The 230,686-nt window shown below is 70.2% G+C and carries 190 protein-coding genes, 1 tRNA gene, 6 pseudogenes and 1 riboswitch (2 of these 198 cut by a window edge); of the genes and pseudogenes, 89 read left to right on the forward strand and 108 right to left on the reverse strand.

Annotation, left to right across the window (positions count from 1 at the left end; translation table 11 throughout):
- Window positions 1–558 carry the 3' portion of an ABC-2 transporter permease gene (locus ACMTAK_RS17730; protein WP_413807128.1) on the forward strand. The gene continues 390 nt to the left of window position 1, outside the view, so only the last 558 of its 948 coding nucleotides appear in the window; its start codon lies off the left edge, out of view; its stop codon occupies window positions 556–558.
- 77 nt (window positions 559–635) lie between these two features.
- Here the strand turns inward: ACMTAK_RS17730 and ACMTAK_RS17735 are convergent, their stop codons facing one another.
- The gene (locus ACMTAK_RS17735; RefSeq protein ID WP_413807129.1) at window positions 636–953 is read right to left on the reverse strand and encodes an ATP/GTP-binding protein; all 318 of its coding nucleotides are present in this window, start codon (window positions 951–953) and stop codon (window positions 636–638) included.
- 208 nt (window positions 954–1,161) lie between these two features.
- Between ACMTAK_RS17735 and ACMTAK_RS17740 the strand changes: the two genes are divergently transcribed.
- A complete protein-coding gene (locus tag ACMTAK_RS17740; RefSeq protein ID WP_413807130.1) occupies window positions 1,162–2,202 on the forward strand; it encodes an LLM class flavin-dependent oxidoreductase in 1,041 nt (346 codons plus the stop codon).
- A gap of 37 nt (window positions 2,203–2,239) precedes the next feature.
- On the opposite strand, the gene ACMTAK_RS17745 is transcribed toward ACMTAK_RS17740, so the two are convergent.
- Entirely contained in the window at window positions 2,240–2,632 is a 393-nt protein-coding gene (locus ACMTAK_RS17745) for an SCO5389 family protein (protein ID WP_413807131.1), read from the reverse strand.
- 211 nt (window positions 2,633–2,843) lie between these two features.
- Between ACMTAK_RS17745 and nucS the strand changes: the two genes are divergently transcribed.
- Complete coding sequence (gene nucS, locus ACMTAK_RS17750; protein WP_413807132.1) at window positions 2,844–3,506, forward strand: endonuclease NucS; 663 nt, start codon at window positions 2,844–2,846, stop codon at window positions 3,504–3,506.
- An 880-nt stretch (window positions 3,507–4,386) separates the two neighbouring features.
- Here nucS and ACMTAK_RS17755 read toward each other — a convergent pair.
- The 4 genes from ACMTAK_RS17755 to ACMTAK_RS17770 all read right to left on the reverse strand — a co-directional run bounded on the left by ACMTAK_RS17755 (window position 4,387) and on the right by ACMTAK_RS17770 (window position 9,364).
- Window positions 4,387–7,065 (reverse strand): ATP-binding protein, encoded by a 2,679-nt coding sequence (locus ACMTAK_RS17755; protein ID WP_413807133.1) that lies wholly within the window; start codon window positions 7,063–7,065, stop codon window positions 4,387–4,389.
- Window positions 7,066–7,269: 204 nt separating this feature from the next.
- A complete protein-coding gene (locus tag ACMTAK_RS17760) occupies window positions 7,270–7,593 on the reverse strand; it encodes an STAS domain-containing protein (protein WP_262701584.1) in 324 nt (107 codons plus the stop codon).
- A gap of 155 nt (window positions 7,594–7,748) precedes the next feature.
- Window positions 7,749–8,597, reverse strand: a complete 849-nt coding sequence (locus ACMTAK_RS17765; protein ID WP_413807134.1) for a 3-hydroxyacyl-CoA dehydrogenase family protein — start codon at window positions 8,595–8,597, stop codon at window positions 7,749–7,751.
- Between the two features lie 125 nt (window positions 8,598–8,722).
- Window positions 8,723–9,364 (reverse strand): TetR/AcrR family transcriptional regulator, encoded by a 642-nt coding sequence (locus ACMTAK_RS17770; protein ID WP_413807135.1) that lies wholly within the window; start codon window positions 9,362–9,364, stop codon window positions 8,723–8,725.
- A gap of 80 nt (window positions 9,365–9,444) precedes the next feature.
- On the opposite strand from ACMTAK_RS17770, the gene ACMTAK_RS17775 reads away from it, so the two are divergent.
- Genes ACMTAK_RS17775 through ACMTAK_RS17785 form a run of 3 tightly spaced genes read left to right on the forward strand, consistent with a single transcriptional unit; the run spans window position 9,445 to window position 11,633 of the window.
- A complete protein-coding gene (locus ACMTAK_RS17775) occupies window positions 9,445–10,227 on the forward strand; it encodes an ABC transporter ATP-binding protein (RefSeq protein WP_413807136.1) in 783 nt (260 codons plus the stop codon).
- Window positions 10,228–10,281: 54 nt separating this feature from the next.
- The gene (locus ACMTAK_RS17780; RefSeq protein ID WP_413807137.1) at window positions 10,282–11,037 is read left to right on the forward strand and encodes an ABC transporter permease; all 756 of its coding nucleotides are present in this window, start codon (window positions 10,282–10,284) and stop codon (window positions 11,035–11,037) included.
- Window positions 11,038–11,060: 23 nt separating this feature from the next.
- The gene (locus ACMTAK_RS17785) at window positions 11,061–11,633 is read left to right on the forward strand and encodes a cob(I)yrinic acid a,c-diamide adenosyltransferase (protein WP_413807138.1); all 573 of its coding nucleotides are present in this window, start codon (window positions 11,061–11,063) and stop codon (window positions 11,631–11,633) included.
- 94 nt (window positions 11,634–11,727) lie between these two features.
- On the opposite strand, the gene ACMTAK_RS17790 is transcribed toward ACMTAK_RS17785, so the two are convergent.
- Window positions 11,728–12,279 (reverse strand): hypothetical protein, encoded by a 552-nt coding sequence (locus ACMTAK_RS17790; RefSeq protein ID WP_413807139.1) that lies wholly within the window; start codon window positions 12,277–12,279, stop codon window positions 11,728–11,730.
- A gap of 171 nt (window positions 12,280–12,450) precedes the next feature.
- Between ACMTAK_RS17790 and ACMTAK_RS17795 the strand changes: the two genes are divergently transcribed.
- Both ACMTAK_RS17795 and ACMTAK_RS17800 read left to right on the forward strand, forming a co-directional pair.
- Window positions 12,451–13,680 (forward strand): sensor histidine kinase, encoded by a 1,230-nt coding sequence (locus tag ACMTAK_RS17795; protein ID WP_413807140.1) that lies wholly within the window; start codon window positions 12,451–12,453, stop codon window positions 13,678–13,680.
- A 48-nt stretch (window positions 13,681–13,728) separates the two neighbouring features.
- The gene (locus tag ACMTAK_RS17800) at window positions 13,729–14,418 is read left to right on the forward strand and encodes a response regulator (protein ID WP_413807141.1); all 690 of its coding nucleotides are present in this window, start codon (window positions 13,729–13,731) and stop codon (window positions 14,416–14,418) included.
- Window positions 14,419–14,512: 94 nt separating this feature from the next.
- On the opposite strand, the gene ACMTAK_RS17805 is transcribed toward ACMTAK_RS17800, so the two are convergent.
- The 25 genes from ACMTAK_RS17805 to ACMTAK_RS17925 all read right to left on the reverse strand — a co-directional run bounded on the left by ACMTAK_RS17805 (window position 14,513) and on the right by ACMTAK_RS17925 (window position 41,236).
- The gene (locus ACMTAK_RS17805; protein WP_198276172.1) at window positions 14,513–14,962 is read right to left on the reverse strand and encodes a DUF2550 domain-containing protein; all 450 of its coding nucleotides are present in this window, start codon (window positions 14,960–14,962) and stop codon (window positions 14,513–14,515) included.
- 121 nt (window positions 14,963–15,083) lie between these two features.
- On the reverse strand, window positions 15,084–15,461 hold the full coding sequence (locus ACMTAK_RS17810) for a F0F1 ATP synthase subunit epsilon (RefSeq protein ID WP_037951023.1): 378 nt from the start codon (window positions 15,459–15,461) through the stop codon (window positions 15,084–15,086).
- A gap of 111 nt (window positions 15,462–15,572) precedes the next feature.
- Entirely contained in the window at window positions 15,573–17,018 is a 1,446-nt protein-coding gene (atpD, locus tag ACMTAK_RS17815) for a F0F1 ATP synthase subunit beta (RefSeq protein WP_210946219.1), read from the reverse strand.
- A 4-nt stretch (window positions 17,019–17,022) separates the two neighbouring features.
- On the reverse strand, window positions 17,023–17,937 hold the full coding sequence (locus ACMTAK_RS17820) for a F0F1 ATP synthase subunit gamma (RefSeq protein WP_413807142.1): 915 nt from the start codon (window positions 17,935–17,937) through the stop codon (window positions 17,023–17,025).
- Between the two features lie 4 nt (window positions 17,938–17,941).
- Window positions 17,942–19,513 carry a F0F1 ATP synthase subunit alpha gene (gene atpA / locus ACMTAK_RS17825; protein WP_413807143.1) on the reverse strand — a complete coding sequence of 524 codons (1,572 nt, stop codon included), beginning with the start codon at window positions 19,511–19,513 and terminating at the stop codon, window positions 17,942–17,944.
- Window positions 19,514–19,602: 89 nt separating this feature from the next.
- Window positions 19,603–20,418 carry a F0F1 ATP synthase subunit delta gene (locus ACMTAK_RS17830; RefSeq protein WP_413807144.1) on the reverse strand — a complete coding sequence of 272 codons (816 nt, stop codon included), beginning with the start codon at window positions 20,416–20,418 and terminating at the stop codon, window positions 19,603–19,605.
- Window positions 20,415–20,978, reverse strand: a complete 564-nt coding sequence (locus ACMTAK_RS17835; protein WP_037951034.1) for a F0F1 ATP synthase subunit B — start codon at window positions 20,976–20,978, stop codon at window positions 20,415–20,417. The genes ACMTAK_RS17830 and ACMTAK_RS17835 overlap by 4 nt, the downstream gene beginning before the upstream one ends.
- A gap of 38 nt (window positions 20,979–21,016) precedes the next feature.
- Window positions 21,017–21,259, reverse strand: coding sequence for an ATP synthase F0 subunit C (gene atpE, locus ACMTAK_RS17840; protein ID WP_037951036.1), 243 nt, complete (start codon window positions 21,257–21,259; stop codon window positions 21,017–21,019).
- Between the two features lie 77 nt (window positions 21,260–21,336).
- On the reverse strand, window positions 21,337–22,146 hold the full coding sequence (gene atpB, locus ACMTAK_RS17845; RefSeq protein WP_201851282.1) for a F0F1 ATP synthase subunit A: 810 nt from the start codon (window positions 22,144–22,146) through the stop codon (window positions 21,337–21,339).
- 264 nt (window positions 22,147–22,410) lie between these two features.
- Window positions 22,411–22,866, reverse strand: a complete 456-nt coding sequence (locus ACMTAK_RS17850) for a hypothetical protein (RefSeq protein ID WP_020868410.1) — start codon at window positions 22,864–22,866, stop codon at window positions 22,411–22,413.
- Between the two features lie 301 nt (window positions 22,867–23,167).
- Entirely contained in the window at window positions 23,168–24,562 is a 1,395-nt protein-coding gene (locus ACMTAK_RS17855; RefSeq protein WP_413807145.1) for an MraY family glycosyltransferase, read from the reverse strand.
- A gap of 75 nt (window positions 24,563–24,637) precedes the next feature.
- Window positions 24,638–25,927, reverse strand: coding sequence for a serine hydroxymethyltransferase (locus ACMTAK_RS17860; protein WP_413807146.1), 1,290 nt, complete (start codon window positions 25,925–25,927; stop codon window positions 24,638–24,640).
- 136 nt (window positions 25,928–26,063) lie between these two features.
- On the reverse strand, window positions 26,064–26,723 hold the full coding sequence (locus ACMTAK_RS17865) for an arsenate reductase/protein-tyrosine-phosphatase family protein (protein ID WP_037951046.1): 660 nt from the start codon (window positions 26,721–26,723) through the stop codon (window positions 26,064–26,066).
- Window positions 26,720–27,367, reverse strand: a complete 648-nt coding sequence (locus ACMTAK_RS17870; protein ID WP_014054918.1) for an L-threonylcarbamoyladenylate synthase — start codon at window positions 27,365–27,367, stop codon at window positions 26,720–26,722. Before ACMTAK_RS17870 ends, ACMTAK_RS17865 begins: the two co-directional genes overlap by 4 nt.
- Before the next feature lie 47 nt (window positions 27,368–27,414).
- Entirely contained in the window at window positions 27,415–28,260 is an 846-nt protein-coding gene (gene prmC, locus ACMTAK_RS17875; protein WP_262701902.1) for a peptide chain release factor N(5)-glutamine methyltransferase, read from the reverse strand.
- A 54-nt stretch (window positions 28,261–28,314) separates the two neighbouring features.
- Window positions 28,315–29,385, reverse strand: coding sequence for a peptide chain release factor 1 (gene prfA / locus ACMTAK_RS17880; RefSeq protein ID WP_413807147.1), 1,071 nt, complete (start codon window positions 29,383–29,385; stop codon window positions 28,315–28,317).
- A gap of 124 nt (window positions 29,386–29,509) precedes the next feature.
- On the reverse strand, window positions 29,510–29,734 hold the full coding sequence (gene rpmE, locus ACMTAK_RS17885) for a 50S ribosomal protein L31 (protein WP_020868416.1): 225 nt from the start codon (window positions 29,732–29,734) through the stop codon (window positions 29,510–29,512).
- A 177-nt stretch (window positions 29,735–29,911) separates the two neighbouring features.
- On the reverse strand, window positions 29,912–31,036 hold the full coding sequence (locus tag ACMTAK_RS17890) for an LCP family protein (RefSeq protein WP_413807148.1): 1,125 nt from the start codon (window positions 31,034–31,036) through the stop codon (window positions 29,912–29,914).
- 354 nt (window positions 31,037–31,390) lie between these two features.
- On the reverse strand, window positions 31,391–33,511 hold the full coding sequence (gene rho / locus ACMTAK_RS17895) for a transcription termination factor Rho (protein ID WP_413807149.1): 2,121 nt from the start codon (window positions 33,509–33,511) through the stop codon (window positions 31,391–31,393).
- 402 nt (window positions 33,512–33,913) lie between these two features.
- The gene (gene thrB, locus ACMTAK_RS17900) at window positions 33,914–34,828 is read right to left on the reverse strand and encodes a homoserine kinase (RefSeq protein ID WP_020868419.1); all 915 of its coding nucleotides are present in this window, start codon (window positions 34,826–34,828) and stop codon (window positions 33,914–33,916) included.
- Between the two features lie 606 nt (window positions 34,829–35,434).
- Window positions 35,435–36,553, reverse strand: coding sequence for a threonine synthase (thrC, locus tag ACMTAK_RS17905; RefSeq protein ID WP_413807150.1), 1,119 nt, complete (start codon window positions 36,551–36,553; stop codon window positions 35,435–35,437).
- 125 nt (window positions 36,554–36,678) lie between these two features.
- A complete protein-coding gene (locus ACMTAK_RS17910) occupies window positions 36,679–37,971 on the reverse strand; it encodes a homoserine dehydrogenase (protein WP_413807151.1) in 1,293 nt (430 codons plus the stop codon).
- Between the two features lie 159 nt (window positions 37,972–38,130).
- On the reverse strand, window positions 38,131–39,576 hold the full coding sequence (lysA, locus tag ACMTAK_RS17915) for a diaminopimelate decarboxylase (protein WP_413807152.1): 1,446 nt from the start codon (window positions 39,574–39,576) through the stop codon (window positions 38,131–38,133).
- Between the two features lie 27 nt (window positions 39,577–39,603).
- A complete protein-coding gene (gene nrtL, locus ACMTAK_RS17920; protein WP_413807153.1) occupies window positions 39,604–40,596 on the reverse strand; it encodes an ArgS-related anticodon-binding protein NrtL in 993 nt (330 codons plus the stop codon).
- 208 nt (window positions 40,597–40,804) lie between these two features.
- Complete coding sequence (locus tag ACMTAK_RS17925) at window positions 40,805–41,236, reverse strand: response regulator (protein WP_232546197.1); 432 nt, start codon at window positions 41,234–41,236, stop codon at window positions 40,805–40,807.
- Between the two features lie 223 nt (window positions 41,237–41,459).
- On the opposite strand from ACMTAK_RS17925, the gene ACMTAK_RS17930 reads away from it, so the two are divergent.
- Window positions 41,460–41,531: transfer RNA gene (locus ACMTAK_RS17930), tRNA-Arg, on the forward strand.
- A 780-nt stretch (window positions 41,532–42,311) separates the two neighbouring features.
- Here ACMTAK_RS17930 and ACMTAK_RS17935 read toward each other — a convergent pair.
- Window positions 42,312–42,693 (reverse strand): annotated as a pseudogene (locus ACMTAK_RS17935) (tyrosine-type recombinase/integrase); the annotation flags it as partial.
- Window positions 42,694–42,742: 49 nt separating this feature from the next.
- A pseudogene (locus ACMTAK_RS17940) lies at window positions 42,743–43,051 on the reverse strand (hypothetical protein); the annotation flags it as partial.
- On the opposite strand from ACMTAK_RS17940, the gene ACMTAK_RS17945 reads away from it, so the two are divergent.
- The 8 genes and pseudogenes from ACMTAK_RS17945 to ACMTAK_RS17980 all read left to right on the forward strand — a co-directional run bounded on the left by ACMTAK_RS17945 (window position 43,002) and on the right by ACMTAK_RS17980 (window position 53,905).
- Complete coding sequence (locus ACMTAK_RS17945) at window positions 43,002–44,600, forward strand: TIGR02677 family protein (protein WP_413807154.1); 1,599 nt, start codon at window positions 43,002–43,004, stop codon at window positions 44,598–44,600. The pseudogene ACMTAK_RS17940 and the gene ACMTAK_RS17945 sit on opposite strands and share 50 nt — an antisense overlap.
- Window positions 44,597–45,880 carry a TIGR02678 family protein gene (locus tag ACMTAK_RS17950; RefSeq protein ID WP_413807155.1) on the forward strand — a complete coding sequence of 428 codons (1,284 nt, stop codon included), beginning with the start codon at window positions 44,597–44,599 and terminating at the stop codon, window positions 45,878–45,880. Before ACMTAK_RS17945 ends, ACMTAK_RS17950 begins: the two co-directional genes overlap by 4 nt.
- Window positions 45,877–50,022, forward strand: coding sequence for a TIGR02680 family protein (locus ACMTAK_RS17955; protein ID WP_413807156.1), 4,146 nt, complete (start codon window positions 45,877–45,879; stop codon window positions 50,020–50,022). The genes ACMTAK_RS17950 and ACMTAK_RS17955 overlap by 4 nt, the downstream gene beginning before the upstream one ends.
- A 59-nt stretch (window positions 50,023–50,081) precedes the next feature.
- Window positions 50,082–51,329, forward strand: coding sequence for a TIGR02679 family protein (locus tag ACMTAK_RS17960; protein WP_413807157.1), 1,248 nt, complete (start codon window positions 50,082–50,084; stop codon window positions 51,327–51,329).
- Window positions 51,330–51,362: 33 nt separating this feature from the next.
- A complete protein-coding gene (locus ACMTAK_RS17965; protein WP_413807158.1) occupies window positions 51,363–51,626 on the forward strand; it encodes a CopG family transcriptional regulator in 264 nt (87 codons plus the stop codon).
- Window positions 51,623–52,041 (forward strand): annotated as a pseudogene (locus ACMTAK_RS17970) (DNA-binding protein). The gene ACMTAK_RS17965 and the pseudogene ACMTAK_RS17970 overlap by 4 nt, the downstream one beginning before the upstream one ends.
- A gap of 637 nt (window positions 52,042–52,678) precedes the next feature.
- A pseudogene (locus ACMTAK_RS17975) lies at window positions 52,679–53,127 on the forward strand (SPW repeat protein).
- A gap of 223 nt (window positions 53,128–53,350) precedes the next feature.
- Window positions 53,351–53,905, forward strand: coding sequence for a hypothetical protein (locus ACMTAK_RS17980; RefSeq protein ID WP_413807159.1), 555 nt, complete (start codon window positions 53,351–53,353; stop codon window positions 53,903–53,905).
- A 480-nt stretch (window positions 53,906–54,385) separates the two neighbouring features.
- On the opposite strand, the gene ACMTAK_RS17985 is transcribed toward ACMTAK_RS17980, so the two are convergent.
- Both ACMTAK_RS17985 and ACMTAK_RS17990 read right to left on the reverse strand, forming a co-directional pair.
- A complete protein-coding gene (locus ACMTAK_RS17985) occupies window positions 54,386–54,694 on the reverse strand; it encodes a J domain-containing protein (protein WP_413807160.1) in 309 nt (102 codons plus the stop codon).
- 619 nt (window positions 54,695–55,313) lie between these two features.
- Window positions 55,314–55,454, reverse strand: coding sequence for a hypothetical protein (locus tag ACMTAK_RS17990; protein WP_413812925.1), 141 nt, complete (start codon window positions 55,452–55,454; stop codon window positions 55,314–55,316).
- A 486-nt stretch (window positions 55,455–55,940) separates the two neighbouring features.
- Here ACMTAK_RS17990 and ACMTAK_RS17995 point away from each other — a divergent pair, with 486 nt between their 5' ends.
- Together ACMTAK_RS17995 and ACMTAK_RS18000 are read left to right on the forward strand one after the other, a co-directional pair.
- The gene (locus tag ACMTAK_RS17995) at window positions 55,941–56,477 is read left to right on the forward strand and encodes a hypothetical protein (protein WP_413807161.1); all 537 of its coding nucleotides are present in this window, start codon (window positions 55,941–55,943) and stop codon (window positions 56,475–56,477) included.
- 227 nt (window positions 56,478–56,704) lie between these two features.
- On the forward strand, window positions 56,705–58,363 hold the full coding sequence (locus ACMTAK_RS18000; protein WP_413807162.1) for a S8 family serine peptidase: 1,659 nt from the start codon (window positions 56,705–56,707) through the stop codon (window positions 58,361–58,363).
- Between the two features lie 140 nt (window positions 58,364–58,503).
- On the opposite strand, the gene ACMTAK_RS18005 is transcribed toward ACMTAK_RS18000, so the two are convergent.
- The gene (locus tag ACMTAK_RS18005; protein WP_413807163.1) at window positions 58,504–58,737 is read right to left on the reverse strand and encodes a DUF397 domain-containing protein; all 234 of its coding nucleotides are present in this window, start codon (window positions 58,735–58,737) and stop codon (window positions 58,504–58,506) included.
- Between the two features lie 370 nt (window positions 58,738–59,107).
- On the opposite strand from ACMTAK_RS18005, the gene ACMTAK_RS18010 reads away from it, so the two are divergent.
- A complete protein-coding gene (locus tag ACMTAK_RS18010; RefSeq protein ID WP_413807164.1) occupies window positions 59,108–59,353 on the forward strand; it encodes an ATP-binding protein in 246 nt (81 codons plus the stop codon).
- Here ACMTAK_RS18010 and ACMTAK_RS18015 read toward each other — a convergent pair.
- The 6 genes from ACMTAK_RS18015 to ACMTAK_RS18040 all read right to left on the reverse strand — a co-directional run bounded on the left by ACMTAK_RS18015 (window position 59,331) and on the right by ACMTAK_RS18040 (window position 69,473).
- A complete protein-coding gene (locus tag ACMTAK_RS18015; RefSeq protein ID WP_413807165.1) occupies window positions 59,331–62,624 on the reverse strand; it encodes an AAA domain-containing protein in 3,294 nt (1,097 codons plus the stop codon). The genes ACMTAK_RS18010 and ACMTAK_RS18015 overlap by 23 nt on opposite strands.
- 252 nt (window positions 62,625–62,876) lie before the next feature.
- Entirely contained in the window at window positions 62,877–64,496 is a 1,620-nt protein-coding gene (locus ACMTAK_RS18020) for a hypothetical protein (protein WP_413807166.1), read from the reverse strand.
- Between the two features lie 185 nt (window positions 64,497–64,681).
- Window positions 64,682–65,734: a beta family protein gene (locus ACMTAK_RS18025; protein ID WP_413807167.1), complete on the reverse strand. Its 1,053-nt coding sequence runs from the start codon at window positions 65,732–65,734 to the stop codon at window positions 64,682–64,684.
- A 416-nt stretch (window positions 65,735–66,150) separates the two neighbouring features.
- Window positions 66,151–68,478, reverse strand: a complete 2,328-nt coding sequence (locus ACMTAK_RS18030; protein WP_413807168.1) for an ATP-binding protein — start codon at window positions 68,476–68,478, stop codon at window positions 66,151–66,153.
- Window positions 68,479–68,572: 94 nt separating this feature from the next.
- The gene (locus ACMTAK_RS18035; protein ID WP_413807169.1) at window positions 68,573–69,211 is read right to left on the reverse strand and encodes a DUF6879 family protein; all 639 of its coding nucleotides are present in this window, start codon (window positions 69,209–69,211) and stop codon (window positions 68,573–68,575) included.
- Window positions 69,204–69,473 (reverse strand): hypothetical protein, encoded by a 270-nt coding sequence (locus ACMTAK_RS18040; RefSeq protein ID WP_413807170.1) that lies wholly within the window; start codon window positions 69,471–69,473, stop codon window positions 69,204–69,206. Before ACMTAK_RS18040 ends, ACMTAK_RS18035 begins: the two co-directional genes overlap by 8 nt.
- A 249-nt stretch (window positions 69,474–69,722) precedes the next feature.
- On the opposite strand from ACMTAK_RS18040, the pseudogene ACMTAK_RS18045 reads away from it, so the two are divergent.
- Window positions 69,723–70,145 (forward strand): annotated as a pseudogene (locus ACMTAK_RS18045) (hypothetical protein); the annotation flags it as partial.
- A 16-nt stretch (window positions 70,146–70,161) separates the two neighbouring features.
- Here the strand turns inward: ACMTAK_RS18045 and ACMTAK_RS18050 are convergent.
- The 4 genes from ACMTAK_RS18050 to ACMTAK_RS18065 form a co-directional block, all read right to left on the reverse strand.
- A complete protein-coding gene (locus tag ACMTAK_RS18050; protein ID WP_413807171.1) occupies window positions 70,162–70,503 on the reverse strand; it encodes a hypothetical protein in 342 nt (113 codons plus the stop codon).
- A 134-nt stretch (window positions 70,504–70,637) separates the two neighbouring features.
- On the reverse strand, window positions 70,638–71,009 hold the full coding sequence (locus tag ACMTAK_RS18055) for a DUF6188 family protein (protein ID WP_413807172.1): 372 nt from the start codon (window positions 71,007–71,009) through the stop codon (window positions 70,638–70,640).
- Between the two features lie 2 nt (window positions 71,010–71,011).
- Window positions 71,012–75,289 carry a DUF6531 domain-containing protein gene (locus tag ACMTAK_RS18060; protein ID WP_413807173.1) on the reverse strand — a complete coding sequence of 1,426 codons (4,278 nt, stop codon included), beginning with the start codon at window positions 75,287–75,289 and terminating at the stop codon, window positions 71,012–71,014.
- Window positions 75,286–75,654: a hypothetical protein gene (locus ACMTAK_RS18065; protein ID WP_413807174.1), complete on the reverse strand. Its 369-nt coding sequence runs from the start codon at window positions 75,652–75,654 to the stop codon at window positions 75,286–75,288. Before ACMTAK_RS18065 ends, ACMTAK_RS18060 begins: the two co-directional genes overlap by 4 nt.
- 1,010 nt (window positions 75,655–76,664) lie before the next feature.
- On the opposite strand from ACMTAK_RS18065, the gene ACMTAK_RS18070 reads away from it, so the two are divergent.
- Both ACMTAK_RS18070 and ACMTAK_RS18075 read left to right on the forward strand, forming a co-directional pair.
- Window positions 76,665–77,102: an effector-associated constant component EACC1 gene (locus ACMTAK_RS18070; protein ID WP_413807175.1), complete on the forward strand. Its 438-nt coding sequence runs from the start codon at window positions 76,665–76,667 to the stop codon at window positions 77,100–77,102.
- A 6-nt stretch (window positions 77,103–77,108) separates the two neighbouring features.
- Window positions 77,109–81,044 carry a caspase, EACC1-associated type gene (locus ACMTAK_RS18075; protein ID WP_413807176.1) on the forward strand — a complete coding sequence of 1,312 codons (3,936 nt, stop codon included), beginning with the start codon at window positions 77,109–77,111 and terminating at the stop codon, window positions 81,042–81,044.
- A gap of 78 nt (window positions 81,045–81,122) precedes the next feature.
- On the opposite strand, the gene ACMTAK_RS18080 is transcribed toward ACMTAK_RS18075, so the two are convergent.
- The gene (locus ACMTAK_RS18080; protein ID WP_413807177.1) at window positions 81,123–82,799 is read right to left on the reverse strand and encodes an SWIM zinc finger family protein; all 1,677 of its coding nucleotides are present in this window, start codon (window positions 82,797–82,799) and stop codon (window positions 81,123–81,125) included.
- Between the two features lie 317 nt (window positions 82,800–83,116).
- Entirely contained in the window at window positions 83,117–84,058 is a 942-nt protein-coding gene (locus tag ACMTAK_RS18085) for a DUF72 domain-containing protein (RefSeq protein WP_413807178.1), read from the reverse strand.
- A gap of 250 nt (window positions 84,059–84,308) precedes the next feature.
- Here ACMTAK_RS18085 and ACMTAK_RS18090 point away from each other — a divergent pair, with 250 nt between their 5' ends.
- Window positions 84,309–84,977: a lytic polysaccharide monooxygenase auxiliary activity family 9 protein gene (locus ACMTAK_RS18090; RefSeq protein ID WP_413807179.1), complete on the forward strand. Its 669-nt coding sequence runs from the start codon at window positions 84,309–84,311 to the stop codon at window positions 84,975–84,977.
- 835 nt (window positions 84,978–85,812) lie between these two features.
- On the opposite strand, the gene ACMTAK_RS18095 is transcribed toward ACMTAK_RS18090, so the two are convergent.
- Both ACMTAK_RS18095 and ACMTAK_RS18100 read right to left on the reverse strand, forming a co-directional pair.
- Window positions 85,813–86,715, reverse strand: a complete 903-nt coding sequence (locus ACMTAK_RS18095) for a hypothetical protein (protein ID WP_413807180.1) — start codon at window positions 86,713–86,715, stop codon at window positions 85,813–85,815.
- Window positions 86,715–88,685, reverse strand: coding sequence for a DNA/RNA helicase domain-containing protein (locus ACMTAK_RS18100; RefSeq protein ID WP_413807181.1), 1,971 nt, complete (start codon window positions 88,683–88,685; stop codon window positions 86,715–86,717). The genes ACMTAK_RS18095 and ACMTAK_RS18100 overlap by 1 nt, the downstream gene beginning before the upstream one ends.
- A gap of 268 nt (window positions 88,686–88,953) precedes the next feature.
- On the opposite strand from ACMTAK_RS18100, the gene pglW reads away from it, so the two are divergent.
- Together pglW and pglX are read left to right on the forward strand one after the other, a co-directional pair.
- Window positions 88,954–93,678, forward strand: a complete 4,725-nt coding sequence (pglW, locus tag ACMTAK_RS18105; RefSeq protein WP_413807182.1) for a BREX system serine/threonine kinase PglW — start codon at window positions 88,954–88,956, stop codon at window positions 93,676–93,678.
- A 75-nt stretch (window positions 93,679–93,753) separates the two neighbouring features.
- Window positions 93,754–97,521, forward strand: coding sequence for a BREX-2 system adenine-specific DNA-methyltransferase PglX (pglX, locus tag ACMTAK_RS18110; RefSeq protein WP_413807183.1), 3,768 nt, complete (start codon window positions 93,754–93,756; stop codon window positions 97,519–97,521).
- A 4-nt stretch (window positions 97,522–97,525) separates the two neighbouring features.
- On the opposite strand, the gene ACMTAK_RS18115 is transcribed toward pglX, so the two are convergent.
- Window positions 97,526–98,188, reverse strand: a complete 663-nt coding sequence (locus tag ACMTAK_RS18115) for an ATP-binding protein (protein ID WP_413807184.1) — start codon at window positions 98,186–98,188, stop codon at window positions 97,526–97,528.
- 185 nt (window positions 98,189–98,373) lie between these two features.
- On the opposite strand from ACMTAK_RS18115, the gene ACMTAK_RS18120 reads away from it, so the two are divergent.
- The 4 genes from ACMTAK_RS18120 to pglZ all read left to right on the forward strand — a co-directional run bounded on the left by ACMTAK_RS18120 (window position 98,374) and on the right by pglZ (window position 106,658).
- Window positions 98,374–99,240, forward strand: a complete 867-nt coding sequence (locus ACMTAK_RS18120) for a helix-turn-helix domain-containing protein (protein ID WP_413807185.1) — start codon at window positions 98,374–98,376, stop codon at window positions 99,238–99,240.
- A 2-nt stretch (window positions 99,241–99,242) separates the two neighbouring features.
- Window positions 99,243–99,446 carry a DUF397 domain-containing protein gene (locus ACMTAK_RS18125; protein WP_413807186.1) on the forward strand — a complete coding sequence of 68 codons (204 nt, stop codon included), beginning with the start codon at window positions 99,243–99,245 and terminating at the stop codon, window positions 99,444–99,446.
- 296 nt (window positions 99,447–99,742) lie between these two features.
- A complete protein-coding gene (pglY, locus tag ACMTAK_RS18130) occupies window positions 99,743–103,705 on the forward strand; it encodes a BREX-2 system ATPase PglY (protein WP_413807187.1) in 3,963 nt (1,320 codons plus the stop codon).
- A gap of 19 nt (window positions 103,706–103,724) precedes the next feature.
- Complete coding sequence (gene pglZ, locus ACMTAK_RS18135) at window positions 103,725–106,658, forward strand: BREX-2 system phosphatase PglZ (RefSeq protein ID WP_413807188.1); 2,934 nt, start codon at window positions 103,725–103,727, stop codon at window positions 106,656–106,658.
- Window positions 106,659–106,717: 59 nt separating this feature from the next.
- Here pglZ and ACMTAK_RS18140 read toward each other — a convergent pair whose 3' ends face one another.
- Window positions 106,718–107,752 (reverse strand): CBS domain-containing protein, encoded by a 1,035-nt coding sequence (locus ACMTAK_RS18140; protein WP_413807189.1) that lies wholly within the window; start codon window positions 107,750–107,752, stop codon window positions 106,718–106,720.
- Between the two features lie 8 nt (window positions 107,753–107,760).
- Window positions 107,761–109,569, reverse strand: a complete 1,809-nt coding sequence (locus ACMTAK_RS18145) for a GmrSD restriction endonuclease domain-containing protein (protein WP_413807190.1) — start codon at window positions 109,567–109,569, stop codon at window positions 107,761–107,763.
- 122 nt (window positions 109,570–109,691) lie between these two features.
- Here ACMTAK_RS18145 and brxD point away from each other — a divergent pair, with 122 nt between their 5' ends.
- Together brxD and ACMTAK_RS18155 are read left to right on the forward strand one after the other, a co-directional pair.
- Window positions 109,692–111,029: a BREX system ATP-binding protein BrxD gene (gene brxD, locus ACMTAK_RS18150; RefSeq protein ID WP_413807191.1), complete on the forward strand. Its 1,338-nt coding sequence runs from the start codon at window positions 109,692–109,694 to the stop codon at window positions 111,027–111,029.
- The gene (locus ACMTAK_RS18155) at window positions 111,026–113,170 is read left to right on the forward strand and encodes a DEAD/DEAH box helicase (protein ID WP_413807192.1); all 2,145 of its coding nucleotides are present in this window, start codon (window positions 111,026–111,028) and stop codon (window positions 113,168–113,170) included. Before brxD ends, ACMTAK_RS18155 begins: the two co-directional genes overlap by 4 nt.
- A gap of 431 nt (window positions 113,171–113,601) precedes the next feature.
- Here ACMTAK_RS18155 and ACMTAK_RS18160 read toward each other — a convergent pair whose 3' ends face one another.
- From ACMTAK_RS18160 to ACMTAK_RS18170, 3 genes are all read right to left on the reverse strand, one after another.
- A complete protein-coding gene (locus ACMTAK_RS18160; protein WP_413807193.1) occupies window positions 113,602–114,063 on the reverse strand; it encodes a hypothetical protein in 462 nt (153 codons plus the stop codon).
- A 93-nt stretch (window positions 114,064–114,156) separates the two neighbouring features.
- Complete coding sequence (locus tag ACMTAK_RS18165) at window positions 114,157–114,555, reverse strand: DUF427 domain-containing protein (RefSeq protein WP_413807194.1); 399 nt, start codon at window positions 114,553–114,555, stop codon at window positions 114,157–114,159.
- Window positions 114,556–114,627: 72 nt separating this feature from the next.
- Window positions 114,628–115,182, reverse strand: coding sequence for a MarR family winged helix-turn-helix transcriptional regulator (locus ACMTAK_RS18170; protein WP_413807195.1), 555 nt, complete (start codon window positions 115,180–115,182; stop codon window positions 114,628–114,630).
- Window positions 115,183–115,304: 122 nt separating this feature from the next.
- On the opposite strand from ACMTAK_RS18170, the gene ACMTAK_RS18175 reads away from it, so the two are divergent.
- Window positions 115,305–117,713, forward strand: coding sequence for an MFS transporter (locus ACMTAK_RS18175; RefSeq protein ID WP_413807196.1), 2,409 nt, complete (start codon window positions 115,305–115,307; stop codon window positions 117,711–117,713).
- Between the two features lie 94 nt (window positions 117,714–117,807).
- On the opposite strand, the gene ACMTAK_RS18180 is transcribed toward ACMTAK_RS18175, so the two are convergent.
- Window positions 117,808–118,125 carry a hypothetical protein gene (locus ACMTAK_RS18180; protein WP_413807197.1) on the reverse strand — a complete coding sequence of 106 codons (318 nt, stop codon included), beginning with the start codon at window positions 118,123–118,125 and terminating at the stop codon, window positions 117,808–117,810.
- Between the two features lie 217 nt (window positions 118,126–118,342).
- Window positions 118,343–119,611 (reverse strand): MFS transporter, encoded by a 1,269-nt coding sequence (locus ACMTAK_RS18185; RefSeq protein ID WP_413807198.1) that lies wholly within the window; start codon window positions 119,609–119,611, stop codon window positions 118,343–118,345.
- Window positions 119,612–119,735: 124 nt separating this feature from the next.
- On the opposite strand from ACMTAK_RS18185, the gene ACMTAK_RS18190 reads away from it, so the two are divergent.
- On the forward strand, window positions 119,736–120,626 hold the full coding sequence (locus tag ACMTAK_RS18190) for a LysR family transcriptional regulator (RefSeq protein WP_413807199.1): 891 nt from the start codon (window positions 119,736–119,738) through the stop codon (window positions 120,624–120,626).
- A gap of 127 nt (window positions 120,627–120,753) precedes the next feature.
- On the opposite strand, the gene ACMTAK_RS18195 is transcribed toward ACMTAK_RS18190, so the two are convergent.
- Both ACMTAK_RS18195 and ACMTAK_RS18200 read right to left on the reverse strand, forming a co-directional pair.
- Window positions 120,754–121,266, reverse strand: coding sequence for a GNAT family N-acetyltransferase (locus ACMTAK_RS18195; protein ID WP_413807200.1), 513 nt, complete (start codon window positions 121,264–121,266; stop codon window positions 120,754–120,756).
- A gap of 246 nt (window positions 121,267–121,512) precedes the next feature.
- A complete protein-coding gene (locus ACMTAK_RS18200; protein WP_413812926.1) occupies window positions 121,513–122,607 on the reverse strand; it encodes a ferritin-like domain-containing protein in 1,095 nt (364 codons plus the stop codon).
- Between the two features lie 215 nt (window positions 122,608–122,822).
- Here ACMTAK_RS18200 and ACMTAK_RS18205 point away from each other — a divergent pair, with 215 nt between their 5' ends.
- From ACMTAK_RS18205 to ACMTAK_RS18220, 4 genes are all read left to right on the forward strand, one after another.
- On the forward strand, window positions 122,823–123,752 hold the full coding sequence (locus ACMTAK_RS18205) for an AurF N-oxygenase family protein (protein ID WP_413807201.1): 930 nt from the start codon (window positions 122,823–122,825) through the stop codon (window positions 123,750–123,752).
- Between the two features lie 216 nt (window positions 123,753–123,968).
- Entirely contained in the window at window positions 123,969–124,832 is an 864-nt protein-coding gene (locus ACMTAK_RS18210; protein ID WP_413807202.1) for a TetR/AcrR family transcriptional regulator, read from the forward strand.
- 122 nt (window positions 124,833–124,954) lie between these two features.
- Window positions 124,955–125,221: a hypothetical protein gene (locus tag ACMTAK_RS18215; RefSeq protein ID WP_413807203.1), complete on the forward strand. Its 267-nt coding sequence runs from the start codon at window positions 124,955–124,957 to the stop codon at window positions 125,219–125,221.
- 145 nt (window positions 125,222–125,366) lie between these two features.
- Window positions 125,367–126,617 (forward strand): C40 family peptidase, encoded by a 1,251-nt coding sequence (locus ACMTAK_RS18220; RefSeq protein ID WP_413807204.1) that lies wholly within the window; start codon window positions 125,367–125,369, stop codon window positions 126,615–126,617.
- Between the two features lie 21 nt (window positions 126,618–126,638).
- On the opposite strand, the gene ACMTAK_RS18225 is transcribed toward ACMTAK_RS18220, so the two are convergent.
- The 5 genes from ACMTAK_RS18225 to ACMTAK_RS18245 all read right to left on the reverse strand — a co-directional run bounded on the left by ACMTAK_RS18225 (window position 126,639) and on the right by ACMTAK_RS18245 (window position 132,951).
- Window positions 126,639–128,021 carry a styrene monooxygenase/indole monooxygenase family protein gene (locus ACMTAK_RS18225; RefSeq protein ID WP_413807205.1) on the reverse strand — a complete coding sequence of 461 codons (1,383 nt, stop codon included), beginning with the start codon at window positions 128,019–128,021 and terminating at the stop codon, window positions 126,639–126,641.
- 77 nt (window positions 128,022–128,098) lie between these two features.
- The gene (locus ACMTAK_RS18230) at window positions 128,099–128,710 is read right to left on the reverse strand and encodes a GTP-binding protein (protein ID WP_106969044.1); all 612 of its coding nucleotides are present in this window, start codon (window positions 128,708–128,710) and stop codon (window positions 128,099–128,101) included.
- 34 nt (window positions 128,711–128,744) lie between these two features.
- Window positions 128,745–129,137: a DUF742 domain-containing protein gene (locus tag ACMTAK_RS18235; protein WP_413807206.1), complete on the reverse strand. Its 393-nt coding sequence runs from the start codon at window positions 129,135–129,137 to the stop codon at window positions 128,745–128,747.
- Complete coding sequence (locus tag ACMTAK_RS18240) at window positions 129,134–129,625, reverse strand: roadblock/LC7 domain-containing protein (protein WP_256652484.1); 492 nt, start codon at window positions 129,623–129,625, stop codon at window positions 129,134–129,136. Before ACMTAK_RS18240 ends, ACMTAK_RS18235 begins: the two co-directional genes overlap by 4 nt.
- The gene (locus ACMTAK_RS18245) at window positions 129,622–132,951 is read right to left on the reverse strand and encodes a sensor histidine kinase (RefSeq protein ID WP_413807207.1); all 3,330 of its coding nucleotides are present in this window, start codon (window positions 132,949–132,951) and stop codon (window positions 129,622–129,624) included. The genes ACMTAK_RS18240 and ACMTAK_RS18245 overlap by 4 nt, the downstream gene beginning before the upstream one ends.
- A 392-nt stretch (window positions 132,952–133,343) precedes the next feature.
- Between ACMTAK_RS18245 and ACMTAK_RS18250 the strand changes: the two genes are divergently transcribed.
- A complete protein-coding gene (locus ACMTAK_RS18250) occupies window positions 133,344–134,114 on the forward strand; it encodes a hypothetical protein (protein ID WP_413807208.1) in 771 nt (256 codons plus the stop codon).
- A gap of 93 nt (window positions 134,115–134,207) precedes the next feature.
- Here the strand turns inward: ACMTAK_RS18250 and ACMTAK_RS18255 are convergent, their stop codons facing one another.
- On the reverse strand, window positions 134,208–134,738 hold the full coding sequence (locus tag ACMTAK_RS18255) for a MarR family winged helix-turn-helix transcriptional regulator (protein WP_413807209.1): 531 nt from the start codon (window positions 134,736–134,738) through the stop codon (window positions 134,208–134,210).
- Between the two features lie 201 nt (window positions 134,739–134,939).
- Here ACMTAK_RS18255 and ACMTAK_RS18260 point away from each other — a divergent pair, with 201 nt between their 5' ends.
- Complete coding sequence (locus tag ACMTAK_RS18260) at window positions 134,940–135,788, forward strand: lysozyme (protein ID WP_413807210.1); 849 nt, start codon at window positions 134,940–134,942, stop codon at window positions 135,786–135,788.
- A 181-nt stretch (window positions 135,789–135,969) separates the two neighbouring features.
- On the forward strand, window positions 135,970–136,548 hold the full coding sequence (locus tag ACMTAK_RS18265; protein WP_413807211.1) for a TetR/AcrR family transcriptional regulator: 579 nt from the start codon (window positions 135,970–135,972) through the stop codon (window positions 136,546–136,548).
- A 107-nt stretch (window positions 136,549–136,655) separates the two neighbouring features.
- On the opposite strand, the gene ACMTAK_RS18270 is transcribed toward ACMTAK_RS18265, so the two are convergent.
- The 3 genes from ACMTAK_RS18270 to ACMTAK_RS18280 all read right to left on the reverse strand — a co-directional run bounded on the left by ACMTAK_RS18270 (window position 136,656) and on the right by ACMTAK_RS18280 (window position 140,691).
- Entirely contained in the window at window positions 136,656–137,207 is a 552-nt protein-coding gene (locus ACMTAK_RS18270; RefSeq protein ID WP_413807212.1) for an NAD(P)H-dependent oxidoreductase, read from the reverse strand.
- An 89-nt stretch (window positions 137,208–137,296) separates the two neighbouring features.
- Window positions 137,297–139,717, reverse strand: a complete 2,421-nt coding sequence (gene lon / locus ACMTAK_RS18275; protein ID WP_413807213.1) for an endopeptidase La — start codon at window positions 139,715–139,717, stop codon at window positions 137,297–137,299.
- Window positions 139,718–139,791: 74 nt separating this feature from the next.
- Window positions 139,792–140,691 carry a rhomboid-like protein gene (locus tag ACMTAK_RS18280; protein WP_413807214.1) on the reverse strand — a complete coding sequence of 300 codons (900 nt, stop codon included), beginning with the start codon at window positions 140,689–140,691 and terminating at the stop codon, window positions 139,792–139,794.
- Window positions 140,692–140,933: 242 nt separating this feature from the next.
- Here ACMTAK_RS18280 and ACMTAK_RS18285 point away from each other — a divergent pair, with 242 nt between their 5' ends.
- From ACMTAK_RS18285 to ACMTAK_RS18300, 4 genes are all read left to right on the forward strand, one after another.
- Window positions 140,934–141,662, forward strand: coding sequence for a spermidine synthase family protein (locus ACMTAK_RS18285; RefSeq protein ID WP_413807215.1), 729 nt, complete (start codon window positions 140,934–140,936; stop codon window positions 141,660–141,662).
- Between the two features lie 104 nt (window positions 141,663–141,766).
- The gene (locus ACMTAK_RS18290) at window positions 141,767–142,507 is read left to right on the forward strand and encodes a response regulator transcription factor (RefSeq protein ID WP_014054863.1); all 741 of its coding nucleotides are present in this window, start codon (window positions 141,767–141,769) and stop codon (window positions 142,505–142,507) included.
- Window positions 142,504–143,808, forward strand: coding sequence for a HAMP domain-containing sensor histidine kinase (locus tag ACMTAK_RS18295; protein ID WP_413807216.1), 1,305 nt, complete (start codon window positions 142,504–142,506; stop codon window positions 143,806–143,808). Before ACMTAK_RS18290 ends, ACMTAK_RS18295 begins: the two co-directional genes overlap by 4 nt.
- Before the next feature lie 238 nt (window positions 143,809–144,046).
- Entirely contained in the window at window positions 144,047–147,904 is a 3,858-nt protein-coding gene (locus ACMTAK_RS18300; RefSeq protein ID WP_413807217.1) for a multifunctional oxoglutarate decarboxylase/oxoglutarate dehydrogenase thiamine pyrophosphate-binding subunit/dihydrolipoyllysine-residue succinyltransferase subunit, read from the forward strand.
- 72 nt (window positions 147,905–147,976) lie between these two features.
- Here the strand turns inward: ACMTAK_RS18300 and fxsT are convergent, their stop codons facing one another.
- From fxsT to ACMTAK_RS18315, 3 genes are all read right to left on the reverse strand, one after another.
- Complete coding sequence (fxsT, locus tag ACMTAK_RS18305; protein WP_413807218.1) at window positions 147,977–151,258, reverse strand: FxSxx-COOH system tetratricopeptide repeat protein; 3,282 nt, start codon at window positions 151,256–151,258, stop codon at window positions 147,977–147,979.
- A 207-nt stretch (window positions 151,259–151,465) separates the two neighbouring features.
- Window positions 151,466–151,843, reverse strand: a complete 378-nt coding sequence (locus ACMTAK_RS18310) for a MerR family transcriptional regulator (protein ID WP_413807219.1) — start codon at window positions 151,841–151,843, stop codon at window positions 151,466–151,468.
- Window positions 151,844–151,976: 133 nt separating this feature from the next.
- Window positions 151,977–152,747, reverse strand: coding sequence for an SDR family NAD(P)-dependent oxidoreductase (locus ACMTAK_RS18315; RefSeq protein ID WP_413807220.1), 771 nt, complete (start codon window positions 152,745–152,747; stop codon window positions 151,977–151,979).
- Between the two features lie 124 nt (window positions 152,748–152,871).
- Between ACMTAK_RS18315 and ACMTAK_RS18320 the strand changes: the two genes are divergently transcribed.
- A complete protein-coding gene (locus tag ACMTAK_RS18320; protein WP_210945633.1) occupies window positions 152,872–153,054 on the forward strand; it encodes a DUF6104 family protein in 183 nt (60 codons plus the stop codon).
- A 38-nt stretch (window positions 153,055–153,092) separates the two neighbouring features.
- Here ACMTAK_RS18320 and ACMTAK_RS18325 read toward each other — a convergent pair whose 3' ends face one another.
- Both ACMTAK_RS18325 and ACMTAK_RS18330 read right to left on the reverse strand, forming a co-directional pair.
- Window positions 153,093–153,908 (reverse strand): AfsR/SARP family transcriptional regulator, encoded by an 816-nt coding sequence (locus ACMTAK_RS18325; RefSeq protein ID WP_413807221.1) that lies wholly within the window; start codon window positions 153,906–153,908, stop codon window positions 153,093–153,095.
- 22 nt (window positions 153,909–153,930) lie between these two features.
- Complete coding sequence (locus tag ACMTAK_RS18330; RefSeq protein WP_413807222.1) at window positions 153,931–154,614, reverse strand: TetR/AcrR family transcriptional regulator; 684 nt, start codon at window positions 154,612–154,614, stop codon at window positions 153,931–153,933.
- 147 nt (window positions 154,615–154,761) lie between these two features.
- Between ACMTAK_RS18330 and ACMTAK_RS18335 the strand changes: the two genes are divergently transcribed.
- Entirely contained in the window at window positions 154,762–155,382 is a 621-nt protein-coding gene (locus ACMTAK_RS18335) for a malonic semialdehyde reductase (RefSeq protein ID WP_413807223.1), read from the forward strand.
- Window positions 155,383–155,455: 73 nt separating this feature from the next.
- On the opposite strand, the gene ACMTAK_RS18340 is transcribed toward ACMTAK_RS18335, so the two are convergent.
- From ACMTAK_RS18340 to ACMTAK_RS18350, 3 genes are all read right to left on the reverse strand, one after another.
- Window positions 155,456–155,854 (reverse strand): nuclear transport factor 2 family protein, encoded by a 399-nt coding sequence (locus ACMTAK_RS18340; protein WP_256652501.1) that lies wholly within the window; start codon window positions 155,852–155,854, stop codon window positions 155,456–155,458.
- 38 nt (window positions 155,855–155,892) lie between these two features.
- Entirely contained in the window at window positions 155,893–156,816 is a 924-nt protein-coding gene (locus ACMTAK_RS18345) for an NAD-dependent epimerase/dehydratase family protein (protein ID WP_413807224.1), read from the reverse strand.
- A 145-nt stretch (window positions 156,817–156,961) separates the two neighbouring features.
- Window positions 156,962–159,808 (reverse strand): AMP-binding protein, encoded by a 2,847-nt coding sequence (locus tag ACMTAK_RS18350; RefSeq protein WP_413807225.1) that lies wholly within the window; start codon window positions 159,806–159,808, stop codon window positions 156,962–156,964.
- 410 nt (window positions 159,809–160,218) lie between these two features.
- On the opposite strand from ACMTAK_RS18350, the gene ACMTAK_RS18355 reads away from it, so the two are divergent.
- From ACMTAK_RS18355 to ACMTAK_RS18365, 3 genes are all read left to right on the forward strand, one after another.
- Window positions 160,219–161,076 (forward strand): DUF4097 family beta strand repeat-containing protein, encoded by an 858-nt coding sequence (locus ACMTAK_RS18355; protein ID WP_413807226.1) that lies wholly within the window; start codon window positions 160,219–160,221, stop codon window positions 161,074–161,076.
- Window positions 161,076–162,200, forward strand: a complete 1,125-nt coding sequence (locus tag ACMTAK_RS18360; protein ID WP_413807227.1) for a PadR family transcriptional regulator — start codon at window positions 161,076–161,078, stop codon at window positions 162,198–162,200. The genes ACMTAK_RS18355 and ACMTAK_RS18360 overlap by 1 nt, the downstream gene beginning before the upstream one ends.
- Before the next feature lie 674 nt (window positions 162,201–162,874).
- Window positions 162,875–163,618 carry an antibiotic biosynthesis monooxygenase gene (locus ACMTAK_RS18365; protein WP_413807228.1) on the forward strand — a complete coding sequence of 248 codons (744 nt, stop codon included), beginning with the start codon at window positions 162,875–162,877 and terminating at the stop codon, window positions 163,616–163,618.
- Window positions 163,619–163,720: 102 nt separating this feature from the next.
- On the opposite strand, the gene ACMTAK_RS18370 is transcribed toward ACMTAK_RS18365, so the two are convergent.
- Entirely contained in the window at window positions 163,721–164,683 is a 963-nt protein-coding gene (locus ACMTAK_RS18370) for a zinc-binding dehydrogenase (RefSeq protein ID WP_413807229.1), read from the reverse strand.
- A 165-nt stretch (window positions 164,684–164,848) separates the two neighbouring features.
- Complete coding sequence (locus ACMTAK_RS18375; RefSeq protein WP_413807230.1) at window positions 164,849–166,081, reverse strand: NAD(P)-dependent malic enzyme; 1,233 nt, start codon at window positions 166,079–166,081, stop codon at window positions 164,849–164,851.
- Window positions 166,082–166,592: 511 nt separating this feature from the next.
- On the opposite strand from ACMTAK_RS18375, the gene ACMTAK_RS18380 reads away from it, so the two are divergent.
- The 3 genes from ACMTAK_RS18380 to ACMTAK_RS18390 are packed head-to-tail and all read left to right on the forward strand — an operon-like array spanning window position 166,593 to window position 169,286.
- The gene (locus tag ACMTAK_RS18380) at window positions 166,593–167,546 is read left to right on the forward strand and encodes an ABC transporter substrate-binding protein (RefSeq protein ID WP_413807231.1); all 954 of its coding nucleotides are present in this window, start codon (window positions 166,593–166,595) and stop codon (window positions 167,544–167,546) included.
- Between the two features lie 43 nt (window positions 167,547–167,589).
- Window positions 167,590–168,528, forward strand: coding sequence for an amino acid ABC transporter permease (locus ACMTAK_RS18385; RefSeq protein ID WP_413807232.1), 939 nt, complete (start codon window positions 167,590–167,592; stop codon window positions 168,526–168,528).
- Window positions 168,529–168,533: 5 nt separating this feature from the next.
- On the forward strand, window positions 168,534–169,286 hold the full coding sequence (locus ACMTAK_RS18390) for an amino acid ABC transporter ATP-binding protein (RefSeq protein WP_413812927.1): 753 nt from the start codon (window positions 168,534–168,536) through the stop codon (window positions 169,284–169,286).
- A 73-nt stretch (window positions 169,287–169,359) separates the two neighbouring features.
- On the opposite strand, the gene ACMTAK_RS18395 is transcribed toward ACMTAK_RS18390, so the two are convergent.
- Complete coding sequence (locus tag ACMTAK_RS18395; RefSeq protein ID WP_413807233.1) at window positions 169,360–170,148, reverse strand: class I SAM-dependent methyltransferase; 789 nt, start codon at window positions 170,146–170,148, stop codon at window positions 169,360–169,362.
- Window positions 170,149–170,266: 118 nt separating this feature from the next.
- Between ACMTAK_RS18395 and ACMTAK_RS18400 the strand changes: the two genes are divergently transcribed.
- On the forward strand, window positions 170,267–170,929 hold the full coding sequence (locus tag ACMTAK_RS18400; RefSeq protein ID WP_413807234.1) for a CGNR zinc finger domain-containing protein: 663 nt from the start codon (window positions 170,267–170,269) through the stop codon (window positions 170,927–170,929).
- A gap of 56 nt (window positions 170,930–170,985) precedes the next feature.
- On the opposite strand, the pseudogene sodX reads toward ACMTAK_RS18400, so the two are convergent.
- Window positions 170,986–171,294 (reverse strand): annotated as a pseudogene (gene sodX, locus ACMTAK_RS18405) (nickel-type superoxide dismutase maturation protease); the annotation flags it as partial.
- A 160-nt stretch (window positions 171,295–171,454) separates the two neighbouring features.
- Here sodX and sodN point away from each other — a divergent pair.
- Window positions 171,455–171,850: a superoxide dismutase, Ni gene (gene sodN, locus ACMTAK_RS18410; RefSeq protein WP_210947966.1), complete on the forward strand. Its 396-nt coding sequence runs from the start codon at window positions 171,455–171,457 to the stop codon at window positions 171,848–171,850.
- A 112-nt stretch (window positions 171,851–171,962) separates the two neighbouring features.
- Here sodN and ACMTAK_RS18415 read toward each other — a convergent pair whose 3' ends face one another.
- Entirely contained in the window at window positions 171,963–172,781 is an 819-nt protein-coding gene (locus tag ACMTAK_RS18415; RefSeq protein WP_413807235.1) for a class I SAM-dependent methyltransferase, read from the reverse strand.
- Window positions 172,778–174,115, reverse strand: a complete 1,338-nt coding sequence (locus ACMTAK_RS18420; protein WP_413807236.1) for an XRE family transcriptional regulator — start codon at window positions 174,113–174,115, stop codon at window positions 172,778–172,780. Before ACMTAK_RS18420 ends, ACMTAK_RS18415 begins: the two co-directional genes overlap by 4 nt.
- Window positions 174,116–174,250: 135 nt before the next feature.
- Between ACMTAK_RS18420 and ACMTAK_RS18425 the strand changes: the two genes are divergently transcribed.
- Genes ACMTAK_RS18425 through ACMTAK_RS18440 form a run of 4 tightly spaced genes read left to right on the forward strand, consistent with a single transcriptional unit; the run spans window position 174,251 to window position 176,722 of the window.
- Complete coding sequence (locus ACMTAK_RS18425; RefSeq protein ID WP_413807237.1) at window positions 174,251–174,685, forward strand: ATP-binding protein; 435 nt, start codon at window positions 174,251–174,253, stop codon at window positions 174,683–174,685.
- 23 nt (window positions 174,686–174,708) lie between these two features.
- Window positions 174,709–175,824, forward strand: a complete 1,116-nt coding sequence (locus ACMTAK_RS18430; RefSeq protein ID WP_413807238.1) for a hypothetical protein — start codon at window positions 174,709–174,711, stop codon at window positions 175,822–175,824.
- Window positions 175,821–176,180 (forward strand): ASCH domain-containing protein, encoded by a 360-nt coding sequence (locus ACMTAK_RS18435; protein ID WP_413807239.1) that lies wholly within the window; start codon window positions 175,821–175,823, stop codon window positions 176,178–176,180. Before ACMTAK_RS18430 ends, ACMTAK_RS18435 begins: the two co-directional genes overlap by 4 nt.
- 41 nt (window positions 176,181–176,221) lie before the next feature.
- Window positions 176,222–176,722 carry an NUDIX domain-containing protein gene (locus tag ACMTAK_RS18440; protein WP_413807240.1) on the forward strand — a complete coding sequence of 167 codons (501 nt, stop codon included), beginning with the start codon at window positions 176,222–176,224 and terminating at the stop codon, window positions 176,720–176,722.
- 45 nt (window positions 176,723–176,767) lie between these two features.
- Here the strand turns inward: ACMTAK_RS18440 and ACMTAK_RS18445 are convergent, their stop codons facing one another.
- Window positions 176,768–177,328: a TetR/AcrR family transcriptional regulator gene (locus ACMTAK_RS18445; protein WP_413807241.1), complete on the reverse strand. Its 561-nt coding sequence runs from the start codon at window positions 177,326–177,328 to the stop codon at window positions 176,768–176,770.
- A gap of 147 nt (window positions 177,329–177,475) precedes the next feature.
- Between ACMTAK_RS18445 and ACMTAK_RS18450 the strand changes: the two genes are divergently transcribed.
- Window positions 177,476–178,393 (forward strand): NmrA family NAD(P)-binding protein, encoded by a 918-nt coding sequence (locus ACMTAK_RS18450; protein WP_413807242.1) that lies wholly within the window; start codon window positions 177,476–177,478, stop codon window positions 178,391–178,393.
- A 196-nt stretch (window positions 178,394–178,589) separates the two neighbouring features.
- Window positions 178,590–181,037, forward strand: coding sequence for a SpoIIE family protein phosphatase (locus tag ACMTAK_RS18455; RefSeq protein WP_413807243.1), 2,448 nt, complete (start codon window positions 178,590–178,592; stop codon window positions 181,035–181,037).
- A gap of 105 nt (window positions 181,038–181,142) precedes the next feature.
- On the opposite strand, the gene ACMTAK_RS18460 is transcribed toward ACMTAK_RS18455, so the two are convergent.
- A complete protein-coding gene (locus tag ACMTAK_RS18460) occupies window positions 181,143–181,652 on the reverse strand; it encodes a pyridoxamine 5'-phosphate oxidase family protein (RefSeq protein WP_413807244.1) in 510 nt (169 codons plus the stop codon).
- A 109-nt stretch (window positions 181,653–181,761) separates the two neighbouring features.
- Window positions 181,762–182,898, reverse strand: a complete 1,137-nt coding sequence (locus tag ACMTAK_RS18465) for a LysR family transcriptional regulator (RefSeq protein WP_413807245.1) — start codon at window positions 182,896–182,898, stop codon at window positions 181,762–181,764.
- A gap of 291 nt (window positions 182,899–183,189) precedes the next feature.
- Here ACMTAK_RS18465 and snpA point away from each other — a divergent pair, with 291 nt between their 5' ends.
- Window positions 183,190–183,855, forward strand: a complete 666-nt coding sequence (gene snpA / locus ACMTAK_RS18470) for a snapalysin (protein ID WP_413807246.1) — start codon at window positions 183,190–183,192, stop codon at window positions 183,853–183,855.
- A 355-nt stretch (window positions 183,856–184,210) separates the two neighbouring features.
- Window positions 184,211–184,429, forward strand: a complete 219-nt coding sequence (locus ACMTAK_RS18475; RefSeq protein WP_413807247.1) for a hypothetical protein — start codon at window positions 184,211–184,213, stop codon at window positions 184,427–184,429.
- Between the two features lie 133 nt (window positions 184,430–184,562).
- On the opposite strand, the gene ACMTAK_RS18480 is transcribed toward ACMTAK_RS18475, so the two are convergent.
- Both ACMTAK_RS18480 and ACMTAK_RS18485 read right to left on the reverse strand, forming a co-directional pair.
- Complete coding sequence (locus ACMTAK_RS18480) at window positions 184,563–185,024, reverse strand: STAS domain-containing protein (protein ID WP_413807248.1); 462 nt, start codon at window positions 185,022–185,024, stop codon at window positions 184,563–184,565.
- Between the two features lie 227 nt (window positions 185,025–185,251).
- Window positions 185,252–185,644, reverse strand: coding sequence for an STAS domain-containing protein (locus tag ACMTAK_RS18485; protein ID WP_413807249.1), 393 nt, complete (start codon window positions 185,642–185,644; stop codon window positions 185,252–185,254).
- A 266-nt stretch (window positions 185,645–185,910) separates the two neighbouring features.
- Between ACMTAK_RS18485 and ACMTAK_RS18490 the strand changes: the two genes are divergently transcribed.
- From ACMTAK_RS18490 to ACMTAK_RS18500, 3 genes are all read left to right on the forward strand, one after another.
- Window positions 185,911–186,588, forward strand: coding sequence for an HAD family acid phosphatase (locus ACMTAK_RS18490; RefSeq protein WP_413807250.1), 678 nt, complete (start codon window positions 185,911–185,913; stop codon window positions 186,586–186,588).
- Between the two features lie 259 nt (window positions 186,589–186,847).
- Entirely contained in the window at window positions 186,848–187,786 is a 939-nt protein-coding gene (locus ACMTAK_RS18495) for a beta-ketoacyl-ACP synthase III (RefSeq protein ID WP_413807251.1), read from the forward strand.
- 73 nt (window positions 187,787–187,859) lie between these two features.
- Window positions 187,860–188,255 (forward strand): VOC family protein, encoded by a 396-nt coding sequence (locus ACMTAK_RS18500; RefSeq protein ID WP_413807252.1) that lies wholly within the window; start codon window positions 187,860–187,862, stop codon window positions 188,253–188,255.
- On the opposite strand, the gene ACMTAK_RS18505 is transcribed toward ACMTAK_RS18500, so the two are convergent.
- The gene (locus tag ACMTAK_RS18505) at window positions 188,244–188,966 is read right to left on the reverse strand and encodes a helix-turn-helix domain-containing protein (protein WP_413807253.1); all 723 of its coding nucleotides are present in this window, start codon (window positions 188,964–188,966) and stop codon (window positions 188,244–188,246) included. The two genes, ACMTAK_RS18500 and ACMTAK_RS18505, sit on opposite strands and share 12 nt — an antisense overlap.
- Before the next feature lie 5 nt (window positions 188,967–188,971).
- Window positions 188,972–189,196, reverse strand: a complete 225-nt coding sequence (locus ACMTAK_RS18510; RefSeq protein WP_413807254.1) for a hypothetical protein — start codon at window positions 189,194–189,196, stop codon at window positions 188,972–188,974.
- Window positions 189,197–189,856: 660 nt separating this feature from the next.
- Between ACMTAK_RS18510 and ACMTAK_RS18515 the strand changes: the two genes are divergently transcribed.
- On the forward strand, window positions 189,857–191,059 hold the full coding sequence (locus tag ACMTAK_RS18515; protein ID WP_413807255.1) for an IS110 family RNA-guided transposase: 1,203 nt from the start codon (window positions 189,857–189,859) through the stop codon (window positions 191,057–191,059).
- A 139-nt stretch (window positions 191,060–191,198) separates the two neighbouring features.
- On the opposite strand, the gene ACMTAK_RS18520 is transcribed toward ACMTAK_RS18515, so the two are convergent.
- Window positions 191,199–192,110 (reverse strand): glutaminase, encoded by a 912-nt coding sequence (locus ACMTAK_RS18520; protein ID WP_413807256.1) that lies wholly within the window; start codon window positions 192,108–192,110, stop codon window positions 191,199–191,201.
- Window positions 192,111–192,281: 171 nt separating this feature from the next.
- Between ACMTAK_RS18520 and ACMTAK_RS18525 the strand changes: the two genes are divergently transcribed.
- Window positions 192,282–192,872 (forward strand): N-acetylmuramoyl-L-alanine amidase, encoded by a 591-nt coding sequence (locus tag ACMTAK_RS18525; RefSeq protein ID WP_413807257.1) that lies wholly within the window; start codon window positions 192,282–192,284, stop codon window positions 192,870–192,872.
- 72 nt (window positions 192,873–192,944) lie between these two features.
- On the opposite strand, the gene ACMTAK_RS18530 is transcribed toward ACMTAK_RS18525, so the two are convergent.
- A complete protein-coding gene (locus tag ACMTAK_RS18530) occupies window positions 192,945–194,555 on the reverse strand; it encodes a Na+/H+ antiporter (RefSeq protein WP_413807258.1) in 1,611 nt (536 codons plus the stop codon).
- 77 nt (window positions 194,556–194,632) lie between these two features.
- Here ACMTAK_RS18530 and ACMTAK_RS18535 point away from each other — a divergent pair, with 77 nt between their 5' ends.
- From ACMTAK_RS18535 to ACMTAK_RS18550, 4 genes are all read left to right on the forward strand, one after another.
- Entirely contained in the window at window positions 194,633–194,896 is a 264-nt protein-coding gene (locus ACMTAK_RS18535) for a UBP-type zinc finger domain-containing protein (protein ID WP_413807259.1), read from the forward strand.
- Between the two features lie 115 nt (window positions 194,897–195,011).
- Window positions 195,012–195,557, forward strand: coding sequence for a GNAT family N-acetyltransferase (locus tag ACMTAK_RS18540; protein WP_413807260.1), 546 nt, complete (start codon window positions 195,012–195,014; stop codon window positions 195,555–195,557).
- Between the two features lie 248 nt (window positions 195,558–195,805).
- On the forward strand, window positions 195,806–196,219 hold the full coding sequence (locus ACMTAK_RS18545) for an ATP-binding protein (RefSeq protein WP_014054819.1): 414 nt from the start codon (window positions 195,806–195,808) through the stop codon (window positions 196,217–196,219).
- Window positions 196,220–196,236: 17 nt separating this feature from the next.
- A complete protein-coding gene (locus tag ACMTAK_RS18550) occupies window positions 196,237–197,142 on the forward strand; it encodes an RNA polymerase sigma factor SigF (protein ID WP_413807261.1) in 906 nt (301 codons plus the stop codon).
- A gap of 731 nt (window positions 197,143–197,873) precedes the next feature.
- On the opposite strand, the gene ACMTAK_RS18555 is transcribed toward ACMTAK_RS18550, so the two are convergent.
- Window positions 197,874–198,404 (reverse strand): hypothetical protein, encoded by a 531-nt coding sequence (locus ACMTAK_RS18555; protein WP_413807262.1) that lies wholly within the window; start codon window positions 198,402–198,404, stop codon window positions 197,874–197,876.
- Between the two features lie 80 nt (window positions 198,405–198,484).
- Here ACMTAK_RS18555 and ACMTAK_RS18560 point away from each other — a divergent pair, with 80 nt between their 5' ends.
- Window positions 198,485–199,453 (forward strand): diacylglycerol/lipid kinase family protein, encoded by a 969-nt coding sequence (locus ACMTAK_RS18560; RefSeq protein WP_413807263.1) that lies wholly within the window; start codon window positions 198,485–198,487, stop codon window positions 199,451–199,453.
- Between the two features lie 319 nt (window positions 199,454–199,772).
- Window positions 199,773–200,030: a WhiB family transcriptional regulator gene (locus tag ACMTAK_RS18565; RefSeq protein WP_014054815.1), complete on the forward strand. Its 258-nt coding sequence runs from the start codon at window positions 199,773–199,775 to the stop codon at window positions 200,028–200,030.
- A 191-nt stretch (window positions 200,031–200,221) separates the two neighbouring features.
- On the opposite strand, the gene ACMTAK_RS18570 is transcribed toward ACMTAK_RS18565, so the two are convergent.
- From ACMTAK_RS18570 to ACMTAK_RS18595, 6 genes are all read right to left on the reverse strand, one after another.
- Window positions 200,222–201,691: a sensor histidine kinase gene (locus tag ACMTAK_RS18570; RefSeq protein WP_413807264.1), complete on the reverse strand. Its 1,470-nt coding sequence runs from the start codon at window positions 201,689–201,691 to the stop codon at window positions 200,222–200,224.
- Window positions 201,692–202,094: 403 nt separating this feature from the next.
- Window positions 202,095–203,165 (reverse strand): SIS domain-containing protein, encoded by a 1,071-nt coding sequence (locus tag ACMTAK_RS18575; RefSeq protein ID WP_413807265.1) that lies wholly within the window; start codon window positions 203,163–203,165, stop codon window positions 202,095–202,097.
- 54 nt (window positions 203,166–203,219) lie between these two features.
- A complete protein-coding gene (locus ACMTAK_RS18580; RefSeq protein WP_413807266.1) occupies window positions 203,220–204,779 on the reverse strand; it encodes a glycoside hydrolase family 3 protein in 1,560 nt (519 codons plus the stop codon).
- A 9-nt stretch (window positions 204,780–204,788) separates the two neighbouring features.
- Window positions 204,789–205,619, reverse strand: coding sequence for a carbohydrate ABC transporter permease (locus tag ACMTAK_RS18585; protein WP_413807267.1), 831 nt, complete (start codon window positions 205,617–205,619; stop codon window positions 204,789–204,791).
- The gene (locus ACMTAK_RS18590; protein ID WP_413807268.1) at window positions 205,616–206,617 is read right to left on the reverse strand and encodes a carbohydrate ABC transporter permease; all 1,002 of its coding nucleotides are present in this window, start codon (window positions 206,615–206,617) and stop codon (window positions 205,616–205,618) included. The genes ACMTAK_RS18585 and ACMTAK_RS18590 overlap by 4 nt, the downstream gene beginning before the upstream one ends.
- A gap of 5 nt (window positions 206,618–206,622) precedes the next feature.
- Window positions 206,623–207,894, reverse strand: a complete 1,272-nt coding sequence (locus ACMTAK_RS18595; protein ID WP_413807269.1) for an extracellular solute-binding protein — start codon at window positions 207,892–207,894, stop codon at window positions 206,623–206,625.
- 262 nt (window positions 207,895–208,156) lie between these two features.
- Between ACMTAK_RS18595 and ACMTAK_RS18600 the strand changes: the two genes are divergently transcribed.
- The 3 genes from ACMTAK_RS18600 (at window position 208,157) to mctP (ending at window position 211,012) form a co-directional block, all read left to right on the forward strand.
- Window positions 208,157–208,951, forward strand: a complete 795-nt coding sequence (locus ACMTAK_RS18600) for a GntR family transcriptional regulator (RefSeq protein WP_262701910.1) — start codon at window positions 208,157–208,159, stop codon at window positions 208,949–208,951.
- 190 nt (window positions 208,952–209,141) lie between these two features.
- On the forward strand, window positions 209,142–209,402 hold the full coding sequence (locus tag ACMTAK_RS18605) for a DUF3311 domain-containing protein (RefSeq protein ID WP_413807270.1): 261 nt from the start codon (window positions 209,142–209,144) through the stop codon (window positions 209,400–209,402).
- Complete coding sequence (gene mctP, locus ACMTAK_RS18610; protein ID WP_413807271.1) at window positions 209,399–211,012, forward strand: monocarboxylate uptake permease MctP; 1,614 nt, start codon at window positions 209,399–209,401, stop codon at window positions 211,010–211,012. Before ACMTAK_RS18605 ends, mctP begins: the two co-directional genes overlap by 4 nt.
- A 340-nt stretch (window positions 211,013–211,352) precedes the next feature.
- On the opposite strand, the gene ACMTAK_RS18615 is transcribed toward mctP, so the two are convergent.
- Complete coding sequence (locus ACMTAK_RS18615; protein ID WP_413807272.1) at window positions 211,353–212,264, reverse strand: SDR family oxidoreductase; 912 nt, start codon at window positions 212,262–212,264, stop codon at window positions 211,353–211,355.
- Window positions 212,265–212,383: 119 nt separating this feature from the next.
- On the opposite strand from ACMTAK_RS18615, the gene ACMTAK_RS18620 reads away from it, so the two are divergent.
- Entirely contained in the window at window positions 212,384–212,968 is a 585-nt protein-coding gene (locus tag ACMTAK_RS18620; RefSeq protein ID WP_413807273.1) for a TetR family transcriptional regulator, read from the forward strand.
- Here the strand turns inward: ACMTAK_RS18620 and ACMTAK_RS18625 are convergent.
- Window positions 212,965–213,459 (reverse strand): ATP-binding protein, encoded by a 495-nt coding sequence (locus ACMTAK_RS18625; RefSeq protein WP_413807274.1) that lies wholly within the window; start codon window positions 213,457–213,459, stop codon window positions 212,965–212,967. The two genes, ACMTAK_RS18620 and ACMTAK_RS18625, sit on opposite strands and share 4 nt — an antisense overlap.
- 152 nt (window positions 213,460–213,611) lie before the next feature.
- Between ACMTAK_RS18625 and ACMTAK_RS18630 the strand changes: the two genes are divergently transcribed.
- On the forward strand, window positions 213,612–214,472 hold the full coding sequence (locus tag ACMTAK_RS18630; protein WP_413812928.1) for a helix-turn-helix domain-containing protein: 861 nt from the start codon (window positions 213,612–213,614) through the stop codon (window positions 214,470–214,472).
- On the forward strand, window positions 214,465–214,674 hold the full coding sequence (locus tag ACMTAK_RS18635; protein ID WP_413807275.1) for a DUF397 domain-containing protein: 210 nt from the start codon (window positions 214,465–214,467) through the stop codon (window positions 214,672–214,674). Before ACMTAK_RS18630 ends, ACMTAK_RS18635 begins: the two co-directional genes overlap by 8 nt.
- A 3-nt stretch (window positions 214,675–214,677) precedes the next feature.
- Here ACMTAK_RS18635 and ACMTAK_RS18640 read toward each other — a convergent pair whose 3' ends face one another.
- Both ACMTAK_RS18640 and ACMTAK_RS18645 read right to left on the reverse strand, forming a co-directional pair.
- Complete coding sequence (locus ACMTAK_RS18640; protein WP_413807276.1) at window positions 214,678–215,166, reverse strand: MarR family winged helix-turn-helix transcriptional regulator; 489 nt, start codon at window positions 215,164–215,166, stop codon at window positions 214,678–214,680.
- A gap of 10 nt (window positions 215,167–215,176) precedes the next feature.
- Complete coding sequence (locus ACMTAK_RS18645; protein WP_413807277.1) at window positions 215,177–216,682, reverse strand: FAD-dependent oxidoreductase; 1,506 nt, start codon at window positions 216,680–216,682, stop codon at window positions 215,177–215,179.
- 176 nt (window positions 216,683–216,858) lie between these two features.
- Between ACMTAK_RS18645 and ACMTAK_RS18650 the strand changes: the two genes are divergently transcribed.
- The 4 genes from ACMTAK_RS18650 to ACMTAK_RS18665 all read left to right on the forward strand — a co-directional run bounded on the left by ACMTAK_RS18650 (window position 216,859) and on the right by ACMTAK_RS18665 (window position 221,498).
- Window positions 216,859–217,578 (forward strand): DUF6333 family protein, encoded by a 720-nt coding sequence (locus ACMTAK_RS18650; RefSeq protein WP_413807278.1) that lies wholly within the window; start codon window positions 216,859–216,861, stop codon window positions 217,576–217,578.
- Window positions 217,579–217,775: 197 nt separating this feature from the next.
- Entirely contained in the window at window positions 217,776–220,154 is a 2,379-nt protein-coding gene (locus tag ACMTAK_RS18655) for a hypothetical protein (protein ID WP_413807279.1), read from the forward strand.
- A 163-nt stretch (window positions 220,155–220,317) separates the two neighbouring features.
- Window positions 220,318–220,905: an RNA polymerase sigma factor gene (locus ACMTAK_RS18660; RefSeq protein WP_413807280.1), complete on the forward strand. Its 588-nt coding sequence runs from the start codon at window positions 220,318–220,320 to the stop codon at window positions 220,903–220,905.
- Window positions 220,902–221,498, forward strand: coding sequence for a hypothetical protein (locus tag ACMTAK_RS18665; protein ID WP_413807281.1), 597 nt, complete (start codon window positions 220,902–220,904; stop codon window positions 221,496–221,498). The genes ACMTAK_RS18660 and ACMTAK_RS18665 overlap by 4 nt, the downstream gene beginning before the upstream one ends.
- Here ACMTAK_RS18665 and ACMTAK_RS18670 read toward each other — a convergent pair.
- Both ACMTAK_RS18670 and ACMTAK_RS18675 read right to left on the reverse strand, forming a co-directional pair.
- Window positions 221,480–222,211 (reverse strand): nitroreductase, encoded by a 732-nt coding sequence (locus ACMTAK_RS18670; protein ID WP_413807282.1) that lies wholly within the window; start codon window positions 222,209–222,211, stop codon window positions 221,480–221,482. The two genes, ACMTAK_RS18665 and ACMTAK_RS18670, sit on opposite strands and share 19 nt — an antisense overlap.
- A 130-nt stretch (window positions 222,212–222,341) precedes the next feature.
- On the reverse strand, window positions 222,342–223,274 hold the full coding sequence (locus ACMTAK_RS18675; RefSeq protein WP_413807283.1) for an IPT/TIG domain-containing protein: 933 nt from the start codon (window positions 223,272–223,274) through the stop codon (window positions 222,342–222,344).
- Between the two features lie 493 nt (window positions 223,275–223,767).
- On the opposite strand from ACMTAK_RS18675, the gene ACMTAK_RS18680 reads away from it, so the two are divergent.
- From ACMTAK_RS18680 to ACMTAK_RS18700, 5 genes are all read left to right on the forward strand, one after another.
- Window positions 223,768–224,055, forward strand: a complete 288-nt coding sequence (locus ACMTAK_RS18680) for a hypothetical protein (protein WP_413103194.1) — start codon at window positions 223,768–223,770, stop codon at window positions 224,053–224,055.
- 41 nt (window positions 224,056–224,096) lie between these two features.
- Window positions 224,097–224,267, forward strand: coding sequence for a DUF7196 family protein (locus ACMTAK_RS18685; protein ID WP_201858189.1), 171 nt, complete (start codon window positions 224,097–224,099; stop codon window positions 224,265–224,267).
- A gap of 80 nt (window positions 224,268–224,347) precedes the next feature.
- Window positions 224,348–224,854, forward strand: coding sequence for a GNAT family N-acetyltransferase (locus tag ACMTAK_RS18690; protein WP_413807284.1), 507 nt, complete (start codon window positions 224,348–224,350; stop codon window positions 224,852–224,854).
- Between the two features lie 110 nt (window positions 224,855–224,964).
- A riboswitch (cobalamin riboswitch) is annotated at window positions 224,965–225,125 on the forward strand.
- A gap of 302 nt (window positions 225,126–225,427) precedes the next feature.
- Window positions 225,428–227,851, forward strand: coding sequence for a ribonucleoside-diphosphate reductase subunit alpha (locus ACMTAK_RS18695; RefSeq protein ID WP_413807285.1), 2,424 nt, complete (start codon window positions 225,428–225,430; stop codon window positions 227,849–227,851).
- Between the two features lie 17 nt (window positions 227,852–227,868).
- Window positions 227,869–228,900, forward strand: coding sequence for a ribonucleotide-diphosphate reductase subunit beta (locus ACMTAK_RS18700; RefSeq protein ID WP_413807286.1), 1,032 nt, complete (start codon window positions 227,869–227,871; stop codon window positions 228,898–228,900).
- Between the two features lie 51 nt (window positions 228,901–228,951).
- Here the strand turns inward: ACMTAK_RS18700 and def are convergent, their stop codons facing one another.
- A complete protein-coding gene (gene def / locus ACMTAK_RS18705) occupies window positions 228,952–229,581 on the reverse strand; it encodes a peptide deformylase (RefSeq protein WP_262701755.1) in 630 nt (209 codons plus the stop codon).
- Between the two features lie 234 nt (window positions 229,582–229,815).
- Window positions 229,816–230,686 carry the 3' portion of a tetratricopeptide repeat protein gene (locus ACMTAK_RS18710; protein WP_262701756.1) on the reverse strand. 116 nt of this gene lie beyond the right edge of the window, so only the last 871 of its 987 coding nucleotides appear in the window; its start codon lies off the right edge, out of view — the gene reads right to left on this strand; the stop codon is at window positions 229,816–229,818.

A 230,686-nucleotide genomic window follows, 5' to 3' on the forward strand; every position in this document is an offset into this window, starting at 1 on the left:
GTCACCCTCGGGGTGCTCGTGGTCACCTCCGAGTACGGCACCGGGATGATCCGGACCACCCTCACCGCCTCGCCGCAGCGCTCCCGGGTGCTCACCGCCAAGGCGCTGGTGTTCTTCACCCTCTCGTTCACCACCACGACCCTCGCGCTCGTGCTGGTGGCCCTCGCCAGCACCGGGATGCACAGCGGTCCGGGCGTCCAGGAGCCGACGAGCGACCAGCTCCTCGGCGCGACGGTCGGCGCCGGGCTCTATGTGTCGCTGCTGGGGCTGCTCTCGCTGGCCGTCGGCTCCATGCTGCGGCACTCCGCGGGCGCGATCACCACGATGCTCGGTGTGGTGCTGCTCCCGGCCATCCTCCCCGCGTTCCTGATGATGTCGGACAGCCTCCGCGAGCTGGGGGAGAAGATGCAGGAGTACTCCTCGCCCCAGGCGCTGGCCGCCCTCTTCCGGCTCGACGAGAGCCTGAACAGCGGCTGGCCCCAGCTGTGGGCGCTGGCCGGAGTCACGGCGGGGGCCATGATCGCCGCCTATGTGCTGCTGGAGAAGCGCGACGTGTAGGGCTCGCGGGGCCCGAGCCGGATGCGCGGGGCCCGAGCCGGATGCGCGGGGCCCGAGCCGGGCAGGCCGCGCCCGAGTCAATGTCGCGGCGCGTTACGGGACCGCTGGAGCTTCGCGCTCCGGCGGTCCCGTGCGTTCCAGCACGCCTTGTGCCAGTGTCGCCGGTCGTCCGCGCCCATGTACTGCTGCCAGGCGACGACATGCGCCACCCCCGGCGGAATCTCCTGGTCGCAGCCCGGGCAGCGGTAGTGCTTGGCGGCCGCCCCGCCGCCGACCTGCCGGACCACCCACTCCTCCCCCTGCCAGGTCTCCATGCGGTCGAGGCCATAACGGTCCGTGCTCTCGTGGCCGACGGGGGTTTCGCCGCCTCGCGGGCGGTTTCGGCGTGGAGACACGGGGCACCTCGACAGAACTGGCAGCTAACGGGCTGTGACCAGCGTACGCGCTACGGTCACCCTCCGGGAAAGCCGTCATCCACACCCACCCTCTGATCATCATGAAAACTTCATGCTCGGCCGTGCCTTTGGCACGTGTCAGGCGTTAATGCCTATGAGGGGGATGCCCGCGCCGGCACTTCAGCCGCGACAAGGAGGCAGTTTCACGATGGATGTGGGGGCTTTCATCCTGGCCGCTCAATTCCCAGGCCAGGGACAGGAGGAGGCGCTGCACCGGGCGGTGCGGTCGGCCGAGCTTTCCGAGGAGACCGGGCTGGACGCGGTCTGGGTCGCCGAGCACCACTTCGTTCCGTACGGCGTCTGCCCGTCCGCGGTCACCCTCGCCGCGCTGCTGCTGGGACGTACCCGCCGGATCGGCGTCGGTACGGCGGTGAGCGTACTGCCGACCGCGCATCCCGTCGCGCTGGGTGAGCAGGCGGCACTGCTCCATCTCCTCTCCGGTGGCCGGTTCACGCTGGGTGTCGGCCGTGGCGGTCCCTGGGTGGACCTCGAGGTCTTCGGCTCAGGCCTGCGGGCGTACGAGCAGGGCTTCCCCGAATCGCTCGATCTGCTGCTGCGCTGGCTGCGCGAGCCCCGGGTGGAGGCGGACGGCGAGCGGTTCGCCTTCCGTGAGGTGGCGGTGGTGCCGCGCCCCGACGACGCCGTCGCCGGACCGGTGGTGGGCGCCCCGCCGGTGGTGGTCGCCTGCACCTCGCCCGCCAGTGTGCGGCTGGCCGCCGAGCGCGGGCTGCCCATGCTGCTCGGCATGCACTGCGGGGATGAGGAGAAGGCCGAGGTGGTCGGCCTGTGGCGGAAGTCCGCGCTGGCGGCGGGCCGTTCGCCGGAGCATGTCGAGGCGGTGGCGGCCCGCCATGTCTCGGCCGGGGTGGTGCAGATCGCGGACACCCGCCCCGCGGCGGCCGAGATCCTGACCAAGGCGATGCCCGGCTGGCTGCGGCAGGGTCTTGAGGCGCATGTGACGGTCGACGGCCGGGAGCGCCGGATGCGCGACCCCGTGGCCTATGCGGAGTTGCTGTGCGAGCTGCATCCGGTGGGCTCGCCGCGGCTGTGCGCCGACCGGCTGGCGGCGACCGCGGAGCGCACCGGGATCCACCGGTTCGCGCTGCTGGTCGAGGGGTCGGGCGATCTTGCGGCCACGGAGGAGAACGTACGACGGCTCGGTGGTGAGATGCTGCCGCTCCTGCGCTGATACACCTCCCCCTGGTGGAGCGGCAGCGTACGTCCCGTCAGCAGTCGCGGAGTTCGGGTGACTGGTTGAGCAGCTGCCCCCGGACCGAGGTGAAGCGAGCGAGGCGCTCGTCGGCCGATGCGTCCGTCGGGAAGACCGCCACCCGGTGACAGTTCTGGAAGGCCAGCCGCACCCCGAAGTGGCGCTCCAGCGCGCCGCGTATCGCGTCACTGGCGAGTGCGCGGAGCAGTTGACCGCGTGCCTGCTCATCGGGCGGCGGCGTCTGGTTGTCGGCGAACTCCCCGCCGTCCACCTTCAGCTGGGCCACCAGCGAGCTGATCATCTCCCATGCGTACGGTAGGGAGTTCCGGACGCAGTCGACGAAGGCCGCTTCGTCGACCTCGCCTCGCTCGGCCTGCTCGAGCAGGGCCGGTTCGACGTCGAGCGACATGGGTTCTCCTCTCGCGACCCCGCGAGCGGGGTCTCAGGGATGGGAAGGGCGGACGGCGACGCAGCGTACCCGTCCGACGACCGCCCGCTTCAACGGTAATTCGGCCACTGCGCCCGCACCAGGAGAATGGGCACACAACCAGCCATCGCCGAAGGGGTCCATCGGCGGACGAATCGCGTGCGGCGGTGGTGGTCGAGTAGCGTTGCCGACCATGCGTCTCGTCATCGCCCGGTGCTCGGTGGACTACGCCGGCCGCCTCACCGCCCACCTCCCCTCGGCACCCCGTCTGATCCTGGTCAAGGCCGACGGCAGTGTGTCCATCCACGCGGACGACAGGGCCTACAAACCCCTCAACTGGATGTCTCCGCCGTGCACGCTGAAGGAAGGCGACGACGATGTGTGGACGGTCGTGAACAAGGGGGGCGAGAAGCTCATCATCACCATGGAGGAGGTCCTCCATGACTCCTCGCATGAACTCGGCGTCGACCCCGGCCTGATCAAGGACGGTGTCGAGGCCCATCTGCAGGAGCTGCTCGCCGATCGTATCGAGACACTTGGCGATGGCTGGACGCTTATTCGGCGTGAATACCCCACCGCCATCGGCCCCGTGGACATTCTCTGCCGCGACGCGGACGGGGCGACGGTCGCCGTGGAGATCAAACGCCGTGGTGAGATCGACGGTGTCGAGCAGCTGACCCGCTATCTCGAACTCCTCAACCGGGACCCGCACCTCGCCCCGGTGAAGGGCGTCTTCGCCGCCCAGGAGATCAAGCCGCAGGCCCGCGTCCTCGCCACGGACCGGGGCATCGGCTGTGTGGTGCTGGACTACGACGGGCTCCGGGGCATCGAGGACGACAAGCTCCGCCTCTTCTGACGCGGAGCCCGATCTGATGTGGGAGGCCGGGGCCTGCTCCCGTCGTACGGGCTCACGCCCGCCCCTTGGAGCCGGGCCCCTACGGGATGCCCAGCGGACCACGCGGCGGGCCGCATGGCGTTGCCTTCCCCTCCCCGCCCCTTCCCGCTACCAGGGGCTCCGCCCCTGGACCCCCGGGGCCCGGAGCGGAGCCCCACCACGCGGCGGAGCCACATACCGACGCCCTCCGCGCCCCGCCCCCTCCCGCTGCCAAGGGCTCCGCCCTTGGACCCCCGGGGTCTGGGGGCAGCCCCCGGCCGGGCCCGGGACACATCCCCTGCCCGGGGCCCGAGGCACAGCCCCCGCCCGGGGCCTGGGACGCATCCCCCACCCACGACCCGAAGCACAGCCCGGGACCCGAGGCGCAGCCCCCGCCCGCGACCCGAAGTACAGCCCGGAACCCGAGGCACAACCCCCACCCGCGACCCGGGAGGCAGCCCCTGCCCGGGACCCGAGGCGCAGCCCGGGACCTGGGGGCACAACCCCGCCCTGACCCGCGACCCGAGGCACAGCCCGAGACCCGAGGCGCAACCCCCACCCGCGACCCGAGGCACAGCCCGGAACCTGGGGCACAACCCCGCCCCGACCCGCGACCCGAAGCACAGCCCGGAACCCGAAGCGCAACCCCCACCCGCGACCCGAGGCACAGCCCGGAACCTGGGGCACAACCCCCGCCCGGGGTCTGGGGCGGAGCCCCAGTTTCGGGAAGGGGCGGGGAGGGGAACAGCCCGCCGCAGGCGGCACGGTCCGCCGGACGCCGCCCCTGAGCCGATCACATCACGCCACGGAGGCGCGGCGCCCCCCGGCGCGATCCGGCGCCCCGCACCGCCTTCCCGGGCCGCTACGCGACCGGCGTGGCCGGCGTGGCCGTGCTTGACGCCGTGTGGGTCGTGGGGGCGCTCGCGGTGGTCGAGGTGTCCCCGGTGGGGGTCGTGGTCGGGGACGACGTCGTGGGCGTCGGCTTGGTGGGCTCGCCGGTCGGCGTCGTCGGCCTGCCCGTCGGCGGCTTGGTCGTCGGCCGCGGGTCGGAGGTCGTGGGGTGCGACGACGGCGGCGAGGGCGGCTGCTCGGTGTCCGAGGGCGAGCCGCTGGTGGACGAGGGGCCGCTGGTCGGCGTGGAGCCGCTGGGCGAGCCGCTGCCGCTGGGGGCGGTCGGGGACGTGGACGACTTCGGCACCCCGCTGAGGCCCGGCTGGGGGGCGTGGCTGGTGCCGCTCGTGGGCTCGTCGGCGGTCAGGCCCTTGTCGTCGTCGCGCTGACTGGCCGAACGGTCCGGCTTGACCTTGTCGGCCGGGCTGTCGGAGTCGTCGCCCGAGGTGGCGCCCAGGGTCACCACGGTGCCGAGCACGGCCACCAGCAGCACACCCGAGGCCGCCGCGACCACATTGCGCCGGCCACCGCGCGTCGCCAGCCGCCGCGGACCGCCCGGCTTGCCGCCCGAGGCCCCGGCGGGGGCGGACGCGGCGGTGAGGGCCGTGGGGGTGGCGGGGGTGGCGGGAGCGGCGGCGGTGGCGGGGGTGGCCACCGAGGTCCGGGAGGCGGACGGGACCGCCGCGGTCACCGCCCTCGTCGCCGCCGTGCCGCCCATGGCGGCCATGGGCGTCGTCGTCGCCACGTTGGGGGTGACGATCGTAGTCTCGGTGTCGTCCGGCGCTCCGTCCGCCGCCGGGGGCGCCGCGTCTTCCTTACGGTTCCCACCGCTCGTCCCGAACGCCCCCGCCATCGCCGAGCCGGGCGAGCGGTCGGCGACCAGCGCCAGCGCGCGCCGGCCCGCGACCGTGCCCCGCTTGTCCGCGAGCACGCCCCGCAGCCCGATGGACGCCTCCAGCTCGGCGCGGGCCCGGTCCAGATGGCCCGTGCACAGCGCGAGGACGCCCAGCTCGTGGTGGAAGTACGCCTCGTCCGCGACCTGCCCCGCCAGCCGCGCGGCCTCCTGGCCGTGCCGCACCGCGCGCTCCCAGGCGCCCCAGTGCAGCGCCGCGGCGAGGGCGGGCGCGGCGGCGCGGGCCAGGAGCACGGCGGCGTCGGCGTGGCCCGCCTCGCGGCTGCCGATGAGCGCGGTCATCGCCGCGAGGATCGCGTCGGCCTCGGCGGCGACGCGCTCGGGGGCCACCGAGGGGTGCGCGGCCCACCAGGCGTAGTGCTGGGCGACGGTGTGCGCGCGCCCGGCGTCCTCGTCGGCGTAGCCCGCCTCCGCGAGCTGGGCGGTGACGCGCGCCGCCAGCCGGTAGTGCGATCCGGCCGGGGTGACGAGGCCGCAGCCGAGCAGCTCGCCGAGGGCCGCGTCCGCGTGGGTGTCCGCGGACAGCGCGCGCAGATGCACCTGGTGCGGGCATTCGCCGCCGAGCGCGACCGCGAACCGCAGGGCGTCGTGGGCCGCCTCGCTCAGCCGTCCGGCGAGCAGCGCGGCGGGGGACGCCGCCTCGGCGATCGAGGGCAGCGGGATCTCGGCCTCCGCCGCGGAGGCGTCGTCGCGCCGGGCGTCCCGCTGCCGCAGCAGCGCGCCCGCCTGGACGAAGCGCAGCGGCAGCCCCTCGGACTCGAACCACAGGTCCGCCGCCCAGCTCGCCTCGCCCTCGTCCAGGGGCCGTCGTGCGGCCCGCTCCAGCAGCTCGAGTCCGGCCGTACGGCTGAGCCCGGAGAGGAAGACCTCCTCCAGGTGGGAGTCGGGGGACGGCGCCGGGACATCGGGGGTGGCGGAGATCAGGAACGCGCATTCGGGGGTCGCGTCGAGGAACTCGTCCAGCGCGGCGCCGCCGAACTCGATGTCGTCCAGGACCACGACCGCGCCGATCTCCTGGACCGCCGCCAGCAGCTCCGCGCGGTCCGGCCGGTAGAGCGGGGCGCTGAGGACGGCGGCGTACAGGTCGTGGAGGAGGTCGGTGGCGGTGCGGTGGTAGCCGGAGAGGCGTACGACGCCGTCGGGGGCGAGCCGCTCGCAGTCGGAGGCGACGGCCTCCAGCAGGGTGCTGCGCCCGGCGCCGGAGGGCCCGGTGACCCGCACCGAGCGGCCGCGGGCGAGCAGCCGGGCCAGCCGCTCCCGCTCCTCGTCGCGCTCCAGCATCGGCAGCTCGGGCAGGACGGTGCCGGATGGGCGGGGCGCGGCGGCGGCCCGGCGCAGCTCGGCCCGCTCGTCGGGGCCGTGGCGCTCGGGCCGGCCGGGGCGCTCACCGGGCGGGCAGGGTTCTATCTCGCTGCCGTCGACGGGGTTGACCGTGAGCAGATGGTCACCGGCGACGATGCGCGCGGTGCGGGCCGGAGACGCGGAGGCAGGCGCGGAGGAGGGAGAGGAGAAGGGAGCGGAAGCGGAAGAGACGGAGGAGGGCGGGGAGGCGGACGCGCCGGGCACCGGGGCGCCCAGCGGTGGCGTCGGTACGTCCCCCGTCGGTCCCGGCGGCGCGGGCGGGTGCGGCGACGAGCCGTCGCCCGGACTGTCCGCCGCACGCGACGCACCGGAAGCCACACCCGGCGCGGCCTCGTCGTGGCCGTGCTCCTGCGATCCGCGGTTCTTCGGGTCCAATGTCCTTGCCCCCCAGATGCGTGGCGTGCTGTAAGGCTCCCCGGCCTGCCTTCGCTTCTGGTCCGGTGCCGCCGTAGGGAATGTGTCCGGCGCTCGCCGGACCCCGGGCCGTATCAGACGGCCTGGACCTGCTCACAGTATCCACCGCGCCGGAGGGGGCCCGCGCCACCCCGGGTAACCCCCGGAGCGGGCGGTCCCCGCCGCTCAGACGCGCGGCAGGGACTCCGCCTCCAGTCCGCCTTCGATCGCGAGGATGCGGTGCAGCCGGGTGGCCACCAGCAGCCGCTGCATCTGGGGCGGCACCCCGCGCAGCACCAGCCGTCTGCCCACCCGGCCCGCGCGGCGGTGCGCGCCCATGATCACCCCGAGCCCGGTGGCGTCCCAGGAGTCCAGTTCGGTCAGGTCGAGGACGAGATCCCCGCCGCCCGTGTCAACGGCGGTGTGCAGGGCCGTACGGGCGTCCGCCGCGCTCCGGACGTCCAATCGGCCCCCGACGACCAGCTCGGCGTGGTCGCCCCTGATGTGCATATGCGCTCCCCAATACGGTGCGTCGTGTCGTCAATGCGCCATTTCTGTCTACAGAACTGACTGCCTCTCACACGAGGAAGTTGCCGTCTGTAAGCGAACCGATACCGAATTCACCCAGGAGGGTGAGTTCCGGGCCTGGCGCCGCACCAAGGCCCTCAGTAGCGGTAGAAGCCCTCGCCGCTCTTCCGGCCGATGTCCCCCGCATCGACCATCCGGCGCATGATCTCCGGCGGTGCGAACTTCTCGTCCTGCGATTCGGTGTAGATGTTGTCGGTGGCGTGCAGCAGGATGTCCACGCCGGTCAGGTCGGCCGTCGCGAGGGGCCCCATCGCATGGCCGAAGCCCAGCTTGCAGGCGGTGTCGATGTCCTCGGCCGTGGCGACCCCCGACTCGTACAGCTTCGCCGCTTCCACGACGAGGGCGGAGATCAGCCGGGTGGTGACGAAACCCGCGACATCGCGGTTGACGACGATACAGGTCTTGCCGACGCCCTCCGCGAACTCCCGTGCGGCGGCCAGGGTTTCGTCGCTCGTCTTGTGCCCGCGCACCAGCTCGCACAGCTGCATCATCGGCACCGGCGAGAAGAAGTGGGTGCCGACGACCCGCTCCGGGCGCCGGGTGGCCGCGGCGATCTTGGTGATCGGGATGGCCGAGGTGTTCGATGCCAGGATCGTGTCGTCCTTGACCAGTTCATCGAGGGTGCCGAAGATCTCCCGCTTGACCTCGATCTTCTCGAAGACCGCCTCCACCACGACATCCGCGTCGGCGGCGGCGTCCAGGTCGGTCGTGGTGGTGATCCGGCCCAGCGCCCGCTCGGCCTCCTCCGCCGCCAGCTTGCCCTTGGAGACGAACTTGTCGTACGAGGCCCGGATGGTGTCCGTACCGCGCCGCAGCGCCTCGTCGGTCACATCGCGCAGCACCACGTCCCAGCCGGCCTGGGCCGAGACCTGCGCGATACCGGACCCCATGAGTCCGGCTCCGATGACCGCGAGCTTCTTGGCCACGACACACACCTCTCCGTTCGGTAGCTTCCGTACGTTCCGCCGGCAGTCCGTCTGATCCGTCGACAGTCCGATGTGCCGGACCTTAACGTCCGTTCACCCCCGCGGGCAGCCCCTCGTAACGCGCGTCACGGTGTGTTCTTCGCCGCATAGTTGAGGACCGCGTCGCTCAGGAGCGACTCCATGACGTCGACCTTACGGAGAGCGTCCTCGGCGACGGCGTCCACGCCGCCGCCCTCCGCGAGCCCGCGGATGATCGAGCGCAGCACCGCGTTCTGCAACCCGACGAGCTGGTGGGCGATGAACTCGGGCCTGGGGTCCCCGGGGTCGGCGGCGGCCTCCTCGCGCAGGGTGACCCCGAGCTGGTGGACCGCCTTGCCCTGGATGGTGAAGAGCCTGGCCATCAGCGTCGGGGACTCCACGATGACCTGCCGGAACCGGTCGTAGCCCTCGCTCAGCCCGACATAGGCGTGCCGTTCGCGGATGTCCTGGCGCAGCTGGTCCATCAGCGCCCGCGCCGCCGACTGCCCGGCCGCGCGCTCCCGTACGAGCCGGGAGGGGCGGTCGACGACCTCCTCCTCACGGTCGACGAAGAGGTCTTCCTTGGTCGGGAAGTAGTTGTAGACCGTGTTGACGGAGACCTCGGCCGCCTCGGCGATCTCCGCGATCGTGACCGCCTCGAAGCCGCGCGCCATGAACAGCCCGGTCGCGACGTCCGAGATGTGCTGCCTGGTCTGCCGCTTCTTCCGCTCCCTGAGTCCTTCCGCCATGGCCTCATCCTAGCTTCGCTGGGGCTCCTTGATTTTTGGGGTGATTGCAAAATTGGTGCTGCTCTGTTTTTCTGGGTCCCATGGCAGTCATCACGACGAACGACCTCACCCACACCTTCCGGACCAAGCGCGGCCCGGTGGCAGCCGTGCGCGGTATCGACCTGACCGTCGAGCGCGGTGAGATCCTCGGCTTCCTCGGACCCAACGGAGCGGGCAAGACCACCACGCTGCGCATGCTCACCACGCTGCTCCCGCCCACCGGCGGCAGCGCCACCGTCGCCGGGCACGACCTCACCCGCGATCCGGCCGGGGTGCGCCGGCGGATCGGCTATGTGGCCCAGTCCGGCGGGGTCGATCCCACCGTCTCCGTACGGGAGGAGCTGGTCACCCAGGGGCGGCTCTACCGGATGGGCAGGGCCGAGGCCACCGCCCGCGCCGGGGAGCTGGCCCGGGACCTGGGCCTGGCCGAGCTGCTGGACCGCCCCTGCGCCGCGCTCTCCGGCGGCCAGCGGCGGCGGCTGGACATCGCCCTCGGCCTGGTCCACCGGCCCGAGGTCCTCTTCCTGGACGAGCCGACCACCGGGCTCGACCCCGGCAGCCGCGCCGATCTGTGGCAGCTGATCCGCCGGCTGCGCGCCGAGCACGGCATGACGGTCTTCCTGACCACCCACTACCTGGACGAGGCGGAGGCGCTGTCCGACCGGCTGGTCATCGTCGACCAGGGCCTGGTGGCCGCCGAGGGGACGGCGGAGCGGCTCAAGGCAGAGCACGGCGGCGCACCGGACGCCACCCTCCAGGACGCCTTCATCGCCATCACCGGGCGCGGCGCCGCCCCGCGGAACCCCGCCCCGCTCGCCGTCTGACCCGGACACCTGCCGCAAGCCCCGGAACCGCCCCAAGCAGAGGACCAAGGCCCCATGCCTCATCTCGTCTCCGACACGGCCCTGATATTCGGCCGCTACGCCCGCCAGACGCTGCGCTCCAAACCCGCGCTGATCTTCGGGATGGTCCAGCCGCTGCTCTTCCTCGTCTTCTTCGGCCCGCTGCTCACCGATCTGCCGCTCGGCGGCCGGGCCGGCTCCTGGCAGACCATCGTCCCCGGCATCCTCGTCCAACTCGGCCTGTTCAGCGCCTCGTTCACCGGAATCGGGCTGATCCTCGAGCGGCGTACGGGCGTCATCGAGCGGATGCGGGTGACCCCGGTCAGCCGGCTGGCGCTGCTGATGGGCCGGGTGCTCAAGGACGTCGTCCAGTTGCTGTGGCAGTCCCTGGCGCTGGTGTGCGTCGCCGTGGCGCTCGGGCTGCGCGCCCCGGTGCTGGGCGTGGCGATCGGCTTCGTCTTCGTCGGCGTGCTGACCATCTCGCTCGCCTCGCTCTCCTACGCGCTGGCGATGCGGGTGTCCTCGCCGCAGGGGTTCGCGCCGGTCATCAACTCCATCACCATGCCCGCGATGCTGCTGTCCGGCATCCTGCTGCCGATGTCGCTCGGGCCCCGCTGGCTCGACATCGCCTCGCACTTCGTGCCGTTCCGCTATCTCGTGGACGGCGTGCGGGCCGCCTTCGCCGGGGAGTACGGGGACGGGAAGATCGCGCTGGCCGCGCTGGTCGCCACCGCGCTCGCGGCCGTGGCCGTCACCCTCGGGGCACGGCTCTTCCAGCAGGCCGGGGCGTAGGGCCGCCGCGTAGGCTCGGAGCCATGGTCAATCTCACCCGCATCTATACGCGTACCGGCGACACGGGCTCCACCGCCCTCGGCGATATGAGCCGCACCGCCAAGACCGATTCGCGGATCGGCGCGTACGCCGACGCCAACGAGGCGAACGCCGCGATCGGGGTGGCCATCGCACTGGGCCAACTGCCCGCCGAGATCGTCAAGGTGCTGGTCCGCGTCCAGAACGACCTGTTCGACGTGGGCGCGGACCTGTGCACACCGGTGGTGGAGGACCCGGCCCATCCGCCGCTGCGCGTGGCCCAGAGCTATATCGACAAGCTGGAGGCGGACTGCGACCGCTTCCTGGAGGGGCTGGAGAAGCTGCGCAGCTTCATCCTCCCGGGCGGCACCCCGGGCGCGGCGCTGCTGCACCAGGCGTGCACCGTGGCCCGCCGCGCCGAGCGCTCCACCTGGGCGGCGCTCACCGAGCACGGGGACTCGATGAACGCGCTCACCGCCACCTATCTCAACCGGCTCTCGGATCTGCTGTTCATCCTGGCCCGCTCGGCCAACAAGGAGGTCGGCGACGTCCTGTGGGTCCCGGGCGAGAACCGCTGAAAAACCACGGGCCCCGCCGGCCCGGCCGCGCGTGGCGCGTCGCCGGGGCCGACGGGGCGGGGCGGGGCCCGGCGTCGTCTGCCCGTTACGGGGGTCAGCGGGCAGACGACGCGGAGCGCTCCCGCTTCGGAAAGAGCGTGTAGCTGAGCGCGATGAGCACGTTGATGCCGATCAGGAACAGCATCTTCTGCTGCCAGTCGCGCAGCGAGCCGATCTCGCCGTCGTCACCGACGTACCAGATCGCGCCCTGGAGCAGTGCGATGGCGATGACCGCGGCCAGTACCCAGCGACCGGCGGTCTTCCACTCGTGCAGCGTGCGCGCCGCACCGTACTTCGCGGGCTTGACCGGCGGCGGCCCGCCGAAGAAGCGATGGGCCACGCGGGCGTCGACCCATTTGATCGTCGAATGGCCGAGCGCGGCCGAATAGCCGATGTAGACCGCGGCGAGGCCGTGCTTCCAGTCCGGCTCGGCGCCGTTCCTCAAGTCGATCACGGTCGTCACGAACAGCACCAGCTCCAGCAGCGGTTCGCACAGCAGCACCACGGTGCTCGCCTTCGGCATCTTCGCCACGTAGCGCAGCAGAAGGCCGAGGGCCAACAGCACCCAGAAGCCGACCTCACAGGCGATGATCAGCGCGACAACCACGATGTTTCCTCTCTCACTCTGCCCTTGGCCCCAAGCCTCCCCGTCGATCGGGCCGCGCGCGTCGTCGGCGGCGATGAGTCCCGACTGCATCCTTCGATGTACGCCGCCGCGCGGCGGGCCCGGCCCCAAGGGGGAGGTCCGCCCGGCGCGCCACATGGTGTGATGGGTGCCATGCCGTCCCGTCCCCACCTCCCACGCCCACACCGGCATGACGTCCTGATCGGTCTTGGCGGACTGCTCGGCGGGGTCCTGATGTGGGCGCTGGGGCTGCACAACTATCCGTCGTACTACGGCACGCCCCGGTGGCTGGGGCTGGTCACGCTGCTCGTGGTCTCGGCGGCCGAACTGGTGCGGCGCTCCAGGCCCCTCATCGGGCTGGGCGTGGGGACCGCCGCGCTCGCCGTCGACGTCCTCAGCGGCGGGCTGGCCGCGACGATGCTGATGTACACCGATCTGGTCTACGCGGCCGTCATGTATTCCGGCGCCACCGCCGCCCAGCGCATCCCCCGGATCTGCTGGCTCGTCACGGGGCTGGTGACCGTGGTGCCGCTGGCCGTCTACAACGACCCCCTGGCACTGCTGGCCGGAGCGTTCGTCGGAGTCCTCGTCGTCACCCCGGCGTGGACCGGGACGGTGATCCGCAACCACCGCGAGGAGGCCCAGGCCGCCCGTCTGGAGGCCGAACGCGTCGCGCTGCTGGCCGAGTTGGACCGGCGGGAGGCGGTGGCCTCCGAGCGCTCCCGGATGGCGCGCGAACTCCACGACATGGTGGCCAACCACCTCTCGGCCATCGCCATCCACTCCAGCGCCGCCCTGTCCCTGAAGGACCCCGCCGCGACCGACGAGGCGCTCGGCGTCATCCGGGAGAACAGCGTGCGCGGCCTGGCCGAGATGCGCCGGCTGATCGGGCTGCTGCGGGACCCCGGGGAGACCTCGGAACCGGCCGCCATCTCCACCCTCGACGCGCTCGACACCCTGCTGGAGCAAGCCCGCACCAACGCCCGCCCCGGCGGCCAGGACATCGTCCTGTGCGACGAGCGGCCGGACGGCGCCGCCCCGCTGCCCGCCCCGGTCGAGCTCGCCGCGTACCGCATCGTCCAGGAGTCGCTCACCAACGCCCTCAAGCATGCCGCGCCCGGCCGGGTGGACGTCACGCTGGCGCACCGCGCGGACGGCCCCCTCGAGGTCAGCGTCATCAGCCCGTACGGCGACCGCGAGGGCCCCCGGGCGCCCGGCTCCGGCACCGGGCTGATCGGGATGCGCGAGCGGGTGTCCCTGCTCGGCGGCACCCTCGACGCCGGTCCGGTCTCCGGGCCCGAGGGCAAGGTGTGGCGGGTGCGAGCCGCGCTGCCGCTGGACGACGAGAGCGCCCAGAGCATGAGCGCTCAGCGTGTGCCATGACCCTTCGGCTCAGCGTGTGCCATGACCCTTCTACGACCAGGAGCCGCCGTGACCCCGCCCGCCCCGCCCGCCCGCTCCGTGTCCAAGCCGATCCGGGTACTGGTCGCCGAGGACCAGGGCTCGGTCCGCTCCGGGCTGGTGCTGATCCTGCGGTCCGCCCCCGATGTCGAGGTGGTGGGCGAGGCGGTGGACGGCCTCCAGGCGGTCGAGATGGCGCGGGCGCTGCGCCCCGACGTGGTGCTCATGGACGTCCAGATGCCCCGGCTGGACGGGGTCTCCGCCACCCGCCAGGTGGTCGACGAGCAGCTGGCGGACGTGCTGGTGCTGACCACCTTCGACCTGGACGAGTACGTCTTCGGGGCGCTGCGCGCGGGCGCCGCCGGGTTTCTGCTCAAGGACAGCGAGGCGGCCGATCTGATCGAGGCGGTCCGTACGGTGGGGCGCGGCGAGGGCATGATCGCCACCGCGGTCACCCGCCGTCTGATCGCGGAGTTCGCCCGGCCCCAGGCCGTCCCCTCCCCCACCACGCCCGGCCCCGAGGTGCTCGCCACGCTCACCCCGAGGGAGCGGGAGGTGCTGGCCTGTCTGGGGCAGGGGCTGTCGAACGCGCAGATCGCGGAGCGGCTCACGATGGCGGAGGCGACGGTGAAGACGCACGTCAGCCGACTGCTGAACAAGCTGGAGCTGCGCAGCCGGGTCCAGGCCGCGGTACTGGCCCAGGAACTGGGCGTGCGCTAGGGCCCTTCTGGCGGATCTCCGCCGCGTGGGCGCGACCGGCCACGACGGCGCGGCAGACGATCGACGGCAGATCAGGGCGGGTCCAACGAAAGCTTCAGGCCACGTTGACGCGCTGGCCGGGGGGCGCGGCCTCCAGCCAGGCCAGAAATCCGGTCAGGGCGTCATCGCTCATGGCCAGTTCCAGCCGGGTGCCACCGTGCCGGCAGGCGAGCACCACCGCGTCGGAGAGCAGCGCCAGCTCCTCCTCGCCCTTGGGGGTACGCCGCTCCAGCACCTCGATCGAGGCGCGCTCCAGGATCCGCCGGGGCCTGGGCGCGTAGGAGAAGACCCGGAACCATTCGACGCGGTCACCGTTGTAGCGGGCGACGCCGTACACCCAGCCCTTGCCGCTGGGTTCGGATTCGCTTGGCGGTGGATCCCAGCGCAGCGAACAGTCGAAGGTTCCGCCGGACCGCTGGATCAGCCGCCGCCGGAGACCGAAGACGAAGAGTCCCACCACCACCAGCGCGACGACCACGCCGCCCACAAGCAGAGCGAGGACCATCTTCACCGACCTCCTCGCGTCATCCGGAAAAACCGCACCTGCATCGCCTCAGCCGCGGACCCGCTGAAGGGGAGCTCCAGCGAGGTCCGCGGCTGAGGTTTTCCGACCGTACGTGACAGGCTCAGTGCGCTCCCGCCACCGCGCGCAGCCGGACGTCGGCGCGCCGCTCGGCGGCGGCATCCGCCTCCGACTTGGCACGCTCCAGCGCCCGCTCCGCGCGCTTCACATCGATTTCGTCGGACAGCTCAGCGACCTCGGCCAGCAGTGAGAGCTTGTCGTCCGAGAACGAGATGAACCCACCGTGCACCGCGGCCACGACCGTCCCGCCGTCGACCGAACGGATGGTCACCGGGCCGGACTCCAGCACACCGAGCAACGGCTGGTGGCCGGGCATGACGCCGATGTCACCCGATGTGGTGCGCGCGATGACCAAGGTGGCCGCACCGGACCAGACACTACGGTCCGCCGCGACCATCTCGACGTGCAGCTCAGCAGCCAACGTGGCTCCTCGGGTCTCTCCCTGCCGGGTCGGGCAGGGCTTTCGTCAAAGAATAACGGGCGTACGGAGAGGGGCGGGACCGGGCCCACCCCTCTCGCGGAGCTACCGGGCTCAGGAGACGCCCAGCTCCTTGGCCTTGGCCTTGAGGTCGTCCAGGCCACCGCACATGAAGAAGGCCTGCTCGGGGAAGTGGTCGAACTCACCGTCGGCGATCGCGTTGAACGCGGCGATGGACTCGTCCAGCGGCACGTCCGATCCGTCGAGACCGGTGAACTGCTTCGCCGCGTGGGTGTTCTGCGACAGGAAGCGCTCGATACGACGGGCGCGGAAGACGGTGAGCTTGTCCTCCTCGCCGAGCTCGTCGATGCCCAGGATGTTGATGATGTCCTGGAGGTCCTTGTACTTCTGCAGGATCGACTTCACGCGCGAGGCGCAGTCGTAGTGGTCCTGCGAGATGTAGCGCGGGTCCAGGATCCGGGACGTCGAGTCCAGCGGGTCCACCGCCGGGTAGATGCCCTTCTCCGAGATCGGCCGGGAGAGCACCGTGGTCGCGTCGAGGTGCGCGAAGGTGGTCGCCGGGGCCGGGTCGGTCAGGTCGTCCGCGGGGACGTAGATCGCCTGCATCGAGGTGATCGAGTGACCGCGGGTCGAGGTGATGCGCTCCTGGAGGATGCCCATCTCGTCGGCCAGGTTCGGCTGGTAGCCCACCGCGGAGGGCATCCGGCCGAGCAGGGTCGAGACCTCGGAACCGGCCTGGGTGAAGCGGAAGATGTTGTCGATGAAGAACAGCACGTCCTGCTTCTGCACATCGCGGAAGTACTCCGCCATGGTCAGACCGGCCAGGGCGACGCGGAGACGGGTGCCCGGGGGCTCGTCCATCTGGCCGAAGACCAGCGCGGTCTGCGGGAGCACGCCGGACTCGGCCATCTCCTCGATCAGGTCGTTGCCCTCACGGGTGCGCTCACCGACACCGGCGAACACGGAAACGCCCTCGTGCAGCTTGGCCACACGCATGATCATTTCCTGGATGAGGACGGTCTTGCCGACGCCCGCGCCGCCGAACAGGCCGATCTTGCCGCCCTTGACGTACGGGGTCAGCAGGTCGACGACCTTCAGACCGGTCTCGAACATCTCGGTCTTGGACTCGAGCTGGTCGAACGCCGGGGCCTTGCGGTGGATGGACCAGCGCTCGGTGACCTCGGACTCGGCCTCGGGCTCGTTGAGGATCTTGCCCAGGGTGTTGAACACCCGGCCCTTGGTGACATCGCCGACCGGCACCGTGATGCCGTCGCCGGTGTCGGTCACCGCGGCCTGGCGGACCAGACCGTCGGTGGGCTCCATGGAGATGGCGCGGACCAGACCCTCGCCCAGGTGCTGGGCGACCTCGAGGGTCAGGATCTTCTTCGCACCCTCCTGCGCCGGGTCGGCGACCTCAACGGTCAGCGCGTTGTAGATTTCCGGCATCGCGTCGACGGGGAACTCCACGTCGACGACCGGGCCGATGACCCGCGCGACGCGGCCGGCGGCCACAGCGGTTGGCTCAACAGTGGTGGTCATAGTGTCAGTCACTCCCCGCGGAGGCGTCGGCCAGAGCACTCGCGCCACCGACGATCTCGCTGATTTCCTGGGTGATGTCGGCCTGGCGGGCCGCGTTGGCAAGCCGCGTGAGCGACTTGATGAGCTCTTCGGCGTTGTCGGTCGCCGACTTCATCGCCCGCCGGGTGGCCGCGTGCTTGGAGGCGGCGGCCTGGAGCAGGGCGTTGTAGATACGGGCCTCGACATACCGGGGCAGCAGGGCGTCCAGGACGTCCTCGGACGACGGCTCGAAGTCGAAGAGCGGGAGGATCTCGCCCTTCCTCTCCTGCTCCTCCGCCTTCTCCTGAAGGCTGAGCGGCAGCAGCCGGTCCTTGACCGGGGTCTGCGTCAGCATCGAGACGAACTCGGTGAAGACGATGTGCAGCTCGTCCACGCCGCCCTCGGCCGTGTCCTTGAGGACGGCCTCGATCAGCGGGCCCGCGATCTTCTTGGCGTCCGCGTAGGTGGGGTTGTCGGTGAAGCCACTCCACGACTCCGTGACCTTGCGCTCACGGAAGGAGTAGTACGCCACGCCCTTGCGGCCGACGATGTAGGCGTCGACCTCCTTGCCCTCACGGGTGAGCCGCTCGGTGAGCTCCTCGGCCGCCTTGATCACGTTGGAGGAGTAGCCGCCCGCGAGACCCCGGTCGCTCGTGATGAGCAGGACCGCGGCACGGGTCGGGTTGTCGCTCTCCGTGGTCAGCGCGTGCTGGGTGGTGGAGCCCTTGGCGACCGCGCCCACCGCCCGGGTGAGCTCGGTGGCGTACGGAGTCGACGCGGCCACCTGGCGCTGCGCCTTGACGACGCGCGAGGCGGCGATCATCTCCATCGCCCTGGTGATCTTCTTGGTCGCGGAGACGGACTTGATCCGCCTCTTGTAGACCCTCAGCTGGGCACCCATGCGCTCAGTCCTCGCCCAGCAGCTTGCCGCCCGAGGTCTCGAACTGCCGCTTGAAGGAGTCCACGGCCTCGCCCAGCGCCTGAATCGTGTCGTCGGACATCTTGCCGCCCTCGACGATGCTGGTCAGCAGCGACTTGTGCTCACGGTGGAGGTAGTCGAGCAGCTCCCGCTCGAAGCGGCGGATGTCCTCGACCGGGACATCGTCCATCTTGCCGGTGGTGCCGGACCAGATGGAGACGATCTCGTCCTCGGTGGAGAACGGGGCGTACTGCCCCTGCTTCAGCAGCTCGACCATGCGCGCACCGCGCTCCAGCGACGCCTTGGAGGCCGCGTCCAGGTCCGAGCCGAAGGCGGCGAACGCCTCGAGCTCGCGGTACTGGGCGAGGTCCACCCGGAGGCGGCCGGAGACCTGGCGCATGGCCCGGTGCTGGGCGGATCCACCGACGCGGGAGACCGAGATACCGACGTTCAGGGCCGGGCGCTGTCCGGCGTTGAACAGGTCGGACTCCAGGAAGCACTGGCCGTCGGTGATGGAGATGACGTTGGTCGGGATGAACGCCGACACGTCGTTCGCCTTGGTCTCGACGATCGGCAGACCGGTCATCGAACCGGAGCCCATCTCGTCGGAGAGCTTGGCGCAGCGCTCCAGCAGCCGGGAGTGCAGGTAGAAGACGTCACCCGGGTAGGCCTCACGGCCCGGCGGACGGCGCAGCAGCAGGGACACCGCGCGGTAGGCGTCGGCCTGCTTGGACAGGTCATCGAAGACGATCAGGACGTGCTTGCCCTGGTACATCCAGTGCTGGCCGATGGCCGAGCCGGTGTAGGGGGCCAGGTACTTGAAGCCCGCCGGGTCGGACGCCGGGGCGGCGACGATCGTCGTGTACTCCAGGGCGCCGGCCTCCTCCAGCGCGCCGCGCACGGACGCGATGGTGGAGCCCTTCTGGCCGATGGCGACGTAGATGCAGCGGACCTGCTTCTTCGGGTCGCCGGAGCGCCAGTTGTCGCGCTGGTTGATGATCGTGTCGACGCACAGCGCGGTCTTGCCGGTCTGCCGGTCGCCGATGATCAGCTGACGCTGGCCACGGCCGATCGGGGTCATCGCGTCGACGGCCTTGTAGCCGGTCTCCATCGGCTCGTGCACCGACTTGCGGTCCATGACCGTGGGGGCCTGCAGTTCGAGGGCGCGGCGGCCCTCGGTCTCGATCTCGCCGAGGCCGTCGATCGGGTTGCCCAGCGGGTCGACGACGCGGCCGAGGTAGCCCTCGCCGACGGCTACCGAGAGGACCTCGCCGGTGCGGTGCACCTGCTGGCCCTCCTCGATGCCACTGAACTCGCCGAGGACAACGGCACCGATCTCGCGCTCCTCGAGGTTGAGGGCGAGGCCGAGGGTGCCGTCCTCGAACTTCAGCAGTTCGTTCGCCATGGCCGAGGGAAGACCCTCGACCTTCGCGATGCCGTCGCCGGCAACGCTGACCGTACCGACCTCCTCGCGCGAGGCCGCGTCCGGCTTGTACGCCTGGACAAAGTTCTCCAGCGCGTCCCGGATCTCCTCCGGCCGGATCGTGAGCTCCGCCATCTGGGTTCCCTGCTCTCCTTGTTGGGCCCGAAGTGTTTGACTACGGCCCAACTCGGGCCGCTTACATGCTTGTTGAGTTGGTGGCTGCGTCAGCCGGCCATCCGCCGGGTCGCCTCTTCGAGGCGGTCCGCGATGGTCCCGTTGATGACCTCGTCGCCGATGCGCACCGAGATCCCGCCGAGGACCTCGGGGTCCACATCGAGGTTCAGGTGCATCTTCCGTCCGTACAGCTTCCCCAGTGCGTCACCGAGCCGCTGCTTCTGCCGGTCGCTGAGCGGCACCGCGGAGGTGACGACCGCGACCGTACGGTCCCGGCGCGCCGCCGCCAGCTTGGACAGCTCGTCGAGACCCGCCTCCAGGCTACGACCCCGCGGATGGGTCACCATGCGGATCACCAGCCGCTCGGTCCGCTGGTCGGCGCGGCCGCCGAGCAGCTCGCCGACCAGCCCGGACTTGGCGGAGACGCTCGCGCGCCGGTCGGTGAGCGCACCGCGCAGCTCGGACGAGGAGGAGACGATCCGGCCGAACCGGAACAGCTCGTCCTCCACGTCGTCGAGGGTGCCGGCCCGCTCGGCCGCGACCAGGTCGGCGGCGCTGGCCAGCTCCTCGAGCGAGTCCACCAGGTCGCGCGAGCGCGACCAGCGGGACCGGACCAGGCCGGAGACCAGGTCGATGGTCTCGCCGCCGACCTGCCCGCCCAGCACCCGCGCGGCCAGCTCGGCCTTGGCCTCGCCGGGCTGCGCCGGGTCGGTGAGGACCCGGCGCAGCGAGACCTCGCGGTCGAGCAGCGCGGTGACGGCGGCCAGCTCATCGGCGAGCTTCGTCGCGTCGACGGCGGTGTTGTCCGTCAGTGCGTCGAAGCGCTCGCGCGCGGCTGCCAGTGCCTCCCGGCTCGCTCCGTTCATCGGCCGGCCTCGGCCTTCGATCCATCGGTCGCCTTCGCCTCGAGCTCGTCGAGGAACCGGTCGATGGTGCGGCTCTGCCGGGCCACGTCCTCGAGCGACTCACCGACGATCCGGCCGGCCAGGTCGGTGGCGAGCCTGCCCACGTCCTGGCGCAGGGTCTGAGCGGCCTGCTTGCGATCGGCCTCGATCTGCGAGTGACCGGCCGCGATGATCTCCTCACGCTGCCGCTGGCCCTCCGCGCGCATCTCGGCGATGAGCGCGGCGCCCTGCTCCTGCGCCTCCTGGCGCAGTCGCGCGGCCTCGTGACGGGCGTCGGCGAGCTGGGCTCGGTAGTCCTCGAGGACCTGCTGGGCTTCGGCCTGAGTGGCCTCGGCCTTCTCCATGCCGCCCTCGATCGCCTCGCGGCGCTCCTCCAGAACCCGGTTGATGTTCGGGAGGAGCTTCTTGGCGAGGAAGATGAAGACGATGGCAAAGGCGATCAGGCCGATGACCAGCTCCGGGATCGGCGGGATGAGGGGGTTCTCACTCTCCTCAGCCGCCACCTGTACCAGGGCGTTCACATCAGTGCCTTCCGTCTGTCGTGGTTAAAGCGGTCCGTTCAGGACTTGAAAAGGAAGCCCATGACGATACCGATCAGCGCGAGCGCCTCACAGAAGGCGAAGCCCATGATCTGGTTGGCGCGGATCAGGCCGGCCGCCTCGGGCTGACGGGCCAGGGCCTGGGTGCCGTTACCGAAGATGATGCCGACGCCGACGCCGGGGCCGATGGCGGCGAGACCGTAACCGATCGAACCGAGGTTGCCGGTGATGCCGTCGGCGGCGAGGGTCTGGAGAGCGGACATGCCGGTTCTTCCTTTGCGTTTCATGGGCCGGTGGGGGTTGGCCACCGGACGTCTGATGGTCTGGGAGGCAGGTGTGCTCAGTGGTGCTCGGCGAGCGCGCCCTGAACGTAGTTGCAGGCCAAGAGCACGAAGACGTACGCCTGGACAGCCTGGATGAAGAGCTCGAAGGCGGTCAGCAGAATCGTCATCACGAAGGACGCGCCCGCGTAGGCGATCCCGATGCCGTTCAGCAGGTACCAGGAGCCGATGGTGAACATCAGCAGCAGCAGGTGGCCGGCGAACATGTTGGCGAAGAGCCGGACCGCGTGGGTGAAGGGCCGGATGATCACGTTCGAGAAGAACTCGATCACGACGATCATCGGCAGGATCGCGCCGAGCTCCTTGTCGTAGCCGGTGATGTTCTTCCAGCCGCCGACGAAGCCGTGCTTCTTGAAGGTCAGGTACATCCAGAGGACGTAGACGATGGCGGCGAGACCGGCCGGGAAGGCGATGATCGACGTCACCGGGAACTGGGCGACCGGGATGATCGACCACAGGTTCATGATCCACACGAAGAAGAACAGCGAGACCATGAGAGGGACGTACTTCTCGCCCTCCTTCTTCCCGAGGGCCTCGTAGACCAGCCCGCGGCGCACGAAGTCGTAACCGGCCTCGCCCACCATCTGCAGCTTGCCGGGGACCACCTTGGCCCGGCCGAACGCGGCCCAGAAGAACCAGACAATGACGACGGTGCCCACCAGGGCGAGCAGCATCGGCTTGTTGAAGTCGAATCCGCCGACCGAGAAGAGCGGCTCGAACTTGAACGAATGGAGTCCGGGTGCCGGGAAGCCGCACCCGTCGAAGATGTGGCAGTTCGTCTCGAAGGCGAGCGTCTGGTCAGAACTCACCGCGAGCTCCTTCAGCGTGGCGCATGGGTACGGCAACCTCGTTGTGTCGGCGCGGCACGCGGCCACGGAACGGCACTGGACTGGTCTTACGAATGTGGGGGCGGCTGATCGGCGCGTGGCCGAGTGGTATGTCGGGCATCAGCTGCATGGGCCGCCGATTCCGTCCCGTGGATTCCGGGGGTTCCGCTACCTGCGCCCGCTGTGCCTCAGATGGCACCGGACGATAGCAGGTGAGCGCAGATGCTCTTATCCCGGCCCTACTTCTCACGGCGTGGACCCGGCGGGAGCGGACTTCTTCGCCCCCCCGGGCTTGCGTTCGTCCTCGGCTTCCGGCTCCACATAGAGGATCTTGGCCTTCATGTGTGCACGGGTCTGTGCGCCGACCCACACCAGGGTCGCGGCGAGCAGTGCGAGGGCGAACGCCTTGACGTTGAACAGCGTGGTGTCCTGGAACACCGCGAGCACGACCGCCACCAGCAGGAACTCGGTCATGAAGAGGACCATGCCCATGGCCTGGAACAGATGGGGCAGGTGCTTCGCCGTGCGCTCCAGCACGATCAGCCCGGAAGCCATCACCACCACGGCGACGAATGTGCCGAAGCCCGCGCCGATCGCCCCCTTGCCTCCTGCGAGCACAGAACCGACGGCGACGGCGACCACACCGGCGATGGCTGTGGGCACGGCGCAACTCAGGAGCGTTCTGGCGTCGTTGGACTGCATGAAGGGTTTCTCCGGCAAGTGTCGGAAGCAACGATTCGTCGTGGACGAGCGTATCCCCGGGGACAGAGGGGACCTCACGAGGAAGAGCCGTCGCCCTACGGCCCCTCGGGTCTAGCACCGGGTTTAGTGAACGGTATCACAAACTATTTGATGAGGTCTTTACCCACCGAGTGTGCTGCACGTCACACGGGAGAGTTATGAGGTGTGTACCGTGCTGACGCCGCCCTGTGATCTTCGGCGCTCTCGCCGGACCCTTTGACCCGGGCGATGACTGGGGACATCGCGGCGATGACTGGGGAGATTACTGGGGTGTTCCGATGCGCCGGCGGTGGGTGAAGCGGGACCGGTCACCGATCGCGGTGGCGCCGTTCACACCGTTCGCCCCGTTGCTCGCACCGCCGTTCAGCCCGGAGCCCACCGGCTCGGGCTTGACCAGGTCCGGCTCCGAGGCGGCGGACCCGGCACCGGCCGTGGCCGCCACGGGCTCGGCGGGCGCCTCGGCGCCCTGCTCGGCGCGGGCGATGCGGTTGGCGCGGCGATAGCGCGGCGGAACGAACGCCTCCGCCCAGCGCGGAACGCGCGGGGTGAACCGCGGCAGCAGCAACAGCACCAGCCCGACCCCGCTCAGCGCCACGATCGCCAGCACGAACCACACACCGGCCGAGTTCACCGAGTACGCCACGGCGCCGAAGGCGATCAGCGCCGACCAGAAGTACATGATCAGGACGGCCCGGCTGTGCGAGTGGCCGATCTCCAGCAGCCGGTGGTGCAGATGGCCGCGGTCGGCGGCGAACGGCGACTGACCCCGCCAGGTGCGCCGGACGATCGCCAGCACCAGGTCGGCGAAGGGCACCGCGATGACGGTCAGCGGCAGCAGCAGCGGGATGTAGACCGGGACGGTGGCGTGCACCGCGGCCTGCTCGGACCCCTCGAACAGCTTCATCGCGTCCGGGTCCACCTGGCCGGTGATGGAGATGGCGCCCGCCGCCAGAACCAGCCCGATCAGCATCGAGCCCGAGTCGCCCATGAAGATCCGCGCGGGGTGGGCGTTGTGCGGCAGGAAGCCCAGGCACATCCCCATGAGGACGGCGGCGAACAGGGTGGCGGGCGCGGCCGCCTCCAGGCCGTAGCCGTACCAGATGCGGTACGCGTACATGAAGAACGCCGCGGCGGCGATGCACACCATCCCGGACGCCAAACCATCGAGCCCGTCGACGAAGTTGACCGCGTTGATGGTGATGACGACCAGCGCGACGGTGAGCAGCGTGCCCTGCCAGGGCGTCAGCGAGACCGGTCCCACACCGGGCACCGGAAGCCACAGGATGGTCAGACCCTGGAGCACCATCACACCGGCGGCGATCATCTGGCCGCCCAGCTTGATCAGCGCGTCCACGCCCCACTTGTCGTCCAGCACCCCGAGCAGCCAGATCAGCCCGGCGCCGGACAGCAGCGCCCGTGGCTCGTTGGAGACCTCGAAGACGTCCTTGAGGTTGGTCAGGTGGGCGGCGACCAGCAGCCCCGCGCACAACCCGCCGAACATGGCGATGCCGCCGAGCCGTGGCGTGGGCTCACGGTGCACATCACGGGCGCGGATCTCGGGCATCGCACCGGCCGCGATGGCGAATTTCCGCACCGGCCCGGTCAGCAGATAGGTGACCGCGGCCGTGATGCACAGAGTCAGCAGGTATTCACGCACAGGCTGCCCCAGAGGTATCGCTGGCCATCACAGCCCCACACCCTATGCGTGTCCGACGCCTCGCGGTGAACGTACTTACAGACGTCCTACACCTTCGGATGGTTGCATGATTCGGCCGTCGTCCGGATAGGGCGGAAATCTCCCCGCCAGATCCGCCACCTTTTCCCGTACCACGCCCTCGTCCCGCAACGCGGTTCCCATGAGATTGGCTATGCGCTCCATTTCCGGAGCTCCCATTCCCTGGGTGGTCACCGCGGCGGTGCCCAGCCGCAGTCCCTTGACGCATCCCCGGGGCTCGGTGGCGGACGCCAGCGCGCAGGTGTCCAGGACGATCCCGGCGGCCGCGCAGCGGCCCTTCGCGGTGCGTCCGTCCAGGCCCAGCGGGGCCGGATCGGCGGTGATCATATGGGTGTCGGTGCCGCCCGTGGCGACCGCCAGACCCTCCCCGACCAGGGCGTCCGCCAGCACCCGGGCATTGGCCACCACCCGCCGCGCATAGGCGGTGAAGGCGGGCGCCGCGGCCTCGCCGAACGCCACCGCCTTGGCCGCGACGGTGTGCATCTGGGCCCCGCCCTGGGTGAACGGGAACACCGCCCGGTCCACCCGCTCGGCGAGTTCCGCACCGCACAGCAGCATTCCGCCGCGCGGCCCGCGCAGCACCTTGTGTGTCGTTGCGCACACCACGTCCGCGTACGGCACCGGGGAGGGCGCCACCTTTCCCGCCACCAGGCCGATCGAATGGGCGGCGTCGGCGATGAGATACGCGCCCACCTCGTCCGCGACGGCACGGAAGGCGGCGTAGTCCAGATGGCGGGGATAGGAGATCGACCCGCAGACGATCGCCTTCGGGCGATGGGCGTGGGCGAGCCCGCGCAGCTGCTCGTAGTCGATCAGCCCGGTCGCCGGATCGACGCCGTAGCCGATGAAGTCGAACCAGCGGCCGGAGAAATTGGCGGGCGAGCCATGGGTGAGATGGCCGCCGTGCGGCAGCGCCATCGCCAGCACCGTGTCCCCGGGCCGCAGCAGCGCGGCGTAGGCGGCCAGCACCGCGGAGGACCCCGAATGCGGCTGCACATTGGCGTGCTCGGCGCCGAACAGCGCCTTCGCCCGGTCCTGGGCCACCCGCTCGGCGATGTCCACGATCTCGCAGCCGCCGTGGTGGCGGGCGCCGGGATAGCCCTCGGCGTACTTGTTGGCCAGCGGTGAGGCGAGCGCCGCCAGCACGGCCGGCGAGACGTAGTTCTCGGCCGCGATCAGCTGGAGTCCGCCGGAGACGCGGTCGATCTCGCTCAGGATGATTCCCGCCAGCTCCGGGTCCTGGCGGGCGAGGCCCCCGAAATCGGGGCCCCAGGGGGTGACGGCCATGGCGTGCTCACAGCCTTCGGAGGGGACAGCGGGTCGACGCTTACGTCAACCCCCAATGTAGGCCTCGCGACGCCGCACGGCGCGCCGTGCGGCCCGTGCGGGCCCCTTGAGGCGCGCCCCCGGGCCGCCGAGGGGCCTACGCGGGGGCGGGAACCCCCGTCAGCGCCGTGACGACCGGGTCCAGGGCCTGGTTGATCTCGTCCCCGATGGAGCGGAAGAAGGTGATCGGAGCCCCGTACGGATCGTGCACCTCGTCCGCCTCCTCGTTGGGCGCCAGCAGCCAGCCGCGCAGCGCGGCCGCCGCCTGCACCAGGGCGCGGGCGCGCTCCACCACACCGCCCGCCTCCTCCGGGTCGGGCAGCGTCGCGGGGTCTATGGCCCGCACCAGCCGGGTGAACTCCTTGAGCGTGAAGGTGCGCAACCCCGCCGAGTGCCCCATCGAGATCACCTGCGCCCGGTGGTCGCGGGTGGCGGTCAGGACCAGGTCGGCGCGGATGACGTGCTCGTCCAGCAGCTCACGGCCGAGGAAGCCCGCCGGGTCGGCCCCGAAGTCGGTCAGGACCGTCGCGGCGTGCGCCTCCATGGGCGCGCCCTCATGGCCCCAGGTGCCGGCGGACTCCACGATCAGACCGCGGGTGCGGACGCTTCCGAGGCGGTGGGCGAGGGCATGCCGGGTCAGCCGCTCGGTGATCGGCGAGCGGCACACATTGCCGGTGCTGACGTGGAGGATGCGGAAGGTGGCCTCGGCGTTCTTCTCACGGTGTTCCGCTATGCCACGCCCCTCAGGGGCTGTCAATTGGCCACCTCGAGGTCGGGTACGACCTCCCGGAGCTGCTCGGCGGTGAGCGCGCCCGCCCGGAGCAGCACCGGCACCTTGCCGGTCACGTCGACGATCGAGGAGGGCACGGCGGCCGGGGTCGGCCCGCCGTCGAGGTACACCGAGACGGAGTCCCCCAGCATGTCCTGGGCGGCGTCGCAGTCCTGCGGGGAGGGGTGGCCGGTCAGGTTGGCGCTGGAGACCGCCATCGGGCCGAAGTCCGTCAGCAGCTCGATCGCCACCGGGTGCAGCGGCATCCGGACCGCCACCGTGCCCCGGGTCTCCCCCAGGTCCCAGGTGAGCGACGGCTGGTGGCGGGCGACGAGGGTGAGCGCGCCGGGCCAGAAGGCGTCCACCAGCTCCCAGGCCATCTCGGAGAAGTCGGTGACCAGTCCGTGCAGCGTGTTCGGCGAGCCGACCAGCACCGGAGTGGGCATGTTGCGGCCGCGCCCCTTGGCCTCGAGCAGATCGCCGACCGCCTCGGCGTTGAAGGCGTCCGCGCCGATCCCGTAGACGGTGTCGGTGGGCAGCACGACCAGTTCGCCGCGGCGGACGGCGGAGGCGGCCTCGCGCAGGCCGGTCTTGCGGTCGGTCGCGTCCCCGCAGTCGTATCGCCGTGCCATTTAACGGACCTCCTCGTACGTGGCCAATGTGTGGTGCGGTGCCGCCGTCACGGCATGGCCTTCCGCGCGGTGGCGAACCGGGGCCGGTTGTTCAGGTCGGGGTGGTCGGCGGCGTCCGCCCAGCCACGCTCCTCCGTGAAGATCCACGGCACTTGGCCGCCCTGGGTGTCTGCGTGCTCGATGACCACCACGCCCCCGGGGCGCAGCAGCCGGTGGGCGGTGCGCTCCAGGCCACGGATGACGTCGAGGCCGTCCTCACCGGAGAAGAGCGCGAGCTGGGGGTCGTGATCGCGGGCCTCCGGCGCCACGTACTCCCACTCGGTCAGCGGGATGTACGGCGGGTTGCTGATGACGAGGTCCACCTGCCCGTCGAGCTCGGGCAGGGCCGTCAACGCGTCCGCGTGATGGAGAACGACGCGGGACCCCTCGACGTTCTTGCGGGCCCAGCGCAGGGCGCCCTCGTCCAGCTCCACGGCGTGCACCCGGGAGCGCGGCACCTCCTGGGCGAGCGCGAGCGCGATGGCCCCGGAACCGGAGCACAGATCGACGATGAGCGGTTCGACGACGTCCATGGCGCGCACCGCGTCTATCGCCCAGCCGACCACCGACTCGGTCTCCGGCCGGGGCACGAAGACCCCCGGGCCGACCTGGAGCTCCAGATAGCGGAAGAAGGCGCGGCCGGTGATGTGCTGAAGGGGCTCGCGGGCCTCGCGGCGGGCGACCGCCTCCCAGTAGCGGGCGTCGAAGTCGGCGTCGGGCACGCCGTGCAGCTCTCCCCGCTTGACGCCGTGCACAAAGGCGGCGAGCTCCTCCGCGTCGAAGCGCGGTGAGGGCACGCCCGCGTCGGCCAGCCGCTGAGTGGCCTGCGCCACCTCGGCGAGCAGCACGTTCACTGAATTCCTCCAGCCGGTCCGGACAAGGGCACGAAGCGTTGATCAGTGGGTGGCTCAGCCCGCCGCCGCCAGCTTGGCGGCCGCGTCGGCGTCGACGCACGCCTGGATGACCGGATCGAGTTCACCGTCGAGCACCTGGTCCAAGTTGTACGCCTTGAAACCGACACGATGGTCCGAGATCCGGTTTTCCGGGAAGTTGTACGTACGGATGCGCTCGGACCGGTCGACGGTGCGGACCTGGCTGCGCCGCGCGTCCGACGCCTCCCGCTCGGCCTCCTCCTGGGCCGCGGCCAGCAGCCGCGAGCGCAGGATGCGCAGCGCCTGCTCCTTGTTCTGGAGCTGGCTCTTCTCGTTCTGGCAGGAGACGACGATGCCGGTGGGCAGGTGGGTGATGCGCACCGCGGAGTCGGTGGTGTTGACCGACTGGCCGCCGGGTCCGGAGGAGCGGTAGACGTCGATCCGCAGATCGTTGGGGCCGATCTCGACCTCGACCTCCTCGGCCTCGGGCGTGACCAGCACACCGGCCGCGGAGGTGTGGATACGGCCCTGCGACTCGGTGGCGGGCACCCGCTGCACCCGGTGCACCCCGCCCTCGTACTTCAGCCGGGCCCAGACGCCCTGGCCGGGCTCGATGGTGCCCCTGGTCTTGACCGCGACCTGGACGTCCTTGTAGCCGCCGAGGTCGGACTCATTGGCGTCGATGACCTCGGTCTTCCAGCCGATCCGCTCGGCGTACCGCAGATACATCCGCAGCAGGTCGCCGGCGAACAGCGCGGACTCCTCGCCGCCCTCCCCGGCCTTGACCTCCAGGATGACGTCCTTGTCGTCGCTCGGGTCGCGGGGGACGAGCAGCAGCCGCAGCCGGTCGGTGAGCCGCTCGCGGCTCTGCTCCAGCTCCTTGACCTCGTCCACGAAGTCGGGGTCGTCCTGGGCCAGCTCGCGGGCGGTCTCGATGTCCTCCCCGGCCTGCTTCCAGGCGCGATAGGCGGTGATCATCGGGGTCAGCTCGGCGTAGCGCTTGTTGAGCCGCCGCGCCTCCCGCTGGTCGGCGTGGACCGCGGGGTCGGCGAGCCGCTTCTCGAGGTCGGCGTGTTCGCCGATGAGTTCCTCGACCGCCTCGAACATCGGAGGGCTCCCTGAGTGGTCTGCGTGGTGGCGTTGCGGAAAGTGCCGGAGGGCCGGTGACGACAAAACGCCGGTCCGGTCGCCCCAGGGGAGGGGCGACCGAAGACCGGCGCCGTGCGGGTCGCTACTTCTTGGCGGACCCGGCGTTCTTGCCGAAGCGGGCCTCGAACCGCGCCACACGGCCACCGGTGTCGAGGATCTTCTGCTTGCCCGTGTAGAACGGGTGGCACTCGGAGCAGATGTCGGCGCGGATGGCGCCGCCGCTCACGGTGCTACGGGTGGTGAAGGACGCGCCACAGGTGCAGCTGACCTGCGTCTCGACGTACTCCGGGTGGATCTCGCGCTTCAAGGGAATCTCCTAGGTTCGGGAGGGCACCGGGTCGACGGGCGGGTTGCCTGTCGTGAACCGGGACCGACGGTCCAGTTTGCCAGTACTGGCCGCATCCCCCAAAACCGGGGGGCGGGCCCGGATATTCCCGGCCCGCCCCGGAGGCTGTCGGACGCCCTGGAATGACCCTGGACGGCCCTATTTGACGACCTCGCCCGCGCTGGTGGCGTCACCCGCGGAGCCCTTGGTGGCGGAGGCGGGGACCGGCCGGTCATGGCGGAGCGCGGTCCATACCAGCTTGGCCTTGCGCTCCATGGGCAGCACCCGGGCCGGGTTCTGCGGGTCGTACTCGACGGGCAGCGTGGTCATCTTCATGTTGCCCGAGCCGATGCCCTTCAGGGATTCGGCGAAGCCCTTCAGCTTGCTCACCGAGGCGAGCTCGGAGTCGGTGGTGAGGGCCTTGGTGGAGGTGTCCGCGAGGTCGTAGAGCTTCTTCGGGTTGCCGAACACGTCCACGTGCTTTACCTGGTCAAGCAGCGCCTTGACGAACGCCTGCTGGAGCTTGATCCGGCCGAGGTCGCTGCCGTCGCCCACGCCGTGCCGGGTGCGCACCAGGCCCAGCGACTGCTCCCCGTCCAGGGTGTGCGCGCCCGGCTCCAGGTCGAGGTGGCTCTTGGGGTCGTGGATCGGGGCGGTGGTGGTGATGTTGACGCCGCCGAGGTCGTCTATCAGCTGCTTGAAGCCGGAGAAGTCGACCTCGAGGAAGTGGTCCATGCGTATGCCCGTCATGGACTCGATGGTCTTGATGGTGCAGGCCGGACCACCGGCCTCATAGGCGCTGTTGAACATGGCCGCCCGCACGGCGGGCGTCCGCTGCCCGCCCTTGGTGGTGCAGGACGGCCGCTCTATGAGGGTGTCGCGCGGGATGCTGATGACGCTGGCCTTCTTGTGGCCCTTGTAGACGTGGACGATCATCGCCGTGTCGGAGCGCGAGGTGCCCTCGTCCGTGCCGTACTTGGCGTTCTTGCCGGCCCGGGAGTCGGAGCCGAGGACGAGGATGTCCATCGAGCCGTTGTCGACGTCCTTGGGGCGGTTGGCGCCCAGGGCGGCGTTGACGTCGACGCCGGTGAGGTTGCCGTTCAGCTTGTAGTAGAGGTAGCCGAGTCCGGCGCCGCCGAGCACCAGCACGGCGGCCAGCGTCCACACCGTGTAGAGCACGGCTCTACGGCGCGTGCCGGGCCGCTTACGACGGCGGCCCGCCGTCGCACCGCGTGCGCGGTGGCGGCCTGGGCCCACCGGTGCGTTGCTGCTGTCCTCGGCCATGTGCTCCTCAGTTCTCTTTCGCTGCCCGAGTACCCCCTGCCGTCACGGTCAGGCGTGGCGCCGCGTTCGCGGTGGAGTCAGCCTGGGTTCCGGCCCCGTGTTCCGACCTGACAGATGGAAGGCCGGCCGCCAGGGTTGCATATCTGCGATGGCCGGTTTTCGCGCGGGCGGCCCGGCGCACCGTTCGTCCCCTTCGTCCGCCTTACCGCTCTGACCTGCACTTTCGCGGGCGATAACATGATCAGAACCGGTCCGCGGCCTGGCCGGAAAATGTGGCTCACCTCTCATGGAACGCAAACGAGGCCCCCCGCGGTGCGGGGGGCCTCGCTACGGAGCGTTCCGGCGGGTGTCCGGTCAGTCGCCGTTGTTGCCCGGGGTGGGCGTGGTCTTGGCGATCTGCATCAGGAACTCGGCGTTCGACTTCGTCTGCTTCATCTTGTCCAGCAGCAGCTCGATCGCCTGCTGGGAGTCGAGCGCGTGCAGCACCCGGCGCAGCTTCCAGACGATGCTCAGCTCCTCCGACGCCAGCAGGATCTCCTCCTTGCGGGTGCTGGACGGATCGACGTCCACCGCCGGGAAGATGCGCTTGTCGGCGAGCTTCCGGTCGAGCTTGAGCTCCATGTTGCCGGTGCCCTTGAACTCCTCGAAGATCACCTCGTCCATGCGCGAGCCGGTCTCGACCAGCGCGGTGGCCAGGATGGTCAGCGAGCCGCCGTCCTCGATGTTGCGCGCGGCACCGAAGAACTTCTTCGGCGGGTAGAGCGCGGTCGAGTCGACACCACCGGACAGGATGCGGCCGGAGGCGGGCGCCGCCAGGTTGTACGCACGGCCCAGGCGGGTGATCGAGTCCAGCAGGACGACCACGTCATGGCCCAGCTCGACCAGGCGCTTGGCCCGCTCGATCGCCAGCTCCGCGACGGTGGTGTGGTCCTCGGCCGGACGGTCGAAGGTCGAGGAGATGACCTCGCCCTTGACCGACCGCTGCATGTCGGTGACCTCTTCCGGCCGCTCGTCGACGAGGACGACCATCAGATGGCACTCGGGGCTGTTACGGGTGATCGCGTTGGCGATCGCCTGCATGATCATGGTCTTACCGGTCTTCGGCGGGGCCACGATCAGACCGCGCTGGCCCTTGCCGATCGGCGCGACCAGGTCGATGATCCGGGTCGTCAGCCCGCCGGCCTCGGTCTCCAGACGCAGCCGGTCCTGCGGGTAAAGCGGCGTCAGCTTGCCGAACTCCGGCCGCCCGCGCCCGGTTTCGGGCGCCATGCCGTTCACCGAGTCCAGCCGCACCAGCGCGTTGAACTTCTCGCGGCGCTCGCCCTCGCGCGGCTGACGGACCGCGCCGGTGACGTGGTCGCCCTTGCGCAGACCGTTCTTGCGGACCTGGGCGAGCGAGACGTACACGTCGTTCGGGCCCGGGAGGTAGCCGGAGGTCCGGATGAACGCGTAGTTGTCGAGGATGTCGAGGATGCCCGCGACGGGGATCAGCACATCGTCCTCGGACACCTGCGGCTCATTGCCGAAGTCTTCGCGGCCACGGCGGCCACGGCGGTCGCGGTAGCGGCCGCGGCGCCCGCGGCGCCCGCCCTCGAAGTCGTCGTCGCCCTCGTCGGCGCGCTGCTGGCTCTGGCCGCGCCCGTCGCGCTGCTGGCGGCCGCCGCCCTGCTGGCCGTCCTCGCCCTTGCCGCGGCGGTCGCCGCGGTCGCCGCGGTCGCGCTGGCGGTCCCGGCGGTCACCCTTCTGACCGCGCTCCTGGCGGTCACCGCCCCTGGCGCCCTTGCCCTCGGCGGTGTCGGCGGCGGCCTCGGCCTTCCCGTCGCCCTTGGGCTCGGTCCTGGCCTCGGTCTTGGCGGAGACGTCGCTGCGCGCCTCCGTCTTGGTCTCGACAGCGGTGGCCGTGCCCCCGGAGTCGGGGGTGGTGGCGGGCGCGGTGGCCCGGCGACGGCGGCGCTCACCGGCCGGCTGCTCATCGCCGGCGGGCTCACCGGGCTGGCCGGGGATCTCGATCTGCCCTTGCCCGGCCTTCTCCTCGGCGTCGGCCTTGTCGGCCTTCTCCGCCTTCCCGGCGGACTTCGAGGACTTGGCGCCGGTCTTCTCCTCGGCGTCGTCGCCCGTACGGGCGCGGGAGGTGGTGCGGCGCTTCGGCTTGGTCACCCCCTCCGCGTCGGACGGAGTGCTCTCGGAGCCCTGGGCGGAGCCGGAGCTCGCGGCCTGCTTCTCCTTGATGACCTCGATCAGCTGGCCTTTGCGCATCCGCGCGGTGCCCTTGATGCCAAGGCTCGAGGCGAGCTGCTGAAGCTCGGCCAGGACCATGGCGTCAAGGCCAGTGCCCGAGCGGCGTCGCCGCGGGGCAGCGCCAGTGGCAGCACCGTTGGCGGGCGCGGAAGCGTCCGTGGCGGGCGCGTTGTTGCCGACACCGCTGTCGGAGGTGCCGGAGGCGTTCACGCCCATCAGATCGGTGGTGTCGCTCACGAAGGGTCCTTCCCTGGAGCGGGCGTCGGCCTGTCTGGCTCGGCGACCGGTTGTGCTGTCCGGCTGTGGTCCTTCCGTTACGGACCGGGCCGGGGCGGTGGTCCGCCGGGTACGGCGGAGAGATCAGTTCATGGTTCCGACGCGGCGGAGGATTCACGAGAATCCGCCACGCCGATTCCGGAGCGTGCTCGATACTGCTCAGGCAGGCTGCTCAGGCAGTGTGGGAGGCTCCCGGAAGAAGGGTGGTCCCTGATGGGGACACTGAGCACCTCGCCTCCGAGTACATCCAAGAGGCATCGGGTGCAGACTTGAGGTTAACACTACCGGATCCAACAAACATTCCCCCTCTCCAAGACCGGCTATCGAGTTTTCCCGGCTCCGGGGCACCCCCGGAGCGCGGTGTCAGGTGAGCGGCAGGACGCTCGCCCCCCCGGCGTCGAGAGCAAGCCGGTTGGCCGCCCACCCCTCGCCCGCCAGTCGTGCGACCTTGTCGGCCGCACCGTCCTCGACCAGCGCGAGCACCGTGGGGCCCGCGCCGGAGATGACCGCGGGGACGCCGTCCGCCCGCAGTCGGTTCACCAGGCTCACGCTCTCGGGCATCGCCGGAGCACGGTATTCCTGGTGCAGTCGGTCCTCCGTCGCGGCCAGCAGCAGCTCGGGACGCCTGGTCAGGGCCTCGACGAGCAGTGCGGCCCGGCCCGCGTTGACCGCGGCGTCCACATGCGGGACGGTGCGCGGCAGCAGGCCGCGGGCGGTCTCGGTGAGCACCGGCCGGCCAGGGACGAAGACCACCGGAACGATGGAATCCGCAGGGTCCATCCTGATCGCCCGCGCGGATCCCGCGTCCGTCCAGGCCAGGGTGAAGCCGCCGAGCAGACAGGCGGCGACATTGTCGGGGTGGCCCTCGATCTCGGTGGCCAGCTCCAGCATCGCCGCGTCGTCGAGCCGCTCGGCGCCGCCTATGGTCACCGCGCGCGCCGCGACGATCCCGGCGCAGATGGCGGCGGAGGAGGAGCCCAGGCCCCGGCCGTGCGGAATGCGGTTGGCGCAGACCAGCTCGAGGCCGCGGGGCTGCCCGCCCAGCAGGTCGAAGGCGGTGCGCAGGGAGCGTACGAGCAGATGGTTCTCGTCGCGCGGGAGCGACTCCGCGCCTTCACCGGCGATGTCGACGTGGAGACCTGAGTCGGCCACCCGGACCACCACGTCGTCGTAGAGGCCCAGGGCCAGGCCGAGGGCGTCGAAGCCAGGACCGAGATTGGCGCTCGAGGCGGGGACGCGCACTCGGACGGCGGCGGCGCGGAACGCTGGACCGGCCATCGCTCGATGACTCTCCTTGTGGTTACGTGCGATTGCTCGAAGAGGTACGGAACACCGCGAGGGCCGTGACAAGTACGGCGACGCCGCGCAGAGGCGAGCGCTCTGCGTCGGGGCGGATTCAGTACAGCCTATCGAAGGAAGGTTCTGTGGCGACATAGGGCGCACGGGAGGCGCACGATGCGTGTCGCGCTCCCTGCCATCGTCCGCGACCACTCTACTGGAGCGCTCCGCGCCCCCTCGCGCTGTTCTGCCACCACTTGAGTGGATCTTTAGAGAAGCCCCCGGAACGGGCTGAGTGGGGTGCGCGGAGGCCCGGCGGGCCGGGGCCGACGGGGCGCGCGTGCAGAGGCCCGGCGGGCCGGGGGCCGACGCGGCGCGCAGGGGCCCGGCGGGCCGGGGTCGACGCGGCGCGGAGGGGCCCGGCGGGCCGCGCCGGGCGGCCCGCCGAAACCCCCATCGCATCAGGTCCCGGCCCTGGTCAGGACCGGGTCGCGCCGTACCGGACCGGCACGGTCCGAGGCGCGCCGTCCCGTGTCGGACCGGCAGGACCCGAGGCGCGCCGCGCCGTACCGGACCAGCATGACCCGGGTCGCGCGCAGCCCCGTGTCAGGCCAGCCCGAGCCGTACGGCTGCGGCGTCCGCGTCCACCGGGACCACGACCGGCTGCGGCGCACCCGCCACCGCCCAGTCCGGGTCCTTGAGCCCGTTCCCGGTCACCGTGCAGACGATGCGCTGGCCCGGGTCGACCAGCCCCTGCTCGGCCGCCTTCAGCAGACCCGCCACGCTCGCCGCGGAGGCGGGCTCGACGAAAACGCCCTCCTGGGCGGCGAGCAGCCGGTAGGCGGCGAGGATTTGACGGTCGGTCACCTCGTCGATGAGGCCGCCGGACTCGTCGCGCGCCTGCTCGGCGAAGGTCCACGAGGCGGGGTTGCCGATGCGGATGGCGGTGGCGATGGTGCTCGGCTCCTTGACCGGCTCACCGCGCACGATCGGCGCCGCGCCGGACGCCTGGAAGCCCCACATCCGGGGCGTACGGGAAGCGTGCGGCTCGCCGTCGGCGAACGGCGCCGCGTACTCCGTGTAGCCCTTCCAGTAGGCCGTGATGTTGCCCGCGTTGCCGACCGGCAGCACATGGATGTCGGGTGCGTCCCCGAGCATGTCCACGATCTCGAAGGCGGCGGTCTTCTGGCCCTCGATCCGGGCCGGATTGACCGAATTGACCAGCGCCACCGGGTACTTCTCCGACAGCCCGCGCGCCAGCGTCAGACAGTCGTCGAAGTTGCCGTCGACCTGGAGGATCTTCGCGCCGTGGACGAGGGCCTGGCCCATCTTGCCCAGTGCGATCTTCCCCTGCGGGACCAGCACCGCGCAGACCATCCCGGCCCGTACGGCGTACGCCGCCGCCGAGGCCGAGGTGTTGCCGGTGGAGGCGCAGATGACGGCCTTGGCGCCGGCCTCCTTGGCCACGCTGATGGCCATCGTCATCCCGCGGTCCTTGAACGACCCGGTGGGGTTGGCGCCCTCGACCTTGAGGTGGACCTCACAGCCGGTGCGCTCGGAGAGCACCTGCGCGGGAACCAGCGGCGTACCGCCCTCGCGCAGGGTGACGACGGGGGTGGTCCCGCTGACCGGGAGGCGGTCGCGGTACTCCTCGATGATGCCCCGCCAGCCGTGCCACTGGCGGGTGCCGGACATTCGAGGCCCGGCGTCGGCGATTGCGTTCATGATTTTCCTTACTCTCCGCTCACCCTCTGTTCGGCCTCAGCGCGGCCGCTACCCGGCCTCTGCTCGCCCGCTGCTCGGTCACGGCTCGTCCTCCACTCGACCTCGACCCGCCCTCGACCCGGCCTCTACTCGCCCTCGACCCGCATGATGCTCGCGACATCGCGGACGGTGTCGAGCCGGCGGAGCGCCTCCACGGTCGACGACAGCGCGGCGTCGCTCGCCCGGTGGGTCACGACGACGAGGGACGCCTCGCCGTCCTTCCCCTGCTGGCGGACCGTATCGATGGACACGCCGTGCTCCGCGAAGACTGTGGCGACCTGCGCCAGAACTCCCGGTTTGTCGGCGACGTCCAGGCTGATGTGGTATCGAGTGATCACATCGCCCATCGGGCTCACCGGGAGCCGGCTATAGGCGGACTCCCCGGGTCCGGTGGCGCCCGCCAGCTTGTTGCGACAGGCGGCGACGAGGTCGCCGAGGACGGCCGAGGCGGTCGGCGAACCGCCCGCCCCCGGGCCGTAGAACATCAGCTGCCCCGCGGCGTCGGCCTCCACGAAGACCGCGTTGTACGCCTCGCGTACGGAGGCGAGGGGGTGGCTCAGCGGAATCATCGCCGGGTGCACCCGCGCGGTGACCGACCGGCCGTCGGCGGCCCGCTCACAGATCGCGAGCAGCTTGACCGTGCAGCCCATGCGCTTGGCGGAGGCGATGTCGGCGGCGGTCACCTCGGTAAGGCCCTCGCGGTGCACATCGTCGAGGGTGACCCGGGTGTGGAAGGCGATCCCGGCGAGGATCGCGGCCTTCGCGGCGGCGTCGAAGCCCTCGACGTCGGCGGTCGGGTCGGCCTCGGCGTAACCCAGCGCCGTGGCCTCGTCCAGCGCCTCGCTGTAGCCGGCGCCGCTTCCGTCCATCCGGTCGAGGATGAAGTTGGTGGTGCCGTTGACGATGCCGAGGACGCGGTTGACCTTGTCACCCGCGAGCGACTCGCGCAGCGGCCGCACCAGCGGGATCGCCCCCGCGACCGCGGCCTCGTAGTAGAGGTCCGCACCGCGCTGCTCGGCCGCGGCGTGCAGCGCCGCGCCGTCCTGGGCGACCAGCGCCTTGTTCGCGGAAACCACGCTCGCGCCGTGGTCGAAGGCGGTGGTGATGAGGGTACGGGCGGGCTCGATCCCGCCGATGACCTCGACCACCACATCGATGTCCCCGCGTTTGACCAGGGCCGTGGCGTCGGTGGTCACCAGCTCCGCGGGCACCCCCTCCCGGACCCGGCCGGGGCGGCGCACGGCGATCCCGGCCAGCTCGACCGGGGCCCCGATGCGCGCCGCGAGGTCGTCCGCCTGCGTCGTCATGATGCGCGCCACCTCTGAGCCGACCACTCCACAGCCCAGCAGCGCCACTTTCAGCGGACGCGTACGCATCATCCGACCTCGTTTCTCATCCATCGCGTTAATGCATCAGCGCGTTAGTGCACCAGTCTCATGCACTGGACGGGATTTTCTGTCCCGGGTCCAGTATCCGAGATCTATTTCTCGCTGGCCGATTCCCACCGGTGGTGGCGGTTGGCGAGTAGCGGGTTCTCGCTAGCCGACATCGAGCCGCAGCAGATCTTCCTCCGTCTCCCGCCGGACGATCTCCCGCGCCTGCCCGTCCCGTACGGCGACGACGGGCGGCCGGAGCGCGTGGTTGTAGTTGCTCGCCATCGAGCGGCAGTACGCGCCGGTGGCGGGGACCGCGATCAGATCACCGGGCGCCAGATCGGCGGGCAGGAAGGCGTCCCGTACGACGATGTCGCCGGACTCGCAGTGCTTGCCGACGACGCGGGAGAGCATCGGCTCGGCGGTGGAGGCGCGGGAGACCAGCGCGACCGAGTACTCCGCGTCGTAGAGCGCGGTACGGATGTTGTCGGACATCCCGCCATCGACACTGACGTACGTCCGCAGCCCCGGCAGCTCCTTGACCGTGCCCACCTCGTAGAGCGTGAACGCGGTCGGCCCGACGATCGCCCGCCCCGGCTCGACCGAAAGCCTCGGCACCGCGAGCCCGGCCGCGTCGCACTCCCGGTGCACGATGTCGCGCAGCGCCTTGGCGATCTCCTGCGGCTCGCGCGGGTCGTCCTCCGAGGTGTACGCGATGCCGAGACCGCCACCCAGGTCGATCTCGGGCAGCTCGACGCCGTGCTCGTCCCGGATCTCCTTCAGCAGCCCCACGACCCGGTGCGCCGCGACCTCGAACCCGGACGTGTCGAAGATCTGCGACCCGATGTGCGAGTGAATGCCGATGAGCTCGAGCCCGTCGAGCTTGAGCGCCCGCCGCACGGCCTCGGCGGCCTGCCCGCCCGCGAGCGGAATGCCGAACTTCTGGTCCTCGTGGGCGGTCGCGATGAACTCGTGGGTGTGCGCCTCCACACCCACGGTGATCCGGATCTGCACCCGCTGCCTCTTGCCGAGCCGCTGGGCGATGTGCGCGACCCGCACGATCTCCTGGAACGAATCGAGCACGATCCGCCCGACACCCTCCGCGACCGCCCGCTCGATCTCGGCGGTGGACTTGTTGTTCCCGTGCAACGCGATCCGCTCGGCGGGCATCCCGGCGGCGAGCGCGGTGGCCAGCTCCCCGACGGAGCACACGTCGAGGTTGAGCCCCTCCTCGTTCAGCCAGCGCACGACGGCGCGGGAGAGGAACGCCTTCCCGGCGTAGAACACATCGGCGTCCTCCCCCTCCGCTGTGCCGGCATCCTCCTCGAACGCATCCCCCTCGAACGCCTCTCCCTTGAACGCCTCCCGCCAGGCCCGGCAGCGGGCCCGGAAGTCGGCCTCGTCGAGGAAGTACGCGGGTGTCCCGAACTCCTCCGCGAGCGTCTTGACGTCGATCCCGCCGACGGTCACGACGCCATCGGCGTTCCGGCTGACCGTACGGGACCATACGCGCGGATCGAGCTGATTGAGATCGGCGGGCGGCGCGGCGTAGTGCCCCTCGGGGAGGACATCGGCGTGGCGGGGCCCGGCGGGATGGGCGGAACGGCTCATGCTGTCTCTGCTGTCTCTCTCAAGGTCTTACAGATGTTCGGGTGCGCTGATGCCGAGCAGATGCAGGCCGCCGGCGAGCACCGCCCCGGTGGCGTCGGCAAGGGCCAGCCGGGAACGGTGGACGGCCGAGGGTTTGAGCTGGCCGGTAGGGATCGGCGGGCAGTCGTCATGAAACCGGTCATGGAACCGGAAGAAGGCATCGGCGACGCCGACAAGATGCCGCGCGAGCTGGTCGGGCGCACGATGCCGGGCGGCGCCCTCGATGATGCGGGGGTGATCGGCGAGGAGGGCGAGAAGGCCGATCTCGGCGGGGTGGTCGTACGCCCCGGAGTCGGGCGTGATGCCAAGCTGGCTGGCAGTCCGCATCAGGGCGCGGATACGGGCATGGGCGTACTGAACCCGAAAGAGCGGGTTGCCCTCGCTCTGCAAGAGAAGACGGGCGGGGTCGAGATCGGGCAGATCATGCCCGGCGGGCCGAAGCAGCGCCCAGCGGGCGGCGTCGGACCCGAGGGAGCGGAGCAGATCAGCTCCGGAGACCGGAACGGGCCGAACGACAGGCCCATGACCAGGCACAACGACTCCCCCGACGGCGCCGACGAGCCCACGCACCACATGAGCGACCAAGGCGGCCCGCACCTCGCTCGCAGGCCCAAGCGGAACGGAAACCCCGGCAAGCGCCTCCCCGTGCCCGTAGCGAGACCCCTGGGAGAGGACGTCCCGCACAAGCTGAGCATGGGAACTGGCATCAAGGGTGATGTTGAGAAACCCGGGGTCGGCGACATCAACGCGAGCGATCCCAGGCGTACGGACAAGCCGCCGCCGCAGAACCTCAGCGATAACGAGCGCGTCCCCCTCACCCCTGGCCAGCAGCAGGGCGACATTGGTGGCGTAATCCCCACACCCAGCCCGAGGAGGCGTCCGCACCTTCACCCGCTCCGGCACGGCAACGCACAGCTCGTCGTCCTCAACGGCACGACGCACGGTGTGCAGCACAGTGCGGGAGAGCTGGGCGGGAGTCACGGGACAAGCGTATGGGAGGAGGGGGGTACGAAAGCGAACCGGTTTCGCCCTTCGGACGAGCACACGACTGGGTTCGTCCGGGCCCCGGGCCCAAAGAGACCCGGGGCCCGAACAAACCCACAAAGAAGCCCAAGCCCCCGGACAGAACCGAAGTCCAAGCCCCCCGGGCCGAACCGGAAGGAAGAGCCCCGGGCCTGGGGCCCACCGCTTACCCGGTGGGCCCCACAACCGGCTCGGCATCACCGGGCGCGGCCGCACCGGCCGCCCCCTGCCGCATCAGCCGCCGCACGAGCTCGACAAGATCGACGGGCTCGAAGGGTTTCGCGAGGAAGGCATCGACGCCCAGCGCCTTCCCACTGTCCATCTCGTACTGCGTACACGCACTGATGATCGCGACGGGCACATGACACGTTCGAGCATCAGCACGCAGCCTCGATGCCGTATGCAGCCCATCGAGTCTGGGCATCACGACATCGAGAGTGATCACATCGGGCCGCACCTGGTGAACGATCTCCAGGCACTCGGCACCATCGGCCGCGGTCACGACCTCGAAGCCCTCCAGCTCGAGGTTGACCCTGATCAGCTGCCGGATGACCTTGTTGTCGTCGACGACAAGGACCCGGCCGGACAAGCCAGGCACATCCTGAAGAGTAGGCGCGCAGCCGCGGCTGCGTCCGGGTTTTCCCCACTTCCGCCCCGTGCGAGGGACCTTTCCCCAAGACCCCTGCGCCCCACCCTCCACATGCGGTATACGCCCCTCCGCTCCCACATCCACTCCCTGCCCGCCGGCTCCCGATAAACGTTCATGACCACCCTGATCGAGCTGGTAGGGTTCTACCCGTCGCCGCAAACAACAGCGACAGGCCCCCGTAGCTCAGGGGATAGAGCAACGGCCTCCGGAGCCGTGTGCGCAGGTTCGAATCCTGCCGGGGGCACCTCGCAGAAGGTGCCAGCAGACCCCGCCGCCAGCCACAATGCTGGATGCGGGGTCTTGTCGTATGCGCACCCGGATGCCGCTGAAGGCAGCCCCATGCAGTGATCACGTAATGACCACGTAATGATCTTGAGGGTCACTTCGCAGCTCAGAGGCTTATGTGACGCACCTCGGCCCAGCGCAAGGTCTCGCGCATAGGCGGTCCACCACGCCACGGACAGCATCGCCTATCTACGCAAAGCCACTCTGGCCGGATGAACGAGCGAGCTACGCGACGATCGACCGCACCTACAACCGTACGTAGATCGCTCGCGGGACAACCAATAGATCACCGCGACAACAGCACCCTGCCACTCAACTCATCCGCAGCGGAGCGCTGTTGCGCCTACGACTATCCGGCTTTGTTGTACTATCAGGGCTAGTGGGCCCCTACAGCCCCGCGTACCTGTGCGCCCTCGGGATCTCTACGAGGAGTTCAGGACAAACCAGCATCACTGACGGGGATGTGACCGCCAAGGCACCCCACGACGCGAGTCGGTGAAGCTGGTGGGTTTATATCCACCACAGCTTTTGCATGACCCGAAATACCCAGGGCTAAGAGCAACAGCCCACAACGAGAACATTTGCGTGCGCGTCAGCGTAGGTGTCTCGACCCAAATCCACGGGTTTGGATCGAGGCTGCCTAGGGCGGCGCCGATCCGGTGTGGCTGGACAACCGAGGGAAATAGAGAGAAGCCCCGGATCGCTCCGGGGCTCGCGTGGGTCGGTCCTGCCGACTGATTTACTCTCCTGCGCCTCTCTCCTCCGGTTCCTCCTCACCGAGACTCTTCATGATCCGTTCATTCATCTCGGCCTCTTGGCCATCGATGCACTTGGCATAGATCTTGAGCAGCACCTCCACCGAGTGCCCGGCCCGAGCAGCCACCTCCGGAGCGGGAACGCCGGAGTTAAGCCATTGAGAGACACTCCGCATGCCGCAGGTCATGGGGGCGAGCGGCCGGCACCGAGGAGACCTGTCCTGGCAGAAGCGCCAGTTCCCGCGTCGCCTTCCAGACACGGGAGTACGACGACGCCGCTACGACGTTGCCCCTCTCGCTGTTGAATAACCGCCCGTCTTCCCCCGTCCCGAACTCCTCCAGGTGTTCCCGGAGCAGCCGGACCACCGTGCGTACAGCAGTCCGACGCCTTACGGGGGCGGCAGGCCCGCACCTGGCCATCCTTCTCACGGCGCGTGTGGACGGGCCCGAAGCCGGGAGCGGGGAGGGTGGCGAACACCCGAGGGTGCCCGCCGACCTCCGCCGGGATCTCCTTGCCGCCAACCAGTCCTCGGTGGGAGGTCGGTGTGGTCTGCGAGCGATCGGTCGCTCTGCGCATGCGGGGTGTGACGCGTAGGCGGCCGGCAGGGCGTCCTGTCAATCCCCGCGGCGGGGATTTCCGCCCTGGTGTACGTGTCGGGAAGAATGCCGGGACGATGACGTCACCAGCTTCCGGTCCGCGCGGCAGCGAGCACGCGCCGTTCATCCATCTGACCGTGCCGAACGCGGCTTTGTACCGTCAGGTGATGTGTGCGTTCCTCGCGGCGAAGGAGCGGTTCGCGGTGCATCTGCGGCCCGAGGACGTGCACGCCGCGCTGCCGCCTGAGCACCGGCCGCCCGATCTGGACGCGGTGGTGAAGGCGCTGGACAGCCTCGTGGAGTGGGGCAATCTGCGGGCGGATCCGGACACCTCCCGGGTCACCGCGGTCGAGGACTTCTACCGCAAGCGGTTCATCTACCAGCTCACGCAGGCCGGGGAGGCCGCCGAGCAGGCGTTGTCGGTGTACGACGAGACGCTGGGGCGGCGCGGTGCGCTGCAGGCGGTGGCGCTGCACGACATCGTCACGCAGCTGCGGGCCCTTCTGGTGATCGCGGCCGAGCGGGAGGAGGCCGGGCCGGACGCGGCGAAGGCGCATCTGGCGCTGTCGGCGCTGACCGGCCGGTTCGAGGCGCTGGCGGAGAACGCGCGGGCGTTCATGGGGTCGCTGCAGCGCACCATGGATCTGCACGGGGTGGAGGTCGAGGTGTTCCTCGCCTACAAGGACCGGCTGATCCAGTACCTGGAGCGGTTCATCCAGGACCTGATCACGCTGGGCGGGCGGATCGCGGTGCTCATCGGCGAGCTGGAGCAGGACGGGCGGGCCGGTGTGCTGCTGCGGCTGGCGGCGGCCCGTGAGGCGGCCGACGCCGCGCCCGAGGACGCCGAAAGCGCCGAGGAGCAGGCGTATGAGCGGTGGGCGGCGAAGTGGTCGGGGCTCACCGCCTGGTTCGTCTCCGCGGACGGCCGCGAGTCGCAGGCCCGGCTGCTGCGCGGGCGGGCCCTCGGGGCGATCCCGCAACTCCTCGCGGTTGTCAGGCAGTTGAACGAGCGGCGGGCCGGGCGTTCGGACCGGTCCGCGGACTTCCGTACCCTGGCCCGCTGGTTCGCCGAGGCCCCGGACGACGAGGCGCGGCACCGGCTGTGGCGCGCCGCCTTCGGTCTGTACTCCGCGCGTCATCTGACCGTGGACGCCGATACCCTGGCCGAGCGCACGGCCCGCCCGGTGCCCGCGTCCACGTCGTGGGCCGAGGCCGAGCCGCTGCGGATCAGCCCGCAACTGCGCCGTACCGGCAGTTACGAACGCCGCGGGCGGGCCCGCCGGGTGCGGGACCGCTCCGAGCAGCGACACCGGCTCGCCGAGATCGCCGCCAGGCAGGCGGAGGAGATCGCCGCCGCCCGTGCCCGGCTCGCGACGGACGGCACCATACGGTTGTCCGCGGTGGGAGAACTCGACCCGGTGGCCTTCGGGCTGTTCTTGCAGCTACTCGGCGATGCCCTGGCCACGTGGCGACCCGGTATGACGAGCACGGTGGCGACCAGCAACGACGGCTCGATGGAGATCCGGCTGACGGCCCTCGCCGACGGGATGACGGCCGAAATCCGTACGCCGGGCGGCACCTTCCGCGGCCCCGACCACCTGATCGAGATCACCGACCTCACCCGGCCCGGCAGCGCGGGACACACCCCGGCCGAGACGATTGAGGGGGAGCCATGACCACGCCCCTGGGCGAGGTGCTGGACGGTCGGCGGACGGCCGAGGTGCACAAGGCGGCCCGGACGCTGTTGAAGGAGCCGCTGCTGCTGGCGCGGGGCCCGCACGCGGACGAGTTCCGGCTGGTGCGGCAGCACTCCTCGGAGCTGCGCGACTGGTTCGACCGCAACACCGGCTGGTCGCTGCGGGTGGACGCGGAGGCCGCCCGGCTGGCCCGGACGCCCGGCACCTTGGCCGATCCCACCCATCCGGCGCGCGAGGCGTCCCGTGGCCGCGCCGCGTTCACGCGCCGCCGGTATGTGCTGCTGTGTCTGGCGCTGGCCGCGCTGGAGCGGGGTGAGGCACAGATCGCCCTGGGCCGCCTCGCCGAGCAGGTGGTGCTGGACGCCGCCGATCCCCACCTGGCCGCCGCCGGGGTGGAGTTCACCATGGAGCGCCGCGACGAACGCCTGGACCTGGCGGCGGTGGTGCGGCTGCTGCTGCGCCATGGGGTGCTGCGGCGGGTGGCCGGCGAGGAGGAGGCATACGTCAGCGGTAGCGGCGACGTGCTCTACGACGTGCAGCGGCGCGTCCTGGCCGGGCTGCTGGCCGCCCGCCGGGGCCCGTCGACGATCACCACCGAGGACTTCGAGGACCGGCTGGCCGAGCTGACCGCCGAGAGCGCGCTGGACAGCGACGAGCTCCGTTTCCGCGCGATCCGCCAGCGGCTGACCCGGAGGCTGCTGGACGACCCGGTGCTGTACTACGAGGAGCTGACCGACGAGGAACTCGGCTACCTGACCCGCCAGCGCGCCTTCCTCACCGCCCGCATCACCGAACTGACCGGCCTGGTTCCCGAGGTGCGGGCCGAGGGTATCGCCATGGTCGACCCGCACGACGATCTGACCGACGTACGGATGCCGGAGCAGGGCACGCACGGGCACGTCACCCTGCTGCTCGCCGAACACCTGGCGGCCATGGACGGCGAGGTGAGCCGCGCCGACCTCGAACGCAAGGTTCGGGAGCTGGCCGCCGAACACGGTGCGTTCTGGTCGAAGAGCGCCAAGCAGCCCGGCGCGGAGGCGGAGCTGGTCGGCCAGGCGCTGGAGAGGCTCACCGCGCTCGGCCTGGTCGCCGCCACCCCGAAGGGCATCGTCCCGCTGCCCGCGCTCGCGCGGTACGCGGTCGGCGAGACCGTCGTGACGGAACCGGGACAGGCTTCCGCCCGCACACCCCGTGCTCCTCGCACACCCCGCACACCCCGCACACCCCGCACACCCAAGCGAAAGGCACCGCAGTCGTGACCGCCCTGCCCGACCCGACACCCGGCCGGTGGCAGCCGCTGCGCATCGGCCTGGTCGATCTCTTCCACTACGACACGGAGGAGTTCTGGTTCCGCGACGGCCGCCTGCTGCTGCGCGGCAACAACGGCACCGGCAAGTCCAAGGTGCTCGCCCTGACCCTGCCCTTCCTCCTGGACGGCGACCTGTCCGCCCGCCGGGTGGAACCGGACGCCGACCCGGGCAAGCGCATGGAGTGGAACCTGCTGCTCGGCGGCCGGCACCCGCACCCGGAGCGGCTCGGCTACACCTGGATCGAATTCGGCCGCCGTGACCAGGACTCGGGCCGGGCACACTTCCGCACGCTGCTGTGCGGGCTGAAGGCGGTAACGGGCCGCGGCATCGCCCGCCACTGGTACGCGGTCACCGACCAGCGCGTCGGTGAGGAGCTGACCCTGCTCGACGCCACCGGCACCGCGCTGTCGCGGGATCGCCTGGCCGAGGCCGTCGCCGGCCGCGGCATGGTCCACGACCAGGCGAAGGCGTACCGCAGGGCGGTCGACGAGGCGCTGTTCGGGCTCGGTGAGCGGCGCTACGCCGCCCTGGTCGACCTGCTCATCCAGCTGCGCCAGCCCCAGCTGTCCAAGCGCCCCAATGAGACGGCGCTGTCCCGCGCGCTGACCGAGGCGCTGCCGCCCATGGACCAGGCGGTGATCGCCGACGTGGCCGAGGCGTTCCGCTCCCTGGACGAGGAGAAGGAGGAACTCCGAGCGGCCAGTGAGGCCGAGCGGGCCGCTTCCGCTTTCCTCGACCACTACCGCCGCTACGCCCGCGTGGCCACCCGCCGACGGGCCCGGCTGCCGCGCAGCGAACACGCCCGCTACGAACAGCTGCACCGTGACCTGTCGCAGGCGCGGACCGAGCGGGAGGAGGCCGAGCGGCAACGGGCGGAGGCCGCGGAGCGGATCGCCCAGCTGGAGGAGACGGCCGTGCGCCTGACGGCCCAGGACGCCGCGCTGCGCGCGGGTCCGGAGATGCGCAGCGCCCGGGAGCTGGAGCAGGCGGCGGCCGATGCGCGGCGCACCGCCGACGAGCGGAACGTCGCGGAGGCGGACCGGGACCAGGCCGCCCAGGCGAACTCCCGCGCCCTCGGCCGCCTGACGAGCGCGGAAGGGCGGCTGTCAGCGGCCGAGCAGCGGGTCGGGAGCACGCTGCGCCAAGCACGGGAGACGGCCAGAGCGGCCCGGCTCGACGAGGTGCTCAGCACCCACGACACGGTCCCGGAGGCGGAACTGCGCCACGCGGCCGAGGAGTCGGTGGCACGCAGGAGGCGCACCCTCGACCACGTGGAGGAGCTGGCCGCGGGGGCCGAGCAGGCCGCCGGCGAACGGCGGGCCGCCGCCCGCCGCCTGGACGAGGCCCAGACCGAGGCCGCCCACACCGCCGAACGCCAGGCCCAGGCGGAGGCGTCCGCCATACAGGCAGGCCAAGACCTGGTGGGTGCCGTACGCGAACACCTCGACCGGTGCACGGAACTGAACCTTCCCGACCCGACGGGGCTCTTGGACGCTCTGCACTACTGGGGCACGCATCTGCACGGCCCCAGCCCCGCCCGGGAGCAGACCGCGGCAGCACACCGCGGGCAGGCCGCGGACCTGGCCGACCGGGCCGCCGCACTCGGCCAGCGGCTGGTCGAACTGGCCGAGCGGCGCACCGCGGCGAGAAGGGAGCTGGCGGAGCTGGAGGCCGGTGGCCAGCACGGACCGGAGGCACCCCGCACCCGTACCCCGGGCCTGCGCGACCGGACTCCCGGAGCGCCTCTGTGGAGGCTGGTCGACTTCCAGGACCACGTCACTCCGGACGAACGGGCGGGACTGGAGGCCGCGTTGGAGGCGTCCGGGCTCCTGGACGCGTGGGTGTGCCCGGACGGCACCGTGCTGGAGGCGAGCGGGCACGACGTGCTGCTGTCCCCGCTGTCTTCGCATGCGTCGCGGGCCGGCTCCGTGCTCGCCGACGCGCTGCGGCCCGCCGTCGACCACGGTGATCCCCGGGCCACGCGGGTCGGTGAACCGGCCGTGTCCGCTCTCCTGGCGGACATCGGTCTCGGGGATACCGGGGCGCCCGGCACGTGGGTGGCGGCGGACGGTCACTTCCGCATCGGCACGCTGACCGGCAGCTGGTCGAAGGAAGCGGCCATGTACGTGGGTGAAGGCGCTCGCGAGGAAGCACGCCGCGCCCGGATCGCCACCCTGCGCGGCGAACTGGACGCACTGGCCGCCGGCACGGCACACCGTGAAGCCGAACACGCCACGGTGGCCGCGCGCCGCCGCACCCTGGACGCCGAACTGGCCGCTGTCCCCGACGACACCCCCCTGCGCCACGCCCACGCGGTGGCCGCCGCGGCGGCGGACGCCGCCCACCGGGCCCGCACCCGCCAGGAGGAACGCGCGGCCGAACTCACCGAGGCGGCCCGCCGCGAGGCCGAAGCGGTCACCGCACTGACCGAGACGGCCGACGCCGTGAACCTGCCCGCCGACCGGCCGGCTCTCACAGCCGTCCGCCAGGCCCTGGCCGACCACATGGCCGCCCTCGCCGCCCTGTGGCCGGCCCTGCGCGACCGGGCCGAGGCGCGACGTGCTGTCGCCGACGAGCAGGCGGAAGCCGGCCGGACCGGGGAACGGGTGGCCGAACTGGACCAGCGTATGGCCGAGGCGGCCCGGCTCGCCGCCGCGGCGGACGAGCACCACACCACGCTCCGCTCGACCGTCGGCGCGGCCGTCGCCGAGCTGGAGCGCCGTCTGGCCGAAACCGCGGGTGCCCTCGGCGCCTGCGAGCGGGACCAGAAACAGGCCCGTCACGAGTACTCCGCCGCGGACCGCCGCGCCGGTCGTGCCGAGGGCCGTATCGAGCAGCTGGACAAGGACGTCCATGAAGCGGCGGCCACGCGCGCCGAGGCCATCGCCGCGCTCCAGCGGTTCGCGGTCACCGGCCTGCTGACCGTCGCCCTGCCCGAGGCTCCCGTACCGCCGCTGGACGGCGGATCCTGGGCCGCCACCCCGGCGATCGCGCTCGCCCGGGCGATCGAGGCGGCACTGTCCGGTACGGACGACTCCGAAGGCGCCTGGGAACGCGTGCAGAAGCGGCTCAGCGAGGAGTACAAGAAGCTCCAGGACGTCCTCTCCCGGGGCGGCCACAGCGCCACGGCGCGCATGACCGAGGACGGGATGATCGTCGACCTCGTCTACCAGGGCCACGGGCGGGCCGTGCCCGAACTGGCCGATGCGCTGGCCACCGAGGTCCAGGAGCTGACCCGCATACTGTCGGCGCACGAACGCGAAATCCTGGAAACCCACCTGCTGACCGAGGTCGCCGGCACCCTCCAGGAGCTGATCGACACTGCCGAGCGCCAAGTGCACACCATGAACAGCGAACTTGAGCAGCGGCCGACCTCCACCGGCATGAAGCTGCGCCTGGTGTGGCGGCCCTCCCGCAAGGCACCGGCCGGACTGGCACAGGCGCGGGCGCGGCTGCGCCAGTCCGCCGACGCCTGGGCGGCCGAGGACCGGGCGGCGGTCGGCGAGTTCCTGCAAGCCCAGATCGCCCGCGCGCAGGCCGAAAACGCCACCGGCAGCTGGCTGGAAGTGCTCACCACCGCGCTCGACTACCGCGCCTGGCACGAATTCGGCATCGAACGCCACCAGCACGGCGCCTGGGTGCCCGCCACCGGGCCCGCCTCCGGCGGCGAACGCGTCCTGGCCGTCTCCGTACCCCTGTTCGCCGCCGCCTCCGCTCACTACGCGACCGCCGCTCCACACGCCCCGCGCCTGGTCACCCTGGACGAAGCCTTCGCCGGCGTCGACGACGACTCCCGCGCCAAGTGCCTTGGCCTGCTCCACGCCTTCGACCTGGACGTGGTGATGACCAGCGAGCGTGAATGGGCCTGCTACCCGCAAGTACCCGGCATCGCCATCGCGCAGCTCTCCCGCGTCGACGACATCGACGCGGTCCTGGTGACCCGCTGGCAGTGGGACGGCACCGAGCGGGCACGGGCCCCCGAACCCGACCGCCGCAGGGCGACGGTTCCCGCACCGGCGCACTCCCCCGGGGAGCCCGAGCCCAACCCTGCCGAGAACCCCGCGCCCGGCCAGGACGCCCTGTGGGCCTGAGAAGTGACGCGGGACCGCCCGCGGAGAGACCTCGTGGAGAAGAAAGAGAAGACCCTCACATGAGCACACCCGACGCCCCAGCCGGGCGCGTCGACCACGTCCGTCTCACCCGTCTCCTCGGCGATCCGGGCTGTGCCTGGCTGCTGGACCGGATACGCCGCCGCATGGAACGCGCCGAGCCACTCACCGGCCCGGTCATCCTGGCCGCGCCCACCGACGGCGAGCGGGCCGCCGCCGAGCGCCTGCTGGGCCGCGCCCCCGGCGGCGGGCGCTCGCTGAGCATCCGGCTCGACGCCGTCGACACCATCCTGCGCCGCTCCGGCGTCAGCCCCGACGGCCTCGCCACCGCCGTCATCGCCCTCACCGGACCCGTCACCCTCCTCAGCGACGCACGCCGGCGGGAGGCGGACGCCTGGCACGACGCGTACACCCCGCTCGCCGGTTTGTGCTCCGAGCGGCCCGAACTGACCGACTGGGGCGAGCACATACGCGTGAGCGGCCTCATCCGCCGCCTCGCACGCGGCCCGGAGACCGCCCGCGCCCTGCTCGCCTCCGCCGCGACGGCGCTGCGGAGCCTGCCCACGGATCCGGCCGTCTCCCTCCCGGCCTTCGCCGCCCGCACCCTCGGCGATGCCCACGCCCTCGACGACGGCACGCCGCTCGCCACCCTCGTCCACTCCGGCATCCGCGCCCTGACCGGCTTCCCCGACGGCACCGGAGCCGAGTGGCGCCGCGAAGCATGGGCCTCCGCGGGACTCCTCAAGGACGCCCTGTCCTCCACCGTCCTGACCCTGGGCCTACGCGGCACTCCCGCGCTCGACTGGGCCACCGGCACCGGGGAACCCGCCGTGCTCACCCTGCGCCAGCTCACCCGCACCCCTCCCCGCACGACGCCCCCGGTGGTGCACATCTGCGAGAACCCGACCGTGCTCGCCACTGCGGCCGACACCTACGGCCCTGCCTGCCCGCCCCTGATCTGTCTCCAGGGCCAGCCCTCGGCCGCCGCCCTCACCCTCCTGCGCCACCTGCACTCCCACCGGGCGAAGCTGCTCTACCACGGCGACTTCGACTGGGGCGGCATACGCATCGCCACCGCCCTGCTCCGGCGCGTCCCCTGGCGCCCCTGGCGCTACACCACCGCCGACTACCGCGCCGCCGCCGGCAGAAGCCCCATGGCACCATCCCTGACGGGCATACCTGCCACCGCTCCCTGGGACCCGGACCTGCGGGCCGCCCTCAGCGAACTCGGCGTACGCGTCGAGGAGGAAACCGTCCTCGACGATCTCTTGACCGACCTCGCACCCTGATAACTCAACGGGATCGCATGGAGTACAAAGAGCATGAGCGAGCCCACCCAGAAGTACTCGATCATGATGCCGCGGGACATCGCCGACGCCGCTCGCGCACGCAGCGGGTCGTCCGGCCTGTCCGAATACGTCGCCGCGGCCGTGGCCCGCCAGATCGAGCGCGACAACCTCAACGAGCTCATCACGGTCGCCGAGGCCGAACACGGACCGATCACCGACGAGGAGGTCCAAGCGCTCCGGGACCAACTCCAGCAGGCCCGTAGGCAGCAAGCGCCCAACGGAGCGAACACGGCATGACGCGATCACCCGCCGCCGTACGCGGCGGCACCCTGGTCCTCGACAGCGAGGGGACTCGCCAAGGCCGCAACTGCGGGACCGCATGGCCACCGGCTGGCTCGCCCTGGCCCGCGCCGACGACATGCGGGTGATCACCAGCGCCGCCACCCTCGTGGAAGTGGTCCACCCCCGGATCAACCGGCCGGCGTTGGAGTGGACGCTCTCCCGCATCGTCGTCGAGCCGATCACCGAGATCCTCGCCCGCCACGCCGCCGCTCTCCTGGCCGACACCGGCCTGCACGGGCACAAGTACGCCATCGACGCCATGCTCAGCGCCACTGCCCTCGCCGCCCCTGGGCCCACAACAGTGCTCACCTCCGACCCCGAGGACATCACGGCACTGTGCGGCGGACGCGTCACCGTCATCAAGATCTGACGGCGCGCTCCCCGCACCTGCCGGACGTGCACCGCACGCATGGGGGCCCGTGAGGCGCCCCCCCGTAGGCCGAAGCGCCGATCGTCTACTTGCCCGCCCGATGCACCGGGACGACCGTCTGGATCACTAGCTCACCCGCACCGGCCCATGATTCCGCTCGTCCCCATGTACTGGGCCCTCACGCCCACCGGCAAGACCGTCTGGGCCGAGCAGCCCCCGCCCCCGCACCCCCGGTTCCAACCGCGGCGCCCTCTCGCACCGCGAACCCTTCTCACCGGCAACCGCACTTGCGGCAGTCCAAGCCAACCGGCGCGCAGACCACAGCACGTCGGCCGCCAGGCGCGCGGATCCCGGGGTCCCTGCCTGAGGTGCCGCCAACGCCCGTTGTCAGGACCGCGGGCAACCCACCGGCAGGGCGGTCACGTGCACGCGAGTGAAAAAGCGATACGCATAGAGCGCCGACATCCCGCCAGCTCAATTCGCATAGCGACCGCACGATCACACTCCGATACTCCAGGCCACGCTTTCAACGCGACGCAAGTCATGCTTGCACCTGACTCGACATTGCTTCTGTTACCTGATTCAGGTAATCCAGATAAAGAGCGCATAAATCGGAGATGGAGAGGAGACAACGACAATGTCGTATCCGCAGCACTCCAGTGACATGACCGGGCATCCCGAGATAGCGGAGATGCGGGAACGGCTCAAACGCGTACCGCCTCCACCGGCAGGGCGATCGCACTCGAAGGACTGATCCTGCTGGCGGGCGTCTACGGCGCGATCTCACCGTGGGTCGTCCACTTCTCGGGTCAGCCGAATATCGCCGTCAACAACCTGATCGTCGGCATCACTGTCGGCCTGATCGGTTTCGGTCTCACCCTTGTCCCGGAGCGGATGTTCCGCCTGGCGTGGACGCTTGCGCCGCTCGGCGTCTGACTTCTGATCTCCCCATGGGTGGTCACCGCCACGCACGGCGCACGGGCCGGCATCGTCTGGAACAACTGTTGGCTCGGTGCCGTCACCATGGTGCTGGGTCTGGCAGCAATGGGTCTCACCATCGGCGTCACCCGCCCGGCTCAGCGGTGAAGCGTCACCCGCCCGGTTCAGCGTCCGCGCGAACCGCGCGCTTCGATCACGGCCGCACGAGTACGCCACCCGGTTCAGCCGTTGGCACTCCAGGCCCAAGAGTGCTCATTCCTCACATAACACGCTGGAAGCCCCACGACAAGGGGTAGCTCCTGAGTCCCGTCGGGATCAGCGGATCCCGACGGGAGTGAGGACGGAGGGGAGGCAGTTGACGATGGCAGGGATGCTCACCCAGGACGATCAAGTGGTCATGCGCCTGGCGTGGTGGGAAAAGGCGGCCACCCGTCATCGTGACGTGCGGGTGCCACTGGAGGCCGTGCGCCGGGTGACGGTCGAGCCCGAATGGTGGCGGGCTCTGCGCGGTGTTCACGAGAGGGGCCTCTGCATCCCTGGCGCCCTGTCCATCGGCATCCGCTGCCATCAGGCAGGGAAAGACTTCGTAGCCGTGCGGCGAGACAGGCAGGTGGTATGCGTCGAACTCCGGCCCTCCGCCCCGTTCCGCCTTCTCGCCGTCTCCGCACGGGACGGAAACGAAGCCGAGGAAACGGCCGAGCACATCGCACGGGCCGCGCCGAAGACCGACACGTCAGTGTCGTGGCGGCAGCCCGTGCCCGTGCCCGATGAATCGGAATATGCGGCGGCACTGGAATATGACCACAGACACTCCCATGCGTGGCATCGGATGCGGAGCACGCTTGATCGTTTGAGAGTGCGAGCTTGGTCGGGCCTGCGTCAGGCTGCGCAACGCCCCCACCTGGCAAAAAACAGTCCCCGGTAGTACTGCGCGTGTCCTGAAGCTCCAGTCGTCACTGTCGCCTCGGTATCGCGCCGGCTTGCCGGGGGCCTGAACCACATCCTGTCCAAGCCACTCCGCCGACTAGACGTCCTCACCGGCTTTGTGACTCTTTCGGTGTTGTGGTCTATTAACCACTCTCCATGAGAATCCCCTCAAGTCAAGGCATCTTGAGTAAATTTTTCGACGTCCGAACGCATGGAGGCGCGGGCCTCGCATGGCGAAGGTTCAGAGCCGAAGGCCATCCACAATCGGTGGAAAGTAGCACCCGGCCGCGGTCGCGGAGGCCGCCGACGGGCCGTCGCCCAGCTAAGGCGGTGGGGACTGACCGAGGCCGCGCGCCCCACCCCCGCGCCCGGCAACGGCGTCGAGAACGGGCAGGAGGGCGCACAGGACGTTGGCCGCGGCGTTCTGGCGACGGCCATGCGGTCGCCCCCGCCCTCCGTGTTGGTGATGACGGTGGGCTCACCGCCCTCCAGGACCGAGACCATCCGAGTTCGTCGTACCGAGGTCAATACCGGGCCCGTCCGGGCGGCGGTACGTCCGCTCGTATGCCTGGTCGCAGGCCGCGCGCCGCACCGGGTCGCGCAGCGTCTCGCGCGCAGACCGCACCTCGCCGAACCGTTCCGCCATGACGGCGTCCACCCGGGTAAACGCGAGCAGCGATCCCATCCGGTTGAACAGGTCGTCGAACTCGGCCAGCCGGTCCCTCAGCCACCTGGGGAACGGCGGCTCGGCGAGCCCGCCAGGCGTACGTCGTACAGGCAGAGTCATGGCAGTCCGCCTCCTGTCCATGTCTCCCGAGCGGCGCCGAACGAGTATCCGCGCGGATGCTGCTCACGCCGCTCCAGGGGTAAAGGCGGTGCAGGGGGTGAAGGCGGTGCGGCGGGCGGGCGGGGCACGTGTCGGCTTGCCGCCTCCCGGTGGAGCGCGGAGCCTGGGCATTGTGACGCTTGCGCACGGCGCGCCGGCCCACCGGGTCATCGCCGGTCATCTCGTCGACGGCGTGATGGAGCCGGGCGGGAGATCGGTCTGCGGATCGACCAGACGCTCACCCAGGACGCCACCGCCACCCTGGTGATGCTGGAGCTGGAGGCCCTGGGCCTGGACCGGGTCCGCGGCGCGCCGCCGACCTGGCCACCGACGGCCATCCCGACACCGGCGACCGGCTACGGCTGGGGACCTCCACACCGCCCTGGCCCCGGAAATCGAGCCCCGCCTGCGGCCGCACAACACCACCAAGGACGAGACCCACCAGGTCCGGCGCCGACATCGCGGCCACGCCAGAGGACCCGGGCGATCTCAGTCATGACGGCGGCTGCCCGGGCTACCGCCCGCAAGCACGCTTCGCAGCAGGCTCGGTACGCGACGGGTGCATCCGCGGTGCATCCGCTCACTCCTCGGGGGCTCGCTCGTCCACCCGGTACGTCCTGCTCCATGTGGCACCGCAGTGACAGTGCGACACCTCGATCACATCGCCGCCGTCGCTCACCGCCAGGCCATCCCAAATGCGGACGTGCACGTGCTCACCCATCGCAACTCCTCTAATAGGCGGGATGCTATTAAACGAGATGTCGAAATAGGTAGAAGATATCCACATAGCGAGATTTGCGGGCAGGGTAATCCCACCCTGCGTATCGGTAACCCCGCCCATCAGAAGGCCGACCCCGCCCGGGTCGCCACCGGCCCGAACATCGCGCAGTGGCCGGCGGCCGGTTTCCTGCTCCATCGCCTCCTCCGAATGGGCGTCAGCGGGCCATACGGCCCGGCAGGCCTCGTCCACTTCGCTACGGGTCCGATCAGGTGAGCGATCGCCCTCCGACTCCATCAGCGGCGGCCGATCCGGCCGCTCCACCAACGGTTTCACCACTCGCCGGGTCCGATCGGGGGCCTTACCTGGAGTGGCCCGTCCGATTGCGGTCGCGACCTCGTCAACTTAGCTTCAACGCGTCGGGTTTATTCCGATAAGGCCAGCATCATTCCTTATGTTGACCTTCCCATGGCATCGAAAGGAGCATTCATGTCGGTGATGACCGGTATCCAGCCCCAGCAGCAGTTCGGCCAGCAGATCGGCGCCCCGCAGGGCCAGCTCGCGCAGGTGGTCCAGCAGGCGATCCAGCAGGCATGCCAGCAGGCGAGCCAGCAGATCGCGCAGCGCATGCAGCAGACGCTGCAGCAGATCCAGCAGGTCCAGCAGCAGCTGCAGCAGCAGGGCCTGGCCCATCAGGCGCACCCCTACCTCGCGGTCGCGCTGCACCACACGCTGCAGCAGGGCGTCCGCGGCGCGGTGGAGCAGTCCGTGCAGCAGGCACTGCCGACGGCGATCGTGACGCTGCTCCAGCAAAGCCAGCAGGGGATGCAAAGCCAGCAGGGCCAGCAGGGGATGCAGGGCCAGGGAATGCAGGGCCAGGGAATGCAGGGCCAGGGAATGCAGGGCCAGGGAATGCAGGGCCAGCAGCCGTGGGGCGGCGGGTACGGCCCGCAGTCGTTCGGCCAGCAGTCCCAGCAGCCCGGCTTCGGCTTCGGCCCGATGGGTCAGCCCTTCGGCATCGGCTGACGTAGGGCAGCGCGCGATGCGGTGTGCCCGGAACTGGTTCCCGGGCACACGGCATCACTGTGGAAGCGCGAGCCGCCCCACACCGGATCAGAAGCGCAGGACGACACAGGCATGCGGACGTGGTGAAGGTGGACGTAATGGTCAAGGACAGACCCGGGAGCAAACCCCGAAACAACGGCGAGACCGGATCAGAAGGCTCGGGGGCCGGCGGGCCGGGACCCAAAGGCATGGGCGCACGACCACGCAAGGCGGGCGCGCCATCACCCATCACGGTGCAGCCGCGCCGGGCGCGGTACATGGTCACGCCGCTACCGCAGCATCTTCTGCCACCGGGAGTTCCCGAACCGGGCATGGACGCGGTGTGCGACCAGTTGGAGCAGATGCCCGAGGTCACGGTGGTCCGCAGACTCCGGCCGTCGGAGAAGCTGAAAGCGTCCGGCACGCCCCTCGCCTGCCCGGACATCGCGGTCGTCGAGGCAGCCGAGGCCCAGCTCCCGGCGATGCAGACGCTGCACGTCCACATCGAGCCGGACCTGCCGCTGTCCGCGTCCGGACCCGCCGCCGCGCCGTCCGCAGGCGGCCTGCCGCTGCGCGATCCGGGGCTGATCATGCCGCTGGAAGAACCCGTGGAGATCTCCCTACGCGTGTGCGGCCCGGACGGCGAACCGCTGGCCGGCGCGGGCGTGTTCCTGATCGGTTGGTCCTGGCCCGGCCAAGGCGTCACCGGGGCCGACGGGACGGTCACCGTCACCATGTCCACGGAGACCGTGGAGTCCGTCCAGTCCCTGTACGTACGTCCCGTGGGCGGGTACGCCGACCGCTGGATCAGCCGTCCAGACCTGTCGGTGACCGCGGAGAACCTGGTCACTCTCACGCCGCTGGCCAAGGTGTACCCGGGACTCGAGGAGAGACAGCAGTACGCCTGGGGCCAGCAGGCCATGCGGCTGGACAGGTTGCCTCCCACGTTCCGCGCCTTCGGCATCAAGATCGCGGTCATCGGTTCGGGTGTCGCCACCGAGCATCCCGACCTGAAGCGGCGCGTGCACAACGGTGTCGATCTCGTCCGCGGCACGAAGGAGGGCTGGGCCCGCGACACGGTGGGCACCGGGACGCACACGGTCGGCGTCATCGCCGGGGCGGACACCGGCAAGGGCATCATCGGCACCGCGGTCGACGCGGAGATCGAGGTCTGCCAGGTGCTGCCCGGGGGCTTCTTCAGCGACCTGATCGCCGCCCTTGACCACTGCATCGAACGGGAGGTCGACGTCGCGCACATCGCCGTGGCGGCGCCGTACCCGTCGGCGCTGGTCTCCCGGAAACTGGCCGACGCAGGCGCGGCGGGCATCGCCTGCGTCGCCCCTGCGGGCGACTCGGGCGGACCGGTCTGCTTCCCCGGCTCGCTGCCCACCGTGTTCACCGTGGGTGCGCTCGGCGTCTTCGGGTCCTTCCCGCCGGACACCTCCCAAGCCACCCATGTGGGCCCGCAGCTGACACCTGAGGGGTTGTTCGCCGCGCCGTTCAGCGCTTACGGCCCCGGCGTCGACGCGGCCGCTCCCGGCATCGCGGTGTTGTCGTGCTCGCCGCAGGGCGGATACACGGCGCTCGACGGCACCGGCACGGCCTCGGCCCACGTCGCCGGTCTCGCGGCCCTGGTTCTCGCGCACCACGAGGACTTCCATGGCCAGCTGCTGCCCCGCGGACCGGGCCGGGTTCAGCACCTGTTCGAGATCATCGCAGCCAGCTGCCGCCCTCTGGCCGCCCCGGGCACTATGGACGCGGCCCGCGTCGGCCGCGGTCTGCCCGACGCCCTCGTCGCCCTCGGCCTGGCACCCGGAGTGCAACTCGCTCCGGCTCTGTCCTCTTACGCCCCCACGATGGCCGGTTAGGCCACCCAACACGAAGCGGCACCCCATACCCGCGCGGCTGTGCACGCCGACAACGAGCGATCGCCATCGCGACGGTACTGGGCTGACCGCTGGGTGTACGCGGGGATACAGACCACTTGGCCGTATCCCCGCCTCGTCTGTCAGGGCCGCGTCGCGAAGTCCACGAACGCCGCCCAGCTCTGCGCCGCGAAAACGAGTTGAGCCCCCATCGGCTCCTTGGAGTCCCGCACGTGAACGGCGCCGGGAGTCATGGCGACCTCCACGCATTCACCCCCCTCATTGCCGCTGTAGCTGCTCTTGAACCAAGCGAGTCGCGCGGAATTCTGGACCTCGGTGTACCCGACCACGCGAGGGCAGGAAACCGCTGATCGCACGGTTCGGTGGTATTCCCCTGATCCGGCAGCGGAAGGGCGTAATCGACGACCTTCCGCCCACCCAGTTCACCCCCCGCATCCGCCGCGCGGAAGCCAGCTCATCGACCGGCTCCGCAAGGCACGGTGCGAACTCTGAAGCCCACATGGGTGCAGTTGATGCGCAAAACCCTCGTGGTCTGCCCGCCCTGTCATGAAGACATCCACGCATAGCCGGAACCAGGATCACGCCGTAGTCACTGGAGAGCCCGCTGCACCGAAAGGGTGCGCGGCGGGTTCGGGCCGGCGGCCACTGGAAAAGGATCCGCGCAGCGGAAACGTCGCCAGTGGCCTACCGGTACTGAAGCACGGGCACGTACCCGGGCGGGACTTCTTGCTGGCTCTCCTTCTGACGAGGCCCGAAGCCGGGCCCGCCACCTTGCGCATCGAGGTCGCCGACTGCCAGGGCGAGCGGCTTCCCCATCCGGCCTCCGCCACGCCGCCGGAAGCCTGGGAAGAGCACGGACGAGGTTTGGTCATCGTCGAGTCCCTCGCGGAGCGATGGGGCTTCCAGCCCAGGCGCCTGGTCGGCAAGACCGTGTGGGCCGAGATCCAGCTCAGCCCCGGCTCCCCGTCCTGAACCGCACGGCCGTCTCCCACGCCCGGTTGCCCCGTCGCCCCGGGCACGTCCGGTTGAAGCACCGCCAGTACCAGGATCCGTTCACCCGGCGGCGCAGATCCACCTCGTCTCCCTTGCACGCACCGCATCGCGGTGGCCTCGCGAAGTCCTCGGCGTGCTCGTGGGCGAGGATCTTGCGGGCGAAATGGTGGCCCTTGATCGTCAGCATGACTTCGCGCGAGTGGTTCTGGGAAAGGGAGTTGAGGCTTCCCAGCAGGGTTGTGAATTCGTCGATGACGACGATCTTCTGGTGCATCACATTGACGCGGACAACGGTCTGCACCACGTCTCGAAGGCGCTGGACCAGCGCGGTCTGTTTCTTCTGACCTGTGTCGTAGGGGTCCCGTACGAAAATGGTGACACGGACTCCGCGGCGTACGGCTTCCTCAAGTACCGGAAGTAGGCCGATCAGCCGTTTCGCCGTCCACGGAGACCAGATCCATAGAGAGGTCTTGGCCTCGGCAAGGCGGGCGGCGAAGGTCTCGTAGAAGGAGATCTCGTCGTCGACCTCGGAGACCTCGACGTGACGCGAAAGGACTTCGGCGAGGCGGGACCCGAATTCGCCAAGGCCGGTGACAGGCCGCGTGGCAGGGGCGATGAGCCGGGTTGCGGGGACAAAACGGGTGCGGCCGACGCGGATGAGCGCACCTAGTTTGCCGAGGGCCGTCTCCTCTCCCGAGGCGAGGATTCGGCTGCGGCTGCCGATGACGTAGAGCCTGGTCTGGAAACGGGTGACGGCGACATTGCACAGGCGTACGCCGTCGCGGGCCCAGGCCGTTGCCTCAGAGGCTCGGGAAGCATGGGCCATCCAGAGACCGTCACCGTAGTCGTCCTCGACCGTGTCGAAGATGACGACCGGAAACTCGCGGCCCTGGAAACGGTGGGCGGTGCCCACCTCGGCAAGCTGCCCACCCGTCTCGGTATCGCGGAGAGCCTCCAGGGTGGCCTCGGCCTGCACTGAATACGGCGTGACCACACCAGCCGATTCGCTGTCCTCGCGGTGTAGATCGATGAGTGCGCGTGCGAGCAAGGATCCCGCCGGCCACCAACCTTTGCGGCGACCGGTGCGGTGAGCCTGGGCCAGGCTCTGGAGGCCGTCCGTATCGATGATCACGATTTCGGGATCGCCCGACTCGCGTCTTTCAGCCCGCCGCACGACGTCGGGGCCGGGCTTCAGTACGCCGTCGTACGCAAGAGTGTTCGCCAGATCCATGACGTCAAGCCCGAAGCGGTGCTGGACATCCAGCACGACACACCCGTTGTGGTTCACCGCTGCCGTTGGCGACTCGATGCCGAAGTGTTCGAAGACCTCACGCAGAATCCACTTCGCGACATCAGTCCGCTTGCTGCCATCCAGTTTCGGCAGGACGGGGCCAAGCTGCATGAAGTCGCCGAGCAGTACAGCCGTCGTCTTGGCCTTGCCAATCGCGAGGAGCACTTCGGGCAGGGTTGCCGCACCGGCCTCGTCGACCAGGACGACGTCGTAATCGCCTTCGAACACCGCCTTGACAGTGCGGAAACGCGCGAGGGTAGTGGCAACGACTTTCGCACCACGAATGATCTCGCCTTGTGCGTCGCGTGCGAGCTTGTCGTACTCCTCCTGCAACTCTCGATGTCGGCGCTCCAGGGTCGGACGATTCTCCTTGTCCGCAGTGACCTGAGGCTTCAGTGTTGCTGCCGCAGCATGGCGGTGGGGGTGTCCGAGGCGATCGGCCTCCATGACACGTGCTTCGGCCGCCTTTGACAGGTCGAGTTGTTTGGCGAGGGGAGAAAGTTGGGCAGCCGCCGCCCTCTCCACTCGCCACGCGTCCTCCAGGTTGGTCTCCACAGTGCGCAGGGTCGTCTTGCGGAGCGTGATCTCCTCCTTGCTGAAGGAGATCTTGGCGCGGTGAGCCTCAAGCCGTGCTGCGTATTCCTGCTCGGTTCGGGTGAGTACGGACCGGGCCTCCGCTGCTTTCGTCTGGGCCTTCTCGGTCTCGGTGCGGGCCGTCTCCAGCCGAAGGCGCGCCTTCTCCCTGTCCCGCTTGGCCCGGCGCTTCGCCAAGCCGGTCAACCGCTCAAGGTCCATCAGGGCACGGTCGGCCGCGTCGCGCTCGTTCTCCGCGAGCAGTGCCTTCGCCTCCACCGCTGTCACAGCGACTCGGAGCTCGGCGAGGTCTGCCTGCACGTTGTCGTATGCCTTCCAGTCGGCCTGGGCCTGCTCCGTGGCGCGCACGGCCGCAGCAGCCGCCTTGTACTCCTCCTCCAGTCGCTCGACCCGCTTCCCGGCTTCCTCTGCTTCGCGATCCGCCTGACGACGCGCGCGGGTGAGAGCTGCGGAGGTGCGGGCGGGGTCGTCCAAGCGGGTGCGGTCCGCGGCGTACCCGATGGCGTCGAAGTTCGCGAGGCTCCGCTCCAGCTCCTCCAGCTCGCGCGTCCGCGCCCGCGCTTCAACCAGCTGCGCGGCAACCGCCCGGCGTCGTTCGTCGACATCGGCGAGCCGCTCGCGCACCATCAGTGTCAGACAGACGCTTGCGTCCTCAGCCACTTCACGCAGATGGGGCGGTCCGACACGGACGATGTGACCGTCCGCGTGCCGCCGCTCCTTCATCACGCCCCACAGGGCGTTGTCCACGGCGACATTGGTCGCGGACACCAGCAGGATGCGTTTGCCGCGCGCCATCAGATCCACGATGGCCCGCTTGAGGACGGTGGTCTTGCCGGTGCCGGGAGGTCCCCACACCAGCCACAGCCCTTCGCCCGTGCATGCGCGATACGCGAGGTCCTGAGCGGGCAGCAGCACTCCCGGTGGCAGCCCGGTCGCCGCGAGCCGTCCCGTCCCGGCTTCGCCTCGCGCCATGAGGTGAGCGAGAGGGGCATCGGTGAGCGCGGCCAAGCCTTCACGCAATGCCTTCACGAGGAAGCCGGCGGGCTGCGGCTTCATCCATAGATGAGGGTCGGCGGGGTCGGCGAACTCGGCGACACGCACCCGCAGTGCGGTGCCGTCCTTGAACACGTCGAGCACGGAGTGGCCTGCGTCCACACCGCCTTCGTCCGGCCCGGCCAGCCTCAGGCTGTCACCTTGAAGTTGGTCTGTCGTGATGTCGGTGCCACGTACGTCGACGACGTACTCCCCCGGCTTCCCACTCTTCGCCGCTCGCCCCAGCGGACGCCACCGCGGCTCACGCGCCGGCACGCCTTCGTGCGCGACCCAGGCGTCCAACGCCGAGACGACTTCTTCCTGCCAGCCCACATTCCCCCGCTACGACGGCGCTGCCGAGTTCTTGTCCCCGTGGTACCAGCGAAGCCGAGCGATAACCACAGGGGATCTCGCCAAGGTCGGCCTGCCCTGCCCAAAATGCTCCTCAGTGCGTGAGCGGTGGCTTGGGGGTCATGAGCAAGCCAACCCAGATGCACTCGATCATGATGGCTCGGTGGCACTCCTCAATCCCACGGGGCGGTCAAGCCATGCTCTCCAACGGACTCGCTTCCATGTGCTGGGGATTCAACCCCGTCTCCACTCCTCCAGCACCAACCAGACGTCGCGAGGCCAGGACATGGTCAGCGGGTCGAAGGAGTAGTCCTCCGCGGTGGTCTCCTTCCACAGGCCCTCAGCATGCTCGACCTCGTCTGCGAGGAGGCACGCAGCCGCCAGATGACCCCGGGCAGAGCCGTAGTTCCTCTCCTTCGCGGTCTCCACCAAAGCGGGCCAGATCTCCCAAACCAGGCACTGTTGAAGGTTTCGGAGATGATCGACGGCCTTCTGAAGGATCACGCCGCTCACGTGTCGGTTGACCTCGTGCCACTGGTCGTCGACTTCATGAATCCGATCGTTGTCCCAGCCGTGTTTCTCGACAAGTTCTCCCCAGAACGTCCAGGAACGCTGGGCCTGTTCACGCGCGTGCTCGGCAAGCTCCTGCCGAGTCAGCCGAGGGAAGTCGTCGTCCGGTGTGACGGGCTCGGATCCATCCGGCGGCAGGCTCGAATCGTCTCCGTACCTGATCCGGGTCAGAACCTCCAGTGACCGGAGGGCAGACTCAACGTCCTCGTCACGTACCAGGCCGCAGATCTCAGCCACGTCTTCTGCCACAGCGGCCCAGTCGGTCTCTGCGAGGTGGTTGTCCAGATCAGTGGCCAACCAGTCCGCCGAACCGCGACCGCCAAGGCCATCCAGGATTCCCTGGATCTCGGAGTCAAGCCGCTCCAGAACAGCCTCGGGGGTCTCTCGCGCCCGCTGGGCCGCTACCTCGTGTTCCGCCCGCTCGGCCGCCTCTCGGTGCTGGTCACGGGCCGCCCGCACAGTCGGAAGACGTGTCTGCAAGGCACGCATCTCCTGAGACTTGGCCGCGTCGACCTCGTCCAGCAATTCGATCGCCTGCATCCGGTGGCTGGGCTGGACCAGCGGATCTGACGCGAGACGGCAAAGCAGACCCACACTGCTCTTGGGGGCACGCTGGGCCACGGCTATCGCCAGAGCAAGACGGTCCGCGCTCGCGGCATCCGGGTGAGCCACAAGCTTCTCCACGGCTTCGGGTACGTACCCGGCCGGACGGTCGTGCTCAGCGAGGGCGAGGGCAACTTTCATGCGAGTCCTGAGTGGGACTGTCTCGTCTTCGGCAAAGAGCTGCGCAGTCCAGACAGCCCAGCCTTCGCGCACCGCATGTGCCAGCAAGCCCCAGCTGCTTCTGGGCAGCAGGTTCCGCGCTTCCGCATAGCCCGCCTCATTGGCTCCGGCCACGAGTGTGTCGGCGGCACGGAGGCGTAGTTCCGGCGGCAGCCCCTTGGCGCCTGCTACGTAGCAGAGTCCGACGGTGTACTCGGCATAGGTATACGAGGGACGGAATGCGTCAGCCCTCAACTCTGGGGCGATGCGCTGCAGGTCCTCGTGGAATGGGCCCGGTGTCTGGACCATGAACGATGCCGCTGCCAGCGCTGCCCCGCCGCGAATCTGACACGCCCGCAGGCCGCCGATCCGCCAATTGTCGGCCTGCGTCTCGTCGACAAGGCGAACCAGGGAAGTCTCGATCGCCTCGTCGGGTTTTCTGCGAGAGGCCGGTACGTCGCAGTCCGGCAACAACTCAGGGCGCTCTATGCACCCCGCCACATTGCGTTCCTTCATCGACACCAGATAGATCCTAGCCGTGATGCAGGTGATCTCCAGGTGAGCAGGATGGCCACCCACCAGGCTGGAACCACCACCATGACGGCGTCTGGCCTAGCAAGCAGTTTCACCGCAGACAAGGCTTGCCACAGCAAACTCTGCACCTGCTGTCACGCTGAGTGCGGGATGCGTTCCATCGAAGACGCAAGTCAACGGGGGTGCCCTGCGAGACAACTGACGACGAACGTCATGTGCTGGATGTTCCCCATCCGGTTCCAAACAGAGTGGTTGCCGGTAGTGACGAACCCCTGAGCACAGTCCCGCAGCCAACCCTCCCCTGTTCCGGCCGACGGGCCACGGAAGTCCGCGAGGCAGGTGAGGCGCCGGGCGGCGTCGCGGTTGATCGCGTCGCGGTGCTGGCCGCGTTGCAGCACCTTGGCCAGGAAGTAGGAACGGGCGGTGGTGTAACGGAGGATGCCCCACTCCGGTCCGCCGTTGCCCGAGACCGGGGTCTGAGCGGCGTATCCGGTGGGAAGGATGCCGTAGTCGCCGTAGTGCAGTTGGGAAAGGTAGGAGCGTCCGCTGTGGTGGATCTCGTGCCACGTATCCCAATCCGGTCGTGGGGCCTCGTGCCAGCCGCTCTCCAGGAAGCCCTCAGGCCGGTCGGGGAAGCCGCCCGCCGCGACAGCCACCGTCCGCCAGGTGGCGAGCGGGACCAGCGCGTCGAGAGCGCGCAGAGCCTCTTTGGCGGCGTCCCGGCGAGAAGGCAGTACGGCGCCCAGATCGAGGAATAGATCGACCGGTCCGATGGGACAGGCCCGGTCGAGCAGTTCGCCCAGCCATGGAACATCCCGGTCATGCCACTCACCTGGGACCTGCATGCGGATACCCAGACCGCCGCCATGCTGCTCGGCCGCCGCAAGGGCCAGGGACTGCTGAGCGACGGGTCGACGCGGGCCGGTCACGGGGCGCAGGTTTCGCAGGGCCCACCACTCGGGCGGCAGGGTTTCGGCTAGGACAGCGGCCTCGCTCTCGTCAGCGAACGGCGCGTCCAGCCACGCAGGCCAATGGCGGTGCGCGGCCGCGACCCGGCGTGCGTCCTTTCGAAGTTCTATGGCAAGCGGATCTGGCAGCATCCTCGGGCGGGGTGGCAAGGTCCACAGCGGAGCGACCGTGGCCTGTATGTCCGGCCGTAGTCCACGGTATGCCTCCACCGCATGCGGGCGGGTCGGCAGAACGGCAACGTACAACGGTCCGGACATGGCGGCCCCCTCGGCACAGTCCGTGTCGTCTCCCCGCCCTCAGGGTGATTTGGGGGCCGAGGTATGGAAAGGGTGCTAATCAGCCACGACGGCGTGTATGCGTCAGGGGCGAGGGGTCGAGGAACCAGGGCCCGTGCTTCTCTGCTGACGGACGTAGTGCCCTCGCAGCGATGTGGGCCGCCCCGAGAGCCACGGCCGGCCTCACCGCGGACGGGCAAGCGTCGGCAGCGGCTCACCTGGCGCGTCCAGGCACGTGGTGTGCGTCGAGCCCTACAGGAACGTCCGCCCGCCGTTGTCCAGCTCTGCCCCGCCGGGAGCGTGGCCAGCACACCCGAGCTCAGGCTGCTACTGCGACACCCCAATGGGGTCTTCGGCTGATCAGCGCCGGACACCATCCGGAACGGTCAGCCCCTGCCTCAGCTTGTTTCTGCCAGTCGACGTTCGATGGTCTCGCGCACTGCTGCCGCGCGAGGGTCATCGAAAGCGGTGAGGAACCTCAGCGCCTCTGCCCAGTGCCGACGGGCCTCCTCCGGGCTTTCGCTGAGTACGGCCGCAGCCAAGCCTTCGAGGGCCAGGGCCTGATACCACTCATCGCCCAGATCGCGATGCGCCGAGGCAGCCTGGCGGTGGAAGTCGGCTGCCTCGGCATGACGCCCGAGCCGACGGTAGACCTCGCCGACGCCCTGCCAGGCCAGAGCCTCTCGACTGCGGTCGGCGAGGCGTCGGTGGAGTGTGGCGGAGCGCTGGTAGGAGGTCAGGGCCTCGGCGCACTGGCCCTTCGCCTGCTGGGCATCGCCGAGGGTCAGCAGCCAGAAGCCCTCCAGGCGGAGGTTGCGGAGGATGAGGGCGATGTCGAGGGCGGCCTGGGCCGTGGCCAGGGATGCTTCGACATCGCCCCGCTCGCGTTGGACATCGCTCAGCACGCGCAGGATGTTGCCCTCGCCGCGCTGATCACCGAGGGTTCGGTGCGCTGCCAGGGCTTGGTCAATGACGGTTGCCGCCTCCGGGAGCCGTCCGGCGCGGTAGTGGGTGGTCGCGAGGTTGGACATCGCCGTGGCGGCCCAGTGGGCGGCGTTCTGCTCCTGGAAGGCGGAGATGGCCTGCTCGAAGTGGCGGGCAGCGAGGTCGAGTCGTCTGCCGCGGAGGTGGTTCAGCCCGATCAGGTTGAGTGAGCGTGCTTCGCCAAGGCGGTCGCCCAGGTCGCGCCGGATCGTCAGCGCGTTCTCGTGGGATTCGAGGCTCTCGGTCTGGCGGTTGAGGCGGGTGTAGGCCATGCCGAGGTAAGTGTGGAGTGCGCCTTGCGCGGCACGTTCTCCCAGCCGTTCGGCCGTCTCCAGGCCGATGCGGCCCACGGCCGGCCAGCTTGTGCCCGAAACGGAGGGGAACTGCGCGTTCCATAGGACTGTGGCCAGCTGCCACGTCAGTCGGTCCTGCCCGGCGTCGGCCGCCGTACGGACGGACTGGAGGAGGTTGGCGTGCTCCCGCTCGGCCCAGTCCACGGCAGCGTCGTACTCGGAGAACGTCAGCGGGCTGACGTCATCCGGGGCAGGTGTGAGGGCCACACGGTCCTCAGCGGGGTTGATCCAGCCCTGCGCGGCGTCGGCGGTGTGCAGGTACCACTCCAGCACGCGTCGCAGCGCTGCCTCCCGCTCGACCGGCGGCTCCTCGTGCTGGGCCTGGTCGATGGCGTACGCGCGCAGAAGGTCATGGAACTGGTAGCGGTCCGGAGCGGTCTGTTCCAGGAGGTGTGCGCCGACCAGAGAGTCCAGTAGTTGCCGGGGCCGACTGATGCTGGTCGACCCTGCCAGGGCCGCCGCGGCCCGCAGCCCGAACTCGGGTCCGGGATGCAGGCCCAGCAGGCGGAACAGGCGGGCGGCCTGCTCGGACAGGGCTCGATAGGACCACGCGAAGACGGTGCGGACGGCTTCGGCTTCCTCGTCGTCGCCAGTGCTCAAGGCGTCCCAGAGGGCCGATTCGTCGCGTAGTTCGGCGATCAGGTCATCCAGCCGTAGGTGGGGGTGACTGGCGGCGCGTTCCGCGGCTATCCGCAGAGCGAGCGGAAGTCGTGCGCACAGCCGGGCCAATTCGGCGAGCTGCCGTTCGTCATCGACCGGCCGGTATCCCGCGGTGACGACGCGCAGCAGGGCAACCGCCTCCGGCTCCGGCAGCACACCGAGCGTGAGTCGGCGAGCTCCATCACGGACGGCGAGACCGGACAAGCGGCTGCGGCTGGTGACCAGCACCAGGCTGTGTGCGCTCCCGGGCAGCAACGGCCTGACCTGGCCGACGGTGGCCGCGTTGTCCAGGACAACCAGTACCCGGCGGTCGGCCAGCAGCGAGCGGTACAGCGCGGCGGCCGCGTCGAGATCCTGCGGTACGGCTTCGGGCTGAACACCGAGCGAGGTCAGCAAGCGGTGCAGGGCCTCGCGTGCCGCGACCGGCTCTCCGGGGTCGTAGCCGCGCAGATTGGCGTACAACTGGCCATCGGGGAAACGCTCCCGGACCTGGTGTGCCCAGCGCAGTGCCAACGATGTCTTTCCGGCGCCGGCGGTGCCGGCGATCACGTATACCGAGACGACAAGCGGACTGCCGTCGTCGCTGGTGAGGACGGCATTCAACTGGCCCAGTTCATCGGTTCGGTTGACGAATCCGCCCACGTCGGCCGGTAACTGGCGTGGGACAGGGCTGGAGGAACTCCCCGCGTCCGGTGTGCCCTGCGCGTGGAAGTGGATGCCTCCGTGCACACTTCTCGCCTGGACGACGTCGCGTGAGGATCCCGACAGCTCGGAGTGGGTGCTGCCGAAGTGCTCGTCCTGTCCGCCTGGCGATGTGATCGGCCTACTCCCTTCCCGCGTCGCTCAGCGTCGGCGGATCAAGGTGCGCCACGTCACGGTCGAAGTATGAGATCACTTCTTCACCCACCGCGTAGAGCGCCTTGATGTAGTTCTCCCAGCGCTCGACAAGGTCACGGTCGGTGTAGCGGATCGCGCCGTTCGCAACTCCTGCTTCGGTGTAGAGGACTTGGAAGAGGGTGCGGCCGCCCAGCACAACCACTTCCGGGAGCGGGCCGGTGTCCTCCGAGGCGGCCACCTGCGCGGCGGAGACGATCCTGATCCGCTGCCCGTATTCCGCACGCTGCCGCTGGGAGTGGAGTTCCCATTGCACATACGGCGTCAGTGGACTCTCGACCACCCGCACACGGTGAAAGGCATACCCCCTGCGCTCGTCCTCCTGAGCGGCCTTGGCCAAGGTGTCGCGCCGGTCGGCGAGGAGCCGAAGCGCCTCCTCCCAGTCGCCCCGGCGCAGGGCATCCCGGCTCGGACTGCCCTGCTCTTCGAAGTGCTGTCGGCGCTCCAGCTTCCAGGAACTTCCGTCGCGGACCGCGTCCTCCCGTTGCCGGAAGTCCTGCTTGTAGGCGGCGCGGGTGAGCCTATCGCCCTGCTCGGGAACGAGTTCGGGGGCGAGGAGGTCAAGCATCGGGGATGTCCTTCTTTGCCGCGCTGAGCATGTTCCCTGGGATGACGACCAGCCGCTCATCCGAAGCAATGTTCACGCCCTGCGGCAGGCGGGGGCCGTAGACGGCGGTCAGATCCCTGCCGATCACAGCAACATCACCGTTGTCGAGCTGCCAGATGTCCGGACACTCGTCGTTGCCGTCGGAGTTCCCGAGCTCTTCGGCCGACTTCCCCAGCCGACGCTCGAATAACGCGGACGGGTCAGCCTCCCAGGCACGGGCCATGTCTGCCTCCGGTCGAGTGGTCGAGCACGCTGTGGCTACCCACTGTATCCAGGACCACACCCATAGGTGAGAGGGTCGCCCCCACGGCCGAGCCGCCGGGTGGTGGCACCGAAGCCGTCAGGGCGGCTCCCCGTGCGGTCGGAGCGCCGGTCGGTTACGTGCGCGCTCGAGTCACGGACACCGGGAAGGTCGTCTGGATCACCAGCTCACCGCCCACCAACGGCTCAGTTTTTCACTATTTGCCGCGTCCCCCATCTCTCCCTCCACTCCGTCGCGAGGTTCGTCGCCGGTCATCCCAAGTGGTGGTCGCAGTCGTACTTCGGCACGGTCGCCCGCCGGGTCGACCAGATCGCGGTGATGTCCTACGACACGGCGATGCCCATGGAGAGCCTGTACGGAGGCTATGTGGCCCAGCAGACGCGACTGGCCCTCGAGGCGCCCCCCACCCCCCACCGCACCGACCTGCTGATGGGCCTCCCGGCCTTCCACACCGACGACCTCGGCCACCACGAATCGGCCGAGACGGTGGCGGCCGCCGCCCGGGGCGCCCGCCTCGGCCTGAGCCGCGAGGACGCGCGCCGCGAGCGGTTCGGCCTCGCGCTGTATGTGGACTTCGCGGCGACGCCGGGTGACTGGGCCGCGTACCGGAGGGACTGGGGCGCGCCGAACTGACGATGCCGGGATGCCTTCACAAAAGGTCCAGCACATGGTAAGGCGCTGGTCTCTCGGTAAGCCCAAGTCCTTCAGGGAGGTCCAAGAGAACTTGCCGACGATCCTCATCCCCGACTTCTTGACCCATCTGGGTAATGATCGAGATCAGTTTCGCTCGTTCGGTATCTGATAGAGCCCCTAGCGACGTGGCGGCATCCTCAGCCAGAACTGCCGACGCCTCCACAGAGACAGACTCTTCGTCGGACAACTCAAGGGATACAAGCAGCTCGATCAGCGTGCGAGCAATGATGGCATTCATGGGCCTGCTGCCGTGCCCGCCGTCTTTCGATGTCATCCCGCCGGCTGTGGAGCGTTCCATACTCCTCTTCGATCACTTCGATGAAGTCAGCCTTCACTGCCTGATCTGCCTCTTCGACGAATTATCCGACGCCCACCCCATGGATTCGCCCAGTTGCGATCACGCGCACCAGAAGCGCGGCACCACTCACGGGGCTACTGTTCGCTCCATCGTGCGATCTCGCCACCCGGCATGCATACCACTCGACTCCGGTTCGGCCCCACAAGCTCCCATGCCTCGTAATCGGAATCCGGAGCCACGGCCAATTCCGCACCACTCTCGAACGAGATAAGCAGATCTCCAACGCTTCCCACCTCGGCCGAGGTAATCGTATCGTGCACGAGGCTCACCAATTGGGCAGCAGTGGCACCTGGGGATTCGGGATCAAACACCACAAGATCTCCACCGGGCGCCTGGATGCTTGCATCGGCCTCCACGCGCACCTCGTAATCCTCGCTGGTGAGTAGCGTGAAAGCCGCGTCGAAGCAGACACGGGTGACTGATTGGCCTCGGAGGTTCAGGTCCACGCCTACCATCCTGCTGGGAGTGAATACGTGCCGTCGGGATTCATGGGAATGTGTGTCTCAGCCTTCGAGCCAGGCTTCCCGTTCAAACCTATCGGCTGACCGTGCTTATTATAGAAACGCACATACCCGTCGGGATATCTATCGGTCGGATTCATCACTCGAATCATGTCAGCATTGCCCTTGGCACCAGGAGCCTGCCAGACGCTTCCCTTGCCGTTATCGGCAGTTCTCGCCACCCAATCATCGCCCGTTCCAGGGGGACGCTGCGGGCCGTAGACACGCGGCTGCGCGGGGTTATTTTTGGCACCATCACCGCAGCCTGCCAGGCCTAGGCGATCACTCCAGGTGTAAGGGTTATGGACGTACGTCACCGCATTGGGGGCAGGGTCCAGGCCCAGAGGGTCGGGGGTAACGTAGCGGGCCGTCTCCGGGTCGTAGTAGCGGAAGTAGTTGTAGTACAGGCCCGTTTCGGGGTCGGCGTATTGGCCGGGGAAGCGGAGGGGGCAGTCGACCGTTGGTGTGCTCGTCCCGGAGGGGAAGTGGGTGCCCCAGAGGGTGGTGCGGTGTTGCCAGGCCAGGTCACCGGCCGCGGTGACCAACTCCGTTGGGGTGCCGACCAAGTCCGTGATGATGGCGTGGAAGCGTGGTGTGGTGTCGTCATCGGCGCCGGTGAATTTCTCTATGAGGGATTCGCCGGGCTCGCGCACCAGTGACGTGTGGTCGGTTTGGGTCAGGGGGCGGTGGGTGCCCGGGGCGTAGTCCCAGGTGGTGTGGTTGCCCTCCGGTGTGGATTGTTCGGCGAGGCGGGTGTCTTCCCACGCGAAGGTCAGCGATTCCGCCACCGTGCCGTCCTCGGCCAGGCGTTGTTTGGATATGCGGCGGCCGAGGGGGTCGTATGTGTAGTGCCAGTGGTCGCCGTCCGGGGTTGTCGCGTCCGCCAGGCGGTCTTCCGCGTTCCAGGTGTAGGTCCAGGTGCGGGTCTGGCCGTTGAGGAGTTTGCGGGTGCGGCGGGTGAGGCGGCCCTGGGGGTCGTGTTCGTAGGTGGTGCGGCCCGCGCGGTGGATCATGGTGCCGGTGAACTCGCGGTCGCCGGGGGACGCGTGGGCAGGGGCCGTGGCATTCGTGAGGTTGCCCGCCGTGTCGTAGGCGTAGGTCTCGGTCCAGCCGTGCGCGTGGACCGCCGTCACGCGGCCGACCGGGTCCAGGTCGAAGCGGCGGGTGCCGGAAGTGAGTTCGCGGATCTCGGTGAGGTAGCCGTCCGCGCGGTAGGCGTAGGAGCGGTGTTGGAGGATCCGGTCCGCCTCGTTGCCACGGCCCTCGGTGATTGTCTGGGTCGTGAGGCGGTCTGTCCCATCCCAAGTCTGCGTCAGTCGCACCGCCTCGCCGACGCGGCGTTCCGTCTCGCGGCCCGCCGCGTCGTACGTGAAGGTCAGGGTGTCGGCCGCCCCCGTACGCAGTGCGGCCGGGCGGCCTGCCTCGTCGTAGGCCCAGACGCTTCTCAGGCCCGAGGGCATCGTGCGTTCGGTGCGGCGGCCCACGGCGTCATACGCGTACGTCGTCCTCCGGCCGTTGACCGTTTCCGACAGGACTCGGCCCAGCGCGTCCCGTTCGAAGGTCAGCTCAACGTCCGGATTCGCCGCTCGCGTCAGGGCGCCCTGTGCGTCGTAGGCATACGTCGTCCGTGCGCCCGCCTCGTCGCGTTGTTCCGTCGTGCGGCCCAGCGCGTCCCGGGTGAAGTACAACGTCTCGCCCGCACCGTTGGTGCGGGTCAGCAGGTCGCCCGCCGCATCGTGGGTGTAGCCGAGGGTGCGGCCGTTGAAGTCGGTCTCGGAGGTGAGCCGGCCCGCCGGGTCGTAGGTATAGGTCCAGGTCAGGCCCTGGGGGTTGGTGACCTCGGTCAGGCGCAGCTCGGTGTCGTAGGCGAACGCGTACCTCGCGCCGTCCGGCTCCGTACGGGTCGCGGGTACGTCGAAGTGGGTGGAGGTCTGGTGGGTGGTGTGGCCCGCCGGGTCCGTGTGGGTGAGGAGGTTGCCCTCGCCGTCCCAGGTCCAGCTCTCCCGGGTCCCGTCCGGCTCCTGGCGCCACGCCGGTTTGCCCTCGGTCGTCCAACCCATACGGGTCGTACGGCCCAGCGGATCCGTCGCCTCGACCACCCGGCCGAAGGGATCCCGGCGGACGGTCGTGGTGTGGCCCAGCGGGTCCGTCACGGCAATGGGCAGCCCGGCCGGGTCCGGGGTCAGACGCGTGGTGCTACCCAGCGCGTCCGTCACCTCGGCCAGATGGCCCCGCTCGGTGTAACCGTAGGCCGTGGTCGCCCCCGCCGGATCGGTCGTCGAGAGGAGGTTCCCCGTGTCGTCATACGTGTGGCGCCACGTCCCGCCGCCCGGCTCGGTGACCTCCACCGGCAGGCACAACGCGTTGTACGTGGCCTCCGCCCGCGCCCCGTCCGGCAGGGTGACGCCGGTCAGGTTGCCGTCCTCGTCGTACCCATAGCGGGTGGTACGGCCCAGAGGATCCGTCACCGCGACCTTACGGTCACCGCGCGCGTCCCACTCCGTCAGCGTGGTGTGGCCCAGCGGATCGGTCTCCTCGACCAGCTGACCGTCGGCGCTGTACCGATACCTCGTCGCGTGGCCGAGCGAATCCGTGTAGACCGTCGTCCGCGCCTCGTCGTCGTACTCCAGACTGCCGTTGAAGACACCGTCGCTGCCCTCGGTACGCACCACCCTCCCGTCCGGCCCGTACACATACCGGAACGACGTGCCATTGCGGTCCGTCCACGACGTCACCCGCCCCTCACCGTCGTAGGTGAACCGCAGCGGCTCGCCGCTGGAGTTGATGACCTCGGTAAGGTTGCCCGCCTCGTCGTAGCCGTAGCGCATCACCACCGTGCCGCCCCCACGGCCCCGCTCCGGCTCGTAGACCGACGGCGGCTCGTCGAGGAGCCGCAGCGCGGTGACCCGCTCGCCCTCGGTGTCGATGGCCAGGTAGTAGCCCCCGGAGTGACGCACGGCCAGCGGGGCGCCACTCAGAGCGCGCTCGATGTCGATGCGCGCGCCATTGCGGTCCTGCAAACTCTCCAGGGCCAGGTAGACCGCGCCCGGCTCCTCCGTGGCGGCGGGACGGACGAACGTCCGCACCACACCCGCCTCCGGATCGGTGACCGTCATGACACCGTCCGGTTTGCCGTCCCACTCCAGCGGCCACCGCGCGCCCTTCACGGGCAGCGCCGGCACCCCCGGCTCCGGCACCGGATACACCAGCCGCATCCCGTCCGCGGCGGCGAACACCACACCCTCCGCGTCCAGTTGCACCCGCTCGTCCAGCAGACTGGCCCAGGTCGGGCCGAACCACACCCCGCCCCGGTACGAGGACACATGGGTGCGCTCGAAGACCAGCGGCAACGAACCAGGCAGCGTCAGATCGGCGTGCTCCATCAGCATCGCGCCCGTCGCGATGTCGATCGGCTCACCCGTGCACGGGCACTTCTTGGCCGGGCGCGCGGCCGGACCCTCCTCCACGAGATTCGGGCGCATCGAGGGCACCTTCGGCGGCTTGAGCAGGTCCGGGACGCCGGTGAGCTTCGGCGTCACACCGGGCTTGAGCACCCCCAGCCCGGCGCCGAAGATGCCTCCGTCGATCATGCCGTCCTTGGCGGCCTGGTTGACCTCGTCCAGGCTGAAACCCTTCTGCTGCCCCAGGGCGATCTTCACCGGCTGGGCCACCGCCGCGTCGATCGTCACCGACAGCACACTGGTGAAGACCGCGCCAGTCAGCATCTCCGCCGCGATGATGGCGACCGACTCCTCCACGGCGACGCCCAGGCCGGCGGCCATGGCGATGATCTCCGCCGCTACTCCATCGGAGGCGCCCCCGGTGACGATGGTCAGCAGCCCGCCGCCAACGAGTGCGACGGCATCGATGCTGATCTGCGTCCACAGCTTCTCGATCGCGTCATCGACCGTGTCGGCGAACTTGTCCAGCGCTTTGGCCATGTTCCGGGCCGACTTGGCGAGGTTGCTCAGCCAGCCCTCGTCCTTACCCTTGGCGTAACGCCCCCAGAAGGTCTCAAAGGCGTCGATCGCCTCGCCCTTGTTGTGGTGGATGAGCGTCGTGGCCGCCTTGTTGGTGGCGACCCGCACATCGTCCACGCTGTCGGCGAACGTCCGCCAGGCGTCCGCGGCGTGGCGCAGCGTGCCGGAATTGGCATCCGGCCACCACATGCCCAGCTTCATCAGCAGGGCCTTGGCCTTGTCCTCGATATCGCTGCCGAAACTCACCGATGCCCGCCCGCGCCCGGCCCATGGCCGGAGCCGTGCTTGGCCTTGGTGAACATGCCCTCGATAAGCTTGTCGTTGTCGACATGCCCGTCGGCCATGTCGTTCATCGCCTCATAGATGCTGGTCAGCCCGAGAACGAGAATGCCGGCCGCCGACTCGATGTGCTTCTGGTTCGGCTTGTACTGCTTGCCGAAGTCCTTCCCCGGCTTGTCATCCCCCCACGGCTCGCCATAGCCGTCCAGCGTCGAGATCAGCGTGGTCAGCGCCTCACTCAGCTTCACCGCCTGGTGATGAAAGGTCGGCGCGACGGACTTGATGTCCGCCACCTTGATGTCCAGAACCTTGCCGCCGCCCCCGGTGCCCATGCGACGCCCCCTCGACCGAACGAACGTATGGCAAAAGGTTCATCATATGAAGGCGTGAACGAGGCTCGGCCAAGCTGAGGTATGGCATGTGCAAAGCCGTGGTCATATGTGCCAGCCAGGTCGAGCACTCGCTGTCTGAGGCCATGGGATCAGGGGTAGGTTCAATTCCTGTCGTCCCCCGGTGTGATCAGCAAGTTTGCCCGAAACAGCGGGCACGCCGGTGATGTCCGTGTGCGCGCCCCCGTGGTGGCGACGTGATGACCCAGTTCTTCGGCCGATCTCCCCAGCCGACGCTCGGATAACGCGGACGGGTCAGCCTCCCTGACGCGGGCCATGCCCGCCTCCGGTTGAGGTGGTCGAGCGGGCCATTGCTACACAATGCAGTTGCCTCACGGCCAAGCCGCCTGGTGGTGGCGTGGGAGCCGCCCGAGGTGGCTCCCACGCGGTGCGGTCGGAGCGCCGGTCGGCTACGTGCGCGCTCGGGGCACCGGCACCGGGACGGTCGTCTGGATCACCAGCTCCCCGCCCAACAACGGCTCGGTTCGCCCCCATGTGCTGCGTCCCCCGCCGGGGGCACCCAAGGAACGGGAAAAGAAGGCTATGGTTTCGCCGCGTTTGTCGGTCCCAGGTGCCAGCGCTTCGGTGCGGGCGCCCGATTTTCCATTCCATGGGTCCAGCTCATGGGTGACGACCACCAGTCCGTCAAGCACATGTCCCGGGACCGCCACCGTGGGGTCACTTCTGCGCGGGGCCGCTCATCGTCGCCCAACTGACGCCCCGCTGTCGGTCACCCCGCGCGACAGCGGACCGAGGAAGACCGTAAGGGCCCAGCTACGCCTCCTGTGAAGGACGCGTAACCGCCACCGGCCGGCCATTTTCGGGTCCATGCCCATCGGTTTCCGGCAATGGACGCGCTCGTTGTCAGTCCCGGGGACTAACCTCGTGCGCTCCGTGTGGGCGTGAGCCCATGCGGCCCGACCACACCACGGAAGCCCAGGGGGGGAAGCACCGTGACCACCACGTCCAACGACCGGACCGGATACCGGATCTCCATCGTCGACGAGGACCCGTTGCGCGCCCGCAAGGAGGCGCGCGAACTCCTCGCCGAGCTCGCCGACGCCGATCCGGACGCGGCCCTGGACGTCCCCCGGCAGCGCACGCCCGAGGACACGAAGCTCGGGGGCATGGACAAGGGCGGGCTGTCCGTCGACACGGTCGGGGTGTTGATCAGCGCCGGCTCGTTGGTCGCGTCCGCAGTGCAGATCTGGCTGGCCCGCTTGCCGCAGCGGACGATCGTCGCCAGGCGGCCCGACGGCGCGACCCTCCAGATCACGGGCAAGGAGGCGCGCGAGGACGACGAGCGGATCGAGCGGTTCCTCGCGGGCGTCGGCGGGCCCGCCGACGGCCACGAGGGTGACGACGGCGACGCGACGGCGGCGGCGGGCTGAGCGCGCATGACCGACAACGACCGGTACGCCATGCTCGCCGGCGTCTCCACGTACGACAGCGACGCCTACCCCGATCTCCCGCCCGTCCGCGCGGACCTGCATTACCTGCGGGCGGTGCTGGAGAACACCGAGATCGGCATGTACAACGACTGCGCGATGGTCGCCGAGCCGACCCGCGCCGAGATGCTGCACACCGTGGAGACGTTCCTGGAGGAGCGGCAGCCGAGTGAGACGGCCCTGCTGTACTTCAGCGGGCACGGCGAGTTCTGCGAGGACGACAACCAGCTGTACTTCCTCACCCGGGACGCGGACCCCGACGACCTGCCGGGCACGGCCGTACCGGCGGAATTCCTGGAGCGGATGCTCCAGTCCTGCCGTGCTGCGTCCAAGCTCGTGCTGCTGGACTGCTGCTCCAGCGGGTCCGTCGTCCAGGGCTGGACCGCCAAGGGCGGCCCGGGAGGCACCGATGAGCGGCCCGTGCCCAGTACCCTGCTGCGGCCGACCGGCGTGTACTTCATCACGGCGTCCGACGCGCTGCAGTCCGCCTCCGCGATGGCGCCACCCGGCTCCACGCTCGGCACGTCCCGGTTCACCGGTGAGATCGTGGAGGGCCTGCGGAACGGGCGGGTCAAGGGCGGCGGATGGATCACTCCGGATGATCTGTTCGACTACCTGACGGCGCAGATGGCGCGCAACGGCGTGCCGGAGGAGCAGCGCCCCACCAAGTCCACGATCCGGGCCACCCGAAGCCTGCCCTTCGCTCGGTCGGTGGCGCGCCCCGTCCACCTCCCGACCCTGCCGTGTGACGCGACGGAGGGGGCACAGCCGTCCCCCGCCCTGCTGAAGGCCCGAGATCTGGCGACGCTGGACGCGCGGGACGGGGTGGACTGGCAGCGGCTGCTGCACTACTACGTGCGGTGCCTCACCGCCGAGGCGGCGGCCGGGATGCTGCCCGACCGCGACAGCGGGCGGGATGCGGGGTACTTCCTGCTGGCCAGGGGCGAGGAGGTCATCCAGTCGGGCCGGGGCTCGAGTTTTCGGGCTCCCGGGCAACTGCCCAGGCCGCAGGCCCGGCCGGGCAAGGGCGACGGCGACGGCGACGGCGACGCGGGAACACAGCAGGAGTACTGGTACGGCTATCCGGCCGTCACGCTCCCCGTACGCGAGGGAGGCGGCCGGGGACGCCGTACGCCCGTGACGATCGCGCCGCTGTTGGTCCAGCAGATGGAACTCGCGCCGGACGAGAACGGCCAGGACGTACTCCGGCCGACCGGGGTGCCGTCCCTCCACACCGGTGTCGTCTCGGAACTACTGGACGCCGACGACGCGGCCGACCTCGTCGCCGGCTGGCAGCCGACCTGGCAGGAGGGCAACGACACACAGATGCTGCGGGCCGTACGGCAGTTGCTGGAGGAGTTGAAGCTGCCGGAGCTGGAACCGCTCGATCCATCCGGGCTCAGCGAACGGACGGTGATGCAGGCCCTGCGACCGGGCGCGCACAACGCGGCCGTCCTGCTGGTGCCGTCCGGCGTGGAGGCGAACGCGACCCAGGGGCTGCTGGACAACCTGCTGCAGATGTCGGCACGGACCGGCGAGATCCCCGGCACCGCGCTGGACGCGCTGCTGAGCGGCGGTGAGGCGGACGCTGAGGCAGGCTCCCCGGCTGTCGTGGTGGCGCCCGGGCCGTGCAACGAGAGCCAGGAGCGGGTGGTCTCCTCGGCGATGACACGGGCGCTGACGGTGGCCACCGGACCACCCGGCACGGGCAAGAGCGAGGTGGTCACGGCCACCGTCACCACCTGTGTCGCCGCCGGACAATCCGTGCTGGTCGCGTCCACGAACAACGAGGCGGTGGACGTCGTCGCCAAGCGCTGCGACGACATCGCGCCGGGGCTCATGATGCGGACGGGCAACGCGAAGGCACTGGGGAAGGAAGCGGAGAAGCTGGAGCGGCTGCTCGGCGAGCCCACGGAGGCCCCGCGGCGGGGTTCGGCGACCGTGGGCGGGGAACTGCGCAACACCCGTGCGCGGGCCGCCGGGCAACGGGAGGAGGCGGAACGCCGTGTCGGCGAGGAGGGGCGGCTGCTGGACCTGCTCCGGGAACGGGAGGAACGGGCGGCCGCGCTGGAGCTGCCGCTGACGCTGCTTGAGTCCGCGTGGGCGGCAACGGCGGCCGGGGACGGTACGGCCGCGCTGGGCCGCTGGGAGAGCAGGGCCCGGAAGGCGGCCGGAGCCCGCCGGTGGCTGCTCGGCGGGTGGCGCAGGGCACGGGCGCTGGCCGCACTGGTGGCGGCGGCCGACACCCCGGAGGGGGACGGCCCGCCGTGGCCGGGGTGGGCGAACGAGCAGCCCGTGCCGCGGGAGCTGCTGGAGGCCCTGGCGGACGCGGTGGCCGTGGAGGGCCGGCTGAGGGAGCTCGTACCCGGGCATACCGATTGGGACGAAGACGGGCTGAAGCAGGCACGGCTGGAGACGGCGAGTGTCCTGTCGGAGCTGTCCGCGGAACTGTCCCGGGCCGTCTCAGCGGAGGCACTGTCGCGGGCACAAGGACTGATGGGGCAGCGGCTCCAGGCCTTGCGGAGCCGTCGGGGATTCCGCAAGAGCCAGCAGAACCTGATGGCTCACCTCAAGGGGTGGGCGATCAGCACCCACTCGGTGCGGCAGCTCGAACTCGCACCGAAGCTGTTCGACTTGGTCGTCATCGACGAGGCAAGCCAGTGCTCCATACCGTCGGTGCTGCCGCTGCTCTTCCGGGCCCGGCGGGCACTGATCATCGGCGACCCGATGCAGCTGGGCCACATCGCCGACATCGCACCGCAGCAGGAGCGGCAGGCGCGGGTCCGGGCCGGGCTGAGCGCGGCGCAGCTGGAGGACCATCGGCTCACGTACCACGTGCACTCCGCATACCACGCGGCCGCGCAGCACGGCGACACCGCCCTGCTGCTCGACGAGCACTACCGGTGCCACCCGCGGATCGCCGATGTCGTCAACGGCTACTGCTACGCGGGCCAGTTGCAGGTGCTCACCGACGTACGGCGGCAGGTTGCGGCACTCGACCCCGTGGGGGCGGCCGATCCGGCGCCGGTGCTCGGCTGGGTGGACGTGCCGGGCGGCGAGTCGGCGCGGGGCGGTGACGGACAGTCCTGGCGCAACGAGGCCGAGGCCGGGGCCGTGCGGCGGGTGGTGGACGAACTGCTCGCGCGGCTGCCGCAGGACGCGACGGTGGGCGTGGTGACGCCGTTCCGGGCGCAGAAGCAGGCGCTGGCGCGGGTGTGGCGCGACGACGACCGGGTGCGGGTGGGGACGGTGCACGCGTTCCAGGGCGGACAGCGCGATGTGATGGTGCTCAGCCCGGTGGCCACGCTCAACACCCCGCCGAGGACGACGCACTGGGTGGCAAGCCAGGTCAACCTGTGGAACGTGGCGATCACACGAGCCAAGTCGCAGCTGATCACGGTGGGCAGCCACGCCTTCTGGCAGGGGCAGAGCGGTCTTCCGTCGATGGTCGCCGGGCGCTCCGCGCTGCTGGGGGCGGGGGCCGGTGATGACCACGGCCCCGGCGCCGGGCATGTCATCGACGCGGGGCAGGGTGCGGCCGGTTCAGCATCCGCGTTCCGCGAGGAGCTCGCCGACCGGCTTCAGCAGTACCTCGGTGAGCACGGCATCACCGATCTGGAGCGCGCGGCAGTCGTCGGCGGACATGCGGTGGATCTGGTCTACACGGTGGAGGGGGAGAACACGGCGGTACTGATCGACGCGGGCCCGCCGCCCGGCCGGGACCTGGCGAGGCACCTGCGGCTGACGCATGCCCGCGGTGATCTGCTCACCGGGCTGCCATCCGGTGGCCACGGGGCGAAGGCGTGCGAGGTGGGCCGGACGGTGCGGGTGCCGGCATGGCGGATCCTGGCGGGCGAGGAGACGCTGGCACCGCTGTTCGCCTGAGCCCGCTCACGCCCGGGCCGGAAGGGCGCAAGGCGGTCAGCCACGCCGTTCAGCACCTTGCACAGCACAAACCCGGGTTCACAGGCCGTGCTGGTCGAGGAGTCGCATCAGGTTGCGTTTGCGCTTCTGGTCGGCGCGCAGGGCGGTGAGGTACGTGGTGAACTCGTCCTGGGTATCCAAGCGACGGTGGCAGTCGCGGATGCTCAGCAGGAGGCTGGTGAGCTGCTCGTAGATCGCGTTGCCCGTCTGCTTCGTGAGGGGTTCGGCCAGGCGCCGGTAGACGCCGAGCGCGTCGGCGGGGCGGGCGGCACGGACCTGGTCGGCGAGCGTGAGCCACTGTTGGTCGTGGGCGCCGGTCTCGGTGGCGGCTTGCCAGGCCGCGTCGGTGTCCTTGTCATCAAGCAGGGCGTCGATCAGGGCTGGGCCGCCGTAGCGAGAGTGCTGTTGCTGCTCTGCGTCAGCACGCAGCAGGGCCAGCGCCCCCTCGCGCTCGGCCGGCCAGCAGTCCGCGGCCCGGGCGGCGGCTCGCAGCTGCTGGTACGTAAGCAGGGTGCGGCGGGCGCCGAAGTGGTCACGGCGCAGGGCGACGGCATCGGGGAGCCGATCCGCCTGGTTGTAGCGGTCGCAGAGGTAGTCGACGAGGGCGGTGTCGACGGCGGCGAGGTCCCGGGCGTCCTGAATGCCGCGTTCCGCCCAGCGCAGGGCCTCGTCGAAGCGCCGGGCGGTGTCCAGCTCGTGGGCGATGACCAGGTGCGTATGACCGTTCGGTGAGAGGTCGGCCGCATGCACGGCGATCACCGCGTCGACATCCCCTCCCGCCTTGGCCAGACGCTCCATCAGGTACTTCTCCGCCCAGCCGCGGCGGTTGCCCCGCCACGCCTCGACCGCCAGCTTCCGCAGGACGGCCATCCCCTCTTCGCCGAGGATTTCCTCGTAGTCGAGCGGGTCGATGTCCGTGAGGCCGTCGTCCACGTCGCCGAGCGCATGGCCCACCAGCCAGCGCGCGAGCTCCCCGGGGTCGGGGCGGGCCGAACGGCACGCTTCGTGGTGGGCCTCGGCGAGGTCTGTGCCGACCTGCCCGAGCCATCCGTCGGAGTCGTCGACCGTCTCCACCGCGTCGGCCAGCAGCCGCATCGCCTCCCGCGCCAGGGTGATCGCGTCGTCGGCCCGGCCCGAACCGGTGAGCGCGCCGATCGCGGACACCGCCTGACCGGCCTGGTCGGCGTAGGCGCGGGCATCGGCGTACTCGACGTACCCGTACCGCGCGAACGGACCGATGTCGAGCAGATCGCGGATACGGGCACGGACAGCGGAGAGGTCCCCGCGAGAACTCGCGGCCCGAAGCTCCAGGCGGCGCCGTAACTGCCAGTCCTCGCCGACCTGTTCCCGCACCAGAGCGAGCAACTCGTCCTTGGGCAGACCGGACAGCCACCCGTCAAGGTCCTGCGCACGGTCCCGGGCCGCCTTCCGCTGCCTCGGCAGGCTCTCCCGCTGGGCGAGCACGGTCAGGCCGAGGGCGACCAGATGCTTGCAGAAGTTGCCCTCCATGCCGTACGGGCAGTCACACTCACCGGACAGCCCGCCGGGCCCGTCCAGCGTCAACTCCACCTCGTACCGCTCCGTGCCGTGGACACTCGCGGTAACCCAGCCGTCACCGACCTCAACCCCGGACAATGCGTCCAGATATCCGAGCCCACGCTCGTAAGAACGGGGGCCGGCCAGCAGCTTGAGGTTCTCCTCAGTGAGGCCTTGCATGATTCTTTCCCTCTGCTGTCGTTTGTGCGTGTGATGCTTCGCCAGCCCCGTGCTCCGGTCCGGTTTCCAGATCTTGCCCCCCGCGGCCCCGGCTGGTGAGGGCTACGGCCACCGATTGATCACCGGGGTTGTGCGGACTCCTGGGGACCGTGCGGCAGCGACGGGCCATAGGGTAGAGCCAGTCCGGCGGCGGGCGATGGCCGATCGGGTCATGGCCCGCGTGGACCGACAGCCGACGTCCCGTTCACGGGGAGCGACCAGCCCCGTCCGAGCAGGCGACCTGCGTCGATGCCGTGCCACCACGGCCGTCGGCATGGCTACAAAGGCTCGCCCGCCGGTCCCCGGTGGGCGGCCACGCCGTCACCCCGGCCCACGGGTGCCTCAAGCAGATGCCGCATTGACTCGGCAGCACGGACGGCGGCGTCGGCGCAGCAGTTGTTGAACAGGGCGTGGACCTCGTCGGCCTGTTCGGCCATCGCCTGGAGGCGGGGAATCCACTCCGTCAGTTCCTCCGGGGCGTAGGTGTGGCGAAAGCGCTCCTCCTTGGTGCCGGTGCCCCAGGCGTCGTTGCGGCCGTGGAAGCGGGCAACGGCCAGGTGAGGTGCGGTGACCGGGGTAACCGGGGGTATGGAGGTGGGCAGCTTCTGGGTCATGTCCACAGCCACGGCGGACATTCCCCAGTCCCTCAGCGCCGCCTCGGTCTTGGCCCGCTCGTCCCCTTGCCACCAGGCGGGGTGGCGGAACTCCACGGCGACGGGCCAGCCCGCCGTGCGCTGCGCGCATTGGGCGAGGAACGCCTTTGACCGTGCGTCGCCGGGGGTGAACCAGGGCGGGAATTGGAAGAGCAGGGTGCCGAGCCGTCCTGACCTCTTCAGGGGTTCCAGCGCTCCGCTGAAACGCTGCCACACCTTGTCGAGCAGTCCCGGATCGATGTCAGCGGGCCTCGGGCGTCCGCCCCTTCGTCTGGGCAGTGCGTCGCGCAGATTGGCGGGGAGGGAGTTCGGGCTTGTCGGGTGGCCGGTGAGGAGGCAGAACGCCTTGACGTCGAAGCGGAAACCGTCCGGGGTGCGCTCGGTCCACAGGGTGCTGTTGCGGGCGCTGGGCAGGGAGTAGTACGTGGCGTCGACCTCCACCACCGGGAACTGGGCGGCGTAGTGCCGCAGTCTCCCCTCCGCGTCGCGCAGCCCGGGTGGGTACCAACCGCTGGACACCAGAGCGCGGTCCGTCCATGAACACGTGCCGACCAGAATCTTGCCCATGCAGTGTCGACTACCCCGGGTGGGGGTGGGTGCCACTGACGGGCTGTCGGTGGGCGGACGTGCGGCTGCGGCCAACCGTCGCTCGTGGGGCGGTAGTTGGCGCGGCTGGCAAAAACCGCCACCGCCAGGACCTTTTGGTGCGCGGCCCCCCGCTCCACGTTTCGAGGGTTCCCGCTCGGGGAAATCCCCCGTTTGGGAGCGCTCCCACCGCTCTCCCACTCCCCCTAGGACGATGGAGGAAGATCGCGAAATGATTTGTCATGAACGCGGCAATTCCTTACGTTGGGCATCTCGCGCACTCGGTCTGCTGGCCGCGGCGCTGCTGTGTCTGATCCCGTGGTCCACCACCGCGAGCGCCCATGGGTCCGTCGTCGACCCCGCGTCCCGCAACTACGGCTGCTGGCTGCGTTGGGGAGACGACTTCCAGAACCCCGAGATGGCGCAGTTGGACCCCATGTGCTGGCAGGCGTGGCAGGACAACCCGAACGCCATGTGGAACTGGAACGGGCTGTACCGCAACGGCTCCGCCGGCAACTTCCCGGCGGTGATCCCGGACGGGCAGCTGTGCAGCGGTGGCCACACCGAGGGTGACCGCTACAACTCGCTGGACAAGCCGGGCGCCTGGCAGACGACGAACATCGGCGGCAAGTTCACCGTCAAGCTGTACGACCAGGCGAGCCACGGTGCGGACTACTTCAAGGTGTATGTGTCGCGCCAGGGCTACGACCCCACCACCCAGCCGCTGAAGTGGAGTGACCTGCAACTGGTCGCCACGACCGGCAAGTACGCCCCCAGCCAGAACTACTCGATCGACGTCAGCACCTCCGGCTACACCGGCCGCCACGTCGTCTACACGATCTGGCAGGCGTCGCACATGGACCAGACGTATTTCCTGTGCAGTGACGTGAACTTCGGCTGAGCCGTAGCCCCGCAATCTCAGGCTTCAGCACCCGGCCCCCGCTGGGCGTACCCCATCCAGCGGGGCGCCCGGTCGAGCTCCGGTCATACACGGCTCAACATGGCGCTTCCTCAGGCCCCGGCCGTTCTCTTGGCTGGCTGTGGCGAGCGCTTGCCTGCACAGCGCCTTGGGCTCCGCCACCGATTCGGCCCGGGCCGCCTTGGGCAAACCAACCGCAACTCTGCCGTTGGGATTTCCTGCCGCTTCACGGATCGCGGCGTGGTCAAGCAGCAGCCACGCTTCCAGCATCCGCACAGGGATCACCGGTAGGTGCCCCAAACCCGGGCTCACTTGGGCCACGGCTTCGGCGCTCTCTCTGCGGCAAACATCCGCGGGGTGGCCCGTCCGAATCGCGGTGGATGACCACAAGGTCGTACGCGCGCCCGCCATCGCTGAGATGCTGTGCGGCTCGTAGCTTGTCCCTGATCGAGCGGCCGGGCTTGCTGGGCAGGCGGTCGAGGTCGGGAACCGTCACGAGGATCTGCCTGCTCGTCTCTGCGGCGAGTCCAAAAGAGGTCCGCAGTTCGTCCAGGTGGTGCTGGAATTTCTCGGGGTGCCGGACCAACCGAGCAGCAGAGCGCCGCCCACGACTTGGCTGTCTGGCGGCCACGCAAAACGGCCTAGAGCCACATCAGCGGTTGGCTGCCTGATGAAGTCGGCTCGCACCGCTACTGCACGCCTGGCGGTCCGGCTGCGGCCGCAACAACCGCCGACCCCGGACATCAGGGGATAGGTCACGAGTGTTTCGTCAACTCGAAGCGGGGCCCCCACGAGGCGCTTCCTCTCCGCACTGAGTTCATCTGGCGACGTTGTTGCAGTGCCAGGTGAAAAAGGGTTCCCGGCTGGGGCCGTATTCGGCGACTGTCCGTCCTTCGAGTGCCTTGGCCGCTTCCGCGAGGTCCGGGGTGGTGTTCGCCTTGCCGCTCACGGCGATACTGCCGTCGCTCGTGACGTGCACGTAACCGTGTTCGAAGAGCTCGTCACAGCCGAGGAGGCAAGCCGGCATGACATTGGCGAGCTGGAGGCGCTCTTCGCGGCTGGCGGCACTGCGACGCTTGATGTGGGCGGCACGGATGAAGCGGACGGGGAGGGTGCGTCCGCACAGGGCGCACGTGGCCTGCGTGGCGCCGTTGAGGAGGCGTCTGCGGAGCTTGGCCTGCTCGCGGCGGACGAGCACCTGAGCGACCGCGTTTTCCTCCCCGTCGTGATCGATGCTGCCGTCCCCCGAGCCGCGTTCCACTGAGGGAAGGGCATCGGCCAGGTTCGCGACAACCGCGGTACCCGCCTGCAGGATGGCAACGCCTTGCTTGTTCGAGGACAGCCGGAGAGCTTCCATGCCCTCGGCGCCCAAAGCACTACCGTGGACGTCCTCCTCTTCGTTGAGAACGTCGATCCCGATGCGCTCGGGGTATTCGGCGTCCGGCCATACCGGCGTGCGCTCGACGAAGTAGGGATTGTTGACCCTGGTGACGATGACGCGCCGGAGGCTGACGTCAGCCCACTCTCCGGGCGGCACACGGTTCGCGGGCCCCCCGTACCCGAAGACGATGAGGTCGCCCTCCTTCAGGGACTGGACAGCGGCGCGCGCGTTGGCACGGTCCAGGCCGCTGGTGTGCCAGCCCCAAAGGCCGCGGCTGAGCCCAATTTCAAGGTTGCCGCTCGAGGGCTTGGAGACGTAGATGTACGCGGTGGTGGACATCAGCGCTCCATGCCTGGAGAAGCTTCCACATCTCCCGATGGCCACGGAGCACGGATGTCAGTGTTGACCATCTCACGCAGCATGGCCTGCGTGTCCGGATCATCGGAGTAAAGAACCGTCCCCGCCAGGCCACGGGTAAGAAGAACCTTGTAGGTATGGCGGATGAGTCTCTCGAATTCAGCCGGTTTCGTTCGGGCGGCGACGGACGTGTCCTTGTTTTCCGTCTGGTTCCCGCGCCACTTATTGCCGGCCCACACCAGATCCTTACCGAAGATGACCCCGTTCCAGGCGTACTCGAAGCCCTGAGCGGTGTAGATACAACCGATCTGGCCGAAGCCCGCCGGATCGGTGGCCCACAGCGACGAAGCGGGCGCTCCGTTCAGGGATCGCTCACTATCGACGTTCCAGGGCCTGCGCCACTCACCGATGGCCACGTCGCTGACCAGGGTTCCATCGGCTTTCGGTTTGCTCCAGCCCCAGCAGAAGCCTGCCGTCATGCGGGCAGTGAGCCCGGCCTCCTGCCGCACTCGGAGAAAATCCTCCATCTCCTGAGGGGAGTCGGCGACATATACCTGAAAATTTTCCTCATTGGTCCACGGCAGAGGCCCGCCGGGCTCAAGCCCCAGAAGACGAAGGACCCAGTGCTCATATGCGCGACTACCGCCGCAGCGGAATTGCTCATTCAAGTCGACGCGTCGGACAATATGTCCACGCGCGTCGGCGGCATCGCTTATCTTCTTGACGCTGCCCATTTCGCGAGGACGCACGCCCTGGTAGTCATCGAGCAGGAAGACCGGAACCCTGGCCGCATCAAGAAGTTCATCTATTTGCCGACCTTCTCCAGTATGGGAGATTTCCCGGATTCGATGCGCCTCGTCGCAGATCAAGACGTCGAGCCCGTTACGCTCGGCCTCCGAGAAGCTATTGAAGTACTTGAACAGTTCCGCAACGCTCCCATTCCTCTTGCCGACCACCGTCCGCAGCGTAGTGGTGAAGGATTTGGAACCGGTGGCATGCACAACGCTTCGGCGACTCCGGCCCAAGTGCCCCATGACCTGCGCGGCGATGACACTTTTCCCGGAACCGGGCCCCCCTGAAACGACGATGACTTCTTTCGTATCGGACTGACGCGACAAGTCCACCGCACGCTTGACCAGAGAGAAAGCGACCTGCTGTCCGTCCAGGAGCGTGAATTCACCACCGTCTATTATTTCGTCTGCGGCCGCATCCATCAGAGGGCGGCTCGGCTCACGGGGACTGTCCAGCAAAAAGTCCGCAGCCGAGCCTCCTGCCGCTGGAGCGAGACAGCGCCGCAGATGCTCCATCAATGCGCCGCGCGTCGTCTTCGTGAAGAGCTGCGCGCGAGCGTCGGGCAGCCTGAACAGCTCCACAACCTTTTGGTCATCGGCATTGTGTAGGTAAGCGATCCCGGAAACGTCATAATTTCCCGATTCCAGCACGCTGGTGAAATTCTGCAGGCAGTCACAGTAACGGCGCACCTGGGCCACGGGATGCAGTCGAGCCTGGTCGTCGAGCTTGTCCACGAGGCACAGGTCGTCCGTGGACGGCACAAGCCTTGCCGCGCTCCACTGTTTCAGCTCCACGACCACGTACGACGGCTTGCCTGTCTCCGGATGCACGCCGGCGAGGACAGCGTCCGCACGCAGACTGGACAAGGGCAACTGCTGCTCGATCAGCACTTCCACCTGGCCGAGCCCGGCGTCACGCAGAACCTCCCCCAGCGCGGCGAGACTCTTCTCCCAGGACCGCTGCTCCCTGGAGGAAGGGCGTTTGAAGAATGCGGATCGGTACTGCTCCGTGAGGTCCGTGACGAGCACTCCGGCGTTGCTGCGCTCCAGCAGGGAAAGTCCGGACATGCGGAGGAGTGGTGGCACGGAGCGGTCTCCATACAGCTGAGGGGTCAGATGCACATTGCTGACGCACTGGTCGACGCAGCCCCGCGTCGCCATGAACAGATAATAATATCAATGACTGAAGCGTCGTCAGCTCACAACAGAGGCTCTCTCAGTCAGGGCAAAATCGAATAAATCGCATCACTTAGGACAATGTGTCCCACTCAGCCCCTCCCGCTACGACGGTCCCAGGCCCCCCTGCGGGCAGCAGGTCGCAGCGCTGCCGCCTCCCACCTCGTAACCGATACGATCTGGGCCGGGGATATTGCTGCCGAGCAGCCGCAATCGGTACAGATCGACGACAGACACGAAGCGGGGATGGCGCATGCGGGACGGCCGGTGGGTCACGGTCACCGAATCCGAGTTCCAGCACGAGCGCCGGGGGCTGGAGGCCATCCGGGAGAAGCTCCCCGACAACGATCCGTGGCGGGCCTGGTCGAACTTCACCTTCACCGCGCACAGCGGCCACGTCAGGGAAGTGGACCTGCTCGTGGTCGCCCCCGGTGGGGTGTATCTGGTCGAGCTGAAGGACTGGCACGGCTCGGTCGAGTCCCGTAACGGCACCTGGCTGCAGACCCAGCCCAGCGGGCGGCAGATCACCCACGGCAACCCGCTCCATCTGGCGAACAAGAAGGCCAAGGAACTGGCGCAGCTCTTGGCCCAGGAGGGCGAGCGGGTGTGGGTGTCGGAGGCCGTCTGCTTCACCGACTCCTCGCTGAAGAACCGGCTGCCCGCCCACGACCAGCACGGCCTCTACACCATCCACCAGCTCGCCCAGATGCTGGCCGAACCTCCTCACGACGAGCGCCGCCGCATCGACCGGACCCGGTCGCGCCGGATCACGTCGGCCCTGGATCGGGTGGGCATCGGCCGGAGCGACGCCGAGTACAAGGTGGGCCCCTACCTGCTGCACCGGAAGTCCTTCGACTCGGGCCCGACCTGGGCGGACTACCTGGCCCGGCACAGCGAGCTGCCCGAGGCCGCCCGGATCCGCGTCTATCTGCGGGAGCGCGGCTCGGACGCCGAGCTGCGGGCCTCGGTGGAGCGGGCGGCGCGGCGCGAGGCCGCGGTGCTGCGGCGCTTCCGGCATCCCGGGGTCGTCCAGCTCAAGCAGTACGACCCGTCCGGGCACTCGGCGGGCCCCGCCTTGATCTTCGACTTCGATCCGCGGACGCTGCGCCTGGACGAGTATCTGGCGCAGTACGGCGAGAAGCTGGACATCCTCAGCCGCATGGCGCTGGTTCGGCAGCTCGCCGAGACGGTGCGTTCGGCGCACGGCCGCCGGATCTACCACCGCACGCTCGCGGCCCGCGCCATCCATGTGATGCCCCGTCCCCGGAAGCAAGCGGCGGGCGCGGACGGAAACGCGAACTGCATCGGGAACGGGAACGGCGAGGAGTCGGCCTGGCTCACCCCGTATCTGCAGATCTCGGACTGGCAGGTCGCCGTCCAGCGCGGCCCGGGGTCCGGCACGCCGAGCAGCGGTGAGCGGTTCGCGCCGACCACGCTCTCGCGCGCGGGCGCCCATCTCGCGGAGGGCGCGGACCCGTATCTCGCCCCGGAGCTGACCGCGCTGAAGGCCGACCCCGTGGCGCTGGACATCTACGGCCTCGGCGTCCTCACCTATCTGCTGGCCACCGGCAAGGCCCCGGCCGCCAGCCAGGCCGAGCTGCTGGCCCGGTACGAGGCGGGCGAGGGGCTGCGGCCGAGCGCCGTGGTGGACGGCCTGTCGGGGTACATCGACGAGCTGGTGCAGGCGGCCACCGCCTACCACGTCGACCACCGACTGGACTCGGTGGACGACTTCCTGGAGATGCTGGAGGTCGTCGAGGCGGACCTGACCGAACCCGCCCCCGCGGAGCCCGCACGGCCGGCCCAGCCCGAGAAGGACCCGCTGGAAGCGGTCGCGGGCGATGTGCTGGCCGGCCGCTGGGAGGTCAGGCGCCGCCTCGGTACGGGGTCAACCAGCCGCGCGTTCCTCGTACGGGACCTGACGGCAGGCCCGGACGTGCGCTTCTCGAAGACCCTCGCGGTGCTGAAGGTCGCCAACTCGGACAGCAAGGGCGAGATGCTCGCCCGCGAGGCCGAGATCATGGGACGGCTGCGCCCCGATTCGCGGATCATCCGCCTCGTCGAGCCGGAGCCGCAGCGCATCGGCGGCCGCACCGTCCTCGTCATGGAGTACGTCGGCAACGAGCGCGAGGCCGAGGACGGCGAACCGGCCGGGCCCGGGGAGCGCAGGAGCAGGCGGCGCGAGGAGACCGTCGCCCGCCAGCTCCGGGAGTTCGGCCGACTGTCCGTGGACCAGCTCGAGGCATACGGCGACTACCTGTTCGGCGCGGTGGACTTCCTCGAGGGCGAGGGCGTGTGGCACCGCGACATCAAGCCGGACAACATCGCGATCCGCATCCGTCCGAACCGCACCCGTGAGCTGGTGCTCATCGACTTCTCGCTGGCCGCGTATCCGGTGCAGGAGACCGGGGCCGGGACGGACGGCTATCTGGACCCGTTCATCGGCACGCTCACCGAGCGCTCGGTGTACGACGGGCACGCCGAGCGGTACGCCCTGGCCGTCACCCTCCACGAGATGGCCTCCCGGGAGCTTCCGGTCTGGGGCGACGGCCGGGTCTCGCCGCGCCAGACCAACGCCAAGAAGGAGCCGTACCCGAAGATCGCGGCCGATGCCTTCGACCCGGCGGTGCGCGACGGTCTCGTCGACTTCTTCCGCAAGGCCCTGCACCGGGACGCGGCTCAGCGCTATCCCGATCTCAAGCCGATGCGGGACGCCTGGAAGAAGATCTTCCTGGCCATGGACGAGGCGAAGCCGTCGTCGCGCCGCTCCCGTCAGCCCACCGCCGCGCCGGGCGGTGCGAGCGGTACGGGCGGTACGGGCGGCACCGGGGAGACGCCGACGGAGGCCCAGGAAGCTCCGATCCCGGCCGCCGAGGAGGAGAGCGCCGAGCAGCAGCGCGACCGGCTGGCAGCCGAAGCCGATCGCGAAACCCCCATCTCCGCCTCGGGACTCAGCCCGGCCGCCCAGTCCTTCGTCTACGGGCTGCACGTCAACGATGTCGGTGGCCTGCTCGACTACAGCCGCCACCAGCTCGTCAACGCGCCCGGCCTGGGCGCCAAGACTCGTAAGGAAGTCCTCCGCCGCATCAAGGAGTGGCGGCAGCGGCTCGCCGAACAGCCCGCCGCCCCGCTCACCCCCGAGGGGCGCAAGGACGCCAAGGAGGAACTGTCGGTCGCGGAGGCCGCCCTCGCGACCGCGATCGCGGAGAACGGCGACGCGGAGGGCCTGCCGGAACGCGCCCTGCGCAGAGTCACCCTGGACACACTCGCGACCATCTTCGTACCGGAGTTGAAGAAGGACGAGGGGAACCGCAACGAGTGCGAGATGGTGCGGCTGCTGCTCCGGCTCCCGGATGAGCGGGGCACGCTGCCCGACATCGGCGTCTGGCCCAAGCAGAAGGACGTGGCGAGCGCGCTGGGGCTGTCGGCGGGCCGCATCCCGCAGATGCTGAAGAACCAGCGCACCCGGTGGAAGAAGCACCCGGCGGTGCGGGTGCTGCGCGCCGAGATCCTGGGTCTGCTGCGGGACCTGGGCCGCGTCGCCTCCGCGGCGGAGATCGCCGACGCCCTGGCCGTACGTCGCGGCACCCAGCTCCCGGAGCGCGAGCAGCGCCGGGCGCTCGCGCTGGCCGCCGTACGCGCGGTGGTCGAGGTCGAGCAACTCGTACCGGATGAGGCGGAGTTCCAGCACGCGCCGAACCGTGACGCGGCCGACGAGGGCATGGGGGCGGGGCTCCTGGCCCTGGAGGTCGGCCCCGACGACGCACCCGAGACCCCGTCCGGGCCGGGTCTGCTCCACTACGCCCAGAAGCTGGGCAAGCACGCCGACCGGCTGGCGGACCTCGACACCCTGCCGACCGCGGCCACGGTGCTGGCCGAGCTGGGCGCCATTACGCCTCCGAGCCCGGCCGTGGAGTGGGACGAGCGGCGCATCGTCGAGATCGCCGCCGCCGCCTCGCGCCGGGCCGCCGCGACACCCCGCCTGGAGATCTACCCCCGCGATCTGTCGCTCGTACGGGCGCTGCGCCTCACCCAGGCCGGCCTGGTACCGCGCGTCCCCGGCATGCCGGACGAGCGGCAGCCGGGGCTGACGCCCAAGGACATCCACGAGCGGGTACGGGCCCGCTTCCCCGAGCTGCTCAACGAGCGGCGCGGGCACGCGCTGCCGACGGACGGGCCGCTGACGCGGGCGCTACGGGAGGCCGGGTTCGACCTGGAGCTGAAGACCCGCGAGGGCCATGGCACGCTGCGCTACATCCCGCGCCAGCGGGACGGCCAGTCCACGTACCTGTCGTCGGACGCCGCCCGCCAGGCCACCGGCGTCCTCACCGCGCACCGCTACTCCGACGACCCGCAGCTCGCGGGCGCGGCGGTGGCCGAGGAGCGACTGCTGGCCTCGGCCCGCCGGGACGGCTTCCGGGTGCTGACGGTACGGACGGGGCTGGCGAGCCGCGCGGTGTGCGAGCTGACGACGGACCGCTTCGGTGCGGAGGCGGTGTCGGTGACCGATCTGTTTGTGCGGGCCCTGCACGAGCAGGTGGACCCGCGGCCGAAGCCGACGTGGGAGACGATCCTGCGCGCGGACGCGGCGGAGCCGGGTTCGAAGGCGGCGATGCGGTTCGGTGAGTACGCGCGGACGAGCTGGGGCGCGGTGGAGCCACGGCTGCGGGAGCTGGTGTCGGGGGCGCGGGGGTCGGGCTCGGGGTCTCCTGTGTTGCTGACGGACGCGGGCGCGTTCGCACGGTACGACGCGATGGCGGTCCTGGAACGACTGGCCGACGCGGCGCGGGACGGCGGGCGCGGCCTGTGGCTGCTGTGCCCGCAGAGCGACCCGGCTCGGCCGCCGAGGCTGGGCGCGGTTGCTGTGCCGTACCAGTCGGGGCTGGGAGAATGGATCGAGTTGCCCGAGTCGTGGGTGGCCAACTCCCACCGGGCCGAGGCGTTGGCGGCGCGCGCGGGCTTGCCGGGGGACGGCTAGCGGCGGTGTGGGATCCGCCGGGGCGATGGGCAATGGGCAATTGGGGACAACGGGGACCATGGGAGATGTGACGACGTGATTGACGCTCCAGCGCTGCGGACCGACCTGATCAAGCAGGTCAAGGCGATCGAGGTGGATCTCGCCAAGCAGGTCAAGGACGGGGAGTCGGTCCTCAAACCGCTGCGGCAGGAGTTCGAGAAGGCGAGCAAGGCGGATCCGGCGACTCCGAGGTGGAGTGCGTGGCTGGATGCGCGCTTGGGTTCGGGTTCGGCTGAGGGTGAGTTGTCGGCCGACCGCGTGGAGCGGGTACGGGCGGCGGACGCGGTCGCGGGCAGGCTGCGGGCGGAGTACGACGAGGCGCGCAAGCTGGGGCGTACGGCGGCGACGTGGAACGCGTGGCTGGACGAGCGGGTCACGCAGGTCGCGGTGGCGTGGGTGTTGGGCACGGTATTCGTGCGGTTCTGCGAGGACAACCGGCTAATTGAGGAGCCGTTTCTGACGGGGCCGGATGCGGAGCGGCGGGACCTGGCGGAGGCGCGGTACGCGCAGTACGTGGAGGAGGACCCGGACCCGACGTACCGGGGCTGGCTGGAGCGGGCGTTCGAGGAACTGGGCGCGGGCCAGGCGGGGAAGCTGCTGTTCGACAAGCGGCGCAATCCGCTGTACCAGATTCCGCTGTCGCATGATGCGGCGCGGGCGCTGGTGGAGTTCTGGCGCGAGCGGGGTGAGGGGGAGGACGCCGACAGGCTGGTCCACGACTTCACCGACCCGTTGGATGAGGACGACCCTACGAAGGGGTGGGACACCCGGTTCCTGGGCGACCTGTACCAGTGGTTGTCGGAGTCGGCGCGGAAGACGTACGCGCTGCTTCAGACGCCGGAGTTCGTGGAGGAGTTCATCCTCGACCGGACGATGGACCCGGTGGTGCGGGAGCTGGGCGGGAAGTTCGGCGAGCTGAAGATGATCGACCCGACGTGCGGGTCGGGGCACTTTGTGCTGGGTGCGTTTCGGCGGATGGTGCGGTTGTTCGCTGAGCGGGAGCCGGGGCGGGATGTGCATGAGCGGGTGCGGGATGCGCTGAACGCGGTGCACGGGGTGGACATCAACCCGTTCGCGGTAGCTATTGCGCGGTTCCGGTTGCTGGTTGCGGGAATGGCGGCGGCGGGTGTGCGGACGCTGGCGCAGGTGGGCAGATACGACTGGCCGATTCACCTGGCGGTGGGTGACTCGCTGATTAAGGCGCGGCAGCTTGAGTTGACGCTGCTGGGTGAGGAGTCGGGAGACCCGCTGGCGGAGTTCGCGTACGCGACGGAGGACGTGCACGAGTATCCGCGCATTTTGGACCAGGGACGGTACGACGTGGTTGTGGGAAACCCGCCTTACATCACGATTAAAGATAGGAGCCTCAAGGAGATTTACAAAGACCTATACAAGTCGTGCAATAGGCAGTATCAGATGACTGTCCCCTTTGCGGAGCGATTCTTCGAGCTAGCCAAGTTCGGAACCAGCGATGGACGAAACTTCGGACGCGTTGGCCAAATCACATCCAACGGCTTCATGAAGCGTGAATTCGGAAAGAAACTCATCGAAGAATTCTTTGCACACAAAGTTGAACTTACAGAGGTTATCGACTCTTCTGGAGCATATATCCCCGGGCACGGGACGCCTACGGTCATACTGATCGGACAAAGGAAGTCTCGCGACAGGTCGCCCACCGTACGGACCGTAATGGGAATCCGGGGCGAGCCTCAGGTACCCGAGGACCCCGCACTTGGTTTTACCTGGCAAGCAATCTTGAATCAGATCGATAGGCCAGGATCAGAAAGCGCCTGGGTCACCAGCTCAGACACTCTTCGGACGAAACTTTCGAAACACCCGTGGAGCATGTCGGGAGGTGGAGCATCCGACCTACGCGATCGTCTTGAAAATTCGCCTGGAACCAGTCGGCTGAAGAGCATCATTGCCGACTGGGGGAACATGCTCAACACCCGCGAGGACGACTCCTATGTAACAAGGGGAGCGGCACGCCGAACTGGTGTGTCTCGCATGTTGACTCGCCACCTTATCGAGGGGGCCGAAATTCGGGACTGGACCCCTCAAAAGACTGTCGAGATTCTATTCCCGTACAACAATATGGGCGCTTTCCGTGAACTCACAACTCCAGAGTTTCGACTTCTTTGGCCGTCAAGGACACTACTAAATATCAGAAAATCTTTGTCCGGGACACAGGCGGATCGCGGCCTTCCTTGGTATGGGTACTCTTCTTTTGCACCCAACCGCTACACCGCAGCAGAATCCGTTGTTTTCACTCTTGTAGCAACTCACCCTCACTTCCTTATTCGGCGGTCTACCGAACTCTACTCTCAGGCCGCAACCGTAGTCACCATAGACAGCGATTCGGAAGTTGCCCCTGTAGCCCTCCTCGGCGTCCTAAACAGTTCCACTGCCTGCTTCTGGCTCAAGATGGTCAGCCACAGCAAGGGCACCGAGGGCCATCAATCCGGAATCAAGACGGAACTGTGGGAACAGTTCTATGAATTCACCGGCACGAAGCTGCAGGAATTCCCCCTTCCTCGCGATTACCCCGCGACGCTTGCCGCCACCATGGACAATCTCGCTCGAGAACTCGAAATGACCAGCCCGGTATCGCTCACCACTTCGAATTCACCTACACCCAATGCGCATTCTCTTCGAAAATGCAGCGCCAATTGGGAGTCCACTAGAGGCCGGATGGTCGCTCTACAGGAAGAGCTTGACTGGCAGGTCTACTCACTGTATAAGTTGCACTCCGAAGATCTCCGCGCGCCTGAAAAAGAAATCCCCGAATTGTCCCTCGGTCAGCGTGCCTTCGAAATCGTGCTCGCCCGACGCGTTGAGAAGGGCGAAGCATCCGACGAGTGGTTCAGGCGGCACAAATCCACTCCTATCACTAAGCTGCCCGACCACTGGTCAGACGCCTACAAGGCCATCGTTCAGAAGCGCATCGATGTCATCGAGACCTCCCGTGCCATCGGCATGGTGGAGCGCCCCGAGTACAAGCGTCGCTGGGCAACCGAGGGCTGGGACACCCTCCAACACCGCGCGCTCAAGTCATGGTTGCTCGACCGGATGGAGAACCGCGAGCTGTGGTTCCAAGATGGGCAGCCGACCATCCTCACCCTCGACCAGCTCACCTCGGCGCTATCCCTCGATGAGGACTTCGTGTCCGTTGCAGAGCTGTACGCACCGCGCACCGAGCTAGCAACAGTCGTGGCTGACCTCCTCGCCGAGGAGCACGTGCCGTTCCTCCCCGCGCTCCGCTACAAGCCCAGCGGCTTGAAGAAGCGCGAAGACTGGGAGCACGTCTGGGGTCTCCAGCGGAAGGAAGACGCCGCACCGGACGAGCCCGCCAAGCGGAAGATCAGGGACACCATCCCGGTGCCGCCGAAGTACACCTCGGCCGACTTCCTCAAACCGTCCTACTGGCGGGCCCGGGGCAAGCTGGACGTGCCCAAGGAGCGGTTCATCTCGTATGCGACCGGCGCGATCTCCGGGACGCCGAAGCTGTTCGGCTGGGCGGGCTGGGACCACCGAGAGCAGGCTCAGGCGCTCGCCACGTACTTCACCAACCACGACGGGCTGTCCTCCGAGGAGATGACTCCGCTGCTCGCGGGCCTGCTCGAACTTCAGCCCTGGCTCGACCAGTGGCACAACGACTTCGACCCGCTCTACGGCAGCTCTCCCGCAGCCTTCTTCGCGGGCTACCGCGCCACCCAGCAAGGCGAACACGACCTGACCGATGACGACCTGCGGGCCTGGCGGCCCGCCCCGGCCACTCGCGGCCGGCGCTCGGCCAAGGGCTGATCACCTATCCGGGTGTGTCCTCGCCGTCTCTGTGCGGGGAGGACACACCGGCGTCTCGTACGGTCAACGGCGCGATGGGATCGACCCGCAGCGCCGGACCGTCGTCCAGCTCAAGCACGACAGTGCACCCGTCGCCGGACGCAGAACGCTCAGTACCCGCCTTTCGGACCGTCTGCCAAGCGCCCCACACCCGTACGCACTGGCCTGGGCGGACCGCTGCCGCAGCGATCTCGGTTCCGCTGCGTTCAGGAACGTGCTCCGGGGCCTGCAGCTCGGCCCAGACGGTTTTTCCGATTCCGCAAGCGCGTTGCTCGAACCCCCAACGATCAGCCAGCGCCTCCACGAGCATCAGCCCGCGCCCGCCTGTCTCGTCCTCGCCTGGCGCCCGCACCTCGGGCTTCCCTTCACCGGCGTCGCTGGCTTCCAGGCGCAGCAGGCCGTCTTCCGGCAGCCATGCGATCCGCACTCCGACCAGCCGGTCATGCGGCACACGCACTCGCATCGCGTTGGTCACCAGCTCCGAGAGGACCAGCTCAGCAGTCTCCGCCGCCTGTCCGATGCCCCACTCACCGAGCGCGGAATGCAGTAACGCACGCGCTCTGGGCACGCTGCTCCGCCGACGAGGCAGCCGGAACTTCACTTCGTAAGCGGTGGAGTGCTCTGCCATGACGCCCCCTGGGGGTCGGTAGCTGTCGATCAAGTCCCTGTGGACTGATGGCGGTTCGAACCGTCCTGAGCAGATTGCCCTCGCCACAGAGACTCACGCAACGTTGCATGAGTTATCGCTTCTCGATTCACTCGTTCGTGCTACTTCGGGAGCCATCAAGCCCAGGCCCTGATAGGTAGTGACGTATGCCAACCGTCAAACCCTCCACCGTGCTGGGCCGCCAACTCGGCGACGAACTCCGCAGATTCCGCGAGAGCGCGGGCCTCTCCACCGCCGATGCGGCAGAAGTCCTCGACTGCACCAAGGGGAAGATCAGCCGCATCGAGAACGGTCACGTTCCCGTCCGCACGCCGGACCTGAACGCCCTCATGCACGCATACGACGTCGAAGACAGCGAGGCACGCGAGCGCCTCGCTGCACTGGCGCGCAGGGCCAATCGTCGGCGGCGCGACGGCTGGTGGCGTCAGTACGAGTCCGTACTCGGTGACGCGTACCGCGACCAAATCGAGATGGAGGCCATCTGCGACAGCATCCGCACGTACGAAGTGCAACTCGTCCCCGGACTCCTACAGACTGCCGAGTACGGGCGCGCAGTGACGGTGGCCTCGCGCTCTTGGCAGACCCCCGAGGAGATCGAACAGTTCGTCCAGGTGCGGCTCACCAGGCAAGAACGGCTGACTGGCGAAACGCCCATGGACTTCTGGGCCGTACTGTCCGAAGGGGTCCTGCGGCAGCAGGTCGGCGGCCCGGCCGTGATGCGAGCGCAACTGGAGCACATGGCCGCCATGGCGGAACAGTCCAACGTCACCGTGCAGGTACTGCCGTTCTCACGCGGTGCGCACTCAAGTATGTTCGGGCCGTACCTACTTCTCAGCTTTCCGCAGTTGGCATCGCTCGACCTTGTGTTGTCAGAAACTCCGACCGGCAACATCTGGATGGAGCGGGAACTCGAGGTCGCTCGCTATCGCGAACTCTTCGACGATGCACGCACGGCAGCGCTGCCACCAACGGAATCGCTCGCTCTGATCCGTCGCGTCGCCAAGGAGTACTAGTCATGAGCAATGAAACCGATATATCGCCAGACCTGATGGAGGCGGCGTGGCGTACGAGTAGCTACAGCGGAGGGCAGGGCAACTGCGTCGAGATCGCCGACAACGTCTCCCACAGTGTCTTGCTCCGCGACAGCAAGCACCCCGCCGGTCCCGTCATACGCGTCGGTCGCACGGCCTGGGCCGCGTTCATCACGCACCTGCGCTGAGCCTGATCACAAGGCCGGAATGGCCGCCGGAGACTTCGACAACCTGTAGTCCCCTCCCCCACCGGTCACTCCACCCCACCCCCGGCCCGCCCCGCACACCGGTTCCCTCCCCTACGCAAACCGTTACGATCGTGGACGGGCCACAGCCGTCGCACGACGACTGACGACAACACACCGGGGCCGCGCGGAGACCATCCGTAACCGTCGCCGCCCCGGGCCAGGGGGGAGACCCTGCTGTCCAGGCCCACGCGCTCACGCGCACCCAGGACGCAGGAACCAGGAGAAGCGAGACACAGATGGCCCCGAACGCCACCGGCACGGCACCTCTCCTCCGCGACGTCATCGACATCAAGACGTCGATCTCCACCTCCGACTTCGTGCTGAAGCTCGCCGAGGCCGTCACCGAAGAAGGTGCAGCCCGCGCGCTGCGGGACTACGTCGTCACAGAACGGCTCCTGGAGAACTTTGACGAGGCCCTCAGCCTCATCAAGGCGTCCCTCGACGGGCACACCTCGAAGGCCGCCTATCTCCACGGCTCGTTCGGTTCCGGTAAGTCCCACTTCATGGCGGTCCTGCACGCCCTCCTCCGGGGCGACGCGGCCGTCCGCAGCCGCGGGGACTTCGACCCGGTGCTGACCAAGCACGAGTGGCTGGGCGCCGACGGCAAGCGGTTCCTGCTCGTCCCGTACCACATGCTCGGCGCGAAGTCCCTGGAGCAGCGCGTCCTCGGCGGGTACGTCAGCCACGTCAAGTCCCTGCCCCAGCACAAGGACGCCCCGACCCCGCAGGTGTACCGGACCGACTCGCTCTTCGAGGACATCCGCTCCCACCGCCACCGCGTCGGCGACGAAACCTTCATCGCCGGGCTCGCCGACGCCCCCACCCCGGGGGCCGCCGACGACGACGAGGACGACGACGAGTGGGGCGATCCGTTCACCTGGACGCCGGACCTGCTCGACACCGCGCTCGCCGCCGAGGAGCTGGACGGCGGCGAGGTGAACCTGAACCTCGTCAACCCCAGCACCCCGGCCGAGCTACGCGCGAAGCTGGTCCACGACGCGAGCATGACCTGGTTCCCCGGGTTCGCCCGGCACGCGGCCGAGGACGAGCACGGGTTCATCTCCCTCGACGCCGGCCTCGCCGTCATCGCCGAACACGCGAAGTCGCTCGGCTACGACGGGCTGATCCTCTTCCTCGACGAGCTGATCCTCTGGCTCGCCAACCGCATCCACGACCAGAAGTTCGTCTCCCGCGAAACCGACAAGATCACCAACTTCGTGGAGGGCGCCGACTCCCGCCGCGCCATCCCGATCGTGTCGTTCATCGCCCGCCAGCGTGACCTGCGCGAACTCGTCGGCGAGGAGACCTCCGGCGCCGCCGAGACCGCGATCCAGGACAGCCTCAACCTGGCCTCCGGCCGCTTCGACAAGATCACGCTGGAGGACCGCAACCTCCCCCAGATCGCCCACGCGCGTCTCCTCACGCCCAAGGACGCCGAGGCCGCCGCCAAGCTGGACGCCGCCTTCGCGAAGATCAAGCGCGTGGGCCCGCAGATCTGGGACGTGCTGCTCGGCTCGGACGAGGCGACGACAGGGGCCGACGAGGAGTCGTTCCGGCTGACCTACCCCTTCTCGCCCGCCTTCATGGACACACTCGTCCACATCTCCTCGGCCCTCCAGCGCTCCCGCACCGGCCTCAAGCTCATGGGCCAGCTCCTCGCCAACCACCGGGACGACGCGACGCTGGAGAACCTGATCCCGCTCGGCGACCTCTACCCCGTCATCGCCGACGGCGGCGACAAGCCGTTCGTGGACAGCCTGAAGGTGGAGTTCAAGGTCGCCGACAAGCTGTACCGAACCAAGCTGCGGCCGCACCTCCTCGGGACGTACGAGATCACCGAAGAGGACGTCGAGCGCTACCAGCACCGCCGCGGGACCATCACCGACCCGCAGCTTCTCGAACGCTGCCGGGGCTTCGTCGGCGACAACCGGCTGATGTGCACGCTGCTGCTGTCCGCCCTCGCCCCCGGCGTGCCCGCCCTCCGCGACCTCACCATCCGGCGGCTCGGCGCGCTCAACCACGGCTCGGTCCTCTCCCCCATCCCCGGGGCCGAGGTCGGGATGATCAAGGCGAAGGTCGACGAGTGGGCCACCCACTTCGTGGAGATCAAGGCGACCGGCACCAAGGTCAACCCCGGCGTGCGGCTCGAACTGGCCGGGGTGGACGTCGACTCCGTCATCGCCAACGCCAACGTGAACAACAACCGCTCCAACCGCAGGGCCCTGGCCAGGCGGCTGCTGGCCAAGGAGCTGGGCCTGGAGGTGCACGAGCGGCTGGGCAGCGCCGATGATCTGGCGCTCGTCTGGCGCGGCTCGAACCGCACGGCTGAAGTCGTCATCGGCGATGTCAACGACCAGGAGAACCTGCCCGACCACGAGTTCTCCCCGAGCCAGGACGGGCTGTGGCGGCTGGTCATCGACCTGCCGTACCAGGAGAGCGAACACGGTTCCGTGGAGGCGGTCAACCGGCTGCGCACGCTGCGCGAGCAATCCGGTACCGGGACCCGCACCGTGGGCTGGATCCCCACCTACCTGTCCGCCCCCCGCTACAAGGACTTCCAGAAGCTGGTAGTCATCGACTACGCGCTGGCCGACCAGCGGCGCTTCGACACCCACTACGCCCAGCACCTCAACGCCGACAACCGGGCGCGGGCCAGGGTGCTCCTCGAAGAGCAGCGGGAGTCCCTGATCAAGACAGTGACGGCGGCCTTCAAGCAGGCGTACGGCTGCGCGGAGAAGAAGGCGTCCGACGTCGACGTGTCCTTCGAGGACCACTTCGAATCACTGCGTGACGTGCCCGACCTCAAGGTCTCCATCGGCCAGTCGCTGTCCGACGGGGCCCGGCACATCGCGAAGAAGCTGCTGGCGCACCAGTTCCCCGCGCACCCCGATCTCGACCCCGACGGCACCAACACGGCGGTCAAGCCGTCGGACGCCCGTACCGTGTTCGGGCACATCAGGGCGGCGGCGGAATCCGCCGAGCGGCAGGTCGAGGTTCCTTCGAAGGACCGGCCTCTGATGCGGCGGATCGCCGCGCCCCTCGGGCTCGGCCAGCAGGGGGAGGTCTACTTCCGGCCCTCCAGCCGCTGGGTGGACCACTTCAATCTGCAGGCCCGTACCGATGGCGGTCCGGGCGACCTGAGCGTGGTCAAGCTGGCCGAGTGGATCGACCGGCCCGAGCCGATGGGCCTCGACGCGTTCCTCGTCAACCTGGTCATCGCCTCGTACGCGGAAATGGACGACCGGGTGTGGGTGCGCGCCGGGTCGCTGCTCGACCCCGCGCCCGAACTGTCGGCCATCAAGCCGCAGGACGGTCTGCGCTCCCAGCCGCTGCCGGACGAAGCGGTCTGGGAGGAGGCGGGGCGCCGGTTCTGGGACATCTTCGGTGAGCAGCCCCCAAAGCTGCGCCGGGGACGGCTGGTCAGCCACTTCGCCCGGCAGATCACGACCAAGGCCCGCGACTACAAGCCGCATGTGGACACGCTGGTCGAGGAGCTGGAGAAGCACGCGAAACTGCTCGGCCTGGACGGGGCCGACGAGTCCGCGACGGGCAGGCTGACCCTCGCCCGCCGCTCCCGTGACCTGCTCAAGGAGCTGCGCGACCTCTCCGAGAGCACGGCCGGAGGTTCGGCGGCGGCCAAGCAGGTCATCACCACGTTCGCCACCTTCGACCTGGGCGAGGCGTCCGCCGGCCGCTACGGGGCCACGATCAAGCAGGCCAAGACCGTCGCCGACGCACTGGTCGTCGCGGCCTGGGACATGCTGAAGCTCGCGCCCAACTACGGGCCGCAGGGCGAGGCGGTGCTGGAAGCGCTGCGCGGCGCTGCACGCGCCGATCAGCGCACGATGCGGCTCGAGGACGCCCTGCGGGAGGCGCGGAAGTCCATCGTCTCGGTCATCGAGCGCAGCCAGGCGGCCGCCCGCCCGCAGCCGCCCACGGCCAACCCCACGGACCCGCCGGCCCCCGTGTCCCCGCCCGCCCAGCCCACCACGCCCAACGCGGTGAGCCTGAACGACGACACCGCCCGGCCGCCGGTGTCCACCAACCACCCGCTCCCCGGCCCTCGTGCGGGGCGCCGGTCGGGCGGCGGACGGGCCAAGGCGTCCCAGGTGATCGCCCAGCTCCGGGCCGAACTGGACGAACTGACGGCCACCGATCCCGACGCGACGATCGAGATCAGCTGGCGGGTCGTGGAATGAGCGGAACGAGGCAGGTGCGGTGACGACCACGACGACGAGCACGAGCGCGGGGCCCACCACCAGTGCGGCACGGCTCAACTCCGCCACCATCGCCCAGTACCTGGCGTCCCAGCCCGGCCTGAACCCGGGCAAGCGCCGGGCCGTACTGCTGCGCGCCGCGCCGCGCTGGGACGGCCCGGCCGAGCTGGCGTGGGGCGAGCACCGGCACGCGTCGGTGGCCACCGCGCCCTCGCCGCTCGCCGCGTACGAGCTGGTGCTGGCGCACCGGGCACAGGCGGCGCCCGGACCCGACGTGCTGGTGGTGCTCACCGATCGGGAAGAGGCCGAACTCGGCCCCGACCTGCTGGCCAAGGTGCACCGGCACCGCGTCAACGTGGTGGACTCGTGGGACGTCGTGCGGGAATCCTTCGGCGCGGTCAGCGCCGACCGCTGGCTGGTCGACGAGACCTGGGCGGCCGAGGCGCTGCTGGACGCCACCCCACCGGGCGGCTGGCCGCGGCTCCCGGGCGGGGTGCTGTCCCGGGACAAAGCGCTGAGCGAACTCACGCTCCGCAGGCTCGGCATCGGCCGGTACGACCCGGACCGCGACCAGCAGCACACCCTGTCCGCGAACGGCGACGAACTCGACATCCACACACTGCTGCGGTGGTCGCTGGCGTCCGGCGGCCCGGACCGCTATCTGGCGCTGCGCGCACCCGAGCGCGCCGGCATCCGTGAGTTCCTCGGCTCGTCGGACCAGGCGGGCCAGGCGGGACGGGCGCTGCTCGCCCTGGTCGAGGCCGAGCACGGGCCGGACGCCGTCGCCTTCGGACTGGTCTGCGCCGCGCTGTGGGTGCATGCCGACGCGGCGGCGGACGCGGAGAACTACCGGGCCCGGGGGCGGGCCGAACGCTGGTTCGGCGAGGAGCCGCCCGCCCACGGCGAGGCCCTGGACGCCCTGGTGGCGGCCTTCGGCCGCGCCTGCGAGGAGTACGTCTCCGGGCTGCTGCTAACGGGACGGTCGGCGCACGAGGAGTCGGCGGCGACCGCACGGCGCCTCTCCGGTTCCGTACGCGACCGTGCGGCCTCGCTGGCGCGGCAGTTGGGCGCGGAGCAGGCCACCCGTACGAGCCCTGTGCTGGCCGCGGGGCTCGAGGCGCGCTTCACCGCCGTCGGTGAAGCGCTGTCGGCCGGAGAGCAGGCGCGGATCGCGCAGGCGGTGGCGGCGCTCGACGACCACCGGCTCGCGCCCGAACCCGATGCCCGGCCGCGTATCGAACGGGCCCGCATGGCGCAGCGGCTCACTCGGTGGCTCGCGACGGAACCGGCGACGGGCGGCGAGGCGGAGAGCGGAAGCGTGCGGGCCGGCATCGGACGGCACGTCACCGACACCGGCTGGGTGGACCTCGCGCTCGACCACATCGAGTCCGGCGGCGACCCCGATGCGACGCTGAAGTCGGCGTACGACGCCCTGGGCACCTCCGTACGCGACCGCCGACGGGAGATCGACCGCCACTTCGCCCGGTCCCTCGCGGCCTGGACGGCGGGCGGCAGGCCCCCGGAGGACATGCTGACGGTGGAGACCTTCCTGCCCAAGGTCGTCGCCCCTGTGGTGAAGTCGGGCAAACGCCGGGTGCTGCTTCTGGTCCTCGACGGGATGAGCGCCGCCATCGCCGCCCAGCTCGGCGAGGAACTGCGCGAGCACTGGGTGGAGTACGACCCGCTGCCCAAGGCGAAGGGCACCCCGGTGCGCCGGGCGATGGCCGCCGCGCTGCCCACCGTCACGGCCGTGTCGCGCACCTCTCTGTTCGCCGCGCGTCTCATGAGTGGCACCCAGGCCGACGAGAAGCGGCTCTTCCCGGAGCACCGCTTCTGGGGCGAGGAGGAGGCCGCCGTCTTCCACAAGGACGACCTGCGCGGCGACACCAGCGGGGCGCCCCTCGGGCCCGAGCTGCGCGAGGCGCTGGACAGTGACCGTACGCATGTCGCCGTGGTGCTCAACACCGTCGACGACCGACTCGCCACCGAGCAGAAGCTCGGCGACGGCGCCTGGCGGCTCGGGGACATAGGGCGGCTGCGGGACTTGCTGCACTTCGCCGCCACCCAGGGCCGGGCCGTGATCCTCACCAGCGACCACGGCCATGTCATCGACCGGCACGGGACGCGGGTCGACACCGATCCGGAGCGCGTGGAGTCCGCCCGCCACCGCTCCGGCAACAGCCCGCTCGCCGAGACGGAGATCGTGCTCTCGGGGCCGCGGGTGGTGGCCCCGGAGCCCGGCGGCGAGATCGTCGCCCTCTGGGACGCGGACTCCCGCTACACGTCGCAGAAGGCCGGTTACCACGGCGGTGCGTCCCTGGCCGAAGTCGCCATCCCCGTCCTGGCCTTCCTGCCCTTCGGCGCCGAGCCGCCGAGCGGCTGGCGTGAGCTGGGAAGCCAGCAGCCGCCGTGGTGGCCGCTCGACACGGCAGCCGACGAGCCGACGCCGGTACGGCCGGCCGTGGCGCCCGCCCCGGCGAAGAAGCCGTCGAAGCGGGCGAAGGCGGACGCCGAGCTGGCCAGAAGCCACGACCCGCTCTTCGACGTGGCACTGGTCCCCTCGGAAGGGGATGACGCCCTGCTCGCCGCGAAGCCGGTCTCATCGGTGTCACCGGATGACGCTCTGGTCGAGGGGCTGATGGCATCGGAGATCTTCGAGGCTCAGGTGGACCTGCTGGCCCGCAGGCCCCGTCCGCCGGAGCTGGCCCGGGTGGAGAGGGCCGTACGAGCGCTGCTGGACGCCGGTGGCACGCTGCCGGTGACGGCGCTGGCGCAGCGCGTCGGCCTGCCCGCCTCCAGGGCGGCCGACGGCTTCGCCGCCGTGCTGCGGCAGCTGCTGAACCACGACGGGGTGCAGGTCCTGGAGACGCTGCCGGACGGCAGGACGGTTCGGCTGCACACGGGTCTGCTGCGGGACCAATTCGAGCTGCGGTGACGGGACGAGGCATGCCGCTGAGTGCCGGGCCGGACAGCCGGTCCGGCACCCGGCGGCCGTCAGGTGTACAGGCGGAGCAGCCCGAGGAACTGGCGTAGTTCCTGGCAGAGCTTCTGCGACAGCGGCTCGGGGTCGAAGTGCGCGATCATGTTGCGGATCTCCCGCACCCGGTCGAGCTGCCGTACGAACTGGACACGGTCCGCGAGCGACCAGCCGAGAGCTTGCCAGTTCTGGTCCGCCTTCTGGCGGAGCGCCGGGTTCTCCTGGTGGCCGTCGAGAAGTTTCACGTAGCCGTTGAACATCAGGTCCGTGATCTGACCCGTCTGCTTGTTCTTCCGCTGGACCGCGCGGATGGCGTCCGGTTCGAGCGCCGCGCCCAGGCACTTGCGGAGCCGGAACTCAATCTCACCGATGACGAAGAAGGGCCATGCCGTCGCCTCGAAACGCTCGGTGACGTCAGCAGCCGTCACGATTCCGGTGATACGGCCGCTCATGTCCCGGACGAGCAGGTAGCCGTACTCACTGATCATCGGCAACAAGGAGAAGAAATCTCCGTGGACATCGGCCGTCGGTGGATCTTCCACCATTGCGTTCGCGAGGGCGGCGTCCTCGTTCTTCTCGTACATCCTGGCCACCGAACTCCAGGTGACCACACCGCGCAACGTCGATATGCCGTCGATGACCGGAACCTGAGAGTAGTTCTTGACGAGCATGAGATGGGTGGCCGTCTTGACCTGCGCGGTGGACGGAACGGAGTCGACCCCATTACGGGCAGCCGGAAGGTCACCGATTCTGAAGGAATGCTGCGGCAGCGTCCCTCGTGACAGTGCGTCCTGCTCCGCCTCCTCGTCCTCCCCGCCGTCGGGCTCCGGGGGCGCGACCGACTCCTCGGGGACGACCTGCACCTCGCCCCTGAGGCTACAGTGGGCGAAATAGGGGATGGTCGAGAGTCCGGCATCTTTCAGCGTCTGCGTGATGAACAGGACGGACTGTTCGTTCCTCACCCGCGTGCCGAAGAGCGCGAGAAGCTCGGAGACCGGGATCAGCTTCCCCCGGAGTTCGCGGAGCTGCTCCTCGGACGGTGCATGCGACATTCCCGCGCTCACCAGCTCGCCGTGTCACGGAAGACGGTGCGCTTACCCATGGCGGACCTCACCAGGTCGAGCAGCTGCAGGGCACGGTTCTCGTAGAAGCGCTCGAAGTCCGCTTCGTGCAGGGCGGCCGGATCGATGAGATGAGTGGCGAGAACGTCGTCGAACCACTCCGGGCGCATCCCGGACTCCAGCGTGAGCGACTTGAGGTACACGGCGGGAGATCCCACGAGGCTGCGGCTCGCCCGGGCGGACAACGGCGTCTTGTTGACGATGGAATTCGCCTTGGCCGATTGCGCCGAGACGTTCTTGGCGATCCACCCCTTGGGGAAGATCTGTCGCACCTCCACGTTGTACTCGATCAGCCGACCCGCCGTGAGAGGCGCCTCGGTGAAGTACCAGTCCACCGCACCCTGCTTGACCAGCAGGGCGTAGATGCCCTTGTAGGCGGCGCTGTTGCGCGTGGTGAGGCTGTCCAGCCGGTCGTCCAGGAAGGCGGCTTCCGCGATCGTGTCGGGGAGGGTCCCTTCCTCACCGCGGATCCAGCCGATGAGCTGCTCCACGTCGCGCGTGAAACGGCTCTCGGTCGACCCGCCGTACATCTCGCCGAGCACCCCGCACCAGTACCACTGGGCGATCCGCTCGTCCGAGCCCGGCGTGTCCAGCTCCTCGCCGAGGACGGCGCGGACGGCGGCCAAGGGCACGAGCTGGGTGCGGTACGGAAGGTCGCCGGTGCGGACGATGCACTGCTGCTCCAGAAACGCCCCCACCCACTTGAACGCCTCCGCCACCCGTGGCGCCAGGCGCCGGAAGTCCGTAAGCGGCAGCCGCAGCAGGTCGCGGCGCTTGCAGGAGACCGAGCTGCGCTGGCCCGCCTGCTTCTCCTCCCAGGTGCGGACGAGCGCGACGGCCTGGAGGAAGTCACTGCTGCTCAGACCGTCCTCGACACCGGCCTCCATGCGGCCGAACACCGGATACGACGAGGTCAGGTCCTTCTTGATCTGCTCCCACTCGACCGGGAGCCGGTAGTAGTCGCCGCGCTCCGCGACATGCTCCTGGTTGCCCGCGTAGGTGGCGGTCAGCAGCTCGAAGACGTTGAGCGACACACCACCGGTGTTGACCCGTTCGAAGACGGCACACACTGCGTCCATCGTGGTGGAGGCCGGGAGCTTGATCATCGGTACCTGGAACTGCGTCACATGGTTGAGGACCTGCTCCTGGAATGTGCTCCAGGTCTCCCAATTCGCAGCGTCGGCCTTCACGAACTCTTGCAGCCACTGGGTCACGCGCTGCATGTCGAACACGATGTGGAGCGGAAAGAAGCCGGCCGCGCACTCCTTCTCGACCGTGCTCAGATCGAGGACGACCTTACGGGCGAAGTCACTCCGGAGGATCCGGTCCTCGGGCACGGAGACGACCGCGTCGTCACGGTCCGCCGGTGCTCCGATGGCCTTGGCGATGTCGATGTAGTACCAGCGCTTGAGGTCCTTCCCCCGCGTGTCGACCGTCTCAACCGGTTGATCCCGGTACAGGGACTGGTACAAGGAGGTCATGCGCTGCTGCCCATCCAGGAGCAGTAAGTCCGGCGTCGTTCCCTCGGCGCTCTCCGCACCGCTCAGCGTGCGGGGCTTGAACTGGGCCGTTCCACCAGTCTGCAACGCCATCACGACGCCGAGCGGATATTCGAGCGTCACGGTCGCGATAAGGGCCCTGATGCGTTCGTCATCCCATTTCCACTCGCGTTGGAAATCAGGAAGCTGAAGGGCTCCGCATGCGACGTCCTTGAGAACGTTGCCGAGATTGAGGCCGTCGAGCGCCACGCTGGGTCGTCTCCCCGATTGAAGCTGAACGGTGAACGTACGATTGCACCAAGTGACCAACCGTGCGTCAAGTGCAATGGTTGACCCCTCAGGTTCGCCTCTCGCAGTGCGAGACTGATGGGGTGAGTACCGACAGCCTCGGCCGATCCGGACCCGTCAGCGCGGCCCGGCGCCGTGACGTCATCGACGCGCTTCGGCGTGGTGCCGTTCCCGAAAGCGGGCTCGATCTCCTCGCGACAGGTCTGGAACGGTTCGAGAGCGCGCTCGACTCGGAACTCGACGCTGCCGCGTCGGGCGCTTCCGTCTTCAAGGCCGTCCGAGGCGAGTACGGATCCGGCAAGACGTTCTTCACGCGGTGGCTCGGCGAGCGTGCCAAGCGCCGTAAGTTCGCCGTCGCCGAGATTCAAGTCTCCGAGAACGAAACACCGCTGCACAAGCTGGAGACCGTCTACCGCCGCCTCACCGAGCGGCTGACCACACCCGGATTTCCCCCGAGCGCCCTGCGGCCCGTGGTGGACGCGTGGTCCTACGCCCTGGAAGAAGACGCTCTCGCCGACGGAGCCTCGGAGGAGGAGCTGCCCGACGAGGTCGAACGGCTGATGACGGCCCGGCTCGTCGAGGTCTCCCGGCACGCTCCGTCGTTCGCCATCGCGCTTCGCGGATACCGGAACGCGCTCGCGGTCGGCGACGAGGCCACCGCGTCAGCGGTCATGGCCTGGCTGGGCGGTCAGCCTCATGTGGCCGCCGCGGCCCGCAAGGCGGCCGGTGTGCGCGGCGATCTGGACCACTTCGGCGCCCTCGGCTTCCTGCAGGGGCTGTTGACCGTGCTGCGCGACTCCGGACATGCAGGGCTCTTCGTCGTCCTGGACGAGGTGGAAACGCTCCAGCGGGTCCGCTCCGACGCGCGCGACAAGGCGTTGAACGCACTGCGCCAGCTCATCGACGAGGTGCACTCCGGGCGCTTCCCGGGGCTGTATCTGATGATCACCGGAACACCGGCCTTCTACGACGGGCAGCAGGGTGTCCAGCGGCTGGCCCCCCTGGCCCAGCGGCTGGCCACCGACTTCAGCACCGATGCCCGCTTCGACAACCCCCGAGCAGTGCAGCTCCGGCTGTCCGGTTTCACACTCGAATCGCTCATCGGTCTGGGACTGACGATCCGCGACCTGTACGCGAATGGTTCATCGAACCCTGACCGCATCAAGGCCCTCGCGGACGAGACCTACATCGCCGATCTCGCCAAGGCCGTGGGCGGAGCGCTGGGCGGCAAGGTGGGTGTGGCGCCCCGGCTGTTCCTGAAGAAGCTCGTGGGCGATGTCCTCGACCGTATAGACCAGTTCGAGGAGTTCGACCCACGCGAGCATTACGCCCTCACCGTGAATACGTCGGAGCTGAGCGAGATCGAGGCCAACGCCGCGGCCGCCACGAGCGCCGGTGACATCGCGCTGGACCTTCCGTGACGGAAGTTCCCGCTGGCCCCGACCCACTGGACCGACTGCACCGAGGTCTGGTCCACCACATCGTGAATACCCTGGGCTGGCTGGGCCTGCGACCGCTCCAGGAGGAGGCGATCGCGCCGCTGATGGCCGGGGCGGACGCGGTGCTGCTGGCGCCCACCGCCGGAGGGAAAACCGAGGCGGCATGCTTCCCCGTGCTGTCGCGGATGGCGGAGGAAGGTTGGACCGGCACCTCGGTGCTCTACGTCTGTCCTCTCAAGGCGCTGCTGAACAACTTGCTGCCCCGGCTGGAGACGTACGCCTCCTGGCTGGGCCGCACCGCCGCCCTCTGGCACGGTGACGTTCCCCAGACCCGTCGCAAGCGCATCTTGCGCGACCGGCCGGATGTGCTGCTGACCACGCCGGAGTCATTGGAGGCGATGCTGGTCAGCGCGAACGTCGACCACCGAGCCTTCTTCTCGGGGCTGCGCACGATCGTCGTCGACGAGGTGCACGCCTTCGCGGGGGACGACCGCGGCTGGCATCTGCTGGCCGTACTGGAACGGCTGGAGCGGGTGGCCGGCCGGCCGGTCCAGCGTGTCGGGCTCTCCGCGACGGTGGGCAACCCCGAGGAGCTGCTGACCTGGCTACAGGGGTCCGGAGCCGGGAAGCGCACGGCGCGGGTCGTCGCTCCTCACCTGCGGGAGAAAGCTCCGGCGCTCCCCCCGCCCGGAGACGTCGAACTCGACTATGTGGGTTCGCTGGCCAACGCCGCGACGGTGATCGCGGCACTGCACCGGGGTGAGAAGCGTCTGGTGTTCTGCGAGGCGCGCCGGGACGTGGAGAAGCTCGGCGAAGCACTGCGGGCGAAAGGAGTGACCACCTTCCTCTCCCACGCCTCACTGTCCGCGGACGAGCGGCGCCGGGCGGAGGAAGCCTTCGCCGAAGCCCGTGACTGTGTGATCGTCTCCACAAGCACACTGGAACTCGGTATCGATGTCGGTGACCTGGACCGGGTCATCCAGATCGACTCGCCAGCAACGGTTGCCTCCTTTCTTCAGCGGCTCGGCCGCACCGGCCGCCGGCCCGGGTCGAAGCGCAACTGCCTCTTCCTGGCGGTGGACGAATCCGGGCTGCTGTCAGCGGCCGCCCTTCTCCTGCTCTGGTCCCGCGGCTGGGTGGAACCGGTCGTCGCTCCGCCGGAACCCCGGCATCTCACCGCCCAGCAGATCCTCGCCCTGTGCCTTCAGGAACACCGTGTCGGCGACCGGTTGTGGCGGGACTGGTGGGGCGGGCTCAGCCCGTTCGGGGCGTCGGCGGAGCCCATCGTGCGTCATCTGCTCAACGAGGGCTATCTGAATCTGGACGGCGGGCTGATGTTCATCGGTCCCGAGGCGGAACAGCGCTTCGGCTTCCGGCACTTCATGGACCTCACGGCGGTGTTCACCGCCGCACCTGAGTTCACCGTGCTGTCCGGCCGTACCGTGATCGGTACGACTGACCCCGCGCTGCTCACCGACGAGATCGTGGGGCCGCGGCGACTGCTGCTCGCCGGGCGCAGTTGGCAGGTTACCTATATCGACTGGTCGCGGCGGCGCTGTTTCGTCGAGCCGGTGGACGGGGGCGGAAGGGCTCGCTGGGGCGGCGTCGGATTTGCCCGCGCCGCCTCGTACGAGCTGATGCGGGCGGCGCGGGAAGTGCTGCTCGGTACGACGCCTCCGGTCAGACTCACCCGGCGCGCCGAGGGGGCACTCGCCCAGGCTCGCGAAGCGAGCACCGACCTGGTGCATCCCGGTGGCACAGTGATCATGCGGAGCGGACGGGACACGAACGTCCGCTGGTGGACATGGGCGGGATACCGCGCCAATGCCACCCTCGCCGCCACGCTCACCTCTGTCGCCGACCCCCTCCAGCGACCCACGGACGCGTATGTCCGGCTGCGCGAGGACATCACCCCACAGGAATGGAAGGAAGCCGCTGCGGAGGGCGCCGAGCACCTGTGCCTACCCGCAGTGGATCCGCGTGCCCTGATCGGCTTGAAGTTCAGCGCGGCACTTCCACCGCGCCTCGCCGAGGCGACGCTGGCCGCCCGCCTGGCCGATCTCGACGGAGCGTCCGCGGCGCTCCGCGAACCGGTCAGGTTCACGACGCCGAGTAGGGGCTGAGTCAGCGTCTGCCCTGCCCTGACTCACAGCTCGTCGCCGTCCATCCCAGGTGCTTTGCGTGGTCAGAGAGCCGGATACCCTCCCGCACCGAGCGCTGAAAGTGCTGCGCCCCGTGCTGCCTGGCGCCACCGCGAGGCTGCAGCACCCACTGGATCGGACGGCCTTCCGCTGCCTCGCCTTGCCTGCCGCTCTCCGCGTTGTCTGATCGCGCCGAGCCGGGCGCCGGGCGACCCCGTTCATCACTCCTCATATTGATCAGATTTTCACATCTTCGCCCTTCCGTAGCATCCCTGATGTCACGTCACGAGATAGGTAGCGGAGGTGAGCGGCCCAGCCACGGAACGTCGGGGACACGGGCTCTTGTTGCCGCACAGGTGACGCGGCGGTCATCGGCAACGCCGTTAAACGGCGGCGGGTAAAAGCCATGCCGGTCAGATGAGGGGGCACCGGAGGTCCCGGGTCCAGTGGTTGGGGGTGCACGTCACCAGGGCCAGGGAGAGGAACGACGTGCGGCCCAGGTAGAAGCCGAAGGAGACGTCCGTGCCGTGGGTGAGGCGGTCGGTGGCCGTGGTGACCAGGCGGGACAGGCGGGCGGTGTCGGCTTCCTGGTGGGAGAGGAAGCCGGGGGCGTGTTCGGTCAGTTCGCGGCCCAGCCAGGCTGCCGCGTCCTTCGGTTCTTCGAAGGTGGCGCGGATGAGGGTGGGGGATTTCAGGAGCCAGAGGGATGTCTCCAGTGGGGGGAGCTCCGAGTGGCGGAACGTTTCCAGGAGCGTGCGGTAGTGCTCCTCGTCCTCCGTCGTGACGGGCGGGTGGGGGCGGTCGGGCGGGCGGCGGAGGGCCTCCCGGTCGAACAGCTCCTTCTCGCCCAGCCACGAGTACGCGTGGATGTGCACGCGTCAGGAGTTCCCCCTGGGGGTCTTTCGGAAGGCCCCTGACTGGGTGATGTCAGGGTGGGGCACCCTGCCGGTCTGTTGGTGTTCGTTCTCTTAGTTTGTGACGTCGATCTTTGCCACCTCGTCGTAGAACGACAGATGGTCCTTGATCTCCGACACCTTCTCGATCGGCTGCGGGTACGCCCACACCACGTCCGGCCGCGGCTCCGCGCCCTCGCCTGCCGCGCCGCGGTAGGTCCAGTACGCGGCCTCGCCCTTGAAGGGGCAGACGGTGTGGGTGTCGGTCGGCTCGAAGAGGGTCAGGTCCACGTCCTCCGGGGGGAGGTAGTAGCGGACCGGGAGACCGGTCTCGTGGACCAGCAGGGGGCGGGTCGACTCGGCGACTACGCGGCCGTCGATCGTGACCGTGACGTGCTGCGCGCCGCGCTCCACGTCCACGCGGTGTCCGCCGCTGGTGCCGGTGGTCTTGGGGTGGGAAGCGGGGGTGGACATGTCTTCCTGGCCTCCTCGGTGGGTGTGACGGGCGTCATGCCTTTGCCCCTCACAACACTCTTCGCGGCGCCCTCATTCCGCGGTGCGGGCCGCCTCGTCCGTCTCCCGTGGCCAGGCGCGGCCGTCCTGGCGTTCCACCTCGCGGTTGAAGCGGGTCAGGACGTCCTCGAAGCGGGCCACCTCCTCGGGAGGCCACGACTCCAGTAGCCGGGACAGGTCCTTCCGTCTGCACGTCCGTTCCGCCGTCATGCGGTCGGCTCCCTGCGGGGTGACGCGGAGCTTGCGGGCCAGGCCGCCCTCCGGGTCCGGGATGCGTTCGACGAGGCCGGCCCGGAGCAGGGCGCCGGTCTGGCGGTTGACGGTCGAGACGTCCAGCTGGAACGCGTCGGCCAGCTGGCCGATGGTCATCGCACCCTCGGCGTCCAGGCGGGAGAGGAGCAGATAGCCGGAGCGGTCCAGGCGGATGGGAGCGCACGGTTCGGCGGGGGGAGCTGTGCCGGTGTTCGGCTGCGCCGTGGGGTCCTGGGCGTCCGCCGCCTGGCCCTTTCGTTCGCGGGGGGTCAGGACCGAGCACCTGGCCACCAGCATCAGCTCGCGTTCCAGTCGCTCCAGCCGACGATCCAGCACGATTCCTCCTCGCCTCCCCCGCGCCCCTCAATGGAAGTGTGCACGATACACACCCTGTGTAGGATGCACATCTCTCATGCTTCCATCAATACTCCTGAACTTTCTTTGGAGGCGGCATTCGCATGCCCCAGTCAGCCCCACCTCGCGTCGCGGAACATCTGAGCGCCGCGCCGTCCGGCACGCCGCTCCCGCGGGAGGTCGGCGGCGGCTTCGTGGCGGTGCTCGCGTTCTGCGGCATCGCCGTGTCCGTGATGCAGACACTGGTCGTTCCGCTGGTCACCGAGTTGCCCCAGCTGCTGCACACCACCAGCTCCAACGCGTCCTGGGTGGTCACCGCCACCCTGCTCGCCGGTGCCGTCTCCACGCCCGTCATGGGGCGGCTCGGGGACATGTTCGGCAAGCGCCGGATGCTGATGGTCGCGCTGGCGCTGATGGTCATCGGCTCGCTGACCTGCGCCGTCACCTCCGACCTGGTGGTGATGGTGATCGGCCGGGCCATCCAGGGCGGGGCCATGGGGGCCGTTCCGCTCGGCATCAGCGTCATGCGGGACGAGCTTCCGCCGCACAAGCTCGGCTCGGCGATGGCCCTGATGAGCTCGTCGCTCGGCATCGGCGGCGCGCTGGGGCTGCCCGCCGCCGCGTTCGTGGCGCAGCACACCAACTGGCATGTGCTCTTCTACGGGGCCGCGGGGCTCGGCGTGATATCCATCGCCCTCGTGCTCGCCGTCGTCCCGGAGTCCTCCGTCCGTACCCCCAGCCGCTTCGACGCCATCGGCGCGCTCGGGCTGACGGTCGGTCTCGTCTGTCTGCTGCTGCCGATCACCAAGGGCGGTGACTGGGGGTGGACGAGCGGCACCACGCTCGGGCTGTTCGGCGCGTCCGTCGTGATCCTGCTGCTCTGGGGCGTCTTCGAGCTGCGTACCGCCGAGCCGCTGGTCGATCTGCGGACCACGGCGCGGCGCCAGGTGCTGCTGACCAACCTCACCTCGATCATGGTCGGCTTCTCGTTCTACGCGATGTCGCTGATCCTTCCGCAGCTGCTGCAGCTGCCGGAGGCCACCGGGTACGGCCTGGGCCAGTCCATGGTCATGGCCGGGCTCTACTTCGCCCCCATGGGCGTCGCGATGATGCTGGTCTCCCCGCTGTCCGCGCGGATCAACGCCTCGAGCGGGCCGAAGGTCTCGCTGGTCCTCGGGCTGATCGTCATCGGCGCGACGTACGGTGCGGGGCTCGTCATGATCGACCACATCTGGCAGATCGTGGTGCTCTCCACCGCGCTCGGCGTCGGTATCGGCATCGCGTACTCGGCGATGCCGACCCTGATCGTCAGCGCCGTCCCCGCCGCTGAGACGGGTGCGGCGAACGGGCTCAACACCCTCATGCGGTCGATCGGCATGTCCACCTCCAGCGCGGTGGTGGGCGTGATCCTGGCGCACCAGACCATCGACTTCGGTGGGGTGGCGCTGCCGAGCAAGGACGGGTTCAAGATCTCGTTCCTGGTGGCGTGCGCCGCCTCGGTCGGCGGTCTGCTGATCGCCCTCTGCCTGCCGGGGCGGCGGCGCGCGGGGCGGGTGGCGGGCTCGGGTCCCGCTGCCACTTCGGCTCCGGTGGTTGATTCCGCCCCTGTTGCTGATTCCGCCCCTGTGGTTGATTCCGTTCCGGTTGGCGCTTCGGCTGGTGCTCCGGTTGCCGTCGCTGCCGCGGAGCCGCTCGACAAGGACGCCGAGGTCGTCGACGACCTCCCCGTCCTCACCGGCAGCGTCATCCACGGCCGTGTCCTCGGCCCCGGCGACACCCCGCTGGCCGACGCCGCCATCACCCTCATCGACACGGGCGGCCGCCAGCTCGGCCGTGCGGTCACCGGCCGCGACGGCCGGTACCGGCTGCCCGCCCCCGACGCCGCGAGCGTCGTCCTCATCGGCTCGGCCGCCGGACATCAGCCGCAGGCCGCCACGCTGCTTGTCTCGGATCTGCCGGTCGTCTGCGATCTGCGGCTGTCCGGCGGGGGCGGGCTGACCGGGTCCGTACGGGCCGTCGGCGGGGAGCCGCTGGCCGGTGCGACCGCCACCGCCACCGGGCCCGAGGGCGAGGTCGCGGGGTCGGTGACCGCCGACGAGAAGGGCGAGTTCGCGCTGCCGGAGCTGGCCCCGGGGACGTACACGCTGACCGTGGCCGCCGCCGGGCACCGGCCCTACGCCGCCCAGGTGGAGCTCACCGCCGGTGAGCCGCTGCGCGTGGACGCCGAGTTGCCGCCCGCGGCCCGCGTCCGGGGCACCGTGCGGGACCGGGGCGGCCTGCCGCTCGGGGACGCGCGGGTCTCGCTGCTGGACGCCTCCGGGGACGTGGTCGGCCAGGTCATCACCGGTGCGGACGGGTCCTTCGGCTTCGAGGCGCTCACCGGCGACCACTACACGGTGGTGGCCAGCGGCTACGCCCCGGCGACCCGCCAGATCACGGTCGGCGGCGCGGCGGGCACCGAGCGGCGGGATGTGGACTTCCTGCTGGGGCACGGCGACGACGGCGAGGAGTGAGGCCGGGCGTCCGGGCCCTCAGCGGCAGGGCCCGGACGGAGCATGACGTAATGAGGAGCATGTAAGGAGCGGCGCCCTGGGCGCTGCTCCTTACTCATTCGTCCTCCTCGGCGAGGCCCTCCTCGGCGAGGCCCTCCTCGGCAAGCCCCTCCTCGCCAAGCCCCTCCTCCTCGGAGACCCCCTCCTCCTCGGGGAGGCTCTCCCACGCCTCGCCCTTCCGGTACAGCTCGAAGCCCTCCTCGTCCGCGATGGACTCCGCCTGGGCCCGGCTGCGGAGGGAGATCTCGTACGTATGGCTGTCGACGGTCGCGTGGACGCCCGAGCCGTCGGTGACGGTCTCGATCGAATGCGTCTCGTAGATCACGCGTCCCGGCTCGCACTTGCTCCAGACCACGTGCATGCTCACTGCCATCGGACCCACTCCCGCAGACGAGTCCCCTGGTTTCAGGGTCTCACCTGATCGCCGCGTACACATGGCCTGACATGGCCGTCAGGCCTTATGTGCCCCTCACGGCCCGACGTGCCCCTCACGGCCCGACGTGGCCCTCACGGCCCGACATGGCTCTCATAGCCTTACGTGGCCCTCAGCCCTACGTGCCCCTCATGGCCTCCCCACTCCCCGCGGCCCCTCACCGCCGTCTCCCGAACAGCACCACGTTCGCCAAGGCGAGGACCACCAGCGCGCCCCCGAACCACATCACACTGGGGACCGCGATCCCGTCCGCCGCCCGGCCGCCCAGCAGCGCGCCCAGCGATATCGCCACGTTGAAGACCCCGACGTACAGGGCCGACGCCGCCTCCCGCGCGTCCGGCGCCGCGTGCAGCACCCAGGTCTGGCAGGTCACCGACACCCCGCCGTACGCCAGGCCCCACGCCAGCAGCAGTACGGCCGCCCCCGCCGCCGTGGCCCCGGCCACCGGGACCAGCAGCTCGGCCGCCGCCAGCAGGGTGAAGATGACCACGAGGGTGCGGCGCGGATCGCGGTGGGCGGTGGCGCCGGCCAGGAAGTTCCCGGCGATGCCCGCCACGCCGTACACCAGCAGCAGGGTGCTGATCGGGCCCGCCCCGGCCCCGGCGACGTCCTCGAGCACCGGGCGGACATACGTATACGCGCCGAAGTGGCCGGTGACCAGCAGCAGGGTGGTGATGAGGCCGGTCCGCAGCCGGGCGTTGCGGAACAGGCCCGGCACCTCGCGCAGCCGGATGGCGCCGGTGGCGGGCAGCGGCGGCAGGGTGACGGCCATGGCGGCGGCCACGGCCAGCGACAGGGCGGCGAAGGCGGCGAACGCGACCCGCCAGTGGACCAGATCGCCGATGAGTGTCCCGATCGGCACCCCGAGCACCGAGGCCACCGCGATACCGCTGAAGATCAGCGTGGTGGCGTGGCCCGCGGAGCGCTCGGGCACCAGCCGCACCGCGAGCCCGCCCGCGATGGACCACACCCCGCCGATGCTCACCCCGACCAGCACCCGGGCGATCAGCAGGACGGCGAAGCCGGGCGCGAGCGCGGAGAGCAGATTGGCGACGGCCAGCAGCCCCATCAGACCGCACAGCACCAGCCGCCGGTCGTAGCGGCCGACGGTGACGGTGAGCAGCGGGGCGGCGAGCGCGGCGACCAGACCGGGCACGGTCATGGCCAGCCCCGCCGTACCGTCCGAGACCCGGAGCGCGGAGCCGATCGAGGTGAGCAGGCCGACCGGCAGCATCTCGGTGGTGACCACCGCGAAGGTGCCGACCGCGACGGCGACGACGGCGAGCCAGGCTTCGAGCCGGGCCCCGAGCCGGGCTTCGAGCCGGGCCCCGAGCCGGGCTTCGAGCCGGGCTCTGAACGGCGAGCGCACCACCGGAGGTGACCCGGATGTGCCTGCCGGAGCGCTGAGTTCCGTGCTACTGGACATGTCTTTAGCGAACAGCTGTGCCCCTGCCGGAACAACGCCGAAGTTTTCAGCCTTCCATGAGCGAGGCTCATCAATCGGTGGAGCCTCATCAATCGGTGATCGATATCAGTGTCGGTGGGAGGCCATGGCCGAGTTGGAGATCCGCGAGCTGGAGTGCTTCCTCGTGCTGAGCGAGGAGCTCCACTTCGGCCGCGCGGCGGAGCGGCTGTACGTCTCGCAGAGCCGGGTGAGCCAACTGCTGCGGAACCTCGAGCGCCGGATCGGCGCCCGGCTGCTGGAGCGCACCAGCCGCCGGGCGCGGCTGACCCCGCTCGGCGAGCGGTTCCTGGCCGAGCTCCGGCCCGCCTACGAGGCGCTGTACGGGGCCTTCGAGAGCGCCCGCGGAGCCGCGCGCGGGGTGGACGGCGTGCTCCGGATCGGGTTCCAGGGAGCCGCCGACGAACGAGTGACCGCGGCCATCGCGGCCTTCCGGGAGCGCCACCCCGGCTGTGAACCGACGACCGTGGAGATTCCGCTGGCCGATCCGTTCGGGGCGGTGCGGGCCGGCGAGGTGGACGCCGCGATCGTCTGTCTGCCGGTGGCCGAGCCCGATCTGGTCCTCGGCCCGGTCTTCTCCAAGCAGCCGCAGACCGTGGTGGTCCCGGCCCGCCATCCGTTCGGGGACCGCGGCCGGGTGGACGCCGAGTCGCTGGCCGACTGCCCGCTCATCGGCCCGTCCGCCCCCGCGCCGCGCTACTGGCACGACGCGATGGCGCCCGCCGCCACCCCCGGCGGGCGGCCCATCCCGCGCGGGCCGCTGGTGCACACGCTCCAGGAGGGGCTGGCGGCGGTCGCGGCGGGCCGGGGCGGGATGCTGCTGTGCGCCCCGACGGCGGAGTACCACCGCCGCCGGGACATCACCTTCGTACCGGTCCAGGGGGTGCCGGACTCGATGCTCGGGCTGGTGTGGCGCCGGGCGGACGAGACCGCGCGGTTACGGGCGTTCGGGCAGGCGGTGGAGGAGCTGTGCACGTAGGCGGCGCGGCGGCCTGGGCCAACGCCCTTAGCCTGCCCACGTATCGGCCAGCCCACGTATCGGCCAGCCCACGCTTCGGCCAGCCCACGCTTCGGCCAGCCCACGCTTCGGCCAGCCCACGTATCGGCTAGCCCACGTCCCTGCGCATGCACACCCGTGGCCAGCGGTCCAGCCCATGGCCGGCCTCGCTGAGCCGGATCTCACGGAGCCCGGGGGTCAGCTCGGCCTCGGTCAGGGCCCGGAAGCCGCATCGCGCGGCGTAGTACGGGGCGTTCCACGCCACGTCGACGAAGGTGGTCAGGGTGAGCGCGGGGACACCCTCGCCCGCGGCGCGCTCGGCGATGTGGTCGATCAGGGCCCGTCCCACGCCACGGCGGGCGCTGTCGGGGTGGACCGAGACCTGCTCGATATGGATGTTTCCGTCGACGGGGTCGGTGATCAAGTACGCCATCGCCCGGTCGGCGTCGTCCACCGCGACCCAGGCCCGTCCGGTCCGCTGGTAGCGGCTCAGCTCTTCCAGGCTCAGGGGCTCGTCATCGGCGACTTCGTCCATTCCGATGTCCCGGAAGCAGAGTCCGGCGGCACGCTCTATGTCCTGGAGGACGGGGAGTTCTTCACTGGTGCTCGTTCGAATCCGCACCGCACCATCATCCTCCGGAACGCCGGGACAAAGGCGTGCCCCCCACCGCCGTGGAGAGCACCCTTCGGCCGTTCCTTCATATGAACGCATATGGACGCATATGAACGCCACCGGACCGAGGGCACCCCAATGACCTCGGCCTCATCCGCTGGCGGTGATCATGAATCTACCAAGGTCGGTGCGTGGAGGCGAGGTTGAGGGGGACGTCATGTCTGGAGGAGAGGTTGAGGGGCGTCATGTACGTACTCACGCCTGCGCCTCGGCCGTCGCCCCCTCCGCGATCGCCTCGTCGACCTCGCCCGTGCGCGCCGCCTCCTCCGCCGCGAAGCGCTGCTGGTCCAGCCGCTCGGCCAGCTCCTCGTCCTGGTTCATCAGCAGGTCGAGATTGCTGTCGCCCAGCTCCAGCACGCCCATGTCGACATACGCCCGCTGGAGCCGCTCGCCCCACAGCCCGATGTCCTTCACACACGGCACGATCCGGCTGAAGAGCAGCTTGCGGAACATGTGCAGGAACTGCGACTGCTCGCAGTACTCCTCGGCCTCGGCCTTCGGGATGCCGAAGTTCTCCAGGACCTCCACGCCGCGCAGCCGGTCGCGCATCAAGTAGCAGCCCTCGATGACGAATTCCTCGCGCTCGCGCAGCTCCGCGTCGCTCAGCTGCCGGTAGTAGTCGCGCAGCGCCATCCGGCCGAAGGCCACATGGCGGGCCTCGTCCTGCATCACATAGGCGAGGATCTGCTGGGGCAGGGGCTTGTCGGTGGTGTCGCGGATGAGGCCGAACGCGGCGAGCGCCAGGCCCTCGATGAGCACCTGCATGCCCAGGTAGGCCATGTCCCAGCGGGAGTCGCGGAGGGTGTCGCCGAGGAGGGTCCGCAGATCGGTGTTGATGGGGTAGACCGTGCCGAGCTTGTCGTGCAGGAAGCGGCCGTAGAGCTCGGCGTGGCGGGCCTCGTCCATGGTCTGGGTCGCGGAGTAGAACTTGGCGTCGAGGTCGGGCGCGGCCTCCACGATCCGGGCCGCGCACACCATCGCGCCCTGTTCGCCGTGGAGGAACTGACTGAACTGCCAGGCGGCGACGTGATGGCGCAGCTCGCCCTTGTCCCGGTCGGTCATCCGGTCCCAGTGGCGGGTGCCGTAGAGGGCGAGCGACTCATCGGGGGTGCCCAGCGGATCGTGCGGGTCCACGTCCAGGTCCCAGTCGATCCGTTTGACCGCGTCCCACTGCTTGTCCTTGCCCTTCTGGTAGAGGGCGAGCAGCCGGGCCCGGTGGTCGTCGTACTCCCAGCTGAATCGGGCGGCGCCGCCGGCGGGCACCTGCCAGAGGGGGTCTCCGGGATCCATCGCGTAGAGCTCTTGCGTCGCCACCGACGCCTCCTTCGCCTCGCTCCCCCGTGAACGGATGCGTACTCGGCAGGCTCACACGTCCGTTACTCAGCGGTCAATAAGACCTCCTCAAGGGATTGACGGGCTTGCTGACGCGGAGTCTCATAAGAGGTATCCGCCGGCAACCGTGCCCACCGGCGTCTGACCGAGCCATCAGTGAGGTGCCCTCGACGATGTCCACCATGACCGAACCACCCGCGCTCAGGGACGCGCTCGGCCTGATCAAGGACCGCGAACGGGTCGCGGAGCGGCTGCTCCAGTCCTCCGCCAAGCACTCCTTCGACCCCGACATCGAACTGGACTGGGACGCGCCGTTCGAGCCCGGCAAGTGGTTCTGGCCACCGGAGCTGGTGTCGCTCTACGACACCCCCATGTGGCGCCGGATGTCGGAGGAGCAGCGGCTGCTGCTGTCCCAGCACGAGGCGGCGGCCCTCGCCTCCCTGGGCATATGGTTCGAGATCATCCTGATCCAGCTGCTCACCCGGCACATCTACGACAAGCCCGCGACCAGCGCCCATGTGCGGTACGCGCTCACCGAGATCGCCGACGAGTGCCGTCACTCCAAGATGTTCGCGCGGCTGATCACCAAGGGCGGCACCCCGGCGTATCCGGTCGCCCCGCTCCACCACAACCTGGGCCGGTTCTTCAAGACGTTCTCCACCACGCCCGGTTCGTTCACGGCGACCCTCCTCGGCGAGGAGATCCTGGACTGGATGCAGCGGCTGACCTTCCCCGACGAGCGCGTTCAGCCGCTGATTCGCGGGGTCACCCGGATCCATGTGGTCGAGGAGGCCCGCCATGTGCGGTACGCGCGCGAGGAGCTGCGCCGCCAGATGCTGCGGGCGCCGCGCTGGGAGGCGGAGCTGACCCGGATCGGTTCCGGGGAGTTCTCCCGGATCTTCTCGCAGGCGTTCATCAACCCCAAGGTCTACACGGACGTGGGACTCGACCGGCGCGCGGCCGTCGCTCAAGTGCGGGCCAGCGCCCATCGGCGCGAGGTGATGCGCAACGGCGCCCGCAAGCTCACCGAATTCCTCGATGACGTCGGGGTGATGCGGGGCGTTGGGCGCCGACTGTGGAAGAGCTCGGGGCTGCTGGCCTAGGGGCCGCCTGCGGCGGGCTGTTCCGCTCCCCGTCTCCCCGTCCCTTCCCACGCGGCGGAGAGCATATCGATGTGGCGGGACGGGGCATCGGGCGCCGGGCCAAGGGGCATTGGGCCGACGGGCCCAAGGGCGCGTTCGGGCCGGCCCCAAGGGCCCATTCGGGTCGGGCCGAAGGGGGCATCCGCTTCGTAACGATGGGCGGTTACGCTGCCAGGCATGACGACAGGCAGCGGCACCGCTCCGGCGCCCCCGGAGGCGACACCCCCGGCGGAGGCGAGTGCCGCCGCGCGCCCGGCGGCGGAACCCCCGGCCGCCGCGAGCCCATCGGCCATCGCGCGGCCACCGGACACCGCGAGCCCACCGGCCGCGCGCCGGGGCAGCTACCGCAGGCTGAGCGTCGAGGCACGGCGCGCCGAACTCCTCACCGCCGCGCTCGACCTCTTCGCCCACCGCGCTCCCGAGGATGTGTCGCTGGACGATGTGGCCTCGGCCGCCGGGGCCTCCCGTCCGCTGGTCTACCGCTACTTCCCGGGCGGTAAGCAGCAGTTGTACGAGGCGGCGCTGCGCAGCGCCGCCGATGAGCTGGAACGGTGCTTCGAGGAGCCCAGGAGCGGCCCGCTCAGCGCCCGGCTGAGCCGGGTGCTGGACCGCTATCTGGCCTTCGTGGACGAGCACGACACGGGGTTCAGCGCGCTGCTGCAGAGCGGCAGCGTGGCCGAGACCTCGCGCACGAACGCGATCGTGGACGAGGTCCGGCGGGCGGCGGCCGAGGAGATCCTGCTCCATCTGGCGGTCAAGGAGCCCGGTGCGCGGCTGCGGATGATGGTGCGCACCTGGATCACGGCCGTCGAGGCGGCCTCGTTGATCTGGCTGGACGAGGAGAAGCGGCCGTCGCCCGCGGAGCTGCGCGACTGGCTGGTGGACCAGTTCGTGGCGATGCTGACCGCCACCGCGGCCACCGATCCGCAGACGGCCCGGGTGATGAGGGCCGCGGTCAGGATGGAGCCCGCCGAGGGACCGGTCGGGCGGCTGGCGCGCCGCGTGGTGCCCTCGCTGGGCGAGGCGTCGCATCTGCTCTGACGAGCGCGGCCGGTGAGACGTACGGTCGTGGCGGGACGTACAGCCGTGGTGAGACGAACGGTCGTGGCGGGACGTACAGCCGTGGTGAGACGAACGGCCGTCGTGAGACGTACGGTCATGGCGTGAGAAGCGAGGAGACGCCCTTCGTGGGCGGGCCGCTGGACGGCCGGGTGCTGCCGGTGCTGGTCGGCCTCACGGGCCAGCCGCCGAAGACCTACGAGGTGCCCGTGAAGGACGAGGCGGGCGGACCGCCCACGGTGTATGTCTACCGCAGGGTTCCCGCCGCCACCTCCAAGCGGCTGGGCCTGGTCCGGGGCTGGGCCTATGAGTACGACCCGGAGGGGAAGCCGGGTGGCGGGCCGAAGTGGCCGTGGTCCAAGCCGGACTGACCGTCGGGCCGAGCTGATCGCCCGCCGGACGGGTGACCGCATTCGTCCGACTCGCCCACAATTCTCCTGAAGATACGAACGTCATGCCACGATCCCTGCTGAGCTGGACGCCGAACAGAGGCGTCTCATAGCCGGAGGTGATCACGTGTCAGGACGGATCGTGGGCTCGGTCTGCGCGGCGGCGATCACCGCGGCCGCCGCGCTGGTGCCCGCCGTTCCGGCGGCCAAGGCGTCGGCCGCTCCCGCCCGCCCCGCCGACCGGTCCGTGTCCGAGCTGCTGACCCAGCTCAAGACGCTGTACCGGAAGGCCGAGGAGGCGACGGAGGCGTACAACGCGACCGAGGAGAAGCTGCACAAGCAGCGCACCAGGACCAGGGAGCTCACGGCCCAGCTCGTCCGCGCCCGTACGGAGCTCGCCGTCAGCCACGACGACGCGGGACGGCTGGCCCGTCGGCAGTACCAGGGCCACAGCGCGCTCTCCTCCTACGGTTTCCTGCTGACCCTGCTCACCCCGCACCCGGAGAACGCCGCCGACGAGGCGCGGGAGCTGGATCGGGCGGCCGGGCGCGAGGCCGCCCTGATCCACCGGCTGACCAAGGGCGAGCGGCGCGCCGACACCACCGCCACCCGGGCACGGACCGCGCTGGACAAACAGCTGTCCCTGGCGGCGAAGCGCAAGAAACAGCGGGACAAGGTGAAGAAGCAGCTCCGCTCCATCGAGAAGCTGCTGGCCGCGCTCAGCACCCGCCAGATCGCCCAGGTGGCCCAGCGCGAACGCCAGGAGACCGCGAAGGCCCAGCGCAAACTGCTCGCCTCCGGCGCGCTCGGCTCCGCGAACGGCACCTCGAACGGCGCCGCGGGCCCGCCCGCCACCACGAACGGCGGCACGGGCGGCGCCACCCCGGCCCCCGGAAGCCGCCAGGACACCCCGGCGGCGGGCACCCCCTCCCCGGTGGCCACCGTCACCGCGCCCCGCCCCCGCCCCGACCAGTCCCCCGGCCGCCGCCCCGGGATGGCGTCCGCGGAGGCCGGGCGGCGGGCGCTCGCCTACGCCCTGAACCAGATCGGCAAGCCGTACGTCTGGGGCGCCGAGGGGCCGAACTCCTTCGACTGCTCGGGGCTGACCTCCTCCGCCTGGGCGTATGCCGGGCGGACCATCCCGCGCACCAGCCAGGAGCAGTGGCGCCAGCTGCCACGGGTGCCGCTCAGCCGGCTGCGCCCCGGCGATCTGGTGATTTACTACAAGGGGGCGAGCCATGTGGCGATGTACGCGGGCAACGGCCAGGTGGTCCAGGCGCCACGCCCCGGCCAGCGGGTGAAGCTCTCCCCGCTCGCATCCAATCCGCTCCAGGGCGTGGTGCGCCCGGGGCCGGTCACGGTGGCCAAGAAGCGGTGACGGCTCCGGCGACGGCCGGTGTCAGCGGAAGGACCGGACGGCCTCGGGGGCGTGGTCGTCCACCTCGACCTCGACCTCGACCTCGTCCTCGTCCTCGGTCCCGGTCCCGGTCCCGGTCACATCGTCGGCGGCCACATCGCCGGCCTCGGCGGCCTCGGCCGCTTCCCTGACCTCGTCCAGATAGGCGGCCGTCTTCTCCGGCTCGTAGAAGAAGTTCTCGAAGTCGGAGGGGTCGTCGAAGCCGTTGGCGATGCGGTGGGCGACGGTGGGAAAGGCGGACCCCGCGCCGAGGAGGTTCACGATGTGTTCCGGCGGCGGGGCCAGCATCGCGTTGGTCCACTTGGTGACGTGCCGCGCGCTCTCCCAGTAGCGGTCGAACGTCGTCCGCATCCACTCCTCGTCGAACGGCCCGTCGCCGCGCTCGAGGATGCTCTCCAGATAGGCCGCCGCGCACTTGGCCGCGGAGTTGGAGCCCTGGCCGGTGATCGGGTCGTTGGCCACCACGACATCGGCGACGCCCAGTACCAGCCCGCCGCCCGGCAGCCGCCCGATCGGGTGGCGTACGGTCGGCGCGTACCGCCCGGACAGCGTGGCGCCCGCGTCCGTCAGCTCGACCTTGGTGGCGCGCGCGTACTCCCAGGGCGTGAAGTGTTCCATCAGCTCCAGGACCCGCTCCAGGTGCTCCGAGGGATCGGTGATGCCCTGGAACGCGTCGGCCGGACCGCCCGGAACCGTCTCCCAGAAGAGGATGTCGGCGCGGCCGCTGGTGGTGAGCGCGGGCATCACGAAGAGTTCGCCGACGCCGGGGACGAGATTGCAGCGCACCGCGTCGACGTCGGGGTGCTCGGGGCGCGGGCCGAGGCCGTGCACATAGGCGACCGCGAGGGCGCGCCGCGGGGTGTCGTACGGGGAGCGGGCGGCGTCCCGGCCGAAGAGCGAGACCAGTTCGCCCTTGCCCGCGGCCACCAGCACCAGGTCGTACTTCCTGACGAGGACGTCCAGGTCGGAGACGGTGGCGCCGTGGATGACCACCTGGCCGCCGCGCTGCTCGAACGTCTCCATCCAGCCGGCCATCTTGATCCGCTGGTCGACGGACTGGGCGTAACCGTCGAGCCGGCCGACCCAGTCGATGACCCGCGGATGGCCCCCGGGAGCCGGCGGCCCGGCGACCGAGACCCCGAGGCCCTCGATCCGCGGCGCCCGCTCCTCCCAGAAGTTGAGCTCCAGATCGCGCTCGTGCCCCAGCGCGGTGTGGAACATGCACTGGGTGGACATCACCCGCCCGCCGCGGATCTCATCGGCCGTCCGGTTGGACATCAGCGTGAGCTCGTAGCCCTGGGACTGGAGGCCCAGAGCGAGTTGGAGGCCGGATTGACCGGCACCCACGATGAGTATCTTCCGCATGGCTGTCGACTCTCCCTCACGCTCGGGCCGAAAAGAGGAACGGAGCGTTCCATCCCACGGGCGGAGCAGAGGTTACGTCACTCGGGTGACACGTCAACGGCGTGCCTCACCAGCGCCAGCAACGCGTCCACGACCGCGATCCGGCGTCGTGCGTCCATCATCACCACAGGTACGGAGGACGCCACGGAGAGCGCGTCCCGTACGTCCTCGGCCTGGTAGAGCGGAGTCCCCTCGAAGTGGTTGACCGCCACCACATACGGCAGTCCGAGGCTCTCGAAGTAGTCCAGTGCCGGGAAGCTCTCGTCGAGGCGCCGGGTGTCGACCATCACCACCGCGCCGATGGCCCCGCGCATCAGGTCGTCCCACATGAACCAGAAGCGCTGCTGGCCGGGGGTGCCGAAGAGATACAGGACCAGATCGTTCTCCAGCGTGATCCGGCCGAAGTCCATCGCGACGGTGGTGGTCAGCTTCTCGGGCGTCGCCTCGAGGTCGTCCACACTCTCGCTGGCCTGCGTCATCAGCGCTTCGGTCTGGAGCGGGGTGATCTCCGAAACCGCGCCGACGAAGGTCGTCTTGCCGACGCCGAAGCCTCCCGCTATCACGATCTTGGTGGCGATCGGCGCGCGGGAGCGGTCCGTCTGCCACCTCTGGAGCACCTCCTCGGCCCCGGGTATCCCGGCCCCGGGTATCTCCGACGTCGCCGGCGGGGTCGCCGTGATCGTCTCAGAGCCTGCGAAGTCCACTGAGCACCCTTTCGAGCAACGCGCGGTCCGGCTGGCCGGGGCCCCGCCCGGTGCCGTAGACGCGGATCTTTCCCTGGTCGGCCAGGTCACTGAGCAGGACGCGCACCACACCGAGTGGGATCTTGAGCATCGCGGAGACCTCCGCGACGGAGCGCATCCTGGCGCACAGTTCGATGATCGCCCGGATCTCCGGCAGCATCCGGGAGTTCAACCCGCTGGGGGCCGGGTCGAGCCGTCCGTCCGGAGATTCCAGCGCCGCGACGAAGGTCTCCACCAGCAGCACATGGCCGGAGCGGGTGCGGCCACCGGTGAGTGAGTACGGACGTACGCGAGCGGGTTTACGGGCGGGTCGGCCGGACCCGGCAGCCGTCACTGTGCGTGCTCCAGCGACCTGCGTAGTTCATTGCGGAGCTCGGGGGTGAGCACATGTCCGGCCCGGCCCACGAAGAGCGCCATGTGATAGGCGACGACGGTCATGTCGCAGTCGGGGGTGGCGTGCACCCCCAGCAGCGAACCGTCGCTGATCGACATGACGAACAGACTGCCCTCGTCCATCGCCACCATCGTCTGCTTGACACCGCCGGCGTCCATCAGCTTCGCCGCGCCGAGCGTGAGGCTGCCGAGCCCCGAGACGATCGTCGCGAGATCCGCGCTGGAGCCCTTGGGGCCGTCCTGCGCCGACGGATCGGCCGCCGCGGCCGCGGCGTGGTGCCGTGTGTCGGAGGAGAGCAGCATCAGCCCGTCGGTCGAGACGACCACGACCGAACGGACGCCCGGAACCTCCTCGACCAGGTTCGCCAGCAACCAGTGCAGATTACGGGCCTCGCGACTCAACCCGTAGGTACTACTGGGCGCATTCACCCGCGTGCCTCCTCAACCGTGCCACCCTCGTTCTGCGCCCCCGTTTGCCCTGCTGGTCCCCCGTGCCCCCGCGCGGGCCGGCCGCGGGCGGCGAGCTCGGCGGCGGCGTCGCGGTGTCCCTCGCGGGCACCGCGCTGGAAGCCGCCGAGCCGGCGCCGCAGTTCCTCCGCGTTCACCGAGCCGGTCCGCTCCTGTGGATCGGGCTCCCGGAACGCCACGTTCCGCGGTCGGCGCTTGGGAAGTCCCTTGTCGGTGCGCGCCACCTCGTCGTCCGGGCGGGCGTGCTGATCGGGGCCGATGGCGTACGGATCGGCGGACGGCTCACCGCCGCCTGCCCGCTCACCACCCTCCGCCGTCCTGCCGCCGGGCGACGGCGGGACGCTGCCTTCCGGCCCGCCGTACGACGCCGGACCGCCGCCCGCCGCCGGGCCGCCGGGCCGCGCCCGGCCGCCGTTGGCCGGGCCCCAGGCGTCCGCGCCGACGGGGCGTATGCCGTGGCCGCCGATGTACCACTCTCGGTCCGCGTGGTCTTCGGGGTCCACGTGGCCGTCGCGGCCGTCGGCGTCCGCGCGGTCCGCCGCGTCCTCATATACGTCGCGGCCCTCACGGTCCTCACGGCCTTCGCGGCCCGCTCGGCCGTCGGGGTCCGTACGGTCCGAGCGGCCACCGCGGTCCTCGGGATCCTCGGGATCCTCGGGGTCCCCTTGGCTCTCGCGCAGACGGCGGAGCATCAGCTCCATCGTCTGCTCGACCGCCGGGATCTCCGGCTCCTCGGGCCGAGGTACCGGGGGCTTGTCGTCCGCGCCCGACCCGGTGCCGTCCTGCCCGTCGGCCTGGGCCAACTTGGGGACGCGCTTGGGCAGGGCGGGCAGCGCACCGGTGCTTTCCTGGGCCGGATGGCCGCGCGGCGGCGTGGGCTCCATGGGGTAGTCGCGGCCCGTGTCCCCGGTCCGTCCCCACTGCTCACCGGGGACGGCCCAGGGAGCGCTCGGCTCCGGTTCGGCGGCGGCGTCGACGGGCTGGGGCTCAAGGCGGGGCTCGTCCTCGGGCTCCGGCTCGGCGCCCCGGGGCGCCGGGTCCGGCTCCGCGGGGGGAGCGGGCGGAGCGGGCGGAGCGGGCGGAGCGGCCGCCTCGGCCGGCGGCTCGGCACCGGCCCCCGCCACACCCTCCTGACCGCGCGCGACCGAACGGGCCTGCCCCGGCAGCGCGTTGGAGTTCGCCTCGGCCTCCGAGCCCGGGAAGCCCAGGAAGGAGGAGGGTCCGGGGGCGCCGAACGTCGCGCCCACGCCCACCGGCGGGGCGGGCGGCAGCCCGGCGCCGGGCGGACCGGTGGGGAGGATCTTCGTCGGGAGGACGACCACGGCCGCCACCCCGCCCGGCTGCTGCTCGCGCAGCTGTACGCGGATGCCGTGGCGCGCGGCGAGCCGGGTCACCACATACAGCCCGAGGCCCAGCGGGTCCTCCGGCTGGGGGCCCTGGCAGTACTCGGGCACGGGGTCCGCGAGCCGGTTGTTCAGCTCCACGAAGCGCTCGGGCGTCATGCCGATGCCCTCGTCCTGGACGGAGAGCATGACCTCGCCGGTCTCCAGCAGCCAGCCGGAGACCTGGACCGCCGCGTCCGGCGGAGAAAACGATGTCGCGTTCTCCAGGAGCTCGGCGATCAGGTGGCTGACGCTGTCCGCGGCGAACCCCGCGACCTGGGCATGCGGCGGCAGCGCCTGGATCTGCACCCGGTCGTACCGCTCGACCTCGCTGATCGAGGCGCGCAGCACATCCAGCAGCGGCACCGGCCCCGGGTGGGTGGCCTTCTGCTCGGAGCCCGCGATGACCAGGAGGTTCTCACCGTAACGGCGCATCCCGGTGGCCAGGTGGTCGAGCTGGAAGAGCGTCTCGAGGCGGTCGGGGTCCTGCTCCCGCTCCTCCAGGGACTCGATGATGGCGAGCTGGCGCTCGATCAGGCCCAGTGAGCGCAGCGCGAGGCTGACGAAGCTGCCGTGGACCCGGGCCCGCAGCCCCTCCAGCCGGGTGGTGACCGCGTCCCGCTCGGCGCGCAGCCCGTCCCGCTCGTCGGCCAGCCGCTGCCGCTCACCGACGAGCCGGGTGCGCTCGCGCTCGAGCTCGGCGACCCGCTCGTACGTCTGCGCGGCCTTGGCGTGCAGTTCGTTGACGGCCCGTACGGCGTCCGCGAACTCGTCGTCGCGGCCCTTGAACTCCACCGGTTCCTCGGCCGCCGGATCGGCCGCGACCCGCCGCGCGCCGAGCCGGAGGGCGGCCAGCGGCCGGGTCATCGAGCGGGCGCTGTGCACTCCGGCGCCGAGGGCGACCAGCAGGGCCGCGCCCACGATGCCGATGCGCAGCTCCAGGTCGGTGACCTCGTCGTCCCGCACCCGCGCGAGCTGGGCGGCCTCGGCGGAGGCCAGCGAGGACTGTGCGCCGCGCATCTGGTCGATCCGGGCGTTCAGGGCGGTCTCGACACGGTCCTTCTGGAGGAAGAAGTCATTGCCGGCGAGGCGGCTCTGGTCGGTGAGCCGGGCGAGGTAGCGCTCGGCGGACCCGACCTCGGTGCCGCTGACGGTGCGCTGGTACGCCTCGCGCATGGCGGCCGGGGCCAGCTGCTCGAAGTCGTCGAGCGCCGACTGCTCGCGGACGTTGGTCCGCTGCGCGGCCGAGACCAGCGTGGGCTGGCCGCCGCCCGCGTCGAGCGCGGCCAGCAGCAGTCCGCGGGTGGCGGACGCCTCCTCCACCGCGCGGCCGAGCGGGGCCAGCGCGGCGGTGCCGCCGGACTCGGCGTCGGCCGGGAGCCGGCGGGCGAGGGTGTCGGTGATCCCGTTCAGCGCCTGGACTGTGCGGGTGTAGGCGGTGAAGACGTCGATGGCCGAGCCCTTGCCGGTCAGCGCCTCCTGCCGCAGTTCGGGGAGGGCGTCGAGGCGTCGCCGGACGGAGGCCGGGACGTCCCCGCGCACCTCCCGGACCCGGCGGTCGACCCGGGCGCGCATCTCCTCGGAGACCCCGTGGCCGGAGGCGGAGGTGCGGCCGTCGGCGACATAGCGGGTCATGGCGTCGCGCTCGTCGGCGAGGGCGTGGGCGAGGGTCACCGTGGAGCGGTTGGTCTCCGCGAGGTCGACGAGGGCTTGCGCGTCGGTGGTGTCGTCGAGCGCGAGCAGGACGGCGGGGGTTCCGGCCCCGAGGACGGCGACGGAGACGAGGGCTACGGACGTGGTGAGCCGACGACGGACGCGTACGGTGCGCCGTCGCGGCGCCGCCTCATCCTGGCGCGGCTCGCCGACCGCATCGCGCGTGGTGCCCCGAAGCCGCTTCTTCCGCACCGGTGCTCACAATCCATTCTCGCCCGACCGCTGACGTGGACCAAGAGGTGACGACGGATCAACCATTGTGTTTCCCCACCCCTGGTAGGGATTCCGACCCTTTCAGGACGGGTCTGGGGCGGGTACGCATCACCCACCCGGCCACCCGAACGAGTGAACCGTATTGCGTAGTTGACCACCAACCTTGGCTCGCGGCCATACCTTCCCGCCACCTTGCGCGGATTGGTAAAGACCTCGGCGCCCTGACAAGATGCCCACCCGCAGCTTCCCAGAAGTGTCAATCCCGTCCCAATCAGGCAGCGGAGAGACCGGCGACGGATTTGGTACGGACCAATGCCCCGGCCCGGCCCTCGCCGCCGTGGTGGCCGACAGGGGTCCGGCAGACTGAGGGAATGCGCATCGAACTCGCGACCGCCCCCGGCGATCAGCAATATCCCAACGAGGACTACGCGTCAGTAGCCCTCCCGGCCTCGGGGAGCGGCGGTGCGCTCGTGGTACTGGACGGAGTGACCCCGCCCGAGGGAGGGGACGGATGCGTCCACAGCGTGGACTGGTTCACCGCGCGGCTCGGCGGATCGCTGCTCGAACTGTCCGGTTCGCGACGGGATATGCCACTGGCACAGTGCCTCTCCGAGGCGATCACCCGGACCGCCGCCGCCCATAGTTCAACATGTGACCTTTCTCACCCCCTTACGCCCCAGGCGACCGTCGTCGCGGCGCGCTGGGACACCGAGCGAATCGAGCATCTGGTGCTGTCCGACTCGGTGTTGCTCATCGAGCGGACCCATGACGGAGTGATCCCGGTCCTGGACGACCGCATCGACCGGCTGCGGGCCGAGGGCCGACGGCTCGCCCCGCTGCGCAACGTGGCGGGCGGCTTCTTCACCGCCGCCGCCGACCCCACCGTCTCCCGTAAGGCGGTCACCGGGGAGCTCCCGCGCGGTGAGGTACGGGCGCTGGCGGCGCTCACCGACGGGGCGTCGCGCTGGGTGGAGAGGTTCGGCGAGGGCGACTGGACCGAGTGCTTCGCGCTGCTGCGCAAGGAGGGCCCGCAGGCGCTGATCGACCGGGTGCGGGCGGCCGAGCACGCCGATCCGGACCGTACGGCCTTTCCCCGGGGCAAGAGCCATGACGACGCGGCCGTGGTCTACGTGGAGCCCTGACCGCAGGTACTGCCCCACCAGCGGGGTAGCGCGGTTGCCACGTCCGCGTCGCCGGATGCGCGCCGGTCGCCGATCCTGACGGGTATGAGCGCCCTACTCCTGCGCCGCACGCGCCGTCTGACCGCGGTCGTCGGCCTCCTGCTCCGCGTTCAACCGGTGCAGCAGCCTGGCGAGTTCGGCGATCTCGCTGCGCTCCCACGCGGCGAGGCGGCGGGCGTACCGCGCCCGCCGCGCGCCCCGCACGGCGCGGAAGCGGCTGCGGCCCTCCTCGGTCAACTCCACCAGGAAGGCCCGGCCGTCGGCCGGATCGGGCGTCCGCGTCACCAGTCCGAGCCCCTCGAGAGCCCGGAGCTGACGGCTCATCGTGGCCTTGCCGACGCCCACGAAGCCCGCGAGCTCGGTGGCGCGCTGCGGACCGGCGTCCTCCAGCCGCATCAGCAGTCCATAGGCGGCGGATTCGAGCTCCGGGTGGACCTCCCGGGCCAATTCCCCCGAAGCGGCACGGGCCCTGCGGAGGAAAACCGCCAATTCGCGCTCCAGAGCCAGGAATGCATGGTCCACACCAATGCCGTCCACGGTGCCCCCCTCACCCCGCTCAGGGGGCAACGCCCCGTTGTTGTGCACGTCAGAGCCCTCTCCGGGTTTTCACTTCGTGAAAGTTTCTACCACGCACGGCTGTTACCGCAGCTCCACCAGTATTTCGCAGGATTAGACCAACGGCATCACACTCTCCCCCTTCCGTCGGCCTATCTACGCCCGTAGCGTCAACTCTGACATGGTCATTCCAATCGGAGCTCCCCCCACCGAGGTTTCGGAGGCAACGCCATGCCCGTGCACAGACCTGGTTCGGTCCGACGCGCCCTCAGTGCGCTGATCGGCATTCTCGCCGCGGTCCTCGCCATGACCCTCGCACTGCCCGGTTCGGCGTTCGCCGCCCAGGGACAGGGCGACAAGGCCATTCCCCATCCCGAGGACGACTGGGCGGGTTCCCAGATAGCCAAGCACGAGGGCGGATCCACGACCGGTGAGGCGCCGACGGGGCTGCTCGCCACCGTCGAGGGCGTGGACGTCAGCAGCCACCAGGGCAATATCAGCTGGTCGACGCTGTGGAGCAGCGGCGTCCGGTTCGCCTATGCCAAGGCGACCGAGGGCACCAGCTACACCAATCCGTACTTCGCCCAGCAGTACAACGGCTCGTACAACGTCGGCATGATCCGCGGCGCGTACCACTTCGCCCTGCCGAACAACTCGACCGGTGCCGCACAGGCCAACTACTTCGTCGACCACGGCGGCGGCTGGTCCAAGGACGGCAAGACCCTGCCGGGCGCGCTCGACATGGAGTACAACCCCTACGGCGCGACCTGCTACGGGCTGAGCGCCAGTGCGATGGTCAACTGGATCAAGTCCTTCAGCAGCACCTACAAGTCGCGCACCGGCCGCGATCCGGTGATCTACACCTCCACCAGCTGGTGGAAGACCTGCACGGGCAACTCCGCCGCCTTCGGTGGCGTCAACCCCCTGTGGATTCCGCGCTACGGCTCGTCCGTCGGCGAGCTTCCGGCCGGCTGGGGCTTCCACACCATCTGGCAGTACACCTCCTCCGGCCCGACGGTCGGCGACCACAACAAGTTCAACGGCGCCATGGACCGGCTACAGGCCCTCGCCAACGGCTGAGCCCCGCATCGCGCCACCCCCCACACCTGGCGCGTCCGACCGCATGCGACGCGTCCCGCCCTCCGGCATACGGACAGGTCTGTCTGTAGGCTGGAGGGCGCAGGTCGTTCTACGGCCCCGGTCGCTCCACGGCCCCGGTCGCCCCCAACGGTCCCGTGTGTCCGCGTCAAGGAGTTTGATCATGAGCAGCGCCCGCCCCTCCGCCCATGAGCGGATCCTGTCCACCGCGACCGCGCTGTTCAACGCCCATGGGGTGCGCGGGGTCGGAGTGGACCGGATCATCGCCGAGTCGGGCGTGGCGAAGGCGACGCTCTACTCCCACTTCCGCACCAAGGACGATCTGGTGCTGGCCTATCTGCGCGGCTCGGACGAGCGCTGGCGCGGGGCGCTGCGGGAGGCCGCCGAGGCGGTCGGCGCCGACCCCCGGGACCGGCTCATCGGCCTCTTCGACGCGCTGGGCTCGGCGACCGAGCGGAACGGCTTCCGCGGCTGCGCGTTCATCAGGACCGCGGGCGAGACCGATCCGGGCACCGCCACCCACACCGCGACGGTCGAGCACAAGCGCGCCGTACGGGCCTGGCTGACCGAGCTGGCCCGGGAGGCCGGGGCCGCCGACCCCGAGCGGCTCGCGGTGCAGATCTCCGTGCTCGTGGACGGGGTGATGGCCGCGGCGGCGCTGGAGCCCATGCCGGAATTCACGGAGGCCGCCCGAGAGGCGGCGCGGGCGCTGGTCGCGCAGGCGTGCCCGGTGCGGGCGTAGCACCCCTTGCGTACGAGGAAGGCGGGCACGGCGCCCCTTGCGTACGCGGAAGGACCCGGCCGCCAAGTGAGCGGCCGGGCCCTTCTCGTGTCTCGCGCCCCGGGTCGTCAGGCCGCGGTCAGCACGCGCTTCCGTATCACGCCGGAGGCCAGCAGCTCGCGATAGTGGTCCTGGTACGCGGCGAGCCGGGCGTCGTCGAGCCCATGGGTGCCGTGCACGATGAACGGCTCCTCGTAACGCATCCCGGTGATGTTCGCCGTGGCGTCGAAGCTGTTGAGCAGATCGACCACCGGGTAGGGGTGGGCCCCGCCCGGCCGGTACTGCTCCTCGGTGCTGCCCGCCGAGGTGGCGATCAGCAGCGACTTGCCGCGCAGCGAGGTGCCGCCGCTGCCGTAGGCGAAGCCGCGCAGGAACACCTCGTCCAGCCACTTCTTCAGCAGCGGCGGCGCCGAGTACCAGTAGAAGGGGAACTGCAGGACGATCCGGTCGTGCTCCAGCAGCAGCCGCTGCTCGCGCTCGACGTCGATCCGCAGATCGGGATAGGCGGCGTAGAGGTCGTGGAGCGTGACGTTCTCCACCGGCCGGGCCGCCTCGGCGAGGGCGGCGTTGACCCGGGATGCGGCGAGATCGGGGTGGGCGAGGACGAGCAGGGTGCGCACGGAGTCCCTCCGAGGACGATACGACAGCGAACAGACAGGTCTGTCTGCTTCCTTTTCGAAGCTACCAGACAGACCTGTCTGTCTCAATGTCAGGCCGCCGCTACCGGAACCTCGGGGGTCGCCGCACGGGCGGGCTCGAGGGCCAGCTCCAGCACCCGGCGGACGTCCGAGACCGGGTGGACGTCGAGCTTGTCCAGGACCTCGGCGGGGACGTCGTCCAGGTCGGGCTCATTGCGCTTGGGGATGATCACGGTGGTCACCCCGGCCCGGTGCGCCGCCAGCAGCTTCTGCTTGACGCCGCCGATGGGCAGCACCCGCCCGGTCAGGGACACCTCGCCGGTCATCGCCACGTCCGGGCGCACCTGGCGGCCGGAGAGCAGCGAGGCCAGCGCGGTGGTCATGGTGATGCCCGCGCTCGGGCCGTCCTTGGGCACCGCGCCCGCCGGGACGTGGAGGTGGACGCCGCGTTCCTTCAGGTCGGCGACCGGCAGCTCGAGTTCCGCGCCGCGCGAACGCAGGAAGGAGAGCGCGATCTGGGCGGACTCCTTCATGACGTCGCCGAGCTGACCGGTGAGGTTCAGCCCCGCGCCGCCCGTCTCCGGGTCGGCCAGCGACGCCTCCACGAACAGCACGTCACCGCCCGCGCCGGTGACCGCGAGCCCGGTCGCCACACCGGGGACGGCGGTGCGGCGCTCCGCCGGGTCCTGGGCGGACTCGGGGGTGTGGTGCGGCCGGCCGATCAGCGGGCGCAGCTCCTCCACCCCGACGGTGAAGGGCAGTTCGCGCTCGTCGAGCTCGTGCTGGGCCGCCACCTTGCGCAGCAGCCGGGCGATGGACCGCTCCAGGGTCCGCACACCCGCCTCGCGGGTGTACTCGCCCGCCAGCTTGCGCAGCGCCTCGTCGGTCACCGTGACCTCGCCCGGCTCCAGACCGGCCCGCTCCAGCTGGCGCGGCAGCAGGTGGTCACGGGCGATGGTGACCTTCTCGTCCTCGGTGTAGCCGTCCAGGCGCACCAGCTCCATCCGGTCCAGCAGCGCCTCCGGGATGGCCTCCAGGACGTTGGCGGTGGCGAGGAAGACCACATCGCTCAGATCGAGTTCGACCTCCAGGTAGTGGTCGCGGAAGGTGTGGTTCTGCGCCGGGTCCAGGACCTCCAGCAGGGCCGCGGCCGGGTCGCCGCGGAAGTCGGAGCCCACCTTGTCGATCTCGTCCAGGAGGACGACGGGGTTCATGGAACCCGCCTCCTTGACGGCCCGGACGACCCGGCCGGGCAGCGCGCCCACGTAGGTGCGCCGGTGGCCGCGGATCTCCGCCTCGTCGCGGACGCCGCCGAGCGCGACCCGGACGAACTTCCGCCCCATCGCGCGGGCGACGCTCTCGCCCAGGCTGGTCTTGCCGACGCCGGGCGGGCCCACGAGGGCGAGCACCGCGCCGCCGCGGCGGCCGCCGACGACGCCGAGGCCCCGGTCGGCGCGGCGCTTGCGCACCGCCAGGTACTCGGTGATCCGCTCCTTGACGTCCTCCAGGCCCGCGTGGTCGGCGTCGAGCACGGCCTTGGCGCCCTGGATGTCGTACGCGTCCTCGGTGCGCTCGTTCCAGGGCAGCTCCAGGACGGTGTCCAGCCAGGTGCGGATCCAGCTGCCCTCGGGGCTCTGGTCGCTGGACCGCTCCAGCTTGTCGACCTCCTTGAGGGCCGCCTCGCGGACCTTCCCGGGCAGATCGGCGGCCTCCACGCGGGCGCGGTAGTCGTCGGACTCGTCCTCGGGGTCGCCATTGAGCTCGGCGAGCTCCTTACGGACGGCTTCGAGCTGGCGCCGCAGCAGGAACTCGCGCTGCTGCTTGTCGACGCCCTCCTGGACGTCCTTGGCGATCGACTCGGCCACGTCCTGCTCGGCGATGTGGTCGCTCAGCCAGGTGACGGCGAGCTTCAGCCGGGCCACCGGGTCGGTGGTCTCCAGCAGCTCGACGCGCTGGGCCACGGACAGGAAGGGCGAGTAGCCGGAGTTGTCGGCGAGCTGCGAGACATCGTCGATCTGCTGCACCCGGTCCACGACCTGCCAGGCGCCGCGCTTGCGCAGCCAGCTGGTGGCCAGCGCCTTGTACTCCTTGATCAGTTCGGTGACGGCACCGGGCAGGGGGTCGGGCACGATCTCCTCGACCGTGGTCCCCTCCACCCACAGGGCCGCCCCGGGGCCGGTGGTTCCGGCCCCGATGCGGACGCGGCGCACTCCGCGGATCAGCGCGCCGGGGTCGCCATCGGAGAGCCGGCCCACCTGCTCGACGGTGCCGAGCGTGCCGATACCGGCGTAGGTGCCGTCGATGCGCGGCACCAGCAGCACCTTCGGCTTACCGCCTCCGCTCCCACTGGAGCGGGCGGCGGCCTGGGCGGCCTCCACAGCGGCGCGTACCTCGGTATCGGAAAGGTCCAGCGGCACCACCATGCCGGGGAGCACCACCTCGTCCTCGAGAGGCAGTACGGGCAGGGTGAGCGGTGTGGACAGCGAAGCCATGATCTCCCCTTCGGCAGGCAAGTTGAGTCCCAAGGACTCAATAAGTCAATGCCCACTCAATGCGCGGAGGGGGTTCAGGTGTTCCCGGACGCTCGTTCGCTGTGAGCGAAGCCGGGCGAGGCGCCGTCCTCCCGCCGTGACCGGGGGCGCCACCTGGCGTTCCGCCGGGCGTACGGCCAGGAGAGGACGCCGAGCAGCAGGGCGAAGGCATGGCCCCAGCCGGTGAGCGGATCGAAGTCGACCAGGATCCCGGCGGCGAGCGCGAGGCCGACTCCGCCCAGCAGCGCCCACCGGCGCCGGGGCGACAGCAGCCCGGCGAGCGCGGCGGCGCAGGCGATCAGCCCGTAGCTCACCCCGTAGTCGAGGCGGCGCAGCGAGCTGTCCGGGAGATGCCCGGCGGCCACGGAGACGGCCACCGGGACCTCGGTGAGCAGCGTCGCCAGCACATGCCCGAGCAGGAACACCCCGGCGGTGCGCACCCCGCCGAGCCGCCGCTCCAGCGCACCGAGCACCAGGGGGAAGGCGACCAGATACGGCGAGGTGATCCCGCCCACCGCCCACAACGCGCTGACCAGCAGCGTCAGCACCGGCCGCTGGGAGAGGTGGGACACATCGGTACTGGAGCCGGCGAGCAGATCGCGCACGGTGCCGGGGTCACCGAGGCGGGCGTAGAGCCCGGTGCCGAACAGGACGAGCGTGTAGCCGAGGGTGAACGGCACGGCCAGGAGCGCACGCGGCAGCGAACGCGCCACCGCCGCCATGCGGCGCCCGTGCCCCCGCCCGGCGCTCGGCACCCGAGGCGTACTCGCCCCGGCGGCCGCGGGCCCGCCGCAGCCCGCCACCCGCCGCACATCGGCCGGGCGGGCGCATGGACTGGCCGCGGCGACGGCCCGGAGGCCATCCGGGTCGCCGCCGTCCGGCGTCCGCGCACCCGGAACGCCCGAGGCACCCGTCCCTCTCACCGATGTCGTCAACGCCCGCGCCCCTTTCTCACTCGCGCCGCCGCCCCCCTGCTCCCCGCTTATCCGCCACGGCCGGAACAACAACCAGGACGCCGTGAGTCATGTCACGGCGCCCCAGGTTGTGACATGGACGACGCGCCATGACATGGACGACCCGCGCGACGCCACCGGGCGACCGTGAATCGGTTGGACCGGCGAGCGGAGGCGGCGCGAGGATGGCGGGGTCAGGAACCATCCGGGAGGACCCCACACCCATGCAGCCGCAGCCGCCGTACGACCTCCACGCCGCCGACGACGACCGGCCGGTGACCGTCGACCGCCGGGAGGGCCCGTACGGCGAGGTGGTGCTGCGGCGGCGCGGCGGCGGGGGATCCCCGGCCGACGTCGTCTTCGAGATCATCGCCAACGGCTGCTTCCTCATGGACACCTCCGACGGCCGCTCCGAGCGGCTGCTCATCCGTGCCGCCCTCGACGCGCTGCCCGCCGACCGGCCCTCCCCCGCCCTGCTCATCGGCGGGCTCGGCGTCGGGTTTTCGCTGGTCGAGGCGGTGGCGGAACCCCGCTGGGGACGGATCGCGGTGGTCGAGCGGGAGGCCGCGGTGATCGACTGGCACCGCGCGGGCCCCCTGGCGGCCATGACCGCCGGGGCACTGGCCGATCCGCGCACCGAGGTCGTCCACGCCGATCTGGTCGAGTGGCTGCGCACGGGCCCGCGGAGCTATGACGCGCTGTGCCTGGACATCGACAACGGCCCCGACTGGACCGTCACCGAGGACAACGAAGGCCTCTACTCCCCCACCGGGCTCGCGGCCTGCGCGGCGCGTCTCGCACCGGGCGGGGTACTGGCCGTATGGTCGGCGCAGCCGTCGCGCGCGTTCGAGGAATCTCTCCGGAATGCCGGGTTCACACAGGTGCGTACGGAAGAGGTCGCCGTTGCCCGGGGTGTTCCCGACGTCGTCCATCTCGCGGTTCGGGGCGCGTAGCAAAGCCGCGTACGCTGGCTTTACGCTTGCTTGCCTACCAAACGCGGCTGAGCGATGACCAGGCGCGAGCCGCGGGTTTCACCGGAAGACGCAGGGGCGGGCGTATGGAGCAGACTCACAACGGTCACAACGGGACCGCCACGACCACCCCTGGCGCACAGCGCCGGGTCCTCGTCGTCGAGGACGATCCGACCATAGTGGACGCCATCGCGGCCCGGCTGCGCGCCGAGGGGTTCCAGGTCCAGACGGCGGGAGACGGTCCGGCGGCGGTCGACACGGCCGAGGCGTGGCAGCCCGATCTGCTCGTCCTCGACGTGATGCTGCCGGGCTTCGACGGTCTGGAGGTCTGCCGACGGGTGCAGGCCCGGCGGCCGGTGCCCGTGCTGATGCTGACCGCGCGCGACGACGAGACCGACATGCTGGTGGGGCTCGGGGTCGGCGCCGACGACTACATGACCAAGCCGTTCTCCATGCGCGAACTGGCCGCGCGGGTGCACGTACTGCTGCGGCGGGTGGAGCGGGCGGCGCTGGCCGCGCACACCCCGCGCAGCGGAATCCTCCGCCTGGGCGAGCTGGAGATCGACCACGCCCAGCGCCGGGTGCGGGTGCGCGGCTCGGATGTGCACCTCACCCCGACCGAGTTCGACCTGCTGGTCTGTCTGGCCAACACCCCGCGCGCGGTGCTCTCGCGCGAGCAGCTGCTGGCCGAGGTGTGGGACTGGGCGGACGCCTCGGGCACCCGCACCGTGGACAGCCACATCAAGGCGCTGCGCCGGAAGATCGGCGCGGAGCGGATCCGTACGGTGCACGGCGTGGGCTACGCCCTGGAGACCCCGGCGGCATGACGAAGGCCCGCTGGGCACGCACGGTCACCAAGTTCCGGGCAGGCACGGATCCCAGGGGCTGGGCGCGCGGGGCTCCCCGGGTCTGGGCGGACAAGGCGCCCAAGCTCTGGCCGCGCAAGGTCCCCAGCGCCTGCCGGCTGCCCGGGGTCCCCACGGGCCGGCGGGCGTGGTCCCGCGCCACCTGGGCCCGGATCTGGGAGGCGCTGCGCCCCTTCGACCCTTACCGCTCGGTCAAGGCGGCGCTGGGGGCGCTGGTCGTCGGCTCGGTGATCATCACCACGCTGCTCGTCTTCGCGGCGATGCACTCCGACACCGAGCTGCGTGTCATCACCATCTTCTCGATCATCGCCTCGCTGCTGATCACCCAGTTCGTGGCGAACGGGCTCACGGCCCCGCTGGACGAGATGACCGAGGTCACCCGGGCGATGGCCAACGGGGACTACACCCGGCGGGTGCGGGCGGCGCAGCGCGGGGACGAGTTCGGCGACCTGGCGTCCGCGTTCAACCGGATGGCGGCCGACCTGGAGGCGGTGGACACCCACCGCAAGGAGCTGGTGGCCAACGTCTCGCATGAGCTGCGCACCCCGATCGCGGCGCTGCGGGCGGTGCTGGAGAACGTGGTGGACGGGGTCTCGGACGCCGATCCGGAGACCATGCGGGTCGCGCTGAAGCAGACCCAGCGCCTGGGCCGTCTGGTGGACCAGCTGCTCGATCTCTCCCGCCTCGACAACGGGGTGGTGCCGCTGCACGCGCGGCGGTTCGAGGTCTGGCCGTATCTGGCCGGGATCCTCAAGGAGGCCGGGATGGCCAAGGGCGCGGAATCCCATTCGGGCGCGCACACCCGTAAGGACGTCCATCTCAACCTGGACGTCTCGCCGCCCGAGCTGACCGCCCACGCCGACGCCGAGCGGCTGCACCAGGTGATGGCGAACCTCATCGACAACGCGGTGAAGCACAGCCCGGCACACGGCCGGGTGACCGTGCGCGCCCGGCGCGGTGACGGCCCGGAGAGCCTGGAGCTGGAGGTGCTGGACGAGGGCCCCGGCATCCCGGAGGCGGAGCGGCACCGGGTCTTCGAGCGGTTCAACCGGGGCGGACTCTCCCCGGTGGACGGCCGGCGGCGGCCGGGGCCGGGCACCGACGGCGGCACCGGGCTGGGGCTGGCGATCGCGCGCTGGGCGGTGGATCTGCACGGTGGGCGGATAGGGGTGGCGGAGTCCCCGCGCGGCTGCCGGATCAGGGTCAGCCTCCCCGGGCCCGCCCCGGAACCCAAACCAGGCACCCACAAAGATCAAAGCTGAAGTAAAGTCGATCCTGTCGCGCACATACGAGCGGCAGGGGTGCACGTCTGCGTTGCCCCGCGCCTGAGGAAACGCACGAAACCCCGTGTGTTTCCCGGCGCGTCATGCGCTGAAACCCGCCAATCAATGTGACTTGCGCGACGATGACCAGTGCGGCCTGCACGTAAGGGTCCAAGAGGCGTAGCCTTTATTCCCGCTGTCCACCACCTTTAGGAAGCGGAAGAGGGCGGTTGCCGCCGTGTCGCCACAGTCCCCCAACACCTCGAGCGTCTCGACCGATGAACAGGACGGGCAGGGGAGTAACCCTGCCGCTGCCTTCGGCCCCAACGAGTGGCTCGTCGACGAGATCTACCAGCAGTACCTCCAGGACCCGAACTCGGTCGACCGAGCCTGGTGGGACTTCTTCGCCGACTACAAGCCGGGTCAGGACACCGGCTCCGCGGTGGTCACGCCACCACAGGGAGTAGCCGCGAGCGCCGCCCCGGCGGCCCCGGCCAAGCCCGCAGCGGCCAAGCCCGCGGAGGCCAAGCCCGCCGCCCCGGCCGCGAAGCCCGCCGAGGCCAAGCCGGCCGGCGCGGCCCCCGCCGCTCCCGCCGCCGCGAAGCCCGCGGCGGCGCAGCCCGCGCCCGCCGCCAAGGCCGCCCCCGCGGCCCCGGCCAGGCCCGCGCCGGTCAAGCCGACCCCGGCCGAGCCGACGGTCTCCAAGAAGGAGCCCGCCGCGCCCTCCGCGGGGCCCGAGCTGGTCACGCTGCGCGGCCCGTCCGCCGCCGTGGCGAAGAACATGAACGCGTCGCTGGAGCTGCCGACCGCCACCTCGGTCCGCGCCGTCCCGGTGAAGCTGCTGTTCGACAACCGCATCGTCATCAACAACCACCTCAAGCGCGCCCGCGGCGGCAAGGTGTCCTTCACGCACCTGATCGGCTACGCCATGGTGCAGGCGCTGAAGGCGATGCCCTCGATGAACCACTCGTTCACCGAGAAGGACGGCAAGCCGACCCTGGTCAAGCCCGAGCACATCAACCTCGGTCTCGCCATCGACCTGGTCAAGCCCAACGGCGACCGCCAGCTCGTCGTCGCGGCGATCAAGAAGGCCGAGACGCTCAACTTCTTCGAGTTCTGGCAGGCCTACGAGGACATCGTCCGCCGCGCCCGCGCGAACAAGCTGACGATGGAGGACTTCACCGGCGTCACGGCCTCCCTCACCAACCCCGGCGGCATCGGCACCGTCCACTCGGTGCCGCGGCTGATGCCCGGCCAGGGCCTGATCATCGGCGTCGGCGCCATGGAGTACCCGGCCGAGTTCCAGGGCACCTCCCAGGACACCCTGAACAAGCTGGGCATCTCCAAGGTCATGACGCTGACCAGCACCTATGACCACCGAGTGATCCAGGGCGCCGCCTCCGGCGAGTTCCTGCGGATCATGAGCCAGCTGCTGCTCGGCGAGAACGACTTCTTCGACGAGATCTTCAAGGCGCTGCGCATCCCGTACGAGCCGGTCCGCTGGCTCAAGGACATCGACGTCAGCCACGACGACGACGTCACCAAGGCGGCGCGGGTCTTCGACCTGATCCACTCCTACCGGGTCCGCGGCCATGTCATGGCCGACACCGATCCGCTGGAGTACCGCCAGCGCAAGCACCCCGATCTGGACATCGTCGAGCACGGGCTCACCCTGTGGGACCTGGAGCGCGAGTTCGCGGTCGGCGGCTTCGCGGGCAAGTCCATGATGAAGCTGCGCGACATCCTGGGCGTGCTGCGCGACTCGTACTGCCGCACCACCGGCATCGAGTTCATGCACATCCAGGACCCCAAGCAGCGCAAGTGGATCCAGGACCGCGTCGAGCGCAGCCACGACAAGCCGGAGCGCGAGGAGCAGCTGCGCATCCTGCGCCGGCTCAACGCGGCCGAGGCGTTCGAGACCTTCCTCCAGACCAAGTACGTCGGCCAGAAGCGGTTCTCCCTGGAGGGCGGCGAGTCCGTCATCCCGCTGCTGGACGCGGTGCTGGACGCGGCCGCCGAGTCGCGTCTTGACGAGGTCGTCGTCGGCATGGCCCACCGCGGCCGGCTGAACGTGCTGGCCAACATCGTCGGCAAGTCGTACGCGCAGATCTTCCGCGAGTTCGAGGGCAACCTCGACCCGAAGTCCATGCACGGCTCCGGCGACGTCAAGTACCACCTGGGCGCCGAGGGCACCTTCACCGGTCTGGACGGCGAGCAGATCAAGGTCTCGCTCACCGCGAACCCCTCCCACCTGGAGGCCGTGGACCCGGTCCTGGAGGGCGTCGTCCGCGCCAAGCAGGACATCATCGGCAAGGCCGGCACCGACTTCACGGTGCTGCCCGTCGCCCTCCACGGCGACGCGGCCTTCGCGGGCCAGGGCGTCGTGGCCGAGACGCTGAACATGTCGCAGCTGCGCGGCTACCGCACCGGCGGCACCGTGCACATCGTGATCAACAACCAGGTCGGCTTCACCGCCGCCCCGGCCGCGTCCCGCTCCTCGATGTACGCCACGGACGTCGCGCGCATGATCGAGGCGCCGATCTTCCACGTCAACGGCGACGACCCGGAGGCCGTCGTGCGCGTCGCGCGGCTCGCCTTCGAGTTCCGCCAGGCGTTCAACAAGGACGTGGTCATCGACCTGATCTGCTACCGCCGCCGCGGCCACAACGAGACCGACAACCCCGGTTTCACCCAGCCGCTGATGTACGACCTGATCGACAAGAAGCGTTCGGTGCGCAAGCTCTACACCGAGTCGCTGATCGGGCGCGGCGACATCACCCTGGAAGAGGCCGAGCAGGCGCTGCAGGACTTCCAGGGGCAGCTGGAGAAGGTCTTCACCGAGGTCCGCGACGCGGTCTCGGCCCCGGCCCCGGCCGAGGTCCCCGAGCCGCAGGCGGAGTTCCCGGTCATGGTCCAGACGGCCGTCTCCCAGGAGGTCGTCAAGCGGATCGCCGAGTCCCAGGTCAACACCCCCGACCGGATCACCGTCCACCCGCGGCTGTTCCCGCAGCTCCAGCGGCGCGCGGCGATGATCGAGGAGGACTCGATCGACTGGGGCATGGGCGAGACCCTCGCCATCGGCTCGCTGCTGATGGAGGGCACCCCGGTCCGGCTCGCCGGCCAGGACTCCCGACGCGGCACCTTCGGCCAGCGCCACGCGGTGCTGGTGGACCGCGAGACCGGCGACGACTACACCCCGCTGCTGTACCTCACCGAGGACCAGGCGCGGTACAACGTCTATGACTCGCTGCTCAGCGAGTACGCGGCGATGGGCTTCGAGTACGGCTACTCGCTGGCCCGCCCGGACGCGCTGGTCATGTGGGAGGCGCAGTTCGGTGACTTCGTCAACGGCGCGCAGACCATCGTCGACGAGTTCATCTCCTCGGCCGAGCAGAAGTGGGGCCAGACCTCTGGTGTCACCCTGCTGCTGCCGCACGGCTACGAGGGCCAGGGGCCGGACCACTCCTCGGCCCGGATCGAGCGCTTCCTCCAGCTGTGCGCGCAGAACAACATGACGGTCGCCGCGCCCACGCTGCCGTCGAACTACTTCCACCTGCTGCGCTGGCAGGTCCACAACCCGCACCACAAGCCGCTGGTCGTCTTCACCCCGAAGTCGATGCTGCGTCTGAAGGCCGCGGCGTCGAAGACGGACGAGTTCCTGTCCGGCTCGTTCCGCCCGGTGATCGGCGACGAGACGGTCGACCCGGCGTCGGTGCGCAAGGTGGTCTTCTGCTCCGGCAAGGTCTACTACGACCTGGCCGCGGAGCGGGACAAGCGCGGTGCGAACGACACGGCGATCATCCGCCTGGAGCGGCTGTACCCGCTGCCGGGTGCGGAGCTGCAGGCAGAGATCGCCAAGTACTCGGGCGTCGAGAAGTTCGTCTGGGCGCAGGAGGAACCGGCCAACCAGGGTGCGTGGCCGTTCGTCGCGCTCAACCTGATCGACCACCTGGAGCTGTCGGTCGGCGCGGACGTCCCCACCGCCGAGCGCCTGGTCCGGGTCTCCCGTCCGCACTCGTCCTCGCCCGCGGTGGGGTCGAACAAGCGGCACCAGTCGGAGCAGGGGGCGCTGGTGAGCGAGGTCTTCGAGATCTGATTCACCCTGTTCGCCACGGAAGGTCCGGTCCCGCGTCGCGCGGGACCGGACCTTCCGGCATAGGGGCTGTCGTCAGACTGGCAGCGGCTCGAAGTCCCAGATGGGGCGGGTTCGCTGCCAGGCCGCCAGCACCTGGGGGTGCTTCGGCCCTAATTGGGCTTCAAGGGTTCCGATGGCCATCTGCCTGATAAGCCGTGCCTCTTCCTGCCCGTCTTCGGCCTCCCGCAGATCAGCGGCGAAAGCGAGCTGCGCCGCCAGGGTCAGCGGATGCCCCTCGCCCAGCATCTCGGTGGCACGTCGCGCGGTCTCCCGGCTCATGGCGCAGGCGTCCCTATACCGCCCCATCGCGTGGTATGTGGCGGCCGTGTTGAGCGCGATCCCCAGCGTCCAGGGATGGCGCTCGCCGACGGCGGCGGTCATGTCCGCGAGCGCGATGTCCAGCAGCCGTACCGCGAAATCCTTAGGCAGCACGAGCGTTTGGTTCGCGCGGGCACCGATGGTGTACGGGTGGCGCTCCCCCAGAGCTGCCCGGTAGAGGTTCGCCGTATCCGCGGCGATGCTCTCGGCCCGGACCAGGTCACCCTGGCGCCGGAGGGCGCGGGTGACCCCGGCCGCGATCATCAGCGTCAGCGGGGCGTCCTCGCCCAGCAGGCGCTTCGCCCGCTCCCACAGGGCATGGATGTCGAGGTCGCCCTCCCAGTCACACCTCCACAGGTGGTACAAGGCGGTCAGGGACAGCGGATGCCCGGTGCCCAGCACCGCGCAGTGCCGATCGACGCTGGGCGCCTGAAGCTCCAGGGCGTCCCGGTGACGGCCGGAGAGCCGCAGGTCGTACGCGTGCTCCGTCTCGCAGGCCAGCGTCACCAGCGCCGTCGGGCCCAGCTCCGCACGTGCGCTGTCCAGCGTCCGCCCGGACAGCTCCGCGGCCTCGGCGTAGGAGCCGAGCATCCGCAGCGAGTGAGACAGGCTGCGCTGGGCGTTCCGCGCCTCCGCACCATCCTGTGGACAGCTGTCGGCGCACAGGGCGCGCTGCCGACGGGCGAGTTCCTGCGCCTCGTCATAGCGGGCCAGGCCCCGCAGATCCGTGCCCAGCCGGGCCATCGCGACGAGCCTGCCCGGCGCGTCGAGCCCGGCCAGGCCCTTCAGCACCGCCCGGTCCAGCGCCTCGGCGGCGGCGTAGTCCCCGGTCTCGCGCAGCAGCGCGGCCCGGCGCGCCACCAGTTCCTGATAGTCGCCCGCCGCACGTTCCGCGATATCCCTGCCCGTCGTGTAGTCGCCGCTCAGGGTCAGATACGTGAGGAACCCGACGACCAGCCGGCGCGCCGCGGCGTCCGGTGACTCCAGCGCGCCCGACGGCTCCAGATACGGCACCAGCCGGGCGTAGCGCGGCCATGCCGCCGGGTCGTCCGGGCATCGCGGATCCGCCGCGACAAGGGCGCCGCGGACGACCCGGGCGTCCTTCTCCCGCTTGTCCTCCGGCGTCCGCCGCCGCACCGCGTCCCGTACGAAGCGGCTCATCCACACCGCGTCGGCCTCCAGCGCCGACCGCCGCATCACCGACCACTGGGCCAGCTTGCCGATGGCCAGCTCCAGCTGGCTGGGGTTCTCCAGGAGCGCCGCCACCGCCGGGGAGACCTGCCCCGCCGGAACGGCCCGCAGCAGGGCGAGCGGGACCGGGCCGGGGCCGAACAGGGCGCACAGGCGCAGCAGTTCGGCCGCCGCCTTCGTGCTCTCCCGCACCCGGGTGATCAGGTTCTTGAAGGCGGAGTGGTACGGCATCGGGTAGTCGGCGGCGGGCCGTACCGGGTTGGGCTCGCCGTCGCTCGCCATGCGCACGTACTCGGCGACCGGTGTGGACGCGCGGTCCAGCCAGCCCGCCGTCTGGTCCAGCGCCAGCGGCAGGTCCTCGACGGCCGCCGCCAGCCGGTCCGCGTCCTCGGGGCCGATGCGCGGCGCCCGGCGGCGTACGAAGGCGACGCTGTCCTGCCGGTTCAGCGGCGGGACGTCCAGCAGCTCGGCGTAGTGGTCGGCCCAGGCCCGGTTGCGCGAGGTGATCAGCACATGGCCGGCCCCGGCGGGCAGCGCCCCGGCGATGGCCTCCGGGTCGTCGGCGTCGTCCAGGACGATGAGCCAGCGACGGTAGGGATCGCCCCGCCGCAGCGCCTCCAGGGCGGCGCGGGCCAGGTCCGGGTCCCTGCCGCCCACGCCGCCCAGGGCCCGGGCGAGCGCGCCCAGCCGCTCGACCAGGGCGGGCAGCCCGTCCACGCCGACCCACCACACGACGTCGTACCGAGCGGCGAAACGATGGGCGTACTCGGCGGCGAGCTGCGTCTTGCCGATGCCCGGCAGCCCGACGAGGGCGACCACGGCGGTGTCGGCGGGGGCGGCCTCCAGCCGCTCGCGCACCTCGGCGAGCAGCTGGTCCCGCCCGGTGAACCGCGGATTGCGGCGCGGCACACCACCCCAGACGTCGGGGACGCGTCCGGATTCCATCGGTGAACGGTCGTCGGGGGCGGCGTCGCGGGCCCGTAACGCCGCCAGTTCCCGCTCCAGCTCCCTCGCCCGCTCCTGGGCCACCACCACCTGCTCCTGGACGTGCGACAGCCGGTAGGACGCGGGCTCCTCGGGCTGGGCCTTCGCCCCGGCGGCCTCCTCCTCCGCCTGAAGCTGGTGTTCCAGCGCCTCGCAGCGCCGCTCGGCCTCCAGTGCCTGACGGCGGGCCTGGGCCAACGCGTCCTGGAGGCGGGCGACTTCCTCCCGCAGCCGGTCGCGTTCGGCCGTCACGTCCTCGTGCTCCTGGCGCAACCGGTCCAGCTCCGCGCCGCGGGTCTCGCGGTCCGCCGCCGCGACCGCGATCCGGCGCTGCTCGACCTCCATCTCGGCGATGCGCTGTTTCCGTACCAGCAACGCCTCCGACAGCGCCTCGGCCCGCACCTCGGCCTGCCGGCGCTGCCGGTCCGCGTCGGCGAGCTGGTCGCGCAGCCGCTGAAGCTCCCAGCCCACCTTGTTGGTGGCCTGCAACGCCCGGCGTTGCAGGGTGTGCACATGGGCCACGACCTCGGTGGCGGGCGGCCGTCCGGCGGCATTGGCGGCATGGGTGAAGAGCTGGTCCACGAACTCGGCCGGTGGCACCACGGTCCCGTTGAGATAGCGCGAGACGGTCCCCGCGTCGTAGTGCAGCCGTACGGCGAGGACCCGCAGCGACACCCCGACCGTGCCGAACAGCTCCCGCAGGCTCTCGGCCAGCGCCCGGCACTCCGGTCTCACCTGCTCCGGGATCGGCTTCAGGTCCCCGATCCGCCGCGCCGCGTCCCGCTCCGGCACCAGCTCCCCGCTGACGGGTCCGTCCTCCATGGATCGTCCCTCCCCCGTTGCGGCCCACTGCAACGCGTGCGGGCTGCCGCAACACCCCAGACCCCGCACATCGTGAAACGTACCCCCGGCGCCATCGCCGGTTTTACGAAAGCAGGTCAAATATGCCGAACCGCCACCGCCCCGCCCTTCTCGCTCTCATCGCAGCCGCGCTCGGCGGCGCCGTCCGCGCGCTGGTGTCCTGGCTGCTCAGCCAGACGGACTGACCGCGGCCCGGTCGCCGGAGGCGGCGGCCAGCAGCCCGGCCAGCTCGTCGCGCACCCGCGCGAGGGAGGCGATCCGGCCGTCCAGCACGCTCAGGCGGCGGCGCCCGATGTCCAGCATGGCCTCGGAGGGCCGGCTGCTCGGCACGTCGCCGTCCAGGCAGGCGCCGAAGTGCTCGATGTCCTCGAGCGTGAGCCCGGCATCGAGCAGATAGCGGATGTTGGCCACCCGCCTGACCGCCTGCTCGTCGTACACCCGGTAGCCGTTGACCGCGCGTGCGGAGCTCAGCAGCCCCCGCTCCTCGTAGAAGCGCAAGGCCCTGGTCGTGGCACCGGTGGCCTTCGCCAACTCCCCTATCCGCATGCCGTGAGACTACTCGCGGACGGGACGCCCGACGGCCCGCGCCGCCTACGGCGGGCTGCTCCCCTCCCCTTCCCGGCCGCATATCGATGCGGCCGGGAAGGGGCGGGGAGGGGAAAGAACCGCCGGTCCGCGGCTAGCCGACCAGCGCGCCGCCGTCCACCGGCAGTACGACCCCGGTGGTGTAGGCCGCCTCGGGCCGGGCGAGCTGGGTGATCCAGAAGGCGACCTCCTCCGCCCGGCCGAGCCGCCCCAGCGGCACATGCCCGATCAGGGTCGTCCGCAGGGCGTCGATCTGCTCGGCGTCGAGCCCCTGGTGATGCCCGATCCCGGTGGCGATGGGGCCGGGGGCCACACCGGCCACGCGCACCCCGCGCGGGGCGAGTTGGACGGCCCAGCTGCGTGTCAGCGTGTCGAGGGCGGCCTTCAGCGCCGCGTACAGCTCCGAGCCCGCGATCGGCCAGCCGCGCTGACCGATCGCCGTACTGACGTTGATCACGACACCCGCGCTCTCGCTCAGCGGCGGAAGCGCGGCCTGGGTGAGGTACATCGGGGCGAGCAGATTGACGGCCAGCATCTCCTCGGCGGCGTCCCGCCGGATGTCCCCGAGCGGCGTCTGCCGGACCACGGCGGCGTTGTTGACCAGCACATCGATGCGGCCGAACGCCTCCATCGCGGTGTTCACGATCAACTCGGCGGCGCCGGGGGCCGCGATGTCGGCCGTCAGCGGCCGGATGCCCGGGGCGTCGGCGGCCGTCTCGGCGAGCCGGGCCGCCGTACGGCCGACCACCAGGACCTGGGCGCCCTGCTCGGCGAAGGTCCGCGCGGTGACCCGCCCGATCCCCGTGCCCCCGCCGGTGACGATCACTGCTCTGCCGGAAAAGTGCGCTGCTGTCATGTCGGTCATGTCGATGGACCGTAAACATTGACGCATGCGTCAATGTCAACCCCGGCGGCCCTCGGTCGCTCACCGGGGCGCGGGGCCGCATATCCTGAGCGGGTAGATCCACACCACCCTTCCGGAGCGACCCTTGTACTTCACCGATCGCGGTATCGAGGAGCTGGAGCAGCGGCGCGGCGATGAGGCGGTCACCTTCGAGTGGCTCGCCGAGCAGCTGCGGACGTTCGTCGACCTGAACCCGGACTTCGAGGTCCCGGTGGAGCGGCTGGCGACCTGGCTGGCCCGGCTCGACGAGGAGGACGACGACGTCTGAGGGTCACGGCCTCTGAGGGGCACGACGTCGGCCGCCCCTCACGCCACCACCGGCCCCCGCCCCGGCGCCCCCGCCTCGTGGTCCAGCCGGGGGTCGGACACCAGCACCGCCTGCTGGAGCCGCTGCAACTTCGCCGAGGGCTCGAGCCCCAGCTCCTCCGTCATCGCCATCCGCAGCCGCTGGTAGACCGTCAGGGCGCGGGTGCGCTGGCCGGAGCGGTGGAGGGCGAGCATGTACTGGCCGTGCAGGCCCTCGTGGAAGCGGTGCTCCACGACCAGCGAGGCGAGATCGCTCAGCACCTCCAGATGGCCGCCGAGCCGCAGCCGGGTCTCGATGCCGCGCTCGGTGACCGTGAGCCGGGACTGCTCCAGCCGGGCGACCTCCGCCTGTAGCGGCCGCCCGTGCGGGGTGACGTCGACCAGGGCCGGGCCCTGCCAGAGGGCCAGCGCCCGCCGGAAGGAGGTGTCCGCCGTCCGCTCGTCACCGGCCTCCAGCGCGCCTTCGCCCTCGGCGACGAGGTCGCGGTACGCATGGACGTCGAGCTCCCCCGGGCTCACCACCATGGCGTAGCCCCCGGGCCGGGTCTGCAGCACATCCCGGGTGACGGCGGCCGACGACATCCCCAGCCCCTCGGCGAGCAGCTTGCGCAGATGCAGGATGTACGTCTGGAGCGTGGTCAGCCCGGTGCGCGGCGGCTGATCGCCCCACAGCTCGGCCATCAGCGACTGCACCGGCACCATCCGCCCCGCGTTGAGCAGCAGCAGGGACAGCACCTTGCGCGGCTTCATCGCGCTGGGCACTCCGGACCGGGCGCCGAGGCCGAGTGTCAGCGGTCCGAGCACGCTCACCCGCATGGGTGGCACCTCTCTTCGGGCTTCATGGGCGGTACGCACGGACGAGCAGGTCGGCGGCGCTCTCGCAGACGGCCGTGGCCTCGTCCTCGGCGAGCGGGCGGGTGCCGTACATCGACTGGTAGAGCCCCTGTTGGATGATCAGGGCAACGAACTGGCGGGCGGCGGTGGCCGGGTCGGGCACGCTCAGCTCGCCGCTGCCGGTGCGCCGGCCGAGCATCTCGGCGAGGTACTTCACCAGTTGCTGGGGCTCCCCCTCCGCGCACGCGGGGCGCAGCGAGGGATGGCGGGCGACCTCGGCGATGACCAGGCGGCGCAGCGCGGAGGCCCGCGCGTCGAGCAGTACGGCGAGCACCCGGTGGCCGAAGGCGAGCAGCGCGGTGCGGGCGTCGCCGGAGTCGTACGCCTCGGGGGTCCCGGCGCTGTCCGGCCCGAGGCCGTACGGGGAACCGGCGGCGAAACCGGCCGCCACCCGCTCCCGCTCCTCCTCGACGGCGGCGATGAACAGCCGCTCCTTGTCGCCGAAGTGGTTGTAGACGGTCTGTTTGGACACGCGGGCCTCGTCCGCGATGACGTCCACGCTCGCCCGGTCGTACCCCTCGCGCAGGAAGACGGCCACCGCCGCCTCCAATATCGCCTGCCGCTTGGCGGGCTGGGGGCCCACGGGCCGTCCCGCCGCGCCGCGCCGGGGACCGCTGTCCGTCCGCAACGGCCCAACCTCCTCGTCCCAAGCCGGTCTTGCCCTCGATGGACTTGTGAGTCTAGCCTTCGTTTACCTCAATGGACTAGCCCGTCTAGTCCAATTAATTCATCGGCGGATCACGTCGTTTCACGATCGCTTCACAAGGAGAGATCCATGAGCGGACCGGAGAGCAGCGAGGCCCTGAGCCCTCTCACCCTGGCGCCGGAGGCGCAGCGGCAGCTGTTCCTGGAGGCCCGTACGGCCAACACCTTCACCGATGAGCCGGTGACGGACGAGCAGGTCCGCGCGATCCACGAACTGGTCAAGTACGCCCCTACCTCACTGAACCAGCAGCCGCTGCGGGTGGTGCTGGTGCGCTCTGAGGAGGCGCGCGCCCGGCTGGTGGCGCATATGACGGGGCGGAACCAGGAGAAGACGGCCAAGGCCCCGCTGGTGGCGGTGCTCGCCGCGGACCTGGACTTCCATGAGGAGCTGCCGCGGCTGGTGCCGTTCATGGAGAACCCGCAGGCGTTCTTCGCCGACCCGGAGGCCCGGGAGGGGTCGGCGCGGTTCAACGCCGCGATCCAGGTGGGCTACTTCATCCTGGGCGTGCGCGCCGCGGGACTCGCCGCCGGGCCCATGATCGGCTTCGACCACGCGGCCGTCTCCAAGGAGTTCTTCGAGGACGGGCGGCACGCGGCGGTCTGTGTGGTCAACATCGGGAAGCCGGGTCCGGACGCCTGGATGGGGCGGCTGCCGCGCCTGGAGTACGAAGAGGTCTTCCGTACGGTCTGAGACCTGAGACCCGACGGCCGTCCGCTCCCGTGCCGAGGAGGCGCGGGAGCGGACGGCCGGTATGCGATTCCGGTCAGCTCTCGATCAGTTCGTGGAACGCCACCGTGTCGAAGATGTCCTCCATCCTCGTCGCCCTGCCGTCCCGCATCGTCCACGAGTGGACGAAGTCCAGCGTCACGGTCCTGCCGCTCCGCGAGGTCACCTCGCGGGTGCCGAACACCACGACCCGGTCGCCCTGTTCGATGAACTCCTTCGGCGCGAGCTTCATCCCGCCCAGCACGGTCGGCACATGGGCGAGGAACTCCTTGATGCCCGCATGGCCCAGCTTGGTGCCGCCGAGCCCGTACTTGGCCATCCCCTCCGGATGCACCCACTCCACATCGGGGTGCATCCCCGAGAGGATCCCCTCGATGTCGCGGTCGCGGAAGCCCGCGTAGGAGGCGCGGATCGCCTCGATGTTCGGTGATGCCATGGTGGTCGCCACTCCTCGAAACGGCGGTGTGCCGCGGCTTAAGACGGAAGGTACTCGGGGTGGAGCGCCTGGAGCGTGCGCCGTACGCCCTCGCGCCACGGCACCCGGCAGGGGCCGGTGAGCTCCCGGCGCTTCGTGGGGTCGAAGTGGTAGGTCTCCCGGGTGACCTCGCTCGGGACGAGCCGGGCGGTGACGCCGGTGAGCTCCTCCAGATGGCGCACGCAGTCGGTCATCCCGACCGCCTCGTCCCCGCCCCAGTTGACCAGCGTGGCCGGGGTCGACGCCGCCTGCCACAGATGGGGGACATGGGCGATGAGGTCGTCGGTGTGGAGGAGGGAGCACCAGTTCTGGCCCTCCATGGGCACCGGTATCGGCTCGCCCGCGAGCATCCGCTTGAAGTAGAGCATCGGCACCCCGCCGTAGCCGCCGGGGCCGTAGGCGATATTGAGCCGGGCGATGGTCGTCGGCAGGTTCAGCACCTGGGCGAACGCCCGTGCCGCGCCCTCCGCGGCGATCTTGCCCACCGGGTAGGCGGGCAGCCAGTCGGCCACCCCGTCCACGGGGTCGTCCTCGGTGTACGCGTGGTCGAGGGTCTGCCGCTTGTAGAGCGCCCCGGTGGAGACGAAGAGGAACGCCTCCGCCGTCCGGCAGTGGGACATCAGCCGGCCGGTGGCCACCGAGTTGACCTCGATGGCCGCGTTGACGTCGCCGTCCTCACCGCGGCGCACCGCGGAGTGGAAGACATGGGTGAAGTCGTCCGGCAGCCCCTCGTACGCCGCCTCGCGCGGGTCGTTCATGTCCCAGTGGAACGTGGTGATCCCCTGGTCGTTCAGCTCCTTCTCGACACCGGGGGTGCCGAACCGGCCCAGACACCACACCTCGTTGCGCTCGGCCAGCGCCTCGGCCACCGGCCGGGCGACCTGCCCGGTGCCGCCGGTGACCAGGATCTTCTTGCCTTCCACCCTGTTCTTCTCCTTGTGCCTGGCCCTGTCGGGGCCTGTGCCTGGCCCTGTCGGGGCCTGTGCCTGGCCCTGTCGAGGCCTGTGCCTGGCCCTGTCGAGGCCTGTGCCTGGCCCTGTCGAGGCCTTGTGTCCGGCCCTTACGGGCCTATGACCGGCCCGCGGTCCGGGCCCGGTCGGCGTCCTCCAGCGCACGGTCGAGCTCCCGGCGCAGAACCGCCTGGAAGGCCGCGACATGCCGCGGACCCATCAGTGTGTAGTGCTCACCGGGTACGTCCAGATACCGGTTGGGTTCGGTCGTGTAGTCGTCCCACCGGCGCAGCTCGTTCGCCAGCCAGTCCTCCTTGGTGCCGCGCAGCGGGATCGCGTAGAAGACCGTCATGGACCGGGTGGTGCCGCTGGGGTGGTAGTCGCGGCCCAGGGTGGTGAGGCCATGGGCCAGCTCCGCCCAGGCGGTGAACTTGGTCAGGTCCAGGTCGAGTTCGTCCAGCCGGGTCGGCGGGGCGATCCGCAGCAGATGCGCGAGCTGCTCCTCCTGGGACAGCGGGCGCAGTTCGGCGGGGAGGTCGAGCGACTGCTTCTTGTTGATCAGGTCGAGGAAGAAGGCGAGGTTGGTCGCGGTCTCGATGAAGTCGAGCTCGTCCATGCGGTACTTGATGTGCGGCGGAAGGTTGAAGCTGCCGACGAAGTCGACCCGCTCACCCTGGGCCTCGAGCGCCTTGGCTATCTCGAAGGCCACGGCGCCGCCGTAGGAGTATCCGGCGACGGCGTAGGGGCCGTGCGGCTGACGGGCGCGGATGGCCTCCACATAGCACTCCACCATCTCCTCGAAGCTCGTGAAGGGCTTCTCGCCCTCGTTGAAGCCCCGGGCGCGCAGCGCGTGGAACGGCCGGTCGCCGACGAAGTACTTGGCGAGGTTGACGAAGACGAGGACCTCACCGACGCCGGGGTGGACGCAGAACAGCGGGGTCTTCTCGCCGCCGGTCTGGAGCGGTACGACCGGGTCGTACGCCGCGGCGCCGGACGCGCCGCCGCCGTCGAGCCGGGCGGCGAGCTGCCGTACCGACGGCGCCGTGAGCACCGTGATGACCGGTAGATCCGCGACTCCGAGGCGCCGGTGGACCTGGCGCCGCAGCCGCAGGATGTCCAGCGAGGTGCCGCCCAGGTCGAAGAAGCTGGCGGTGGCGCTGATCCGCTCCGCGGTGGTGTCGAACATCTCGGCGTAGATCTCGGCGAGGATCCGCTCGGTCTCGCCCTCGGGCGGGGTGTGGCCGCCGAGCCGGCGGGTGGTCAGCTCCGCGACCCGCTCGATGACGTCGTCGTATCCGCCGGACTCCAGGCGCTGGCGCATCCGGCGGCGCAGCGTCTTGCCGAGGCTGGTCTTGGGGAAGGCGTCCTTGGGCAACGGCAGGATGAGCGAGGGCCGGAAGCCCCAGTGGATCACGACGGTCGAGCGCACCGCGGTGATCATGCGGTGCAGCCCGGCCTCGTCGTCGTCCGCCGGCTCCGGGCTGACGGCGATGACCAGCTGCTCGGTGTCGCTGCCGGGGCGGCGGGTCGGGAACGCCGCGACATAGCCGCCGGCGACATCGTCCAGCTGCTCCAGGGCGGCCTCTATCTCATGGCTGAAGTAGTTGACGCCATTGACGATGACGCTGTCCTTGCTGCGCCCGACGAGGGTCAGCCGGCCCTCGTCGATCCGGCCCAGGTCGCCGCTGCGGAACCAGCCGTCGGGGGTGAAGGCTTCCTCGGTGGCCCCGCCGTTGTTGTAGTAGCCGGGGGTGATCATCGGGCCGCTGAGCTGCAGCTCTCCGATCTCGCCTTCCGGCAGCGCCCGGTGGTCGTCGTCGGCGACCCGGATCCGCAGCCCCTCGACGGGGGTGCCGAGGTTGGCGAACTCCCGGCCCGCGTCGGTGGCCGGGAACTCGCGGTTGTAGATGCTGCCCGCGCAGGTCTCCGTCATGCCGAAGGCGGGCCAGAGCGCCGCCTCCCGGAGGCCGTACGGGGCGTAATGCGCCAGGAATGCCTCGCCGGTCGCGACGACATTCGCCTCACCACCGCTTACGATATGGCGCAGCGCGCTGAGATCGAGCCCTTCGCCGCCCGCCGATATCTCCTCCGCCACCTCATGGACGGAGGAATTGAGCGGACCGAGGAGGAAGTTCGGTGTAAAGGTCATCGTGACCTTGTGGCGGGATATGATCCGGAGGAACCGCAGCGGCTCCTCGAGAATGACCGCGGCTTCCGCATGCAATTGCTCGGCGCCCACGTACAGCGGCAGCATATGCGCTTCCAGAAGCGCGGCCACATGGTCGTAGGAAATCCAGTTGAAGGTGGTGTCGGCGGCGGTGAGCCGCTGCTTTCCCGCCTTTCCGGCCATCGACGCCAGGATATTCCCATGGGTCAGCATGACCGCCTTGGAATTCCCGGTGGAGCCGGAGGTGAGCACCAGCAGGGCGAGGTCGTCCGGGTCCGCGTGGTGCACGGCGGGCGGGTGCGCACGCTCGGCGCCGGAGGCGTCCTCGGACTCCCGCAGCTCCTCCACGACGGCCACCGCGAGCCCGGGGACCTCGGGCAGCTCGGCCCGCGTCGCCTCGGTGGTCACCAGCAGCGGGCCGTCCAACAGCTCGTTGACATGGGTGAGCTGGGTCGCCCAGCGGGCCGGGTCGCCGGAGATCGGCACCATCGGACAGGGCACGAAGCCGCCCAGCAGACAGGCCCAGAGGACCGTCAGGAATTCCGGTTGGCGGTCCAGCAGCAGGGCCACCTTGTCCTGCGGCCGCAATCCCCGGTCGCGGAGTGCGGGGAGAAGCCCGAGCGCCGATTCCAGAAGTTCCGGATAAGGCTGCCGTACGGATTCACTCGCGGTGGGCCCGACCAGATAGCGCACCCCCGAATGGGCGTGGTCGCGCGCCGCCCGCAACAACAGCCGGGCAACCGAGTTCGGCTCCGCGTCTTCCTGTGGTACCGAGGTATTCAAGGGTTGTGACGTCATTCCCCCACGGCCCCTCTTCCTTCCCGATTCTGAGGCCACGAAGGTAACAGTCCCGAACATATGTCTCCATGACGCTCTACCAGGACTCTAGCGAAGCTCTAGCGGAAATTCCCAGGCCGGAGGAGTTTCTTCAAAGAGTTCGATTCAGCCCACAGAGAAACGATGGGTGCGCCATGCATCTTCCACCGCCTCGTGCGATTGTGCACGGATGCGGACCCGGGATCAGGGACGGACCGGGGACGGACCGGGGACGGATCAGCGCCGGACCGGGACGGACCGGGGACGGACTCCGGCCGGTCGGGGCCTGACCGGGCTTGACTCCGCCCGGCCGCGATATATCGTGTTGTGTAGGAGACACGATATGTTGCGTCCAAATGGCGCGTCGCACGTCCAGCCAGGGGAGGCCAGGGATGTCAGCCCGATCACAGTGGTCGATCAACGCGCCACAGAAGCTCACCCTCGACGACCCGGTGTCCACGCTCGACATCCAGATCGCGGGCGGCACGGTCAATGTGGTCGGCGCCGCCCCCGGACCCGCCCGCCTCGAGGTCTCGGAGATCGACGGCCCGCCGCTGAAGGTCACCCACATCGACGGCACCCTGAGCGTCGGCTATGACGACCTCCCCCGGAAGGGCTTCCGCAAGTGGCTCGGCCATTACACCCGCACCGCCCATGTCACCCTCACCGTGCCCGTCGACACCAGCGCCACCGTCGGCGTGGTCGGGGGCTCCGCCGTGGTCTCCGGGCTGTCCGGCCGTGCCGAGCTGCGCGGTGTCTCCGGCGACTTCACCCTGCTCGGGCTGACCGGTCCGGTCCAGGCCGACACCGTATCCGGCCGGGTCGAGGCCCAGGCCGTCACCGGCGACATGCGGTTCCACTCCGTCTCCGGCGACCTCACCGTCATCGAGGGCTCCGGCCCCTCGGTGCGGGCCGAGTCGGTCAGTGGCGACATGGTGCTCGACCTGGCGCCCGCCCTCAAGTGCTCCGACATCTGCCTGACCACCGTCTCCGGTGAGATCGCCATCCGGCTGCCGCACCCCACCGACGCGGAGGTGGAGGCCAATACGGCCAGCGGCTCGGTCTCCAACGGCTTCGACGATCTGCGGGTCACCGGCCAGTGGGGCGCCAAGAGGATCACCGGACGGCTCGGCACCGGCAATGGCAGCCTCAAGGCCACCACCCTCTCGGGCGCCATCGCGCTGCTGCGCCGTCCGTCGTCCGAGGAGGACACGGACACCACCGACGGCACCCAGGGAAAGGTCCTCTGATGCCCCCCGTATTCGCCCACGGCCGACTGCGCCTGTATCTGCTCAAGCTGCTCGACGAGGCGCCACGCCACGGCTATGAGGTCATCCGTCTGCTGGAGGAGCGGTTCCAGGGGCTGTACGCGCCCTCGGCCGGCACCGTCTATCCGCGGCTGGCCAAACTGGAGGCCGAGGGGCTGGTCACCCACACCACCGAGGGCGGCCGCAAGGTCTACTCCATCACCGACGCCGGGCGCGCCGAACTGGCCGACCGCAGCGGTGAGCTGGCCGATCTGGAGCTGGAGATCCGCGAGTCGGTCGCCGAACTCGCCGCCGAGATCCGGGAGGACGTCCGCGGTTCCGCGAGCGATCTGCGGCGGGAGATGCGCGAGGCGGCCCAGCAGGCCCGCGCCTCCGGCGGCGCCCAGGACAAGCAGGCCCCGTGGGAGGGGTCGTGGGGCGACAAGGAGACGTGGCGGCAGGCGAAGGAGGAGATGCGGCGCGCGAAGGAGGAGTGGAAGGAGCAGGCGCGCCGGGCCAAGGAGGAGAGCCGACGGGCCCGGCAGGACGCCCAGCGCGCCCGTAAGCAGGCCAGGGACGCGCAGGACTTCGCGCGCGAGGAGGTCCAGCGGATCGCCCGGCGGGTCCAGGAGCAGACGCAGGAGCACATCCGGGCGGGCGACTGGCAGCGGGCGGTGCGCGAGGGGCTGGCCGAGGTGTCACGCGGGATGGGCCGGATCTCCCGGCCGGGCACCTCGCGCTCGGACCGGGGCTCGGACCGGGGCTCGGATTGGGGCTGGGATTGGGGCTCGGACTGGGGCTGGGGCGACGAGGCGTCCGGGCCGGATGTCACGGTCGAGCGGGTGGACGTGACGAAGCCGGAGGGCGGCAGCGCGGAGGAGAAGCCGACCGCCGGGGACGGTGGCGGCGGCCCGGCCGGGGTGCGGGAGCCCGAGTGGGCCAGGGACTTCACCCCCTCCGGCGCCCCCGCCCGTGATCTGGAGCGGTTGCTCGACCGGTTCCGGGACGACGTCCGCGACGCGGCCCGCGACCACGGGGTGACGGACGCCCAGCTGACCGAGGCCCGCCACCACCTGGGGGCGGCCGCGGCGCGGATCACCGCGCTGCTGCGGGGGGATCGGGCGTAGGGCCGGCCGGGTGGGGGTGACGCCTGCGGCGGGCTGTTCCCCTCCCCGCCCCTTCCCTCAACTGGGGCTCCGCCCCAGACCCCGACCTCTGGGGCGAAGCCCCCGCCGCGACGGAGCCGCATACCGCTGCCGCGGGCAGGGGCTACTCACGCCCAGGGATGTCCCGCGGACCGTGCCGCCCGGGGCGGACTGCTCCGCTTCCCGCCCCGGGACCCACACCCCGGAGCCCGAACCCCGACGTCTGGGGCGAAGCCCCCGCCGCGGCAGAGCCGCATACCGCTGCCGCGGGAAGCGGCAGAGCCCCGGTCCGGGGTCTGGGGCGGAGCCCCCCACGCGGCGGAGCCGCGTATCGATGCTGCCGGGAAGGGGTGGGGAGAGGGGAAGCGCCGATATGCGGCTCCGCCGCGTGGCCCGCCGGACACCCCCGTAAGCGCTCTACCGGCAGTGCCCTGACCTGCCGTCGACCGTCCGCAGCGCCGCCGTGGCTGTTCATGCCCACACGGTGGAGCCGCATCGCCACAGCCCCGCGCCCCTGGCCGCTTGACCTGAACCGCGGTTGAAGTTTCAGGATCGGGGTCGGAGGGGCGCGTAGACGGGGGAGCGCCCCTCCGGACCCAACGCCTCTCCCCCGGCGTGTTCGGCTTTCCGACGTCCCCAACCGCGAGGAGACCGCCATGTCCGCCCCGACCAGCTCCGGACCGCTGCCCGACCTCACCCGGCCCGATGTGGGCGCCGCGCTGTTCAGCACCTGGAGCGTGGGCACACCGGAACGGCAGCGGGCCACGGTCGACGCCATCGCCGCCGCCTGGGACAGCCGCCCCTGGCCGACGCCCGAGCTGCTCTCGTACAACCTCTACGCGGGCACGGACGGCGATACGCTGATGCACCACTCCCAGTGGGCCGACGAGGCCGCGTACCACGCCTTCTTCCGGACCCAGCGCCGGCAGCGCAATGACGCGGTCGACAGCGCGGTCCCGGACATCAAGCGGCTCGGTCTCGCGTACTACCGCCACTACCGCGGCTTCCAGGCACCGGCCGCCGACCAGGGCGCCACCACGGACCCCGGGCTGTTCGTCGTGGTCGAGATCGACTTCAACGACCCCGATCCCCAGGCCCGCCGGTCCTGGGTGGACCTGGTCATCGACGCCCTGGAGAGCGAGCCCGACCCGGGTCTGCTCTCCGCCGACTTCCATCTGATCGCCGATGGCGAGCGCCATCTGTCCACCGACCGCGCCCGGGTGCTCAACTACGCCCGCTGGACCGACGTGGAGGCGTACGAGGCGGCCCTGGCGGCCGACGGGCCGCGCGGCGGCGGCTCGTCCGCCTGGGACCGGGTGCGTGACTTCCCCGCTCTGGTGGGTGCCTCTTCCCGCTCCTATCGCTTCCGGCGGAGCTTCGTACCGCCGTCGGCGCCGTAACGGAATTCCGGGAATTCACCGGAGCACGTGTCAGCGGGCAGCCTCGTATTACTCCGCGAATCCCCGGCCCGCACAGCGGCCGGGGATATGCCGCCGCGATATTCAGACCGTCAGCACGACCTTGCCGAAGAGATCGCCGCCCGCCATCTTCTCGAACCCCTCGCGGGCCCGGTCCAGCGGCAGCACCGAATCGATCACCGGCCGTACCCCGCGCGCGGCGCAGAAGCTCAGCAGATCCTCCAGCTCGTCCTTCCCGCCCATCGTGGAGCCGACGACCTTCAGCTCCAGGAAGAAGATCCGGTTGAGTTCGGCGGCCTTCGGGTTGGGGCCGCTGGTGGCGCCCGAAATCACCAGGGTGCCGCCGGGCTTGAGGGACTTCACCGAATGCGACCAGGTCGCGGCGCCCACCGTCTCGATCACGGCGTCCACCCGGCGCGGCAGCCGCTCCCCCGGCTCGTACGCGCCCTCGGCGCCCAGCTCGACGGCGCGGGCCCGCTTGGCCTCGTCACGGCTGGTGGCCAGCACCCGCAGCCCGGCGGCCGCGCCCAGCACGATCGCGGCGGTGGCCACACCGCCCCCGGCGCCCTGGACCAGGACGCTGTCGCCGGGGCGCACCCCCGCGTTGGTGAACAGCATCCGGTACGCGGTCAGCCAGGCCGTGGGCAGGCAGGCGGCCTCCTCGAAGGAGAGCTCCTCGGGCTTGCGCAGCACATTCCAGCTGGGGACGGTCACCTTCTCGGCGAAGGTGCCCTGGTAGCGCTCGGTGAGGATGGAGCGGGGCTCCTTCGGGCCGACACCGTGTCCGCTCTGCCCGATGACGGAGTGGAGGACGACCTCGTTGCCGTCCTCGTCGATCCCGGCCGCGTCACAGCCGAGGATCATCGGAAGCGACTCCTCGCCGAGGCCCACGCCGCGCAGCGACCACAGGTCGTGGTGGTTGAGCGAGGCGGCCTTGACGTTCACGGTGGTCCAGCCGGGCCGGGCCTCCGGCTCGGGGCGCTCCCCCAGTTCGAGGCCGCTCAGCGGCTGGTCACGGTCGATACGTGCGGCATAGGCAGCGAACATGATCCCGACCTTAGGCCGCGGGGCGACCCCACGGAACCGCACCACGGTGTGACCCCGCTCGCCCGCCGGACAGCGCACGGGCCGGGCCACCCCTCCGGCTGAGGGGCGGCCCGGCCCGTGATGGCCTGGCCGTTGGTGAACGCCACCGGCGCACCTGGCGGGGCGTCAGCGGCGGGCGACGCCCTCCGCGCGGGCGGCCGCGGCGACGGCCGCGGTCACGGCGGGGGCGACCCGCTCGTCGAACGGCGAGGGGATGACCTTGTCCGCGCTCAGCTCGTCGGCCACCACGGCGGCCAGCGCCTCGGCGGCCGCGAGCTTCATGCCCTCGGTGATCCGGGAGGCCCGGACCTGGAGGGCGCCCGCGAAGATGCCGGGGAAGGCGAGGACGTTGTTGATCTGGTTCGGGAAGTCGCTGCGCCCGGTGGCGACCACGGACGCGTACTGGTGGGCGACGTCCGGGTGGATCTCCGGGTTGGGGTTGGCCATCGCGAAGATGAAGGCGTCCGGCGCCATCTTGGCCACCGCGTCCGCCGGCACCGTGCCGCCGCTGACGCCGATGAAGACGTCGGCGCCGTCCAGCGCGGCCTCCAGGGATCCGGTGAGCCCGGCCTTGTTGGTGAAGCCGGCCAGCTCGCGCTTGACGTCGGTGAGGTCCTCGCGGTCCGGCGAGACGACGCCCTTGCGGTCGCACACGGCCACATCGCCGATGCCCGCCTCGGTGAGGATCCGGGCGATGGCCACACCGGCGGCGCCCGCCCCGGAGATGACGGCGCGCAGCTGACCCAGCGCACGGTTCGTCAGCTTGGCCGCGTTGCGCAGCGCGGCGAGGGTGACCACCGCCGTGCCGTGCTGGTCGTCGTGGAAGATCGGGATGTCGACCCGCTCCTGGAGCTTGCGCTCGATCTCGAAGCAGCGGGGCGCGGAGATGTCCTCCAGATTGACGCCGCCGAACGAGGGCGCGAACCGGGCGACGGTCTCCACGATCTCGTCCACGTCCCGGCAGTCGAGCGCGATCGGCACCGCGTCCACACCGCCGAACTGCTTGAAGAGGATCGCCTTGCCCTCCATCACCGGAAGGGACGCCTCCGGACCGATGTCGCCGAGCCCCAGCACCGCGCTGCCGTCCGTCACCACGGCGACGACCTGGGACTTCCAGGTGTAGTCGTGGACGAGCTCGGGCTGCTCGGCGATCGCGCTGCACACCTTGGCGACGCCCGGTGTGTACGCGAGGGACAGATCGTCCCGGTCGCGCACGGGCACGGTCGCCTGGACGGCCATCTTGCCGCCGCGGTGCAGGGCGAACGCCGGATCGAAGGGCTCCCCGTCGGTCACGCCTTCCACTCCTTCGCCGCTGCCGCTTGTGCTGTCGCTGCGAGGATTGACCATCTCCGCTGCCACTGTTTTGACCCCTTTGTCGTTTTTCTATCGAGGGTATCCGCCCCAGGTTCGGAGCGGGCGGGCACCGCGTCGTCCCATTCAGCGGATGACCACCGCATGGGTGTGGGTACGAACGCCGGGCGCGTCGCACACGCGCCCTGAGCCCCGGGTGAGGGGTGTAGCCGTCTGTTCTACCTGAAGCGCGCGCCGAGGGACGAGCGAGTTCGGGTGCCATGACGCCGGAAACCAGGCATTACGCCTGAAGGCGGGCGAAGCTCTAGGGAAAGTCCATGCCGCTGTCACGCGCTGTTCCCCGCATGATCACGAGCCCGCCCCGCGTCACCGGCCGCCGCTGTCCGGCCGGTACCGCTGTCCGATTGTGCACCACGGGGATCGCCCGTTATCCGATTTTGACATGGCCAGCGGCCCGTACGGGCCCGTCCGATGGCAAGATGCCCCAATCACACGAGATCGCGACACCCACAAACGTGTTCCCGAGATCTCGCCCCCTCACCCTGCCGGAGGAACCAGCATGACCGCCAGCTTCACGCCCCGTGGGGCCACCCTGAAGTCCCGGATGGCCCCCGTCGGCGCGATAGCGGTGGTAGGCGTCCTGCTGCTGACGGGCTGCGGCGATCAGACGGACAAGGCCACGGGCGGCTCCAACACCAACTCCGCCCCGCTGTTCAACCAGCTGCCCAAGGAGATCCAGAGCGCCAAGGTGATCAAGGTGGGCTCGGACATCAACTACCCGCCGGTCGAGTTCAAGAAGAACGGCCAGGTCATGGGCATCGACCCGGACATCGCCGACGCGCTCGGCAAGCAGCTCGGGGTGAAGTTCGAGTTCAACAACGGCACCTTCGACACCCTGCTCTCGGGTCTGCGCTCCAAGCGCTACGACATCGCCATGTCGGCCATGACCGACAACAAGGGCCGCCAGGAGGGCGTCGACCCGGACACCGGAAAGAAGGCGGGCGAGGGCGTCGACTTCGTCGACTACTTCACCGCGGGTGTCTCGATCTACACCAAGAAGGGCGACACCAAGGGGATCAAGACCTGGGACGACCTGTGCGGCAAGAAGATCGTCGTGCAGCGCGGCACCGTCTCCCACGACCTGGCCAAGTCCCAGTCGAAGACCTGCCAGAAGAACGGCAAGGGCAAGATCTCGATCGAGGCGTTCGGCAATGACACCGAGGCCCAGACCCGGCTGCGCGGCGGTGGCGCCGCCGCCGGCTCCAGCGACTTCCCGGTCGCCGCGTACGCGGTGAAGACCTCCGGCGGCGGCAAGGACTTCGAGCTCGTCGGCGATCAGGTGGAGGCGGCCCCGTACGGCATCGCCGTCGCCAAGAAGAACACCCAGCTGCGCGATGCGCTCAAGCAGGCCCTCGCCCTGATCATCGCGAACGGCGAATACGACAAGATCATCGCGAAGTGGGGCGTCAAGGACGGCGCGGTCACCAAGGCCATCATCAACGGCGGCAAGTGATCCGGCCCTCCCCCGTCCGCGCTCGCGCTGAAAGGCACCATCCGTGACTACTAAGATCGAAAAGGCGGGTCCGGTCGACGCCCCGCCGCCGGCGCCGGAGAGCATCAAGGCCATCCCGGTGCGGCACTACGGCCGCTGGGTCGCCGCGGTCATCGCCATCGCCCTGATCGTCCTGCTGATCTCCGCCTTCGCCCGCGGTGACGTCAACTGGAACGCCATCCCGGACTACTTCTTCGACGACGAGATCCTCAGAGGTGTCCGCAACACCGTCTGGATCACCATCCTCTCGATGGTGGTCGGTGTGGCCCTCGGCATCGTCCTCGCGGTGATGCGGCTGTCGAAGAACCCGGTGACCGCCTCCATCGCCTGGGGCTACATCTGGTTCTTCCGCGGCACCCCGGTCTATGTGCAGCTGCTGGTCTGGTTCAACCTCGGTCTGGTGTTCGACTACATCAACATCATGCCGATCTACAAGGACGAGTGGTCGGACTTCATGACCCCGTTCCTGGCCGCCCTGCTGGGCCTGGGCCTGAACGAGGCCGCGTACATGGCCGAGATCTGCCGGGCGGGCCTCCAGTCGGTCGACGAGGGCCAGTCCGAGGCCGCCCAGGCGCTCGGCATGAGCCACGCCAAGACGCTGCGCCGGGTGGTGCTGCCGCAGGCGATGCGAGTGATCGTGCCGCCGACCGGCAATGAGTTCATCAACATGCTCAAGACCACCTCGCTGGTGATCGCGGTGCAGTACTGGGACCTGCTCCAGGCCACCTCCGAGGTCGGGCAGAACTCCGGCGCCACGGCGGAGATGCTCTTCCTCGCGGCCGCCTGGTACCTGATCCTCACCTCCGTGCTCAGCGTCGGCCAGTACTACCTGGAGCGGTACTACGCACGCGGCTCGAGCCGTAGCCTGCCGGCCACCCCGCTGCAGCGGGTCCGGGCCAATCTGCTCTCCTTCAGCAACCGCTCCGGAGGTGTCGGCGCATGACCGCCATGGTGAAGGCCGAGGGCGTCCACAAGTCCTTCGGCCCGGTTCAGGTCCTCAAGGGCATCGACCTCGAGGTCGCCCCGCGCGAGGTGTTCTGCCTGATCGGCCCGTCCGGCTCCGGCAAGTCCACCTTCCTGCGCTGCATCAACCACCTGGAGAAGGTCAATTCCGGGCGGCTGTACGTGGACGGCGATCTGGTCGGCTACCGCCAGAAGGGCGACAAGCTCTACGAGCTCAAGGACCGCGAGGTGGCCGAGAAGCGGCGCGACATCGGCATGGTCTTCCAGCGCTTCAACCTCTTCCCGCACATGACCGCGCTGGAGAACGTGATCGAGGCGCCGGTCCAGGTCAAGCGGGAGTCCAAGGCGGTGGCGCGGGAGCGCGCGCTGAAGCTGCTGGACCGGGTGGGCCTCGCCGACAAGGCGGCCAGCTACCCCTCCCAGCTCTCCGGCGGCCAGCAGCAGCGCGTGGCGATCGCGCGGGCGCTGGCGATGGAGCCGAAGCTGATGCTCTTCGACGAGCCCACCTCGGCGCTCGACCCGGAGCTGGTCGGCGATGTGCTCGATGTGATGCGCGGGCTCGCGGAGGACGGCATGACGATGATCGTCGTGACGCATGAGATGGGCTTCGCGCGCGAGGTCGGGGACTCGGTCGTCTTCATGGACGACGGCGTGGTGGTGGAGTCCGGGCATCCGCGGGAGGTGCTGACCAATCCGCGGCACGAGCGGACGAAGTCGTTCCTCTCCAAGGTGCTGTAGGCGCTCACGCGCGCGAGGGCGGTACGGCATCGGCCCGTACCGCCCTCGCGGCGTCTGTCCGCTGCTCAGGCGGTCACTTCAGCCCGATCACCATCGCGTCCGAGGGCGAGCACCAGACGGCCCGCGCCTCCCCGAAGCCCGCCGCGCGCAACGTCTCCGCATGCCAGGCGACCGGCTGGAACGCCTCGGCCACGCCGTTCGCGTGGTCCGGCCCGTCGGCCGGATTGCCGAAGATCGCGAACCGCTCGGCCACTGGCCCCGCGAGCGCCTCGTCCCGCGCGGCCGTCTGCCACCAGTCCACCCAGTCCTGGGTGCCCTCGGCCCTGGCCCGCGCCTGCCGCGCCTTCTGGTACGCGTGGTCGGCCGCGTTGAGCCGGGGCGTGGCCGGATCGGGCATGTGGTCGGCGTTGAGGAACACCCCGCCCTCCCGCACCACCCCCGCGATCTGCCCGTACAGCGCCCGCAGCTCGTCCGAGCGCAGCCAGTGGAGCGCCGTGGCGGTCAGCACGGCGTCGTACGCACGGTGCGGCAGCCGCTCGGTCCAGCCGGGGTCGCGCAGATCGGCGGTCATGAACTCGGCACGCGGCTCGGCCGCGAAGTGGCCGCGGGCGATCGTCAGCAGCGCGGGGTCGAGGTCGACACCGGTGCTGGTGGCGCCCGGGAACCGGCGCAGCGCCCGGTCCGAGATACTGCCCGTGCCACACGCCAGGTCGAGGATCCGGGGCTCCGGGCCGACGACGGCCTCGACCGCGTCGAGCATCACCCGGAACCGTTCCTCACGATCGGGGAGGTACCACTCCTGCTGCCGGTCCCAGCTCCGCTGCCACGCCTGCCAGTCCGCCACGGCGACGGTGTCCGTCATCGAGCCCCTCCAAGCCATGCGTCATCGTCTCGGCGCAGCCGCCCGTAATACCCTCGAAGGCAGAACGCCTCTTACCCGACCTGATGTGACCATAGACCGCCGTTCGTAAGGACCACAAGTGGAACTGGCTTATTACTCGGATCTCGCCGTGCGCCTGGTCAACAGCGAGGAGCCGAGCCGTGGCACCGACACCCTGACCTCGGTGGAGGCCGTACGGGCGCTCTTCGGGGAGAGCCAGCAGTCGACCCGGCGGACGACCGACGCCGATGTCACCCGGCTGAGGTCGGTCAGGGCCCGGCTGCGCGCGGTCTTCGAGGCGGCGGCGGGCGGCGACGAGGTGCTGGCGGTGGACCTGCTGAACGCGCTGCTCATCGAGTTCCCGGTGAGCCCGCAGATCTCCGGCCACGAGCTCCGCGACGAGGACGGCCGCCCCGACTGGCATATGCATATCGCGGACTACGCCGCCAACGCGGGCGCGGGCTACGCCGCGACCGCCTCGATGGGGCTGGCCTTCCACCTCACCGAACTGGGCGCCGACCGGCTGGGCATCTGTGAGGCGTCACCCTGCCGCAACGCCTATCTCGACACATCGACAAATCGTTCCCGGCGCTACTGCTCCGACCGCTGCGCCACCCGCGCCAATGTGGCCGCCTACCGCGCCCGCAAACGCCTGGACGCCGAGCGGACGGCCAGCACGGAGCGCAGCCGCCGCCAGGACCCCGAGCCCACGGGCCGTACGGCGGACACCGCCCAGGAGACCAGCCCGGCCATCGACCGCTGACCACCGCGCCCGGCGCTCCGCAGCGGCCGCAGCCGCACCCAGGCCCGGGCCACCACCAGCTCGTCCGGCACGACGCCGAACTCCCGGCTGTCGTTCTCCACGTACGGGTTGTCGCCCTTGACCCACCAGCCGCCCTCGCGCCGCTCCACCGCGCGCTTGACGATCAGCAGATCCTGCCGGAACGGATGACGCAAAACCACCACGTCCCCCGGCCGTACGGGCGCGCCGTAGCGCACCACCAACTGGTCGCCGGGGTACAGCGTCGGCTGCATCGACGGGTTGTACACCTCCGCGAGCCCGATCCGCAGCAGCCCGCGCTGGTCACGGTCCGGCTCCTGCCCGCGATCGCCCTGCTGCTCCCGCATCACGGCACCTCCGGTCCTCACCCTGCACCCATCACGATCCCAGGCATTCCAGCCTTGCACTGGACTTTTGACCTAAGCCCCCCGGGGCACCCGAGAAAAGGCTTCCCCCACGGAGTAATCTCGCACCTGAGAAGACGATCACGAATGGAAGGACAGCTCTATGCTCTCCCGCCTGTTCGCCCCCAAGGTTCAGGTCAGCGCCCACTGCGACCTGCCCTGCGGTGTGTATGACCCGGCCCAGGCACGTATCGAAGCCGAGTCCGTCAAGGCCATCCAGGAGAAGTACCAGGCCAACGAGGACCCGCACTTCCGTGCCCGTGCCACCACCATCAAGGAGGAGCGCGCGGAGCTCGCCAAGCACCATGTCTCGGTGCTGTGGAGCGACTACTTCAAGCCCCCGCACTTCGAGAAGTACCCCGAGCTGCACCAGCTGGTCAACGACACCCTCAAGGCCCTGAGCACGGCCAAGGGCTCGACCGACCCGGCCACGGGGCAGAAGGCCCTGGACTACATCGCCCAGATCGACAAGATCTTCTGGGAGACCAAGAAGGGCTGACCCCGCCCTTCCCCAGCACCACCAGACCGCACCCGAGCCGCCCCGAGTGGCCCGGGTGCGGTCTTCTCTTCCTCAGCCGCGGATGCATGGATCCTTCGCGTGATGTGGCGGCTCAGCGCCGGCAAACGAGTACACCGCCCTTGCAGTGGATCTCGAACGCACCGCGCCGGGAGATGTGATCGGCCAGGATGGCGCGTGCTCGTTCGATGATCGCGTCGAAGGGCACGTCGTGCTGGTCGGCCCACGCACGGTACGACGCCATGTGCGCGATGACGGGTGCCGGGTCACGGACCGTGATGACACCCGGCAGCTCGATGGTCTGCACGTCACCGAACTCCTCCCCGAGGAAGGCAGGGGCCTTCTCCAGGGAGAAGCGGGCACTGAGCGAGATGCGGGACGGTCCCCGTCCGGTGCCGAGGACGTCCCCTGCGGCCCGCTCCCAGAGGTCGTCCAGTTCGGCCTTGTCCCGGTCGCTGTTGGTGGAGGCGATCACCAGCCCGTCCCGCTTCACCACGCGGGACAGCTCGCCGACCGCCTGGGCGATGTCGGTGACGTGATAGAGCATGTGCAGGGCCAGCGCCGCATCACAGCTCGCGGTGGCGATCGGCAGGCGAGTGGCATCCGCCACAGCGACCGGGCCGGGTACCCCGTCGAGGATGCCGGGGGCGATGTCCAGGCCCAGCACGGTCAAGTCGGTGCGATCCCGGCGGAGCCGCTTGATGAACCGACCGTTGCCGCATCCAACATCGACCACGAGTCCGTGTAGGTCACTCAATCGCTCGGCGACCATGCCAGGGAGGTCGTAGCGGGGCGTCTGCCACCGATAGAGAGACTGCCGGGCGGCGAGGTCCCGGTCGCCGTTGTACGCGCTCCCGGCGAGGCGGTCCCGATCGGTGACGGCGGCATCGTGGGCGGCGGACAGTTCGGTCACGTCGATAGCTCCGAAGGACGGGCGGCGGGCGAAGCCGCGAGGACTGCCGTGCACTGGAGTCTTTCGCGTAAGTCTGCTGCCCGCGCGGCTCCCCCGTACTGCGGACCACCCAGCTCGCGGCGCAGCGCGATGAGTCGTCGCACGATGCTGGCCGAAATGCGCTCCGGTGGGGCGTCCAGGACGAAGGCGAGCATCGCCTCGGTGCCGTCCAGATCGCCCAGAAGCAGGTGGCCACGGGCGAGGTCGAGGTGGGCGGCAAAAAGGTCGCCGACCGACCGGTCGTCGTTCTCCGCATCACCGTAGAGGCGGATCGCGGTGCCCGCGCAGGCGATCGCCTGCTGGATGTGTGCCGGTCCGCCCACGGCGAGGTGGGTCGTCCCGGCATATGCGAACTGTTTGGCCGCCGGGAAGGCGAAGAGTCCCGGTGCCTCGTCCGGGTCGGATGCCGCCTCACGGGAACGATCGGCGTCGGCCAGCGCTGCCACCGCGCCTGCCCGGTCTCCCACTATGGCCAGAGCACGCCCCTCCAGACTGGCCAGGCGGGCGGTGATACTCCCACTCGCTCGGTGCCTTCGCCCCGCCCGGGCCAGTCCGGCCGCCTGCACGTACCGCCCGGTCCAATAAGCGATCAGAGACTCCACGGCTCGCACCCAGGCCAGCATCCCTTCGTGCCCGGCCGCCCCCGCGCACGCCCGGGCGGTACGTGCGTGGGTGGCCGCTGAGCCGTAGTCGCCCAGGTCCAGGCAGACGTGGGCGGACAGGCCGCACAACCGTGAAGCCGCGACGTACAGATCAGCGGTCTGCCGAGGGTGCTGACGCCCGCGCAGCAACTGGAACACCCCGTCCCGTAAGCGCTTGATCTCGACGTACAGCTCCAGCAGTGGGTGGCTGACGTAGGCGCGGGCAAGCTGAGCGACGTCAGCCTCCAACTGCTCGACAACGGACTCGTCGGCGTTGCGCTGCGCGATGAACCGGGCGAAGTCCGCGGACGCCGTGGCATCCGCCGACACCGCGTTCGCCACGGGACATGGACGCGCCTCGCGCGACACGGGCGGCTCCTGCGCCTGCACAGCCCCGTCGTCGCCGCTCCGGCGTCTTTTGGTGACTGTGGCGGCCTGGTCGAGTGCCGCGACGTCGATGCCGAACACCTTCGCCAGGTATCTCCGCGTGTACGGAACGGGGATACGTGTCTCGCGCTCGTAGCGGCCCATCTCCTTGCCGGTCTTGGTGCAGCGCCCTTCCAGTGCGTTGTACTCATCGGCCACCCGCTGCTGAGTCCAGCCTCGCTCGGTGCGCAGCCGGGCGAGCAGCGCTCCGATCCCCAAGTCGCCCATCCCACTCTCCCCGGAGCACAGGACTTCTGGCCCCCATAGTGGCCCCCAGAACGGCTCCCACGCTGGCTCCCGACCCGAACGAGCTACGGCGGTTGGCTAGGGGACATGTCGAGGAAGCCGCCCAAAGAACAGGACATGCCCGAGCCGGACCCCATCGGCAGCAGGCCCGTCGAGCACCGCTCAATGAGCTTCGCCCGGCGCGAGCACACCGTCCCCGCTGTTCGCGGTTTCGTTTCCGAGGCACTTACGCAGTGGCAGCAAACCGAACGCATCGACGACATTCGGCTGTGCGCCTCCGAGCTGGCCACCAATGCCCTGCTACACGGAGCCTCGGAGGACGGACGACCGGTTCTCGTACGCATCGAACTTCACGACGCCCTGCTGCGCCTCGAAGTGCACGACAGCGGTGACGGCACGCCCACCATGCGGGAGCCGCAGGCAACGGCAGACGACGGCCGTGGCCTGCTACTCATCTCCGCTGTTGCCGACAACTGGGGTGTGGATCAACAACAAGGCCCCGGCAAATGCGTCTGGGCCACCTTCGAACACAGCTCGGTACCAGCATGCTGACACCCAACTCAGGGAGATATCCCGTGACAATCCGCCCATTATCACCGAACACCGTGCTCGCCAACGCCCTCCACCACGCAGAAGACGTCCTGACCCCGCGCATCATGGCTGCGCCGCCCGAGCGGATCACAATGGTCGTCGGTACACAGATCAACGGCGCCCCCCACATCGGCACATCGCTCGTCCAGTCCCTGGCCTTCACCATGGCCGCCCGCTTGCGTGACCGCTTTGGCCTCCCCTCCGAGGTCCTGTTCAGCGCCCTCGACAACGCTCCGTACGAGTTGGCTACCGACCCGGTCAGCGGCCACCGCTATCAGCGCGCCTACGCCCAAGCACTCAGTGACGAGGCTCTGACCAACCTCATCACCACCCTCTACCAGCCCCTGTTCACCTCGCTGTCCCGCCACCTGGGAATCCCGCATCGAGTCGAGATCTACAGCCAGCAGCAGGCCGACGAGCACTTCCGCCGTACCTGGCTCCGCCTCCTGCCCCGCCTCGACGCCGCCCGCTGGTGGCTCGCCCCCTCCACCGGCACACCACACCTGCGCGTCCCCTGCCCGCACCTCGGCTGCGGCTGGGCCGAGAAGCACGCCGAACGCACCCGCGTCCACCTCACCGGCCGCGAGACCGCCCAAGTGGCCGCCGTCTGCCTCCACCACGGCCCCTACCGGGCCACCGTCTCCCCCACCGGAGGGGCATACCTGGACCTGGCCACCCTGTACCGCAACGTGGTCAAGGAACTGGCCCTGTCCAGCCCCCATGGCACCCTGCACATCATGGTCAAGGGCGGCGACTGGGTCTTCGGCTCCCACCTGGTCGACGAGGCTCTCCAGTCCGTCGGCTTCATCCGCTCCCAACTGCCAGCCCGCCTCTTCTGCCCCCAAGTCGTCACCGACACCGGCGCCAAGCTGTCCAAATCCCTCATCCGCGAAGGCCGCACCCCCGCGCCTGACGGCACCGCCGACTGGATGCTCGACACCCGGAAATGGCCCGGCACCACCACGGAGTATGCCGAGCAACTGCTGTCCCTGGCCGATACCTTGCTCTCGGACCCGCGCCACTTCTTCCGGTCGTACTCAGCCGCCGAGATCGGCCGCATGATCACCACACCAGCCATCAGGAGCGTCCCCGCCCCATGACCGATACCACTGCCCGCGTCCACGAGCTCAACCTCTACCGCCAGTACTTCGGCCTCGTCGCCGCGGGCGCCAAGAACATCGAGGTGCGGGTGAAATACCCGCACCTCGCCGACCTCGCCCCTGGCGACACCATCCGATTCCGCATCAAGGGCACCGACGAAACCTGCGAGGTCAAGGTCAAGCGGGTCACCGAGTACCCGAGCTTCGAGGCCCTGCTCGACGGCGAGGGTCCGGCCAACGTCAACCCGACCGCCACTCGCGAACAGCAGCTCAACAACATCCGAGCCATCTACCCGCCCGAGAAGGAAGCCCTTGGCGCTCTGGCCATCGGAATCGAACGTACCGCTGATCATTAGGCCGAAGCTGTCCACCAATGGGGCGAAGAAGGAACGTAACCGTGGCTCAGCCTCAGTCCGACGACCAGCCCAAAGCCCTGCCGCCCGCCTACGAATCCATGACCCTGCTGGTCGCCGCCGTCATCGTCCACGACAAGGCCAACAACCGCGTCGTCCTCCTCCAGCGCAGCCAGAACGCCAAGTTCGCCCAGGGCATGTGGGACCTCCCTGGCGGCAAGAGCGAACCCGGCGAACCCATCAGCGAGACGGCAGTGCGGGAGCTGCACGAGGAGACCGGCCTGACCGTGACGTCAGAGGCACTGAAGGTTGCCCACATCATCCACGGAACCTGGGGCGTCGAAGCCCCCAACGGCTTCCTCACCGTCGTCTTCGCCGTCTACGAATGGACCGGCGAGCCCGAGAATCGCGAACCGCGCAAGCACGCGCAGGTCTGCTGGGTCGATGCCGACACCATCCCCGCGCAGTTCGTGGACACCACCGCCAGTGCCCTTCACCGCTACCTCGCGGGTGGTCCGGAAGTCTCCCTCGACGGCTGGCGTTAGGAACACCGACGCCCTTGCTGGGCAGGTGGGTTGAGACCTCGCCCCTCACCCCCGCGGACTGATGCCCGCCACGGTCAGGTGCAGCAGCCGGGTCGCCTCGGTGGCGGGGTCGGGGTGGTGCTGGGTGGCCAGGGCGATGCCGGCGACCAGGGTGACCAGGTCGACCGGGGTCACGCCGGGGGCCACCGCACCGGCCCGCTCGGCTCGCCGTAGCAGGGGCTCGCCCGCGTCGGCGAGGGGGGTCACGCAGGGGTTCGCGTGTTCCGGGTCGAGTTCGCCGTCCCGTAGGAGCGCGGTGGCCAGGCCCTGCACCGTGGCGGAGTAGACGGTGAGCGCGCCCAGCCAGTCCAGCAGGGCGGCCCGTACGTCGTCCGCCTCCGCGAGTTCACGGGCGCGGGTGGCCAGGGTTTCGATGCGCTCGCGGAAGACCGCTTCCAGCAGGGCGCGCCGGGTGGGGAAGTGGCGGCGCACGGTGGCCGAGCCGACTCCGGCGGTGCGGGCGATCTGCTCCAGGGAGGCGTCGGCGCCGTGCGTGGCGACCTCCTCCTCGGCGACGGCGAGGATGCGCGCGTAGTTGCGCCGGGCGTCCGCGCGCTGGGCGGGCATGGCGTCACCTCCGGGTCGCCAAGTGGCGGGTTGCTAAGTGGCGGGGCCCTCCGTATCGTACCGAGTCATAAGTGGCGGGGCCCGCCGTTTAGCCTTTCCAGTCGACTTGTCGATGAGTCGATACCCTTCTGCCCGAGGAGCAGCAGCATGACCGTGGAATCCCCGACGTCCGCCCCCGTCCTCGTCACCGGTGCCACCGGACAGCAGGGCGGCGCCACCGCCCGGGCCCTGCTCTCGGCGGGCGTTCCCGTGCGGGCCCTGGTCCGCGACCCCGCATCCGAGCGGGCCAAGGCCGTGGCGGCGCTCGGTGCCGAGCTGGTCAAGGGCGACCTCCTCGACCTCGACTCGGTGCGGCGGGCCGCCGAGGGGACGCGTGCCGTCTTCTCGGTCCAGTTGCCCGATATGAACGACCTCCAGGGCGACTCCGAGTGGGTCCAGGGGCGCAACCTGATCGACGCCGCGCGGGACGCGGGGGTGGCGCAGTTCGTGCACACCTCCGTCTCCGGCGCCGGGCAGCACCACAACGCGCCCGGCTGGGCGGAGGGCCGCTGGGCGGCGCTGGAGAACTACTTCGCCACCAAGACCGGCCTCCAGGACCGGGTCCGCGAGGTGGGCTTCCGCCACTGGACGCTCCTCAAGCCCGCCTTCTTCATGGAGAACTTCCTGTCCCTGCTCCCGAACGGCCCCGAGGGCGGCCTGGCCACCATCCTCAAGCCCGGCACCGAACTCTCCCTCATCGCCGTCGCCGACATCGGCACGGCGGCCGCCGCGGCCTTCGCCGACCCGGAGCGGTTCCACGAGGTCGAGCTGGAACTGGCGGGCGACCGTATGACGATGACCCGGGTCGCCGAGGTCCTCTCCGAAGTCACGGGCGCCGAGCTGACCGCCCCGTCGATGACCGTGGAGGAGGCGCTCGCCGCCGGGATGCCGCAGTGGGGCTTCGGGCATGAGTGGACGAACACGGTCAGCCAGCCCGCCCGCCCCGAGTTCGCACGCGCCCTCGGCCTCCCGCTCACGAGCTTCGCCGAGTGGGCCGGGCGGCATCTGCGGCCCGCGGTGGTCTGACCCGCGCGCTCCCCAAGGCGTCCGCTCCGGGCTCGGGAGGGCCGTCCCCTCCGGGCTCGGGAAGGCGTCCGCTCCGGGCTCCGGAAGGCGTCCGCTCCGGGCTCCGGGCTGTGGTTGATGCCCGGACCGGAGTGGACCAGGCTGGAAGGGAACCCTGGTGGACGGACCCGGTGCCGTCCTCGGAGGGATGGCGAGGATGAAGCGCCACGACAGCGGCTCCGCGCGGGAGCGGGGCGGCTTCGACGAAGCGGATACGGCACGAGCCACCGTAAGCGATGACGGGACGCTGACCAGCTGGAACGAGGGCGCCCGTCGATTGCTCGGGCATCCGTCCCCCGATGTCGTGGGACGGCCCGCCGCCGATCTGCTGGCCGATCCGGGCCGCGCGACGGGCGCCGAGGCCCGCCGTGCCCGCACCCGGCTGACCCGGTGGCACGGGATCGTGGCGCTGCGCCACCGGGACGGCCGCGAGATGCCCGTACCGCTGCTGGCGCACCGCAGACGGCCGGAGGGCGACTGGCTGCTGGTGACCGCGGCGCCCCGCGCGGAGCAGCCCCCCGAGTCATGGGACGACGCGCTGATGCAGTGGGCCTACGCCCAGTCGCCCTGCCCGATGGCGATCTACGACGCCGATATGCGGCTGCGCAAGGTGAACGCCGAAATGGCCCGCGTCACCGGCCTCCCCGAGACGGAGATCCGCGGTCTGCGGCTGTCGGAGATCAAGGGCAAGCTCCAGAGCGAACAGCTCGAAGCGGCCATGCGCCATGTGCTGACCACCGGCGAGCCGCGCGAGGTGGAGACGTATCTGCGCACCGGAAGCGGCGAGCTCAAGGAGCAGGCGTGGTCGGCCCGGTTCGCCCCGCTACGGGCGAGGGACGGGCGGGTGTACGCGGCCTGCCTGGCGGCGCACGACATCACCGATCAGTATCTGGCCCGCCAGCGGCTGCTGCTGCTGAGCGCGGCCAGCGAACGGATCGGCTCCACCCTCGACATCGACCACACCGCGCAGGAGCTCGCCGACGTCTGCGTACCGCGGCTGGCCGACTACGCCAGCATCGACCTGCTGGACCGGCTGACCCAGGAGGAGGAGCTGCCGTCCGGGCCGCTCACCGACCCGGTCGTGCTGCGCCGCGCCGCCCGGCAGTCCATTTACGAAGGGTGCCCGGAGTCCGTGGTGCCGGTGGGGAAGGTGGACACCTACCCGAAGGTCTCGCCGATGGCCGAATGCCTGGTGGCGGGGCATCCCATCATCCACACGTCCACCCATCCCTCGATCGCCGAGTGGGGTGCGCTGAAGACCGACCGCGCCGAGACGATCCGGCGGTTCGGCGTCCACTCGATCATGTCGGTGCCGATCCGGGCGCGGGGGACGACGCTCGGAGTGGCCGTATTCGCCCGCCACCGCACCCCCGAGGCGTTCACCCAGGACGATGTGGTGCTGGCCGAGGAGATCACCACCCGGGCCGCCGTCTGCGTGGACAACGCCCGCCGCTTCACCCGGGAGCGCAACACCGCTCTGGCGCTGCAGCGCAGCCTGCTGCCGCGGACCCTCCCCCAGCCACCGGCCGTCGAAGTCGCCTCCCGCTATCTGCCCGCCGGCCCGTACGCGGGCGCGGGCGGGGACTGGTTCGACGTCATCCCGCTCTCCGGGGCGCGGGTCGCGCTGGTGGTGGGCGATGTGGTCGGCCACGGCATCCAGGCGTCGGCCACCATGGGCCGGCTGCGGACGGCGGTCCGTACCCTCGCCGACGTCGATCTGCCGCCGGACGAGCTGCTCACCCACCTCGACGACCTGGTGATCCACCTGGCCGCGGAGACCGGGGCCGAGGAGGCCACCGGGGACGTGGGGGCCACCTGTCTGTACGCGGTCTACGACCCGGTCTCGCACCGCTGCTCGCTGGCCGCGGCCGGGCACCCCGCCCCGGCGCTGGCCAGGCCCGACGGCTCCGTGGAGTTCCTGCCGGTGCCGCCCGGACCGCCGCTCGGGGTCGGCGGGCTGCCCTTCGAGGCGATGGAGACCGAACTGCCCGAGGACGCCGTGCTCGCCCTCTACACCAACGGGCTGATGGGGGAATGGGACCGCGATGTGGACGAGGGGCGGCTGCTGCTGGCCGACGCGCTGGCCCACCCCTGCGGCTCCCTGAGCGGCACCTGCGACGCCGTGCTGCGGACGCTTCTCCCGGGCGAGGGCGTGCCGGACGACGTCGCGCTGCTACTCGCCCGCACCCGCGCCCTGGACGCGGCACACGTGGCCACCTGGGACGTGCCCGCCGACCCGGCGTGGGTGGCGCGGTCCCGCCGGAACGTGACGGAGCGGCTGACCGAATGGGGACTCGACGAGGCCGTCTTCACCACCGAGCTGGTCGTCAGCGAGCTGGTCACCAACGCCATCCGGCACGCCGTACCGCCCATCCAGCTGCGGCTGATCCATGACCACTCGCTGATCTGCGAGGTCACCGACTCCTCCAGCACCGCCCCGCATATGCGCCGCGCCCGCACCTTCGACGAGGGCGGCCGCGGGCTGCTGCTGGTCGCGCGGCTCAGCCAGCGCTGGGGAAGCCGGCAGACCGCCGAGGGCAAGACGATCTGGTCGGAGCAGACGCTGCCGGTGGGGCTGCCCGGCGGGCTGCTCGACCTGGACTGACCGGACCGAACGGCTCGGGGGTTACGAACGGCCGGGGGTTACGAACGGCCCGGGGGGTTGCGAACGGCCCGGGGGGTTGCGAACGGCCCGGGGCCTCCGTGGGCGTCAGAAGCGCCAGCGCGTCTGGCCGTACTCGCCCTTGCGGAAGCCGAAGGCCGTGGCCGGGGCGACCCGGAAGACCAGGGCCTCATGGCCCTCGTGGTGGAAGGCGCCGTCGCGCACCTGGAAGGTCCACTCCTCGCCGTACTTCTCCACATACGCCGCGGCGATCCGCCGCAGCGTGGCATCGTCCCGCACCGGCTCGGCCGCGCCCTCGACCACCAGGTCAAGACCCTCGCGCAGCACGCCCGCACCCGTGGTGAGGGCACAGCGCGGATTGTGCGCGAGGTTGCGGGCCTTCTGCTCGGCGGGGCCGGTGCAGAAGCAGAGCGCGCCGTCGAACCAGACGGCGATGAGCGGGGTGACGTGGGGACGGCCGTCCCGGCGGACCGTGGACAGCCAGTAGAGCTCCGCGGCCGCCAGCCCCTCACGCCCCTCGGGCCAGGCGGTGGCGGTGGCGTCCGGGCTGCTGAAACGAGTGTCCAGCGCGGTCTGCGGTTCGTGCTCGGTGATCATCTGCTCGCTCCTCGCATGGCGTGGCGGTCCGGTGCGGTCCCGTGTGCTTGGACCGCCCGGCGGAGCGGAAGTCATCGCTCGCCACCCATTAGGGGCTACGGGTTCGGGGCTACGAGACCTCGGCGGGCCCGGCGAGCCCCAGGATGTCGAGCTCGTCGCGGGTCGGGGGCTCCTGGAGGCGCAGCAGCGGGCTCTCGTTGCGGACCAGCCACTGGCGGTACGCGACGCTCGCCCAGGCGATCTCGAAGTACGCGTCCGCCAGGTCGCCGAAGAGGGCGTCCACGTCGAGGGGCGCACCGGACGCCGTGGCACCGACGCCGACGGGCACACCGGACACCCGGTCCGGGGCGAGTTCGGTGGCGCCGGTACGGACCACCGTGTCCGGGGCGGATCCGTCAGCGCCGGTACGGGCCGCCGGGACCGCCCGTGAGGCCAGGAACAGCCGGACCGTCAGCGGATCCCCGTGCAGCGGGCGGACCGCCACGCCCTGGCGGGACCGCGCGGTGGGCTGGCAGGGGGTGACCACCTCGCCCGAGGCGACCAGGTCGGCGGCGGTCAGATAGTCCCCGTAGACCACCCTCGGATTGAGCCCGGCGGCGGCCAGCACCCGGCGCAGCCCGGGCCCCTCGCCGTCCACGCTGGGGTCCACCATCCACTGGTCGGCGGCGAGCTCGGCGAGCCGCACCACGGGGCGCGCGGCGGCCGGATGGGTTTCGGCCAGCGCCACGAACTGCGGCTCCCGCTCCACGAGCACCCGGCGCTCCACGCCCTCGGGCACCCGCAGCGGCGCGCCCTCGACCTCGTGGACGAAGGCGACGTCCAGCTGATTGGCGGCCACCATCTGCAACAGCGCGTTGGCGGAGACGTCGATGTGGATGGTGGTGTCCGCGTCCGGGTAGCGGGCGCGGAGCCTGCGCAGCCAGCCGACCACGGCCCGGCTGCCCGTGCTGCCGATGCGCAGCCGGGCGTCGGCGGTCTGCCCCGCCTCCAGCCGGACCTCGCTGACGAGGGCGTTCATCTCGGCCACGATCGGCCGGGCGCGGCACAGCACGGACCGCCCCAGCGGGGTCGGCCGACTGCCGGTGACCTCCCGCGAGAACAGCCGGCCGCCGACGGTGTTCTCGATCCGCCGGAGCTGGGTCGTCAAGGACGGCTGGGTCATGCCCAGTTGACGCGCCGCCTTCCGTAGGCTGCCGGTGTCGGCTATGGCGCACAGTGCACGGAGGTGCCTCACCTCGAGCTCCACGGCGGGAGCATAACTGCGCACTTGTCCGTCACACCAGACTCTGAAATCCCGCCAACCCGTACCGGAATCGATCAATCGGTGGTCAAACACGGGTCAACGGGGTGTCAAACACCGGTCATCGGCGGACCCTGAACGCCCGGCGGGGGATATGCCCTCGTCCTATCACCAGTTGATATCTCCGCGTACGGCCGGTTCTCCTCAAGACTCTGCGTCAGCCAAGAGTTCATCCCACGGCCCCGGCCGCCACCCCACACGGCGACCGGGGCCCGAGGACGATGAGGAGCCCCCCACATGTCACTCCCCAAGCTGGCGCTGTCCGCGACCATCGGCCTCGGCCTGGCGGTCTCCCTGTCCGCCATGCCCGCGTCCGCGGCCACGCCCGACCACGCCACGGCCCAGCGCGGTGCCGCGGCCGCCGCCTACACGGCGAGCGGCGAGGAGCGGGCCGACACCGACGCCTTCATCAAGGCCGTCATGAAGTCGGCGCTGGAGAAGCGGGCGAAGTCGCGCAGCGCGACGGCGGCCGTCACCGTGACCTACAACGCGAGCCAGGCCCCGACCTTCAAGTCGGTGATATCCCGCTCCGCCCAGATCTGGAACTCCGCGGTGAGCAACGTGAAGCTCCAGGAGGGCAGCAACGCGGACTTCACCTACCGCGAGGGCAATGACCCCCGAGGCTCGTACGCGAGCACCGACGGGCACGGCAGCGGCTATGTCTTCCTGGACTACGCCCAGAACCAGGAGTACGACTCGACCCGGGTCACCGCGCACGAGACCGGCCATGTGCTGGGTCTGCCGGACCACTACGAGGGTCCGTGCAGCGAGCTGATGTCCGGTGGCGGCCCCGGCACGTCCTGCACCAACTCGCAGCCGAACCAGGCCGAGATCAGCCGCGTCAACCAGCTCTGGGCCAATGGCCTGGCCAAGCTCGAGAAGCAGCTGGCCAAGACCCACTGAGCCCGCCGAACCCACTGATCCACTGATCCGCTGGATCAGGGCCTGACCGCCCGCACCCGGTTCCCGACGCCGGGTGCGGGCGCTCGGCGTGTGCGGACGTGCGGGGTGTCCGGACGTGCGGGGCGTCCGGCGGACCACGCGAGGGCTCCGCCCCTGGACCCCGGGGCCTGGGGCGGAGCCCCAGTCGCGGGAACGGGCGGGGAGGGGGAGAGCACACCTGGGCCCGTGCGGCCCCGGTCGTCACGGGAAGCGACGCCGCCTCCGGCCGGAGGTACCGTATAGACACCAGGAGCATTTCGCACAAACCGGCCGGATTCCCTCCAGCTCTGGGCCCCGGCCGCAGGAAGTGAGCACCATGGAGACCCTGATCACCGTGGTCGTCATCCTCGCGCTGATCGCCGTGGGCGCCCTGCTGATCCACCGGACCAATGTCCAGAACGGCAACCGCATGTCCCCCGAGAGCCACGAGACCCTCCCGGGCGGCGGGCGGCCCCGCCATCGCGCCTGGGGCCGCGGGCGGCAGCACCGGGGCCATCGGGTGGCTCCTCCCCCGCCCCAGGACCGCCGCCCCTAGGGTCCTTCTGACGGATCTCCACGGAGATCCATCAGAAGCCCCCTAGCGCGCCCCGCCGGGCGACCGGCGCAGGGGTCTGGGGCGGAGCCCCAGTTGTGGGAAGGGCGGGGAGCGGAGCAGCCCGCCACAGGCGTCAAGCCCCGCCGGACACCTGGCCCTCCTCCTCGCCCAGCGCCTCGTCCAGCGTGGCCACCGGCTCGAGCACATCCAGCATCCGCCCCGCCCGCAGCGTGCGGAGGATCAAGGGGTCGTCGCAGACCAGCCGCATCCGCCCGCCTCGCTCCCGCACGCGCCGATGGGCCCGGCACAGCAGCCCCAGGCCCGAGCAGTCGAAGAAGGCGGTCGGGCGTAAGTCCACGATCACCGCGGGCCGGTCCCCGGCCGTGGCCGCGTCCAGCGCCGGTCCCACGCTTCCCACCCCGGCGATGTCGATCTCACCGTGGAGCTCCACGACGGCGTACCCGCCGACCCGGTGCGTACGAACCCGGGGAACGACGTCATCGACCGGATCCTCGCTCGCGGGCTCCCGCCCGGCGTTCTGGGCACCGCGATCCATCGGCGCCGGCGCATCACGGGGAGCGCCTTGCTGCGTCATCGCGATATCCCCTCGGAACGGCACACTGCCCCTCTCACCTTCGTCAGGTCCCGGAAGCGGGCAAGGTCGGGCATCGGGTGCGAAATCCGCCGGGTCCTCAGGCGACGTTCCGCGAGCGTAAGGGGGTGACCCCCGGTTACAGAGGGAGGGACGCAGCATTCCGCCGGTAAAGACCGTTCGTTCGAGTGAATTTCGGTTTTTACTATTGACACTTGGTCAGATACGGCCTATGCGAGGGCGTCACCGCCTCCTCCGGCCACCGGACCCGCCGCGCCCGCGATCGCCGGAGTCAGATCTTCCAGTACCTCGAAGGCGTCGTCCAGCCGGACCATGCGCAGCAGCCGCAGAAAGCGTGGATCGCCGATGACGAGCCGCAGCCGCCCGTCCCGCTCCAGCACGCGATTGCGCAACCGGCACAGTAACGACAGTCCGGCGCAGTCCAGGAATGTGACCGGCCGTAGGTCCAGGATCAGATCCGGGCACCGCACCTGAACGAGGGAATCGAGTCGAGCCACGATCCGCCCCGCGGCGAAGATGTCCAGTTCTCCCGCGATTTCGGCGACGGTGACTTCGCCGAGCGCGTGGACTCGGACGCCGAAGGCGGGCCGATCATCGAACATGCAAGCCTCCTTGACCTGGTGGAGGCGCGCGACACCGGAGCCCGCGGCCACGCCGGTCATCGCCGGGGTCCAGGCCGGCCCTTCAGTAGATGACATACCCATCTACCGGCTGACCAGTCAACGAAGGGCCCGACACGTGTCGTTGACCTATTTAAGGCCCCTCGGTCGCGAACCGTTACTCGCCGGTAAAGCAGAGGCCTTCTCATGTCCACCGGCAGCCGTGAACATGCCATCCGGCAATCGCCTCGACGCGAAGGAAGTGACCGATGACAGCAGGACGCGTGCGATCACGGCGGCTCGGCATGACGACGGTGGTCGTCGCCCTCACCATCGGCGTCGGCGGAACGGCCACCACGGCGACCGCCGCCACGCCCGGCACCACCGGCACCACCGGCACCACGGCGGCCACGGCGACCGCAGCGGCGCCGTCGAGCGCCACCGCCGCCGAGGAGGTCGACTACGAGACCTGGCAGCGTGATGTTCGCGCCATCATCGACGAGCAGGCCCGCCCCTACATCGAGGAGCGCACGGCCGACCCCTCCGGCGAGAAGCGGGCCATCGTGCTGGACATCGACAACACCTCGCTGGAGACGGACTTCGGCTTCAGCTACCCGCAGCCCGCCGTCGAGCCGGTGCTGAAGCTCGCCCAGTACGCCCACGACCGCGGTGTGGCCATCTTCTTCGTCACCGCGCGCCCCGGCATCATCTACCTGCCGACCGAGTACAACCTGGAGAAGGTCGGCTACCCGGTGGCCGGTCTGTACGTACGCCATCTGCCGGACCTCTTCCAGGACGTGGCGGAGTACAAGACCGCCAAGCGGGCGGAGATCGAGAAGAACGGCTACACGATCATCGCCAACATCGGCAACAGCCCCACCGACATCACCGGTGGCCACGCCGAGAAGTCCTTCAAGCTTCCGGACTACGACGGCCAGCTCTCCTGATACGACGGCCAGGTCCCCTGATCCGACTGCCCTGAGCCGGCTCTCCTGAGCCGCGGTCAGAGGTCATCCCCTCCCGCCACGACCCCCGGTACCCGCCAGGGAAAGGCCGGGAACTCCAGATCTTGGCGCCCAAGATTGGTGAGTAGCCCGAGCGCACGGCACGTCTGCTCCGCTCAAGACTGGACACACCGCAGACTGTCCGTCGAGATCTCCGCAAAATCGCGCGGATACGTCGACACTGGCGCTAAGGGGATGACCGATGACCGGCTCGCACGTACTGGCGCTCGGCCACTACCAGCCCGCGAAGGTGCTCGACAACAACGACCTCGCGGCCATGGTCGACACCAGCGACGAGTGGATCCGCAGCCGGGTGGGCATCCGCACCCGCCATCTGGCCCGCGCCGACGAGACGGTCGACGAGATGGCCGCGGCGGCCGCCGCCAAGGCGCTGGCCAACAGCGGGCTCGCCCCCTCCGACATCGACCTCGTGCTCGTCGCCACCTGCACGGCGATCGACCGCAGCCCCAATATGGCGGCCCGGGTCGCCGCCCGGCTCGGGCTGGCCCACCCCGCCACCATGGACCTCAATGTGGTGTGCGCGGGCTTCACCCACGCCCTCGCCACCACCGACCACACCATCCGGGCCGGGGCGGCCGGCGCGGCCCTGGTGATCGGCGCGGAGAAGTTCAGCGCGGCCACCGACTGGACCGACCGCTCCACCTGCGTGCTGACCGGCGACGGCGCCGGCGCGGCCGTTGTGGTGGCGGCCGAGCGGCCGAGCGTCGGCCCCGTGGTGTGGGGCTCGGTCCCGGAGATGGGCGATGCGGTCCGTATCGAGGGCACACCGCCCCGGTTCGCACAGGAAGGCCAGGCCGTCTACCGCTGGGCCACCACCCATCTGCCGCCGATCGCGCGGGAGGTGTGCGAACGGGCCGGGCTCTCCCCGGAGGACCTGGCCGGTGTCGTACTGCACCAGGCCAATCTGCGGATCGTCGAACCGGTCGCGCGCAAGCTGGGCGCGGTCAACGCGGTGATCGCCCGCGATGTGGTGGAGTCCGGCAACACCTCGGCGGCCAGCATTCCGCTCGCCCTCTCCAAGCTGGTCGAACGCGGCGAGGTGCCCTCCGGCGCCCCGGTGCTGCTGTTCGGCTTCGGCGGCAACCTGTCGTACGCGGGCCAGGTCATCCACTGCCCGTAAGGGCGCCCCGCTCTCGACGGGGGCGTCCGATTCGTTCAAGACCGGCCGCCCGGGCGCTCCCTACGCTGCCCGTATGACAGCACGATTCGACGCCATCGGCCTGGTCGTCGCCGACATGGCCGCCTCCCTCGCCTTCTACCGCCTTCTCGGCCTCGACATCCCCGCCGACGCCGACACCCAGCCCCACGTCGAGGCCGCCCTGCCCGGCGGCGCGCGGCTGATGTGGGACACCATCGCGACGGTGCGCTCCTTCGAACCGGAGTGGACGCCGCCGAGCGGCTCCCACCAAGTGGGGCTGGCCTTCGCCTGCGACAGCCCCGCCGACGTGGACAAGACCTACCAGGACCTCGTGGAGGCGGGGGTGCGCGGCAAGCTGGAGCCGTGGGACGCGCCCTGGGGCCAGCGCTACGCCACGGTCCTCGACCCCGACGGCAACGGCATCGACCTCTTCGCCCCGCTACCCTCCTGACCCCCGCAGCAGCCGTCCCAGGGGCACCCCCGCCAGCGCCCTGACGTCGCGGGCGAGATGGGCCTGGTCGGCGTAGCCCGCCGTGGCCGCGACCTCCGCGAAGGGGAGGCCGGTGCGCGCCAGGTCCAGGGCCCGGTTCAGCCGGAGCACCCGGTCCAGCGTCTTGGGGCCGTAGCCGAACGCGGCGAGGGAGCGGCGGTGCAGTTGCCGCTCCCCCAGGCCCACGGCGGCGGCGATCCCGGCCACTGCCGTACCGTGCGAGACCCCCGCGACGATCGCGGCGAGCACCGGATCGGGCGGTTCCGCGGTTCGCAGCCGTCCGAAGGCCGCCTCCTCCAGAAGGCGGCCCGCGGCCGTCTGCCCGGTGGCGATCCGCTCGGCCAGCCGCCGGACCTCCGCGCCCGGCCAGAGCGCGGCCAAGGGCACCCGCAGATCGCGGAGTTCATGCGCTGGTACGCCCAGTACGGCAGGGCCGGTGCCGGGCGCGAACCGCAGCCCCACGGCGCGGGTGCCCGGCGCGCCGGAGGCCAGGTGCGCACGGGTGTCCGGCCCGGCGACCAGCAACTCGCCGTCCGGCCCCGGTCCCGCCTCGCTCCAGATCAGATCCGTGCAGCCGTCGGGGAGCACCCGCTGCGGCCCGGTGCCGGCCGTACGGGTCCACACCACGGCGCCGTGGCCGATCAGCGCCCTCCGCTCCCGGTACTCGCTCAAGGCGCTCAAGGGACCTCGCGCAGATACATCGCGCCGCAGGAGTGACAGAACGGCCCCGCGTCGCCCGTGGCCCACATGTCGGCGGCCTGGGTCTCGGCGTCCGGATCCAGCTCCCGCCCGCACATCGCGGTCGTTCCGTTCCCGCGGACCATGTGCCAGATCTTGACCGGCGCGCCCGCGACCCGCCCGGGGCTGCCCTCCTCGTATTCGGCGCGCATCTCGTGCTGCATGGCGGTACACCTCCTGCTCACACCACCACTACTCTCCATGCTCCCGCCACGCCAGGCCGCGCGCCACCTCCACCAGCGCGCCGCCCGCGCTCCCACGCGCCCGCGCCGGAGCCATGCGCCCACGCTACGGGGTGTCCGGCGACCCACGCGGCGGAGCCGCAAATCGCCGCTTTCCCCTCCCCGCTACCAGGGCCTCCGCCCCTGGACCCCGAAATCAAGGGCCGGCCCCCACCACAACGCACGGCCTGGCCCGCAGCCGGTGGCTCCACCCCCGTACACCGGGGCCTGGGACAGAGCCCCAGTCACGGAAAGCGGCAGGGAGGAGAACAACCCGCCACAGGCGGCACGAGCCGCCGACGCGCGGCCTGACCCGCAGCCGGTACCGGGGGGCTCCCCCGTTATCTTCTTCGCGGTCCTGCAAGGGGACCGCTGGCCTCCGGGCCCGGCATGACTGTTCCCCCCTGTCGAAGGGATGACCTGGGGGGTGGTGTCACCGGACCCGAGGGGTGCCGTTGGAGACGCTGATGAGAGGTCCGACTACCGCCCGGCCTGGCGCAACGCCAGGCCGCTTGCGGGCGGCAGGTCTGCATAACGTGGATGCGCGCGTACGGCCCCGAAGCCCTGGCCAGCACCGCACGAACCCCGCTTTGGGAGGATGGGTTGGACGACATCGACGACGTGGGCGTCTTCCTCGGCCTGGACGTCGGCAAGAGCGCCCACCACGGGCACGGCCTCACCCCGGCCGGCAAGAAGGTCTTCGACAAGCAGCTGCCCAACAGCGAGCCCAAGCTGCGGGCCGTCTTCGACAAGCTGGCCGCGAAGTTCGGCACCGTGCTGGTGATCGTGGACCAGCCCGCCTCGATCGGAGCCCTGCCCCTGACGGTCGCCCGGGACACCGGCTGCCAGGTCGCCTACCTGCCGGGCCTGTCCATGCGGCGAATCGCCGACCTCTACCCGGGAGAGGCAAAGACCGACGCCAAGGACGCCGCGGTGATCGCGGACGCAGCCCGCACCATGCCGCACACCCTGCGCTCGCTTCAGGTGACCGACGAGATCACCGCCGAACTGACCGTGCTGGTCGGCTTCGACCAGGACCTGGCAGCCGAGGCCACCCGCACCTCCAACCGGATACGCGGCCTGCTCACCCAGTTCCACCCCAGCCTGGAGCGCGTCCTCGGACCCCGCCTGGACCACCATGCTGTGACCTGGCTGCTGGAACGCTACGGATCCCCGTCCGCCCTGCGAAAGGCCGGTCGACGCAGACTGATCGAGGTGATCCGGCCCAAGGCCCCACGCATGGCCCAGCGCCTGATCGACGAAGTCTTCGACGCACTCGACGAGCAGACCGTCACCGTCCCCGGCACGGGCACCCTCGACGTCGTGATCCCCTCGCTGGCCCGCTCGCTCGCCGCCGTTCACGAACAGCGGCAAGCTCTGGAAGCGCAGATTGCGGCCCTCCTGGAGGAGCACCCTCTTTCCCAGGTCCTGACCTCGATGCCGGGGGTCGCGGTCAGGACCGCCGCCACCTTGCTGGTCACCGTCGGCGACGGCACCAGCTTCCCCACCGCCGCCCACCTGGCCTCCTACGCCGGCCTCGCCCCGACAACGAAGTCGTCGGGCACCTCGATCCACGGCGAACACGCGCCCAGAGGCGGCAACCGACAGCTCAAACGGGCCATGTTCCTGTCCGCGTTCGCCGCCCTGCACGATCCCGCCTCCCGTTCCTACTACGACCGGTGCCGGGCCCGAGGAAAGACCCACACACAAGCCCTCCTCCGCCTGGCCCGCCACCGCATCAGCGTGCTGTTCGCCATGCTCCGCGACGGCACCTTCTACGAACCCAGAACCCCCCGCCTCGCTTGACGAAAGACATAGAGGCACCCCCACCCCGTCACCAGGCACCCCACCCCCGCACACCGGGGCCTGGGGCGGAGCCCCAGTTACGGGAAGGGGCGGGGAGGGGAACAGCCCGCCGCAGGCGGCACGAGCCGGCGGGCGCCGGCTAGAAGACGGACCAGCCGGTCAGCGTGGTGAAGTGGTCCAGCGCCGCCAACCCGGCCACCGAGTTGCCGCGGTCGTCGAGACCAGGACTCCAGACGCACAGCGTGCAACGCCCGGGCACCACCGCGACGATGCCACCGCCGACCCCGCTCTTGCCGGGCAGCCCGACCCGATAGGCGAAGTCGCCCGCCGCGTCGTACGTACCGCAGGTGAGCATGACCGCGTTGACCCGCTTGGCCTCGCTGCGCGACAGCAGCCGCGAGCCGTCCGCGCACACCCCGTGGCGGGCGAGGAAGCCGCCCGCCAGGGCGAGGTCGCGGCAGCTCATCTCGATCGAGCACTGCCAGAAGTAGTGCTCCAGGACGGTCGGCACGGGGTTGTCGAGATTGCCGTATCCGGCCATGAAGTGGGCGAGGGCGGCATTACGGTCGCCATGGGCGGTCTCGGAGGCGGCGACCTCCTGGTCGAAGGCGAGGCCCGGGTTGCCGCTCTCGGCGCGCAGGAAGTCCAGCATGGTGGTGCTGGCGTCGCCGGTAAGGGTGTGCAGCCGGTCCGTGACGACGAGCGCCCCGGCGTTGATGAACGGATTGCGCGGGATGCCGTGCTCGTACTCCAGCTGTACCAGGGAGTTGAAGGGGTTGCCCGAGGGCTCCCGGCCGACCCGCCGCCACAGCTTCTCGCCGTCCTCGGCGAGGACGAGCGCGAGGCTGAACGCCTTGGAGATGGACTGCATCGAGAAGGCCCGCTCCCAGTCGCCGACCCCGGTGACCCGGCCGTCGACGTCGGCGAGCGCGATCCCGAAGCGGTCCGCGTCCACCGAGGCGAGCGCCGGGATGTACTGGGCCACCCGGCCCCTGCCGATCTGCGGCCGAACATGGGCCGCGACCTCCTCCAGCACTGCCTGGTAGTCCATGGTGCGGTGCGTCTCCTGTTGCGAGGTCGTACGGATGAGCCGGTCCGCACGATAACGCGCCCCCCACAATTCATCACCCCATGTGTTTATGGGTGTGCGTGGGGTAAGCAAGCGGGTGAACGTGGCGGACCGCGACCGGGGCCCGCCACAGGACCAGAACGGAGGCAGGGCATGGCCTCACCCATGTCCGCGGGGGACTTCCTGGCGGCGCTGACGAACGAGGGCGTAGAGGTGACGCAGGTCGGCGACTGGCGGCACCACAACCGGAACCACAAGGGGCCGTGGGGCCCGGTGCACGGGGTGATGATCCACCACACCGTCACCTCCGGCACCGAGGAGACCGTGGAGATCTGCCGGGACGGCTTCGAGGGGCTGCCCGGCCCGCTGTGCCACGGCGTGATCGCCAAGGACGGCGGCGTCCATCTGGTCGGCTACGGCCGCGCCAACCACGCCGGGCTGGGCGACGACGACGTCCTGCGGGCGGTGATCGCCGAGAAGGCGCTCCCGTCGGACAACGAGGCGAACACCGACGGGAACCGCGCCTTCTACGGCTTCGAATGCGAGAACCTCGGCGATGGCGAGGACCCATGGCCCGAGGCCCAGCTGGACGCGATCACGCGGGCCGCGGCGGCCGTGTGCCGCCATCACGGCTGGACCGAGCGCTCGGTGATCGGCCACCTCGAATGGCAGCCGGGCAAGGTGGATCCGCGCGGCTTCACCATGGCCTCGATGCGCGACCGGATCCGCGAGCAGCTCAAGTAGGACGCTCAGGGACGCACAGCGCACCCTTGGGAAGCACGCAGCGTGTGAGGACGGCCGCGGAGCGGCCGGGGCTCAGGCCCCGTCCTCCGTGGCCCCCTCCCGGTGGAGCGCCGCCTCCTCCAGGTCCAGCCGCCGCAGCAGCGACCGCAGCATCTCCTCATCGATCCGCCGGGCGTCCCGCAGGTCCACGAACACCGCCCGCTCGGCCTCGATCATCTCCCGGGCCAGCCGCCGATAGGTGTCGTCCGCCGATTCGCCGGTCACCTCGTTGACCGCGCCCAGCCGCTCCCACACGGCGTTGCGGCGCTGCTCCAGCACCGTGCGCAGCCGGTCGGCGAGCGGCGACGGCAGGGCGTTGCGCTCATCGGCGAGCAGTTCCTCCAGACGGCGCTCGGCGGCCAGTGACGCGGTGTTCTGCGCCTGGGCCTCGGCGAGGGTCTCGGCGTGGGGGTCGCGGCCGGGCAGCCCGAGCAGCCGGATCAGGGACGGCAGGGTGAGCCCATGGATCACCAGGGTGCCGATGACGGTGGTGAAGGTGAGGAAGAGGACCAGGTTGCGGGCCGGGAAGGGGGCACCGCCGTGCACGGTCTCCGGGATCGAGAACGCGATGGCCAGCGAGACCACGCCGCGCATCCCGGCCCAGCCGACGATGACCGGCGCGGTCCAGTTGGTGCCGGGCTCGCGCTCGCGGATCCCGGGGAAGAGCATGCGCGGCACGAAGGTCGACGGGAAGACCCAGACGTAGCGGGCGGCCACCACGGCCAGGAAGACGACGGCCGCGTACCAGGCGGCCTGGTCCGCCCCGTACTCCTCCAGGCCGCCCACCACGACCCGAAGTTGCAGCCCGATCAGCGCGAACACCGCCGACTCCAGAACGAAGTCGATCATGCGCCAGACCGCCGCCTCCTGGAGCCGGGTGGCGAAGTCGACCTGCCAGGAGTGGTGTCCGAGGTAGAGCCCGACCACCACGACGGCCAGCACACCCGACGCCTCGAACTGCTCGGCGACGGCGTAGGCGACGAAGGGGATGAGCAGCGAGAGGGTGTTCTGCAGCAGGGAGTCCCGCAGCCGGGTGCGCAGCCAGTGCAGCGGCACCATCAGGATCAGACCGACCACGACGCCGCCGATGGCCGCGAAGGCGAACTCCCGCAGCCCCTGGGCCCAGCTGACGCCCTCCCCCACCGCCGCGGCCACCGCCACCCGGTAGGCGGTGATCGCGGTCGCGTCATTGAACAGGGACTCGCCCTGGAGGAGCGTGGTGAGCCGGGAGGGCAGCCCGATCCGGCGGGCGATGGCGGTGGCGGCCACGGCGTCCGGCGGCGCGACCACCGCGCCCAGCACGAGGGCGGCGGTCAGCGGCAGCTGCGGGATCAGCAAATGGGCGACCACGCCGACCGCGACCGTCGCGAAGAGCACATACCCGACGGAGAGCAGCGCGATCGGCCGCAGATTGGCCCGCAGATCGAGGTACGAGCTGTCCAGCGCGGCGCTGTGCAGCAGCGGCGGCAGCACCAGGGGCAGCACGATGTGCGGGTCCAGCGTGTAGTCCGGCACCCCGGGTACGTACGAGACGACGAGCCCGACCGCGACCAGCAGCAGCGGCGCGGGCACCGGGGTCCGGCGCGCCGCGCCCGCGACCACCGCGCTGCCCGCGACCAGCATCAACAACGGCAATACGTCCATCGTCCGGCCCTGTCTCCGTCGGCCGTCCCGACGGTCGTCCATGTGCTCCGCTCACGCGGCGTTTTAGTCTGGCAATCATGAACGAGTGTCCGCATGTTCCCGCACTGCCGCGTCCGGAACCGGAGGCGCGGTCAGACACCTGTCCCGAATGCCTGGCGGTCGGCAGCCACCCCGTCCAGCTGCGGAAGTGCCTGGTGTGCGGGCATGTGGGCTGCTGCGACTCCTCGCCGTACCAGCACACCACCCGGCACTTCGAGGAGACCGGCCATCCGGTGATGCGCAGCTTCGAGGAGGGAGAGGACTGGCGCTGGTGCTTTGTGGATCAGCTCATCGTGCGGTGAGATGCCGACGCGTGGTGGGTCCCGGCTCCGCGGGACGCCCTGGTCTTGGCGTTTTCCGCGCAATGCCGGAGATCGACTGCCGCGTTTGTCGGTGTGGCCCGCTAGCCTTCACCACATGATCCGATCAGCGAAGCCGTCCGACGTCCCGGTGATCCATGCGATGATCCGCGAGCTGGCGGACTACGAGCGGGCTCCGCAGGAGGCGAAGGCCACCGAGGAGCAGCTGCGCGAGGCGCTCTTCGGGGCGCATCCCGCGGTGTTCGCGCTGATCGCCGAGGAGGCCGGTGGCGCGGGAGGGCCCGCCGGTCCGGTGGGGTTCGCCCTGTGGTTCCGTAACTTCTCCACCTGGACAGGCACCCATGGCGTGTATCTGGAGGATCTGTACGTCATCCCGCGGGCCCGCGGGGGCGGCCACGGCAAGGCGCTCCTCGCCGAGCTGGCTCGGATCTGTGTGGAGCGGGGATATGCCCGTTTCGAATGGCCGGTGCTCGACTGGAACGAGCCCGCGATCGGCTTCTACGCCGCGATCGGCGCGGAGGCCATGGACGAATGGACGGTGCGCAGGCTCTCCGGAGAGCCGCTGCGAGCGCTGGCCGCTCAGGCCATGGGCACCGCCGTGACCAGCGATTTCCTGAGTGAGGCGACATCTCTTTCGAATTGAGACCGCAAACCCTCTAGCCACGCTGCGTACTCATGTGCTTACTATGAGTGATATCGCGGCCTTGTGGGCCGGGGTTCACCCGTGACGGGGGGCCGTGCTCCGTCCGGGCGACACCGAACCGCAGATCGCGATAGCGTCGCAGCCAAAGTACGTACAGCGCCGACCCGTACCACCCTCCACCATAAGGGTTCGGGGCCGACGCTCCAATCAGCTCAGCTCAATCAGCTTGTGTCACCTTGGAGGTGAGGGTGTCCCAGATCGCAGGCGAGCCCGGGACCCAGGACTTCGTGGAAGTCCGGCTGCCCGCTGCGGGTGCCTATCTGTCGGTGCTGCGGACGGCCACCGCCGGCCTCGCAGCCCGCTTGGACTTCACCCTCGACGAAATCGAGGATCTGCGTATCGCCGTCGATGAGGCATGCGCGATCCTGCTGCAGCAAGCCGTGTCCGGCAGTGTGCTGAGCTGCGTCTTCCGCTTGATCGACGACGCACTCCAGGTGACCGTCTCGGCTCCCACCACCGACGGTCGCGCCCCCGAGCGCGACACCTTCGCCTGGACGGTGCTCTCCGCACTGGCGGGCAAGGTGGATTCGACGGTGGCCGAGGACCGAACGGTCAGCATCAGCCTGTACAAGGAGCGCGGCGCCGGCCCCGGACAGCCGTGACGGAACAAGGGGGCTCCGTGAGCACTGCATCATCGCGGGGAGTAGGTACCCCGGCCATCCCGCACCCGCCGGCCCGGCCGCATCCCGCGGACTCGGAGGCGGCAGGAGACCGACCAGAGCGGGCGGACCACATGGATCAGCACGAGCAGGTGCATCAGCAGCACGATCCGCAGGACCGGAGTGGCGCGCGGGCGATGTTCGCCGAGCTGCGACAGCTGCCGGAGGGGTCCGCCGAGCGGGCCGAGCTGCGCAACAACCTCGTGCGTATGCATCTGCCGCTGGTGGAGCATCTGGCCCGGCGCTTCCGCAACCGCGGTGAGCCGCTGGACGACCTCACCCAGGTCGCCACCATCGGGCTGATCAAGTCCGTGGACCGGTTCGATCCGGAACGCGGTGTGGAGTTCTCCACCTATGCGACACCTACGGTCGTGGGCGAGATCAAGCGCCACTTCCGCGACAAGGGCTGGGCGGTGCGGGTGCCGCGCCGGCTTCAGGAGCTGCGGCTGTCGCTGACCACGGCCACCGCGGAGCTCTCCCAGCGCCATGGCCGCGCCCCGACCGTCCATGAGCTGGCCCAGCATCTGTCCATCTCCGAGGAGGAGGTGCTGGAGGGGCTGGAGTCCGCCAATGCCTACAGCACCCTGTCCCTGGACGTCCCGGACACGGACGACGAGTCCCCGGCGGTCGCCGACACCCTCGGCGCGGAGGACGAGGCGCTCGAGGGCGTCGAGTACCGCGAGTCGCTCAAACCCCTGCTGGAGGATCTGCCACCGCGCGAGAAGAAGATCCTTCTGCTGCGCTTCTTCGGCAATATGACGCAGTCGCAGATCGCGCAAGAGGTCGGCATCTCCCAGATGCATGTCTCCCGACTGCTGGCCCGCACGCTCGCGCAGTTGCGCGACAAGCTGCTGGTCGAGGAGTAGCGAGTGCTAGGGGGTGCCCGGCGGGCTGCTCCCCTCCCCGCCCCTTCCCGCTACCAGGGGCTCCGCCCCTGGACCCCAGAGTCTGGGGCGAAGCCCCACCACGCGGCGGAGCCATATACCGATACCGCGGGAAGGAGCGAAGCCCCGCGCCGGAGTCAGGGGCGAAGCCCCGGTTACGGGGCCTGGGACGGAGCCCCCGCTCCGAGGCCGGGGAGAAGCCCCGGTCGCGGGTCTGGGGCAGCCCCGTCCGGGGCCAGGGGCGAAGCCCCAGTTGCGGAGGATGAGACGGAACCCCGGTCGCGGGGGCTGAGGCGGAACCCCGGTCGCGGGGGCTGAGGCGGAGACCCAGCCCAGGGCTCTGGCGCAGAACCCCGCCCGAGACCACGGGCAGCCCCGTCCGGGGCCAGGGACGGAACCCCGGTTTTTCGGAGTCTGGGGCGAAGCCCCAGTTTCGGCGCCTGGGGCGGAACCCGGTCGCGGGGTCAGAGGCGAAGCCCCGCCCGGGGCTGAGGCGGAGCCCCGGGCGCGGGCCCGTCCGCGGCTGGGGCGGAACCCCGGTCCGGGGTCTGGGGCCAAGTCCCGGTCCGGGGTCTGGCGCAGAACCCGCCCGGAACCAGGGGCAGCCCCATCCGGGGCCAGGGGCGAAGCGCCAGATCCGGGGGCTGGGGCCAAGCGGCCCCAGATTTGGGAAGGGGCGGGGAGGGGAACAGGCCGCCGCGGGCGGGAAGGGGCTACGCGTCGCGGGGGCCGATGCCGAGGGCCTCGGTCGCCGTCGGGTTGATCAGCAGCGCCAGCACGGCGAGGGCCGCGACGGCGGTGGCCGCTCCGGCGACGATCAGCCCGCCGCCGTTCTGCAGCAGCGTCCAGGCCACCGGCAGCGCCATCAGCTGGGTGATCATCGCGGGCCCGCGGCTCCAGCGGCGCCGCAGCCACAGCCCACGGGCCGCCAGCAGCGGCAGCAGGGCCAGCGCCAGCACGGTGACCCCGAGCATCTCCGCCTGCTGCGGGCTCTCCGGATCCCCGGTCAGCCCCATGATCAGTACATAGACGCCGAAGCCCAGCAGCACCACGCCCTCCGCGGCGGCCAGCACCGCGGCGGCGGTCAGCCGGGCGGGGCGGGGCCCGGTGGGCGCGGCGTCGGCCGCCTTGACGGCAGCGGCGGCGTCGGCCACCTTGGCGGCCCCGGCCTCCGGCCGGGCCGTGGCCCTCTGCGCCTTCTTCGCGGTAGCGGACTTCGCCGTAGCGGACTTCTTACTGCTCACCCCAGCAGCCTAGCCGTCCTCGAGGCGCCCGGACCCTACCCCCCTGGGGCCCGTCGTCCCGGATGGGTAGGCTGGCGCGCATGCGCGCACTCCTCGTGGTCAACCCGGCAGCAACCACCACCAGTGCCCGCACCCGGGATGTTCTGTTCCACGCGCTCGCCAGCGATCTGAAGCTGGACGTGGCGACCACGGAGTACCGGGGGCACGCCCGCGACCTGGCCCGGCGGGCGGTCGACGGCGGCACTCATGAACTGGTCGTGGCGTTCGGCGGCGACGGCACCGTCAACGAGGTCGTCAACGGACTGCTGCACCATGGCCCCGCCCCAAAGGAGTTGCCCCGGCTCGCGGTCGTGCCCGGCGGCTCCACCAATGTCTTCGCCCGCGCCCTCGGGCTGCCCAATGACGCCGTCGAGGCGACCGGCGCCCTGCTGGACGCGCTGAGAGACGGCACCGAGCGCACCGTGGGCCTCGGACTCGCGGGCGGCACTCCGGGCACCCGGGACGAGTCGGTCCCGGCCCGCTGGTTCACCTTCTGCGCCGGGCTCGGCTTCGACGCGAGCGTCATCGGCCGGGTCGAGCAGCAGCGCGAGCGCGGTAAGCGGTCCACTCACGCGCTCTACATACGGCAGATGGTGCGGCAGTTCATGGGGGAGCCGCACCGGCGACAGGGCACCATCACCATCGGGCGGCCGGGCGAGGACCCGATCGAGGAGCTCGCGCTGTCGATAGTCTGCAACACCTCCCCGTGGACCTTTCTGGGCAACCGCCCGGTCTACGCGGCGCCCCAGGCGTCCTTCGACACCGCCCTCGACGTGCTGGGACTCGCCAAGCTGTCGGCGCCGGCGATGACCCGCTACGCGACCCAGCTGCTGACGTCGACACCCGAGCGCGGGCCCCGCGGGAAGCATGTGGTAGCGCTTCACGATCTGACGGACTTCACCTTGCAATCCCAGGCGCCACTGCCGTTCCAGATGGACGGTGACCATCTGGGACTGCGTACGAGCGTGACGTTCACAGGCGTACGCCGTGCACTGCGTGTGATTGTGTGAGTGAGACCGCAAAAAGTCCTTCCAGTCGAACGTTTACCCTGGACTCCACCCACCGGAAGTACGGCTGTGACCGAGCCGACACCAAGGAATCAAAAAAAACTTTCCGGAAGGGGTTGTATCCGTCGCCGAGGTTTGCGAGTCTCTTCTTGGCGATCGGGACGGCCTTCTGAAAGGCCCCCTTGAGAGCCCGAACCCCCTCCTCATTCCACAGGACCGCACCAGCCCCAACTGGTGTGGCGGCCCTGCCCTTGCGGGGGGATTCGTGAAAGCGTTCACATTCACAAGCAACGAGCCCGCAATACGAGGAGATGGAGCAGCCATGGACTGGCGTCACAACGCCGTTTGCCGCGAGGAAGACCCCGAGCTGTTCTTCCCCATCGGCAACACCGGTCCTGCGCTGCTGCAGATCGAGGAAGCCAAGGCCGTCTGCCGCCGCTGCCCCGTCATGGAGCAGTGCCTGCAGTGGGCGCTTGAGTCCGGCCAGGACTCCGGCGTCTGGGGTGGAATGAGCGAAGACGAGCGCCGCGCCATGAAGCGCCGTGCCGCTCGCAACCGGGCACGCAACGCCAGCGCCTGAAGCCCGGCACCCCGTGGCCCCCGAGCCGCAGCGCGTAGTAACCCCCATGCGCACAGCATCATGAGCTTTGAGCCCCGGACCAGATGGGTCCGGGGCTCAGTGCTTTCCGGGCTCACAACAATTCCGATAACGGTACTGATAACGATGCGGACAACGATGTGCTCGGCGCCTGAGTGCCGCTCATCACACGCTCAGTGCTTCTCCGCACCCATCGGGAAGTCCAGCACCACCCGGGTGCCGCGCTCCGGGGCGGGCACCATGTCGAACGTCCCGCCCAGCTCCCCCTCCACCAGGGTGCGGACGATCTGAAGCCCCAGGTTTCCGGCCCGCTGGGGGTCGAACCCCTCGGGCAGCCCGCGCCCGTCGTCCTGGACGACCACCGCCAGCCGGCTCTCCTCACCGCTGCCCCCGCGCACCGCCGAGACCTCGACCGTGCCCTGCTCCCCCGGTCCGAAGCCGTGCTCCAGCGCGTTCTGCAACACCTCGGTGAGGACCATGGACAGCGGGGTGGCCACCTCGGCGTCCAGGATGCCGAACCGCCCGGTGCGGCGGCCGGTCACCTTGCCGGGCGATATCTCGGCCACCATCGCCAGCACCCGGTCGGCTATGTCGTCGAACTCGACCCGCTCGTCGAGGTTCTGCGAGAGGGTCTCGTGGACGATGGCGATCGAGCCGACCCTGCGCACCGCCTCGTTGAGCGCCTCCCGCCCCTGCGCCGAGTCCATGCGGCGGGCCTGGAGCCGCAACAGGGCCGCCACCGTCTGGAGGTTGTTCTTCACCCGGTGGTGGATCTCCCGGATGGTGGCGTCCTTGGTGATCAATTCGCGCTCGCGGCGGCGCAGTTCGGTGACGTCCCGCAGCAGCACCAGCGAGCCGATGTGCAGCCCCTTGGGCTTGAGCGGAATGGCCCGCAGCTGGATGACGCCGTCGCCGCCCTCGACCTCGAACTCCCGGGGCGCCCAGCCGCTGGCCAGTTTGACCAGCGCCTCGTCCACCGGGCCGCGCACCGGGGCGAGTTCGGCGGTGGTCTTGCCCAGGTGGTGGCCGACGAGGTCGGCGGCGAGGCCCAGCCGGTGGTAGGCGGAGAGCGCGTTGGGGCTCGCGTACTGGACCACGCCGTCCGCGTCGAGCCGGATCAGCCCGTCGCCCGCACGCGGTGAGGCGTCCATGTCGACCTGCTGGTTGGGGAACGGAAACGATCCCGCGGCGATCATCTGGGCGAGGTCGGACGCGCTCTGGAGGTAGGTGAGCTCCAGCCGGCTGGGGGTCCGTACGGTCAGCAGATTGGTGTTCCGCGCGATCACGCCGAGGACCCGGCTCTCCCGCCGGACCGGGATGGACTCCACCCGGACCGGCACCTCCTCGCGCCACTCGGGGTCGCCCTCCCGGACAATCCGGCCCTCGTCCAGGGCGGCGTCCAGCATGGGGCGGCGGCCGCGGGGGACGAGATGGCCGACCATGTCGTCCTGGTAGGAGGTGGGCCCGGTGTTCGGCCGCATCTGGGCCACGGAGACATACCGGGTGCCGTCGCTGGTGGGGACCCACAGCACAAGATCGGCGAAGGAGAGGTCGGAGAGCAGCTGCCACTCCGAGACCAGCAGGTGGAGCCACTCGAGATCAGAGTCGTCGAGTGCGGTGTGCTGGCGGACGAGGTCGTTCATGGAGGGCACGTTGTGAGCCTACCCTCACTGGTGGATTAGCCTATTCGCGCATAAGCATGGACAGACAGCAGTGGTCTAGTCCAGAATATCGAGCACTGCGATCTTCCGCTCTCCCCGCACAGGAGGGCGGATCGAGGAACCCGGAGCGCTCTGCCCTGACCGCCCGGGAATCCTCAGGTCGGCCGCTCGGCCGACGCAACTCCGGGCTGCGGTGCCGGGCGGGTTGAGGGTCCCGCCCTGGCGCCGCGGCCCGCGGGTGTCACACATCCGCGGCCGCGGGTGTCACACATGGCTCCCGCGCCTCTCGAAGGCCGCGGGAGCCGTTTTCTGTGCGCCTCAGCGGGCCCCGCCACAAGGCTCAGCGGGCCCCGCCGCACGGCTCGGCGGGTCTCCGCCGCAAGACTCAGCGGGTCTCCGTCACCTTCGCCAGCGCCCGCGGCGCGTCCGGGTCCTGCCCGCGCGCGATCGTCACCTCGTACGCCAGCATCTGCAGCGGCAGGATCTCCAGGATCGGCTGGATCTCCTCGGCGACCCCGTCCGTCGGCAGGGCGAACCCGGCCGAGGCCCGCTCCACCTCCGACGCGCCGCCGATGACCACGAGGTCCGCGCCCCGGCCGCGCAGCCGCTCCAGGACCGGCTGCAGCGCCTGGCCGCCCTTGCCCTCGGTGACGATGGCGATCACCGGCGAGATGTTGTCGACCATGGCCAGCGGACCGTGCAGCAGATCGGCGCCGGAGTAGGAGAGCGCCGGGATGTAGCTGGTCTCCATCAGCTTCAGGGCGGCTTCCTTGGCGGTCGGGTAGCCGTAACCCCGGGAGGTGAGGACCATCCGCTCGGCGAAGCGGTAGCGCGCCGCGAGCTGCCGGACCTCGTCCTGGCGGTCGAGGATCTGCTGGGCGAGGTCGGGCAGCACCTTGGCGGCCGCGCCGTCGCCGCCGCGCAGCCCCTCCACGAAGAGGTAGAGGGCGAGCAGTTCCGCGGTGTAGGTCTTGGTCGCGGGCAGCGCCTTCTCCGGCCCGGCCAGGACGTCGATGTGGAATTCGGAGACGGCCGCGAGCGGCGAGTCGGCGTTGTTGGTCACCGCGAGGGTGATCGCACCGGCCGCGCGGGCGGCCTCGGTGGAGGCCACCAGGTCCGGGGAGCCACCGGACTGGCTGACGGTGATCACCAGGACGTCGGTGAGGTCCGGCTGGGCGCCGTACGCGGTGGTGGTGGACATGGAGGTCAGCCCGCACGGCTTGCCGAGCAGCACCTCGAGCAGGTACTTGGCGTACAGCGCCGCGTTGTCCGAGGTGCCCCGGGCGGTGAGGAGGACGAAGCGCGGGTTGCGGGCCGCGATCCGCTCCGCGACCTCGCGGATCCTCGGGGCGCCCTGGTCGAGGATGCGGCGCAGCACCGCGGGCTGCTCGGCCATCTCGCCGGACATGATCCGGCCCGGCTGGTCGCTGCGCTGGGCCGTCGTCGTGGCGGACATGCTGGGTGCCTCCAGGTGGCTGGTGTGCCGGGCTGGGCCGAGGGGGCTGAGGAGTCAGTCCCCGGGGTGGTCACCGGCGCCGTTGCCGACGATCACTTCCGCGGCCGCCCGGCCACACACCCGGGCGGCGCCGTGGGTCGCGATGTGCAGCGCTCCGGCGGGCGGCGCCTGGGGCACCCCCATCTCCACGACGACCGTCTCCGGCCGGGCGGTGAGCAGGGCGTCCAGCGCGTCGGCCATCCAGGGATGGCGGTGGACATCGCGGACCACAGCGACGATCCTACGGTCCCCCGCGGTGTCGAGCATATTTTCGATCAGGCCGTGGACGCCCAGGGCGTCGGCGTCCTGCCGCCCGTAGGTGGCCGCCCCGGTGCCGGGGCGCAGCCGGGCCAGTTCGGCGCCGACGCCCCAGGGGGTCTCCTCGCCGACGGCGATGTTGGCCACCGGGGTGAAGGCGGCCACGTAGGCGGGTCCGGTCACCGGCTCGTACGAGGTCCCGGCCGGGGTGACTCTGAGCGCCCGGCGCGCGGCGGCGAGCCCCACCCCCGCGGCGGGCTCGATGTCGTGCGCCGCGCGCGGTCCTCCGGAGCGCCGCGTCCACTCCCCCAGGGCGCGCACCCGCGCCGCCGCCTCGGCCAGCCGCTCCTCCGCCAGCCGCCCCTCGATGACGGCGGTGACCAGCGCGTCGCGCAGCCGCAGCACGGTGCCCTCGTCGGCGAGCCCGCCGCCCACGCAGATGGCGTCGGCGCCCGCGGCGATCGCCAGGACGCTGCCGTGCTCGATGCCGTACGCGTCGGCGATGGCCCGCATCTCCATGCCATCGGTGACGATCATCCCGTCGAAGCCGAGTCCGCCGTCGGCCACCGGCCGGCGCAGCAGGCCGTGCAGCGCGGCGGGGCTGAGGGTGGCGGGCAGGTCGGGGTCGAGCACGGGCAGCAGGATGTGCGCGCTCATCACGGCCTTGGTCCCGGCGGCGACGGCGGTGCGGAAGGGCACCAGCTCGCGGTCGGTCAGGGTGTCGAGCCCCGCGTCGATGCGCGGCAGGGCGTGGTGTGAGTCGACGGCGGTGTCGCCGTGGCCGGGGAAGTGCTTGGTGCAGGCGGCCACTCCGGCGCCCTGGAGGCCCTCGATGTACGCGGCGGTGTGCCGCGCCACGAGTCCCGGCTCGGCGCCGAAGGAGCGCACGCCGATGACGGGGTTGTCGGGGTTGGAGTTGACGTCGGCGGAGGGCGCCCAGTTGAGGTTGACGCCGCATTCGGCGAGGCGGCGGCCCAGCTCGCGGGCGACGGCGCGGGTCAGCTCCGGGTCGTCGACGGCGCCGAGCGCCAGGTTGCCGGGGAAGGAGGAGCCGGTGCGCACCTCCAGCCGGGTGACGTCGCCGCCCTCCTCGTCGATCGCCACCAGGACGTCGTCACGCTCGGCGCGCAGCTGGGCGGTGAGGGCGCCCAGCTGCTCGGGGGTGGCGATGTTCCGGCCGAACAGGCCGACGGAGGCGAGCCCCTCACCGAGCCGCCGCAGCACCCAGTCGGGGGCGGTGGTTCCGGTGAAGCCGGGCTGGAGAACGGTGAGAGCGTCGCGGGTGAGGGTGGCGGGGTCGTGTGCGAGGGTCGTCATAAACCGGGATCATCCCTTCACAGCGCCGGAAGTGAGCCCACCGACCGCCTTGCGTTGCAGAAACAGGAACAGGAGCAGGATCGGGATGGCGAACAGCGACGCCGCCGCCATGGTGGCACCCCAGTCGTCGCCGAAGGCGGTCTGGAATCTGGACAGCCACAGCGGAAGCGTCTGGGCCTCCGGGTCCTTGTTCAGGATGAGCACGAGCGGGAATTCGTTCCAGGCCGTGATGAAGCCGAAGAGCGAGGTGGCCATCAGTCCGGGCGCCAGCAGCGGGAAGATCACCCGGATGAACGCCTGCGGACGGGTGCAGCCGTCGACCATCGCCGACTCCTCCAGTTCCTTGGGGATCGCGGCCACGTAGGCGCGGAGCGTGAGGATGGTGAAGGGCAGCACCATGACCATGTAGAACAGGGTCAGCGGAAGCAGGCTGTTCAGCATGTCGCCGTCGCGCACGAGCATGTAGATGGCGATGACCAGGACTTCCCAGGGCGCCATCTGCGCGATCATGAACGTCACCAGGAAGCCGCGGCGCCCCTTGAACCGCATCCGGGCGAGGGCGAACGACGCGAGGAGCGCGATCAGCAGGGAGAGGCCGACCGCCGAGAGGGTGACGGTGAGCGAGTTGCCCACCAGGGTCCAGAAGTGCTCGGCGTCCACGGCCTTCTGGAAGTGTTCGAGGGTGGCTCCGGTCGGGAACCACACCGGGTCCTCGGAAATGATGTCCGAGGTCGGCTTGAGGGCCGTGGTGAACATCCAGTAGACGGGGAACGCGAAGCCGAGAAAGAGCACGACGGCGGTCGCATTGGGCCACAGCCGGGCGAGCGGCGAGCGCTTCACAGCTCGTCCTCCTCTTGCCTGAGCACGGTCCGGAGGTAGTAGGAGGTCAGCGCCAGCAGGACCACGATGGTCAGCAGCGAGATCGCGGCGCCCATGCCGTAGTGCTGGTTGCCGACGCCCTCGATGAAGGCGTAGACGGGGAGGGTCTCGGTGAGCCGGTCGGGGCCGCCCTCGTTGATCGCGAAGACCTGGGTGAACGCCTTGAAGACCCAGATGACTTCGAGGAACGTCGTGGCCAGCAGGAACGGCTTGAGGAAGGGGAAGGTCACCGAGGTGAAGCTCTTCCAGGTGCCGGCGCCGTCGAGCGCGGCCGCCTCGTAGAGCTCGCCGGGGATGGTGGTGGTCGCGGCGTAGAGGTTGATCGCCACGAAGGGGATCGACTGCCAGACGATCAGCACGGTGATGACGAAGAAGGTGGAGAACTGGCCGCCGGTCCAGTTGTAATGCGCCATGGAGTGCCAGCCGAGCGCGTCCAGCACCCAGTTGACCACTCCGAAGCGGGTGGCGAAGAGCCACTGGAAGACGGTGGTGCCGGCGATGGGCGGCATGGCCCAGGCGAGCACCAGACCGACCGAGAGCAGCAGCCGCATCTTGCTGCCGAGGCGGGCCAGCAGCAGTCCGACCAGGGTACCGAGCAGCATGATCAGCACGACGTTGACCGCGGTGAAGATCACCGACCGGAGGGTGACCCGCCAGAAGTCCTCGCTGGTCAGCGTCTCGCGGTAGTTGTCGACGCCGTTCCACTCGGTGAGGTGCTGGATCAGCTGCCGCATATTGAGGTTCTGGAACGACAGCAGGCCGTCCTTGACCAGCGGCCAGCCCAGCAGCAGTACGGTCGCCACCAGCGCGGGCAGCAGCAGGAGGTATGGGGCGGCGCCGTTCAGCCGTGCGCGCCCGGCGACGCCCGGGGCCGGGCGGCCAGGCCGCGGCGGCGCCCCGCCCCGGCGGACCCCGGCCGCCGCCGGGCCGGGGTCCTGGCGTTCGGTCGCTACGGCCATCGGGCTCAACGCTCCTGGCTGAGGCGCTTGTTCAGCTCGTCCTCGACCGACTTGGCCGCCTCGGCGGGCGACTTACCGGTGAGCACGGCGGTCATATAGCTCTTGACGGGGTTCGGGGCGTTCTCCACCGCGGCCCATTCGGGGATCAGCGGGGTGGTGCCGCCGGTCGCGGCGGCCGGAGCGGCCGCCTGCCCGGCGGGGTTGCCCTTGAGCCGCGTCTGGAGCGACTCCTTGTTGGGGATGACACCGCCTTCCTTGGCGAGCTGTCCCTCGTAGGTGTCATTGAGCGCGATCTTCAGGAACTCCTTGGCCAGTTCCTGCTTCTCGCTGCCCGCGGCGATCGCGAGATTGGAGCCGCCGAGGAAGACGCCCTCGGGCTTGCCCGCGGTCTCGCCCGGGATGGTGAAGTAGCCGATGTCCTTCTCGATCTTCGGGTTCGCCTTGATGGCGATCCCGGCCTCCCAGCCCATGCCGATGAAGGCGCCGGTCTTGCCCTTGGCGAAGATCTCGCCCTGCTGGGGGGTGGCCTCGTCCTTGTCCTTGGGGGCCTTGCTGAAGGACTGGTACTGCTTGTAGATGTCCATGGCCTTGCCGACCTTGGGGTCGGCGAGGTTGGAGACCCACTTGTCGCCGTCCTTCTTTACGAGGTCGGCGCCGGTGCCGATGGTCAGCCCGTCGAAGAAGTACCAGTTCTGGCCCGGGAGGTAGATGGGCTCGGCGTCGGTCTTCTTCTTGATGGTGTCGAGGTCGCGGAAGAACTCGGTACGGGTCTTGGGGGTGTCCTTGATCCCGGCCTCGGCCCAGATCTTCTTGTTGTAGAGGACGACCCGGTTGGCCGCGTACCACGGCGCCGCGTACTGCTTGCCGTCGTAGACCGCGGACTTGTTGATCGACTCCGACCAGTCGGCGCCGATCGACTTCTTCAGGTCACCGAGTTCGGCCAGGCCGCCGGTCTGCGCGTAGGACGGGGTCTGGGTGTTGCCGATCTCCAGCACATCCGGCGGGTCGGACTCCGAGAGCGCGGTGGTCACCTTCTGCTGAATGCCGTTCCACTGCTGGATCTCCAGCTTCAGCTTGGCTCCGGTCTTCTTCTCGAAAGCGGCCTTGACATCCTTCGTCCAGCCGTCCGGAGTGGAGCCGTCCATCGCCCAGACGGTGAGCGTCTGCCCCTTGAAACCGTCCGCTCCGGCCTTGTCGTCATCGCCGTCGGACCCACAGGCCGCGACGGATACCAGCATTGCCGCGACACCCGTCGCCGCTATGAGCCCACGCTTCACAGCACTCTCCTCAGAAGGCCGGATCAGGGGGTTTAATGGTCCAGACCAGCGTCCGCAGCTTGGCCTAGACCTTTTGGGGTGTCAAGGGTGTATAAGAGTCACCGGAGGCTCCGTTACCGGACCGACACTTCCCGACATCCGGACCGACGGACCGCCCGGAGCGGGGACCGTGCCACGATGTGAGGCGCTGGATTCTTCAGGAGACCGGTGACGGCGGTGGACGCCGGTGACGGCAGCGGACCAGGAGTCGGAAGGGCGCGCGATGGACACCGAGGGGGCAACGGCGGCAGCGGCGGCCACCACGACGGCCGAGAGCGACGGCAACGGCTCCAATGGGGCACGCACCGCGCGCGTCCCGAAGTACTACCGCCTCAAGCGCCACTTGCTGGAGATGACCGAGACCCTGCCACCGGGCACCCCGGTCCCACCGGAGCGCACCCTGGCCGCGGAGTTCGACACCTCGCGCACCACCGTGCGCCAGGCGCTCCAGGAGCTGGTCGTCGAGGGGCGTCTGGAGCGGATCCAGGGCAAGGGCACGTTCGTGGCCAAGCCCAAGGTCTCCCAGGCGCTGCAACTCACCTCGTACACCGAGGACATGAAGGCCCAGGGCCTGGAGCCCACCTCCCAGCTGCTGGACATCGGCTATGTCACCGCCGACGACCGGCTCTCCGGGCTGCTGGACATCGCCACCGGCGGACGGGTGCTGCGCATCGAGCGGCTGCGGCTGGCCAGCGGCGAGCCGATGGCCATCGAGACCACCCATCTGTCGGCCAAGCGCTTCCCCGCGCTGCGCCGCAGCCTGGTGAAGTACACCTCGCTCTACACGGCCCTGGCCGAGGTGTACGACGTCCGGCTGGCCGAGGCCGAGGAGACCATCGAGACCTCGCTGGCCACCCCGCGCGAGGCGGGGCTGCTGGGCACGGACGTCGGGCTGCCGATGCTGATGCTCTCGCGCCACTCGCGGGACGCGTCCGGGGAGCCGGTGGAGTGGGTGCGGTCGGTCTACCGCGGGGACCGCTACAAGTTCGTCGCGCGGCTCCAGCGGCCGAACGACTGAGGAGCGCCGCCGTCCGAGCCGGGCCGTGATACGGCTGACCGGCTATCTTTCTCATACCGATATACGGACGGGTAGTGACGGCCGCCGGGCCCCGGGCTTAGATTTCCTGCGCATTACACAAATGATCAGCTGTGATCCAGGTGATCGACTGTGACGCAGGTGATGAGCCGAGGGGACTGGAGCCCGCCGCATGTCAGACACGTCCGCTTCACCCGGCAGGAGACCGGTCGTGACGCCCACGCGCGTCGTGGCCGCTCTGTGCCTGATCGCCCCGTTTGTCGGGATGCTCTGGGTCGGTTCGTACGGCAAGGTCGAGCCGACCCTCATCGGGATCCCGTTCTTCTACTGGTACCAGATGCTCTGGGTGCCGGTCTCGGCCGTGCTGACCTCGGTCGCCTACATCCTGGTCCGCCGTGAGCGGCGGGAGCGCAAGGGGGGTGACTCCGCATGAACGGCGGAGTGAACGGCGTCGCGCTCGCCGTCTTCATCTTCTTCTTCGTGGCCGTCACGGTCATGGGCTTCCTGGCCGCGCGCTGGCGCGCCGCCGAGAACGCCAACAACCTCGACGAGTGGGGCCTGGGCGGCCGCAGCTTCGGCACCTGGATCACCTGGTTCCTGCTCGGCGGCGACCTCTACACCGCGTACACCTTCGTCGCCGTCCCGGCCGCGATCTACGCGACCGGCGCGGCCGGGTTCTTCGCGGTGCCGTACACCATCCTGGTCTACCCGCTGATCTTCACCTTCCTGCCCCGGCTCTGGTCGGTGTCCCATAAGCACGGGTACGTCACCACCTCGGACTTCGTCCGCGGCCGCTTCGGCTCCAAGGGTCTTTCGCTGGCCGTCGCGATCACCGGCATCCTCGCCACCATGCCGTACATCGCCCTCCAGCTGGTGGGCATCCAGGCGGTGCTGGACGTGATGGGCGTCGGCGGCGGCGAGAACACCAACTGGTTCATCAAGGACCTGCCGCTGCTGATCGCCTTCGGTGTGCTCGCGGCGTACACCTACTCCTCGGGTCTGCGCGCCCCCGCGCTGATCGCGTTCGTCAAGGACACCCTGATCTACATCGTCATCGCGGTGGCGATCATCTATATCCCGATCAAGCTGGGTGGCTTCGACGACATCTTCAGCGCGGCGAACGACAAGTTCACCAAGGCCGGCGCGGGCGGGCTCGCACCCGCGGCGGAGGGGCAATGGGCGTACGGCACGCTGGCCCTGGGCTCGGCCCTCGCCCTGTTCATGTATCCGCACTCGATCACGGCGACGCTCTCCAGCCGCAGCCGTGAGGTGATCCGCCGCAACACCACGATCCTGCCGCTGTACTCGCTGATGCTGGGGCTGCTGGCGCTGCTGGGCTTCATGGCCATCGCCGCCGGGGTGACGGTCGAGAACGGCCAGCTGGCCATCCCCCAGCTCTTCGAGGACATGTTCCCCGACTGGTTCACGGGCGTCGCCTTCGCCGCGATCGGCATCGGCGCGCTCGTCCCGGCGGCCATCATGTCGATCGCCGCGGCCAACCTCTTCACCCGCAATATCTACAAGGACTTCCTGCGGCCGAACGCCACGGCCGAGGAGGAGACCAAGGTCTCCAAGCTGGTCTCGCTGCTGGTGAAGGTCGGTGCGCTGATCTTCGTGCTGGGCATGGACAAGACCGTCGCGATCAACTTCCAGCTGCTGGGCGGCATCTGGATCCTCCAGACCTTCCCGGCCCTGGTGGGCGGCCTGTTCACCCGCTGGTTCCACCGCTGGGCGCTGCTGGCGGGCTGGGCCGTCGGCATGGTCTACGGAACGTGGAAGGCGTACGACACCCCGAGCGGCACCCAGAAGCACTTCGGCAACACCGCCGATGTGCCCGGTATCGGCGAGATCGGCTACATCGGCCTCACCGCCTTCGTGCTCAACGTGGTGGTCACGGTCGTCCTGACGCTGCTCCTGCGGGCGGTCAAGGCCCCGGACGGCGTGGACGAGACGTCCTCCGCCGACTACAAGGCGGACGCGGGCGACCCGGGCGTCCGGACCGACCTCCCGCCCGCCACGGCGGGCGCCCCGGGCGCCCACTGACGCCTTGGCGGCGGGCCGCGCGGATTGACGGTGGAACGGGCCGTCGGCTCCTTTCGGGGAGCCGACGGCCCGTTCGCGTGCGTACGGCGCCGACGTCAGGGGGTGACGGACGGGGCGTGACGCCTGCGGCGGGCTTGCCCCTCCCCGCCCCTTCCCGACACCTGACGATATGCGGCTCCGCCGTGTGGTGGGGCTCGGCCACGTGCGGGGCTCCACCCCCTAGACCCCGGGCCTGGGGCGGAGCCCCACTTTCCAGCCCCTCCGGCGCTTGAGGAGCGGGGCCTGGGGCGGAGCCCCAGTTTCGGGAAGGGGCGGGGAGGGGAACAGCTCGCCGCAGGCGTCAGGAGGCGGGTGCGGTGAGGTAGTCGCCGTGCTCCACGTCGTGGAGCAGGGTCGGATGGCTGGGCGTCCAGCCGAGCAGCTCCTGGGTGTGGGCGCTGGATACGGGCCCGTCGAAGCCGTAGAACGTGGCCATGGCCGGGCTGGGGAAGTGCGTGGCGGCCTCGTCGGCGGTCAGGGAGACCGCGGGCAGACCGAGGCCCCGGGCGATCGTCTCCGCGATGCTCTTGAAGCGGACGCCGCTCTCGGCCACTCCGTGCAGCACGCCGCCCGCCGGGGCCTTCTCCAGCGCCAGCCGGAACAGAACGGCCGCGTCGCGCCGGTGGACCGCGGGCCAGCGGTTGCTTCCGTCGCCGACGTAGGCCGAGACCCCGGTCTTCCGGGCGGTGGCGACGAGCATGCCGATGAAGCCGTAGTCCCCGGGGCCGTGGACGGTGGGGGCGAGCCGGACCACGCTCGCGCGGACTCCCTGGGCGGCGAAGCCCAGGCAGGCCCGCTCGCCCGGGATCCGGAAGCCGGCGATCCCGGCCGTGTCGGGCTCGTCCTTCTCGGTGCTCTCCCGGCCGCCGGGCATGACCAGCGTGCCGGAGGTGGAGACGAACGGCTTGCCCGAATGTGCCAGCGCCCCGCCGAGCGCCTCGATCGCGGTCCGGTCGCGCCGCTCCAGGTCGTCGGGGTCGGCGAAGTCGCCGCCGAAGGCCATGTGCAGAACGCCGTCGGCGGCCTCGGCGCCGCCGCGCAGGCTGCCGAGGTCTTCCAGGGAGCCGCGGTGCGGTGTGGCGCCCAGCGACTCCAGCCTGGCCGCGGCGGTGTCCGAGCGCGCCAGACCGGTGACGGTATGACCGGCCGCGACGAGCTCGGCGACGACGGTGGGGCCGGTCAGCCCGGAACCACCGGTAACGAAGACATGCATGGGACTCCCACTCAATGCCAGTGACTGGCGCTACTTAGCGCCAGTCACTGACCTTACGGTAGCGCCAGTCACTGACGCAACGGAATGTCGGCCGTCGGCATATGCGGTAACCTCGGGGCGTGCCACGGAGCGGAGCAGAAGCGCGCCGCCGCCTTCAGCAGGCGGCCCTGGAGCTGTACCGGGAGCGCGGATTCGACCGGACCACCACGGCCGAGATCGCCGCCCGAGCCGGTGTCAACGAGCGCACGTTCTTCCGGCACTTCCCCGACAAGCGCGAGGTGCTCTTCGACGGCGAAGCCGACCTGCGCGCCGCGTTGATGCGGGAGGTGGCCGAGGCACCCGACGGCCTGCGACCGCTGGAGATACTGCTCCACGCCTTCCGGAAAGCCGGACGGATCCTCGAGGAGAACCGCCCGTTCTCCGAACCACGGCTGGCGATCATCGCCGTGACGCCGGCGCTCCGCGAACGCGACTTGGCCAAGGCCGCGTCCCTCACCGAAGCCGTGGCGGAGGCCCTGCGGCAGCGCGGCGTCGCCGACCGGCTGGCCGACCTGGCCGCCCACACCGGCTGGGCCACCTTTCACCACGCGGCCGGGGCCTGGATCGACGACCCCGAGCAGGGCCTGGAGGCGCACCTCCTCCGAGCCTTCGACGATCTGCACGACCTCTCCACGGCAATGACGCCGGGCGGGCGTGGGCGTTAGGCGGCGACCTCGAAGGCGTCGCAGGGGTGTTGCGGTGCGAGCTCGAACCAGAGCAGCTTGCCGCTCCGCCCGAAGAGCTCGTCGGCGAGCGCGTAACCGCCCCAGTTGTCGGCGCAGATCCGGACGATGAGGAGGCCACGGCCATAGGTGGCCTCGGTGTTCGCGGCGGCCTCCGCGAGGGCGGACGAGCGGTCGAAGAGGGCCGGGGGCTTGTCGAAGGGCGGCGGGATGTCCGGATTGGTGTCCCACACGCTGATCCGCAGACGCCCCTCCTCCACGGCGCGGATGCGCATTTCGGCCGGGCCGGTGGTGTGGCGGTAGGCGTTGGTGACCATCTCGCTCGCCACGAGGGTCGCGGGGTCGGTGAGCTCGCCCAACTCGTGCCGGGCGAGGACCGCACGGAGGGTAGTGCGGGCGATGGCCGCGGCGCGGGGGTCATGGGGCAGGCGTAGTGAGTAGGACCAGGGGTTTTCCATTGCTGCGGTGGGCATGAAGTCTCCGGTTTGTGCGGGGAGTTGTGCGGTGTCCGGGCACACACCGTAGTCGGCATGCCTTAAGGTATTTACCCCTGAGCGGAAAAGGGCTGCATATACCACTCGTGTGAGTGACACGCCTGTTGCGCATGAGCAGAGAGAATCGGCAGATGCCCATGAGAAGCGTTCCGACCGCACGCCAACTCCGCCTCGGCACCGAGCTCCGTAGGCTCCGCGAGCGCGCTGGGATGTCGTCGACCGAGGCCGGGAGCTTGCTCGGCACCAACCAAACAGCGATCAGCAATATCGAGGCAAGCCGGTTGGGCGTGAGCGCGGACCGGCTACGAGCACTCGCGCGGAACTACTCCTGCGCGGACCAGGCGCTGATCGCGGCGCTCATCGACATGTCGGCACAGCGCAAGCGCGGCTGGTGGGAGGAGTACCGGGAAATCCTGCCCACCGGGCTGCTCGACCTGGCCGAGCTCGAACACCACGCCGTCTCACTGCGCACGGCGTACATCGCCCACATTCCCGGTCTGCTTCAGACGGCCGAGCATGCCCGCGAGATCTTCCGGCAGGTCGTACCGACGCTGCCTCCGCCAGAGGTGGAGCATCGCGTCTCGCATCGCATCAAACGCCAAGGCATTCTGTACCGGGACAAGCCCACGCCGCTTACGGCCATCGTCCATGAGGCCGCTTTGCGTATGCGCTTCGGAGGACCGGATATGGCACGGGCGCAGTTGCAGCACATCCTGGACATGAGCGAGCACGGACACATCAAAGTGGTCGTGATCCCCTTCGAGGCCGGATCGTTCCCCGGCTCGGGGCAGTCGATCCTCTACGCCGCTGGGCAGGTCCCACAGCTGGACACCGTGCAGCTCGATACGGAGCATGGCTCCGAACTTCTAGACGCGGCCGCCCAGTTGGAGAAGTACCGCGTCGTGCTGGACCGTATGGAAACGGTCGCGCTCCCGGAGAGCCGATCACGCGATCTCATCCAGAGCATCATCCGCACCCTGAAAGGTGAATGAGTTGTCCGCTCGCGATTGGCAAAAGTCCTCGTTCAGCGGGGAAGGCAATGCCTGCCTCTACATCTCCGCACTCGACAGCGCCACCATCCGGCTCCGCGAGAGCGACGAACCCGAGACGATCCTCACCACCAACCCCAGCGCCCTACGGGCACTCATACGCAGCGCCAAGACAGGGCAGCTCGACCACCTCGGCACGGCGTAAGGATCAGCGGTCGTCCGCGGCCTTCTCGGCCGCGGACCAGCCGACCAGGTCGTCCACGAAGCGCCGCATGAGCCGTTCCAGCTCAAGCAGGTCGCGGTCGCTCCACTGCTCGAACACCGGCTGGCTGAGGCGTCCGCGCGCGGCGTCGATCGCGTCGATGACGCGGCGCCCCTCTTCGGTGAGCAGGGCTTCCTTGACGCGGCGATCTTCCGCGCTGGGGCGACGCTCGATCAGGCCCAACGCCGCGAGCTTCGCGACCTGGCGGCTGACCGTGGTGTGGTCGCGGCCCGCGCGGTCGGCGAGCTCGACCACGCCGATCGGGGCGAACCGGTGGATGCCCACGATCAGCTGGAAGAGCGCCCGGTCGAGCTGGATACCCGCTTCGGCGATGAGGATCTCGTCCCGGTGCGGCTGGTTCATGATCGCGATCAGATCGATGATCGACTCATGCAGCCGTCGCTGCGTGACCTGCCGCTGGCGTCGTGTGGCCATGGCCCAGAGACTACCGCCACCCGGGTGAGGCACCCCCGGTGCGCAACCCGACGGCGTCGAGGCGGGCCTCGATGGTGTGAAGGTCGGCGATGGCCGCTATGTATCCGTCGGGGCGGATGAGCGCCCACTGCCCGGCCGCCAGGCCGTACGCGTCGCGGAAGTGGCCCCCGGTGTCGTTCAGATCGCCGCGCGGGCCGGTGGTGTGGATGTGCAGGCCCTTGCGAACGGCCGGGACGGCGGTGCGGTCGGTCTCGTAGCCGAGCAGGGTCCAGTGGGGGCCCTGGAAGAGGCTGAAGAGGCGGGTGTCGAGCCCTCCGGCACCGGTGACGGGGGCGTCGGGGGCGCGTTCCCCGGCCAGCGGACCCTTGTCCCGGTGCGGCGTGGCGATCGTGAGAGGCGAGTCCGCATAGCCGAGGTCGAGCTGGCTGGCCTCACGGCCCCGGCTGGTGAAGCGGCTCTTCGCGGCCTCCAGCAGCCGCTCGGAGAGGCCGAGAACCGCCTCGGCGATCGGGCGGCGCTCCCGCTCGTAGCTGTCCAGGAGAGAGCGCGGGGCGCCGTCCAGGGCGGCGGCGAGCTTCCAGCCGAGGTTGTACGCGTCCTGCACGCCGGTGTTCAGGCCCTGCCCACCCGTCGGCGGATGGACGTGGGCGGCGTCACCGGTCAGGAATACCCGGCCGATCCGATACGTGTCGGCCAGGCGGGCGTTCATCGAGAAGACGGAAGCCCAGGCCACCTCGCGGACGACGATGTCGGTGCGGCCCGTGCGTTCGTGGAAGAGGGCGGTCAGGCCCGCCGCCGAGACGTCGATGTCCACGTCGAAGGGGACCGGCCCCACGTACTGGAACATGTCCGTGCCGTACAGCGGGCACAGTGACACCTGCGCGTCCGTGCCCTCCCCCCAGCGGTGCCAGGCGTCCGTCGAGACGCCGTCGGCGCGTACGTCGGCGACGACGGCCCGCACGCCGAGCGTCTTGCCCGGGAAGCCGATGTCCAGGGACTTGCGGACGAAGCTCGATCCGCCGTCGGCACCCACGAGATAGGCGGCGCGCACGGTCCGCTCCCCGGACGGAGTGGCGATCCGCGCGGACACCCCGTCGTCGTCCTGGTCGATTCCGGTGAGCTCGTGGCCGTACAGCGGGGCGTGCCCCAGCTCGGCCAGGCGCTCGCGCAGACAGCGCTCGGTGAGGAACTGCGGGACCAGCAGCGGGATGTGGTACGGCTCCGCCGGGGTCGGGCCGGACACCCCGAAGGGCCGGTCGACCGGCCCCTCGTCGGCGTAGAAGCGCATCACGGGGTACTCCCCGCCGGAGGCCACGATCCGGTCGATGACACCGAGGTCCTCGAACACCTCCTGGCTGCGGGCCTGGATCCCCTTCCCACGGGATCCGATGAAGGGCCCGGCCGCCTTGTCGATCAGCAGGAAGTCCACGTTTCTGCGGGCGAGGTCGATGGCGAGTGTCAGTCCGGCGGCACCGGCGCCGCAGATGAGCACTTCGAGTTCCGAGACACGGGGCATGGCTTCGCCTTCCACGGGTAAGTTCATCGTGTGCAGAATGCACGCGATGAAGAGGTGAAGTCAAGCGGAAATAGGCCCCTGGGCGGAGATAATATGTGCTTCAAGCACACACTTGGACGACGGTGCCGCAGAGCCGCTCCCGTCCCCGGCCCCACCCCGCCGCTACGGTGTTTTCCATGTCTGACGAGACCCTGTGGGACTTCCCCTCCGATGAACCGGTGGAGCGCCACGGCGAGTTCACCCTGACCGTCGTGCGCCCGCCGTTCCCCGGCCCGGACGGCGTGCTCGCGGCCCATGACGAGGGGCGGGCGCGGGCGTTCGCCGAGGCGTTCGGCACCGTCGACCAGGTCCTGGACCACCGAGGGACGATTCCCGTCACCGAACTCATCGAGGTGGACACCCGCGCCGACCTGGAGGTGGTCCGGGTCGGCTGCTGGAGCGGCGTCACCGAGATCAACGACCCCGCCCTGATCAGCCTGTCCGAGCGGTTCCCCATCGAGGAGCAGGCCGAGGCGCTCGCCGACCGCCATCCCGACGCGGCCATCGTCGCCGCCGCGGAGATGGACCTCCCCGGCGCCGACTACGGAACCTGGAAGATCGTCCACCCCGGCGGCGCCCGTATCTTCGCGGCCGGTTTCGCCGGTGAGGAGGACTGGGACGTCGAAGGTGAGGTGACCGCGATTCTCGACGCCTTCGGAATCACCCCGGAGCAGGCCGCCGCCGTCGGGGTCGACCCCGCCCACGCGCCGGGGAGCTTCGCGTGGGACGCCCTCGCGAGTCTCGCGCTCAAGGCGGTTTCGCCCACCGACCGGCGCGGTCTGATGGCCTCGGTCTTCCGGGTGCGGCGCACCGAGGATGCCGTCGTGGCGATGGAAGACACCTGGTTCGAACGGTAACGAGACGCGTGGTTCGAACGGTAACGATCCGAGAACCAGTCAGTTTTGACGCGGACACGCCGAGCGAAACTCCACGGCAACACCCGCCCCACCCACTAGCGTTGGGCCGCCGTCGGCGCAACCGACACCCAAACGCAGCCTCGGAGTCCCTTTACGCGCCGCGGCATTGAACGGGGGCTCCAGGGGGAGGGCGCACGTTGTCCAGCCTCATACCCAAACCTACGCATCCACGGCGCCTCTGGGCGCGCCTGGCGGTCGCCTTCACCGCGGCCAGTGCCGTTACGCTGAGCGGCCTGCCCGGCCTCCACACCGACGAGGCCGAGGCCAAGCCGCGCACGCAGCGCTGTGACGAGAAGTACCTGGGCCAGAAGATGGACCGCACCCCGGCGAACTCCGGCCCTCCGGACAACCTGGAGTACGACCCCTGGCCCAACGACGAGACCTACACCTACGACAACCCGGCCAAGGCGTACGACGGCGTCCTCCCGCCCACGGAGGAACAGCTCAAGAAGGCGGGCACGGACTACCGCAAGTGGCAGGAGGACGCCGACAAGTCCGGCAAGCCGGCCGACCGCGTCATGGAGATCTACGCCCGCTACCAGGAGCAGCGCGAACGTGGCGGATACACGGACTTCAGGCGCTACCTGGACGTGAAGTACATCGGCAAGCCCGGCAACAACTACCGCGGCGAAGCCTTCATGGCCCGCATGGTCAAGAAGTACAACATGGTCGGCCCCGACTGGTGGTGTGAAGACCCCGTCGACTACATCGACGAGAACGGCAACAAGAAGCGCCGCTGGATCGACGCCCGCAACCGGCGCACCGATGTGCACGTCGAGGGCAAGTCCAACGGCGAGGTCAAGCAGGGCCAGGTCGACGCCGACCGGCAGATCGCCAAGCAGAACCAGAAGGTCACCAACCGGTATCTGACCGGTGCGCACACCGAACAGAGCACCAAGGACCGGATCTCCCAGCTCAACAAGGACATCCAGCAGCACCGCAACACCACCCGCACGGTGGCCGGGATCAACGAGCGCCGCTCGAACGCGATCGAGCGCACCCAGAAGCCGAACAACTACACGCGCTACGACCCGCGGTTCAACCCCGACCCGCGCAAGAACGGCATGCGCGGTCCGCTCATCGACCAGGCGCTCCGGTCGGGGAAGAGCCTGGAAGAGGCCCAGAAGATCCAGCGGATCTACAACAACAACAATTCCCGCGGCTACTTCATGCGCGGCCCCGGCGGCATCGACTTCTCCAGCCTTGAGCTCAGCTATGTGGGCGACCCCGTGAAGGGCAAGGGCTTCAACTACTCGATGAAGGCCGACTACGCCAAGAACCCCGACACCAACCCGGGGTACGGCGGGGACGCCAAGCTGTCGATGTCCTCGGACGCCATGTTCACGTGGCTCGCGCTCACACCGGACAAGTTCTGGGTCAACCTCAACCCGGACCAGCCCGAGACGATCATGGACAACAAGTTCGCGTCCACCGATGCCGGCCGGGTGCTGCTGGAGGCCGACCTTCAGCTCAAGCACGACTTCTTCAAGGCCATGGACCCCAAGACCGCCACCGGCAAGGCGGCGTGGGACGGCCTGGTCAAGCGGAACGGCTGGCCCTGCCTGAACTCCGGCCGCAACTGGATCGAGCCCAAGACGGCCAAGGTCCGCGAGCAGGACGGCGGTGTCTACATCCTCGACGCCCCGCTGAAGCTCCAGTCGGAGTACGCGGAGGTCAACACCCCCGGCCCCGGGGGCGGCAACTCCTGCGCCAAGGACCTCACCAAGGCCGAGATCGAGCAGAACCAACGCGTCCTCGACAGCACCGTGGTCCCGCTCGTCGAGAAGTGGATCAACACCGAGCCCCAGTACGCCGACCTGCGCCGGGTCTACAACGCCCGGGTGGCGGCCGAGTACATCCGCCGGAAGGACGCGGCGTCGCCGACGGACTTCCACAACATCATCGACAGCAACGACGTCAAGCGGTGGCCGCTGCGCGCTCCGAACCAGGACTGGGACAAGCAGCAGGTCTTCGACAAGTACCGGAAGATCTTCACCGAAGGTGAGTTCAAGTACGAGCTCACCAAGGGCCAGGAGGTCTGGGTGATCACCGTCGGCGGCGTGGACTTCTCCAAGGCTCCCAAGCGGAACATCAGCCGCACCCAGTTCAACCTCCAGCACCGCGGCCTGGACAAGACCACCAAGACCTCCACCGGCGCCGAGACGACGTACCAGGACACCGAGACCGCGTACCTCGGCGGGACCTCGGGCAAGCTCCCCGGCGGCGACGAACCCAACCCGACGCCGACCCCGACCCCGACGCCGACCGACAAGCCGACGGACAAACCCACGGACAAACCGACCGACCAGCCGACCACTCCGGCACCCGACCCGTCCACCCCGGGCGCCGGGGACGCCGGTCAGCCGCCCGCGACCAAGGACCCGGACGGGGACCTCGCCGACACCGGTTCCAACATCCCAGTGGGCCTGATCGCAGGCATCGCCGCGGCCCTCGCGGCAGCCGGCGGAACGCTGGTGTGGTGGATGCGGCGGCGCAGGACCACCGAGGACGGCTAGGCGGTTTCCACCGCCCTGATGGCCCAGGCCGGGGCCCGCGCTTCGCGGGCCCCGGCCTGGGCCGCTGTCCGGATGAAACGGTCGGGGGCCGTGCGGCCAAGTACCGGGTGAAGGGATCACCGACACCTTGGAGGAACGGGTGCCCCTCATACCCGAACGACCCATGAGCCGGGGCGCGCCGCCACGGCCGGACGCCGCGGGATTCGCGGCGTTCTACGAGGAGAACTTCGACGCCGTCCTCGGCTTCGTGACCCGGCGCACGACCTGCCCGCAGGTGGCCGCGGACCTCACCGCCGACATCTTCGTCGCGGCGCTGGAGGCCGCCGGCCGGTACGACCCCGGGCGCGGCTCGCCCGCCGCCTGGTTGTACGGCATCGCGCGCAACGTCCTGTCCTCCCATTTCCGGGGCAACGTCCGCGAGCGGCACGCGGTGGCCCGGCTGAACGGGCACCGGCTGCTGGACGAGGAGGACATCGCCGCGCTGGAGGAGCGGATCGACGCGGAACGGGCGGCGCGGGAGCTGGCCGAGCGGCACAGCGCGCTGAGCGAGCCGCTGCGCGAGGTCCTCGATCTGGTGGCCGTCGACGGCCTCACCCCGCGCGAGGCCGCCCAGGCCCTCGGGCTCAACCAGGCGACGGTGCGGGTCCGACTGCACCGCGCCAAGCGGGCGCTGCGCGCCGCACACCCGGCCCGCGCCGACCGCGCCGACCGATCCGATCGCACAGAACGCGCCTTGGAGGTTGTCTCATGAGCACGCCCACCGGATTCAAGCAGCGTCTGGCGTCGGAGCTGTCGGCCATGGCCACGGACCCGGCCCCCGTTCGGGCCACCCGGGCCCCGGCCCGCCGCCTCCGCGTCCGGTTCGCGGTCGCGGCGGTGGCGGCGGCCGCCGCCGCCGCGGTGGTCGTGCCGACGCTGAGCGGCTCGGGCGCCTCGCCCGCGTACGCCGTGACCGAGCAGGACGACGGCTCGCTGATCCTCCACCTGGACCGCGCCGAGGGGCTGCCCGGTCTACAGAAGCAGCTGAAGGAGATGGGCGTGCGGGCGGCCGTCCTGGAGGGGGACGAGAACTGCCCCACGGGCGCACCGCCCCATGCCCCCTGGGCCACGGCGGGCTACGCGCTGACGTTCCCGTCCGCGCCCGGGAGGGCCCTCATCCACCCGGACATGATCCCGGACGACACCGTCCTGCCGAATGGCAAGCGGATCAAGGGCGCGACGCTGCTCATCGTGGCGGAGTTCGGCAAGGACCACACGACCAAGTCGGTGTCGTTCCGGCTGGTGCGGAAGGTCCCGAAGTGCAGCGTGCCGGGAATCGGCGGCGGTCAGGACGCGCACGCCTGACGCGAGGGCGGAGCCGCGGGCGACTCCCCCGGCTCCGCCTCCGTGGCCCGCCCGTCGAGGAAGGTGACCGTCTCGGCGAGCGGGGCCCGTTCCGTGCGGGCGTGAGGCGCGGTCGGGTCCTCGTAGCCGATCGACATGCCGCAGAAGAGGATCAGCCCCTCCGGGGGCGACACGACCTCCGCGACGGTCCGGCGGTACACCGACCACGCCATCTGGGCGCAGCTGTGCAGCCCCTCGGCACGGAGCAGCACCATCACGGTCTGGAGATACATCCCGGCGTCGGCCCACTGGGCCGGTCCCATACGGCGGTCGAGGTAGCAGAACAGAGCGGCGGGCGCGCCGAAGCAGTCCCAGTTCGCGGCGACGGCCGCGTGGCGGGCCCGCTGGTCGTCCCGTGGGATGCCGAGCGCGGCGTACCGCCGCTCGGCGGCCTCGGCGCGGCGCTCGCGGTACGGGCTGCTCAGCTCGGGCGGGTACATCGGGTACTCCCGCTCGTCCCCGCGATCCTCCGCGGCCACCCGCTCGGCGGTGCGCTTCTTGAGTTCGGCCAGCGGGTCGCCGGTCACCACATACGCCCGCCACGGCTGGAGGTTCCCGCCGGAGGGTGAGCGGGCCGCAGCGGACAGCACCCGCTCCAGCACCTCCCTCGGAACCGGCTCATCCGTGAACCCGCGCACCGCCCGTCGGCTCATGACCGCCTCGTAGACATCCATACCGACCTTGACGGGCGAGGGCGAGGAAAGGTGACCGGTCCATCCTCAGCAGCTCGAACGCACGTCGCCGGTCACCGGGCCCTGCCGGTAGGGGCCCGGTGACCGGCGTGGTCCGGCCGGATGCGTGCGGTCAGACGTAGAGGAAACCGCCGGGGACGTTGACAGTGCCGAAGGCGGTCACCAGAGTGACCGTCGCGTTGCCGACGGCCCCGGGCGGGGTGATGCCGGCCACCGTCGTGGGAGTGGCGGTCACACCGGTGGCGGGGACGCCGTTGAACAGCACGGCCAGCACACCACCGAGGCTGGTGCCGGTGATGGTGAACGCGGTGCCGCCGGTGGCGGGTCCGGTGGCGGGCGTGATGGCCACGGGCGCCGGTGCCGGCGGCGCGACGAAGTAGGTGAAGCCACCGGGCACGTTGCCGCTGCCGCCGGGGCCGGTGAGGGTCACGGTGACATTGCCGCCCGCGGGCGGGCCCGCCGGGGTGATGCCGATCAGGCTGGTCCCGGCGGGGTTGATGGCCAGGATGGCCGAGGGGCTTCCGCCGAAGGTGACGCCGGTGACCCCGGTCAGATTGGTGCCCGTGATCACGTACACGGTGCCGCCGGTGGTCGGGCCCACGGTCGGGGTGATGGCGACGGCGGCGGGCGGGGCCGGTGCCACGTAGGTGTACGGCAGGCCGTTGCTGGTCCCGGCGGCGGTGGTGACGGTGATCTGGACGGTACCGGGCGCGTGCGGCGGGGCTATCACCACGATGCCGTCGTAGCCGGGGTTGCCGCCGCCTCCGGGCCAGCCACCTCCGCCACCCCAGCCGCCGCCACCGCCACCCCAGCCACCACCGCCGGCAACGCCGGGGTTGTCCTGGTAGACGATGGTGGCGGGCGTGCCGCCGAAGGACACGCTGGTGACGCCGCGCAGGTTCTGCCCGAACAGCCGGACGTAGTTGCCACCGGCGGCGGGGCCCGAGTCGGGCACCACGGCGAGCAGCGTCGGCGGTCCCGACGGCGGCCAATAGCCCGCGGCGGCGGCGTTGGTGGCGGCGGTCGCGAGAGCGGTCGAGGTCATGGTCGGTCCTCCCGGGGAGGGGTTCGGGTGATGTGCGCCGACGGCATGCCGACCGGCGTGGGCACACACCGCCGGTCAACGCCTCGTCGTCACCGCGCGGCCGGGACAGGCCGCACCGGAGCAACGGATGAGCCACGGGCGGCCGGTCGGGGCGCGGGAGCGGTGCGCGGATGAGATCGGAGTCATGGGCGGACGCCCAGCTCCTGGAGTGGCCGATGAGGTATGGGGCAGCCACGGCGGCCACGTTCCCAGTTACCCACGCCCCTCGGCCTCGCTCAAGGCCTCACGGCGTCCATCACTCGTTTGGCGCATGAGGGCGCGCGTGGCGCCGAGCTTGTATGACAAGCGCTCGGCTATTCGGGCGAATGCGTGCCAAGGGGTATGGCTTGGCGTCGCCCGTCATGCCTCTAATGAGTGACATCGGCAGTGCCGACCCAGCAGTGACATCGGCCGTGCCGACCCCCGTATGACCACCCGGGGAGGAAACGATCCGATGAGCCTCGCCGCGTTCCTTCTCGCCCTCGGCACCACCTGCCGGATCACCCGCTTCATCACCAAGGACACCCTGGCGGCGGGGTTCAGGATCTGGGTCGCCGACCGCTTCGGCGACGACTCCCGCGCCTCCTACCTGGTCAACTGCGGCTGGTGCACCAGCACATGGGTGGCCGCCGCCATCGCCGTCTACGCCTCCTTGCTGCACACCACCGCGTGGTTCCACCTCCCGGCCACCGCCCTGACGCTCTCCTACCTGGCCGGTGTCGCCTCGCGATGGCTGGACTGACCCACCGCCCCACAACGACCCGAGGGAAAGGAAGGGCAACCATGGCCTGCAACTGCGGCGGAACAGCGGCTCAATGGCCGCCTCAACCCGTTGTCGTCTATGAGCTGACGCTGCCGGACGGCACGGTCCGGCGCTACGTCACCCACCAGGAAGCCGACGCCGCCAACAAGCGCGCGGGCTCCACCGGAGTGATCACCGCCGTCACCCGGTGACACCGAGGACCCACACCCCACACCCCCCACACCCCGCGCCCGGCGACCCGGCTGTCAGTGGCCTGCGGCAGACTGCGGGCATGGACATCACGATCAGGCGCGCACGGGACGAGGAACTGGACGCAATCGGAGAGCTCACCGCGCAGGTGTATCTGGGGGACGGACTCCTGGACTTCGGGGACAGTGATCCTTATCTCGCCACCCTGCGCGACGCCCGCCGCCGGGCCGCCGAGTCCGAGCTGCTGGTCGCGGCGGACGCGGCGAGCGACGAGGTGCTGGGCGCCGTGGCGTTCGCCGTGCACGGCGGGGCGTACGCGGAGCTGGCCCGCCCCGGCGAGGGCGAGTTCCGGATGCTGGCCGTCCGCCCCGAATCGCGCCGACGCGGCGCCGCCGAAGCGCTTGTGCGAGCCTGCCTTGACCGGGCCCGCGCACTGGGCCTGCGGCGCATAGTGATCAGCAGCCAGCACTCGATGACCGCCGCCCACCGCCTGTACGAGCGGCTGGGCTTCACCCGTGCCCCGGAGCGCGACTGGGGGCCCCTGCCGGGGACGGACCTCACCCTCTTGGCCTTCACCGTGGAGCTGTGACGCCCCGCGCCGCACGCCCCAGGTGATGGCCTGACCCGCGCCCCAGGTCACGGGCCACCTTCGGAACGCATTAGCACATTCATGCGAAACTCCGCAGCTCCGACACAAGATATGGGGGTGCGTGCGTCGGCCGACACAAGATGTATGCTCGTCCTCGCTGTCACCGCAGGGGAATCCGGTGGGAATCCGGAACTGTCCCGCAACGGTGTACGTGTGCGCTCATTTCGGCGTGCCCGTGAGTCCGAGCACCTGCCGACGGCCCTGTGAACACGTCCCCCGGCCCCGAGGGTTGGGCCGATGGACGCTGCGTGGTGTGCCCGGCGTACGAGGAGTGCGGCATCGGCATGCCCGTACGCGCCCATCGCACCACCCCTGGCGGCCTCAGGGCCTGTCCGGAGTTGTGATCTGGGCTCGCGGGGCGTGGTACGCACGCTCGCGGAGGTTGCCGAAACGCCCTAGTAGCTCCGCTACGAGGGCCTTCCGGCGCCTTGCGATCGCACGCACCACGCCCCGCTCCCTGAGCCCAGATCACAGCTCCGGACAGGCCCTGACCGAGCGAAGGAGAGCACCTCAGTGACCATCGCGCCCGCCGATCCGGTTTCAGCGCAGGCGGCTTCTCAGGCAGCGGACGACGCGCCCGGGACCGCCCTGCTACGGACTCTCACCGGACTCACCGCCGATCTGCCCGCCACCGATCCCGGCAAGGTCGCGGCCGCCGCCCTGCGCGGCCGTCATCCCGGTTCGGACGAGGCGGAGTTGCGTGCCCTCGCGACCGAGGCGGCGGCCGGACTGATCGCCGAGGAGCCGGAGTACTCGCGGCTCGCGGCGCGGCTGCTGGCGCTGACCATCACGGAGGAGGCGGCCGGGCAGGGCGCGGTCTCCTTCTCGGCCTCCGTCCGGGTGGGCCATCGCGAGGGCCTGCTCGCCGACTCCACCGCGGAGTTCGCCGCCGCCCACGCCGAGCGGCTGGACGCGCTGGTGGAGCGGGCGCTGGCCGACGGCGCCGACAACCGCTTCGGGTACTTCGGGCTGCGCACCCTCTACAGCCGCTATCTGCTGCGCCACCCCCTCACCCGTCAGGTGATCGAGACCCCGCAGCACTTCCTGCTGCGCGTGGCCTGCGGGCTCGCCGAGGACCACTCGGAGCGGGCGCTGGAGGACGTGGCCGAGCTCTACCGGCTGACCAGCACGCTGTCGTATCTGCCCAGCTCCCCCACGCTGTTCAACTCCGGCACCCGGCATCCGCAGATGTCGTCCTGCTATCTGCTGGACTCCCCGCTGGACGAGCTGGACTCGATCTACAACCGCTACCACCAGGTGGCGCGGCTGTCGAAGCACGCGGGCGGCATCGGCCTGTCCTACTCCCGCATCCGGGCGCGCGGTTCGCTGATCCGGGGCACCAACGGGCACTCCAACGGCATCGTGCCGTTCCTGCGCACGCTCGACGCCTCGGTGGCCGCCGTCAACCAGGGCGGCCGGCGCAAGGGCGCGGCCTGTGTCTACCTGGAGACCTGGCACGCGGACCTCGAGGAGTTCCTGGAGCTGCGGGACAACACCGGCGAGGACGCCCGCCGCACCCACAACCTCAACATCGCCCACTGGATCCCGGACGAGTTCATGCGCCGGGTCGAGGCGGACGCCGACTGGTCGCTGTTCTCCCCGGCCGACGCGCCCGATCTGGTGGACCTGTGGGGCGAGGAGTTCGACGCCGCGTACCGCAGGGCCGAGGCCGAGGGGAAGGCCGTCAAGCAGGTCCCGGCGCGCCAGCTGTACGCCCGGATGATGCGCACCCTCGCGCAGACCGGCAACGGCTGGATGACGTTCAAGGACGCCGCCAACCGCACCGCCAACCAGACCGCCGAACCCGGCAGGGTCGTCCACTCCTCCAACCTCTGCACCGAGATCCTGGAGGTCACCGACGACGGCGAGACCGCCGTGTGCAACCTCGGATCGATCAACCTCGCCGCGCACCTGGGCGAGGACGGGCAGCTGGACTGGGAGCGCCTGGACGCCACCGTCCACACCGCCGTGACCTTCCTCGACCGTGTGGTGGACATCAACTTCTACCCCACGGAGGAGGCCGGGGCCTCCAACTCCCGCTGGCGCCCGGTGGGTCTGGGCCTCATGGGGCTCCAGGACGTCTTCTTCCGGCTGCGGCTGCCGTTCGACTCGCCCGAGGCCACGGCGCTCTCCACGCGGATCTCCGAGCGCATCATGCTCGCCGCGTACGAGGCGTCCTGCGAGCTGGCCGAGCGCCACGGCCCGCACCCCGCCTGGGCCGAGACCCGCACCGCGCGCGGTGTGCTGCACCCGGACCACTACCCGGACGCGGTGGCCACCTGGCCGGAGCGCTGGCAGGCGCTGCGCGCGCGGATGGCGAAGTCCGGGATGCGGAACTCGCTGCTGCTGGCGATCGCGCCGACCGCGACCATCGCCTCCATCGCGGGCGTCTACGAGTGCATCGAGCCGCAGGTCTCCAACCTCTTCAAGCGCGAAACGCTCAGCGGGGAGTTCCTCCAGGTCAACTCCTATCTGGTGGACGACCTCAAGAAGCTGGGCGTCTGGGACGCCCAGACCCGTGAGGCGCTGCGCGAGTCCAATGGCTCGGTCCAGGACTTCTCCTGGGTGCCCGCGGACGTACGGGAGCTGTACCGCACCGCGTGGGAGGTCCCGCAGCGCGCCCTGATCGACATGGCGGCGGCCCGCACCCCGTACCTCGACCAGAGCCAGTCGCTGAACCTCTTCATGGCCTCGCCGACCATCGGCAAGCTCAGCTCGATGTACGCGTACGCCTGGAAGCGCGGCATCAAGACCACGTACTACCTGCGCTCGCGTCCGGCCACCCGGATCGCCCAGAGCGCCCGGGGCGGCGCCGCCGCGGCCGCCACGCCCACCCCCACCCCCACCCCCACTGTCCCCGTCCAGCAGGCCCCGGCCGAGGCCGACACGATCGCCTGCTCCCTGGAAAACCCCGAGTCCTGCGAGGCCTGCCAGTAATGCCCACCGCATCCGAGATGACCACCGTGAACACCGCGCCGGGCCACGCCAAGAACCTGCTGGACCCCGGGTTCGAGCTGACCCTGCGGCCGATGCGGTACCCGCAGTTCTACGACCGCTACCGCGACGCGATCAAGAACACCTGGACCGTGGAGGAGGTCGACCTCCACTCCGACGTCGCCGACCTCGCCAAGCTCTCCCCCGGTGAGCAGCACCTCATCGGCCGCCTGGTCGCCTTCTTCGCCACCGGCGACTCGATCGTGGCCAACAACCTGGTGCTGACGCTCTACAAGCACATCAACTCCCCCGAGGCGCGGCTGTATCTGTCGCGGCAGCTCTTCGAGGAGGCGGTGCACGTCCAGTTCTATCTGACGCTGCTGGACACCTACCTCCCCGACCCGGACGACCGCGCCGCGGCCTTCGCCGCCGTCGAGAACATCCCCTCCATCCGGGAGAAGGCCGAGTTCTGCTTCCGCTGGATGGACTCGGTGGAGAAGATCGAGCGGCTGGAGACCAAGGAGGACCGCCGCCGCTTCCTGCTCAACCTGATCTGCTTCGCGGCCTGCATCGAGGGGCTGTTCTTCTACGGCGCCTTCGCCTACGTGTACTGGCTCCGCTCGCGCGGACTGCTGCACGGCCTGGCGACGGGCACCAACTGGGTGTTCCGCGACGAGTCGATGCACATGGAGTTCGCCTTCTCGGTCGTGGACACCGTCCGCGAGGAGGAGCCGGACCTCTTCGACGACGAGCTCCAGCGGCAGGTCACCGACATGCTGAAGGAGGCCGTCGAGGCGGAGCTCCAGTTCGCCCGCGATCTGTGCGGGGACGGGCTGCCGGGCATGAACACCGCGTCGATGCAGGAGTATCTGCAGTGCGTGGCCGACCAGCGCCTCCAGCGGCTCGGCTTCGCCCCGGTCTTCGGCTCGGAGAACCCGTTCTCCTTCATGGAGCTGCAGAACGTCCAGGAGCTGACCAACTTCTTCGAGCGGCGCGCCTCGGCGTACCAGGTCGCGGTCGAGGGGTCGGTCGCCTTCGACGACGACTTCTGACGTCAATAGGGCCGGGCCCCGGGGGCCCGGCCCTATTGACGTACGGCACACTCAGTCGTTCGGCACCGTCTCATAGCGGGCGGTGCCCTCGGCCATCTGCTTCAGCACATCCTTACGGTCGCGCTTGGAGAGCCGGTCGATGTAGAGGTAGCCGTAGAGGTGATCGGTCTCGTGCTGGAGGCAGCGCGCGAAGTAGCCGGTGCCGCGCACCGCGATCGGCTCACCGTCGAGATCCTGGCCGCGCACCACCGCGTAGTCGGGGCGGGCCAGCTCCGCGTAGGCCGTGGGGACCGACAGACAGCCCTCGTTGGAGTCGTCCAGCATCCGGCGGTCGGCGGGCAGCTCCTCCAGCACCGGGTTGCACACCACGCCCACATGGCGAACGCCCTCGTCGTCCATGCAGTCGTAGACGAAGACCTTAAGGTCGACACCGATCTGGTTGGCGGCCAGGCCCACGCCCTCCGCCGCCCGCTGGCTGGCGAACATGTCGTCGACGAGCCGCGCCAGCTCCTCGTCGAACACGGTCACGTCCCGGCACTCCTTGTGCAGGACCGGGTTGCCGTACACGGTGATCGGGCGGGCGGTGCCGCGCTCGCGGAAGGCCCGCTCGCGCTCCTCGCAGTCCTCCGTGTCCACGATGAACTCGTCGTCCACCCGCTGCTTCGTCCCTTGCTGCGACATCGTCCGCCGTACGCCTTCCTTCAACCATGATGCGTCGCCCTACAGGGTACGGGCACGGCGCGGCGGGGTGCGGTGTGCTTACACGGTGTGACCGGGCCTCCACGCATGCCTTCGGGGGCCTTCCGGGGCCTGTCGGGCCGCTACGGGGGCCCGGCGGGGAGGGGACAAGCCCGCCGCAGGCGCCACGACCGCCGGCCGCCCCAGAACCCAGGGCAGCCGCCAGCCGCCAGGCGGTCAGCAGACCTCTTCCAGATCCCGCCACTCACGCGTGTCCGGACTGTCGGCGACCCACCCGTCCAGCAACCCCCGCACCAACCCTCCAGGCGCCGCGATCCCGCATTCGCGCTCGGGCGCCCACAGCGAGCCCGAGCCCGCCATACGGTGACCCAGCGGCCCAGGATGGCCCGGTTCGCTGTGGTCGTGCGGGTCCAGATGCTCGCCCTCGCCCTCGTCGCTGGGCATCCGGCTCTCCGAGCAGGAACGGCACAGCAGCCGCACCGACGACGACCAGTCCTCGGCCGCGAAACCCGCGTCCGCCGCGAGCCGCTCCAGGGCGTCCCGGTCTGCCTCGGTGGCCGCCTCCAGCAGCACCACCCAGGTCGGCACCGGGGACGGCGCCCACAGCTCGATCTCGTCGAAGACCGGGTACGCGGGGCCCGCGGAGGTCACCCGCTCACCGTGCGGCACGCCGTCGTGCAGTACCACCTCGCCCCAGCGCCGCCCGGACGACGGCAGCGGGATGGACAGCACCTCGATCCGGGCCGGGTCCAGCCGGCGGCCCCAGACGACCTCGGCCTCGCCCTCCGGGGACAGCCGCACCGCCGCGCTGCCCAGCTCCATGCCGAGCGGCTCACCGGACGCGGACGCCTCTCCGGGCACCTTCAGCCCGTACGCCTGCCAGGCGCGGCGGGCCAGCGGCCAGTCCTGGAGCGCGGTGGCCGCGATCCCCACGTTCCACCAGTCCGGAGCGCCCGTCTCGCGGTCCAGCAGCGCGACCGCCCGCAGCCCCGCGGCGCGCGCCTGCTCCCAGTCGTGCCGGAACTTGTGCAGCAGCGCCAGGTTGAACCAGGACTCCGACAGCCACGGCTCCAGGTCGGCGGCGCGG

The sequence above is a fragment of the Streptomyces lacaronensis genome (genome assembly GCF_047337785.1).
Lineage (GTDB): Bacteria > Actinomycetota > Actinomycetes > Streptomycetales > Streptomycetaceae > Streptomyces > Streptomyces lycopersici.

Coding starts and splice junctions, on each gene's coding strand:
- ACMTAK_RS18700 (WP_413807286.1), top strand. CDS start 227,869: ATGACCACCGTGAACACCGCGCCGGGCCACGCCAAGAACCTGCTGGAC.
- ACMTAK_RS18355 (WP_413807226.1), top strand. CDS start 160,219: ATGTCAGCCCGATCACAGTGGTCGATCAACGCGCCACAGAAGCTCACC.
- ACMTAK_RS18525 (WP_413807257.1), top strand. CDS start 192,282: ATGGCCTCACCCATGTCCGCGGGGGACTTCCTGGCGGCGCTGACGAAC.
- ACMTAK_RS18315 (WP_413807220.1), bottom strand. CDS start 152,747: ATGACCGACATGACAGCAGCGCACTTTTCCGGCAGAGCAGTGATCGTC.
- mctP (WP_413807271.1), top strand. CDS start 209,399: ATGAACGGCGGAGTGAACGGCGTCGCGCTCGCCGTCTTCATCTTCTTC.
- ACMTAK_RS18295 (WP_413807216.1), top strand. CDS start 142,504: ATGACGAAGGCCCGCTGGGCACGCACGGTCACCAAGTTCCGGGCAGGC.
- ACMTAK_RS18580 (WP_413807266.1), bottom strand. CDS start 204,779: ATGACGACCCTCGCACACGACCCCGCCACCCTCACCCGCGACGCTCTC.
- lon (WP_413807213.1), bottom strand. CDS start 139,717: ATGGCTTCGCTGTCCACACCGCTCACCCTGCCCGTACTGCCTCTCGAG.
- ACMTAK_RS17980 (WP_413807159.1), top strand. CDS start 53,351: ATGCTCACCCAGGACGATCAAGTGGTCATGCGCCTGGCGTGGTGGGAA.
- ACMTAK_RS18365 (WP_413807228.1), top strand. CDS start 162,875: ATGTCCGCCCCGACCAGCTCCGGACCGCTGCCCGACCTCACCCGGCCC.
- ACMTAK_RS18390 (WP_413812927.1), top strand. CDS start 168,534: ATGGTGAAGGCCGAGGGCGTCCACAAGTCCTTCGGCCCGGTTCAGGTC.
- ACMTAK_RS18670 (WP_413807282.1), bottom strand. CDS start 222,211: ATGGATGTCTACGAGGCGGTCATGAGCCGACGGGCGGTGCGCGGGTTC.
- ACMTAK_RS18530 (WP_413807258.1), bottom strand. CDS start 194,555: ATGGACGTATTGCCGTTGTTGATGCTGGTCGCGGGCAGCGCGGTGGTC.
- ACMTAK_RS18050 (WP_413807171.1), bottom strand. CDS start 70,503: ATGGAACGCTCCACAGCCGGCGGGATGACATCGAAAGACGGCGGGCAC.
- ACMTAK_RS18570 (WP_413807264.1), bottom strand. CDS start 201,691: ATGAACGACCTCGTCCGCCAGCACACCGCACTCGACGACTCTGATCTC.
- ACMTAK_RS18560 (WP_413807263.1), top strand. CDS start 198,485: ATGCGCGCACTCCTCGTGGTCAACCCGGCAGCAACCACCACCAGTGCC.
- sodN (WP_210947966.1), top strand. CDS start 171,455: ATGCTCTCCCGCCTGTTCGCCCCCAAGGTTCAGGTCAGCGCCCACTGC.
- ACMTAK_RS17760 (WP_262701584.1), bottom strand. CDS start 7,593: ATGCACATCAGGGGCGACCACGCCGAGCTGGTCGTCGGGGGCCGATTG.
- ACMTAK_RS18065 (WP_413807174.1), bottom strand. CDS start 75,654: ATGGGCACCGGGGGCGGCGGCAAGGTTCTGGACATCAAGGTGGCGGAC.
- ACMTAK_RS18035 (WP_413807169.1), bottom strand. CDS start 69,211: ATGCTTGACCTCCTCGCCCCCGAACTCGTTCCCGAGCAGGGCGATAGG.
- ACMTAK_RS18080 (WP_413807177.1), bottom strand. CDS start 82,799: ATGCAAGGCCTCACTGAGGAGAACCTCAAGCTGCTGGCCGGCCCCCGT.
- ACMTAK_RS18380 (WP_413807231.1), top strand. CDS start 166,593: ATGACCGCCAGCTTCACGCCCCGTGGGGCCACCCTGAAGTCCCGGATG.
- ACMTAK_RS18075 (WP_413807176.1), top strand. CDS start 77,109: ATGACCGACAACGACCGGTACGCCATGCTCGCCGGCGTCTCCACGTAC.
- ACMTAK_RS17890 (WP_413807148.1), bottom strand. CDS start 31,036: ATGGCCGAGGACAGCAGCAACGCACCGGTGGGCCCAGGCCGCCACCGC.
- ACMTAK_RS17785 (WP_413807138.1), top strand. CDS start 11,061: ATGGTCAATCTCACCCGCATCTATACGCGTACCGGCGACACGGGCTCC.
- ACMTAK_RS17820 (WP_413807142.1), bottom strand. CDS start 17,937: ATGGGTGCCCAGCTGAGGGTCTACAAGAGGCGGATCAAGTCCGTCTCC.
- ACMTAK_RS18335 (WP_413807223.1), top strand. CDS start 154,762: ATGAGCGGACCGGAGAGCAGCGAGGCCCTGAGCCCTCTCACCCTGGCG.
- ACMTAK_RS18420 (WP_413807236.1), bottom strand. CDS start 174,115: ATGGGCGACTTGGGGATCGGAGCGCTGCTCGCCCGGCTGCGCACCGAG.
- ACMTAK_RS18435 (WP_413807239.1), top strand. CDS start 175,821: ATGACCGATACCACTGCCCGCGTCCACGAGCTCAACCTCTACCGCCAG.
- ACMTAK_RS17995 (WP_413807161.1), top strand. CDS start 55,941: ATGTCGGTGATGACCGGTATCCAGCCCCAGCAGCAGTTCGGCCAGCAG.
- ACMTAK_RS18500 (WP_413807252.1), top strand. CDS start 187,860: ATGACAGCACGATTCGACGCCATCGGCCTGGTCGTCGCCGACATGGCC.
- ACMTAK_RS17985 (WP_413807160.1), bottom strand. CDS start 54,694: ATGACTCTGCCTGTACGACGTACGCCTGGCGGGCTCGCCGAGCCGCCG.
- ACMTAK_RS18395 (WP_413807233.1), bottom strand. CDS start 170,148: ATGACGGACACCGTCGCCGTGGCGGACTGGCAGGCGTGGCAGCGGAGC.
- ACMTAK_RS18200 (WP_413812926.1), bottom strand. CDS start 122,607: ATGGATCCCGGAGACCCCCTCTGGCAGGTGCCCGCCGGCGGCGCCGCC.
- ACMTAK_RS18260 (WP_413807210.1), top strand. CDS start 134,940: ATGCCCGTGCACAGACCTGGTTCGGTCCGACGCGCCCTCAGTGCGCTG.
- ACMTAK_RS18495 (WP_413807251.1), top strand. CDS start 186,848: ATGACCGGCTCGCACGTACTGGCGCTCGGCCACTACCAGCCCGCGAAG.
- ACMTAK_RS18675 (WP_413807283.1), bottom strand. CDS start 223,274: ATGACCTCGACCGCTCTCGCGACCGCCGCCACCAACGCCGCCGCCGCG.
- ACMTAK_RS18310 (WP_413807219.1), bottom strand. CDS start 151,843: ATGCGGATAGGGGAGTTGGCGAAGGCCACCGGTGCCACGACCAGGGCC.
- ACMTAK_RS18205 (WP_413807201.1), top strand. CDS start 122,823: ATGTCCACCATGACCGAACCACCCGCGCTCAGGGACGCGCTCGGCCTG.
- ACMTAK_RS17965 (WP_413807158.1), top strand. CDS start 51,363: ATGAGCGAGCCCACCCAGAAGTACTCGATCATGATGCCGCGGGACATC.
- ACMTAK_RS18090 (WP_413807179.1), top strand. CDS start 84,309: ATGATTTGTCATGAACGCGGCAATTCCTTACGTTGGGCATCTCGCGCA.
- prfA (WP_413807147.1), bottom strand. CDS start 29,385: ATGTTCGAGGCGGTCGAGGAACTCATCGGCGAACACGCCGACCTCGAG.
- ACMTAK_RS18540 (WP_413807260.1), top strand. CDS start 195,012: ATGATCCGATCAGCGAAGCCGTCCGACGTCCCGGTGATCCATGCGATG.
- ACMTAK_RS18115 (WP_413807184.1), bottom strand. CDS start 98,188: ATGGCAGAGCACTCCACCGCTTACGAAGTGAAGTTCCGGCTGCCTCGT.
- ACMTAK_RS18125 (WP_413807186.1), top strand. CDS start 99,243: ATGAGCAATGAAACCGATATATCGCCAGACCTGATGGAGGCGGCGTGG.
- ACMTAK_RS18140 (WP_413807189.1), bottom strand. CDS start 107,752: ATGTCGCATGCACCGTCCGAGGAGCAGCTCCGCGAACTCCGGGGGAAG.
- ACMTAK_RS17770 (WP_413807135.1), bottom strand. CDS start 9,364: ATGGCGGAAGGACTCAGGGAGCGGAAGAAGCGGCAGACCAGGCAGCAC.
- ACMTAK_RS18660 (WP_413807280.1), top strand. CDS start 220,318: ATGAGCCGGGGCGCGCCGCCACGGCCGGACGCCGCGGGATTCGCGGCG.
- ACMTAK_RS18685 (WP_201858189.1), top strand. CDS start 224,097: ATGGCCTGCAACTGCGGCGGAACAGCGGCTCAATGGCCGCCTCAACCC.
- ACMTAK_RS18680 (WP_413103194.1), top strand. CDS start 223,768: ATGAGCCTCGCCGCGTTCCTTCTCGCCCTCGGCACCACCTGCCGGATC.
- ACMTAK_RS17870 (WP_014054918.1), bottom strand. CDS start 27,367: ATGGCACGGCGATACGACTGCGGGGACGCGACCGACCGCAAGACCGGC.
- ACMTAK_RS18520 (WP_413807256.1), bottom strand. CDS start 192,110: ATGGACTACCAGGCAGTGCTGGAGGAGGTCGCGGCCCATGTTCGGCCG.
- ACMTAK_RS18625 (WP_413807274.1), bottom strand. CDS start 213,459: ATGCCCACCGCAGCAATGGAAAACCCCTGGTCCTACTCACTACGCCTG.
- ACMTAK_RS17960 (WP_413807157.1), top strand. CDS start 50,082: ATGAGCACACCCGACGCCCCAGCCGGGCGCGTCGACCACGTCCGTCTC.
- ACMTAK_RS18575 (WP_413807265.1), bottom strand. CDS start 203,165: ATGTCCGCCACGACGACGGCCCAGCGCAGCGACCAGCCGGGCCGGATC.
- ACMTAK_RS18480 (WP_413807248.1), bottom strand. CDS start 185,024: ATGACGCAGCAAGGCGCTCCCCGTGATGCGCCGGCGCCGATGGATCGC.
- ACMTAK_RS18445 (WP_413807241.1), bottom strand. CDS start 177,328: ATGCCCGCCCAGCGCGCGGACGCCCGGCGCAACTACGCGCGCATCCTC.
- ACMTAK_RS18185 (WP_413807198.1), bottom strand. CDS start 119,611: ATGTCCAGTAGCACGGAACTCAGCGCTCCGGCAGGCACATCCGGGTCA.
- ACMTAK_RS18265 (WP_413807211.1), top strand. CDS start 135,970: ATGAGCAGCGCCCGCCCCTCCGCCCATGAGCGGATCCTGTCCACCGCG.
- snpA (WP_413807246.1), top strand. CDS start 183,190: ATGTCACTCCCCAAGCTGGCGCTGTCCGCGACCATCGGCCTCGGCCTG.
- ACMTAK_RS17805 (WP_198276172.1), bottom strand. CDS start 14,962: ATGGTCCTCGCTCTGCTTGTGGGCGGCGTGGTCGTCGCGCTGGTGGTG.
- ACMTAK_RS17860 (WP_413807146.1), bottom strand. CDS start 25,927: ATGGCCGTCACCCCCTGGGGCCCCGATTTCGGGGGCCTCGCCCGCCAG.
- ACMTAK_RS18475 (WP_413807247.1), top strand. CDS start 184,211: ATGGAGACCCTGATCACCGTGGTCGTCATCCTCGCGCTGATCGCCGTG.
- ACMTAK_RS17795 (WP_413807140.1), top strand. CDS start 12,451: ATGCCGTCCCGTCCCCACCTCCCACGCCCACACCGGCATGACGTCCTG.
- ACMTAK_RS18085 (WP_413807178.1), bottom strand. CDS start 84,058: ATGGGCAAGATTCTGGTCGGCACGTGTTCATGGACGGACCGCGCTCTG.
- ACMTAK_RS18290 (WP_014054863.1), top strand. CDS start 141,767: ATGGAGCAGACTCACAACGGTCACAACGGGACCGCCACGACCACCCCT.
- ACMTAK_RS18100 (WP_413807181.1), bottom strand. CDS start 88,685: ATGGCGACGCGGGGCTGCGTCGACCAGTGCGTCAGCAATGTGCATCTG.
- ACMTAK_RS18190 (WP_413807199.1), top strand. CDS start 119,736: ATGGCCGAGTTGGAGATCCGCGAGCTGGAGTGCTTCCTCGTGCTGAGC.
- ACMTAK_RS18165 (WP_413807194.1), bottom strand. CDS start 114,555: ATGTCCACCCCCGCTTCCCACCCCAAGACCACCGGCACCAGCGGCGGA.
- atpA (WP_413807143.1), bottom strand. CDS start 19,513: ATGGCGGAGCTCACGATCCGGCCGGAGGAGATCCGGGACGCGCTGGAG.
- ACMTAK_RS18095 (WP_413807180.1), bottom strand. CDS start 86,715: ATGTCCACCACCGCGTACATCTACGTCTCCAAGCCCTCGAGCGGCAAC.
- ACMTAK_RS18250 (WP_413807208.1), top strand. CDS start 133,344: ATGCGCATCGAACTCGCGACCGCCCCCGGCGATCAGCAATATCCCAAC.
- pglY (WP_413807187.1), top strand. CDS start 99,743: ATGGCCCCGAACGCCACCGGCACGGCACCTCTCCTCCGCGACGTCATC.
- ACMTAK_RS17745 (WP_413807131.1), bottom strand. CDS start 2,632: ATGTCGCTCGACGTCGAACCGGCCCTGCTCGAGCAGGCCGAGCGAGGC.
- ACMTAK_RS17830 (WP_413807144.1), bottom strand. CDS start 20,418: ATGAACGGAGCGAGCCGGGAGGCACTGGCAGCCGCGCGCGAGCGCTTC.
- ACMTAK_RS18490 (WP_413807250.1), top strand. CDS start 185,911: ATGACAGCAGGACGCGTGCGATCACGGCGGCTCGGCATGACGACGGTG.
- ACMTAK_RS17950 (WP_413807155.1), top strand. CDS start 44,597: ATGACCACGCCCCTGGGCGAGGTGCTGGACGGTCGGCGGACGGCCGAG.
- ACMTAK_RS18025 (WP_413807167.1), bottom strand. CDS start 65,734: ATGTCCGGACCGTTGTACGTTGCCGTTCTGCCGACCCGCCCGCATGCG.
- ACMTAK_RS18175 (WP_413807196.1), top strand. CDS start 115,305: ATGCCCCAGTCAGCCCCACCTCGCGTCGCGGAACATCTGAGCGCCGCG.
- ACMTAK_RS18225 (WP_413807205.1), bottom strand. CDS start 128,021: ATGCGGAAGATACTCATCGTGGGTGCCGGTCAATCCGGCCTCCAACTC.
- ACMTAK_RS18340 (WP_256652501.1), bottom strand. CDS start 155,854: ATGGCATCACCGAACATCGAGGCGATCCGCGCCTCCTACGCGGGCTTC.
- def (WP_262701755.1), bottom strand. CDS start 229,581: ATGTCGCAGCAAGGGACGAAGCAGCGGGTGGACGACGAGTTCATCGTG.
- ACMTAK_RS18565 (WP_014054815.1), top strand. CDS start 199,773: ATGGACTGGCGTCACAACGCCGTTTGCCGCGAGGAAGACCCCGAGCTG.
- ACMTAK_RS18665 (WP_413807281.1), top strand. CDS start 220,902: ATGAGCACGCCCACCGGATTCAAGCAGCGTCTGGCGTCGGAGCTGTCG.
- fxsT (WP_413807218.1), bottom strand. CDS start 151,258: ATGGAGGACGGACCCGTCAGCGGGGAGCTGGTGCCGGAGCGGGACGCG.
- ACMTAK_RS18615 (WP_413807272.1), bottom strand. CDS start 212,264: ATGCATGTCTTCGTTACCGGTGGTTCCGGGCTGACCGGCCCCACCGTC.
- ACMTAK_RS18600 (WP_262701910.1), top strand. CDS start 208,157: ATGGACACCGAGGGGGCAACGGCGGCAGCGGCGGCCACCACGACGGCC.
- thrB (WP_020868419.1), bottom strand. CDS start 34,828: ATGGCCGGTCCAGCGTTCCGCGCCGCCGCCGTCCGAGTGCGCGTCCCC.
- ACMTAK_RS18630 (WP_413812928.1), top strand. CDS start 213,612: ATGCCCATGAGAAGCGTTCCGACCGCACGCCAACTCCGCCTCGGCACC.
- ACMTAK_RS18640 (WP_413807276.1), bottom strand. CDS start 215,166: ATGGCCACACGACGCCAGCGGCAGGTCACGCAGCGACGGCTGCATGAG.
- ACMTAK_RS18210 (WP_413807202.1), top strand. CDS start 123,969: ATGACGACAGGCAGCGGCACCGCTCCGGCGCCCCCGGAGGCGACACCC.
- ACMTAK_RS18650 (WP_413807278.1), top strand. CDS start 216,859: ATGTCTGACGAGACCCTGTGGGACTTCCCCTCCGATGAACCGGTGGAG.
- ACMTAK_RS18605 (WP_413807270.1), top strand. CDS start 209,142: ATGTCAGACACGTCCGCTTCACCCGGCAGGAGACCGGTCGTGACGCCC.
- ACMTAK_RS18360 (WP_413807227.1), top strand. CDS start 161,076: ATGCCCCCCGTATTCGCCCACGGCCGACTGCGCCTGTATCTGCTCAAG.
- lysA (WP_413807152.1), bottom strand. CDS start 39,576: ATGAGCCGTTCCGCCCATCCCGCCGGGCCCCGCCACGCCGATGTCCTC.
- ACMTAK_RS18000 (WP_413807162.1), top strand. CDS start 56,705: ATGGGCGCACGACCACGCAAGGCGGGCGCGCCATCACCCATCACGGTG.
- thrC (WP_413807150.1), bottom strand. CDS start 36,553: ATGAACGCAATCGCCGACGCCGGGCCTCGAATGTCCGGCACCCGCCAG.
- ACMTAK_RS18590 (WP_413807268.1), bottom strand. CDS start 206,617: ATGGCCGTAGCGACCGAACGCCAGGACCCCGGCCCGGCGGCGGCCGGG.
- ACMTAK_RS18455 (WP_413807243.1), top strand. CDS start 178,590: ATGAAGCGCCACGACAGCGGCTCCGCGCGGGAGCGGGGCGGCTTCGAC.
- ACMTAK_RS17780 (WP_413807137.1), top strand. CDS start 10,282: ATGCCTCATCTCGTCTCCGACACGGCCCTGATATTCGGCCGCTACGCC.
- ACMTAK_RS18485 (WP_413807249.1), bottom strand. CDS start 185,644: ATGTTCGATGATCGGCCCGCCTTCGGCGTCCGAGTCCACGCGCTCGGC.
- ACMTAK_RS18325 (WP_413807221.1), bottom strand. CDS start 153,908: ATGCGGGTGAGCGTGCTCGGACCGCTGACACTCGGCCTCGGCGCCCGG.
- ACMTAK_RS18040 (WP_413807170.1), bottom strand. CDS start 69,473: ATGGCCCGTGCCTGGGAGGCTGACCCGTCCGCGTTATTCGAGCGTCGG.
- ACMTAK_RS18180 (WP_413807197.1), bottom strand. CDS start 118,125: ATGGCAGTGAGCATGCACGTGGTCTGGAGCAAGTGCGAGCCGGGACGC.
- ACMTAK_RS18690 (WP_413807284.1), top strand. CDS start 224,348: ATGGACATCACGATCAGGCGCGCACGGGACGAGGAACTGGACGCAATC.
- ACMTAK_RS18285 (WP_413807215.1), top strand. CDS start 140,934: ATGCAGCCGCAGCCGCCGTACGACCTCCACGCCGCCGACGACGACCGG.
- ACMTAK_RS17910 (WP_413807151.1), bottom strand. CDS start 37,971: ATGATGCGTACGCGTCCGCTGAAAGTGGCGCTGCTGGGCTGTGGAGTG.
- ACMTAK_RS17945 (WP_413807154.1), top strand. CDS start 43,002: ATGACGTCACCAGCTTCCGGTCCGCGCGGCAGCGAGCACGCGCCGTTC.
- ACMTAK_RS18425 (WP_413807237.1), top strand. CDS start 174,251: ATGCCCGAGCCGGACCCCATCGGCAGCAGGCCCGTCGAGCACCGCTCA.
- ACMTAK_RS18510 (WP_413807254.1), bottom strand. CDS start 189,196: ATGCAGCACGAGATGCGCGCCGAATACGAGGAGGGCAGCCCCGGGCGG.
- ACMTAK_RS17775 (WP_413807136.1), top strand. CDS start 9,445: ATGGCAGTCATCACGACGAACGACCTCACCCACACCTTCCGGACCAAG.
- ACMTAK_RS17850 (WP_020868410.1), bottom strand. CDS start 22,866: ATGCAGTCCAACGACGCCAGAACGCTCCTGAGTTGCGCCGTGCCCACA.
- atpE (WP_037951036.1), bottom strand. CDS start 21,259: ATGTCCGCTCTCCAGACCCTCGCCGCCGACGGCATCACCGGCAACCTC.
- ACMTAK_RS17740 (WP_413807130.1), top strand. CDS start 1,162: ATGGATGTGGGGGCTTTCATCCTGGCCGCTCAATTCCCAGGCCAGGGA.
- atpD (WP_210946219.1), bottom strand. CDS start 17,018: ATGACCACCACTGTTGAGCCAACCGCTGTGGCCGCCGGCCGCGTCGCG.
- ACMTAK_RS18450 (WP_413807242.1), top strand. CDS start 177,476: ATGACCGTGGAATCCCCGACGTCCGCCCCCGTCCTCGTCACCGGTGCC.
- ACMTAK_RS18535 (WP_413807259.1), top strand. CDS start 194,633: ATGAACGAGTGTCCGCATGTTCCCGCACTGCCGCGTCCGGAACCGGAG.
- pglW (WP_413807182.1), top strand. CDS start 88,954: ATGCGGGACGGCCGGTGGGTCACGGTCACCGAATCCGAGTTCCAGCAC.
- ACMTAK_RS18460 (WP_413807244.1), bottom strand. CDS start 181,652: ATGATCACCGAGCACGAACCGCAGACCGCGCTGGACACTCGTTTCAGC.
- ACMTAK_RS17990 (WP_413812925.1), bottom strand. CDS start 55,454: ATGGGTGAGCACGTGCACGTCCGCATTTGGGATGGCCTGGCGGTGAGC.
- ACMTAK_RS18350 (WP_413807225.1), bottom strand. CDS start 159,808: ATGACGTCACAACCCTTGAATACCTCGGTACCACAGGAAGACGCGGAG.
- ACMTAK_RS18120 (WP_413807185.1), top strand. CDS start 98,374: ATGCCAACCGTCAAACCCTCCACCGTGCTGGGCCGCCAACTCGGCGAC.
- nucS (WP_413807132.1), top strand. CDS start 2,844: ATGCGTCTCGTCATCGCCCGGTGCTCGGTGGACTACGCCGGCCGCCTC.
- ACMTAK_RS18370 (WP_413807229.1), bottom strand. CDS start 164,683: ATGTTCGCTGCCTATGCCGCACGTATCGACCGTGACCAGCCGCTGAGC.
- ACMTAK_RS18645 (WP_413807277.1), bottom strand. CDS start 216,682: ATGCCCCGTGTCTCGGAACTCGAAGTGCTCATCTGCGGCGCCGGTGCC.